This window comes from Candidatus Nitrosocosmicus sp. T (genome assembly GCF_054408485.1).
Map to the genome: position 1 here is coordinate 288,358 of NZ_CP166992.1, position 230,686 is coordinate 519,043.

Genomic DNA, 230,686 nt, shown 5'->3' on the forward strand with positions numbered 1-230,686 from the left:
ATTTTCCAGATCATCACCTAACAATGAAGAATCTAAAAATTCAATGTCTGTAACCCCAACAGGCACCCTCCAGCTAAATTCTGGATCTGAATAGTGAGAGCCATTCAAAACAACAAGATCAGAAACTGAAGTGTTATTATTTCTTTGAATAGGTCCCATTATTTTAGACCATCCACTGTTAAAACCCGGTTGGACTAGGTTAATCTCATCATAGTTATCCTCCCCATTTTCAGTATTCCATAGTATCCCAGTCAGCGGATCAATGTCCAATCCGAAACTGTTTCTAATTCCATATGCGTAATAATATTCTGTCAAATTAATTTTAGTATTGTTAGGATTGTATGGATAGAACGGATTATGAGATGGTATAAGCGATTCAGTAGATGGATCCACCCTAATAATAACAGAGGAATTATTAGGTATAGAAATGGATTGATTTTTTCCTTGTGGATAATTTTGTAGTATATTATTTATGGTCGTGAGGTCTCCTATTACTGCATATAAAATACCTGATTTATCCATATGTATTTTCCCACCGTTGTGAAAAGGCCCCGGTTCTGCAGGCATGTCCATTATAAGCCTTGGATTTAAGAAAGTACCTATCCCATCCCAGGTATATTCATAAACCCTGTTTCGGGTAGTATGGTTCAAATCCTTTTGCTGTACTCCAATACTATTGTTATACTCCGATTTGTATATTTTCTCGGTAAAATATAAGTAAATCACATAGTTGGAATTATGACCTATTGGCTCATGAAAAGAGGCTGATGCGTCTTTGCTGAAGATGGAATGGGAGGTTGAACTAAAATTTAAATAACCTACTGGGGTTTCTTTTTTGGATTCGTATTTGCTTGAGGAAGTAATTCCCAACAAACCCTGTTCCTTTTCATTTGAAATGTTGTTTATCCTATAAATAGGATCTTCTTGCAGCGTGCCATTAGATATAATGCGAACATTCCCTTGATCCTTTTCCGATACCAATAGAGTATTATTGTCTACAAAGATCATGCTAGTGGGAAACGACAAACCCTCTACATAGAGATCCACGTTGACTCTATCCTTGTAATTTGGACTAATTTCTATTTGTTTCTGGTTTTGTAGTGGATTTAAATAACTTTCAATAAATAGTGAAAAATCAAAATCAAAATCAAAGTATTTGAATACAACGACTGTTATGACAATTAAAGCAATTAAGAATATAACAAGTCTCTTCATCCAAATACCGTACTAAATATGGATATCTTATGTATTTATTTTATTTTATTAAGATTTCTTCATTATTTTTTTCCTTTGCTGCAGAGAGTAATCACTATTACTATTGAAGGGATAAAAAATGAATAATGATATGTTGTTTCATAATTGAGATGCTAGGTGAAGAATTCTAATAAATTTATATTATAATGAATACAAAGAATTTCTAAAGTAATAGATATTCCTAATTATAGTACTATATTCACTATCATATTAACATTATAATGATGAAAAATCTCAAACATATTTATGATTTTTCTGATTGTTGTTGGATTAGTAATAGTTCCTGTAATTAGTATGAATCCTATAAATAGTGTTAACGCTCAATCACAATCTGCAACTTCACAACAAACTTCACAACCTCACTCCCAAAACAATAGTAAGGCACAAGTAGGACAAGTATTTACCTTCAACGAAAAAAGTAAGCCTGCTAACGATCCAGAAAAGTGTGCTGCATTAGCAAGCGAAGTAAAGGGAAAAGCAATACCTGATTATAATTTATGTGACGTAGTTGTATATAGACAAGCTCCTGCAATTGTAAGACATGACGGCTTAGTATTAAACAACTTCTCTGGAATAGGACACTATATTGAAATGGTTCTTGCATCAGTATTAAATAATACTGCGATGTATGCTGGTAATAGTAGTAACAGTAATGATAATGCTACCAATCTCAAAGCTGGATTTGGAGAATTTGCATTGATTGATTCTGAAGTAATTCCTGTAAGAGAAATAATGCAAAAGGATAACTGGACTGAAACCGCATTGCATCACCACATGTTAGGCGAGACTCCAAAGATATTGTTCCTACACTGGTCAGTAACCGGAGATGCAAATGATCTAATAAACCAAGCCAAGGAGATGATGATGCAAACAGCAACTTATCAAAATCTCTCAGAAAATAGCAAAACTCCTACATCTACTGGACCATAAATCCAATTTTTTTAAAAATATTACAACTCATTTAATATCTTATTAGAAAATTACTATTTTAAAATTCATAAATTTATTGTAGTGATTCTATTATTTTTAACAATGTATACAAACAAAAAGATAATGGTCCAGTAATTCAGAGATATCTAACGATTATTTATAAAGAAATAATTCTGTACAAAATATTATCCAATAAACAGTAGCATAAATAACTAGATTTGCTCGGTTTATAATGTATAATTTCAATCAATTGGTATAAACTGTGCATAACAGTCGGTTAAATAATATGTTATTTCATTTTAAGTGTGACGAATTCAAACACAGATAATATTAATAAACAAAATTTACTCTAGAATTAAATACTGCATTAGCCATGGAAAATGCTGAATTAGAGCGATTACAAACAAGGATTCAAGAGACAAGCTTAGCAGATGTCAAACAACAGTTGCAACATCATTTACAAGAAACAACAGAACATCAAAAGAGATTACAGCAATTGATAATCGATATGGGTGGTCAAGCAACACAAGAAAAATTAGGACTTCCTTTACTAAAAATTCCACAAGATATGCTGGAGATGATGAATAATACGATGACTCAAAATGAATTGGAGCTAAAAAAGACTGAAGAAGATCTAATTATAGAGAATACAGAACTAGGATGTTACCATATGCTTATACAGAAGGCAAAAATTGCTGGTGTTAAATTTCAACCAGCTGTAAATACTTTGTCCCTTAATATGCAAGATGAGGCTAAAATGATTGACTGGATCTGGAGCAATACTTCAAATATGATGAGGCAATTGTGACCAAAAATACAGAGGCCCCCACGCCTTCCAATGATAACAGCAATAGATGAAGAGATGATATTGATTATCATCTATAACAAGTTTATTTACTGACTAACTTTTTAAAATCTATTCCAAGGTCAGCGAGGATTATTAGGGCGGCATGTCTTCCGGAGGCCAGTGAAACACCCGGGGCCGAATGACTTCTGGATCTACACACATATGCATTATCTATTGCTGGTATTTGTAATTATATAATTGTGATATTGGATGGACGTATTGATGCAATTTATGAAATTAGGATTTTTGGATTTATTTATTATTATTATCACTACTACTACTACTACTATGGTTATAGAGTTAGATTCACTTGTGGAACACTAATTTTAACTAATTGATTTGCCTGGAATTGCGGTAGTTCGGTGAATCCCCATGGTTTTAGTCCAACGAGCCCGTTATTATTGTAAAAAACATTTGGGAAAACTTTCAGATAAGTGTTGTAATCTCTAACTCCGTCATTATAATAAGTCCTTGCAACCGTTATTCTATTCTCGGTTCCTGCTAATTCGTCCATTAGTCTAGTCACGACCTGATCCGATTTCAAAGAAGGATATGCCTCATAAGTTAATACAATCCTACCAAGAGCACCTTCAATCAAATTGCTTAACTGGTTTTTTTGCGAGATATCGCTGCTTGAAGTGGACATCCATTGTGTTCTCAATTTAGTTATTTCATTGAGAGTTTGTTGTTCAAATTGCATGTATCCCCTTACGGATTGAACCAAATTAGGGATTAAGTCATATCGTCTTTGCAATTGTGTATCAGTATCTGCTGCCAACCTCTTTACATTTTCATTTTTTGCTAAAGCAGCATTAAATCCAGAAAAGTAGGTAACAATGAGTATGACAATGATAATTACAATAAGTACCACTATACCTAAGGCCACTGCTATACTCTTGCTTACCACTTTGTTCCTCTGTCTAAATTGACATTACCATGCTATAAATAAACATTATCGTCCCGCGCCTCCACCACTAGAGCGACCCCCACCGCCCCCACCACCTCCAAATCCCCCTCCAAATCCACCGCCCCCACCACCACTACTCCACCCACTTCCACCACTCCCTCCGTACCATCCTGCTCCTCCATAGCTTCCCCATCTTCTCCAGGCTCGTCCTCCTCTTCGAAAAGATAGTATTAAGACCGCCAAGAATATTATTACGATGATAATTATTCCAATGTAGTCTGCTTGAGACTGTTGCTGTATTTCTCTTGTTAGTTTGTAGTTCGGATCATCGTTAGAATATCCAATATATTGTCCCAATGAAACTACCGTATATAAAAGACCCTGATCGAGTAAAGTAATATTTCCATTTTTAGCATAGACATCTTTTGCAGGGACTAGATAAGTGTCCAATATTTCTCCTGCAATGCCATCGGTGATGTTACCTTCAAGTCCTCTACCAACCTCAATCCTCATGGAACCGCCCGCTGAGTCAGGATTTGAAGAAAATAACACTAATATACCGTTGTCCTTTGCACCCTTGCCAATTCCCTTTATTCCATCAAGATATAATTCATTAAATATATAATTTGAAAGTGTATCTCTTTCCTGAATTTCTTGTCCGTCTTTCATGATGCCGTGTCCAGTAAAACCTGGAATAGTATACACAATAACTTCAGCTGTAGTTGAGTCATCTAATTGACGAAGATAATTGTCTAACAAATTCTCATATTTTTCATTTATGATTCCAGCCCTGTCATAGATATAATGAGTACGAGTTCCAATCGGCGATGCTCCAATTTGCAATGATTGCAATGTTGATCCTATTAATAATGAGATGAAAATCAGAACGGATACAAAGACCATAAGTTTGGACAATTGAACGTTTATAGCCACGTCTATTTAAAAATGTTAATTATAAAGTTTGATTACTGATAGATTGAACAAAAGTGCCTTACAAAATGAGTTAAAATGATATCAATGTTTTATTTATCTAATTGTTATTTAGAATACTACCATCGGCTTTTGGTAAACTAAAGATAAATGTGGCGCCAACTCCATCTTTATTGTTAAAGGCCCATATTCTACCACCATGTGCCTCAACTATGTTTCGAGCAATATATAATCCCAGACCTGTTCCTATTTCTGAATCTGTGGCAAACTTTTCAAATAATTTTGGCATAATATGAGGGGAGATTCCTTCACCTTTATCTGAAATGCCTATGAGAACGGATTTATTTAAGTCACTAATGGGTTTATCATAGTTCTCTGTAGTTTCGTTAGGATGATCATAATCATTGTCTTTTAGTCGAATGTCTATTATACCATTGTTTGGGGAGAACTTGATTGCATTATCAATTAAATTAACTAAGACCTGATTCAATCGCGCTTTATCGGCATAAACCCAACAGTGTTCTTCTAATGCTAGGTTAATGAAATTGATTTTAATATTCTTCGCTTTTATTTTTTGTTCTAGTTGTAAATTATTTACTTCATTAATTTCCTTAACCAAATCTATCCTTTTCTTTTGAATTTGTAAACTATTGTTTCTATTTGATTCAATCCTAGCCATATCCAGTAAATTCTTTATCAGGTCATTCAATCGAGAGGCATTTCTAGAAATGGCCTCAAAATCCTTATGAAGATGGATGACATCGCTTGTTAATTCTTGATCTTCAATTACTTTTCTATGCTTCAAAATATCATCAAATAACTCTTGATCTAATTCTGTATACCCTATTATAGCTTGAGTGGGAGTTCTAAGTTCATGGGCTGCAATATTGATAAACTCTTTTTGCAATTTGTCCTGAACATTCAGTTGCTCATTAGATGTTTTAAGGCGTATATTTGAATCTTCTAAATCCTTTGTTCTTCTTTTAACTTGTTCATTTAGTATGCTATTTAGTTTTACTAAAAATAAAACCAAAACTAAAATGGCAGCTGTAATTCCCGCAATCAACAAAAAAAACTTTGATCTTTCTTCAGATAAAGTCTCATTGATATCATTGTAAACCGATGCGGTAGGTGTAATTATGAAAACAAAATATCTGGGTTTTTCATCAACAGAAATGGGGTATCCAGTATTCAATCTTTCTCCAGTTCCAAAATCATATATGGCATAACCACCAAATAGTTGACCCGCAAAAACATTTTGATAATAATTATTTTGGATATCATTGAAACGGAAAAAGCTTTGAACTTCATCACTGAATAAACTCTTTCCTAAAAAGTTTGTTCGAGGTGTGGATATATAATTTGAATTTCTGTCGTATGTTACCAAAAATTGAGAATCGACATTATGTACATTTCCGTATCGTGCAAAGAAGTCCACAGACGGTATTTCCACTCCAACCATTCCAAGGTATTCATTACTGTCTCTATTTATTATTGGAAAGGTCAAAGCTATTTTATGTGTGCCATCAATTCCTTTAAACCCGTTTGAAAATACAGGATTTAAAGTACTCCTCGTTTCATTGACATACTCTCTTAGTGAAATATCTATGTTGACAAAGCTCCTTTGTCCTTCTGATACTTTATTATACGTTATTATATTATTCTTATCTGCAATAAAAAGCCCATCGATTTTACTAATGTTGTTAATTTGATTAAAGCGTTCTACTACTATATTTTCAACTTTGTCTCCATACAATTCATCCTGTTGTAAATAACTAGAACCAGATAAACCTTGTAGAATCGATGATATCAACCTAAGATCGGAACTAATGTGTTCTGACAATGCCTCTGTAATTTCTATCTGATTATTTCTATATTCTTGAAAAATACTGTTTCTAATATTCTGCTCTCCGATATATTGTTGAGAAAATAATAATGAATAAAATGCAGCAATTATAAGTATCATTGAAATAATGATTATCTGTTTTCTTCTGCCAAATAGGTATCCGTTATCCATCTTTAAATCACTTCTGTAATACTTTTAGAAGGATCAGAAAAATGAGTAGTCATCAAGGATCTTAACCTACATTATTAGCAAGATAGTTTCCATTGCTATTGGAATTGGAATTGGAATATCTTTCTGGTATTTTGATATTGTCGTTGATGATATCTTCTTTTAACAGTTCGAGCCGTTCCTTGACGCCTTCTGGAACCGCATAATCAAGATTATGGAATGGAGCTATATACACGATGCCGTCTCCAGAAGCACCCTTTTCTGATTCTAGCCCTGGTTTAAATATTTTCCCAGTGAAATTGCCTGTTTGAATCGATTTAATAACTTGATCAAATGCCTTTTCGGTATCTAATACAAAAGATGATAGTATAGTTTCAGGGGCTAACTTATTCTGGTCAGAAATTGCACCAAGAGCATATATTCCTCTTTCTTTAGCAGCTTCAATAACCCCGAAGCCAGATGTATCAGCCACATGTAATAGAATGTCTGCCCCTTGGTCTATTTGAGAATTGGCTGCTTTTTTTCCTTTGGTGGAATTATCCCAATCATCCAAATAGGTGACAAGTACCTTTACTGTAGGATTAACATCCTGTGCACCTTCTTTATATCCTTCGTAAATATTAATTAGGTTAGGATAAGGTTCTCCGCCTACAAAGCCAATTATCTCAGTTTTTGACATCATCGCTGCAAGTACTCCCAATAGGTATGTTCCTTCTTGTTGCATTGGATAGATCGAAGCTACATTACTGGAGTTAACAAGTCCTGTAAAAATTACAAACTTTGTTTTCGGATAATCTTTACCTACTTTAACTGATGGTTCTCCCCATTCAAAGCCATGCGATATTATCAAGTCATAACCTATCTTGGCATGATCTCTCAAAGTTTCTTCTATCTTTTCAATTGGAACGTTTTCTTTAAGATCAACTATATAAGAATATTTTTCCTGTATTGCCTGTGCCGCATTGTACCCGAATGCACCCCACCCTGCATCACTAAATAATCCATCCGTTAGAAAAGCTATTTTTAGTTCTTTTTCATGATTTGATGTAGTCTGATTCGGTAAGGAGGTGATTATGGAGTTTTCTACTTTTATCATATTGTCAATACCAAAAGCGGACATGCTAGAAGAGAAAATGATGGATACTCCAAACGTGATGATAGCAAGCATAAGGAGTATCTTAATTTGCAAAGGTATTTGTTATTTGTCTAATTTTAATGTATTAATGTTTGTTTTTGATTTTTGACATCATTTGGACATCCTTTATGTTTTAATCTTTTCCCTTTTCATTTGATTCCACAATCCTTTATCTAGGCAATTCCATTATCATTGACTGTTTTATCCATTTTATATGGGGGTAGAATCCCTCATGAACAGCTTAATATGGATACATAGATCTACTATTTCTTTGATTTAGGTATGCAAAATATGGTGGGATATGACGGCAGATTTTAGACTGATATTTTCAAATCCCTAGCTATATTTTCATAATATTTCTTTATCTTTTGTTTTTTTGCAGTTAGTGTCATGTCTGTATTTTTGGATACTCACTCAGTTCTTAAATAATATTCTCACACCATATACGCCACCTGGTTTTCAGGCTGACCCGAAAACTTTGATGATTTTATTAAACCAACATGAGCCAAAAGAATAACGAAATAATTCCTCAAATCAAACACTTACCCTACATTATTCTTATTCAATTGGAATAGCTTTTTTGAATTTATAAAATGAAAAGACCAATAGATCTTATATATTCCTCATTCTTGTTCTTCGGCCGACAATTGATTGCATTCTTGTGCCATAAAATACTCACTCGTGGTTTATGAATAACTCTAGCCCAGGGTCTCAGAACTAGGCTTGTCCAAGGCTTATAGTCACCTCTTTCAGCAATTTACCCTCAGAAAATAACTAAAGAATGACAGGGTTATTAATAACCCTTGGTAGCCTCGGTAACTTTACCTAGCGTTTTCTTTTTCATCATTTAAACAAAACTAAAAGATACGTGAGCTGCCTTTGCTATCTTCTGAAAATTATTGCCCTCTTACAATAATTTCATTACTAACCTTTGTTTGTCATAAAGAATCCATCGTCATAAGACAATTAGTATTGGGTTTGTTTAAAAAGAAAATAAACTGCTACAAGAATTACTGATGGATACTATTACTACTTTAGTTGGTTTTTATGCTGTCGTCCACAACAGACAAATAGATATACTGAATAATCAGTTGCCTTTTATTTTTTTATGGTCCAAATAAAATAAACTGACATAACAATCATCTGATTGAAACGAAAAAGTCATTTAATCCACATATTAGTAGACGAGCAAACAAGAACGGCATTCGGAGGAGAATGTCTATATCTAGATATGATAACTTTGACTATTGATCTTCTAAATGTAATAATATTTGATTATTTTGATACCATGCACATTCATTTTGTAATTATGATTAAACAGTTTACAAATAATGTGCAGTGTTTGTCAAATAGGTGACACAGATTATAAAATATTCGGATAAGAGTTACCATAAATGTCATTTTTTAACTAAATTATAGGTTTAAATCTTATGTTTTTGTTAGTAGCTGTACATTGTGATAAAAATAAAATCTGATGATAATCCTGAAAATAAAAAAGATTCTGATAATGCAAATGGGATTGCTTACCTCCATCTCTTACGAAAAAATACTTACAATGATTCATCAAAAAAAAGTATCAATATATTAAAAGAGACGACGAAAGTTGTAGACGCTAACGACGAAAAAAGCACGAATAGTAGTGAATATTCTAATTCTAGTCTTACTACCTTTATAACAGCAGATAAGTTTGACATACTTATTATCAAAGAGCTCTTAAAAGACCCATCTATTACAACATTAGAAATTTCTATTAAACTTGGAATTCCTCTTCATATTGCCAATAAAAAAAGAAGACTGATAGAGTCAAAAGTGTTGCAAATAAAATATTTTCTTGACCTCCAAAAACTGGGGTTTAACTTTCAATTCGCCGATGTATTTGCAGATATACAGATAGACAAGGTTAATGATTTTGTAAGACAATTATATGCAACATCTTTTACTAAGAACATAATCAAAATTATGAGAGTCAAAGGTGAAGCAGACGGGATTTGTATAAAGACTTTATATAAAAATTCAGAAGAATTATTCTTTTTGATGGATGAGATAAAGTCAAATCCTTCTATTTCTAATGTACGCTTTTCAGAGCAAGTAGAGGTAGTAGGAGACAATACTTTAGATGTTATTTTAAATATACTTCATACAGATTCTAAAAATAAGAAATAATACTCATATCAGGCTGTAAATACAAGACTATAGGATTATTTTTCAAGACGAAAACTAATTTATCTTGCCTACTTGCTTGACACGAATATCTCATATGTATGGTTAAATATAACAAACGTTAATACAATAATGAGATGTTGTATCATATCCAAGAGAAAACTTGATAAAAAGATAGACATAACTGATATTAGAATTATTGATTTATTGGTTTCTAATAAAAATAACAAAGAAATTTCTAAAACCCTTAAAATTCCTTTATCTACGGTACAGAGAAGGGTTCGAGACTTAATATCTGCTGAGTATATATTTTCCAAAGTGGAAGTAAATCCCCACAAGTTAGGATTCAAAACAGGGTTAGTACATGTGTATCTAAGTGACGGTCATATTGAGGAATTGTCAAAGAAAATACATAATCTAGACCACATAAAGAGTGTAGAAATTCACATAGGCAATTCCGATATTTTAGGTCAGGTAGTTTACAAGGAGGGCAAAGATTTGCTGAATTTAATTTCTGCAATAAAAAAGATGGAAGGAGTAGATAGAATAGTATGGTCTGAAAGAATCGATCAAAGTCCTTCTAAAGGAATGGAGATCTTGTCAAATGTCTTAAATGGCTAAATGAACCAATTTAAGTGATATAAATTTCATATACTAAACGATTGTCGATGCTGCAACTATAGCGAAAAGGTTATTACGAGTAAAATGATATTATTCCTGAAGTTTAATGTCTATTGAGGATAACTATACAGGATTAGATTACATTAACGGAACAATCCTAATAGTCACAGACGATGATGATATAAATATTGTATTGTGGCGTATTTGCATTAAATGGCTTTAAGTGTTTTAAGTGTCATTCAGCAGAAGAGGCCCTTAAGACTCTTGACGAGAATATTGATACGGTGGATTCGATGCTCCTTGATGGTAGGATAGCAGCAGACCGGGGCGCCATGATAATTGTAAAGTCGAAGACAAAAAAGCCAAGTGTCAAGATTGTTGTTGTTGCAAGCAGTGACACTGCCAAGACACGAGTACTCAGTTATGGAGCGGATGATTTTTTGATTAAGCCAGTTAGTGCTGAGGTGCTTACAAACAGGGTAATAACTCAATTGGCAAGAAGGCCGATAGTTAGTTAGTTTTTATTTAATCAGTTAATGTCTTAAAACCGTAGCAAGCTTTGCTAGTTTAAAAGGCATTGTGAGAACATCTATATCTTTTAGTGCTGTGGTTCTTAAGCACTCTTCTGATAAATGCTCCATGGGCGTTGTTGTGACTAATACAAGTTTTTGGTCGGGCTTTTCACTTCGTATTTTTTTAGCAACATCAAAACCAGAGGGATTATACAAATGGGTGTCAAGCAAAATAGCTTCATATGGTATTCGCCTCTCTTTGCTTTGAAGAAAATAGTCTAGAGCCTCCTGTCCACTACTAGCGGTTTCTGTGCCTATACCTAATGAAGATAAATAAGTCCTAAATAGTAATAGCAACTCGTTGTCAGACTCTCCAATCAAAATTTGTGGTTGTGATAACTCTTTTTTTCTTTGCGAACAAGTGTCTCCTACTTTCTTATTTTGAAGTAAACCACCATTATTCAAAATGTTTCACCAGAAATATAATTATGTAGTTAACATTACATATAAAGCCATGTTTTTTTATTTTTTAAAGCATTTCATCATTTATTAATAAAAATTAGGATTAAAATGTCATTTTTTTAATTCACATTTCAAGAAGAACAAAAAACTTGACCAGACTTTGTATATCAAGAAATACTGTCTTCAATTGCTGATAGATACAAAGAGCAAATATACAATAAGGAGAAGGGAGACATCACGAGAAATTAACGTATTTTGTCTTCTACGATAAATCATATGGATATCATTTGAGTGTCTCTTCAACCGTGCCACTCTGTACTTAGAACCGTCCATCCAATTGAATTTGGGAATCCACCATCGATATACGTAAACTTTGTGCTATTTTGCTAATAACGATTAAATATTATCCATTTATATCAAAGTAGTGCCAAGCCCATTATCTATTCTCATAATAGATGATGAAGAAGAACTAGCTACTCTCTTTAAACATTCGGTTGAGGCTATGGGTCTGGATGCAGTATCTTTTACTAACCCATTGTTAGCATTTGAATATTTTAAGAATAATGAGAATAAATTTTCATTAGTAATTACAGATTTAAGGATGCCTGGTATGTGTGGAATGGAATTAGCCAAAAAGGTAAGAGAGTTAAATGATTCAGTAAAGATATTTTTAATCACTGCTTTTGATACTAGGGATTTAGAAAGCAGTGAAGCGTATAAATCAGCGAAGATTGATAAAGTTATTCAAAAACCAATAAGACTTTCTATTTTAAAAAAATTAATTGAAGAGAAACTTTATAATTAATAAAGGACAAAAATCGTCCACCGACAGTGGGATTAAGTTGCTATCCAAATGCATCAAGTTTGAATACTATTATTTCTGTTACTTAGATAGACGGTCAATGCATTTGAGCTTTATAGCCATGCCATGATGATTTACCATTTCTAATTTTTATCTCTCAGATAACCTATTATCAAAATTGAGTTGGTTGTATATACAAATACCTTTTAGTAGTGAATCAAATATGTGGGTAATCTTAATTCATAGTATATCAGTTCCTTGTACAGCATTTTTAAAAAAATAGGAACCCATGTGTGATAATATAGAAACACCGTCTTTTCTCTTCTCAACAGCGAACTTGACTAATTTATCTTTGAATTCCACCATGGCCACTTTCCCAAAGTGTTGATTTAAAGAATCGGCAATTATCTGGGAATATCGCTTTTATGTTGAAATTCATCCATCTAGATATTATCGATTGAAAGATTTTATCTTACTGATCTTACTGTTTCATAAAAAGGATAGAAGAGAGTTATTTCATTTTTTATATCAATTTGTCTTTGTATAAAGAGAGTATAAAATTCCCTGAATGTTTGAAGATTTGGATATATGAGTATCCAATATAATCCATACTTTGATTTACCTATTTTTTCTACAGCATCTTCAATTGAGAGGTTATAAACTTTGTTGGTGACTTTAATAACAAAACCATCCTATTATTCATTAACCTGTAAACCGAAACTTAATAGGATGAGTCTTTTTGTCTATCTAGATTATTGACTTAACCATCCATCATTAGACCAAACTACAATGAAGCTAACTAATAATATTATTTATATCATGATAGTAGAGTTAGATAAAGTATTGAAATTAGTGGATTTCAATATGATAATCATCATTTTACCTTATCTGTAGAGTATGACTATTGCGGATTAAATTAAATAAGCGGCAATATTAATAATCACAGATAATATAGAGGGATGAATATCCTACGTAATCGATGATGATTCACACTTGCCTTGAGGCCAATGGCAAGCTAAACGAAAATGTTACTCCTTTTCCGTCTATGTTACTATCAAACCATATGTTACCCCCATGTGCTTTGACAATGGCTTCGCAGATGAATAAACCTAAACCTGTACCGCCACTATCAAATGTGGAAAAAGATTTTAAAAAGACTTTGGAACGATCTTGAGGGTCTAAACCCTTCCCAACATCTTTTACGCTGACAATTATTTCTTTATGATGATGGCGGTTAGAATCTTCTACGTGTTTATGAGATTCGTTTTTACTAGTAGTAACAACTATTGTACCGGCGTCAGTAAACTTAATGGCATTGTCCAAAAGATTGACTATTACTTGCGCTATTCTATCTCTATCGGCTTCTATGAAAGTCCCTCTCTCTTCTCCCTCTTCTCCTTCTATTTGTGATTTAGTATCACAAAATATATTTAGATTTTTTTTGGAATGGCTAATCTGAATTTTGAAATCCTGGATAATCGAGGACACCAAATCATCTAAATTAAATTCCTCTTTTGATAATATAAGAGAATCATTATCTATTTTTGCCATGTCCAGTATATTAGAAAGAATCTTTTGAATCCGGACTGCATTCTGCATTATAAGTTTTATATATTCTACGCTGGTTTGTGGTTGAGAAATCAATATTTCACCGTATCCGAGAATCGCTTGAATAGGGGTTCTGATTTCATGAGCTGTAATATCTATGAAATCTTTTTGCTTTAATACAAATTGTTTTATCCTTTCGTTAGCCTCTATGAGCTCTTCGGTGACCTTTAGAATTTCTTTATTATTTATTTCGAATCTTTCATTGGTTTCTGCTAGCTTATCAACAGCAGTAACAAGTTTTTCTTCTGATTCTGTTAAAGACTTTCTGCTAACTTTTATCTCTTCTGCATTTATCCTAATTGCTTGGTTTAAAAGACGAAGAGATTCATTTGACTCCTTTAAATCTTCTGTTTTTGCCAGAAGTTCGCCTGTTTTTATTTCCAGCAAGCCCTTTATGGACATCCGATTTTTGCTCGTTCCATCTGACTGTGAAATGATTATTCTATGTTTATTGTGAGAAATACCTTAAATAGTTAACCTAGTTTTCGCCGTACAACCAATAATCACAAACCTGTAGAAATATCTAATTTAGAATAAGTTGGATTTACATTCTAATTAGTAAAGATGAACCCGAAATTCCAACGAATAACTCGATAGGCCGCTGATTAAAATAAATAATTATTTGTTTGACCACTTTCGCATCCATTGAAGCAAGTTGATTATAGATTCTACAAGTTCTTGTCCTTTAGGGGTAAGACGATATTCTACTCTAGGTGGAATTTCATTAAAATATTGTCTATTTAATATTCCATTTTTTTCTAGCTCTCTTAAGCGAGTGGTAAGAGTTTTGCTACTAAAGCCTTTCATAGAGTTTTTGAATGTCAGATATCTTACCGGATCTGTGGAACAACAGAGAGGTATCAAGATTTCTAAAGTTCCTCTTTTTGTAATAATATTTCTCAACTCAGATGTTTCTTTCATTAGGCTTTCAACGCTATATCCATAAAAATCACAAGGGTTCATTTTATCATTATTTAGAATAGGTAATTTCTTTGAAGTTTTTACTTTATTTGGAAGAATCTTTTCTCCTATTAGTTTCTCTGATTTCACTTACTTTACCAAATTCCTCTTACTAACTTAAATAGTTTCCTTAGTAAATCAATATCTATGGATAAACAATTAGATTTAAAGGGAAAGATCAAGGAACAATATGGAAAGATTGCTACAAATGGCAATTCCGATTCTTGTTGTATGCCGTCTAGCGATTGCTGCGGTACATCATCTGAAATTCTCATTTCTCCATTTGAGTCATCAAAAGCTGTTGGATATGATTCAGACAAATTGAAACTGATTCCCGAATCTTCTGTATTAGGTGTAGGATGTGGGAATCCCACTAGATTCGCAGATATTGATGAAGGCAATGTCGTTGTCGATTTAGGTTCAGGAGCAGGTATAGACGCATTTCTTGCAGCCAATATTGTCAAAGAAAGTGGTAAAGTCATTGGAATTGATATGACAGAAAATATGCTCAAAAAAGCAAGGGAAAACGCTGAAAAACATGGTTACAAGAATGTCGAGTTCAGACATGGCGATATCGAACAGGAAATACCTGTTGAGGACAATTCTGTTGATGTAGTCATAAGTAATTGCGTTCTTAACCTGACAATAAACAAAGAAAATACGTTTAGAGAAATTTACCGAATCCTCAAACCAGAAGGAAAAGGAAAAATGGTTATATCGAATCTAGTTACCTCCAAAGAAATAGATGCCGATTCTATTAGTACAGACAGTTGGTGTGGTTGTATAGATGGTGCATTAACAAAAGAACACTACATTACTAGTATTAAAAAAGCTGGATTTACTAATATTGAGATATTAGATGAGAAACTGTACATGGAGTTGGATGAGACCCGGGACATAGAAGGTCAAGAAAAAAGACAAATTACCAGTATCTCTATCAAGGCTGTTAAAGAGTAAAAAAAGTAATAAGAGAAGTGGATTGTATGAAATTTTCATTTGGCAAACGCAAACGAGATCATGATCGTGACATTGCAACAAAAACCATACTCTTTGTATGTGTTCAAAACGCTGGAAGAAGTCAGATGGCTGAGGCTTTCTTCAGAAAGTATGCTCAAAAAGACTACAAAACTATTAGTGCTGGTACAGTTCCCACTTCTCAAATCAATCCAATTGCAGTAGAGGTTATGAAGGAAGTTGGAATAGATATAAGTAAACAAAAACCTAAAGACTTGACAGAAGACATGATTCGAAATGCAACAGCTATTATCAATATGGGTTGTATGGATGACAAATTCTGTCCCGCTTTATTTGTACCAAAAGTTATAGACTGGGCTATAGAAGATCCAAAAGACAAACCAATAGAGAAAGTTAGAGAAATAAGAGACGAAATTAAAAAAAGAGTGTTGGAAATAGTTAGCGCCTCCGAAAATCATAAAATTCCAATCTAAGATAACGGTTCATGTAATCCAACTAAACGGATATCCTATAATTAATCGATTTTCATGTCAAAGGAATCTACTTTTGAATCTGTAGTCGATAAACTAACTGTTAATCAAAAAAGGTTTGTTGCAGAACTCATAGGAGCATTTATTGTTGTTGTTTTAGCTACAGGTTCAGTAGTTATTGATGCAAAGTTTAATGGTATTCTTGGTTTACCATTTGTTGCATTTGCTCCTTTCGTGGGTGTTGCAATAGGCGTATATCTTTTTGGAAAAATCTCTATGGCTCATTTTAATCCTGCTGTATCTGTCGCGTTTTTGATAACAAGGCATATTACAAGAAAGCTACTTGTTTTGTATCTTTTAGAGGAGATTATTGGTGCTTTGTTAGCAAGTCTTTTCGTAAGTATTGTAATAGGCAAAGAGGTAAATCTAGGAATCAATGTGCCAAATTATTTATATCCTTTACCTTTGATATTTGGAATAGAAGTTTTAGCATCAGCTCTTTTGATGGCGGTGATATTGACTGTTGTTTATACAAAAGGTTTGAAAAGATTCGGCGGAATAGCTATCGGAGGTATTGTTGGATTAGACATTTTATTTTTGGCGTTTATATCTGGAGCATCGATGAATCCTGCTCGGTCATTGGCTCCCGCAATGTTATCTGGAGTATGGACCGATCTATGGTTATACTGGACTGCAACATTTGTAGGTACCTCTGTGATTGCATGGATATATAGAAAAAAGATTTGAATAAATAACAAAATTTGATGAGTTATAGATTTAAAAACAATGCTAGTAGAAAAGACGTCACTAGCTCATTTTCATCTACAGAATAGGTTTAAAGAAAGGTTAAGAAACTTTTAAAACCGGAATTTAAAGTCTCTATATTATAATATTTTAGAAGGTAAAATATTACATTATTTATACTATGTACGATAGTTGATTTCATGATAAGAACAAAGACATATTTAGCAATTGTCATTGCTACTATTATATCAATGACTTTTGGAGGCCTTCAATTTTCAAATGCTGAACCCGTGACTATGGATATTAATAAAGCAAAGGATCCAGGTCCTGGATTTGGCACAGAAAAGATAGGAACATTGTCTATTGATGTACAGGGAAAAACGATAGATACCTCTGTTAACATGACGGCAGTACCTAAACAAGATAAAGTTTTTGAAGCATGGTTAGTTGATGCCGATGGATCCAACTATAAATTAAGCCTAGGTACATTGGCTGGAAATAGTTTAAATACTTCAGACCACTTGGTAAATCCTTTTACCTATACAGAGTTCATTATCACTGAAGAACCAGTTGACGATGTCGATCCTAACGCAGCAGGTACATATGGTGGAGCTGAATTACAGGCCCCATTTGGACGATAATAACCTTTAATTTTTTTTGATCCTATTTTCAAAAAGGACTAGCAAATGGAAAGACATCTTTAACATCGAATTTACTGTCTGTAGGTATTTCACAATTTTAATTCCTCATTTCTTTTTTATTTCACTCGGCAATATCATACTGTTATTTATTTTGTGATTTTTTCATATCTTAATAGTTGAATAAAACTTTTGATACGTCATAATTACCATGCGTCTATTTCAAATAACTGCAAACACAATTGGAGGAGTCGAGATTTTCACAGAGGTCGGGTGTAACGAAATCACCTTTGTCAATTGATAATATTGAAATATCCTATGGTGAGAAATTTGATATGGATCTTACAATAAAATGTAAGTATTGTGGCTTTGAATATACCTCCAATTTATATCGAGAAGATAAACAGAGCGTTGAAAAAAGACTTCTAATCATGAAAGTTGTCCAAACTGTGGGCTGGTTTCTACCTATGATGAGTTCGATTATGAATAGAGTATATACTATAATACTTGTAATCTGATGTATCATATTAAATTCTATCAAGTTTCAGAGATGTAAACGCAGTCAATTTTTAAAAATAGTTTCTCATTTTTTTCGCAATCATTATAAAATACGTAAAATAAGTTCCGATAAAAGATAGGAATAATTCTATTGTTGTTCTATGATGGATCTGCATCAAATCTTTTCTTGTACTTGTTTATTGCTTCATCCTCTGAGATAGCAAATTTTAAAACTTTACCATCATAACTTTCTACTTTGTATTGAGGAATGCTAAAAATTTCCTTGTTTCCTATACCTCTCTGAGTCAAGATTAAACCGTTAGAAACTTCTTGGACCTCGCCGAAATCTGCATCGCTAAGGCCTCTGGCCTCTTTCTTTATTACATTATTCCAATCAATCTGTTCAAGTGTAATCTCGCCTTGAGAATCATCTCCAAATCTTTTCTTGTACTTGTTTATTGCTTCATCCTCTGAGATAGCAAATTTTAAAACTTTACCATCATAACTTTCTACTTTGTATTGAGGAATGCTAAAAATTTCCTTGTTTCCTATACCTCTCTGAGTCAAGATTAAACCGTTAGAAACTTCTTGGACCTCGCCTAGGTCAAAATCATTATCACCTTTTGCTTCCTTCTTTATTACATCGTTCCAGTCAATATCCTTATACATACATATTCAAAAGAAACATATTATAAATACCTCCATAATTAAAAATTAATTTATCCTCTAGTTTTCCCTTTCCTCAATAGTCTTGAGGAACGATATTAGAGTAAATCTAAGAATATGAAACAAACAAAATGGAAATGGCGAATGAAGAAACTTGGTCTTGTTGAATTTTCTGTTAGTGAACTAAGTAGTTGAAAAAAATTATTAAAGATAAAATTTAGAATTAGTAAACATTCTATATCAATTCATTATTGAATTTACAATCAACAATTTGAAATTATGTTGTAATACCACTATAAAAACAATAATCATCAAATAATAATGCCGTGCCAATACGTAATAGTGATGATTTAGATGCTACTTCGACAAAAACAGTAGTTATTATAGGACTAGGCCAGCTTGGTCTTCCAGTTGCAAAATATGTTAAAGAACATGGTTTTGATACCTATGGATACGATATAAATCAAAAAACCATGCAATCAGCTGAGACCAATTATGGAATAAAACAAGCAACAAACTTTGGTGATTTTGACGTATTAATTATCTGTGTATCCACACATAGACCAGATGATATGTTTACACCACAAGTAGATGGTTTGATGTCCGTTGTTGAAAAGATATCTAGAGAAGCAAAGACAGGTGCACTAATATCAGTTGAAAGTACTATACCAAAAGGTACATCAAAAAAAGTATTTGAAAAAGTAGATCATAGACTACACGTTGTACATGCACCACATAGATGGTATGCATTAGAAGAAGAAATTCACGGTGTAAATCAATTACGTATTGTAGGAGGTGTAAGCAACTGTTGTCTACAACATGGTCTTAACTTTTATGATGGACGTGAGGTAATCCCACAACAAACAACAGGAACAGAAGGAATGCCAACTACAAGAGCAGGAAGAATAGAAGGAATAGATACAACTACAACTACAACTACAACTACAACTACAGCGACAAAAGAAGGGCTAAAAAGTCTATCAATTCCAATGCATCCAGTATCATCAGTTGAAGTAGCAGAGCTAACCAAAATAGTAGAGAATGCTCATAGATATCTCCAAATAGCATTTGCAGAAGAGCTTTACCTTTATTGCAAGTCTAATAGTATCAGTTTTTCGGAATTACGTGAATCACTCAATACAAAATGGAATGTAGAAGTACTAGAACCAAGAGATGGAATAGGTGGTCACTGTCTTCCCAAAGATACAAAGATGTTTATTAATTCATCTAATACAATAAAAAGCAAGATTTTACAAGCAGCCATGGAAATTGATGAGGACTACACAAATTTCAGGCGTCAACTAAATAGGGCGAAAACTTCTATTTCCATTTAAGATGACAATTGGTAATAATAACTCATTGCTTTTATTGATAAATCAATTCATATATACTACTGGATTATTCTCCAAATTCCGAGAATAATGATTTACCAAATTCCTTTCTTATTTTAGGAAAATCTTTTTTCTTAACTTTAAAAATTAATTGATTTAAGATAATATTAAAAAAAATTATGCTACGCTATTGGAACTCCAAAAAAGAATGAAGATTTTACTTTGATAATATTTTTTTCTATAGGATTCACAAAATAGAGTAATTCCAAGTGATCATTGTCATAGAAATAATAATAGTAAACATCACTATAAGTTAAGGAATTGCGTTTGTATTAGAACCTTGATACCACAGGGAACTAATCTCCAATATGAGAACTGTAACTAAATTGCGAGTTCAGAGATTCACCATGCTATTGAGTTTTAACATCTTTTATATTTGATTGAATTGTTTATTCATCAGTAAAATTAGTCCCTATTAAACTCCAAACTTTATTTGACTATGCGTTCGTACTACATAATAAGATTATAACATATCATAATTAATAGTAATCTGCAATGGTCAACGCAGAATCATCTTTTTCACACTCAAATTTAGGATCTAATGTGGAGAAATACCAGATGGAGAGTAGTTCCGGATGGAGAGAAATAGACGAATGGGGCCCCGAAAAAGTATTGCAGGTATATGATCCTGACACCGGTATGAAAGGTGTTTTGGTTATTGATAATACCTCTACTGGTCCTGGCAAAGGAGGAATAAGGTTTGCAGAAAGTGTTACTCCTACAGAAGTGTTTAGGCTTGCAAGAACAATGACTTGGAAATGTGCGTCAGCTGGCCTGCCATTTGGTGGCGCTAAAGGAGGAATTATAGCAAACCCAAGTAAAGTAAACCAAGTAGAATGGATTAAATCTTTTGCCAAAATGATAAGACCATATTGTCCCCTACAATATATTGCAGCTACTGACGTTGGTACGACCGAATTGGATATGGCAGTATTTGCACATGAGATCGGAGACATGCGAGCATGTACAGGTAAACCACAGGAACTAGGAGGAATTCCTCACGAATTAGGTACAACTGGCTATGGGGTAAGTGTTGCATTAAGAACTACGCTAGACTTTTTAAAAGACATCAAACGTAAAGGATTAACGGCTTCCAGGCCCTTTCTTGATCTCACCAACAGTTTAGATAAAAAAAGCAATGATATTAAAGTAGTAATTCAGGGATTTGGTAATGTAGGTTCATTTACTGCAAAGTTTCTAAATGATCTGAATATAAAAGTTGTAGGCGTTAGTGATGTCTCGGGATTTGTATTTAATGATAACGGCTTGGATATTCCGCAATTAATGAGTGATATGAAAGACAAGTCTAAATTAGGTGATCTGCTAGAGAATAAACAGCATCAACACCTTTATAATATTTTGGATAAAGACGAAATTTTTAATGTAGATGCGGATATTTTTATTCCTGCGGCATTAACTGGCGTTATCAACGATAAGACTGCTCCCAAATTATTAGAACATAATGTGAAGATTGTTGTAGAGGGTGCAAATATTCCTACTACACCATCAGCCGATCAATATTTAGTGAATAATAATATTTTAATCATTCCGGATTTTATTGCAAATTCTGGCGGTGTGATCGGATCGTTTGTTGAGTATCAAGGCCGAACAGAAAAAGAAGCCTTTGATCTAATTGAATATAAAATTACAAATAATGTCAAAAGGACACTTTACAACTCACTACAATTAATAGACCAAGAAGGTGATACTTCACAACTTAATGTTAGAAAGACTGCAATGGAAACAGCAAAACAAATAGTGTATAGAGCAATGTTATTAAGAAAGGGGGCAATTAGTGTAGCTAGGGAAGCCTATGCAAGAAAGGAACGAGTTATTTATTAGGTGGATTAAATTGTTGTTACTGATTCAAAAAGATTAGAAAAGTTATTGTTAGATTATTTATTTTATCAGCCTCGTTCATCTCTTTTACAATATGAATGAATCAATTTCTAATTCTCATTAATTTCCGTTGTGGCATTCTGCATTGTTTTTGTAAGGTTCTCTTGCCAGTCAATCATGCTCACGGGTTTTGTAATCGCAATGTCTTTTCCATCTACGAGGTTAGACGTAGGCTGGGACACATTAAAGTAGCCCATAGCGCCTCTGTCCTCAGGAATCCCATGTTGGTGAAATACATATTTTCCCTCCCAGGGCCATTTCATTTCAAATATTGCTGCGTCTCCTGAAGATGTTGCCCATGTTTGAGTGTGTACTGGTTCATTCATCCAGATACCCGAAATCCATGTCTTAAAGAGAGTTCCATGAACGTGATATCCATATGCGGGCAGTTGGGACAGATTAATCATATATACTCTTGCTGTTTCATTTGTGTAAACTGGTAGGGGATTATCGTAGTAAATGTTCTCGTAGCCATTGTAGAAAGCACTTTCAGGATCTGACGTGTGTATGTCCTTGGTATCATAATCACCAAATACCACTACAAACTCCTTGGCGGGTGGTAAAGGTGTTTTTGGATCAACAATAAAAGCCCCATATAATCCCATCCTAACATGCTCAACAACTGGCATTACATGGCAATGGTACATAAGGGCACCTGATGGTGCTGCTGTAAACTCATAAGTAAATGTCTTATTTGGCGCAACAATCTCAAATACTCCATCCATTGTGCCATTATGGCCACCATGAAAATGAACTGTGTGAGGTAAATCTAGCTTGTTTATAAAATGGACTATTACCTTATCACCCTCTGTTACACGAAGTGTTGGTCCAGGGATACTTCCATTGTATGTCCAAGCCTTAATTTTCTTACTTGGTGATATGTCTAGTGTAGTCTCTTCGGCAATCAAGGTAAATTCTTTTGTATTTGAATCGGAAGTAGATACATAGGTCTGAGTGTTTGTTTGATTAGTAATTGTAGTAGCTATTGCTTTATGATTTTCCAAATTATTAAGCGAGAAAGCAACTAAATAAAAACCTAGTATCATGATGAGTGTCATCGATTTTGACTTGTGAGGTGGTATTGATAGAAATGTATTGTTCATCCGAACAATTGAAGTTCTAAGTTAATAACATAGACGTATTGTTTGCGTGTTGATGTATTCAAATGTATTTAGATGTATTCTTATATTTTCAAAATTTGCATCGCTTATTATATTAATGTAGTTTTTAAAGATCAAACATCGCATTAAGGATTAATCGTGTATAAAAGCGCAAAGGCTGGATGTATAATGTATATGACAATGCAATAGTCTGTTGAATATTTACCCCTTGAAGTAACATATTCTCGAAGTGATTTCCATGACACAAGACTCAATGATAAAGGACATGAAACAAAGCTCAATAATACTGCATTCTTTGAAATACTGAGACTAGTAATATTGAACCATGGACCTGCTAACCAAAACTTGGATTCATAAATATGAAGGTTAATTTAACTACTGATAAAATTAACTGCTAGTTTCTTGATTTAGAATTTTTTTATATTCCACAGTATCTGTTAATTGTTTTGTCTTCAGTAAAAAAAGATGATAATTCTGTTACACCTGTCTATATACTATGTTAATTAATAAATAATGAGTAGATATTATTTTGGATAATTTATTAAAATCTGTATTAAAACGTCAAATACCCTTTCTTATAGGTGGTACAATAACTGGCACAATTATGGCTTATTATTATGGGTTCTTGTTCACTATTATAGTAAACAGTATTATCTGGTTTGCTATCTCAACACTTGTCAACAAATTTTATTGGAAATATACCGGCTTCAAAGAAGAATTTCAGCTTGTCTCGAAATATATTGGACGTATAAAAAAGAGAAAATCTAAAAATAATTTTAATATTAAAGAGGATAAACATACAGAAGGAGAGAATGTCAAAACGGATTTCTCCTTAAACAATACCAATAGTAACAATACTGATACTGATAATTTGGGAAGCCCAATAAAAATCTAAAATATTGGTATACTATATCCATGTCAATTTTAAACAAACGTTCTATTCCTTCAGTTCAAAGAGCATTAGTTTTGCAAGGAGGAGGGGCACTAGGAGCATACCAGGCTGGTGTTTTTAAATGTCTTTATGAAAAAATTAAAGGAAGTCAAGCAGATGATAACGAAAAAGATGTTCCTTTATTTGACATTGTTGCAGGAACTTCCATAGGTGCCATCAATGGTGCAATTCTTGTTAGTCATTTTGTTGAAAATAAAACATGGGAAGGCGCTTCAGAAAAGCTTGAGGCATTTTGGAAGTATTTGTCCACCCCTACACCAAATATTTCAGAAGCATTAAAACAATGGAAAGTCGAGAATGAAAAAGGAAATCCCTTAATAGCATCTGAAGAATCTGCACGAAGATATTATTCAGCAAGAGAATTTTCTAAATCAGGTGTAGAAAAAGTATTCAAGCCTATTTACCCACCAAAACAAGATAATAGATTTTGCGATTCGCAAAATCAATGGCTTGTGTACGATAACAAACCATTGAGAAAGAGTATAGAAAAATTTGCTAAATTTCCTATTGCAACTAGTTTTGATAAAGGGGAACCGAGACTGCTTGTAGTAAGCGTAGACGCGACAGAAGGAACAACAGTCACATTTGATAGCTATGAGAGCGACCAAGGGAAAAGAGAAACAGAATATGGTGTTTCACATTTAGGAAAATCCATTATCATGCAATACAACGAAGGCATTAGTATCAATTATCTTATTGCAAGCTCAAGCATACCTGAAGTCTACGCTTACGAGGAAATAAATGGACGTAAATTTTGGGATGGAGGGGTATTGAGCAATACTCCAATTAAAGAGTTGATAGATGCACATCAAAGATTCTGGGAAAAACGAATAGGTTCTAAAAATCTCGAGAACTCTGTCCGAAGAAAAATGAGGCATGATGAAAGGGATGAGGAAACGAATAATTACAACAACAACAACAACAACAACAACAACAACAGCAGCAGCAGCAGCAGCAGCTCATCGCAAGAGAAGCAACAGATACAAAGAATTCCAAATTTGGAAATATATGTTGTAAATTTATTTGATCCTAAGGAAAATAATAGCAATACTGTTAGGAACGTAGCCTCATATGATTTTGAATGGATTAAAGACAGGAGTATTGACATAAAACTTGGTAAAGAATTCGATACAAAAACATATGAACTATGTACTGACTATGTGAATTTAATCGAAAGACTGATTAGCCTTGGAGATGAGAATGAAATACTAAAAGAGAAAATTAACAGAATATTAGAAGAATATACGCCAAGACGACTTATGACAGAAGAAATTAAGAGAAATATCGATATACTAAAGAACACTTTTAAAATAGTTAAAATTATTCAAATACAACGTAAAGATGACAATAATAGTATTTCAGGAAAACTTACTGACTTTACCTATGAAACCATAGATAGATTGATCCAAGAAGGATACCAGGACGCTATGAGTAAATGATTTACCTGCTAATAGGGGCGCGCCGTTAACTTGATAAACGCCTATAGTTAGGAACAGAGCACCTGCTGCTACTGCTCTTTATGTGGTTCTATTCGTTGAATGTATTATATAAAAATAATTACAAAATAATGAATAAATAAAAATCAAATTCAAGGCAGTATCGTCCTTGTAAATCTTATTAATTATTGTTACTAAGGTATATAACGGGTCTGTGATTTTAGTAATAGATATATTATGAGTCTAATTTGTGGTAAGATATGATAAGAGAATAAGAGATGAAGTTACTAAAGTAATAATCAAATATTCATTTTTATATACATTTAATAATTAACTTGTTATTAATGGGACTTGACTAGGTCAAGGTTTTTAGATAAAATAAAAATTATGGAAGAAGTTAGTTAAGGTATTGTAGAATTATTTCTGAGGCTCATATTCAGAGATTCGTTGGCTATCGATTGATTTGTCACCGACTTATTCGAGATATTTCCTGCATCAATTTTTAATGCATTCATCGTATTTTGTAACATTAAGGGAATCCATTTGTCCATAAACTTGGAATCCTCTGCCATCATATTGACAATCTCCATCTCCTTTTCAGGGGTTAATTCCAGGCCATAAATAGGAGTATCGCCAAAGTGATGGTTAATCTTTGATGGGTCCATAGATATTGCAAGTATATTGTTATTATTTATTGTCCAGTTAGTAGGCACATTTGAAATAGGGCCATCCTTCATTGTCACTGTAACTGACCCTTTCAAAACTGTGTTGTTTCCATCCATCGTAAAATCATTTATAGTTGTATTTGATATTTGATGGATGTGGTAAGCAGAGCCATTCTCCATTACCATGCTAAATGTAGAGTGAAAACCTGAATCCGAAAGATTTGACGGATTACCATAACCCATATAGTTACCCGCCAGAACCCAATCATTATTAATACTGGCTATAGGACCATAACCATATTCATAATCAGTCACTGCTGGTATAGTTGATGCATAGGCATTTAATCCTGTTAGAGATAACAAGGCTCCAACAATTATAGAAGGTATAAGAATCTTGATTGACTTTGTGTTAATCATTAGACTAATCCAATCATAATGTGGTTATTAAATTTAAAGGTAAAAGTAAACCTGATTATCAGACAAACTGTGAAAAATGAGGTACTTATTTTGATTAATGAAAGCAAAAGAAAGAAAGAAAAAACATCAAACGGGACCGGTTGGCTTCAGGTGATATCAGTCCTTTACAGTAGGTTCTAATGTTTGTAAAAGATTTTAAGATTCTGTATATCGACTCAAATCGTAAAATCAATTCACTCATCATTGTCACACTGTTCCGTGCATATTTCACGTCAGAGTTGAATTTCTAACTTTTCCTTAAGTATGGGTCTGGCTTTGTTCTCTGTTAATCTGACGGTTATTTGACGATTACCCTATTTCTTTCGGGATCTTAGAGTAAAAGATAGGCCCACTCTAATATTATCACTATTGTTACTCCTCATATCTAAAGTGACTAGGACTCTGAAGAAAGATTGTCTTTAATATATCATCTGTAATAGAGAACTAATGGGGTCAGAAGGCCTGTGTTGTGAACAATCTTTTCCATTTGATGGCTATACCCTGCTTGACTTCTGTTGCTTTATTTCTAATCTTATCCGGAAGGCCTTAATCCCAAATGCTACATACAATATTATGATTACACCGAATATTTCTAATTATATTAAGGTCAATTACTTGACTGTAGGGGATATAAATTACAAAGATAGATGTAATATCATCGTCTACTTCATCTAAATGTTTTATTTTATATGTCTTGTTTTTACTTTGCTCTTTTGTAGTAACTACTGCTGATTATATGAATAAATCATTTTAATTTAAATTTATTTTATTCATATATTTAATATCTTTTTTAAAACTTCAGTTATTTTTAATTAACTTTTAAAATAATTTTTTAAAGTTAAATTTATATCCTTCACTTTAATACTATATTATAGTAAAGGCGTGTTATTCAAGATTTGTTATAATCCTTATTAGTATTTGACTCTGTTAGATTGTTGGTTCTTTCAGATTCTTGGTCTTCTAGTCCCATTTTTTTTCTTAAATCCTTTCTATAAGGTATTGGATCTTTCGATGTATCAGCTGACATTTAACAAATATGTCAAACATACTATATAATATATGCACGTAATATTACCATACTGATAACATTAGTGCGTTCCTATAGATATTACCTAACTAAATTGAATGATCTATTAACTCTGATATTCAATATTCAAAAAAATGAAGATAGGATATCCCTATGACATTAAATGTTAGTATTGGATAAAAATATCTGTGTACTGGCTCAGATTCAAATATGATGTGTGCAATTTTATCCATTCAGAGCAGTCCCTTAATAGCGTGAGCATCCGGGGATTGTACAGCAATCCAATCGAATATTCTTTAAAACTTATTAGCCACACGTAATTGATTCTTCTTTCCATTTAGAATCAAACTAATCTCTCCACTTTTTATACTCGCGAGTTAGACAACTCAACAATTAGAATGAATTTAATGAATAGCTTTGATATTAAAACGTCTAATATGACTCCTGGAAAGATATTCTAATACCATATTGTAGAATACCCAAGATATATGAGTCATAAAATGTCTTTTGAATGCTGGAATTTATCTGGCTTATCCAACTTAACAGCGGCATAAAAGGTTTGATTTAATGCCTGATGAAACAAAGAAAAGATTCTAGGCTGTGACTAACCTCTCTTATGTGTTGAAAATGAATCCCGCCAAGCAGATTAGTATTTCATGATAGTGATACTCACATGGAGAGGCTAAACATTCACAAAGGTTGAGCAAAAGAAAGTTGAAATCCATCTGGTTCACGTATATGAAAGTATCGTTCATTCCAGGATGCATCAATAGGCTCATTTTCAAGCAAAATTAGACTTGAAATTGATTTGTCGGTCTTAAAATAAGAATAGAGTCTGTTAACATCATCTGTATAAAAAATAATCCTAACGAAATTATTGTTATTGTTCTCATGACCAACATGATCATTTGGTGAATTCTTAAGCTCCAAGTTCAAATATGAGGTATTTTTATATTTACCGATCCGATAAGTAGTAAAAGAATCTTTAGAATCTCCACCATAAATGAGTTTGAATCCCGGAATATTAGAGTAAAATCTGCAAGACCTTTCCATATTACTAATTATCAAGGTTACAGCAGATAGCATAGTTATTTGACTCATTTCATATGCGTTAATACCTAATACCAATATATTTTAAATATATAATTTCCTACAACAACATTAGAAAATTGATATATATCTATGAATATTTAGGTTTTAAATCAATACTAGTGAATTTCAAAAATAAATGGATGTTTCTCAGTCAACTATCTTCAAATTATATCCTAAAGTCATAACTATCAAAAATACGTCTTCTAGATTTATAACAATGGCTGGTAGATTGACAAGGCCTAATGAAGAGTAGTTAAAGATCTGTGGACAGATAGGAAGCTATATTCTAAAAAGTTTGAGTTGGAAAGAGAGGTTGAATATATGCTAAAGGAATTAGATAAATATGATGTCAGTCTAATAGATAAAAGTCAAATATATGATATGTTACTATTTTAGTTTGATGATAATAATTTATGTTGAAATTTGTTCACCGAGTACAAATCAAAGCCTGTCATATGCCTGATCACTGGATAATCAAAATACGTAATTGCACCTGTCGAACCGAAATTCTTAATTTGTTAATGTTCATATATTGTAGGGTTATAGGTTAACTCCATTTAATTTCTGTCAGTTTTTTGCATGACACTTTTATATTATTTTGCAAATATCTCAAAAAGATATTCCGTTTTTTCAAAAAGTCATTGTTCTATTGATAATATGTAAAAATGAGGAAATGGAATTGTATTTTCGTTAGTTCTCAGGGATTATTAAGTAGATCCAATTGGTTTTGCAAAACTTTCAATTCTAAAAGCACCTCAGTCATATTTTCTTGTTCTGTTGCTTTTATTGCATTATTTATAGTACTATTTAATTCACTAATTTGTGACGAAGTTATAACTATTTGAGAAAATTCCTCTGTATTTAATTCTTCTATGTTAGCAGGTGTAGTCATATTGGAGCTGTTATCTTGAGGATAGACATATTGGTTGCTAACCACTAATGTCATAAATAGCATTAGGATTGGTAAAACCGCCACAAGTAATTTAGAATAGGAAGAACCATTGGTTTTGAAACTGAAATCTGTAATGTTTGTCATACTCTATAATATTATCATATTTTATATACCTATAATACCAACAAGTTGAAGACATAGTGACTCGTTATGCCTGCAATGAGAATAAACATGTGGATAGTGTTAGTAAGACTTAATGTTTCTGCAGAAATAGTAACTTGTCTTTAATAAGTAAAAATTTAAGAAAGATGATATTGTTCATACCTAATGAATAATAGCACTTTCTATACGCTATTTGCAGCTTTAGCACTTTTAGTGGGACCTTTAGTAGTTGACGTTTTTGCCCAAAATGTTACCATGTGGGAGGATCATGCTCAAAATAATACTCAAGATACGATCAAGGAGACTAATGAAACCACTGGCAATGTAACAATAGGCTTAATTGGAGTAGCAAATGGGACTGGTAATGCAGCGGGCAACATAACTGAAGGATTGGGTGATGCAGTGAATGAAACTAGTAAAGTCTTCTTGAACACTACTGAAGTTGTAATAGAAGGAATTAAAGACGTAGTTAATGGATCAAGTAGATAACTAAATTTAATCTTTTTTTGATCAAATTCAATCAAAACTAATTAAACGAATCTAGATATATTGCAAGGATAATTTGCATACAAAATTTTTATCATAGCGAATAGAAAATATTCAATAGATTAAAAAATATCAGGGAGCATTGCTATCAGTGTGTTTATGATACCTACAGCACGACAAATCATATATTAACTTCTAATAAAAATAATGTGCCCTCTGATGGATGTATTTTTCGTCTTCACTATGAAATACTGCACCGCAAAAATCACAAACCAATATTCCCAACTGTCTTATATCACCAGCTTTTAATATTGCAATGGTATTTTCTTTTTCCATGTCTTGTGCTATGACATATTCTTTTATGGAATTTTTAAGCAGTATAGAAGTTAACAGACCTTCAAATTCCTTTATGGAGCCATGGAATTCAAAAACAGCGGATATTGTATTGATGTTATCCTTATCCTTGTCAGTAACATAGTTATCCTTAATTAAAAATTGTTTTACCTCTATCGATTCTGTAATAATTGGTATCAAGTAATCAGGAAAAAAAGATAAATTCACATGAATCCTCATAGTTTTCTTCTTTTCTTATGATTTTGTAGTATTATGAATGTTGTAGTCTGATTAATTTTAAATGATGTTTTTGAGATTTAAAAAATTGGTAAGATGAAACAAATCAACAATAAATGGTGAAGACTATTCTATGGAGATTATTATATGATGAACATTATCCTTGTCTGACATTAAATATTTTCTGAAATATTCTACTGACTATTGTAATTGTACATTTATTATGCATCACATAGGGAATTAGTGAAATGATTGTGATTACCAATCTTGAGAATTGTTAACTCTGATTCGGCATATGGTTATTTCTATCTCTGTTTATTCAATTCTGAGCAATAACACTTTTACTCTACACCTTGATCTTTAATGGATGCTAAGTAAAAATAGAAAAAAGTTCTGATTTCATTGTGTTCATATAAATAGAATAAATCTTATTCTAAATGACATTGACAGTTTAATTCAGATACCTTTATTTCGCGTTGTGATAAAGGATTTTCTTTCATCCATTGCTTCGATTATGTCTGTTTTACTGACAACCCCTTCTACTATATCAATGTCGTTGCACACAAAAATCTTGTCCTGATTTTCTTTAATCATGACAGACAGTGCCTTTTCAGCAGTATCATTTACATTTAACAACTTTATTTCACTCTTGGGGGACATGATATTTCTTACAATGGTGGTATCTCTTTCTATTTCGGGAACATTTAAACATCTTTTAAGAGTGACTATTCCAACAATCTCGTAGTTTAATTTTGTTACTGGAAAAGAACTCTTCATATAAATATTAAAGTAGTTCCTCAAGATGGTATTTACTGTTATATCTTGTGGGACCGAAATAATATTAGTTTTCATTAGCTCTTCTAATCTTACCTTGGATAATATCTTCATTATATCATACTGATACAAATATGATTGAGCTCCGTTCTGCAAAAACCAACCGATCAAAATAATCCAAAGTCCACTAACAAATGATCCAGAAAGTATTGTTAATATTCCAAAACCAAAGAATACATATGACATAATTACACCTATTCTTACTGCAATTCGTGTAGATTTGTCGTAATTCTTGTTTCTGCTAAATAGCAGTGATCTTAATATTCTTCCACCATCCATTGGAAAAGCTGGAATCAAATTAAAAATTCCTAATATCAGATTCAATATTGACGAATAATAAAGTATCGCATTTACCATAGTTAACACTGTTGTGGAAAAATCGTCAGTTGGTGATGATGATTGTATGATTATGACATTGGTGATCCACCAAAAGAGGGCAAAAAAAGCCGAGAGAGCTAAACTTATGAGAGGACCAGCTATTGCCATCTTAAACTCTTTTTTAAAGTCTTTGGGTTCTTCCTCTATGTCTGAAACTCCTCCAAAAATAAACAACATTATTTGTTTTACTCGGATTCCATAAGATCTTGCTACTATAGAATGAGATAACTCATGTATCAATACAGATAAGAATAATATAATGGATCCTGTTATACCCATAATCCAATATTGTAACTGATTCAAATCTGGTACGTATCGAGGCATGAAACCGGTTGCAAGGGTCCATGTAATTAAAAAAAATACTAAAATAAGTGAAAAATGTAATTTAATCGGAATTTGTTTAATTTCTGCGACTTGTAATGACATCGAATATACATTTATAATAAATCTAATATACTAGTGCCCTAAATCTACTAATATTTATTATTTAAAATATTGTAAGGTCAATGGTAAGATGGTTTTCTATGCATGACTTTGTGTGTTGGAAGAATCCCTATCACCACATCAGCACCTATCATGATATGGTGTAGAAGAAATATTTACAATTTTCAATATTAATTTAAAACGAGACAATAACATAAAATTACAATTAGATCTTATGTTATTTCATTGTTGTAGTTATCTAAATATTATGCTGATTACGTCTACTCGTCCTGATTAAAATATTAACATCAAAAATGACCATGATAAGGACAGAGATTAATAAAGCAAAAAAAAGTAGGTTATATAGTTTTATATCTTTGTATTAATATGAATAGGATTCTGTTAATTTCCATCGCTGCAGCCATATGTACAGGTATTGCAGGAATCCTTCATTTAAGTATGTTACCTGCTTTTAATACTCAAACGACTATTTTGTTTCTAGTTGGAGGATTAGCACAAGTATTCTGGATAATTCCTACAGTGAAGAATTGGGGCAAAATTTGGGACTATATAGGTATAGTAGGAACAGTTGCATTTACCCTCATCTGGATTATTACAAGAATCCCCGGTAATCCAATAACTGGAAGAGGAGGCATGATAAGCGATACGGCAATTGTTATCGAGGTCTTTCAAATCGCATTTATAATCCTTATGGGAAGTCTAATTGCCATGAAATCATCTAAAAAAACTATCAGAAATTATTCTGAGGAAAAGTCTTAGAAAAATATTACCATACTATTTTTTTTCAATTTGAATAATATGATTGTAATTTTCTGTTCAAGCGGTGTAGCTTCAATCGATATGAAATATGTTACCATACAATAATAAACATGGAGAGGACCCGGTGGGCTTCGAGACGATATCGGCACTAAAGGGCGATTCCGATTCTTAACTGCCGGATAAAAATTATCTCCTGCTGTCTAGATTATGTACTTTTTTCGAAATCCTCCAATATCTCCCTTTTTAGTGTATATTAGACGAACAAGATAAATTCTTAATTCTTCACTTTCGCGTACATTAGGAAAAGTTACGCAATGACTAAATCAAAAAAATTTACTATGATTTATCCTCGTAATGTGATTAAAAGTAATCAGGATTTAAAAATCAGTAGCATATTATCGAAATATTCCAAGATAACAAGATCGGATATAAAATATCGCTTTTGTCCAAAAAATTATGATTTTAAGAAATTTCAACAAATTAATAAAAATTGTGTGTTATTGGATGGTATTGTTTAGTTGTGGAGCAACCTCATTAACTCTTATATGTATGGTGGATGTCGATGGAAAAACAATATCCTCAGTAGAGTTGTTGTATATTGCAATGTCCGTAATACTGGTGGAATTATTTACTAAAATATCACCTGTGTACATACAAAGGCCTCCAGCTTGTGAAAGCAAAGGCGATAAAGCTAATCCAACTATAGGCATTGGATTGTCTGGCCCAATTAGGAAAATAATAGGTGTGGTAAAGTCCTCATTACATGGAATTTTTGCAGTAATATGACTATTCATAATATTGTATGGAGATGAGTCATAAAGATGAAGATAATTTCCTTCAGGTAATGTTCTATCCTCTAGTAATAAAGTTTGAGAATCACTCATAACAAGGTTTTCTGCCACATTTGTGCTACGGGGTTGTATTTCTTCCTTAGACAACTCCTGGCTTTGAGAATATGATAATTGTATCCCGATGGGAGTTATCACCATAAATGTAGAAAACAATAAAATAAATGTGTTATTTGCTATTTTCATTAGAAAATGATTAAAATACATGCATAAAAACCTATCTTAATGTATTTCTTTAGCTATATTTGTTGTGCTAAGAGCCACATGATAGTGACAAAGCTTCTCTTATTCATTATGTTGTTTTAGCAAGAATTATTTGAAATCCTGTGATTAACGCTCCCGGTGGGCTTCGAGATGATATCTGCCCTAAAGGGTGGATTCCGATATCCTTATTGACTCATTTATGATTCATTTGTTACTTCAAGTAAGTAAATATGATTCGTAGTTCAAAAGCAAAAAACTTTTGATAGAAATATTGGAAACTTCTAAATATATATGACACAAAAAAATCTACTAAAAACTCGACCGGCTAGGTTTAGTAATAGTATATTATGAGTCCAAATTTACGCTGACCCTATCAACCAATATTCAATACCTGCAATTCTACACCGCGGGACTTTGAATCCATGAGGTTGATCTAATTATTGGTTATCCAAGAAACCGATTACTTTAACAATGTCAAATTATTTTTCTCCTGACGACTAACAATAAATTGAGTTTTAATTTCCTATGTTATCTATCATTCATAACCTCTGCCTTAATATTTTCGAAATAGATAGTAGAATTAGTCCATTTCATATCATACAGAAATTTTTTTTAAGTTTGGAATACCAAAAGTAAAGTTAAACAATATGCCAATTATTCCCGAAATGGATCTGTTTACTTGATGTGACTTTTAGAATAGAATTATTATATTAAATAATCACAGAGAGAACTAATTTCCAAATAGTCATGATTTAAAAAATAAGGGGTGTCTTACAGTTCAACTCACATAGCCTTGTTACTATTACCAGTAGAAGATACTAATCTTTATAATTTATAAAATGAATATATCTGTTATATATTATTAAAAATTAAAAGATGATACTGTTGTGTTAGTTGTATCCACCACCTGAATATCTTAAAGATTCTTTTTGGTGTTCCGTCTTTACATCTCCTATCTGATTCTTTAAGCCTTCAATCATCTCATCAAAAATAGGTGCAAGATCCCACTTGTTGGATGAGGAATATGAATAAAGCCTATGTGCAGTGTAGATATTCGCAGATACCTCATATCTTCTTCTTCCGCCCTCCCTATCTTTAATTTTTATCTTGCAACGTGCCTCTTGAATTTGGGGAGATATTTTGCTTAGATGTTCTACAATATTATGAAATTTAGATTTTACAAGTTCTGCTTCCGTAGAATCATCCGGCATTCCCATTATATAAATGGGTATTTCGCTTGAGTTTGCTCTCCTGATACCGAAATTATATCCCTATATGTAATTATTCCTAATGGCATACCATCGAAGGATTGAACTATCGCGTATGTTGAATTTGCATTCAATAATGACTCTATTATAGATATGAAGGTGTCATCTGGTTTCACTGTTAAAATATTTTTTCGATCTGCCAATCTGATTATTTCCGTTTCAGATGCTATATCCAGTGATCCCTCTCCCTCAACAGTCCCATTAGGTACCAAGGTTTGTATTAGGCGGTTGGATGTTACTACTCCTTTTATTACCGTCTTTCCATCTGCTTGGGTTTCAGCAACCGGTAGATGATCTATTGATTCTTTCATCATTGTAATGTTGGCGGCATCCAATTTGCCTGTGGGATCTATGATTATTAATCCCTGAGTCATAATATCGGATGCTGACATCATAGCTTGATCCTTTATTTTTTTATTTAAAAATGCATCATAAATATAATTTATAATTCTCTTTGATGAAATTTGTCCTATCACCTCTTGGCTGTTTGAATTTATCACTGGCAACGATCTCAATCGGTACAGACTCATTATTCTTGCAACGTTTCCTATGCTGTCATCCTCAGTAAGACTTGGAATAGTTACTTTTATGGATGAGGATTTTAATGATTCATTGTTTGTTGCTAATAAAATATCCCTGATGTTTATACATGAAACGGACTTATCATCTGGTAGTTGAATAAATACTTCATGAGCATTTTCTTTTATCATTATTGCAATAATTTTGATAATGCTGCGTCCTCTTTTGTTAAAACAGGATTTTCTACAAGTTCCTTTATCTCCTTAATGCGTATATCTTTTAGATTCATACAGATTTCTGCTTGTCTCTTGAGAAATCATTACCTATACATTACAAATAATAATTTATAAATAAGTAAAAAAATTTTAATTTTTAAATGATATGAAATGATAACGAATATTTGCCTATTCTTTGGCTTGTAATATTCTTTATAATTGCTAAGAGTCCTTTTAGATAAATATTGTGAGTGTTTATGAGACTGGTCTATTCTATTCTTTTTTGTGTGCATTCAGAAATGTAATAGAAAAGACATTATTAATGAGATGGTTTTGAACAAGTTCTTTAATATCATCATGACCAGTCTTATTAATCTCCTCTATAATGGGGTAGAATTCTGATGATTTCCACCCAATGAAAATACTTGTTGGAAGAATCCGATCTGTAAGTCATTGGTATGATGCTGATTAGAATTGTAGAAAACATTGTTATCAACCATAGTAAATCCTCTACTTACTTTACAGAAGAATGTGAAATAAAATCAATAGTCAGTTTGATTCGTCGCAATATTTTCCATAATTTTGATAGATGAAACCCGTTCTGGTCTCCCACTAGATAATCGGGTGACAGTTGACCAAAAATTAGATTGGCAAAAACATTAAAATTGATTCAATAATTAGTATCGACATCCAATGAAACTCGTAGTCGAAGTACCTGTGGCACAGAGGAATTATTTATAGTATGTTTTCTCAAATAACATGAAGATTATTCAATGGAGATGTAGATATATAAAAATAATAAAAGCAGCTCATTTGTTTGATGGTATTAATGAAAGAAAAAACGTTTTCATAGGTTTTGAAAATGATGAAATAAAATATGTTGATACTCAAAGGCCTAGGGAAGAGGATGGAGAATTAATTACAGACGGTGATAATATGTTCGTAACACCCGCTTTTATTGACTCACATAGTCACATTGGTTTACAACGTTCTGCCGAATATAGCGGACAATACGAAGAAAATGAACAAATGGATCCTTTTACTCCTTTAGCAAATGCGTTACATAGTGTCTATATGGATGATCCAATGTTTAAAGAGTCGATAGAACATGGAGTACTTTATTCAGGTGCCTTCCCTGGCAGCGGTAACATTATTGGAGTAAAGATTGTTCTAATAAGAAATTTTGCCAAAGATATTGAAGATGCTTTCATTGGTGATATAGGGATAAAAGCAGTATTAGGATTTCATCCAAGAAGTACTACCACTTGGAAAGGAAAAAGATCATCAACTCGCATGGGTCTTATACCTCTACTAAGAGAAAATTTAATCAAGGCCAGAAAGACACAAAACCTTTTGAATGAAGGATCAAAAAAAAGGGATGATATCGATCCCATAACTGAAGTATTGATGGATATCTTAAATCAAAAGTACCCCGTAATGATGCATGTACATCGAGAAGATGATGTTCGAATTTTAATTCAATTGGTAAAGGAGTTTGATTTAAAAGTAGTTGCAAATCACTGTCTTGACGTTCATAGAGTCGAAATTTTTGAAGCATTGAAAGCAAATTCAATACCCATATTTACGGGCCAATGGACTCTTTTTCCAATAAAGATGAGTTAAGGCACAATAGTTGGAGAAACGCTGAACTTTTGTTGAGATCAGGAGCAAAATTTTCTCTTATGAGCGATCATCCTATCATTCTTCAAAGAAACATGTTTTATACAGTGAGGCACTTGATGCGCTTTGGACTGTCAAAACCAGATGCTATTTCAAAAATCACTTCAGAAGCTGCTGACATCATTGGTGTACAGAAGATAGGTCAGGTAAAGCCAGGTTATAAAGCATCATTAATAGTTTGGAATGGAGATCCTTTTTCATTTACAGGTTATCCAATATTAGTAATAGGTGAAGGACAGGTGGTATATAAGGACTGAATTTAAATTTTATTATAGTGGGTATATCAGGTAAGAAGCACATGGTGCTTATCCTTAAACATATGTTCTGCTTGAGTAACATGTTTTTTAAGAAGAAATTTCTGCATATAGTCCAGCCAATCACGTACTCTAACCATAATTTGAAACTATAGAACTTAAATTTCTTGAATTAGCTTCCCACTGCATTGCGTACAATAAGAGGTTTACAACTATCAGCTATTACGCTACTATTACACTACCTGATATTTGATTTATCTTGTCCTTACTAATATTGGACCAGAAATTATATAAATTTCGATGTATTGTCTAAGTGTCTTTAATTTAGGTTTTGATTCTTTCATTTGTTATTTTTTTCTATGTAGTCTATTTACTTTGTACACCATTATTACTTATGCGAGAATTTAAAAAGCGTGGATATCTGTATGTTACTATCATATTTTTTGCAGTTTCATGGCTAATACATGGGGTAACAGCATTCAACCAATTTGTTGAAGAGCAAAATCAACATAGCCAACCCATATTAATGAATGTTTTCTGGAATGAGTTTATTAGACAAACTACAGAAAACTGGCAATCTGAATTTCTACAACTTTCTTGGCAGATAGGCGGCCTGATGATATTATTTGCGGTAGCATCTCCACAGGATAGACTAGGGGATCAAAGAAAAGAAAAGATTTTAGAGAAAATATTGGAATTAGGAATGGACAAGAAGGAATATGATCGATTTATGAAAAGCCTTGAGGAAAAGTATCCAGAAAAGTAGGCTAGTGGAGACAGAAAATTATGCACATATATTAGCTGGTTTAAAAGACATATATAATCAAAATATTAACTCATAGAATGTTATATAGTACTTAATGGAGGAGGCACTGTAACAGATCAGACTATATGAGGAAGTTTAGAGATTCCGTAGATTTTTTAAAAAAAATAACCAAATCAATCATAGAAAATATTTTAGCTTGGATACAATGGGGAGACTTGTGTAATCTGGGTAAAAGTTAAGTCAAAATAAAATGTAAAGTTAGGTATGAAAGTAAGGACGTTACTATTCTAAGATTTGCCGCCTTCGCGTGCTACTCTTTTGCGGGTTTCTTCGTCCGCTGCTTGCAATCCTCTTTCATCATGTGGTGCTTCTCCACCTGCTCTTGCTACTCTTTCTCTTGTTTCTTCATCTGCTGAGGCTAATCCCCTGTTACTATTGTCATTATTATCGTTTTTATTGTTACCTTTTGTCATTGTAATAATTATTAAAAAACAGGGTATTTAATGAAAAGATAATGTTAATTAGAGTGTTTACTGCTATGGTATCATAAGTTTTTTTGTACTCAGATTTAAGCGTCAGGATGTTAATCGTCAACGTATTATTAATTAATTGCGAATTAGGATAGAGCAAGTATTGCTGATTAAATACTATGTTAGACCAGATTAAGTAATGTCAAACAATAGTGAAAGCACTCAGTTAAGGAATTCTACATACAATGTTCTATCTGCATTAGGTAGAGAGGCTGATTTTCTGTATTCCACGGTTAATAAGTATATACAAGATGCTCAAAATGACGGAAATACTCAATTAGTTGATCTCTGGAATCAAATAAAACAAGATAAGCAAAGACATCTGTCAAGGCTTATGGAATGCCTTGAAAAAGAAGCGAAAGATGAAAAGTTGTCTACATAGTAAAGTCAACTTTTCATTTTCCTTATATTCGTAGTTTAACTAGGTCCTAATTGTTACTATAATACGACTAATTCTACCTAGTGTCGTCATATAGCACTTAAAAGATATCAGTACATTCTTTCAATTTAGCAAGATGAAGAACAATAAAAAATCCATATCCTGTCATAGAATGGATTGTTTACTTAAAGCCGTTTACAGATGTACGAGCGCTCATCCTATCACGATTATGAATACATTCAAACACATCTACATATAAGACAGATAGAGTCATAGAGGATACAACTAAGTAATTTTTATAGAAATTTACTCATTGTTGCTAAGATATTCATTTATAATATAACCAAATTCGAATCTATTATGATTTCATTCTCTTGCCTCTAAAAAATCAAAAGGTTGATTAAATTATATGATAATGTATTTTTCAATTTTACCTTCTCAATTCGATGCTATTTGTTGATCGGTGCAAAGCGGGGAAAATTATACTGCTGATCGATATTTACATTATATATCAACTTGTTTATGATTAATTGAAATTGTCTCTTATAGTTTGTGTCTGAAAACTGGATAACAGAATCACTTATTCTTTGCCTTTCCTCATTCCCAACATCCAGAACAGAGGCTACTATTTGGGATGCTTGCTCTAACGAATTATACTGATACATTGTTGGAACGAACTCTGCTTGTCCTCCAATGCTTGGTACAACAGGAACCAAACCTGCACTCATTGCCTCTACTACTGAAATTCCAAAGTGTTCGCCCTCTCGAGGATGAAAATATACTTTACCTTTCTTCATTAACTCGAGTAGCTCCTCAAAGCTGGCATTTATCTTAAAAGTTATAATATCTGAAACATCTTTATCTATTATGAGCCTCTCTAAACTTTCATAGTAATCTTGATAAAATGGTTCCCAACTGCCTACTATAATCATCTTCGTTTCAATCTTCTTTTCCTTTAGTAGTTTTGCGAGGTAAATAGCATTTTCAATTCTTTTGCTAGGTTCTATTCTACAAATTACCAAAACTAGGTTATTTCTATGCTCAGATGAAACTTTTGTAGGGGAAGAAAAACCTAAACTATCGCGAATATTATTAACTGCTACCGGTGGGCTTAGGACAACTGCCTCATCAATACCATAAGCCTCAATAATTGCTTTCCTACTATATTGCGAATTAGTAATCAGAAATGAATTCCTAATCATCTTATCATAAGTTTCTTTTACCCATTTGATATAGCAATTCACTTTCTCAAGGGTATCAATTGTTGAATCCGGATCAGTTCTTTTGTTGACGGAAGACAAATAACTTATGGATTGGTCCGCGTTGATGATAGACACTGCATTTGACTTTAGCGACGAGGAGTGCATTCTATTGACTTTAAGGTGATATTCAAAATAATTTGAATCCTTATTTTCAATAAATGACTTAGCCGATGGATAGTGGCAATAAGTAACTACTATTGTCTTTGAAAGTTTAGGACTATAATAGGGATCAATATCGCCATGAGTATTAATTATTAAATCATAATCGTTATCAGTAATATTGCTATCGATACTTTCCTGATCAAACATTTGTAATACATTTATTTTCCTTATTTGCTTCATGATCGAAGTTAAATCCTTGCCAAATGCATTCTCTAATTTAGAAAGATTTGGATTCTCTAGGGTAGTCAAATCAACCTTTATTCCCATCTCTACTACCGCATTCATCGTAACAAGAGTAAAACGCTCGCCACCTCCACAAGGGTTTAAATTTGAATAAATGAAATTTGCTTTCAATTATTTGCTTGCCACCTTAATTAAATGTGGTCGTGAAAGCAGTTGTACGTGAATGTCGGTAAAGACAAATAGTTTGCTTGTTTGAATCAAGGTTGTTTTTTATTATTGATAATATTTTATATTGATGATACTTTTCTACAGCCTTCTAAGAATCAGATTAACGCCCATGATCAAGTGTTAAAGGGTTTAAATGGGTTTGATAACGAATATATCGATTTACCGGTGATAGTGGGTTCTAATTCATAAACTACGATATTATAGTTTTAGACATAATTAGGCTTACAAGACAGAACTACAAAAATGAACCATCGTATAATAGGTATATCATGAAGCAAAAAAATAAGGATTATGTTAGAGTTATTGATGGACTAATCCTGCTGAAGTAGTTACCTCCGATACATTAAGATGATGCTTTTGGATCGCGAAGTTTGTTATAATCTGATTGATATCCATTGCAACACCCATGCGGTGCTATTATACCAGATACTTTTCCAGAAACGTCAGGACCTTCATCAGATACAATCATGCATTTTCCACCCATAGAATCAATCCAGTATATACAATTATAACAAAAATACCCTGAATGTAGATCAGAATCCTTAAACTCTTCGCGTTCGACATAAGCCGATTTTAATTTAGATTGCTTTTGAAATTTAGTTATATTCCCAACAACATCTGCGGCCTTTTCAATTATGTTTTTATCAGACATTTTACTTTATTTAATCTCCTTTTCATTTGGTGTCCAAAGTGAGCAGATACCATATGGTGCTATTACATTAGATACATTACCGTCTACATCTTGTCCTTCATCAGTAACAATTGCACAGTGATTTGGCTTCATAAAATATATACAATTATAGCAAAAGTAGCCTCTATGTGTATCAGAGTTTTTAAAAGCAGAAATTTCTAAATATCCTGAGGATACCTTGGTCAATTTATTAAGCTGTAATGCTTCCTGTGGTATTTTTTGGGTAGATTTAAAATTAGATGATGTCGCACTCATTATATTTCTTATAAAACATACTATAAATAGATAAAACTTTGATGAATAAATGAAAAAGTAGTCTGAATTCTAGGAAAATATTAGAACAACTGGCAAATCTTAATATAGAAAGTGACTGTTTATTATAGTTTGACTGATGAATTTTATTAATTTCATAATCGGACTAGAATGTTAGATATTTAAGCAAACACCAATGTTGCCTTGATGCCGTTACTTTACTTATAGATAACAACTTACTTTAGTTTTCTTTGATTCTAGTGTTATTGTTATACGTTATATAATTTGTTAATTAAGATTGCATATGACAAATTCAAATGATAAAGAGTATGAAGAAGGCGCAGCCGGCACTAATAAAGAAAGGAAAAGTGATCCGCTAAAAGAATATTCAGACAAAGAACCCATGACACCAGCCAAAATAAATGCGGGTGAACCTACCGCAGTAAGGAGAGATCCAAGCGATCAAAGTATTGCATCAGAAGGTCAAACTGGAAGTAATACAGAACAAGCTCAAGAAGAGTATCGCAAACGTGGTATGACAAAAATAGAGTCGGATTCATCCAAAGATTAATCTAATAATTATTAAATGGAAAGGGGGGGTTTACCCCTCTACAGTTAAATTTAAGGAACTAGGGAATTATAAAACATCAGATAGGCAAGGTCTATATCAATTTGAAATGGTAAAACATTGAGGATAGACGTCACATTTCCTACAAAAAGTGAATATTTGATTCTATCAGTCTAATTAACATTAATTACTTCTAATAAATGTAAACGTGCCAGTAAATTTTTACGTAGTCGAATCTACTCTTTTGGACGTAGATATTGTCAGATAAGCGTAATTATAACATGAGAGATTTACTAATAACGAGATAATTTAAGCTCTTTAAGATAAACTTAGTTACAAAAACAGGAACTCAATCCTTCATATTAGAAATTAGTTTTATATTTTATGTTTGATTTACCTAAACGATAATGCCTTTTATGAATTTTTCTAGATTTACCCAGGCAGTACTTATCTCTCTTTCAGCCCAAAATTCTTATCAAACATATTGAACCGCCAATTAAAAGTAACAAATAATTATCTTAACTATCCTGAACAACTGTTTTTCTAACCTTGTGGATAGCTGAAATTATATTTAAAACCTTAATTGCTACTTTATATGAATAAAATCGAGTGAGCGGAACATTCCTTAAACAATAGATTACTTAATGTAGACAAGATGAGACTTTTATGCATGTAAAACAATATAATTGACTTTTTATCTTGTAACTAATGATAGTATCAACGATCCAAAGTCCAACTATGATGTTTTGAATCATTATATAGTATTTGATGAGTGGAGATATCATAAAATCAAGAAAAAGTGAGATATATAAGCAATGTTGAATAAGAAAGGAGAAGGCAAGAGACAATGTTCACTGAATCCAATTACTCCGAGATGATCCAAGGATTAAGACGAAGACCTGAACTAAGAGATGTCGGGCTAAACCCATTTTATGAAAATCAAGGAGGATTTTTGGTAAAAGTTCGTAGCAATAATCCTAAAAATACATTAATTCTATATCAACAACAAAAAAAAGAGCAAGATACATTTACAAATGTAAAAAATGATCAATTATTTTCAAAATTAATAAATTATACTCGCGTTTTACTGGCGGAATCTGATACAGAAATACTTTTACTATTCAAAGAATTTTTCGAATTAGTTGGTATTGAATCAATAGCAACTGACAATGGAGATAAAGCTCTGCATATCTTCCAAGAGGATAAGGAAGAAGGAAAGAAATACAATGTAGTCATTTTAAACACTCAGTTGAAAGGCACACGGGGACTAGATGTTGCGAAGAAAATACATACAAATAGCCCAAATCAACGTATAGTTTTGTTAACAACTACAATAAAAGAAGAATTATTACAAGAGGCTTTAAACTCCACAGCAATTGAGAAAAAAGATATCCTTGTCATGCCATTCAAGCTTTCACAATTGCATGCGATAATAAATCAGTAAGCAACATTTTATTCATTTTGTTAAAGGTATTCGGCATGATATTTCAAATATAAAATCAAATGTTTGATCTATGAGTATCTTGAATTAGTAATAAACTTTATAATACATTTTTCGAAAGCCATTTTAGATAAATAATATCTTCAATCAAGATTCCAATAGACCTTTTCGCTAAATTGGCAATTGTGTACAATCTAAATTAGAGATGTAAAATAATCTAACTTGTCAAAGTTTGTTTAATCATTGGTTTTAAATCCTTAAAATGAATGGGCTTTTCAAGGACAGCGGATACGCCTACTTCCTTTACCAAATCCTGATCTAGATTTTCCTCTACTAAAAATCCAGTGATTAATAAGATCTTGACAGTTTTATTATATATCCGTAATCTTCTAGTAAGTTCTAATCCATCAAGTCCAGGCATCCTTAAATCCGTAATTACTAAACTATAACTATTAAAATTCTTAGCAAAGTCATCGATAGCCGCATGGGGATCAGTAAAGTACATACAATTAAATCCACTTACCTCTAAAAACTTGCTATATAGTTCTGCAAGTTCATCTTCATCATCTACTACCAAAACTGATGGATTAGAGGTGGACATAATTATATCTACGATGAACACTATTTAAGATTATGCGCTAGAGGATCTAAAATTCTAAATAAATGGGTTATTCTATCAACAGTACGAATTTCAAGGTCATTAAAACGTTATTAATTGACTAGAGGCATTAAAGTAATATTTTAAAAAATCTAGTGGATATTGAATTATAATTTATTGTAGACATGAATTGTATTAAATACAAATATGAATCAATAGTAAAATTTCGATTTGAACAGTTCAAGTAAACTTGTTGACTCTAACCCTTTCAAATGTAACTAGAATGTTTGTTCTATAATATTCTGTTTCTCTACAAATAAAATATCTTGTAATCTCTATTACCTTTTATCTAGTTTATATCTCTTTTATTACACGAGAATATCTCAATTGCCAGCAACACCCTTTCTTTTTTCCATGTATAGATTTATCTTGCAAGCTGGATAAAATTAAAGTGTTCAAATAGAATGCATTTAGTAATAAAAGATAAGCTAAAATTTAATATCTAAATGATTGTCATTTATTCGTCTCTTTATACAAGAAGTACCAATTTTGCTGTATTTGAGGTAATTGTTTTTGAAAAATCTTTATAACAGTCTTCAGTAAGATAAACATTGATACTTTTAATCATACTATCTCTTGGATTGCTTGCTGGAATTAATTTGATAACATCCGATGCGTTGGCTATTTTTCATAAGGAGGATTTCCAGATAACTAATTTTGGGTTAAAAGATGGTAATCCATACATCCAAGTACAAGGTCAAGCCGGCCGATCATTTTCAACAGACTGTGGTGATGAATGTTATTACTCTTATGTGTTCGTAACAGATCAAGGTACACTTGCTTCATCTGTAGCCAATGATGATGACACCAAACCTTATTATAGTGTAGATCATTTTGGAAACAAATCTTTTAAAATCGGAGACTGCATTATACATAAGACGGCTACTGGAAACTATAAATTTTCAGGTAACACAGCTGAATATATACCAAAAAACTTGAAATTTAATACTGTTTTGAATGTATATACCATTGAGATAACGCTAGATGATCCTGATGATAGATGCAGCACCGGTGAACATGTATACAAGATATTCTCTTCAAAATAATTTATTTTAAAAATCAAGAAATTTTTTTTGTTGTATTATTAGGATTATGAATAGTAAAAGGCCTTAAGGTTTCCCGATGTGTCAGGACGGAATATTAAAAAACAATATGTTATTCACTAGTTTCGGGTAGCGTTTATGGTAATCTTCGCTTTGGTGGTTTAATCATTATATGGTGGTGAAGTTGATTTGCTCAATTGGCATGAGCCAACCAACAATCGCGATATATCTCCAATTCTTTATGAGTTATAAAAAAAAATTTTTGAAAAAAAGATAAAAATAGTCCTAAGAATTTGAGTAGAAAAGAAGGAAAGGTACAGCAATTTTTAGCAATTCTATAGGCGGCACACCAGTGAAATAATAACTGCATAGTATTACCATGCCTATTTGTTTGGATGGATTAGAACCAATGCTCTCCTTTGACTTTAGAAATATCTAACAATTCATTATATAAGAACAAGAACTTTCTGGTCATCTGGATATGAGATTTCCATTCCTTGATAAGGAATTACTTTCCCATACTCAGACAAGATTGAATTTCCATCTAGATCATGATAAGGCTTCGTGTAATCGATGCTTTTTCCTCTAGGTAAGAATAATCCATTTGTATGAATACTATCCTTACTGCATTAAAAAAATCAAAAATGATTAACGCTTTTTGAGAATTAATTTATTTGAATACTCGATTTAACTCAACAATCTAATAAAGTTAAAATCAGTTGATAAATAATTTTTGGTCTCACCATTGTACGTTACTATGACTTTGTTAATAAAAAACCCTAAAATATTGTGATTAGCAGTTCAGTCTTTGTCAATCAACATTACAGACCCGACATTAACGAAATTATTACAAAAAGGATAGGCTGGTGTCGGATGAGTTGAGTATTGGATTGAGGATAATGCTATTTAATTGTTATATTAATTGTGAATCAAAATATTATGATTGTTGCACTATGTGGGTTGGTAGCAAATATAAAATATGAGTTTAATAAATATTTTACTTAAATTACCCCTAATTACATTTCGCAAAATCTCAATGAAATATGATATAAATAACAACTATACCAATAAGAAATGATGATATGAATCGACTGTATGTATTTTCGGTATAACTCTAATCTGTTTAACGGTTATATATTGCACTGCTATATTATTAGGAGTGTCATCGCCGTATTCAGTGATGGTGGTGGACGATGAACCAGAGATCGCAAATCTTTATAGAGACTTTCTACAAAGGTCTGGTTTTGATTCGACATCTTTCATCGACCCGCTACTTGCCCTTGAGCACTATAACCAAAACCCTAGTCGATACTCTCTTATAATTACGGATTTGTGTATGCCTAGCCTTGACGGAATTAGATTTGCTAAAAGGATACGAAAACTTGATACCAAAATAAAGATACTCTTAAGTACAGCATTTTATTTCAATGACATGATAGATACTGAAGAATATAGAGAAGCCAAATTGTCTGGACTAATTCAAAAGCCAACAAAGCTCTCAGAATTAAAACAGAGAATAGTTGAGCTGTTATCAAAATGACCATTTTAAGCATTTGCTTTCACATAATTTAGAATCCAATTTATGTAAAACAATCTGAGTATAATTTTAAAAGTTCTAATCAATATTATTTTGAAAATCAAACGGGCCTGGTGGACTTCGAGATGATATGAGTCGTCTAATGTGGGTTCTAACATTTCATTACCCATGTATTATTATATATTGCAATGCATGTTTTATACTAAAATCTATGACTACAGTGATATCCTTAAAGTCTAAAGATGGAATTATTTTAGCGAGTGACAGCCAAGGCACATCTTCCAAAATCAAAACCACCATAAAAAAAGTTTTCAAAATAAATAGTCATGCAGGTATAGGTGCTTCTGGAGATAGTTCTCAAATTGAATTATTTGTTGATGAACTTAAACAAAACTTTCGGAATGAAATCGAATTGGAATCGGGATTTAAAACCCAAATGTATAGTATTATGATAAATTTGCATAGAATATACAACTATAACCACTCATTTTTGTGCGGATATAATGGACCACGATTGTTCTTTACCCCAATCTCTATAGTAGCCGTAAAACCAAAGAACGGCGATTCATATCTTTACCGTATGGGTTTTGGAACAATGGGAAAAAACAATGAAATATCTCCCTATATATATAAGGTAAATAGTGATCATGTGTCAATAGGTTCTGGTTCCACATATGCACGCTTGATTCTTACACAACAAGACAGACTTTATTCTGCAATAAATATGAAAGTATCTGATTTATCGACGGAAAACAATGTTGGCATAGCGGCATACATTATTAGTGAAATAAAGCAATTGGATCTAGAAACAGGGGGAAAGTCTCAGATCGCAGTAATTAACCGTGACGGTTATAAGGAACTTTCATATGATGAGCAAACCAAATGCCATCAAATAATGACCGATAATCTTTCCTCTTCTTTAAACGAATATTATTCTAATAAGGATAAAATAAGTAAAATTGTTAAGTCGCTTTTTCCATATGAGTAACCTATTTTCAATTGGTTTGTATTTTTGATCCTAAAGGAAATGACCAATACTCCTATTTCCTCATTCGAAATTTTCTAATTGTCTATATTCCAGAATTTGCCCGCCTGTGAAAGATTACAAATTATTTCAGAATTTCTAAAAGCTTAGCATTATGCCGGTAGTAAATTCTCCTACATTCATGATGTATATAATTATCGAGCAGTATTTTGTTATAGAATATTAAACATCGTATCAATTGTGAAGCAATCAAGGTATTTCGAAGGGATATTGCAAACTCCTTATTGGTGGAATTAGGTTAATGGTAATTTTTTGATTGATTAATATCATTTCAATCTGGCTTAATCCTGTTATAATATGATAGTAAAGATAAAACGGGCAAGGCGGGCTTCAGAACTATATCAGTCCTCAGATGTGGATTCTAATAGTCATAGATTGAAATCTGAAGATCGTAATAAAGATTCAGTTTAATACTATCTTACAATTAGAATTTCATGAGATTTATTTAATATATAAAGTACAAGTATAATGTTAGAAGTCTTTTTAACAGTATAAAAAGGATTATAAGAGTTATAGTTGATTTTATTTCCAAATGTCTAAATCATCACTTTCAGTATCTAGTCACACATTTGTCAATAAACTGCTTAGTTTAGATAATGAAATGAACGCTGAGATTTGTGGCAAAGATAAAAGTGCTGATGAAATTTATCAGATATATTTTGATAGATTGTCATTGTATGAAAAATTATCTATCCTACCTTTAAATGAAAGTGACAAGTTACTATTGCAGGATAAGAAAGAAGATATCTATGTAGAGTTGAAGTTGTTCAAGTTTAAGCAAGATATGAAAGAACAATTAGACGAGGTAGTGACTCAATTAAATGATTTAAAGAAAAACTTGGGTCTAGGCGAAATGAATTAGTGTCTTAATTATTTTCAGCAAAAGTTAACAAGATCGGGGATTAAATAGTATGTTGTCTAAATTGTACTACCTTATCTGGACGACGCACTGATCAACAATCTGTGATAATCCAAATAAGGTGTAATAAGGCTACAATCATGTCATAAGTTTACCTCTAGTAGGAAAATAAAAACATGAGAAGGTCTGAGGCATTCTATGAAATAGAGATGCCAAGTTCATCATCATAAGAAACAAGACCTTTATTGAAACCTTATTGCAATTTGCATAAATTGTCTTTGAGTAATGATTCGCAGATAGATAGGAAATTAATTTTCTAAACGAATCTGGAAAATCCTTGTTATAGACATTCTCTATACGAATTAAATGGGAACATACAACAGAATATTAATTCAGTCGGCTTCGAATTCATAAGGTATATGGGATCTGTTACCTTTATTTATTGTTTGAATTCGATGATTTGGTTAATGAAAATATAATTTCTGATGAGCGTGGCAGTTGGGGATCGATTATATAGCCATGAGGAGTTTTAATATGAATGTAAATTGGGTATAGGGCTAGTTTCATAATAATAAATTAGGTGGTAAAGAATTAAAGTAATTTATTGGTTGTTAGTCATTTATAAGCATATGAGAGATATCAATTCTATATTGAATAAAGAGGACGTCGGCTTTAATGCAAAAAATATAGTTATCTTTGTGTCCTATTTCTGGAGAACACATTTCTATGAGATGTAGTACAGTATCCACAAAAATCTACGATACCGGCTTTGCCATGACACATACATTCACAATTATTTCCTAATGAAAATCTTTGTCTCACAACCATATGTACCATCTATACCTTATAATATTATGTAATGATTTGGCTTTAGTATATTAGTTATATCAGGCTTGTTTTTTAAAAAAAGAATGTTGTCAAAGTCCATACTATTATCTATCAAAATAGAATTATCGGATACTCAATCAGTTAGTATACGTTATAAATTTAATATTGATCCTAATGGCAAAGGATGATCATTCCATTCTATAAAAACTTAGATTATCCATTGTCTTTTGAAAATCTTCTTCATAAATATCAGTGTACTCTTGATATTGACGGACTGCTATTATGATTTGGTTGCATGTAGAACATTCTTGATGATAGATCTTATATTCTCCTTTACTTTTTGAAAATGGGAGCGTAAGATTATTTGAATCTGGATTAAAATCTGCATTACAATTAGGACATTTCATCTTCATATAGAAATTAAAGATTATGAACTATATTAATCGATTTAAATTAGCTATTTAAATATTACGATAGATCTACAAACAGTAAAATGATATTGGAATTGAAAATTTATCTAAACAATTATTAATTTAGCTCTAACCATAATTTGACCTCATTATTATGATCCTTATCTTGAATATTACTTATGATATCTAAAACCTAGGGGGGGGGGGGGTTACAGCTGGGTTATCCTTGTGGTCTTCAATATATTTTACAATTTCAGCATTTTTTTTGGAAATTGGTAGATTTTTAACATTTTATTAAATGACTGAAAATCCAATAATAAATTTGATTTCACAACTAACCAGGAAATATTGCTACTTTTAGTTTTTGAACGATCTCTTCATTTACTTTCCCATCATCTTCCTTTTACCAAATCTATTTATTATCTAAATAATTTTATCTCGAGTTTGCTTATTGAATAAGATTTTTACCCCGTCACTATGAGGAGTTACTAATATAATTTTTTTTGCAGTGTCTATAGATTTTTCAAACGTATTTCTAATAAAAATATCTCTGAATGAGTCCAATTACTATCCGAATCTTATTTTTCTCAATTCTTTTTCCAGATAATTGAATAATTGAACAAATGGAGCTGGATACCATTGCTTTTGGCTCCATGGATATATAATTATCTCTTCTCTGATACAGTCCTCCCATTACTTATCTCACTACTTTAATAGATTCAGCAAGACGTTTTTGAACTAAATTTCTATCTTTATCTTTAATCCAATTATTAGATCCGCAATTGATCAAATAGTAATAAAGGAAAATTGGTGAAGAAAGAAAAAGGAAAGTTAGTCAAGTCTTGCTACTGGTTTTGATTGATCCTATTCAGTACGTCTTGATAATCGGTTAATGGCACAATCTTTACGGTATTAGTTGAAGATATTCCAGATTCGATACAAATCTGTTCTACATCATGAGCGCTATTTGCTTTAACGAGAATTATCCATTCGTGTTCTAAAACAGACATATAAAATCCGTTAATTTCTTGGACTCCATATTTGGCAGAATTTGATTTCAGTTTATTGTATATCTCCTTAAAGATCTCTTTGCTTTTGTTATTATTGAGAGGACAAGATTCTGGACTATGAATTGCAAATATTCCAAATAGTTTATGTGATGAACTCATCGAATTTTCAAAAGAATTTTTTATATATAAATTTAAGCCATAATAAACATACAAAAATCACAATCAAGCGAACTAAATTTTATATATTCGAAAATAAATTCTCGAAAGGATGATATGGCGTAAAGTAATTAAACCTTCTAAAAAAAATTTTTGAATACTCTAATGCATTCAAGGGGATCAAAGTATATTTGAAATTCTAAATGATGGCAAAACTATCTACTATGATCGTCATTTATTTAGACCATGATGTCGTCAAGTTACATACCTGAATTTTTCATATGGAGAAACTTAGGGGACTATTCAGCATTGTCAAATCTTGAGCAGAGGTTAAAGGAGTCATTATTGTTGGATATACTATAATACTGGCCCTAAAAAAGCAAGAGATATCAAACGGGCCCGGTGGGTTTAGTAATAGATATATTACGAGTCTGAATTTTAGGTTTGAAAAAGACATGAACTCATTGTTATATATCGCTTTGAGACCATATTTACTGTAATTCATCTATGATTTCAAAGAATAATTATGAAGGACATCTTACGGAAGAATCACGATCAATAAAACTGTTTTTGATAATAAAGCAAGAGATCTAGTCCTTATAATAAAACAAAAGCAATAAATCAATCAGGCATATTACTCTTCGGTATACTTATTCATAATCAAAAGTAATGACTTTTAAAAGATAACGACAAAAAACCCAAGAATGTTTATTTTCCCAATGCTATTAACTAAATATAATCAGAATGAATTATCATAAACATACTATAGTACAAAAAATTAGCATTTTAATAATACCCACATTATTAATAATCTTATTTGCAGTATCTCTTCCCGTTGTCTATGCACAGCTGCAACAGGGGCCCGTAGGATCTGTCCCACCATTACCTGATAGAATAAACCTTTCTATATCGAACATAACAGTTATCGAAAGCCCTACAGGCTTGACGGGTATAGATGGCATTGTTTTAAACAATTCAACTGAAAATGTAAAAGATGTCAAAGTAGATATTATCTTATTTGATTCACTAAACAAAACAATAGAGGATACAACCCGGTCTATTACATCTCCACTTTCTACAATGGAACCAGGCTCTACAGAAGGTTTTAGTTTCCTTATGAGTACGAAGGATATTGATCATTATGATGCACGTTCATACGGTCTAAGAACAGAATAAAAGACCTGACCTGAAGGATTTTGAAGATTGAACAATAGATTTGTTACAGGTTCTCAACAATCACATTATATGATATTGTATAATTAAATCAATAGAAAATTATTATTAAATCTGTATCTATCATGTGAATTCATAGACCGAATAATTTTACAAATTATTGGTCGTCAACTCAGTATCGATGGTCAACATAGTTTACGTGAAAACAGCAAAGCCTTTGTAGACTATAGAAAAATATGTATTTAATTTTGTAATAACTTGTAAAATACAAGTCCTGACGAATAAGTATAACATATTTCTTGATACAGTACTACTTTGCATTTAACTTTGTTCAAATCTTAGATCTTAATGGCTTAATTCCGTTTCTTCCACTTATACTAGTGAAGCCACAGATTTCTCTTCTTCCTATTACCTTATCTAATGGTCTCGGTACAAAGGTCATCATTCTAGCAAGGAATATGCCAAAAATGGTTGCTAGACCTATATTACTCAATACGAGAACACCAAACTTGATTATCTTATCCAACTATTCCATCTGGTTATAAATTTTAGTAACCTAAATCCTCATAATAGAACGGTGACCTATAAGGATTAGTTTACTAAATATTTTGTAAAGTTATTTTATTTATATAAAATATTGAAATATGTATATAAAACTTGTATAATAATCTAAACTATAATTTAAACTATTGAATAATGTAGTATATTTTATAAATGTTGTCATACTAAAAAAGAGTGGCTATAAGATGTTTTGTTTGGATTTTATGATAATGATCTTCTCTAGGGGGGATTATCAGGAAAAATATTACTTTCCTAGTAAGACTATATGGATGATATACAAATATTTTTATGTGATAGTTGAATAATACATCTTTAGACATGACATGAATCAGGAATTTGTAAATTATGTCGATACAGTTAAAATAGAAAAAATAAAAGATGGACTTGAATGGTTTTATTCAAATTATGAATCGTTTAAAAAATATTATCCGTGTAAGCATGTTGCAATAAAAAATAAAATAGTAATAGATTGTGATACAAACCTAGATACATTACTAGAAAGATTGCAAATAAAAGATTATAATGACTCTATTGCTATTGAGTTTGTTTACTCATAATATGGAAATTTAATGTATCAATGGCATAAGAAAAAGAAGATTGTTTCACAAAATTATATTAAAGGTGAATCTGTTCTTATGGCAAAGTAAGCATAGCTAAAAGAAATATGCTGAAGTTTATCCTATGAAATCCTCTAGCCCTCCCACATACCTCTAGTTATCTATAAATTGTTTGTATCAATTCTTTCAGATGTTACTTCCTCTGTAACTTCTTTGGTTTCTGTTACTGGTTTCTTTTTTATGGATACCTCTTCTTTAACATATGGAGTTCTAGTTACCTCAATATCTTCTTTAATGGAATTTTTATTTCTTCTTGTGATGTGACTGGTCCTTGTGAAGTTTCTGTTTGTCCACCTGCAGGTTGTCTCCTTTCAATAGATACTTCTTCGTGAACTACTGGAACCTCAACTGTTTTTGTTTCCGTTACAGGTTCTTTTGTAATTGTAGCTTGACTATCTTCAACTTTTTATTTTATCTAGTTTTTCTTCAGTTATCGGTACCGTTACTTCTTCTTCTGCACCCTCTGGAGCTGTAGTTGCAGATTTAGGTTGTGTCGACGATGATTTAGAAGAAGAATCAGGATAAGAGTCTCCTTGATACTGCTCGGTTACCTCATCCTTTGAAATACTGAATCTAAGGATGTCACCATCATAGCTTTGGACCTTATCTTGAGGAATAAAAATTTTTTTTATTGATAATTCCTTTCTGAACTAGAACATATCCATTTGTTGATTAATTTCATATTTCTAATCTACCGGCTTTGTTAAAGATGGATCTGCTAAGGAGAAAGCCAGTCGATAAATGTTGGTATGAGATTAGATGTAAAAGCTCAGAATAATAGTGCACGTTCTCGTTTAGTTCATAATATCATCTTAACATGGACTGTGGATTTCTTTTGTTCTTTTTGTTTATTGGGATGATGACTTTCTGACCTTTATTTTCTTTTTTTATAGATTAAAGAATAAGAATTACACCATCTCTGATTGTATATTAAGTAGTTACTAAATAAGATATCTGGATCGGTGGAAATCATGAGGATATTTAAATGGGTTTGGTAAAGTATTATTTAGAAAATGAATGGTTTTAGTGTATAGCCCAATACTACTACTACCAATAGTTCCATTAGCTGCAAGCTCCAGTAGTGGCCCAAATATTTTACCATTATCTGTACCTATTCTTCATTTTTTCCTCTATCTGCTTTCCTAATTTTTGGTATGTGTGAAATAATAACAACGAATCCGATTGAAACAAGCGCAATAAAATAATAATTAAAACCAATTGCCATTCCAATGGCTGCCGAAAACCATATACTCGCAGCTGTTGTTAAATTTACTACTTTATGACTGCTCTCTTGTACCTCTGATTTGGTTTTACCTTCAATCTCGCCTTTGAGTATCACTCCAGCACCAAGAAAACCTATTCCAGTAATAATTTGAGCAGCTATTCTTGAAGTAGAGGAGGGATCTACTTGGGATGATATGAACGTAAAAATCATTGAACCTCCTATAACCAAACAATGAGTACCTATTCCTGCAGGTTTACCTTTTAACTCTCTTTCAGCACCTATAACAACTCCAGCGAGTAATGTAATACCAATATCTATTAAAAAGTCCAGTTCATTTCCTTTAAGAATAGTCTCAAGCATAAAATATCATGAAGACAATGTCTTAAAATATTATTAAGTACACCAACCGGCTTAATTTAATATAGATATGAATCTATATTAAAAGCTGCTACGGCCGAAGTTATCTTTATAATTTATTGAATGGATTATTGATGAAACAATTTGGATAGATTAAGTTTGCTGTATAATTATATTACACTTTTAGATAATCACCAATTTTGATACCCGCTCTTGAAATACATGGGAACGTACTATTTTTTTCTAATCCTGTGGGCTTCGATCCCATGATGTATATGGGATTTGTTAATATTAAAAGGTACTTGAGAATTCATGGATGATTTTAACTCGGACTATTTGGAAAAACAATAGCCATGGCATTATTTTTAATTGTTACTAATTACAAATACAATAAAAGAAAGTATAGGTACAAACCATAGCCAATGTATTCTAAAGTTTGTTTTATTTCTTTTAATATACATAAGAAAAAGAGATAGGTCATATTTAGCTATAGAATTTTCTTTAAGTTAAGAGCCTGAGCCCTACATTTCCTACTTTTATGCTTTTCAGTACAAATCAATAGTTGCTGTTGCAAAAAATTTGGAAATATTTTTATTAATTTTCAATACCGGGATAAGAATTTAAAGTTCAATAGTTAAAAACATGTAACATACACTAGAAGCTCTTAAACAAGATGCATCTGTGCATCTATTATGAGTCTCAACATTGCGGTAATTATTAAATTAGAGCCGGATTTTTCAGATGGAAATGTAAGTTATAATCCGGATGGAACATTAAACAGAGCAGAAACTAAAACCATTTTGGGACATCATAGTGCAATTGCATCACAAGCTGCCTTTTATGCTAAAGTAAAGTATGGTGCGCGTATATGTATTGGGACTATGGGTCCGCCAATGGCCGAATTGGCTCTTGAGCAATCCCTATTATTATCTGACGCCGAAGAATTACATCTATACAGCGACAGATCGTTTGCGGGTGCAGATACCCTGTCTACAGCAGAGGTTCTAAGAGCAGGGATATCCAAGATGAATGATGGAAAATCAATGGACATTGTATTTTCGGGATTTAGAGCATCAGATGGCGAAACAGGTCAGACCGGTCCTCAAACGGCTTGGAAATTGGGTTTTACTTTTTTAGGTAATGTTATTAGCTACGAAATAGACAATGAAAAACGGGTAGTAACTGCTTTACGCCTTGTTTCATATGGAAATAATAACTTGATAGAACAGGTTCGGGCCCCTCTACCCGTTTTTATTGCTATAGATCCATCTTACAAATCTACTTTTATTACAGTTTCTCAAAGATTGAGCGCATCAAGATTTCAAAAAGAAGCTATGATAAGTTCTAGTAATTATAAATCTCTTTTGAAAGTATTTAATGCCAAAGAATTGGGAGTTGATCCAAAATTAGTGGGGTTGCCTGGTTCACCTACAATTGTATACAAAGTGGAAAAAATTCCAAAAATAAAATCAAGTAGGAGTGCACAAACCGTTGAGAATATTGATCCTGGTGAAATCTCTAACATTCTTGAGAAAATCCATGAAACAATTACATGAATAATGTCTGGGTGTATGAGTGAATGAGCGTGAATAAAATGAATGAAAATATTAACGAGACAATAGATCGTAATGCTTGTTCGACAGAGGATAGGAAGACCGAGGTGCTAGACACCATCGATAAAAAGAATGAGACCAGTAAATACAGAAACCTGTACGTTATTATCGAACAGTTAGATGGTAAAATTGTTCCTGTTGGTCTTGAAATGTTATCTGAAGCCAGGAGGCTTATAGACGATTTTAATAAAAAATATTTACTAAATGAGAAGGTAATTGCAGTAATTCTAGGTAATGGTATTAAACATTTATGCAAGGAATTGATTTACTATGGCGCAGATGCTGTCCTTTATGCAGACGACCCAAAACTACAATATCATATAAATAAAATATACACTAAAGTAATTGTTCAAATAGCAACCAATGCAAAATATGTCGAAAAAATAACACCAGAATATTCTAAACAGTTTAAACGACCTAGATACATGTTCTTTGCTGCTGATGGTACAGGACGACACTTGTCATCCACAGTTCTCGCAGAGCTAGAATCTGGATTGGCATCTGATATAAATAAACTTGTAATAGAAGATATCGACTTTAGACATGAACATAAAACGAAGGGACAAATATTAACATTTGAAAAAACACTAATGATGTATAGACCAGATTTCTCCGGATTTCTTTGGACCACTATTCTCTGTCTAGATAACAAAAATCCAGAAATAAAGAGGGATTATCATCCTCAAGCCTGTAGTATTATTCCAGGTGTATTTGAACCATTAGAAAAAAATATGTCTAGGACTGGGATAATTGAAGAATTTAGTCCAGAATTTGATACAAAAGATCTTGAAATTAAAGTTCTAAGTAGAAGTATTCTTAAAGACATGATCGATTTTGGCAACTATAAAACAATAATAAGTTTTGGGAGGGGTATAAAAGAATCTCCAGAACAGAACATAAAGTTAATAGAAAAACTCGCAAAATTATTAAATGCTGAAATAGGTATCTCATTGCCCATTTCAAAAAAACTATTTAAATTGAGTGACAAAATTAATTCGCGGTATATTACTCCAGAAAGAGTAATAGGAACAAGCGGTCAAAAAGTCGAACCCACTATTTATATTGCGTTAGGTATTAGCGGGGCCACTCAACATCTAGCAGGCATGAAAAATTCTGGATTTATCATAGCAGTTAATCCTGATGAAAACGCGCCAATAAGAAATGAATGCGATGTATTCATTAAAGGAAGAATAGAGGATGTTTTGCCTATTATGATAGAAGAGCTTGAGCGGGAAAAAATGACACAAACAAAAGAAGGAGGTAGTGCCGTAGTTGGAACAAGTTGAAGTTGTTATAATTGGCGGAGGTTCTGCAGGTCTAGCGGCATTAAAGCATCTATCTTCTATCGGAATTCAGTCGGTATTGATAGAAGCTGGATTTACTATAGGAACAAAGAACGTCTCAGGCGGTATACTCTATTCAAAAAATCCTCAAATTGGTAAGGTTTATAATGTTGATGAAATTTTCGAGAATTTTCTACAAGAAAAACCGTGGGAAAGACAAATTACAAAATATATCCTAAATTGTGTATCTAAAGACAAAGTCCTGTCAATCGATTTGACCGATTCCCATGAATATCAATCTAATTTTGGTTGTTCTGTGTTATTAAACAAATTAAATTCTTGGTTTGCCAAACAATCTTTGGAGGTTGCAGAGAGAAATGGTGGAGGGATCATAAGTGGAGTTCATGTTAGAAATATTAGTTGGGATGATGAAAGAGGCAAAACAATTATACAAACAGATGAGTTAGATGATTTTGAAGCTAAAGCTGTTATTGCTTCTGACGGAGTAAATTCAGAGGTTGCAGAAATTACAGGAGCTCGAAAAAAATTTTCGCCCTCAGAATTATATCAGGGAGTAAAGGTTGTTGTCAAACTACCTGAAGAAATAATAGAAGAAAGATTTAGTTTAATTCCTGGAGAAGGAACGGCCCATATTTTTGCTGGCGACGTAACTCTCGGTCACATTGGGGGAGGTTTTTTATATACTAATATTAATTCTTTATCTGCAGGAGTTGTATGTCATTATGACTCTTTGATTTCAAATCCAACCGGACCAAACAACCTTGTAAACGCATTACTAACTAATCCAGTTGTCAAAGAATATATCAAAGATGAAGTAGCCTTAGAACCTTATTCCGACAAAAGTTTGTCTAAGATGGAACAATTACGTATTAAATTTGCAGTCAATAAACAGATAAAAAGATGGGAGAAATTAAGGTTTGAGTATTATTCGCATGAGGGAAAAAAGAGATTTCTTGAAGATAAGGAATTCAATTCTATTGAGGATGTAAAGTCAAAAATAGATGCTATTCACAAGGAATTGCTTGAAAAATATAATACAAGATTTGAAACAGATTATGTAGAATTAGAATATAGTACGAAATTAATTCCAGATGGAAAACGGTGTAGAATGAAAAAACCCTATATCAAAAACATATTATTCATAGGTGATGCCGCAGGAAGAGGCCTATTCATTGGACCACGAATCGAGGGTCTAAATGTAGGTATCGATGATGCAGCAAGAGCATCTAATGCAATAAAACAAGCCTTGGAGAAAAATAATCTTGATATTACATCAAACTATTTGGGTGAGCTTTATTCACAATCTGTCCAACAAAGTCCTTATACAACGGACATGGAGAGAATTGATAAATATTATATCAAAACAATTGTTGATGCCGCAGGCAAGCAAATTCCATCGCAAAAAATAGGCAAGTATGGATTACTATTCAAGTTATTCCTAAATGAAAAATTAAGAAATGTTTCTATCGACATTGTTAACAAAATAGGATATAATAATATGTTATCCTTAATAGAATCAGAAGAGACATATATACGTACTCCAATAAATATCGCGGATAAACTCGGTACCAAAATCATTTCTGAATATTCAATATCTATTCCAGAATTGTCTAAAAGGATATCAAGTTTAAGTTACAATGATGATCCACAAAGTCATATCAAAGTAACAAACTCAAGGAGCGAATTTATGAAAAAAATGGTTACACTGTGTCCCACTAAATGCTATAGTCTTGAAGGAGAAGACGTGGTTTTACAACATGAAGGTTGCATAGAATGTGGTACATGTTCCCTAGAAACAGAATGGAGACATCCCAGAGGAGAAAAAGGAATACAATACCAGTATGGATAAATCGATCAATCGGTTCTATTGCACCTTATACTAAATTTCGTCTTCTAATCAAGTATATCTTGTTTTATTATTATAAATCTTAATTCCTGCGTAGCGAGGGATTTTATATTTTTGACATTTCATCACATTCCATACAAAGTATTTTAATGGAGAGCTCGAAAATGGATTGATTGTCGATTGCCTGAACATAATTTAAAATTAATAACCTCAGGAAGCCTATTAGTCACAATTATCGTAGCATCATTAATAGCATCTTCTATTTCCCAAGTAGCCTTGTCTTCACTTTCATTTACAGAACTATATTGGGATGTAGGGGCGTCTATGCCAATGGCAAGGTCGGAAATTGCTAGTGCTGTACTAAATGGCAAAATATACATTATTGGAGGATTTGATAACGGTGGTAGCAGTACGACTACTGTACAGGTGTATGACCCAGTAACTGATAAATGGACTCAAGCGACTTCATTACCTCAACCATTAGACCATACCGCTGCGGCATCGCATAACGGGAAACTGTATGTCGTCGGAGGAGGCTACCTTAATAGAGATGCATTATCAGACAAATTGTACATATTTGATCCCGATACCAACAATTGGACTGAGGGAGCAAATCTTCCGAATGCCCGTGGTGCATTAACTGCTAACTTTATCAACGGTACACTTTATGTGACTGGGGGGGTGGATTCCGAAAAAACATTGACAAGTACATTAGCATACAATCTATCTACAGACCAATGGACAGAAAAAGCACCTATGCCAACTGCAAGAGAACATCTAACCTCGGCAGTCATTAATGATAAATTATATGTTATAGGCGGAAGAACCAATGGAATGGCTTCCAACGTTGATGTAAATGAGGTGTACGATCATGTTACTGATAAGTGGACCACAATGGAACCAATGCCTTCAAAAAGAGGTGGCTTATCTTCTGCGGCAGCAGAAGTAAACGAATCAATTTATGTCTTTGGAGGAGAACAGCCAACAGGCACCTTTAACAATAATGAAAGGTTCAAAGTGATTTCAAATACATGGACCTCTGAAAAGAGTATGCCAACAGCACGTCATGGATTGGTGGCAGTAGCAATTGACAACAAAATTTACGTAGTGGGTGGTGGACCACAGCCTGGAGGGTCCACTAGTAACCTAAATGAGATATTTAATATTAGTATAAAATAGACATAGAATGATATCCACCTATTTGTTTTTTCAAAGTGGACCCGCTGGGAGGAATGGTGATATCGGTCTTTAAAAAGTAGAAGTTATCTGAAGAATAATGCTTGAAATGATTTCCATTAGATTTCAGAAAGAAGATGAGATATTATTCAGAAATTGGTATTTACAGATTATTTAAGTAATTGTCAGGTATTCTAGAGTACATGGATGTCATCATAAGACGTCTACAAGACAGCGATCTTGAGGAAGCAGACAAAATACTGAGGCTCTCTTTTGGGACCTTTATGGGTCTTGCTGATCCAATGACTTGTTTTGGTGATGCAGATTATGTTAAAACTCGTTTTCATGCTGATCCGGATCTTACCATTGCTGCAGAAGTTAATGGTAGATTGGTGGGGTTTAATTTTATAACAAATTGGGGGAGTGTGGGATTTTTTGGTCCATTGTGCATACATCCTGAGTTTTGGAATAAAGGAATTGCAAATATACTTCTTAGTCCAACGATGGATCTGTTCAAAAAAATGAATATAAGATATGCTGGGCTGTTTACTTTTGCCCATAAGTACAAAACATGTTCATCTTTACCAAAAATATGGTTTTTGGCCTCGATTTCTTACTGCCATAATGTCAAAGAACATAAAAGACGTTCCTGAAACAAAAGAGGAAATAGAGAATAATACTACAAAGGGAAAACATTTTATCAAAAGATTTTCTGAAATATCAAAAGACAAACAAGTATCTGTTTTAGAAGACTGCCTACACCTTACAAACAATATCTATGAGGGATTGGATTTGCGAAAGGAGATTAGAGCAACACATAATCAAAAACTGGGAGATACTATAGTTTTATACGACAATATATACAGAGATGAAAAAGCATTTGGGTTAGCGGTATGTCATCACGGAGCAGGAACTGAAGCGGGAAGTGATGTGTGTTATATCAAATTTGGAGCAGTGTTACCAAGTGAAGGTGCAAAATGGAAATTTGCGGAGTTACTGTCGGCAGTTAAACAACTAGCATCAGAAAAGGGTATTTCAAGAATCAATGCTGGAGTCAACATGGAACGTCATAATGCAGTCATAACAATGTTAAATGACGGATTTAAAACAGATTTGCAAGGCGTATCAATGTACAAACCCAATGAGCAAGGCTACAATTCACCAAATGCATACGTAATCGATGATATGAGATAAACAGTATATCCCTACTCATGCATGTCATAAAATACAAATAATATACTTGAGACTTAATTTTTTTAACAACTATGAATCCTGCCTCTAGACTATCTTATCAATCGGTTATACGCGGATATCATTCTCAACTATTAAAAAACCATTTGATCTGTAGTGCAACTAGATCATACTAGATTTACTATTCGTCAATAAACTGTTACTAAAATGAAGGCGGGCCCGGTGGGTTTAGTAATAGATATATTACGAGTCCAAATTTCGAAATTAGTTATTCTGAATTTGAAGGTTGTTGGTATGGGCCGGGTCGGATTTATGTTGTTAACGGTACAAAAATAGGGTTTGTGAAACGTGTTTACGGTGCAAGGATATGATCCCAGAAATTATGGATTTATTGCAATGAACAATAGGAGGACTCATTTGTCAGTTCTTTTTATCGACCAGATATTAACGATATTATTAAAAAAAAGATAACCTAGGTATTGGATGAGTTGATAGAGGATCTTAGAGGAAGAAATCTTAGGATAATATACTTAACATCATAAAGGTCTATGCTGACCTTTGTTATAATCAGATTCAGTGGTACACCTATAGAACCAATTGAAATAAGGTAATAATCCCGAATAGTCGACACTGTAATTAGTAAAATCTATCAATGCTGTTGTACTTTTAATTAATTAGTTTTAAACTTTATAATGAAACAATTTATTTCATAGATGTAATTATAAAAAAATAATAGTACTGGAGAAATTTTAATCCTTAAAGTTTTTTTTGGTATTTTTTGTAGTCTTTTTAGAATCCTTTAAGGAAGGCATTTTTCCTAGGCGTCTCTTACCTTGAGAGGTTATTGCAACCGATGATTTATCAGGTGCCAACATAATGAACTCATCTACAAGTAAGCATTGCAAAACGTTATGTCTCAATCTTACATTGTCTGGAGAATATTTTCCACTTACTTCCTTATATACCGCAATGAAATTTACCTCTTCCCATTCGTCTCCTTCCGTAGCATCATATAATCTCATTAAAAGCTTCTCAGCCAAATCTTGAACGGTTTCATTTGAAAAAGTCTCGATCAATAAACCTATTCTGAATCTTATGATTAAAAATATGTCGTTTGAGTAAAAATCTATTGCACTTTACTTAAAAATATCGAAAACTCAATATCTTAATTTACCATGTGTCTCTGTAGTTAAGAGAAAACAATAGAGCGAAATCAAAGGACGACCGTATTCCCTCTTTTGATGAATGGTGGATATTTTTTTAAATACCACTATAGGTGACAATACGGGTACTCTATTGTAAATTTCTTTAGACATGATTTTTGTATCTGAATACATTGAATTAGAAAGGGAAGGATGGAGATGATTTTTTGCCTGGACATTGCAGTATCATAAATTCAGATCATACAACCTGGGTATAGGAAAAAATGAATGGAGTGTTGGTAACGTTATGGGTAAGATTTCTTATCAAATTATTTGAAAAATCCATGCCATTTGGTCAATTAGAAGAATCATAATTAATTTATCCTTTAAGAGGGTTTCACTTGAAGTCCTAGTTATTTTTTACTACGATGAATTCATTTAGATTACCCTTTTAGATAGATCTTTTCTATATTTGTAAACAAGCTCCGCCAAAGGATGGGCAGACCACTTTTCAGCTATGACTAACGGCTTTGAGTATGAGATAACGGAGTTTAAGTAATTTATATCACAGTTTCAGTCTATTTATCTTTCAAAACATACAATCAAAAATGAATTATCGAATCCACATTGAACCTAATTTTCGATTTGATCCTTATAAAAAGAAAGAGGGGTTGTTATAAAGGTCTATAGATTTATTCTATCGAGGCAGAGACCATCAATTTATTGGAGTATCTTAAAATCTTTAAATAACATATTGAATTGAAGACAAGGATTCAAATACTCGTCTATCGGCAAGGATGCCAACTATCACATATGTTAAATGATTGAATTATCATTATTTTTTCCTGGATTTCAAAATTGTTTGTATACAACATTTTATTATTTTGGTAAGGAATTATAATTATCCACTTCATAAGATACAAATTCTTTGATATTCATGTTTAGAATGATGTTATCTCCAACTTCATATGTTTTTGATTTTGGAACATCATATCTTTGTACATAATTCCCAAATACAACGATCGTATCTTTTGTTTCCTTCATTATAAAGCCTACAAAGTCGTCATTTAATGTTTTGACTCCTTTGCTGAACAATGAATTAGGGTACTTGCTTGGTAAGCTATGGTCAATGTATGTGGGAAGCTGTCGTGCATTAATTTCATAATCAACATGTGACAGACCATTTCTTTTTACTAGATTCTTTCTTGACATTTTCTTAATTGTTAGATCCGTTAACAGATTTCTGGCCGTAGTTTTAATCTCAGAAAAGTGAATATTATTTCTCCCATTTTGTTCTTCATGTATGACCAAATTATCAATGGTCTCTTTATTTTCATGCACTATATAGGGAGAATTTAAACCCCATTACACCTCGATTAAATATTTAATAATTGTCATAATTACATATATCTATTGTATCTATTAAGGGTATCAATCAATATCTCGTTATTAATGCAATTTAATCACTATTATATCATAAATTATGAATTATTCCTTCTATAGAATCATTAAATAGTCATTAAACATCTCCGATAAAGAATTAGATCAAGTACTTCATGAATTCTAATAAAAAGAATCGGTCATCTAAGTTTATTCAAGCCTAATTTAAAAACGTATAAGTGATGACTAGTTATCAAGCGTCGAATCAGTTAGGACTCTACTTGTTAATGATTGCTTCTGGCTTTCATATTTTCTCTCCTGGTAATTTATTTTGTAAAGTCCATTTAGTATGTTGTCTAGGGGTGTAGGAATGGAGATATTATACTTAAAACCAACTAGTATCAACGTCAGGTTAATGATCGGCTTTCAAATTTAAATGTCCTATTTAAGTGTTTTCTTGCCCTTTTAAGTTCGGTAGAGTACATCTTCTATATGTATTCTATCTTTGATGATAAAAACAACTACAATAATGAGAAGGTAGTTATTATAGGACTAGGCCAGCTTGGTCTTCCAGTTGCAAAATATGTTAAAGAACATGGTTTTGATACCTATGGATACGATATAAATCAAAAAACCATGCAATCAGCTGAGACCAATTATGGAATAAAACAAGCAACAAACTTTGGTGATTTTGACGTATTAATTATCTGTGTATCCACACATAGACCAGATGATATGTTTACACCACAAGTAGATGGTTTGATGTCCGTTGTTGAAAAGATATCTAGAGAAGCAAAGACAGGTGCACTAATATCAGTTGAAAGTACTATACCAAAAGGTACATCAAAAAAAGTATTTGAAAAAGTAGATCATAGACTACACGTTGTACATGCACCACATAGATGGTATGCATTAGAAGAAGAAATTCACGGTGTAAATCAATTACGTATTGTAGGAGGTGTAAGCAACTGTTGTCTACAACATGGTCTTGATTTTTATGATGTCCGACCACCTAAGATGATGATAAAACCATTACCGTCTTCAGTAAATTTGTCTAATAATTTACAAGACTTGGCAAGTAAAATGGACTATAGAATCACTACGACTGTTACAGTGCCCCCAATAAGGAACCTATCAATTCCCATACATTCAGTAGCATCAGCTGAAATTGCAGAACTAACAAAAATAGTGGAAAATGCTCATAGATATCTCCAAATAGCATTTGCAGAAGAGCTGTATTTATATTGCCAATCAAACAGCATCCAGTTTCAAGAACTAGTCAAATCAATTAACACAAAATGGAATGTTGAAATCCTTGAACCAAGAGATGGAATAGGTGGTCACTGCCTTCCCAAAGATACGAAGATGTTTGTCAATTCATCTAGCACAATAAAAAATAAGATACTTCAAGCAGCCATGGGGATTGATGAGGACTATAGAGAATATATCCAAAGTAGAGAAAAGTAAGGAGTTAGTCTATTTCTCAAGTAAACCCTGGACTAGTTGTTACATCTATACAAATGTATTATAAATAGAATATGTAGCAATTTTTTAACAAGCAATTATCTGAAACCTGTCAACATTAAAATGATATTGATCAAAATTTTGAAAATTATATTAAATGCACAATATGACTCCGATTATCTAACATACAAGAGAAAATACAATACATTTTCAGTACAAAAAGCAAGGGAATCAGAAAATAATGACCGAATAGTTCTGCTTTCCTCATATCACCACCATCAATTAGACCTTTTATTAGAAATATTTTTGTTACTAACAACAAGAAGCGCTTATATACCATTACGTATATTACTATATTAGGAGAATATTACAAATGAATAATAAAAATATATTACCATATGATTGGTTTAGCAATTTTTTCAATCCACTTAACAGCAGAGGATTAATTGATAGAAGCGAGGTATTCAGGGACTTTGAGGACAGGCATAGAGGGATGGATGCCATGCTCAATGTATTTAATGACATTTCAACGAATGCACCAGAGGAACTAGTAAGAGAGTATGAGACAGAAGAAGGTGTTAAAGTGCGTGAAGTAGGTCCTATAGTTTATGGATATTCAATGACCATTGGACCAGATGGTAAACCTCAAGTAAGGGAGTTTGGAAATGTCAGGTCTCTTGGAGAAATTGGCGGCATTGTCAAAAAAATAGGACAAAACATTGGTAAATCTTCACAGATATCTGCAGAAAGAGAACCCCTTGTGGACGTTAATACAACTGACACAGAAGTCAAAGTAGTAGTTGAAATGCCTGGTATCAGAAAAGAGGATATAAAAATAAATACATATGATTCTCAACTTGAGATAGCAACATCGAAGGATGCCCAACGAAAGTATCATAAAAATATTGAACTTCCAGAGCAAGCAGAAATCGAAACTGCCAGGTCCGTCTATAACAATGGTGTGTTAGAAGTAACTTTTAATGTGAAGAAGAAAGAGGCAAAGTCCAAGAGAAAAGAGATAAAGATAGAGTAGAATCAATCAACTCGTCGTATCTTTATTTTGGTCCTGTCTTATTAAGATATATAAATAATAGGATTTAAATTGATACTCAAATAGAGATCTTATTAAGTGGATTTCGAATCCGAACCTTATAATGTGGATTATTTAAAAATAAATTTTTTATTCTGTTGAATGCCTATATCATGTCAATATTTGGCAATAAACATAAATAATACTATTTAAAAAATTAATACCAAATGTCAAACTCTCGTTCTATTATCGTCGTAGATGACGAACTAGAACTTGCATCTCTATTCAAAGCATTTTTAACAAATGAAGGGTATGATGTAGTTTCTTTCACCGACCCGGTATTGGCTTTGGAATATTATAAGGAAACTGCCAATAAACATTCGTTGATAATTTCAGACTTGAGAATGCCTGGTTTATGTGGGATAGACCTTGCAAAGAGTATAAGGGAAATTGACAGCAAAATAAAAATTTTCTTGATGACTGCTTTTGAAACTAAAGATTTAGAAGATAGAGAAGACTTTAAAAATGCAAAAATAGACCGACTGATTCAAAAACCTATTCGTTTTTCTGAACTACGAGAAATGATTAATGATGCTTGGAAAAACTACACATAGATCTATATTTTTACTGCAATCATGTGATGATTAAGTAATTTTTGCCTTTGCTCCTCGGATACTCTGTTGAAATCTTTTTCATGATATACGCATACCCTCTTTAAATCAATATCATATTTAGAAGGAAGCGATAATTCAAAATTTACAAGGTCGTCTATGCGATGTTTAAAAGGAAAGGTGCCTTTATCGGCTATGATCGATACACCGGATTTTCCCATCGCCTTAGCATACTCCACCAAATTTTTGTTATAATCATAATCAGTATCTGGTGATACGTTATTACCTATGTACTTTTTTAATGAATCGACAATTATTAGTGACTTTTCGGCCTTTTCCCATTTTTCTATATCCAAAGAATTGTGTCCTTCAGATATATACTTTTCTTACAGAATCTTCAGTTTCATAGAAGGGGGCTACTTGAATAACTTCGTTTCTTTCCTCGATTCCTTTCTTAATATATTGAGAATAAAATTCTCTTAGTATTGCCAAGTCTTCATATACAACTAATGAATGAATCCCGTAATCTAATTCTGATATGGTATTGGACGCATTTGCTGCATCCATCTGAATAATGTTATTTTCGAAAGATATGTAGTAACACCTACCTATCCTATTTGTGCAGAATACATTATAAACTTCGTCAAAGTTGCAAGAAATTGCTTTAAAAAATTAAATCATTCTCTTTTATTTTAGTTAGTGAAGCCTCTTTGATGTAATATATTTACAAAGATCTGCTTATTTGATTGATCTGGGCTTGGTGGAGTGTATCTTAGCTATAGATTTATTCCGTTTCTCAATCTCAATGATCATATGTTGAACGTTCAGATATTAATGGTTAAACAGAATAAAATGAAAAGAATATGAGGTATCTAAGAATTTAATATCCTTTGATAAAGTATGACCGGATGGATTGCTTATCCTCTCTTAATGGTGGTATTGTTATATGATACAAGAGACCCAGGCTCAAGTTCTTTGTTACTAATGAATTATGAATCGAAAATAAGACGCATAAAACTATATTTTAGGTAGTAAATGACGAAAGAATTACGAAAATAAAAAAGTAGATATTTAGGTAATAATACACAATCTCATTTTCTTACTTAAAAGAACAATCAATATTGTAAGTAATAGGGTATGATAAATATATATCGGATGTTAATTCCACATTTAATAAAACTATAGATATATCAGTTAATTAAATAAGATAATCATTTTATATGATATTTTGAAGATATTATTGAACCTTAAACCTCCGTCATGAAGGATTTTCCATATATTAAATAACTTGAAAAGTAATAATCAAGAAAAACCACCAATGTTTATCATAGCGATATTTCATATACAAATAAGTGGCTCGGAGATAAAACTTCATTATATTTGTGTACCCACATCAAAGTAAATCATTTTTTCGGTCGGTAAGAAAAATAACCATGAGTAATCATTTTTGATAGATGTAGTTACCTGCTACCATTTACTTTGGTATTTGTTAGTATCGAACCAAATCTAAAGCCAGTCTTAATTTGGCTATTTCTTCCATTAGAACATCAATTTCCTCCCCATCCTTTGCATATTTTAATAATCTTTCACAAGCTTGAATTTGAGCTAACAATAATTCACCTTTTTCCAGACAAAGACTATGAGAAGATTCAATGAAATGGTAGGAAACACTATGTCCTCTCTCTTTACATCCACATGTTCTTGCTTCTACCACATATGGTATTTCACTTTCAATTATATTCATGTCTATATATCGCATAGCTGACTAATATTATTTCTTTAATGTAAATGATATTAGTGGAATCATATAGATTACAACCCAATTCGCCTAAAGAGATTAAGGATATTCTGATAGATGATAACCTAGACAATGACCAACTGGTTTGTGAATTAATAGATTCGGATGATGAAAATACTATATCTAACATTAGGGAAATTTTTAATTGCTAATTGAGAATTATTTGAAAGTCGGGTCTTGCACTAACAGCGTGGAACTAGAGACGCAAGACCCTCACTATGGAATTATGGTGGAAGGTGATTATCACTATCTTGATGGGTTTAAAAACATCATGCATTCGTAGACAACCGTCACTATAGTCACAGTGCACTTTTGAACAACAATAGGAAAACAGCGAGGGCTGTTTCAGAAATCAACCTGAGAGTGTCATGAAAAACTACCCTAACCGATGTTTTTTTGATAGATAAAGTCCAATACTACTATCGATATACAATTAACATATAGGACTTTTAATGATTGGTTGAACAAATGAGATTTTTATTATATCTCAAATTGACCTATTTTTCCTCTAGACCATAATAATATAATTTATTGGTAAAGATAATAATTTAAGTATAGAATGCAGTTAAGATCATGGATAAAGTATCCAGTGATCAGGATGACAAAGGTGCCCTTCATAATGTTGAAAGCTTTGTTTTGGATAGATTATTAACCCAACATACTTCAGCAGGCGGTGATTATTCAATCAACATTGGAGAATTGATGGATTCAATAGATAATACAATGTCCCCTTTATTTGATCAAGCTGTTGAGGATTTGATTGCTCAAAGCCTGATACATTCTTCCGATGGTGAAAATTATCAAATTACTCCAGATGGGATTAATGAACTAGAAAATAGAAAGAGAGAAGCAATACCACTTTAGATCTAAAAATTACTTTTATATAATCTAAATCAAAAGTTAAGACAATTAAATATGGTATGTGAATAGAAATATAATATCAAGTAGGATGAAATACTATTCTCACATTTTTTTGAACAAACTTAGTTGGAATTAAATTCTATTCGTCATTCACTTTTCTCGAGTCTATCATTAGCCGCTTTGATCATTTTCTCTTTCTCTTGATTAAGTTCATCATCAGTTAAATTAATTGCAGAAATGATAGTAGAACTAATCGCATTATCAAAGTCTTCAGTAAAGATAATTGCATGTGTGGATGCTCTCAAGATGTTTATTACAGAATTATCATAAGACAGTAGATTTAATCTTAGTTCTTTCATGGGGATGACTGAGCCAAGTTCAACTATATCTAACAATGTCACACTTACTTTGTTTTCTGCTTCGTCAATTTTATTTACTCTAACTAGCATTAATCATAATATACATAATCATAACTAATACATTTTTTGTTTGGCCAGGTAGGCTATAACCTAAGAAATGATATCAGTAAGCGAGTAACTCGAGGTAAATTTTCTTAACACTGTTGAAAGAATATCGCCGACTCAACTAAAATATATACTATGACCCTACCACACCCCCAAATGAATTAGAAAAACAGGATGCGCCTCTCTATACCGGTAATTATTATGTAACTGCTTTCTTCTCCCTTTGATCAAATATACAATCAAGATGGTTTATGTGGTTATGACTTAAATTCACTGTTTAATTTAATATGGAAATTAAATAAAATCATACAATAACTAATCCACTAATAGATCGACTCATTACTATATATTGGTAACTAATCCTCTATTGTGTCCCTTCTTTGTATCCCATTTCCAACGCATAAGCCAATTTTTCTCGTTTATTTCTTCACCTGCATCTTTTCTGTATTCTATCCATTTTACTAATTCAAGGTACTATTCGAAAGTGATGAAGGTAAAATATTCTTCTGGATCTCCTGCATATACAATCACCTTTGCTGCCACAATATTTCCATCTCTCTTAACAGGTCTAACATGACCCCACCGTAGATAATCCCACGCACTGAGCCTTATTCCTGATGATGCCATGGTATACAACAAAGCCTTCATACGACGATCCGGATATTCGGCTATTTTTTGAATCTCTGAGAGAGTGGGTGCTCTGTCATCGGCATACCTTCTTGTTTTTGGTAATCCACGAGTTATCCTTTTCCATCCTATTTCGATATCTGTCATCTCACATAGCAACTTGATGGATTTTACGAAATTTTTTAATGTTGCAGGAAATATCTCTCTCCTTTCCACCCTCTCTTTTTGAAATTGTAGAAAGTTCAAAATTTGAGAAAAAGCCCATCCAGGGGTGGTTCTTGATTTATCCACAAACAAGTTACAACGAACATTCATGGGTTCTTCATTAGATAGCAATTGAATATGATTAAAGAAAATTCTTAATCGTCTGACATACGTATCTCTTGTAACAGGGGATCTCATTCCATATAAATACAAAGAATAAGCGTCACTTTCTTTTGGCTTGTCTTCTTGCTCATTTTCTTTATATAATTCTGTTTCCAACTACTTTTTTCTCACTTTTTATTTATTTTGAGTCCTAATAAAGTAGTAAAATTACAACGGGCCCGGTGGGCTTCAGGACGATATCAGTCCTTTATGGTGGATTCCAATGGCGGTCATTTGGCAATGACGATGAATCTATCAATATGCGTATACCGTTGTGTCTCAGTACGTCACAGGAAATAGAATTAAATGTATACATTATCTTTTACAAACGTTTTTAAGATTTCAAATGTCTGTTCTAATGGTTGTAAAGAACTAAACATAATTAAAGTATGATTTCCGCTTTTGTTATCTGGCCAATATCCTTCTGGACAATAATCACATCTAGAATAGGTAAAATTGTATTCACTTAGTATTTTAATTCCATTTTCATTAAACGCTTGTCTATAATATGCTAAAGAACCGGGATGCGAGTTACCGTCATTATCCTTTGTGTCTTCAACTTGATTTGTGGGGGTGTAGAATCCTCCAACAATTAATTTGTTGTTACCGCTGCCATCGATATTTTCTTGATTGTTTTTGAGCACTGTAATTGTTCCTTCTTTTATTTCATAATCACTATCAGTTATTGAATAATTTCCAACGGGAAGTGTAAATGGTTCTGAATTATTTGTATAATCTAAGATACCAGTTGAAAATGATGAAGCATCGCTTTTTTCCTCATTATTGACATTGACTAATTCTAAATCATGTGGATGGGGGGTATCCCATGGTGCGTCGGCGTCCAAGAACACTAACTTTGTACCTTCATAGATAATGAGATTTGTAGGAATAAAATATGCATTCTTATCTGTAATTAGTTTATGCTGCTCCTCTTTCCAACTTTCATGTGCCTCATTTGCAATTAACATTACAAAGATGTTTGTGTTAGCAGGTAGTTTCAACATCTCAGTGGTATGTACGGATTCTGCAGAAGGAACATTAGAATAATTTGTAGTAACATTAGATGCAATCTCTTGAGCATTTGCAAAAAATAACTTATTAATTGCATTACTCTCAAAACAAATAACTGATAGTGCCGATACAGCCAGAAGAGCGAATAAATACACTCTGAGTATGTTCCCGTTAGATTCCATATCTATAAGATAGAGAGTGCATTCATACCTTATCGTATTTACTATAGTCTATTGCTAAAACGATTCGATTCAAATGAAGATGCATTTGAAAATACGCGTGCATCGATAAATGAGCGAATATGTTTTAGATTTACAATGATTTGTGTTTCAACTTACAGAAGCGTTTAGAATAAGCATGACGGTGGACTTCGAATCCATGAGGTATATGGGAAATGTTAATTAATAAGGAATCAGTTTTGTTATTTTACAAAGTAACTTAATTTACAACGGGCCCGGTGGTTTCCGCTGTATTTTCACAACTAAAAAAGGACTCGATTATGTAAACCGGATACATACTTAAACCTTTTTCGATTTCTGTAACGAAAATTAAATATTCAAAATGATTACTTCGATACTACGAGTCTAAATTCAATTTTATTATAAAAATTATTTTTACTTTGTAGTGTATTTACTTGTCAAATAATTTTCATACAATCGTTCGAATTCACCGAGAGAAATATCTATAATTATAGTTCTTGGGGTTGTGACGCCATCAAATTTACTACAATAAAGGAGCGATAGATAGATATAATAGTTTCCTAATTATTTTTATTTCGCGTCGAATTAGAAATTTTCTTCATATTCTATACTACTAAGAATTGCTATGAATGAATTCTCAATTCTTGCACAAGATATTATTTATTTTTTCAAATGGATGACGTTCCTCCCCTATTAGATAAAAAGTGAAAAGAATATCTATCTTTGAGCTCCACTATCTTGCGGTAGGTTTTCATTGTTACTATCCTCTGCTGTTTGTGGTTCTGAGACTGTTGGATTTTGTGGTACAACATTCATCAAACCAGGATTTGACGGGTTAGTATCCGCTGATTCACTATTTTGGTTGTTTGATGAATCTTCTAATTGTTCTAACACACCGACATTACCAGGTGGAACACGTTGGTCGGTTAATGGTGAACTTGGGTTTGGTTGTTGTTCATCTATAGCGTTACTATCGTCATTTGGAAATACTGATTCATCTGTCGTAGGTCCTGTGCGATATTGAAGTTCAGGTTCGGAGCAATTAATTTTTCCTCGACTTCCTCCATCCTCACATTCAGAACAGTATTCTTCAACACTTCCTCCCCCGAATCCTGTCCCTGGTTTAACGAAATCGAACCAACAGCATTCAACTATTTCTAGACCATTCGCGGATTCCTTACCTGTAGACTTACATGTTGTTTCTTTATCATTGGATTTATTGGGAACTGCATCAACATTTGACAATGTAATAGATAGTACCAAAACAATAGTAGCTATCATAGTTACTCTTTTCAAATATGTTTTTGCGCTTGTTTGGGCATTAATAATATTATTCATATCCTTGACTATTCGAACAAGCATATGAGGTTGACCCTAAAATTCTAAAACTCTTGTATTCTCATAGTTTAGGAATTATTATTCATTCATATAGTCAAATTAGACATGCTAGAATCATAAACCAACAGTAATAGAACATAAACCCTTTAGTCCGTATGAATACTACAGACGTCTCTTCTCTCGAAAGATGAGGTTCAATTTCTTCAATGCCAAAACCAAGTATCCAAGTCATAGAATAAGAATTTAATTGGCTTATTTTGACAATGAATTTCTAATTAAGGTTATTCTCAGGTAAGAATTCATTTACATAAAGATCAAATAGGAGTCTTTTTGATAATCTGTAATTGACCCGATGCCAGAATTGTCATAAAGGACTTAACTCTAGCTATATTAGATTGGGTTCAAAAGAATCCTCCAAGAAAACAGGACTTTACTGTATGACTTGCGATATTTACTATTCCCCTAACCTGACAAAACAGTATACTGTAATGCAAAAACAGTATACACTTAAAAGTTCAAATCAACCTTATCTTCCAAATCAAACGGGCCCGGTGGGTTTAGTAATAGATATATTACGAGTCTAAAATCATTTCAGGTAAAAATCTATCCAGATAACTAGTGTTTGACTATAAAAATTTCTTAAACGGATAGAATAGTTTGAAAGGATCTTAATCTTAAACGTTTTAGACATTCTAGTGATTAGTTAGCCTTGTACCGTTCCATTGTTTTCTAAATATTCTTGATTTTAAGCGGGCGTAAGTGATCTGTAATCACTCAAATAATCTAGTTTCTTATATTATGTCAGCTCGACATTTGTGCAACTTACAGTTTCAAACATGCCTTCAAATTTTAACTCAAGAATAACTTGTGAATACTTTCTTTGGTAATATTCAATTTGTACAATTCGTTTCCTTTTACTGCGAAAATCTGTTGATGGGCATCAAATAGCACTATAATGTCAGATACAGAAGAATTTAACAGATCTTTTATTTTGTATGGACAAAATACGAGACCCTCTAACTTGTTCTGGTTATAAGCGCTTTCAATTTCAATAGTCTCTTTAATCGAAAACTTTGCGATATCATTAAGCAGAAAATCAACACAACATAATTCTTTATTTTTGGATTTCTTTTTAATCTTCTGCAATATATTACTAAAATATTTCATAACATCACCATGAGAATAATCAAATTGTGTACTGTTATGGTCTATATCAATCCAATTCAAGTCTTTCAATAATTCTACATAGTTTTCATTTGAAGGTGGAATAAAACATCTGAACCATTTGTTATTACTATTTGTAAATATATCTAGGGATTTTAACAAGCGTGTCAAATCTTTATCATCGTCATAAAGGATCAAGTGGTGTCTCTTTGGAATCTCTTTTTGTTTTTTAATCCATTGATCTACGGCATCTTTTACTATCGAGTTTATAGATACCCCCTTCTGTCTAGATAGATCTCCCAACTGTGAGTGAGTGTCATTATCAAATCCACGAATAACTAGAGTATGTGACATTTACTTATTATGTGACTACTATAAATATAAATGCTAGCACGCTAGCGATATTAGCAATCCTTAAATAATGCTAGCGTGCTAGCATTATTATGAATCAAATATCAAAAGAAATTGATCAGGAAAAATTAAATAAATTTATTGAAAAAGTTGTAATCGATTGGGGTGCTGCAGGAGGCGTCTTCAATACATTCGTAGGAGACAAGTTGGGATTGTTCAAAGCGATGGCAGGAGCAGGTGAATTGACACATGAGCAGATAGCAGAAAAGACAGGAACACATCCACGGATTATAAAAGAGTGGCTGGCAGGTCAGGCAGCCGGAGGGTATGTTATTTACAATAGCATTAATAGGACATACTCTCTTCCTGAAGAACAGGCTTTGGCACTCACCAATGAAAATAGCCCCGCGTATGTAACAGGTTTCTATCAATCTTTGGTTAGCCTTTTTAAAGATGAAGAAAAAATTATTCAAGCATTCAGAAGTGGAAAAGGACTTGGGTGGGGAGATCACCATCATTATCTTTTTGAAGGAACAGAGAAATTCTTTAAACCTAACTATGTGGCCAATCTAACAAATAGTTGGATTCCTTCGCTTGAAAACGTAGAACCTAAACTCAAAATCGAAGGAGCAAAAATAGCAGACGTTGGATGTGGACATGGAGCTTCATCAATTCTAATGGCAAAGGCATATCCTAACTCACACATAATAGGATTTGATTCTCACAAGCCATCAATTGATTGGGCTAAAGACTTGGCGAAAAAAGAAAATCTTAAAAACCTAACTTTTGAAGTGGCCAAGTCAACTGACTACCCTGGTGATGATTATGATTTGGTCACTTTCTTTGATTGCTTCCACGATATGGGTGATCCCAAAGGAGCTGCTAGACATGTTCTCCAAACAATAGAGAAAAAAAATGGTACTTGGATGATAGTGGAACCATTCGCCAATGATAAATTAGAAGATAATTTAAATCCGCTTGGAAGAGTGTTTTTCTCAGTATCTTCTGTTGTGTGTGTTCCTGCTTCTTTAAACGAAAACGGTCCAGGTCTGGGAGCACAAGCAGGTGAACAAATGATAACAGAATTGATAAAGTCGGTAGGTTTTTCTAAAGTTCGAAAGTCCACTCAAACACCATTCAACTTGATCTTTGAGGCGAAGCCTTAGAGGGTGGATAAAGCCATGTCGGCTACAAATAATGAACAGTATAAACACTACGACCAAACCCTTCAATCATATGATTTGGATACAGCCTTACCCCGTATAGTTTTGATTCACGGTGCTTTTAGTGATGGAACTATATGGCACAAGGTTGTTCCTATTCTAAAAAAAGCAGGCCATAATGTTAGGGCAGTGCAATTACCTCTACATTCATTAACTGATGATATATCTACGGTTAATCGTGCAATCGATTTAATGGGTGCACCAACACTTCTTGTAGCCCATTCTTACGGGGGATTTGTAATGACTAATGCTGCTCACAATAATCCTCGTGTAACGGGTTTAGTTTATGTCGCTGCATTTGCTCCAAAAGAAGGTGAATCAATCTCAGATTATATTGACGTTACCAAGTTGCCAAAAGATTTTTTGATTAGTGATAGTGGTGGATTCTTGTACTTGAATCCTGTATTTTTCCACGGTGCAATGGCTCACGATGTTAATCCTTCGGAGGTGACCATATGGAATTCAGCACAAAAACCAATTAACCGTTCTATTCTTGAAGCAAAATCGGGTCCACCTGCTTGGATAGATCTTCCATCATGGTATCAGATGTCTATAAAAGATCAGTTAATTCCACTACAATTACAACAGAAATTTGCAGATCAAATAAATGCAACAACTATATCTATCAACTCTAGTCACGCATCTCTTGTATCTAATCCAGATAAAATCGCGGACTTTATCATGAGGGCTGCAGAAAATGTACAAAAATAATAGATGAAAGTTGTTTCATTATCCTTAGTCCGAGTCGCTAATCTGAGAACTTGATTATTCTCTAGATTTTTTAATCAAATAAAAATTATTATTATAATGTAAAATGGGCCCGGTGGGCTTCGAATCCATGAGGTATATGGGAACTGTTAATTTAATAAATTATAACTTGGATGAAATCAAATTTGGACCTTTCCTAATATGGTGATAAAATTAATTCAATGCTTTTATTATATTAGAAGAGATCTTTTCTCTACTAATTTGCCTAGGGAAGCAATAATCATAAATTGGCTGGAAGCAAAACCACATTGATAGGTTTGGTTACTTCCTAATATCCCTACCTTATTTACTGTTCTATTTTCAACAAGAGAATTAACTAATATCCCTTTGAAGGTAGGGCTAAGGCTATGAAAAATATTTTCAATGTAAAATAAAGTGGTTCTGTTCGCAGATAGTTTGATGATACAAATAGGGGCATAGGATGTCTTTTCAAATAGAATTATAATTTCTATACATGTTCAGTAACTGTCTTGCAAAATTCTCGTCATCTTCATCCAGATGAACACCTTTATTTACAAAATTGCGATTCGTTAGAGAAACTTTTTTGTCTAATGTTTCAATATATCCTCTTAATACGAGAATCTTAAATATTTTATCTAAAATTTCATTATCTGCATTTTTTTTCATAAAAGTTTCATATTCATCTAATCTCATGGTTGTTATTCCTCTAGACTTAAATTCATCCGTTAAGTTTGCATATTTAATATTAGCTTTTTCTATTAACAGTTTGATTTTTAACAGTTCATCCATATTATTCAATATTCAATCTATCTCGCAACCTGTGTTTAAAGATTAATTTTGAACTAATGACGATGGTATTTAGTTACATTCAACTTGGGAATGCTCTAGTAAAAGGCTTGACAATTTTTTTTTCGCTATCTAGTGTTTGTTCTAATAAAATAGTAGAATTACAGCGGGCCCGGTGGTTTCCGCTGCATTTTCACCACTAAAAGAGGACTCTAATTCTATGAATAATGAATAAAATAAACGTTTCATCTAAAGGAAGAAAGATAATATTATTAACTATCGGTATATTCTAAAATTTCGAGTGTAACTAATTTTTATTCTCCCTTTCTAAATTTATTATGGACTGCGTAAACATGAATTTTATTTTTGAATAATGACACTAATTCATCGCTAAATCGTGATCCTCATTGAAATAATTAGTGTTCTGATATTCAAATCCCTTTATAGTATGTCATACTATGTATATCATGAACTTCGGATTAGTCTTATTACCTATATTCTTCTTATCTATCGTGCAAGTTGCACATGCTCAGAGTCTTACAGATTCGATAAATAATGCAGTAAATAACGACATTGCAAATACATTTGACTCGATAAATCAGGCCTCGAATAGTAGCAATAATTCCCTATCTGGAAATGATACTGGCTCTCAGTCTACTACAACTACTACGACTACAAGCGGGCCTGGCAATTCAAATTTTACTACTACAATGAAAACCAACAGTCAGTAGTAGGTTGAAAATTTATTTCTGATTGTTATAGCATACGTACATAGATTTTATTTATATTTCATTGATTTTTCTCATATCATAAACAAGTATACGCTATTCAATTCTAGGTTTAAAGAAAGCCAAAAACGAATGAAAAGCAGCGTTCATTGAAGCCACCCTCAAGGTATTTGACCTTTTGATCGAAAATATAAAGTTGAAGAAACTCCACAACTTAATACTCCTTAATTATGCAGCTAATTCTGAATAGTCCAGGATTAGATTCTATGTTCATAGAAATGCCGACCTAAAAACAATCATTATCGAACTGCAAAACCAGATATTTATAATTTTTCTGAAAATGGAAAATAATACTAACAAGTAGTGTTATTAGTATTGTATCTTGACAGCAAAGCATTTTACAAAAGAGGATGCCAAAAGAATTGGTGAGTCTATAGGTATTGATTGGACTAAGTTTGACGTAGAGCAATTTAGAATGGGGTTAGATGTAGAATTAGAACACGGAAGTCGCGAATTATCAACGAATGTAACAAATGATGATGAAATAACGACTGGAAAGATTGCACTAGCACATTTAAATGAATTTTCTGATTATTATACACGACTGCAAAAAATGGAAAGTCAAGCAAAAGAAGAGCAGTCATAGAGCCATTATTAATAATTAATTTTAATTTCAGAAAGACTGATCAATTGTACGGTAATTCCTAATGTATTTTTATAAATATTTATACAAGTTTTCAATATTTTCATATGAAAAAGATCAATACCTTCAAATGTCTTTAGGAGTTGGTCAGCATTTAACCTTACAGAAGTAAAGAACACTTCTTGACTTCCAGCAGCTGATAGTGGTACTCAATAGGACAACACCTATAGCACATAATATTACAATGCTAAGGGACAATAATAGTACATTATTTACAGGACCATTTGTTACCGCTGGCAAATCATTGCCCTTGAAATTAATAAAGAGCAATAATAACGAAACAAACCTATATGGTCCTGATTTTTGCATCACTGGGGCATATCATATCGATGCACCATTTCTAGAAGGTAATGGAAACTATACTATAAGAACAGATGCGACCTCGAATAATTCTATACGGCCCAAAATTCCCGAGTGAAAGAGTTCACGTAACGTACTGTGAAATAACACAGTATGATATCGGCTGGAAGCGATAATGGCATCTAATCTACTACTATTATGACTACTACAAGTCGATCAGTCAAACACGAAAAGGGATAATCAAATAAGCCAAATAGATTGATTTATGTAAAAAAGCGTTTCTAAAACTATGATTGTCGAATGATATATCAAAATGAATTATGACCTGTCTCCATTAACTACATGGCAGTGTATCAATGGGGACTAGTAATAAAGAAACCATTATACAAAATCCTATAGAAAAAAATATTTCTATATTGGAGAAAACGAATTTTTTTGATAAATAGATTTTGTGAATAAAGAATGAATGTTACTAGATTAACATTTATGCCCAATTTGTAGTTCTCATTGATCAAACCATTAGAAAAGAGTTAATTTGATTCCAAAAATACGATAAAGTCTGTATTGTTATTAATTATAGCTCTAATGTCATAAAAATGTGTAAAATGATCGATTGTAGAATTACATACATTTGAAGTATCCCATCGCAATACAACAAATGGAGGAGGGGGGTATAGATTCGCCTCTTATTACACATAATGGATTAATATTAGATTGAGCATATATGCCGTCAAAAAGAAAGGGCAGACAAACTGTTACACTACTGGTCAAAAAGAGAAATACTAACACAATTATATATCGTATCATTAAACTGCTAAATTAACAAACAAATATTATTTAAGGTAGCTTTGTCTCAGCTAAAGCAGCGCGGTATAATCGATAGTGTCCTCAATATAATAATAGTAAAATCTATCTCACCAAAACAAATACTCACCATATTAAACTAGTATAATCATCTGATAGAATATGAATAGATTTTTTATTAATTATTTTATTACAAAAAAAAGATATATTTTATTGGCTATAATTGAAGTGTTCTTGTTTGTAGCATATTTTTATATTGTTTCACCGTCAAACTTCGGGTCTTTTTCTGACACGCTAAGATATTATATATCTGCATTAGGGACATTACTTGCAGTCGTAGTTTCATTTAACACTCTAGCATTACAAAATCAAATGAAAAACCTTCCTAAAGATCTATCCCAAGTACAAGACCAGGTCAATAATTTGAATGATTTGCTAAGACCTGTTCAAAGTATAAAAGAAAGTAATTCTAGATCTTCTATGAATAACGTTAATACAACTAAAAATTCAGATAAGATTAAAAACATTAAATTAAATGATAATGAGGAGAAAGAGATTTTATCTCGCGCTGCTGAAAATTTAACAGACGCCGTCAGGGGTATGATTATCATAGTCAGACTTTTATCAAAACAGGCTATCGAAGATAAAAGCAATTTAAAAGAGGGAGAACATGATAGGAAGTTATCCTCTATATATGATGGCATTATTACAGAGTGTAACTCTCGATTATCTTTATACAAAAAGACCCCACACATTTTCTCCGTTATCGTCATCTCTACTACAGGGTTCATTCAGAGACTCAATTTTAGTATGAATTCAGATAAAGAAGATAATGCAAAAGCAGTTTATGAATCTCTGAAAAGACTACATGTTTTAAAAAGTATTGGTTATTCTATTTTTATTCGAAATATGCTAGCAGATCTATCTAAAGAATTGTTAATTTCTTCCATTCCAGTTATCACGTTTATCGGCTTGATAGCTTCCATCTCTAATTATGAAAATTACGATATATTGATGTTACGAGTTCTATTTGCAATTAGTATTACAATAGCATCTATTCCATTTATACTGCTATTTATTAGAACAATGCCAATACTCTATCTAATTAAGGCATCCTCTACAATTCCTTTTTCTCGGTAATACATGTTCGAGGTTCTAAAACGGAAAATAGCATCAATTCAGGTCAGGATTGTAGAGTGTGTTAATAGCGACCTCCAAAAAAATCGAGCAGCACTCTTCTGTAATCATCTAGAATTCTACTATTATAATAAATATTAGGGTATGTATTTAATAAACAAAGATAATTCATAATTCGTATAAGTGGCATCATATGAATTATCCAACATTCCTATTGTTATTCGTTCTAAATGGAAGGTGTTTACCAAGTCTATTCTGTTTTATCCTGTTCTATTTGCAGTTGCTGCATTAATACTATTCTTAATAACATCCTTGGTTGACAATTCTTTTCCTACCGGCTACAGCGTTGATATAGAATACGTGGATCCTTTAGTATTTACTGGAAGTCCTGGTGCGGCCAGAAGTATCCTGTCAGCTATAGCTACTGGATGGGCAACTATTCTTGGAGTAGCATTTTCTGTAACCTTGATTACCTTGCAGCTTTCTGTTTCAAAATACATATCTCATTTAGTAAATCGCTTTGAGGAAGATAAAATCAATCAACTTGCCTTGAGTTGGTTTATCTTTACTGTTACTTATTCTCTTTTGGTTTTAAAAACTGTTAGGACCGGAGAATCGTCTATAAATTTAGCATCAATGATGAATATGTCTAGTTTGTCCGTAAGTGGCAATCAACAACTTGAGTTATCCGTCTTCACTCCAATCATTGGAGTAAATTTGGCTATAATCATCTCTATTGTAGGGTTGTTTATGCTTATATTATATCTTCATAATATCAGCTCTTATCTTAAACCAAATATACTCATATCAAAGCTTATTGATCAAATCCTCAATGCCCTAAAACCATATGAGAAGAGAACGTCAAGCCAATCATCAAATGACAAGAGGATTTACAAATCAAAAATACTTGAAATAAACTCTCCCCGTAAGGGCCTACTTGCCTTTATAGATTGGAGTAAGGTTTCAGAAAATCTAATGGATTTAGCACTAAAGAAACAAAAGAATCTGTGGATCGATTATTCTAAATCAATTGGAGATTGGATTGAAGAACAGGATAACATAGCTATTGTTTACGAATTCGATGAGTTTAGTACAAGTGAGAAAAAGGCCTGGAGTCAGATATCCGGAGAAAAACGGATTTCCATAGGAAACCTAAGTCAGAAGAAGGATAGAAGAAACCAACACAATAAAGCCGATATCAGCAAAACCAAACAGAAGTTTCTTCGATGTATGGAAATAACTGATGATAGAGATTTAGCACGTGATCCATTATTTGGTATAGAAGTACTAAGAAGTGTTGCTGTAAAGTCTGCAGAATTGGGCGATACCGATGTAATTAAATCTTGTATAACAGGTCTGTTTAGGGTATTACATTATGCTCTCATACATAAAGAAATAATTGGTATTCCATTCACTTTAACTACAGAAGATTCCAAGAGAACGGTTAATAAGATAAAATTCCAAGAAATGGAAAATAACAATAGCGAAGAAAATCATATTCGTACAAACAATGAATCACTTCAGACGTCTACGTTAAAAGCAATAATAAATCCAAAGGAGATATTATTAGATACCATAATTCTAGTAGAATTATCGACCATGATGGACAAAATTCTAACAACTAGAAACGTTCCTCTTGTTTATCATATGGTTAGTGAATACATTGCACAGTGTAAGAACCTTGTTCGTCAAGATAAACACGAAGAATTTAGAGTGCTCACAGACTGGTGCTCGGGTCAGCTATCTTTGGTTTTAAAGACCTTCCCACCACATTTAACCTCTTCCTTTATTAAACAACTACTAAACTTCAAAAAGGATTTAGAAAATGATCAGCCTCGATTTGCAAAATTATTTGACATATATATGAAGGATATTATTTCTAGGCCATGAGAAAAGAAATTCAAAAGGAAAGGAGAAAGGAAAACCGAGACGGACTGGCACTCAATTAAATTAAGTCAGTCAATTAAAGAAGTTATAGAAATCAATTTAACAAGATTATTAAATTATCAAAACTAGGAATTTTAGATTTAAGAAAATGCATAACTAATCAACAAGACATCTTTTAACATTTTATCCGCTAAATTTACATTAATGATGGATTGTTTTCCTAACGAGATACAATGTTTTAATAGCGAAGATGATGACCTCAAGATACTATTTGAATAACAAAGTTAATAATATCAAATGATTGGTAAATATTAAAATTATATATCGAATTTATAGATAACATACAAGAATATATTAGAAATAATTCCCTCTTTTCATTTTGGTAGTTATGTATCAGTATATTTTATTATTTTTACCTATATGATAAATTTGCTAAACAGGAAGCCGGTGCTGACGAGACCAAGATTATGTTGTATTTTATGTAGGACGTTGACGAGTAATCTCTTTTAAGCAATATTAATCATTAGCATTTACAGTACATGTTAGACGCCATCCTAAATGACATTCTAAAAGTTTATGGACAAGATGAGGTTGATGTCGGAATAGAAACTGGTGGTGGGGGCGGTGGAGGAGAGCCATCCATAGTGGGGGAACAATCAGAATCTGCATCACCTCTTCGATCCACAGAAGCAATTGCAGGTATTGGCAGTTATTGGGATAGTATCATTTTTTCCATTATAGTCATAACTGCTGCTATAGCCGCTTATTTTGTCATACGATTTTTCATAAACAAATCGGCCAACTCCTTAAATCTCGATAGAAGACAATTATCCGGGATTAATTCAATAACTAAGATGGCTATTATTGTAACAGCCGTTATCGCCATTATATTTCATTTCTCTTCATTAAGCGGTGTAGCAGCTGGAGCAATTAGCGTGGCAGCTGGAACAATTATCGGTTTTTCTTCAAGAAATACAATTAGTAATGCTATTGCGGGGATATTGCTGTTATCCGCTCGTCCTTTCAAACTAGGCGATAGAATTAGAACAACTGAGGATGAAAGCCTAATCGGAGACGTTGTGGAAATTTCATTGCTATATACAAAAATCAAAACCATAAGAAATGAGCTTGTAGCAATTCCAAATCAAACACTATTACAAAGACAAATAGTAAACTATAGTGGACTGGATGTCCTTTCAATTACGGTGAATGTATCATTAATTTATAATAACAACCGAAATCTAATCGAAAAAATATTGATAGATTGTGCAAAGGATACGGAAGGAATAGTAACATCAGATGATTTTCCTTCTGATGTAGCAAAGACTTCTAGATCTTTCCATACTGCAGATAATTTTGTAACAGATCCGTTTGTTTTACTTGTAAAGTTTGGAGATTATGGTGCAGTATATGACCTCAGGGCATTTACAAACAAACCAAGGGAATTTCTAAAAATTACTTCTGAGATTAGAAAGAGAATCTATGATTCATTTCAAAGGAATGGTATTGATTTAACCGTCCCACAAGCACAAGTATCTTTGCAAAATGATATTGACAATGATAACAAATTTAACAAAAGTGTGACAGACAAGATAACATAAACAATCTTCCAGAGTTTAAAGATGACAATCTGAATTTCTGCATAAAAATTATACTAACAAAAGCAAATTGAAAAGCTTCTGAAAAACCAGATTATTATATATGAAACAACTAGCTTTAGCAAATAGCCGACGGGTCATTCTTTTATTTTTAGTAACCTAATGTTTTGCGGTGTATGGTTGTAAGTGGGCATATATACATAGAGATAATCTCTGGTGTTATATGTACCGCTATAAATCGATAATTATATTATCGTAACTTGTTGTTTCCAAGGACCTAATAGTAATAAATATTCGAATTCATTTAATAAAATGTTAAACTTGAGCGGCTGTTAACCTATCACTGTACATTTACTCTAAAGATGTATGAAACATATCCTGAGCTTTCCAAATAATTATCTGGACTTGGTATCCAGGTCGCTATAGTAAGGATAAGATACTGACCTTTATCCAAATCTATAATGAACCTATCTGATTTTCCATCCTCTGATATCGATAAGACCTTAACTTGAGTACCATTTATGTGGTAAGCTGTAGCTGATAGAGTATTGGGTTGATTTTCAGGCTTTGGATTTCCTTCTATTACAAGTTGCATCTGTTCATCTTTTGAAATATTTATAGTCTGTTCTGGAATTATAGACGTGATGTTGGAACTATTGTTTCCAAAAGATTCCAGGTTATCATTAACATCCCCGTAAGAAAATGCAGCTGATCGTAATTCTCCAACATAGGTATTGTTATCATGTTTTATTGAAATAGATGGAGCACCTTCTGTAGTACTAAATGGATTGCGAGGTTCGGGATTTGGCTGGCCAACTTGAAGAGCGGATGTTGTATTCTCTTTGTAAGGAAACGATGCTATAACAGAGATTAATACAACATATGTTATTATTAGAATAGCAAAAATCCTCTTTTTTTTCACATATCGATATATTTAAGAAAGTATATATTCTGTAATAATTTGTAATATTTTGAAGCTTTAGTGGGGTATCATATCTATTCCTAATCTCCACAACCTTATCCCTGGTTACCGGAGACCTCATTCCAAATAAATATAAGGAATATGCACTTCCTTGGGTCCTATTTTCCACTGGTTCATGTTGTAACTCTAAATCCAACTAATCTTTTCTCACTCTATATTTATTTTGAGTCCTAATAAAGTAGTAAAATTACAGCGGGCCCGGTGGGCTTAGTAATAGATATATTACGAGTCTAATTTTAAAAGTAAAATACATTAATCAAATAAAAAAATTATTTAATTCAAAATTATTGCGAATTTATTTCTCCTTGCAGACACCAGGTTTTCCAGGAACTTCACCTGCTGTTCCACCCTTGCATCCTACCACAACAAGTTCATCTGCTTCAATATCTACTGAACTATCTGTCGGTGTGTTACTGCTTGTAGATTGATCGTCTTCTTTGCAGACACCAGGTTTTCCAGGAACTTCACCTGCTGTTCCACCCTTGCATCCTACCACAACAAGTTCATCTGCTTCAATATCTACTGAACTATCTGTCGGTGTGTTACTGCTTAAGAAATTACTTTCTAGAACTAACAGGCGGCTGTCGCTTGGGTTATCCAATATTATGATATCATCTGGAAAACAATCCGTATCTGTTTTTGGATTACATCCAGTTTTATCAGGATCATTTGGCTTAGCTGCGAATATATCACTTGTAGGCAATACATAACATGTTAGTAATGCAAATGTGACTATCATAGCAATTATTGCATGTTCGTGTCCTTTCTTTTCATAATGTTGAGTTGTTATTTTGTTACTCATATCATCAATAAGGAATAAAAAATATATTGGATTTGCTAACAAGTTGCAATACTCTAATATTCTAATACTTTTAGAATGGAAAGCAAATTATAAAAACATCATAAAACTCCATCCATGGTATAATGATTATTAACAATATTCATGACAACCTAAGTTTGTACACGCCTTAGGAGTTGACGAAAGAATGATTGAGTTAGATAGAGTAGTAGATCCAATTAGATTTTGAACTATTGACTTTAACTTAAGCGTATAAGTCAGAGTAGGTCCGAATCGAACTTATATTGCATGAATCAAAAGTAAGAATATTTCTTTTATTTTGAGTAGAATTTAAGAACTTTTGTAAATGCAGTTATCTAACGGGGCATAAGATATTGGATATCAAGTGAAAAATTTCCTTAAGGCTACAGAGCATAGTTTTCAAATAAATACTCATTATCAATTGTAGAAAAAGGTTTAGGGACACGGAACAATAATAATGGAAGCGAGCGACCTACCACCCATCTTCGAATCTATACTCAAAAGATGTTTGAGTGATTTCATCTTCAACACCGCAAATCTCTCCGTTAACAATAATGGTTTTTTCCAACTTGAAATCATCATCTTCAGCCGCAGCATCACCATTACCTTCGCCTTGTAATCCTATATAGGGATCTTGGGGCATAACTAATAATTCTCTATTTGAATCTTCATCAGCTATTTTGAATTAAATTTTCTCCCATTGCTTCATGGGTGTTTAATACCATTACTGATATTGACCCAGTTATTAGGAACGCTATAAAAAGAAAACAGCCTCCTGAAATTGTCATTATGTTTTTGTGAGTTATGATTTTTTTCATACTGCTTCTTGATAAAGAAAATATATTGGATTTTCTAACTAGGTGCAATATTCTAAAACTCTCATACTATTGGAACTTAAAATTTATAATGGCAAGTCACACGCAAAGACAAGGTTTGAGGCGGTAAAGTATCACATGGTCTTTGTAATTAATTTTAAATAGATTTCATGTTATTTAGTATGGTATTACATTATACGAGTTAATAAAGTAACGTCATCAAAACTAATAGTGATGTTATAATCAGGGAGAATATAACTTTTGTAATATGAATTGAACTTGTTTATTAGATATTATTTCGTCCCCACTAATACGATAAAACTATCATTTTCAAATCTTCTTAGACTATTAGAATATTGCAATTTAAGGATAAATTCTAAATAATTTGGCTTTCTATCAAAGTGTATGAGTAAAAGATCACATATTAAAATGAATAAACTGAATCAAGATGGGAAGCTATTTCATATTTTCTTATCTGTAGTAACAGCCCTAACTCTTCTAGCCAATTCCCCAATGATTATGGATGTAGCAATAGCAACTCAAGGTGAAAATCAGAGTAATTTTATTATACGGGCCACTCTGGTTGACGATTTGGATATTGATATTGATCACGTTTTCTCTGATTTAGTGGATATATACGTAAAAGAGCATCCTGAATATGGTCATTTTAACATAGATTTATCTGATGCACTATATAGTGACACATCTAATGGAGAATATACGACAGATATAGTAATGCCATCTGGAGTGTTAGAGGTAAACGAGACATTTCACATCTGTATAGAAGGTTCTGTAACTGGCGGGGGTAATGGAATGATATGTTATAATCTCTTAAATAATCCTCAACAAGGACCAGAGGAGATAACAATAAGGATATAAATTTGAATAATCTAATAGATGTTAACTTGAAAGTATTTTTTCTTTATTGTTCGCATTAATCTAAAAAAGTAATTGGATCCAGGTTATTTGTTTTTCGATTTCTCTATCCTGTTTCACCTAACTATGCATTGTCATTTATGATGGTTATTAGGCTGGATATTTTTTCGTATATCATTTTTTCAGCCATTTTTTTTGTATTGATACATATCGAGATTACATTTGTCTTTATCGTTATAATTTTCTCGAATAAATTTTAATCTATACACTTTATAGTGTTATCTTAAAAGTTTGCCTTTGGATTAATTCTTAATCTTTGTCTGAAATAACCTTTACATATTCTCCTTTTTCCGTTCAATACCTATCATACTCCATTATTCTACTTCGATGAAATTTTTCCTTAATTTTACTATTTCGGGGTTTTGTCCTTAACATACTTTTACAACAAGGACATCTAGTATCCTTATCCCATTTCAAAAAGATTTGACAAATTTGACATCTTTTATGGTTAGATAGATAATGTGAATAGTGACTATTTTTAAGTGATCTACTAGCTTTGTGTATGATACATTTACCTTTACAATTTAACATAAATAAATAGATCAAGCTTAGAAGTCAATGTATTTAAAAAACCTATAACCAATGCAATTGACTTCTGTGACAAAACGGTCGACATTAGCAATCCAGTAGAAGTCCAGTTTCTTATATGCTATTTAATTCAATAAATAAATACGATGAGAGCTTTGTATTACCTCTATCATGTCTATTTCAAAAGATTTAGACGAAGTAACTACAGTTATCGTCTGTCCTTTTTGCATCGAGCAGGGACCAAAATATTGGATTACTCGATATATGAATTTCCCAGGAAGACCTCGCAAAGCAAGTCCACTAAAAGTATACTTTTTATGCCTTACCTGTGGCCATAAAACTCGGGTTTTAGATAAAAAACTGATTCAGTTCATAGAAAAAGAATTTGAAAATCGATATAACGAATTAGATAGATAAATGAGATTAAGAGGCACACTAACTATCATCTATGCAAGATTTCGCACTTTCGACGTCTTGAGTTAACAGACGAGGTCTTGATATAATGTCAACTCTTCCAAAATCATTTTTATAAACATACACTTTAATTTTAAAATCTTCAAAACAACTGGTATTAATAATGGAAACTGTGTTATCATCATCTATGGTTTCGTCTACATCGCAGACTGGATCTTTCTTTAGTCAATCAATTATATTCCTCTATTGTGAATCAACATTTCTTCTTGCTTATGACACTAATATGGTATTGAGTTAAATTATATTAAGAACTACTTTGACTTGTAGATCAAGGTCTATTTGATTTGATGTGCTGTGGTAGAATGCTCCTCTAATTCCTGTTTTGATTTAAGCGTCTGACTACACTTTTCACATGAGAATACTGCACCAACATTTGATGAACTTTCATTTGAATTTTTTCCACCATCTACTTCAAAATTGTCGCTTATAGTATTAATATGACTGCAAATTATATACATGATTTCTCGTCGAAACAAAAAGTCAATTATAGTTTATCCAGAGAAATTTATTAAAGGTGTTTAATAGGATTGTTATTAAGACATTTTAATATTAAAACATATTGATAGGACCGCGACCGGTGGGCTTCAAGACGATATCAGTCCTATTCGGCGGATTCTCAAGCGAGTTTGAATCATAGTTATTGAACCGCTGGATACAAAATTTTATTTTTCTGACTGCTCTATACATACTAGTTTTAAAAATATAAGATACTGGCTAACAGATGGGCATTCATATATACAGATAGATTTGAAGAAGCAAAATATCAGGCGGGCCACTATGATTGACCATGAGACATATACATGTGTGTCAATAGAAGAGAAATTTAAGAAGTAATGATGTGAGTCAACAAAAAATTCATTCACCAATTTCCGTTACCCAAAATTTCACCCGCTTTCCTACCCAAGTTTTTGGCATTGATATTCTACCTGAGTTTCCATGAGCAGTTACAATGGTCTCCCTCTCATGTAGTTCATGGTTTAATAGATAGTTATGAATAAGCGAGTATTGTTCATCATAAGACATTAATGATGATAACCCTATATCACTTTCAAAATCTAAAACTTCATTCGGATACTCTATTACATTATTTTCATCTGTTTTTTGTATCCTTCCGTTAAAATAGAAGTATTTAGGAGAATCAAATTTAAACTTCGTTGGTGTATTCCCTTCCTTTTGAACCTTGAAGTAACTGATTACTATGTATAAACATATGTATAACGAAGGATTATACGACTAATAAACCTTACTACATTAGTTAATGTAAAATTGTGAAAGTGTTAGACCACTATGAATGTGCAGATTATTATGGAAAACTTATTGAATTCAATCTAACCATACACGAATGTGATTCACTTAGAAGTTTCACCTAATTATCCCTGTCGGTTCTAATAATCTGTCTAGCTTAAATCCTATCTCTTTTAATTTTCGTTCTAAGTTGATATCGATTGGGATTAGATTGCCTGAAACATCTACCAATAACTCTCGCTCAATATTCCAAATGGCTGTTCCAATTTGTTTGGTGATGCTAATGTTATCTTTTTTCATAAGATAAAAGAACCTATAAGACTATTATTTGTATTTATTAATGATATATCGGATTCAATACTTGATTCTGTCATAGGATGGATTAAGAATATTTCTTTCCCTTCAAATATAATGGATTGAAATGAAAAATGAATTAACGGATTATTAATAATATATATGTGATTATTTAATTATGTGGGAGACGCTACACTGTTTGGTTATAAAGCAACTAGAAATTTGATGCAAGTTACTGGAGATACAGGCAGTACGCCAAATATCGCCTCATTAAGCCAAAAATTATTTGGTGCGTTACCTGACGTCTATTATCCGTATACAAATAAAGATTTTGACAGGGAGCCAAATACCTTTCATTATTTCCTAGCTCAAAATTTTAAGGATGCAAGAACTAAAAGAATAGATGAACCAGGTATGGATGGAATATCTCTCTTGGAATCCATCAAGGAACATTTGGTCATGACTAAATCTGGATTGTCTTTTGGATTTATTGTATATGATTCAATAAAACAAGCAAAGAAATCTGGAAAGATTCCCTTTCCTTGTTTTGGTGAGAAACCCAAGACCGGACATGCAGTCTCAGCGATAGGATACGATGATAACATGAAAATAAAGAATGATAAATGCGGAAAGATTACAACTGGTGCAATTCATATTCGGAATTCGTGGGGAGAGAAGTGGGGTGAAAAGGGATATGGATGGCTACCATATGATTACATACTAAAATCCAAGACAAGAGAATGGTGGACTCCTCCCAAAATCAATGAATTCTATTCTGATGCACTTTTTCCATTCTTAATGCATATTAGAGATTCTGGAAAAGTTCAATCATGAGCCCTCATATGGAAGTAGATGAGAAGATAGTTGACTGTCACGCATGTGGTAAAAAGCATAAATTAATTATCTCGGTTCATTATGAAATAATATACTTCTATACTCCTGAGACTGACTCTCCTAATACATTGTCTACAGAACCATATATCTTATTTTATATTTGTCCCATTAAAGGAGCAGATATGAAGTATGAATATTACTATGAGGAAGGATTAGGAGCTAAATTTAAGTACGCCAGTATAAGTAAAATTAAAATTGTCGAAAGAAAATGAAAATATGGAAGAAGGGTACTCAAATCAATTCTGAAGAGCGAGTCATATTACAATATGGCTTAGATTCCCTTATCAATTCTATTACTGTAATTAAGGATTACACCAAATTAATGATTCCGTTAACTACGGGTTTGATTACAACCTATTTTGCCATCTTCAAGCTTATTGGGATTGATTTCATTAATGATACAAATGATGTAGCTTATTCATTTCTCCCAGTACAACTAATGCTAGCTGCATTGGTGGTATTTGTTACATCGTCATTTCCTGTTCCAATGAGGATAAATGTAGGAAATTACAATAGCATTAAAAGATATAGAAACGTCTCTCTGACAATGAAATACATTGGAGCCGCCTTAGGTTCGGTCTTGTTTCTATTGGGCATTTTTTTTATGATTTATACCTTAAACCTTAACATGTAGAATTTGTTATTTGGCTAGTTCTGTTTCTGATTCAAAGGAGGAATATTTGAATTAATTGTCTCTATGTATTCTGTAACTCATAAGCTTATATCCATAAGAAATTAAATCTTAACCATATATGATTGACTGGAGGGAATACTGCTCGAATATTAAATCCCAGCAAAATCTTGCTTGTGCTCCTTCCTTCGCAATTACCGCATTATATGAGTTTAGGTTCAAATCCATTATGAACAAGAATTGTAGAATGTCACCATTATTTCATTATAAGGTGACTCGTAATCTATTGAATCAAACTGGAGAAATGGGTTTTTCTATTAATAAAGCTATGATGTCGTTCCTCTTATTTGGTACAACACCAGAAAAATACTGGCCATTTGATGTAACCAAATTTGATGTGGAACCTTCAGCCTTTTGTTATGCTCTAGCGCAAAACTTTAAGATAAAAGAGCCGATTAGACTAGACTGGCACGGTATATCACCTTTCTATCTTTTAGAAAGAATTAGAAGCTTTCTAAATAACAAATTCGCTGTATGTATTGGCGTTCAGATTACTGAAGAACCAATAAATCAGGCTTCTGAAGATGGAAAAATCCCATTCTCTGATTCTAAATCATTGTATGGACATGCCGTATTGGTTGTAGGATATGATGATAATATTAAAATCAAGAGTATTAATGATGAAAAGACGACTACCGGAGCCGTTCTAATTCAGAACTCCAGAGGAAAAGCTTGGGGAGATAATGGTTTTGGATGGTTACCCTATGAATATATTAATTTGGGTCAGATTCAAGATTGCTGGACAATTTCTGATTCATTCTTTATAGACTTGGGGGAGTATGGTTTATCATATTAAGGTATTTGATTACATTCTATTAGTTTATCTAATAGAAGATGTATATATGCAAGTTTGATTAAAATGAAATTTCAGATATAGTACTTTTACCTAACATATTTTTCATATTCTAAACGAGAAAGGTATCGGTCATATTACGTTGGTGTCTTATGTAGACAGCGTACCCTAAGTAATTAAGATAAAGCGTATCTCCTTTTTTCTTACCAAGTCAAATTCTCTAATCTTAATCATTTTTATTTTTTCTTCCTCTTTTTTAGTAATCGATTTCTAAATGACTGTCACGAATATATATTTCATTTTACAAAAGAAGGTAATACAACTTTAGAAAAGTTGTCTATCGGAGTTCCATATCAGGATAAATCAAATATTAATAGATGGAAAACTGCAAAGGAAGATATTAGAGATAGAGGTAACACTTGGTTTATTTCCTATAAAACTATACAAAAAAGAGAAGAAAGACCTCATCCTGCAACCTTTCCAATAAAATTGCCAGAAATGTGTATAAAACTACATGGCATAAAAGAAAATTTAGTTGTTATGGATTCATTTCTAGGTATCGGATCAACTACTATCGCATCACTTAGGTTAGGTGTTTCCTTTATTGGATTTGAAGTTGATAGAGATTATATGGATGAGGCAATAACAAGAGTAAGTCTACAATTGAATAAATAAAATAATTAAATAATACCGGAACAAAAAATAATTTGGTAACAAGAATAAAGAAAATTTCTCTAAACCCTGATATCTACCTAGAATAGACTATAATTACGGATTAATTGTTAGAATTTTGATTAAAATTTTTGTAGAAAATATGAAATTATACCTTTTTTTGCATTTATCTTTGTAATCAGAAACAAATATGAAAGTTTTTCTCCTGACTTGATGTATCATCGAATGTAGTTTTTTAATCCACACTTGGACATGCTCATATCTTGATTATATGGTTTATCGCAATTAGTACAAATTATATTGTTATCTTAAAATGGAATTAAAATTACATTCAGGCATTACCACATTGGAATATTTGTTCATCTGGACTATAGTGTTTTTTATCCTCTAAAAATGAATTTGAATTAAAAGAGTTTGCAATTTGTACTGAGTAGAGCGGATAATTGATAAGTTCTTTTTAAAATTTTACGGCATCTAATATTCTCATTACTTCAATAATTAGAGGGAACATAATAGTTTCGGTTGATAATCGAATCTATAGCATCATCTCCTAATTCTTTTTTGTAATCCCCCACATCTACAATTTTGATATTTCTGGAGAATTCTTCAATTATCTGATTGTCATTCACCCTTCCCATATCCTTATAATAAGGACAGGTGATGACACATTGTTCCTTATTACATCCATAGCCCTCAAATCCGACTCGACCGTCCTCTTTAAAAATTACTGAACCATGATAAAACATGTCCTTTTTTCTTTTCTGATAGCGTTCTTCTGGGGATAACCCGTTATTTGGTTCAAGACTAACATAATATTCAAACTCTTCGGTCGTGCTTTCGAAATAATCGAGTCTCTCTAACTCTGGATTCCCACCCATTCTAACCAATTTTTTAAGTCTAATCAACCTATATTGCTGGAACCTTTCTTCTCTCTCCCTTTCGTATTTTTCTGACTCTGATTCTCTTCTTATACCATGCTTCTTTTCCAGCATCCCTATTTTTTTAGAGATGCTGTTTAGCGACTTTGCCATTTTCCTCAATTCTTTCTAGTCTTTCCTCCAGTTCTCTTATGTAGAGCAAGGATGGACCTTCTGACACAAGTTTAAACAGAGACTCGTTACATTCCTTGGCCAGCTTCAATGAGTTCAGTTTATGAAGATAGGTTATGGATGCATTATCACTCTGATAAATATTCCAGCATTCTTGTAAAATATTCTTAATGCCTTCGATTGAGCTTTGATAGAGAAATGGTAGGGTTTCCTTAACAATGGAGTTTAAATTGTTACTTGATACCCTTGATAAATATTGAATGTCTCTGCTAATGGTAGCCGGATCGACGTCGAGCTCATTTGCAATCTGGTAGCCCTTGAGCCCTTTGGTTAAGAGCACCATCACCTTTTCTCTTCTATCGACTATCATTTTGCAATTCGATCGAATACCGGACTTTGTCAGTTGCATTGCAGATATTGCATATAATCAAGTTCAAAGCTAAAAAGATATTGCACGATGATAAGACTATTGATTTTCACCGTTTTGTGAGAATATGGAATATATCGTAGTAGCCGTAGTATCGTCGTATTTCTCATATTTGATTTTCCTGTCCTTGGCTATGATCACGGGACAACTCTAGATGTCTTTTTATTTCTTCAAAATGTATATTTTGCACTTTGGGGTGTTGCTTACAATAATAGAAAGGGTAGTGGTATCCGATTCTATGTTCTGTTCTTAACAGGGTATCAACATTATTATTAAACATGTCAACCCTATTGTCACCATTTTTCTCATTTACTATGTCTTTGATTAAAGATTTGTCGTCTATATCGATTGTCTCCATATTTTCTATCACGTGAATGTCAACACTAGTTTTTCCATCCTCCTTTACATTACTACTACGATACGACGATAACGACGGTATTTTCTCTATGTTTCTAACAACGATTGTCCTACCTTTTTTGTAGTTATCATATTTATGAGAAATATCAATTCCTTTTTCTTTCAATGTAGAGGCTAGCTCATTTAATTTTCTTGACAATGAATTGGCAGCATTTGGCCATGTTCTACTTCTTGCTAGTCTTTGGTCCTTGGTTTCTAAAAAGGAAGTTAAAGTGGCCTGTAATTCACTTGCCGAGCCTTCCCACTTTTCTTGGCTTTCCATGAATTCTAATACTACCTTGGCCAATAGAGATGACTCTACTACTTCATCGTTTTGAATTTGAATGTTTTCAAAGTATGCATTTATGAACTCATTTTCTTTATATCCCATACATCTAGATATTATCTCACCATTTTCAGCAAAGTCAGCCAATCTAGGATATTCTGGTAGTTTTATTTTTTCAGGACTTTTTTCTTTGTATCTTAAGGCTTTAACCAAAATATCAAATATCCAGCCTAATATATCAGGCAACAGTCGTCTGAACTCATTCTTTATGTCCTGTTCTTTTCTTCTCTTATTTTTTGGAATGGTATCGACCTTAATGATGAGAGATCTATCCAAAAAGTCAGGCCTTGCAGAAGCTATGTTAATACCATTTATTCCTATACATCTCTTATAATTATAAGAGATGTCTTCATCATCAGTATACAATTTTCGTTTTGAAAACCCTGTTCCTGTTACTGCTCTACAAAGCAAATCTGAAAGCGTATCAGGTATCTTTGAAATATTGTCAAAATACGCTAGATAATTATGACTCAACATCTGTATCAAATCATTTACCTCCTTAGGAAAGGACGAGGTGTCAACTATGGTCGGGTCCACAATGTTTTTGATTAATTCAAATGTTGTAGTTTTTGAGGCTCCCTTACTACCATGAATTAACAAGATGGGTTTAGAAATATCAGGTATAAATAAGGATAAGATATACACCAATACTAATAATTTGTCTTTATGGCTGTGAAGATTGATTAATTTTAAGAAACGTTCGATACAATCATCTGAATACTGTCTTTTAGGATATACTTGTTCAGAACTATTTTTGTATCTTCGAAAAATAGGTTTATTGTCAGATACAACATCCCAACCTTCTGACGATATTTTTATAACTTCCCACTTTGCATTTGTAAGATCATAATAGTAGTAGAAATTAGTATCCCCACCTCTAGCAACCCTTAGGTTTAAAGTATTTTTAGCAATATTGGTATTGAATTCTTTCCTTGACTTTATGATTTCAACTATATATTTGATTTTATCTTTGTTTATTTTTTTAATATCATTTTCAAAACATTCCTTAAGTATCAGACTTTGAAACCTGCTACTATCTATTGGAAGAGTTTCAGTATGATCGTTTATCTCAACTGAAACAAAAATATCATTAAACTGATCAATAAAAAAAAGCATACATCTTTGTTCGACAAGGGTTACAAGTTGTTTATCTGAGGATTCATTTTCATCGTCATTAGATTCCATTGTCTCATTTATTGAATCAGCTTGGGTTTGTTTGATCTTGTAGTCGTTCTTTCGTGGTTTATCTTTATTGTTGTCAGATCTTACAATGTACTTCTTTGCACATTTCCATTGTTTTTCAAAATCATCTTCATCTAATGGTGGTATACAATGCTTTTGATTCCAGTAGTAAGCCAGTTTTTTTATTATATTCTCTTCTAAAATTTCATGATTTCTCTTGATTAAAGACTCCATTGTTCTAAGTAAAAATAGATGTCTGTTGTTTCCTTGGTATACTTCAAATTCATTTGTAAACAATTCTGAAATTGGAATTTGTTCTTTGTCTTTAGCCTCTTTAAAATATTTGGTGTATATTGAGTTAATTGCATTTTCAAGTTCACCCGATTGGTCATCATTCAAAACAGCAGGCTCTCTAGTTCCTATAATCTCATAAGGATATCCATCCTTATGTATAGATGGACTGACAATCATTATTCCATGGTGTCCTTCCGATTTTACCTCTATTGCAGGAATTTCCGTAATGTCTATTTCGCCCTCTTGTTTAATTCCTCCAATACCACTTTTCTTTGAAAGCGGTTTTTCCACTATGAAGTATATGTGTGCTCTATAGGGATCATCTTTATGTTGTTCTACTAAGGTGTATTGAGCTAGTTTTTCTAAGGTATCATATTTTCTAATATGAGAAAGAAATTCTTCGACTCCTTTCTTATTATCGATATCTATACAAGCAAGATATTTGCCTTTATTTTCGCCTCTCCAAATCTTTCCGCATATAACTGCCATACCCTTTTCAAAAAAACCATTTGTTTTCCAAGCCTCATATACCTCTATGGGAATAGGCTGATCTTGCCATTTTGACCATGGTTCATGGGTTACTTTATTCTTTGAATCAAAAGGGATACAATTTACGCCGATATATTTACACCAAAAATCAAATGGCTTATCTGGGTCTGGTGAAGTAGACATGAATCTCAAATTTCTTAGACAGGAAGAATTCTTCCTTTCATCTTCTCTACAATAACCTCAAAACCAATTTTAAGGATTCTTGCAACTCTTTCATAAACTTTGTACAAAAATTCTTCCTCAAAGATTTGTTTACTATGATATTCTAATTTAGTAATTACATATTTTGGTACTCTAATTATGCCATTAGGATTGATATCACATACTATGTCAATAACCTGGTTCACTAAATCTTTGAAGAATTTATCACTGGTAATATTCAACTTATTCATGGTGTTTTCTGTTGAACTAATTGCGATTTGAATAAAGATTCACTTGATCAAGGTCATCGATTAAGATGTAGTCCTTACTGCCCCAGTCTACAAAGTTAATTTTTCCCATAAAGCACCAGATTGCATCAAAGACGCTTTGGAATATGTCTTCAGCACATCCTTCTGGTAATTTTCTTATAGCTTTTAGTAGCGGTAAATCTTCAACGAAAAATGAGCACTTGAGCAGAATCTGGGTATTGTTAATAGTTATATATCTGGGATTTAATACACGATTCCCATTGCTATCTAATTTGATACCAAATCTGCGGATGTAATCATATGTGTTATTGGATATCTCAACTACATCTGCCTCCATATCGTAGGGTATATAGCTACCTTTGCAAATCTTATTGTCCTTCATCATTTACCCATCAACATTTAGTGTATAGCCTCAATTTCCTTTGTATCTATTTCAGGTACCATACTTCCAATGATCTGATTTCTATGTGTATGACATTTACATCTGCATAGAATTCTGTGATTAAGTTGCCTGTTTACATATATTTGATTACATTTCTTGCAGCTTATGGGACAATTCTTTAATTCGATGTCCCGTAGTTTTTCTTTTATTAATTCCATAATAATCACTCTGAATTGCTGATCTTTAGATAACGGTCAGATTGCGAGAGGTTTACTTTTAGCAGTTTTGTGATAACATCGTTAAATGATTCACCAGCTTTGCCCAGATTCTTTAGCTTCTCATAATTCTCCTTATCAATAACTATTTGTTTTAAACTTGTTGTCAATAAACATACATTAATATTGTAATAATAAAGTATATGTATTACATTTATCATGTGTACATAATCGATAATGTCAATTAAATATTACATGCCGGATCCGAAACTTGTCGCCTACCTCCAGCAAGAGTTACAAAGTATTCGAGTAGGTAAAACCCAGTCTAATGCGGAGGTGGGCGACAAACCTCCTCACAGATCAAAACAGAGTAGAAATAAGATTGCTAGAAAAAAAACCTATAACATTGATTCAGTTTTTCAGGCCTTTGTAGATATTTTGTATTTCCTAGAATTCATAAGAGATAATCATGAAGACCTTGGCGAAATGTTCGAGGAAGATCTGAAAGATTTGTTCGGCTATAATAAATACTATACACAGGATGAATTTCAGTTTAGCCCTAAGGATTTTCAAGAAGGTCATCGCAACAATTCGGGTGGCCCATTACAAAGATTGGTAAATGCAATAGTTTTGAGAAATCCATCACGACCAATTTACAATAGAGAATCTCTAGATTTTAGAACAGTGCTAATTACAGATATTTTCATTCATACTTGTATTATGGAACTGACTCAAAGATTTACTGAGCCTGAAGAACGCAATATGATGATTAGCGATTCAAGGAGATTTAGTTTCTGGGCTAATTTTTTAGCAAAACAAGTACAGGCCAGAAGAAAAGGTGCAAACAGAAGGATAGGATATGTTCCTTATAAATATACATGATTTGAATCAATTACGTCCAATTTAACTATAATTTCCGCAAAAATGGGATTAACTGGATTTAATCAAGTATTATGGGTTACCGGTATATACCCCATCTTGTATAAGATGAGCTGCAATAGATTGTTTTCCTTTTTCATCCACTGAAGTAAAAGCCCGAAGCAGGCTTTGTAAAACGCTATTCATTTCCCGATATTTTGATTCGAGCTCATTAACCTTTTTATTTTCTTCTTCTTTGATTTCATCAAATGCTTCTGGTTTCAATGGATAACTGCATTTTGAACAATATTTATTTTCTACTGTATTAACCAACTCACACCGGGGACAATTTGCTACTGATGGTTTCCTTTTAGATATTTCTTCTGAAATGATTCCATTATGTTCTAATATTTTGTTTTTCAATTCGTTACCCATTCTTTTCTTTATGTATCTAGATCCCTGCTTACTGTTCATACTCCAACGGACTTTCTTCTTCAATGCATATTCGGGGAGATAATCTGAGTCATGGGATATGGATGAATGGCGAATACAATATGGGTTCCATTTCTTGGTATCTAGCAAATAGCGAATATGATCTAATTCGTTTGAATTAGAGATTGTATTGCAGTCAATCAATCTCTGAATTCTTTTTTTAAGTTGTCTCATTACATCATATATCTGGTCAGGTCCAATTGATGATCCTGTTAAGAGATTGCATATTAGTCGTGCTTCAGGTTCATTCTTGAAAGGATGTTCATTTAGCCAATCTCTGACATATGGGAAAGAGAGAGTAAGTAACATGGGTCCGCTTCCTGTTTTTGCTTGGTGAGGTATTTCACCTTCTCCGTATTTCTCTTTTAATCGAATATGCTTAATTTTTAATAATGTGATCTCATGAGGTCTGGCGTCTAAATCCCATAATAATGCCAGAATAGCTTTGTTTCTCTTATGTGGTTCATACTTGATAATTGTAATTAATTCATCCTTTTCCCATATTTCTGTTTCTAAGTATGGGCTCAATCTCTTTGTCCTTTTCATTTTAAGATTGATAAAGTCGGGAGTATTCCATGTGTCATAGGATTTTACATTTATTCCTTTATCTCTGGCATTATGTAACCATCTGTAAAAATATTTTATTCTCCAGAGGTAATCATTCCATGTTGTAATCCATTTTTTATCCGGATCATCTTTGTCTGTTTTTCTTTTTGAATCTAAGAAACCTAATATCTGTCCTTTTTCTTGAATTTGATAAAAAGTTGTGTTTTCACCTATATACTCTGCATATCTTATCAAGACTTTTAACAGTCCATTTTGATAGTTTTCAGAGGTATCTATGTTCTGAAGATATTCATAAAAGTCATAAATTATTTGGCTGTTGGTCTGATTTATTACCTTGATTTCTATATTTTTGAAAGTTGTGGTTAACTTAGCGGGCAATATTATACCTCCTTTTTCTATCTACTCTCCTATACAACCTTGAATTATTTGAACCCATGTGATTAACGGGCCCGGTGGGCTTCGATCCCATGACCTGCGGTTCCGAAGACCTTAGTTTAGTAACGTCCACCTATCAAGTAAATACAAACTTGGAATTAAAAGAGACAAGTCCAAACGAACAATGTAATGAAGAGAATATTAAAGAATCTTATTTTGACTGGAAAGGATATAAAGAATATCTAACAAATCTAAACAAATCAAATCGAGAAATACAAAATAAAATAAGCTATGGGAAGACTTACTTCTATATTTTGGAAACAGGCAACGCACAGGACTTGATGAAAGTCTCGAACGGTTCCAGAGTTCATGCCATGCGAGCATTATCAACTCTTTCGAAGTACACAGGCTGCTACGATGAATGGATTAAGATAATAAAGAAGTATCAGCTAAAGTGGAAGAATGAAAATTATAATTCACTAAATACCTTTAAGAACATATTTGGAATAGAAAATGGAACCGACCAAAGCATTTTACAAATGATGAACTGGATAAGGTCGAGTATACTTGAACTCCCTATTGAAGTTGGCAAAATCATATTATTCAACACACTTACAGGGTTAAGACCAGAAGAAGCACAAAAAGCAATCTATCTTATCAAGACTAAAGGAGATGAATATGTCAATAAGGACAAAGGATTATTGTTACACTATCAATATCCTAACATTTTCTTTAGGACTACAAAAAAGTGTTACATCTCAATAATCAATAAAAGTATTTTAGACCTAGTAAAATCTATTGAGCTAAGAAACTCCTATCACTATGCAATAAGAAGTGCATTCGACAAGAGAAACAAGAAGATTAATATGTATTACTGTCGCAAGGTCTTTGCCACCTACTTACGAAATAAAGGTATAGAACCTGAAATTATAGATTTATTGCAAGGAAGGATAAGTAGTTCTGTTTTTGTTAATCACTATTACAGGCCCGATATTAATGAAATAATAACAAAGAGGATTAGGCCTGTGCTGGATGAGCTAAGGAGGGAGTTGATCAATTAAGTACATATTTATTTCCACCATTTTATTATTTTTCACGTTCTAGTCGGTATGAGTTGTAATGGAATATGTATAAGGTATAAAGCTAGAAGGAACCACAAAATTCCATCGAGATATAAAGAAGGCCAAAAAAGGTGTAGTATTTGCGAGATATTTATAAATTGGAATGGAAGCACGTATTGTCCTTGTTGTAACTATAAACTGAGAACAAGGTCATTTCGAGGTTGGGAAATGAGGAAAAAGTATAGAGAAGAAACAATAAAACGGTATTAATGCGCATGGTGATCTTTATGGATAAAGTATGTTAGACAATCAGAATTCTCCTTGAATATTTATAGTAAAACTAACCTTAATGTATAATTGATAATAATACAATCTGTCGATAGTAATTGAATAACACTAATCAAAACAATAAAGGGACTTGGGCATTAGGTGATTATAGAAGTATTGGTCGAGTAATTTCACCTGTATCTGCCAAATTAATAGGACTTGTTAAAGTTAAACCTACAGATTCTATCTTAGATATAGCATGTGGGTTTGGTAACACCGCAATAACTGCAAGGAGAGTAGGAGCAAAGGTGACAGGTATAGACATTACACCCGAGCTTCTTGCACTCGCAAAACAAGAAGAGGATATTGCAGGAGTTAGTGACATAGAGTGGAGAGAAGGAAATGCAGAGAACCTTCCATTTGAAGATGAATCCTTTGACATCGTTCTCTCAACGTTTGGACATATGTTTGCTCCTGACCAACAAAGTACAGCAAAAGAAATGTTAAGAGTTCTCAAGAAGGGTGGACGTATTGGATTTGCAACCTGGCCACCTGAACTTGCCATAGGAAGAATCTTTTCCGTCGTCTCCAAGTACGCTCCCACTCCGGTAACACCAATAACTTCATCGCCCATTGAATGGGGGAATCCAGATAAGGTGAAAGAACTTTTGAGTGGTGTTAAAGAACTATACTTTGAGAGAGATACTATAAACTATCCAATTCTTAGTCCAAATCACTACTGGAATGAAATGATAACAAAATCAGGTTCTATGATTCAACTTATTCAATCCATCAAGAGAGAAAACAATAATGAAAAGATAGAATCACTTAGGAAAGAATATCTTAATACTGTCGAACCATACATAGTTGACAATGCAGTACGATTAGGCTATCTGCTAGTAATTGCGGCTAAGGAGTAATGGATTATTTCTACAACTATTTACTCATTTCATTGGCTAGACTTTTCCACAGAGTTATCAGATATAATGCAATAGATATTAGACTTTCAACGAAAAGGATATTACGCCTAAAACACAGGAGGGAGATTGAAGACTATATTCCTATTTAAGAGAGGAAAATAAGGTATCGGAAATAATAATTGGAAGTAAGGAGACCAAAGGCCGATTCATCTAATATCTTGTACTTCCAATTCATTTTATAAAAACCTCTTTCTAAACTATCTTGTAAATTGTGCTAATTATTATTGGATAATATTATCATAATCCAGTACACCTGTATGTGCTATCAACTTCCATTCTTTATCATTTATCTTGGTATATATCTTGCATACTCTGCCCTTCCAATGAAAATCCTCGTCCGTATTGATATTCTTCCAAAGTGTGTCAATGTCAACTACTGCAAATGCGCCGTCGCCTTCATTTGAAATTGCTATCTTTTGTATGATCCTATTGTTTTGTATTAATTCATGATTGCCAAATAATTCACTATAGATATTACTCCACCGTTGATAATTAAATCGGCCTAATTCCATTACCCATTCGACTGGGTCATGTGACTTCGGTGTTCTGGGCCAAGGCCACACCATGTCAGGATGAAAGATACTCAGCAACTTTTCAACATCCTTATGGTTCCATGCTTCTGTTTCTCTATTTACTATTTCTCTAATTTCTGATTCTAGTTCCATGATAGAACACCTAAGACTATGCCTTGCAAAAGAGATAAGCGTTACATTAATGACTATCTACCTGGAATACTAATCTAATTCATGTATCGGTATATCGACCCTTCAGATGATTCCTTTTTGAAAAAAGATGAAACATATCAAAGACTAAAGGAGCAACTAGAGCCTTTTATTTCTAATCTTACATCTGAAGATAAAGAGACAATACTAAAAACAATATCTAACTGTTATCATCAATATCATAATTCTATAACAGCTAAATCAAGAGGTGATACTGAGATTATGCTTTCTACGGTAATGTCCTTACTAATAAAACAGAGCAATGAAATTGAAAGACTGCATTTGTTAACAAAGGCTAGATAATGCTAACTTCTAGAATATTGATATTACATTAGTCCCAAGGTGTAAGGAAATAGAATAAATGTTAACTATAGCACGGATCAATGTAGGGCGAATTTCTTATCTATTATTAAGTTAATCTTGGTTCAAATCGATATAGTAATAAAATACCGTTATTGTCCAAGATGCGACTTTGTTTACCAATTTCATATGCTCTTGATTCTTAAGGGCAATTAAATTAGTTGGTCGTCCATGAGATATAGAATTACGTTCGACTGTATAGCACTCTTGCCAATCTGAATTAAATTGATGTACATCAAACTTTGAATCCTTTATCTTCATAACTTCCGCAATCTTATTTCTAAACTCTTTCGTTTCCAAGTGATAGGAGTTTTCTTCGCCTAAAAGATCTTTAATCAGAACAGACATGCTGCTAAACAGTGTCTCCAATCGCAAAGGATTAAAGTAATGGCTTAATTGATAATAGGCCAATGCCAACTCCATTACTCCTTTCTTATCCGTATTAATCTTAGATAGTTTCGGTAATACAACTTTCGGATCTTCTTTAACATAGTTCCACCTTATTCCAAAGCTTCTAACAAACTGTGGAATCTTGTTGGGACTGTCGAGGTCAATGTAATTAAAGGCTTTATCATCAATAAATGCTTCAGTATTATAAGCAAAAACTATCTTTGATAATGCAGTGCTGACCAAGTACTTAGCCTCATTCAATCCTTCCACCATTACATCTTCTGTAGTGATTATTATGGATGCGGCATAATCGTTTCCATCATGATAAAATACTACATTATCAATTGGTAACTGGTCGTTCTTATCTTTCAATACATCGTGAAGGCCATTTATCTTAAGAAGATATTGGACAGAACCCATACTACTCATTGTACTTATTGATTAAATAACTAATTATGATATCTAGACGATACAAATTTGATTATAACTGAGGATAAAAGGAAAGAACAAGCATCAGGGTTTAACCCCTGAGAGACAAGTGGCTAGACCTATGACGACGAGATTGAAGCCTTTACCAGTTACTTAGATACCAGGTTGCAACATTTAACGCCTTACCAAACGTTACCCATCTCACCACAAGATTAGCTTTATCAATTTGCTTAAAATCATCATATTTATGACAAAGTATTGTTTCAATTGTCAGCATAAGATAACTATGCATTTAGATAAAGACTCTCCGCCTGAACTTCGATATAGAGGTTCTTGTAAGTATCCTAACTGTGATTGTAGGCATTGTGAGTATACTTTATAGAAACAGTTTTGTTTATTAATTATTGATTCTGAATTGAGAATGCCAAAAGAAGAAAGCCCAAAGGCGGAAGCCTTTGGGCGACACAAGGTAAAGGATAATTGACGATGAGATAGAAGCCTTTGCCAAGAATTAAGGAAATTTGATTACTGAACGCAATCGTATTTACTATGTGTGTAAACATTTATATTTAGAGAACGAATCATGTATGATGATAAGTAATAACTAGGGAAACAGGTATCCTCATATTAGTAACGATTATATAGTATGTATCTACAGTAAATACTATGGGCGTAAGCACTTTGGTCTGTCCGCGATGCGGTAATTTATGGAATTATACAGGTACTAATCAATATGTAACATCCTGTAGTAAATGTAAAACTTCTGTAAGTATTAGAAAGAATAGAGTAATTGAAGAGATGGTTCCTCTTCAACTATCGCATTAGGAGTTGACGACGAGATAAATGACGACAACAGCTAATATTGAATATACCCATCATTCATCTAATAACTTTTTCGACTTCAATAATCATCTAATGAAGGATTTAGGAATAGAATTAGCAGGAGTAAACAGAGTCAATAGATGTATTCAAATGGAAACTCATGATAGGGTAATGTGGATTCCTATTTTCTTCGACTTCCGATATCTACCAATGGCAGTAGAGTGGGGACTAAGACGATTGAAAATTTCCGAGGTAAAGATTCTAGAAATACTTGCGTCCTTAAGAACTCGTTTTTGTATCATTGTTCAGGAGATTAATAAATTGGAGGAGTTAGTGTAATGTTACATTGCAAAATATTGTCTTTTAATGACTGGGCAGACTTTTGGAGAAATGAGTGCGGACTAAATGCTATCCCCGCCGATACGAAAAATAAGAAAATATACGAGAAATGGTCATCATGGCAGAACGAAGCAATTAACATGGAACAGCATGAAGAATGGAAGGAAAGGAACGCATTTGATAACGGAATGGCCATTATGGCTGGTAACATATGGCATAGGAAAGATTTAGAAAAATATTCTCTATGCTTTATTGACCTTGATAATCAGAAAGCAATCGAAGAGATTTGTACCATTTTTGGTACTAATGACCTTAATCAATTGGCACAGAGAACTATTGTAGAACAGCATCGGGACAATCCATACAAAGCGCACATTTATTTTTATACTGAATATATACTCAAGAAAAAGAGCAGTGATACAACCAGAAAGTTAAAAGATAAACTAGATAGTAACGAAATACCTGCCATTGAAGTAAAATGTCAAAGCGATGGACTGGCATATTGTACTCCTTCCCTTCACAAGGATGGATACAATTATGAAATTACAGGTACTAAAGTAATTGGAAAATTTGATGGTAAGAAAATTGAAGATAGGCTCTTTGAAGTTTATGAAAAGTATGGAATGTCGGTGGGAAATAGCAATAATGAAAATAAAGGTAAGATCCCGATTGAAGACCTGTTTAATCCAGAATTTATAGTAAAGAAAGGTCACAATAGACATGAAGCAGTTTTAAGAGTTATTGATTCCCTATATCTGAGGAATAAAGAATCCAAGTCTTTAGAGTACATTTATGAAGAGTCATGGAATTGGAACTTGAATCACTGTGACCCTCCTATTAGTAAATTTGACTTTGATAGACAGTGGAAGGATGGTACAAAATTTGTAGATAGAACTAACAGCGGTAGAAATCAAGAAACCATGTTGTTACAGCGACAAAATCAACAGAATCAGCAATTAAAGATCGACCCCCAGCTAATCTGCAAAATTGTGAGTTGTATAAATAATATTCTTAAAGCTTATTACGTTGATGAAAATTCTGGACAGGTTTGCTATGGAGTTCTTAAGGAATACGGAATAAACTTAGAGAAATGCATCATTGATATTGCTCCAAAGAAGATTAGGTATTATAATAATCCTTTATTCCCTATTGCTGAACCTAAAGTCGAATTGGAATATTATGACGGAAAGAAGAGTGGAAAAATTGGTCCATGCGCCAGCCTAGCTGAGCTGTTAAAGATATTAGAAATCAAAGGTTACGTTCTCTCCAGGAACAAAGCTGCCGATGCTTTTAACAGTGTAGTGAGTGCCATGAGGGAAAAGGAGAATGACATGGTGGAGTATGTCAATGACGTAACTACTTTAGGGTACTATTTAGTTGATGGAAAATTGGTGACCAAAAGTATAACTCAGAATATGGAAGAAATAAAGAAAGAAGAGGTAATAGAATGCTGCGAATTACTTGATATTTTAGCAACAGGATGGAAGAACAAAGATGTATTTCCAACGGTCCTAAAATGGGGATTACTAGCTCCATATAGCTTCATAATAAAGTCAAATTCTGATAAATGGATGCCCTATTTGCAAATGTTCGGCCAGGGCCAGTCGGGAAAGACTACTTTAGGTTTATTAGTATTGCAAATTTGGAATAGGTCGACAATGCTTAAGAAGGGATTTAATAATATTGATACACCTGCAAGATTCGGAGAGACAGTCAGTAAAGATACCTACCCTGTCCTTGTCAATGAAGTAGGCTCGCTCTATGAAACAGGCAAGTTTAGGAGATATACTAACATTATAGAGATGATAAAGCATTCGGTTGAAAGCACAACTGCCAGAGCAAAATTCGTAGAACAGAATAACTTTCAAGATATTCCAGCTTTAAGTCCGCTAATATTGACCTCAAACTATGCTCCACCTAATGACGGTGGATTTGGCCGAAGATTCATTTCCATTCATTTTCCCAAGGACGAGAAGAAAGAAGATGATAAACGAGCATTGTTTGACAAGCTTTTGGAAGACAAGAAAGGATACTTGAAAACCCTTGGCGACTTTACTGCCCAGTATGTTTCCAAATACCCTTCCGTATTGTTGAGAGAAGATTGGAAAGTGATTTCAAAAGAAATATTAGCGAATTTTTTCCAATTTGCAGATAAAGAAGTTCCAGATTGGATTGAATACTTTGTAGAACAAAAGGACGCAGTCGATGAAAGTAATGAAAATACGATGTTTGCTTTAAGGTCATTTTTGGTAACTAAAATTAATGAAATCTATTCGAGACATAAGGATAAGGACAATACAGCTAATAGGTTAAGTGAAAGACTTGATTATTGTTTGAAGAATGAATTGATACCCTTTATACAGGACATGAAAGGCGACATAATCATTACTCATGATATTCTAGACGAAATTAATAACAGGAACAGAATCGAAAATATCACTTCATTGAAGGATATAGGACTACAATTAGGCTTAGAATACAAGTCAAAGTACTTGAACAATAAGAAAATGAGAGTACTGTGCGGACCATTAGATGAGTTGTTGAAATTTATCAATCAAGATGTTATTTCAGAACATTAGAACACGTTCTATACCATACGCTACTATATTTATCTAAAGGTTAATTTTTTTTAAAAATGTCTAAGCCTTTATTATTAATATATTGTATTTCAATATGATGTTCTAATGTTCTATTATCATATGTAATCTCAACAAATGCTCATTTTGGTAAAATAAGTCCAAAATGGACTTATTTTTAGAACAAGTTAGATTGTTCTATTATGTTCTAATGTTCTATTTCATGACAATTTTAACACAACTTATCGTTCTTGTCTAATATGGTACAAAATAGACTAAATTAGAATCGCTTATAGGTTAACAATCCATTGATAGATCTTCATAATATATTTCCCTCTTTTGGATTCTAATTGATTAGCAAGTAATGGTCAGAAATAAAAGTGATAAATATGACTATGCATACAATTTTAGATTGGCATCTTATGAAACTGCATGAATGTAACAAGCTTATTCAACATATGCTTAATCTGGTGGACTATAATATCGAGTCTTCAATTGCCGAAAGCGAAATTCTTGCAGGCTCCGGCTTTAATTCAAATGAATTAAAGAGTTGCCTAAATTATCTTAAGAGTAAAGGATTCATTGTCAAAGACCCCGTAGTCCCGGTTAATACGGGTGATCCCAAGATCTTACACGACTTCTACAAAGTTACTACGAAAGCTATAGACTATCTTGACCAAGCTAATGTTAACCCCAAGACTGGAGATACCTATAACGTTAGCATAGCTACTATGAGTAGTTCCCAAGCACAGTTTGGAAGGGGAAATATTATGGATATCGATCATCTTCAACTAATAGGGCCATTTTTGGATGAAATCGACCGTTGTATTGATAGTTCACAGTTGCAAGACGATGAGAAAAATCGTAGAAAATCAATTATTAAGACAATTAGAACTGCCATTACGAATAAATCTATTAAAGAGATCAAAATGGGCTTGCTAGAGTTGTATGGATTGATAAATAGTACTACTTCATGTATCGTTCTCGCTGCAAAGATACCAGAATTATTATCAAGTCTGCCACCTAATTAATTCGAACGACACGGTTTTACTGTTTCATGTTACGCCAAGTATTATCATATTTAATAACATTCTAAGAGCTTTTTTATAATGACCCTAAATTATTTCCTCAACCTGCTAATTTTTGGTCCAGGGTCTTGAATGCTCTTCAGCCAGGTTTAAATAAAAAGGGTATGATTTTATGCAATTCAGGTCTAACAATGCAAAAAGGGGGACAAGATCATTGATTTAACCTTTCAGTATTTTACAGAGCGAAATCAAGTAGCTGAGCAAAAAGAATTGAAAGTACAATCCATATGAATATGGGAAGTTTTTTTAAGACCCCCATTGACGACCATAGAAATTGTTGTATTAGACTGTCTTAAGTTCTTATTTACTAAATGTCAAAGGACTCAGAAGAGGATACGACTAAAATCTTGGAAGAATGGTTAGATAAATATAATAATTTAAGAATCTAGAATATCTGTGATTGAATTCTATATCGTAAAATCGAATATAACATATATACAAAAAGATTATTGAGTGGATTGATTGATAGAAACAAGTTACTCTTGGTGGAAGATTGTGATATTTGTTCTTACTATTGGATTATTCGTTGCTTCCTCATTTCAATTTATCCGTTCATACATGATAACAGATATGGATGCTCTGAGTACAACGGATTTCAGGGCCATAGAAAATCACTTCCCTATTGTTTCAACAGAGATAACTTTTCATACCAAACCATTTCAAACAATTAAACCGAATGTTATTGCTGACTTCAAACTCGAGCTATATCCTAACAGTAGTGAAACTTTTAGAAATATGTCTTTGGTATTTACCGAAAGGACGTACGCAAATTTGGATCCATTATTAGTCGACCAGATTTTGAAGTTTTATAACGAAACGTCTATAGTCTTTGACACTACTAATGAAACAAATGTAATGAAAGAGAATGTCCTCTTAAAGTTTCCATATTCTGGTAACTTCGATATGTACATCTTTGCTTTTACGAAAGATAATCGATTAATTAGTTATGTTTATCATGATAATGTATTTATTTTAGAATCCAATCAATTAGATGAAAAAATAGCGTTAGACACTGTGCGAAATGGGATTAGGCTCGAAGGACTCACTTTAGGTGGTTTAGGAATAGCTCTTTTAATGTTTTTACTAGAAATTGGGATAAAGAAAGATAACTAAGTTTTTATACCTAAAATTATTCTGTTATGGTCATAACGAAAAGGTAATTGCATGCCATAGAAATTAAATGTGTATACTGTGGAACTATGAACTATTGTGATAATAACCACATACCAAAAATGAATTTTATCAAAAAATTAATATGCGATTATAAACTGACTAATACGTCTGAACTTTTCATCGATTGTGGTACATGTCTAAGAAAATATTACCTGACTCGTATAAGTAATTTGGTTGTTTGGAAAAAAAACTTAAATTACAACCTGACCGTATTAGAGGATATCAAGAGAAATCTAAACTCCGGTGAACTGGGTCTCGAAGACATTGTGCAATCGCTAACGGGAGTTGTGAGATATGAAAAACAGACTAACATTCACATATGTTTCTCTTTAAGAGGTGCACTTGGTTATTTTGATTGCATTCGCTCTGAGGACAACAAATTCAATTTGTTATCTGTTTGGTGGCTATAATGATGATAAATCCAAATAATAACAAAAAAATGAAGATAAATAAGTATCAGTTAAATGATGAAACAAAATTAATAAACTATGAAGAGGCAGCTCAAATTTATAAATCTATTCAGCCTAAGGAGATTGGACCAGAAGAAACAATATTGATGCTTTTAGCAATTACACCCACCAAACCGATAAAAGGCAAGACAATGATAATCAAGCAATTATTCTTGATTGAAAGGGAAATTTTTCAACAAATTCAAGATTTAAAATTTGTTGGACACAAGTTTGGCCCACATAGTTTCCTTATAGAAAATATCTTGAAGAATATGGAGTTTATTGGATTAATCAAAAAATCATCTAATAAATATAGAATAACTGATAAGGGTTTGAAAAAGATACGGCCCCTTATGGAACGTCTGGATAGTCACAAATTACAACACTTGAAAAATCAGCGAATTGCGTGGGATGAGTTGGGAAGTGAAGGTTTGATACACTTGGTTTATGATAAATATCCTGAATTTACCGATCAATCAATAATAAAATATCGTTACCATATTATAGATTGGATAAAATAACATGAAGATCGATTCGATTAGAGTAAAAAACGTTGATACAAGAGTAAAACCAGTTCGAACCGCAGAAATTAGAATAGGTCCTGAAACAATTACGACTCCTACGAGGGCAGCCAATCTGTACGAATATAATTCTAAAGCCAAAATTCCTTCAGATCTATTAATTGGTAATAAAATAAGTTTAAAATATACAAGCTTAAGTTATGGTCAACTTTCAAGACTATTAACCGACACAAAGGAATTTGAAAGCCTGCATAATGCTTTAGATAATACCAGATACAGAGTACAACATTCTCCCCTAAACATCGCAGTTTATCAACCTACTATAACAAGAGATAGGAAAAGAAACATCCCGTCAGCAATGGAGATTTTAGAGAACGATAATAATTTAGTCAAATTTGTTGACCTAATTACTGCTCTTCAGATATCAGCAGGTTATGATGTTATTGCAATACCTTCAATCCTGCGGCCTTTTGAAAAACTTAAAGAAATTTATCGAAAAAAAGCTGATGAAATCTACAAAATTGGAAAAGAGCCTTTTTTTATAATTGATCTAAAATATAATCATGCCAATTTTCAAGAGCTTTTAAAGTTCCTCACTGATGATTTACAAGCAAGACTGGTGGGATTAAATTATAAAAGATTTGCAAGTGCTGCTTTGAACTACAGAGAGTTATCAAATTACCACGACAAGGATACTATATTTTTTACCATCCAGGTTGCAAGAGCAGATTTGGCTTTTAATAGCATTTCGGTTTCACATTATATTCCTTTTTTAATAAATGATATTTCTTGTGTTGCCGCTCCTCCGAGAGTATTTGACAGTGGCGAGACCATTGGCAATAATTCAAAGAATAAACTAGAGTTATCTTACCCTGAGAAATTAATGAAACTTAAACTTTTTAATTCTGAAGATCTATTACTAGAACCTTTCGGAAATCGAGTCAATGCCGGAAAAATATTACAAGATCTAGATCGATCAGATGACTCACGTCTACGTGGAATATTAGATAACTATTCGAACTCGGGCGATAGTGCAAAAGAAACAGACAAGAGATATGAAATCTTGAATGCGTTTACGAGAGTACATGAATTGAAGTGTAGTACAAAAGAGTTTGATAACTTTTCTAATTTTATCAAAACTAATGATATTCGTAATTATATATCCACACATTCCGTATTGGATAGGACTGTTTCATTATTGGATTATCCGACTTCGTAATTCATTTTGCTGCAACGAAAATTTTGGTTAAAATGTTTTATTAATATATTTTGGATTATATGCCAACGTTTTTTTAACTTCTTGGACCAATCGTGTTATGGTTAGATGCTCAATTTGTCATAGAGGTCTTAATTCCAGCTACATTAGAATCGGGACTAAAGAATCTTTCAAGAAAGTAGGACTCTACTGTATCACTTGCGATATGTATTATTCACCTGATTTATCAAAACAGTATACTGTAATGCAAAAACAGTATACTCTTAAAAGTTCAAATCCACCTTATCTTCTTAATCAAACGGGCCCGGTGGGCTTCGAATCCATGAGGTACATGGGATCTGTTAATTTATTTATAGTTTGTATGTTGTACTAATGCATTAGGAGATCTATAAGATCGGTGGCTGTAATTTCTAAAATAATTCATGATGCATCACCTTGAGAATGTCTTTCTTTTCACATGTTGGAGTATATGGCTCAACGTTAGCAAGAAAATTAGTGCTTTTTAGAGGAAGACGGTATTATGGTAAAATTTTGCAACTATTATTTTCTTTAATTCTATTCTTATATGCTTCCTTAATAGCCTCATCATGTTCTGCATTGGCTTCCTTGTTCTTCTGGTCTAACCTGCAATTTGCATTATCTACTTTATTTTCTGGATTAATCTTTTCTTTATAATCACATTCGTTTTCTTGATCCTTCACTTCTCTCTTGGATTTTGCAGCCAACAAATCTAATATTAATTCTACATCTTTTTCACGGGATAACATATCATAATATTAATGAAAAAGATAATTAAAGCTGTTTATTCTTGAGCTAGTTAGTACTCCAAATCCTTATTGTTACTACAAACATATCCCCTATACTGATGCATGCATTGCTTATGTTCGAATTGATAGATGTTGAGGAATTTCGACATAAATACTAATTTAGGGGGTTTAAGAAAAAATATCATTGACTGATGCAAATTATATAGATTAGTCCTATTACGATTCTTGAAATAATTCTGGAAGGATTTAGGTTGAGATTAGCTGAAATAGTGATCCTACATCCCATATTGGCCTGTTTTTCCTCTTAATCGCTTTGCTATTTACAACTAGTAAAGATAATAATTTAAGCGTAAAATGCAGTTATGATCATGGATAACTTATCCATGGATGAGGACAGTGGTGCCCTTCACAATGTCGAAAGTTTTGTATTGGTTAGATTATTAACTCAACATGCATCAGCAAGTGACCCTTCAATCAGCATCAGTGTATTGACGGAATTCTTAGACCCTACAATGTCTCCCTTATTTGATCAAGCAATCGAGGATTTGATTGCTCAAAGCCTTATACATTCTTCAGATGGTGAAAATTATCAAATTACTCGAGATGGGATTAATGAACTAGACACTAGAAAGAAAGAGGCAATACCACTTTAGAGTGAAGTAACCAGAATAAAATTTAGAACATTCAGTTACTATTACCAGAATCTAGTTGCATCAACGACTATTCTCTTTATTTTATTTGATGTGTATCAAGATATACTTTATCTCTCAAAATATAGTCAAAATTGGAAAGGAATTGCTAATGTCTAGATAATTATGGATAAAAGGATGATAATTTTAAAGAATGGACTTGAATAAATAAATATTAAATTCGCTAGTATAAAAAAGTTTTAGTGATAAACTCTCTCTTAGATTATACCAAAATCGACAGCGAGATAATACAGTGAATAGATCAGTCGCTATAGTAGTCTGTAAAAATAACTTCATAAACTATTATCTCTTGGCTTGAGAAATATGACATTGACAATTCTTTATGTAGACCACTGAAAAACTCGTAAAATTCACAATCATCTAAATAAGTTGTTTATTAAATTAATGAATTATTCTAGTTAATTTACAAGTAATTCATATAATTATTTTTTTGACAGAAAGTTTATTGAATAGGGTCAATCCAAGGCTACATTGTCATTATTTAATGATGATGGCTTTAGTCATGGTTGTAACGAGTATTTCAACTAGTTGGACATTAGCTCAAGAGACTGATGAAAATAGTTGTATTACTTTTAGTATCGACAGCGATAGGAATACAATTTCGATTTCTTGTATTCAAGACGTCAACCTTACTGATATATATAACACTTTACAAAATCCTGAGATCTTAGAAAAGGAGGATAATGGCACATGGACTTTAGATTCTCGCATAGTAGTTGAAAAAGGTGCTACCTTGGTTATTGACTCAAAGGATACGAGCTGGCTAAAAATGCTTGCAGGAGATAAAAAGGTGGATGGTGATAGAGATAATGTTAACTCTATAACTGTTTTGGGTAATTTAATTATAGATTCTGTAAAAGTTTCTTCATGGGATCCTGAAAGCAATGATTATATAAAATTTGAATTTGATATATTACCTGATAGAGAACATGAGCATACCGGCATTGATGCGGTACCAAGACCATATATCAAAATAGATGATGAAACTACAGGTACTGCAAATATTACAAATTCAGAACTAGCCTACTTAGGATATGAATGCGGTGGTGGTTGCTCTGGTTTAAGTTACTATGGAAGTAATGGTACTAGTATGGTAAAGAATAATGAAATACACCATAATCGCTTTGGATTCTATTCTGTGGGTGTAGGCAACATGGTTTTGGAAGATAACCATGTTCATCATAACTTTATGTATGGGTTTGACCCGCATACAGCTACTCATGATATGATAATAAGAAACAACACTGTCCATGACCATGGAGCTATGGGTATAATATGTTCTTTGGATTGTTACAACATTACTATAGAAGATAATGAAGTATACAATAGCGCTGGCTCTGGAATAATGTTTAGTAGAAACATGTATGATTCAGTGGCTAGAAATAATCACGTTCATGATGAAGTAAAGTGCATATTCCTATCTCAATCACACAATAATGAAGTTTATGGCAATACAGTAAGCAATTGTGAAAGCCAAGGAATTTACTTGTACCATAATTCTATCGAAAATAAAATTTACAATAACACTTTGATTAATGCGACAGAAGGAATAGAATATAGCTATGATTCTATGGGCAATACGGTAGAAAATAATATTATCCAATGAACAAAACACCTATGCTAATAAAAGCCAGTGACTATATCTGTAAGAAATCAAATAATCCAAGGTCTGCGATTCAATGAAAATGAGTATTCTTCCTTTTTTCGAACTTGGTATTGACTACAATAATAATAGAGATCACGAACTAAAATTGACAAAAGTCAAAAGGATTCTCTTTTGCTAAATAATCCGAGTATCCTTTTCCTGAATAAAATACCAAAGCACAATAGTATAAAGACAATCCATAATACTGCCACAGTTACTTCTGAATATTCTATCATTTCTGACCATTGATTATTTAATAGATATTATATTTGTACACGGCTTTCCTAAAACCCAAATCGTTCCTATGTAAGGTAAACAACATTCAATTAATAAGCAATTTCATCATAGGTGAGGGGAGTACATGAACCAAGTAATTTGACTAGGTATATTATTCGAGGTGATGTCTATGAATAACTTTATGCTCATCACAATAATGAGTTTTACATTGAGGACATTGAATTGTAGGAGGGTTATTGCACCCAAGCATACCACATAATTCACCACTTTCAGAGCGTTTCTCCCATTCCCGTGGATCAATAGACATTCGATACAATATATTGGGTCTATTCACCTAAAAGTTTTCGGTTTAGTCGATTTATGAATATATTAAGGATTGATGGATTCAATGATAGGTCTAGATTTCATACACTATCTACATCAGCTTTATCATATGCTAATTTTAAAATTCGAATTCATGATGTTACACTATAGCAGGAAAAGAAATTGAGCTTTCTATTTCATTTCTACTAAATACAGACGTATTTTCGATGAATTGGAGCCATTACTAACCGGTCTTCATTTGATGGTGAATTAAATTTGAATCTTGATTCATTTTCATTTAGAAATATCATGAATATACAAGAGATACAATCTGAAAGATTTGACATGTGTTCCAAGACACTAACATTGACTGTAATAGTTATTGCGATGGGCTTGTTGTTTTCCTTTTCTATTCCCATGGATAAAGGAGTATTGATAAGTGATTATAATGTATATGCGCAATCTGAACAAGAACAAACACCACAAAGTGTAGCTGACAATTCATCTTACCCCGTAATAATCAAGTTAGATTCTGTATCTTTTGCACCACTTACAGATTCTGAGATAAATCAGCTAAAAGTTGACATTACCTACCAAACTAATGATCCTTCCTTGGTAAATACCATCATGGCTGACGTTATGAAAGTATATACAGTTGATGGAACTCTAATAAAAACCTCGAGCATTCCTAGTGGTTATGTACTAGGGCAAGCAGGTCCAATGCAATTTGCAACATCGTTTGAAGATCAAACTATTGAAGATGTTAAAGCTGAAATTGCAATGACTGATACTACTCATACAGAAAAGATATCAAACACCCTTGATGTTGAAACTACCCTAACAAAGTGAAAATCTATACTTTGGATGAGATATCTAGATATTACGAATTAAGAAAAATCAGCAGATCCTCATTTATTTACCATATTACTTGATTTAATGCCATTTAACTGATAAATTGATATCTAATTAAATATAATTAGATTTGCAAGTTACTAATCATCTAGATATAGTGTAGTAATTTACATGACCGTAATATTTTATATCCATTCTACGTTAATAATAGATGCATCATTTAGGCTTTGATGTTTACATCCAGGATGGTCTGAGAGAGGCTTCCCGGATGTAATTTTCAATTATTCTTACTGAACTATCTTTTTTCCTTGATTTAACATCGTGTTTTTTACTTGTCTTTCATGATAAATTACATTACAATGGCAACACTTTTTCCCTTTCAAAAGCCGAGTATACGCAAATCTGCGGTATAATAAATATTCAAATTTAGTTTTTGATAGCAGGTTATTAGATAACCAAGATTGACAAGATTATATTTTTAATATTGTAATCCCCAGTCTAAAGAAAAAAAATAAGATAACTACGGAAAGGTTAGTCTGGGCAGGATAAGATAAAATGATAAATACAAAAGGGTATTTCAAAGATCAGGTAAGGTTATAGTTTCAAAATTGATTTGCAAAGATTGTTAAAGTTTTACAATGTAATTTTAATTTGTTCTATCATCAGAAGAAGATTGAAATATCATTATTATATCAATTCTACAGGTAGATTGATAAATAATCTATAACATAACAATATACAAAGAATGAACATTGAGAAAGAGAATAAAATTTAGATTATTTGGTTTATCTTTATTTTGTATATTTTTAATACTATACTCGAACAATTCTATAGTTAACCTATCGTATGGAGCATACATTAAAGCGCCTTTATCGCCTGCCGGTCCAACTGTAAAGGACGATAATCTGGTAGTTGAAAAAGTGACAGATGGATTATTAGACTTTCCTACAAGCATGGCATTTTTAGGTCCTGATGACATTTTGGTAACTGAAAAAAACACCGGTAAAGTTATGCGGGTAATAGATGGTCAGGTGCAGGAAGAACCAGTACTGGATGTAGCTGTTGCTAATAGTATTGAACGCGGTCTACTAGGTATTGCAGTAGCAAAGCAACAACCGGATGGAACCAGATACGTGTTTCTCTCTTACACAGAATCTGGAAATGATGAAGACGGTAGCGACGTAGAAGATAACGTGGGTCCGGAAGGAAACAGACTCTATCGCTATGAATTTGTTGATGGGCAACTGACAAACCCTGTAATACTTTTAGATTTGACAGCAACTCCACCTAATGATAGAGGCGAGCATAATGGAGGTAAGATTAGGATTGGTCCAGATAACAACGTTTACTTTATAGTAGGAGAAGTTGGAGGACACACAACTCAAGCACAGAATATTGAAGATGGTCCAGAACCCAATGGTTTAGGAGGGATATTACGGATAACTCAAGACGGTCAAATTGTACCTGGAGATGCCATTTTTGGTGATGAATCACCCCTTGACATGTATTATGCAATGGGCATTCGAAACAGTTTTGGAATGGATTTTGATCCAGTTACAGGAAACTTGTGGGATACAGAGAATGGACCTACAGCTGGCGACGAAATCAATCTGGTTTATCCAGGTTTTAATAGTGGCTGGTCGTTGATTCAAGGATTATCAAAGAATGATCTATTAAATGACGGTGCAACTCCTGAGGACCTTGTTTATTTTGGAAAGGGATCATATGCAGAGCCTAAATTATCATGGGTGACTCCTATTGGAATTACAGCTTTAAAATTTCTAAATTCAGATAAACTGGGAGAACAATATCAAAATGACATGTTTGTAGGCGATATAAATAACGGTCTTTTGTATAGATTCATTCTAAATGAAGCACGTGATGGTTTATTATTTGATAAAGGATATGCAGGAAATATATCCCTATTAAACGATAGAGTTGTTAACGATCCAAAGGAAAATCAACCGTTCATCTTCGGGCAGGGCTTTGGCGGTATAACAGACATTGGAGTGGGTCCTGACGGATACCTGTATGTTCTTAGCTTTACTGGATCACTCTTTAGAATTCTACCTGCTTCCGCGAGTACCACTACTAACTCCGCTCCTTCTGCTGATACTTCTACCGCAGAAGCTAAAGAAGATGATGACCGGTCCATAAGCGATGATCGATCTACTTCTCAAGATAAAAACTCTATTCCAGCAGTCATATTAGGAATTAATGGTGACAGTTCCTACTCTCCAAATCCAGTCACGATACAAAGCGGTCAGACAATAACATGGTATAATGGTGACACCATTTCGCATACTGTAACTTCCGGACAGGACAACGGCGAGAATGCAGGTGAAGCGTTTGATTCCGAAGCAATAATACCAAACCAATACTATAGTATTACATTCGATGATTCCGGCGAATATCAATATTATTGCTTTTATCACCCTTCAATGGTAGGAGAAGTAATAGTTGAATAAACATAATATTTTTTTTTAATATTTAATTTTTCTAGGATATAGGATTTGGATTGTTAACTGAATCCTAAAGATTTCTGTAAGAAGATATATTTTGTATCATTCAGACTGAATTGTTGCAAATCAACTTTTTAATGCCAAGTATGGAGTCTGCTTTCCGCAGTAGAGATTATTTCCTACTGTGAAAAACCTACATTTTGAATTTCTCATTATTTTGCATAAATCAATATTTGATATTAAATCTGGATCATACTGAACTATCATAATATTGGGAATATAGATTAACTCGACTTTATGAATTCCCATCTTAACAGATCCACTACTAAATAACAGGAAGTGTATGAGAGTAGAACACTGTAGTTATAGGCAGCTAGAGATCAATATCGAAAAAATCAAATACTATTAAATAATTTCAAATTGTTAATGAGATGAGTTACTATTGATGTTATATATGTTATATTTGTGAGGCTAATTAATTAACTTATATGCATAATGGGCTCTGTTCATTTACCGAAATCTTATAGCTTGAAGATGCTTTATCTCCTTTATGATTACCAGAAACAAAACACCTTCAGAGTATGTTTGTTATGGTCTGTATTTGTACTTTTCAGGCTTATCGCTTAGGAGAACGTCTGCAAGATTATCTTGCTTTATCAAACGAAACCACGTCACTGTCTGGAATTGGATTCAGAAATACCATCCGCAAAAGATTTCCTCAAGAAGGAATAAGATATCAAAGTTCATCATTTATAAGACATTAATCAAGGTAGGTTCCGAATACATATGGTTATGGGTTGCAATAGATGCAAAAAGTAAGGAAATTCTCGCACTAACTATCTCTAAGGAAAGAAATATGTTTGTTGCTGAGCGGTTTCTATCAGACATTGTAAGAGATTATGGAAAGCATCACGTTTCTACAGATGGTGGTACATGGTACCCAATGGCATGTAGATTCCTTGGACTTGAACATCACATTCATTCCCCTATGGAGAAAAGCCTGATTGAAAGAACGATGCAGTACATAAAGGACAGGACCGAATGCTTTGATGATTACTTTCCTCGCAGACTGAAGAATTGTAAACTAAAGCATGTACGGAACGAATGGTTGAATCTATTTGTTGATTATCATAACAGTGAACTAAAAACGCTTAAGTGAACAGGGCCGCATAATGCTTTATTACAATTCTTTACGATTAAGAATTAGGTTTTTGGTGATGTTTATTATCTATTAAAAATGTATTCCCGTGTCTTCATCTTCTATAATGCCATAACATAAATAACATGCATAACATAAATAATTCTGATAGGCCGAAATGATAATTATTTATTTTTGTCAGCAATACTTTAAAAAACCACTTTTTTGTAATAGACACACTATTCATTATACAAAATAGATTTTCTATTCCTAATCTAGGTCCATATTATGATGGCTTCGGTAGGATTAGGTTCCTACTGATAATCGGATTTAGATACAAATAACAATTTATTTATTTGGAAAAGTCAAGATAATATCAGTCTGATTTCATAAGGAATATGCGATCCGTATTTTTATGTAATGTTATCTAAGCAATTTATAATGATTTGTAATCCAATTGACATAAGGGTAAAGAATCATCGAGGTAGTTCAAATCTTGTTCTTACCAAAAGTAGCCGTTATCAACAATAGAATAATAAAATCTGCGATAACATATGTTAAAACAGCAACATATTTGGCAAATACCTGAATATAAGTATCCAATACCTTGAATACGAATATATTTTTTTTGAAATAAATTTTTTTAATAAATTAGTCTCTCAGATACTACTTTTAGGTTAAATTTAGTCGATGCAATAAAAAATGTTAATCCGATTTTATTTTACTTGAGAATTATCTAAAACAATAGCATTTGTCGTTATAGTGTCTTCTCTTTTACCTTTTGACCTTTGAGAAATTTCGATTTCCTTCTCAGCTATATGAATAAGCCGATAAATATTTTTACCTTGATTAATCTCTTTAATGATCTTTTTTCCTTTCATGTCTCGCTTACTGGTTAGATATTGCATAGCAAATGCATGATTTATCCTAGTAACATAAGAAAAGTCTATCACTACAGTGTTAACGACTATATTAGATATTACGTTAGTAAAAAACCATTTAGCACTTTCGCCATTTAATAATTCTGATGACGAAATTGCATCCTTAATAGATATGACATAAATGATGACCATGTTGTTGTTAAAAAATATTAGAGATCGGTTCTAATATCCTCGCAGTTATTGGATGCGACATCTTTAGAGGGATCAAAATCTATTATTATGTCATAGTCGTCACCACAATCAAAATAATTCGAACCTGGCCCCCCTTCTAATATATCTTCACCTGATCCTGCATATAATTCATCATTGCCCTTTCCACCTACCAAGTAGTCTCCTTCTAGACCGCCATAAATTAGATCACTACCGTCCTCTCCATAGATGCTGTCACTCCCCTCGCCGCCTTGTATATCGTCATCCCCATTTCCTCCAAAAATATCATCAGAAGAAGCTCTTCCTTGCAAAGCATCATCGGAACCTTTGCCTTCTATAAAGTCCTCCTGTAATGTGCCTATTATAATATCACTTCGAGATGTACCTTCACATAACGGCGCCTTCACCTCTTGATTAAAGGTACAGTAAATTATCTTTTCACGAGAATCTCCCTGATTTATGGGCCCAGCATATCTTTCCCCGTCACCATCACCGCCAGCATATACCATCCAATTATGATTCAGAAAAACACTTGAAAATAACAAGGCAATTAAAATATTCATCAACATAAAAACATTTGAAAATAATTTCATCATAATATTCTCTCTATATTATTACTTATAAAGGATTGATAAATAAATTATGAGAAACATTTCGCTACCATTTTTAATAATTGCTTCGTGTGATACTTTGTTATACGATCAGTCATCAAAAACCCTTATGTTGATTTAATACCATTCAAAATCAATTGATTAATTTGCACCCATACTTTTTTATTATAAGTTTCAGGAATACCTAAGATTCTTCCAATTGTTAGTCCATCGAATAATGACAAAACTCCGGCAGCGATTAACTCCAGGTTTACATCCTCTTTAAACCATCCTTTTTTAATCTGAAGTTGCATATGATCATAAGTTATTTTATATAATTTCTTTCTGTGATCTCTCAAGATCTTTTGAAGTTTAGGATTCCTTGAAGACTCTGCTATGGCTTCAAAAAAAACTTTTTCACTGCCTTCTCTTTGTATTTTTCGAAATTCATCGTAGAATCGTTCAGTATTAGATAGTATATCCTCTCTATTTTTTATGAAGGTATTAGTAAGTTGTAAGTTAAGTAAATTCAAACTATCTTCAGCAATAGCCTGAAATAAATCTTCCTTGCTGCTAAAATAGTTATACAAAGTTCCTTTGCTTAATTCGGATTCATTAACTATGTCATCCATTCGTGTCTTATCAAATCCGTATTTTGAAAAACATTTTATTGCTGAGCGTATTATCTGGCTCTTTTTTTCTTTTTTGTATTCAGTGGTAACTCTTGGACACAAATCTATCCACTTTTACTATATCATGGCGATGTTTTAAACTCTTGCGATAATACATTGGGAAGATCAAATTTACTAACAAAATAGTCCGATATTACATTTAAAAAAAATAACTCCGTGTTTCTAAATATCTTAACCTATTTATACAGTTCTGATATTTAAATGTGTCCGACTGGTCAGTTTACTTTATTAAGGAGATTGATTGATACTGTTGTATTAGAGATCCAATGAATATCAGCAGGGCTCAACATAATCAAAATAACCCAAATCAATCAAGAGATGAAGATCATTTGGTTAATTTGAATTTGAAACCTTCTTATAGTAATCATCAAACTCGTGTTAGCCAAAAAGATTTACAACACAATATGGTAGAAGGCAACAATATTGGTATGGTTGATTCTACACATTATCAGAACGCTAAGCAAATTAATAGGACTAAGATTGCAATGGAAGTGAGAAATCTTCATAAAGTTTATCAATCAGAGGCTGGAAAGGCTGTAGTATTAGAGGGGATTAATTTTATCATAAAAAAAGGCGAATTCGTTTCAATTGTGGGGCCCTCAGGAAGCGGAAAATCTACGCTATTAAATATTATGGGTGCACTAGATACTCCGTCCTCGGGTAAAGTTTTTATCAATTACGTGGACATATTCGCATTATCTAAATCACAAATTGCAGACATGAGAAATAAGTTAATAGGGTATATTTTTCAGTCCTATAATCTGATAAACAGAACAACCGTTCAAAAAAATGTTGAAATTCCTGCAATTATCTCGGGTATGGGCAATAAACAAAGAAAATCACGTGCTTTAAAACTATTGGACTTGCTAGGAATTAAAGATAAATCGAATTACAAACCAACTAATCTTAGCGGTGGACAACAACAGCGAGTTGCAATTGCAAGATCACTGATGAATAATCCCGCGATTATTCTGGCTGATGAGGCAACGGGTAATCTAGATACTAAAACGGGTGAAGAAGTTTTTGAGCTTCTTAGAATGTTGACTAAAAAATATAATCGGACTATTGTTTTTGTAACGCATAATCCCGAACTTGCAGCAAGAACTGACAGGACAATATTTATCAAAGACGGGAAAGTTGAAAAAGAGTCAATTAACGAAAAATTTGCATTAGCAAAGTGATCAAATTCCAAAATTTTGTGAGATAAAATAAATGGACACTAAAGAATTATTACATGAGAAGAAAACTCTATGGGCTTTTGCTTTGATTTTATTGATTCTTATTTACTAGTTTACCACTTTATTCTAATTATTTTGTACATGGTCAATTCCTGTCTACTTCGGATATTCGAAATCCTTTGTTTCTTGATTCTTACTGGACCGATACTCCTTCCACAAATTCATCACCCATGGATTTAACCAAACCTAATAGAATAGAAGTGGGGCCAGGCGAGGGACCTTCCACCCTTGCGGTCATTATTGTAAACACGGGTAGAACGGATATTACTGGACTAAAAGGATATCTTGCCCTTCCAAACGAATTTAGATCTATTCCGGGCCAAAATGGTGTAAATACTACCAAAGTTTCTATAGCTAGTTATAATGCTATAGTTAAACCAGGAGAGAGTTTCCCATTGTATTTTTCTGTCGATGTGCTAAGAAATGCTACGGTAGGACCATATGTGTCTAACTTAGAGATAGTTTATTCAAAAGTTCAAGAAGTTGGACAAGTCTCAACCACCTTGGAAATTCCCTTTAGAATAACAGGTAAAGTAATATTGGATGCTACTTCACTTACTCAAAATCTCACCACAGGTACTTTAAACAATGCAATTATTGCCATAAAGAACAAAGGTTCGGCTGATGCAAATGGTGTGATAGCCACCATTACAAATCTAAATGGTAACACAGTTACAAATTTGGGAGATAGTTCTACCAACCAGCAAAATAACAATATTGGCAACAACGAAGATAATGCTACCTCGTCTACAGCACAAACAGGATCTCAAGAGTTAAACGAAATAAATCAAACTGATTCGAATATTGCAACACTTGAGGCAAACACCTTTGACATAGGGAAAATTCGAGCAAATGAGTTAGTCCAGATAAGGCCATTATTGTATGCGGATTATAATGCTGGTGGAACAATTCAATCCATGAACTTGGAAATATCCTATAATGATGCATATGGAAATAAAAAAACTCTTGATACCTCAGTAGGCTTGGTAGTTTCACCTAATCCTCCTGAATCAACATTGAGCATTCGACCGGCAGATAATAGATCCTCGTTATCAAATACAAGTTTCAACAATGGCTCAACAAGTGAAATACAACAACTACCGCAAAATAACGACCTCGATTCAAGAGAATCAATTACGATTAGTTCTGGTAAGATTGAGGAAATGAAATTTGTCATAACCAACACTGGAAGTAGCGCTTTAGAAAATGCCATACTATCACTTTCCTCTCCTTCAGATTCGGTCAAAATTCTAGGAAACACGAGGTGGTCGGTTCCTCTTTTTACTCCAGGAATGGAAAAAGAGATATCTACGTTGGTTTTTGCTTCTGAAGATATGATAAGTAAACCCATATCATTTACAATAGATGCAGAATATATTACAGGGGGAAAAACAAGATCTGATGTTCTCAACCTTGGAGCATATGTTGAAGGACAAATAAAAGTAGCATTATATGATCTAGCCATAAATGAGATAGGGGGATTTCCAAATTTGGTTGGTAATCTACTAAACGAAGGAAACACCATGGCATTTTTTACTCGAATACAAGCTGAAAATGACGCATCCCTCACTTCAAAATTAGAGAATAATACAGTTTCCACTTCTGAGGCTGGCTTACAAAACGAAAGTTCTAAACTTGTAAACAGAGTTAATGAATCAAATGCTGAATTGTTTTCAATTCTTCCCCCTTCCCAATATTTAGGTGATCTTACGGAGAATTCGCCACTTCCTTTTGGAATTCCAATCAATATTACAGAAAGCATACCTTCCGGAGAATATCCTATTACGTTAAAAGTAAGTTTTAAGGACAATTTGAGAAACGATCATATAATACTGCTTAATGATAACGTAACGTTCAAAGCTAATGCTCAAGAAACAGAACAGAATGACCAAAATATTCTTGGGATCAATTACAATCTATTTGTATTGCTTGTAATACTTTTAGTAGGTATAATTTTAGCTGTATTCTTCATAAGACGAAGGAAAAGACTACAAAAAAAATCTAAAGATCCAACAACAAATGACTCGATGAGTGAGGGCGATAGCAATAGTACAAATGATTCTTTATTTGATGATGAAACATGACTATCAGGATACAATGAGATCGCGAGGAAAAATTTAAAGGAGTAGTAGGATTCAAATGAACTTTAAACAAATATTTATTTTATCTTTTGATGCAATTAAAGAAAGAAAAGTCAAATCTATATTGACTATAATTATGGTAATGGTTGGTAGCAGTCTCATGGTAGCTGTGGGTGGAATTGGAGCTGGATTTTCTGAATTCTTCAACAAGCAAACAAGCAACCTCGCTGGAAATATTATGTTCATTAGTCCTGCCCAGCAGACATCAGGTGGCGCTACAGCTGGGCCATCTACAGGTGCACCCGTTCCTCCAAAGATTACTTTAAATGAAGCTGTAGAAAATCGATTAAAGTCTTTACCCTATGTGAAAGAAACTATTCCCGTATACCAGGCTTCAGTGACACTAACGTCTCAAGGTAAAACCAAGGATTATTCAGTATTTGCCATTAATCCAGAAAAACTATCAGTGTTGTCTCCCACATTAGAATATGTAGAGGGATCTGCTGTAAGACAAAATGATCCATCATCGGTCATTATATCTGAAGATATTGCACATCCTCCTGGAGATCCAGTACCGTATTTAACTTTAGGGCAGACAGTGAGGATGTCATATTCTTTTGTAGATCCTGTAACAGGTGATGAAGATGAAGAGGTTAAAAGCTTCGTAGTAAGAGCAATCATGAAATCTACTGGTAATCCCAATATAGATAACGCCGTAGTTATTAGTCCTCAAGTAGCTAATACGTTATTCCATAAATCCGGAAAATTTGATGCCATCATTGTTGTAGGGATGACCGCAGATCTAATAGATACGATCGAACAGGAAATCCGAAAACTATATGGAAACAATATTGGCGTTACGACCGTACAAGCCATTATAGAAACAATAAAGGAATTTACTAGTGGTATAAGTGCTTTTTTGCTAAGCATAGCTATAGTATCTTTAATTGTAGGAGCTGTAGGAATAATTACCACCTTATATACATCAGTAGTTGAAAGAACAAGAGAAATAGGAACGCTTAAGGCTATTGGAGCTAGAGACTCTTATGTCTTGTCACTATTTCTAGTGGAAGCTCTACTAATAGGCATATTGGGTGCGTCATCAGGATTAAGTACGGGCATAGTATTTGGGTATTTGTTAAGTTCAGGAATGGGATCAGGCGACCAACCACCAATTAACCCCGTATATACTATACCAGATTTAACTAGGGTATGGCTTATTACAGTAGCACTAAGCTTTATGGCAGGTCTTTTTCCATCGCTAAAAGCTGCTAGATTACTCCCTGTTCTAGCTCTTAAAAGAGATTAAACCAATAGATGAAACGGTAATTAAACAAGATTACTTCTTAATATCATAAAAAATTAGATACCCCTGGAGAGGATTTTCAATTACCGACACTGGATAGGATCTCAATTGTCATATCAAAACCAATCGTTGGTTAACTCATTGTTTGATTTTGTTTGCTATGAAGATACTCTTTATAATCTTCATCAATTTCCATAGCTGCTTGTAAAATCTTGCTTTTTATTGTATTAGATGAATTAATAAACATCTTTGTATCCTTTGGAAGACAGTGACCTCCTATTCCATCTCTTGGTTCAAGTATGTCTACATTCCATTTGGTATTGAGAGATTCTCGTAGTTCTGAAAATCTTATTCCATTTGATTTGCAATAAAGGTAAAGCTCTTCTGCAAATGCTATTTGAAGATATCTGTGAGCATTCTCTACTATCTTTGTTAACTCGGCTACTTCGACAGAAGAGACTGGATGCATTGGTATACCCAAGCCTTGCTTTGGTTTAATTTCTTCATAGTAATCCTTGTGCTCTTTAACTGGCTCTGTACTGATTCGGTAATCCATTTTATCTATCAAGTTGATTTTATTTTCTGATGTTATTACGGTCGATAGCCGGTCCTTAACAGCAGTATCAGTAGTGGTGATACTAACCGCTGCAGTAGTATTGTCTATTACATTAGTGCCACCTATATGCTTCCTTGTCGTATCGCCATAAAAATCCAGTCCATGTTGCAAACAACAGTTGCTTACACCGCCAATAACACGCAATTGATTAACACCATGAATTTCTTCTTCTAATGCATACCATCTGTGAGGTGCATGTACTACATGAAGTCTATGATCTAATTTTTCAAAAACTTTTTTTGATGTACCTTTTGGTATTGTACTTTCAATTGAAATGAGTGCACTACTCTTTGCCTCTTTTGAGATCTTTTGAACAACTGACATTATACTATCTACTTGGGGTGAGAACATATCATCTGGTCTGTGTGTGGATACGCAGATTATAATTACATCAAAGTCACCAAAGTTTGTTGCTTGTTTTATTCCATAGTTGGCTTCAGCTGATTGCATGGTTTTTTGATTTATATCGTATCCATAGGTATCAAAACCATGTTCTTTAACATATTTTGCAACTGGAAGACCAAGCTGGCCTAGTCCTATGACTAGGACTTTCTGAAACACATTTTGAGATGCGTTATCATTCTTGGTTGTTCTAATCATGTCCCTCATCAAAAGAGTTTGAATAATGTAATGTTGAACATTATAATCATGTCCCTCATCAAAAGAGTTTGAACGATATGACAGATATCCAGATGATAAATTATCATATTTCATATAATAAATAAAAGGATATAAATCTAATATATTAAACTGACTGGTCGGGTTATATTTATGATCTCATTAACAAATGTATATTAAAAAGAAGATAATCAAGGAGGTTACTAAGCGACACCTTTTTTTATATTTTGTTTAGAGAAAAAACTAAACAAGTGAGGCGATATACAATCTAAACCTCAGCAAGATGGATTTGAGCTAGATCATGAAGGGGATGTATGCTAGAAATAAAACTATAACAGAAATTAGTCACGCTTTATCTTTTTGTTATACAAAAAAATTTAAAACAAAGGGAGAATGATAAGGTATTACAAAATTAATTTTGGATTTCTTCACAGTTTCCAGCATTGTCATCACCCTCGTCTATATTGAAATCAGTGATAACATCTATTCCCTCACCACAATCAAAGTAATCTGCTCCAGGTCCGCCAACTAAAATATCGTCACCTACATCTCCGTAAAGTTTGTCATTTCCTGCTTCTCCTACTAAATAATCATCATCTATACCACCGGCAAGCACGTCGTGTCCTTCATTTCCATTTAGTTGATCACTTCCAATTCCTCCTTGTAGAACGTCATTACCCTCTTCGCCTGATAACTGATCAGCACCTTCATTTCCTTGGATTTTATCATCTCCGGCCATTCCGTGAACATTATCTGAACCATCTAAGGCTACTATCAAATCGACTCCCTCTGTTCCTGTAATTCTATCATTACCAAAAGAAGCAGGCATAAAATTTACTCCACTAATTTCATTTCCTTCTTCGTCCTGTGGTATTGAAGAATTAGAAATAGGAGATGAAATGCTGGTATTTGACGACGAATTATTAAACGGCATTGATTGATTGCCGCCGGAATTAATTGCTGGTGAGCTAATTCTAGTAGTAGCGTAAATAGCCTCATAACCAATACTGTTAGAGAGTATAACAAAGGACAAAAATGAAAGCATTAGTAAAATTTTTAAAACCATACTTAAGAATCAACCTTCTCCTTAATAAAGGAAACTGACCGGTCGGACATGTATAAGAATACTAATACTACATTTATCCTCTGTAACATCAGTATCAATTACTCACTTTTAGATTATATTAAATATTAATTCTGATTTCCTCACAATTGTTTTGAGCCACATCTCCTTCATTTTTTCTAAAATCTACTATAACATCATATCCGCCACCACAATCAAAGTAATCTTTGCCCATTTCGCCCTCCAGTACATCATCACCTTCATCACCATACAGACGGTCATTACCTAAACCTCCATTCAAATAATCTCCTTCTGTTCCGGCAAAAATGACATCATCGCCTTCATCACCAAATATGACATCTGCTCCAGAATTGCCTTGCAAAATATCATTACCTCTATTTCCATACAAAAAATCATTATCCTGTCGTCCCATCAAAACGTCATCTGCATCTTTTCCTTTAATAGTATTAACAATACTATTTCCTATAATGACATCACTTTTATCAGTGCCCTTTGTGGTATTTGATTCACCTGGCTCGGGAACAATTTCAAGATTTTCTCTTGTGTCTTCTCCCATAACAAGCACTGAATTAGAATTAACAAAGAATAATATTATTAATCCAAATAAAGAATAATGCAGTATAGGACTTCTAAAAGTCTTCTTCATTTTTATGTTAAAAGTATTAAAATTCTATTTATACATTTGAAAGAAATGTTATGGTGTGATTTATGTATCTAATTATTTAATAAAATATACATAACTGCTAATAAAGGAAACTGACCGGTCGGACTATATAGAAAATTGTAATACTACATTATCATGGAGTAACATCCACATTTTTGAAATTCTTTTTAATTACATTCGCTTTTATTTTAAATTCTTAGAGCATAATTAATATAAATACGTCTAATAATTATAATCCGACAATAATTAAAGTTATGCTCAAACAGTGGCCTTTAAGAGTGTCGCGTTAGTCCCTTTTTTGAAATTATCATACGCCATCTTCAATTGTGGTATCATAAATCATGCAATATATTTACAATAAAATAAATTGCAATGCTTCAGCCATTAGTTAATTATTAGAAAATTGTATTTATACTCTGAAGCCATTTAATCCAACAAAGAGAATTGGATTGGTGTACTTCATAGTATCTATCGCCTTAGTTTGAGTGCCGCGAATAGAATGGTCAATTAAAAACCCATTTATCATTAGTGAGTGTTAAGAGTATTACACAATTTTCAGATTCTGAAGTATCACCTTCGTCAATTAGCTTTCCTTCTGTAATTTCTAATCGGACCTTCAGGCTTTTAATGCGGTCATTGAGGCTCATCATGCTGATGAAGTTTTTTGTCCTATGAACTACTTTTTTAAGGTCATCTTGTGTATTGGTTGATATATAGTGTTTAGTTTTCAATTTTTCTTACTTGAGATATATCATACCATATAATTGCAAAAATATTTTTTTATGAATGTGTGTCCATTCCTTAAATAAAAGTAAGAATATTGAGCGTATAAAAGAAGACCAAGAATTGTCATTTATAAACAATTCGGCTATGTTAGAAGATTAGTTCTATATGTAACATCTTACGTTCAAAGTGAGATAATCAATTGTATTTCGTATACAAATAATTTATATATTATTAATTGGCATATGAATTGTATTGAGTCAAAGTAAGGAGAAAATTGACTTTGAAAATTCCATTCTATTTATAATTAACAAGACTGCAAAAGCGCTAATTCATACAGTTGATCAAATGTTGCGTGCCAAAGTTGGCATAACATATGGTCAATGGAGGGTCATCACAGTTTTAGCTAAAAATGACAATGAGGATAAGCATCAAAACAAAGGTTTGACTCAGAAAGAGATTGCGTCCATGATAGGCATTGAGGATTCTACCATTATTCCGATTATTGATAAATTAGAAAAAAATGGACTGGTCCTTAGACAGTCAGATAGTTACGATAGACGCAATAACAGGATTTTGTTAACTGAGAAATCTAGTGAAGTGCTAGACGTGGTAATCAATTACGGAGAAAAAGTAAAAAACATTTTATTGATGAATATTTCTGATAACGAATTATCAATAACCAAAAATACATTAGAGAAAATGTGGAACAATATACAATCTAGAAGACAACAAGAATGTCATTCTGATATAGCATCAAAAGAGAATCCTAGTAACAAATCTAAATTAGAAGTAAATTGCTTTGAAGAAGGCACAAACAACTTAATACAGTAGATCTATTACCTTAAGAAATCTTTAGAATTATGTAGTTGATATATATGGTTTCGAATAAAATAAGTCCTAAAAATAATAGAAAAAATGAAATGAAAAAAAATCAATCTATTACTAACAATATTGCTTCCATACAACATCAAGAAAAAGTTCCTTTTTCGTCTTGGAAAGTCCTAGTCATACTAAGCTGTATTGCTACAATGGTTATGTACGCAGAAACAATGCTGATACCGGCAATCCCTACACTCGTTAATGATTTTCACATAAACTATGGATTATCGTCTTGGCTTTTGACAGCTTATCTTGTATCAGCAGCAGTCATGACTCCCATAGCAGGAAAGCTTTCCGATATTTATGGAAGAAAAAAGGTGTTGTTAATTATCATGGCAATATATTCTACAGGGATAGTTGTTGGAGCAATTTCAAATGATATTTATTTAATGATATTTGGAAGAGCAATACAAGGTATTGGAATGTCAATGTTTCCAATAGCGTTTGGTATGGTAAGGGATCAGTTTCCGCTTAATAAATTGTCAATAGCACAAGGATTGATTACATCCATGTTTGCAATAGGTGCGGTAATAGGTTTATCAGTTGGAGGTATCATTATCCAAAACTTTGGATGGCGGATGACATTCATAACGATAATTCCAATTTCGATAATACTTTTGGTAGTAATAAAGAAGTATATTAATGAAAGTACTTATTGTGGCTATGAAACTCAGAATTTGAAATCAGAAATCAAAATAGATAATAAACAAGGTGAAATAAAAACTAAACATCAGGATTTAAAAAGGTCAGAAAAAGTTAGTAAAAGTCAAATTGATATTAAGGGTTCGGTATTGCTTGCGATATTTATTACGTCGCTTCTCCTTGAAATAACGTTATTACAACCTGACTCCTATAAACACGATGTCTCTCCAAGCGGAGATGCTGCCTTAACTGTTTTACCTATTTTTGTAGTGTCCTTAGTATCGCTCATACTGTTTATACTAGTTGAAAGGCGCGCTATGCATCCACTTATGAACTTTAAAATATTTTTAGAATCCAAGATTTTGTTTTCTAGCATCATAATAATGATCGTAGGATTATCAATGTTTATGGTGTTTCAGACTATTCCAATCCTTGTACAAACTCCAAAACCAATTGGGTTTAGTGGAAATCCATCTGACACAGGACAAATTCAATTACCGTTTGCGATCGTACTATTAATATTTGGACCAACATCTGGACTAATCATATCTCGACTGGGTTCCTTGAAACCAACAATCTTAGGCTCTGTTTTGACAACCACCGGATTTACAATAATATTCTTATTACATTCATCTGAAATATTGATATCCGTTGGATTAGCGATCGTGTCAGCAGGCTTATCCTTAGCTGCAGTCGGCGCTATGAACATCATCCTTGTTGCTACACCTAGAGAATTTTCGGGAGTAACAATAGGAATGAGCAGTATGTTAAGGATAATAGGTAGCTCTATCGGTCCCGCCCTAGCTGCAATGCACATGCAAACAAATCAGTCAACGATCACTAACACAAATGGAATTACTCAAATGCTGCCATCATCTCTTTCCTTTGACCTTATTTTTCTTACAGCCGTGATACTGTCAAGCATTTCAATTTTGATATCACTGCTGCTCATGAAAAAAGCAAAATCTCAATCTGAAATTATTGCCTGAGCAACATTCCAAATGATAAAAGAGGTCAAATAAATAAAGAATATCTTTCTTCTAACTGTGGAGAGTCACACGTAATGTTCGGTTCGTCTATAAATCTAAAAAATATTTTATCTGTCATCAAACAGCAGAAGAAATCAGATATATTATCACAACATTGATTCTAAGTATAATATAGAGAGACTGTATCCTATGTAGGATTGATGTGTGATCTTTATAATGTTAGTATAAAGTGAAAATATACTATGAGTCACTATATGTATCTTATAATACACTAAAAATGTATTTTGCTTGACAAAAACTACAGTTTTTTTATGATCTCCAACTAAAATTTCTATGTTCAAATTTGAATTTTTCATTGATTTTAAATATGCTTCAATATAAAATATCTGAACAGGACAATCCAATTATGACTATTTTAAATATTTGCAATTCTAAAAATAAACAAAGTGCCTACTGAAGAATTAAGGAAAAAATTTACTAAATGGTTTAAAAAATACCAGCCTCAAGAATATTATTTCTTTAGTACGATAATTTCGGCCTTCACGATGGAGAATATGCCCAAATTTCACTAAATGTAAAAAAAAACAAGAAGAAGATAAATATCATTTAGCCGCAGATCCCTTTACAGCCATATTCCTCGGATCAGTATGTAAAACTATTATGGAAGAAATTACAAGCAATTTGGAAACAATAATTTCATATCGAGTTCAAAAGGAATTGGAGAATAACTTTGAAATCAAATGTATAAATTGTAATGCTCTGAATCTCAAAACAGCAGAATTTTGTAACCGATGTGGACAGAATCTTGAAAAAATAGCAAAGGAATTTAGAATTATCATCTCTTATCTCTGTATTGCCTGTTAGTAATAGGGGAAAGAAAATTAAATTAATAATGAGGCCAAGATTATAAATAAAAAGAGGAACAATCCATTAGATTTTATTGATGAATCTAGATTTAGTTCCTAAGTGTCATTATAATAAAGATTGGGATTTAGTTTTATATGACATCTAAATTTATGAGGAGGTATTAAATTTAATTATCCAGCCAAGATCCTCTGAAACCATTCTTTTTTAAGCATAAAAAAATAGAATTTATAATTACATTTTTTATTTATTATTATCTCCTATTTTAATAGATTTACGTTATTTCCAAGCGGTAACACTAAATTCATTCTGCTTGTAAAAGTCTGGAAGTAGATGAATCTATACATTTATACGATTAATTGCGATTTACATTTTAATATGTTTTCCTTTAAAACGGAACATGATGATTCTAATCTATCAGGTAAGATAAGAGAAGATATGAAAGACTATATCAATTTTATGTTTCCAGAAAAAAGTTTCAAAGAAAGGGAAAAACCAATTTTGTATTTGATTAAAAGTTGTGAGAATTACGATCTTAACGAAAGAGAATCGATTGAATCAATTAACAAGGTTTTAGGAGATAAGAGTATATCCAGAAGAACATACTACAACTATAAGAAAAAATTGTATGACAGTCAGACTTTTGGTTTACTAAAAAATAGTTGCTATAATACAATTGGTGTAAAGTTGTTCATATTAGATGACATTTTAAGTGATGGGGAACGTACGGAGAAAGCAGACAAGCTAATAGGTCAACAATTTCCAAAACGAAAACAAGTTCTTGAAGATGAAGGAAAACAAAAAGAGGAGTTAGACAGAATTATGAATAGAGCTCAATCGGATATAAGCAAATTCCAAGAAATGGAAACTAGACGATCACGTATGGATTCTACATTACCTTCAAATCATACAATAAGAGAAGAGTTTGTCAAGTGTGGAAAAGAATTTTGTTTGCAGTGTCCACATGGACCATATTACTATGCCTATTGGAAAGATTCAACTACCAAAAAATTAAAGAAAAAGTATCTAGGATCCATAGACCCAAGACAATGAACGATTTATTTAATTCATGATTTAGGTTAATTGATTGAATTAAGCGTAATATTTAGTCCTAATAGTAAAATTTTGCACTTTTCAAAATATCTTATGTAACTAATCCAATCATGCCATGATAATCTAATTTTATCTTCATCCTAATTCCAGAATATTTTTAAATATAAAGATCAAAGTATGAGTATGGGAGATGTTGAAAATTTTACAAATGCTCCTATTATAGGTAAGACTATTCAAGATATCAACGAGGCTAATTCTACAGCTTTGGTTATTCCTAAAGAATTTGTTAAAGAATTGCAAATTGAAAACTCCAAAGTGTCAATGTCCTTGATTAAGGATTTAGATGGAAATAAGCATCTGTTGGTTTCAAAAGCCTATATGGAGATTGTTTTAGATTAGAAGGTTGGTATTCGACAGCTATTCCGATTCCAACAGTTTTACTATGCCTAAGATGAATAATTCACTGACTTCATTTGAATTATGATATCCCTCTCCAGTCTAAAAAGTTCGAGTGTGTGACAATACTCACCATAGATATTGTTATCACAGGAACTAATTAATCACAAAAGGGAGAGAAACTATACTGAAAGGTTAAAGAAAAAGTATCCAGGCGCAATTTGCCCTATAATATACAAATAAATTACTTCAGTTAGTTTTGAAAAGTTTGACTATGATATTTTTAATGCCTTGATTGTTCAATGAGTCTGTGATTTTTGAAGATTCCTAAACCTTACCCTTTTCAAAATATCATATGTAACTATCCTCAACTTTCTTGATTTTATTCCAAAGTATTGCTATGTTTATAAACAATCAAATTATTTTATTATTCAGATGGAATACTAATACACTTTAACTTGCTTTTGACGTTATGTGTGTTATGCATGTTATGATATTACAGTAATCTGATAGAAAAGATCAATATTCTATTAGAATAATGAGCTAGTCAAATCCTTGATCAAAACCATTACAAAATTCTAATTTAGAATCTTATTACATGTAGATTAATTATCCTCTCAATCATAACATACATAACATGCATAATATCTTAAAATATATTTGTACATCACTTAGTTGACTTTCTTAAGCTAAACTGTTAATCGAGTAAATCTCATCTTTGCTTTTTTAGAAATGATCTACTTTGTTATAGACCTTCTCATTTGGTCTTTCTTATATCAAGTTTGATAATGCTCGACATATTTTATTATCGTTTTACAAATTGGACAATCGTTCTATTCAGAAGATAAAATAAAGTATAAGTATTTTTGCTTACAAATAACCAGAAATGAAACGCCCGCGCCTAATTGTATACCTGCTAACAGTTCTAAAGGATAATTGCCTCCAGTGGTTTTAACACTCCGAATTTATTTAGACCATTACAGGTAAAAAGTAAATTAACCCTAAGCAAAGTATCCTAAGAATATAGCCGGCCTAATTTATTAAATGTTGTTACAGGTAGTAAGGAGGCTCTGGGTGCAGTTTTGTTACTTTAAATATATGAATATAAGGAATAATAAAATTTTCTCCGTAGAGCTTTGTCATTGGAATTATGAGCAATTCAATTGAAAGAATACTTGAGGTTAAAGCGTTGAATAATATTTTATATTAATTAGACATGTAAGATAATAATCCGTCTTTACGTCAGGTTTGAAGAATGCAAATATTCAAGCCACCTAGTTTATAATTTTATTTATAGGACAGTGGTATTTAGAATTAATAATTAGTAGATAGAAGTTAATTTTGCTAACTAATGCTATTTAGTGAAGATTAAAGGAATATGATTAAAACAAAGTGATCTAATATCATACGGTATTTTGGTTTCCCATATATTGACAATATTTAACTCGAAAGTAATCAAAATTGACCATTAAGACTTATTAACATGTCCAAATACTCATATATAATGTTACGATCTGAAACTAAAGTTGTATTTTATACAGCAGATCAGGAACGTAACCTTTTTGTTAAGAATATAGAAAACGAAATTGAAAAACTAGAAGAGTTAAATGTAAGGTTTGTCGTGTTCAGAGATGGAAATTCAAACATTCCTAAAATGTTATTTAATGGCTATGTTACAATGGGTATGGAGAATATCAAGAATGAATTAATACAAATTACATCAAATCTTTAATAATATTATGCAAAAAACTCTGATATTGATTTTTAGTCCTCCTGATAAAAGAAAACACCTATCTTCTTTTTTTAAGAAACAAGGCGTTACTGTTTATGATATTGATGACAAAATAAAATCTTTACCACAAAATGCTAATCAAGGATTAAGAGATATAATAACCAAAAATTCAAGAACTACTTTACAATCATTTTGGAGAACAGCTGTGGATGAAGTGTTGATAACCATATCAAATTCATCTGCTCGTACAGCCGTTCTGCTCGGACATTTACTTTACTATAAGGATTTCACAAAGGAATTTTTTTCTATTTTTGATACAAGTTTCCTTATTCAAAAAGCTACTGAAAGAGAAATTTACACTGGTTATACAGTTTTGATTATTGATGACATTTATGATATATTTAATAGTCTTAAAAAGCCGGACGAACTGTTCGGAACTAGTGCATTCTATGACTTTCTTGATAATAATTTTGGTAGATCTATTTCTGAAAACAAACCTGATTATAAACCTCATATGAGTTGGATTCACTACTGCCTCAATTCAATCCTTAACTGGAGAATTCAGGAGATTACTCTAGGACAAAATATATCTAATCAAACAAATTCTAGGTTTATTTTATGGGGTCTTAAACAGAATCCTCATGTTTTGTTAAAACTTATCTCGCCTAGTCCTCAGCAGGAAATTCTTTATTTATCCCATCCAATTTCTGAACCAAGAAGAGAGTTTAAGGAAAAAGGGGATTGGCCGAATTTAGTAAAAATCCTAAATAATTTTCAACGCGAATTGTTGAAAAAGGATATTTTAATTCAAATGCCTACTTCAATTGACGAATACAGATTGGATAAAGATCATCATGGTAATTATACCACTTTTCTAACACCAAGGTGGCCATTAGAAGGTGAATCAAAAAAAATACTTATTGAGAATGATCTAATTGATGAGGATATAGATAAATTAAGTATTATCCATCCTGGGAAAATTGAAAATCAAAATGGATCATTCAAAATAATAACTTCAAATGAAAACCTTCAAGATAATTTGGCCCAAGAATACATGAACGGAGTGATTACAACCTTGGAAATGTGCATTAAAGAACAACTAGCGAATCGGGATCATTTATTGGTTTTATCTACAAATGGCATTATCGTAATTGATCCATATTCCATAAAGGAAAGAAAAATTCATCGAGGAGTTCAAAAAGAAATTGAGTATTTAAAACAAATTAATTCATCATTAACTTCGGAGAGAAGAAGAATTTGCGGAATATTTCTAGAATCAATGGCTATGGAATTGATCAATGATGATATATTTAAAAAAGAATATGTCTATGAATTAGCAACTATAATTTCTCAGGATCAGAAATTAAAGTTAAAGGATGTTTTAAATTCTTTGGACAGTAATGGACTTTTATCTTCTTCATCAGGTAGCATGGGTAAGCAGTTTATTCCAAATCATATTTTTACTAAAATAATAAATAACTTGAGAGTGTATCAGGAAAGAGCACTTGCAACAACTTTTATTTCGGTTACACTGGGGCTGGAAGAAAATGATCAAGAATTTGTTTTGATGAAATTTGTAGTTAATTTTGATATGGTTTCAAATACTGAGATAATTGAACAGATACAATCTTTTTTTAAATCAGGCAATATCGATATGGAATGGAAATACAAGTTGAAAAAATGGTTTAATTTAATTAACCTCAGTAAAAATTTAGACCGAAGTACATACATGCTATAAGTATAAAAAAACTCTTAACAAGTTATATGTATTCAATGATTTGAGTATTTGTTGGAAGATTTCTGTTTACGGTTATTCTTAGATACTCGTTTATAATTTTCAAAATCATTATTAATATTGTTTATTTGTATTGATATTATTGTAATAATAGAATTCAATGATAGCTGTCAAATTTTTAAGGCTTAACTTAATAATATCAAAATAAACTCATCGGTTAAACTAAACCTTGTTTTTAATTTGTAATTTCTATACGTATATTCTCAAGATGGAAAAGAATAGAAAATTTGTTAATATATATTTGCACTTTTGAAAATTTCTTATGTAACTAAATTCTTATTTCCAAATCCCTTTTTATTGGACAAAGTCGGGAACCGAAGATGAGAGTGGTTGTCAAAGATCATCGTGGGAGATCATAAAAGTTGTCTTCATATCACTTTTTTTTAATACTGACGTCTGCTATCTCTAGTGTATCTTTCAGTTTACCTAATAGTAATGACTCATATTTTTGGAAATTAATGTTGTTCATGTCAGGAATATTGGTTGAATATTTAGCACCAGTGTATTCATCTACTGAATTTGTTTCAAACCAATAGACTTCTTCACCTTGATCTTTACCCAATAATCTACCTAATCGTCCTGCTCTTACGCTTTGTTTATATTGTTCTGGATTATATTTTAGCTTCTGCGCAAATTTTAACTCTCTATCAATTCTTTCTGCTGATTTGCTAATTTCATTTTTCAGCTCAAGCATTGCGTCTCTAAGTAAATTTGGTATTGTTTCAAATCTTTTATCGGGTCTTTTAATGATTTCAGTTAGAATCTTGGAAAACCATCGTCTTACCCACAAAGGGTTTGATTTTGACAGGCCGTCTAACCCTTTTATAATGATATCTTCATTTTCTTTACCGGACCAACCTACGAATCTATTTTTCTTACCATTAATAATCGAATTTACAAACTTGTTTTTTATTTCAATAGTAATTCCAAGTTCTTTCTTACAACTGCTGATGAACTGGTGAATCTTTTCATCTTCGGTTTCTCCTATTCCTACCTTATTTACCCTTACAAATATCGAATCAGTAAATCCAAATACTATATCAAAATTAAATGGTGGTTGTTTTGCAATGGTTTCCATTTGAATGTGAATCCGCCTTGCTTCTCCAGTTATACATTCTGCTACCATATAGTTTGAAAACAGAAAGTATTTGGCTCCAAATAATCCATATCCAGCATTTGCAAATAGTTTTGCACCTAATTGATAAGTTTGAAATTCTTCTAAAAGCAAAGTATTTGGATTGGATTTGGATTTCTCTTTCTTTAGTAAATTCAAATACTTTTCACGTTCTGATAAAATGTTTAGTAGTATCAAAGGTAATGCTCCTTGTCTTTTTTTACATATCCAATAATTTGAGACCCTCCTGCTAAATTTTTTCTCCATCAGATATTCATTTATTAAATCAATGGTATTTTGGTTCAAATAGGCAGAATGATCATTTTTGCAACAATCGCAATTTAGTGTATCAAAGGACAGATTATTTTTAATGATAATAGAAGGATACATTCCTTTTACGTCTAATTCATAAACAACAGAATCATAAAAGAAACCTTTTTTTGGTATAGTATGATGTCCACCACCATATTCTTGCTTTTCTAACTTGTAGTTTGGAGTATGGTCAAGCGTAACGTCTCCTCTAGAAATCATCTTCTCATATTTATTCTCGTACCATTTGCTGACATCAGTATTACAGACTTTGAAATAATCCATTTCAGCATATTTTGAAAATTCTTTCATCAAACGCAGGACAAGACAGTTATTATATTGAGCAAGAAGCATTGCAAGTTCGGCATCTCTTTTCACATATTTTTTTTGTTCATCAATTGGTTTATCTAATATATTTACCGTCCCAGCATTAATGTTATCATATTTTGAAATTCCTAATAATGCAGAGCTTACATTTTCTAGACTAGGAGTTCCATATTTTCCTTCAAATACATTATCCTGTATTACATTTTTCTCAAATACTTTGATAAGATCAATGTGTTTATTTACTGATCCTTTTTTTAGAGCTATATAGTTCCTATTATATCCTATTTCAAATGGTGAATCCAAGTTATAATATAGGCATCTTTGATGTAGTATGAAAAAGTCTGAATCTCTACCTTTCAGTCTTTTTCCATTTTTAGCATCATAGATAGCTATTCCTGTAGTATACCAACCAAATGTTAATGGAAATTGGTTAAAGTAAGATAAAATATCCTTTATCAGTTCCTTTTCTGGATACGGACAATTAGGTGTCTCGTATTTAGAAATATGTAATACAATCCTTTCACCCCAATTGGTACAAAATGCTGCTGCAAATATCTTGGTTTTTGAATGTTGGTATTTACCTTTGTAAGGAACCCATTCTAAATCTAAACTTGCTGAGTTTATGACTTCGTTCCTATAACTTTTTATTTCATTAATTTCGTTAATTCGTGAATTAAGTTTATCAATTTCTAATAGTTTCATAAATATACTCACCTGGTATTAGACCTAGAAGTAGGAGGATTGTCTATAGGGGATGGCTGTTCTTTAGAGTCTCTTACTTTTTGAATATCTTCGTTAGTAAAGACGTCTGCATTGGGAGAGTGTTTTAGTTGGATTTTAGGTTCTAGTTGTTGTTGATGATCAACTTCTTGGTTATTTTCGGAGTTTTTTGAATCTTGTCTATAAGAAGAATTTTCATTACTGGTATGTGATGTATGTGATACATGTGATGAAGAATTATGATTTGATTCTAATGTTTCTTTACTGTTGTTATCCTTCTTTGTATTTGCGGCACTGTTTGTTATACTTGTTTGATTTTTACTGATAGTGGAATTATCACTCTCGTTAATAACTGATTTATTCGAACTAGACTCATCTTTTGTTGAATTTTCAATTAATAGTGAAGAAGTATCAATAGCACTAGTATCTGTGTTAACTGGAATAATTTCTGTTGATTCAGTTTTGTCGTCATCACATACATCATATTCGTCACATTTTTGAGTTATTGAACTGGGCAGCTTACTGGTGACTTTTTGATTTTTCTGTTTCTCAACTTCTCTAAGGGTTGGATCAACTGCTACTTCAGTATTAACAATCTCTTTATAATCTTTATCTAATAAATGTACAATTTTATTATTATTTTTCTCATTTTCTTTTGTTTTTACCCATCTTAGCGTTATAGGCTTTTCCTGAATGATTTGTATAGCAGTATCGTTTCTAAGCAAAATTAGAATCTCTTGTAGAGCATGGCTATTATTTAGTCTAAGACTATCTATGTTAGTATTATTTTTGAATTTTCCTTGTCCAAGCAAATGATATTTGACATCTTGATTTCTTCTTGAGGCTTCTATTGCAGCATCCGTTAGGAAAATAGGTGATCCGTTACTTTCCTTTATAATTTCTTTGATAGCCAAATATGCTCCGTCCCGAGGTCTTGTTACTAATTGAGTAGCTAGATTAAAGTATTTTAAGCCTTCATTATAGAACAACATTGCTTCTTCGGCATCATCAACATCAGCTATATCTTTTAATTTCAATTTTGCAATGGCTAGAGTGATTCTGATTAGAGAATCAAATTTACGGGCAAGACCTGAAACTCCTGCATATCCCATATTGATAAAGTATTCTTTTAATAGTGAAAAAGCATCACTAGATAATACGGGTTTAAAATTGCGAGCATACAAGATATATTTTCTGACAAATTCTTCGTTTCCCTCATAAAGGCCAGCTTTATAATTTTCAGAAACTTTTTTCTTTTCTTCTACATATCTTTGAAGGTATTCAGGATCCTTTTTTTCACGTAATACAAATATCAAATCGAATCTGTCTATTATTTGAGATAGGGTGGGAAATTCTGCAAAACTAGCGACCTCTTCGTTCTGCCATTTGTTGTTTATAGGATTAGCCGATGCAATGATAGAAGGATGTGCTTCTATAAATGTTGAAAAACCGTATTTAGCCATTGGATGGCCATTTTCTTCCATTGTATCTAGTAGATGCTTGTGTTCTGATAGAGGAAGCTGACCTAGCTCATTAATACAACACAAAGAATTCTTGGCTAACACTACTGGACCAAATCTAAGCGTATACATTCCACCATCTTCTTTACTTATTTGAGAAGTGAGGCTTAGTCCTGTGGAGCTTTGGCCTCCTGCATATTGTGAGTTGGGAACCAATCTAGTAGACTTTTCTAATATTGTTGTTTTTGCAAGTCCAGGGTCGCCGATTAAGAGCGCATTTATCCTTTGTCTTTTGGGAAACCTACTGTCTATATTTCTCAGACCCGCATTTACACATACAAGTAAAACACCTTTTTTTATTCTATCTAGGTCTATAAGCTCAGGTGCAAATAACTTTACTACTTCGTCTATAGGATTTTTATGGTCGTTTTGTATTTTTTGCTTCCAGTCTTGTATTTCTTGTATATCTTTATCTGTTAAAACAAACTCTTTTCTTCTTTCATATTCTAAGGTATCAGCAAACAAAACGGTTTCAAGTTTGTTGTTGGGATTATCGTTTTTTCTTATAACTCGCAGTTGACCTACTACATTTACTACTTCTCCTGCTATGACATCATAGGTATTCTTTTCAAATACTTTGACTGAAAGTCTTTCAATTTCACTAAACGTTTCTAAATCTTGTAGTTCTAAGTCGACCACGGAAATGTATTCAGGAGTAGCTGATATCGAGTTACCAGTGTTTTGTCCTTTAGGGCAAAACGGACATTTGCTTTTATCTTTATAGGGTAGCTTGAAAATGGGTTGATCAAAGTCGATATTTGTGTCATATCCACAATTATCGCAGCACAACTCTACAGATACTATCATATTGTAAACAGGTGTTAACCCAATAATCGTCCCTTTTACCTTTACAAACCCTGATTTTTCTCTCTTTGCTGGTCCTATTGATAAATCTCTTGGAACTGGGTTACCCTGTTTACTGTCAGGATTCTTTGTATGGTAAATATCATTCTTCCACAGTGTTTTAAGATTGTTGATTAAATTATTTGAAAACTGCTTATCATAACCCTTAAGATTGACAATAAGATCTGCAAGAGACGGCGCTCCCGTTATGGGTCGTCCATTAAGGCCATTTCTATAAGTAGATTGCAAAGTAATTACTCTATTTTTTTTCTCAGAGTCCTCAGATTTGTCACATATTTTTTCTATTATTTTTTTGGCTGATTCTTCAGATATTCGTAAATGAAACGTGGTTCCAGAAAAGGCAAGTACAAAATTGTTTCTGTCATGTTCTATATAATAAGGTAAAAGATAATCGACAGTAGTTTGAATAGTTCCTTCTGAAAGATCACAATATTCTTTGTTTCTGTGTTGAAGATTCTCAATATTTTTACTTTCATTTCTTATATTTTTCCTATCATTGTAATCCTCTCTTAAACAACCATTGAAAAGTTCTCTGAAAAGGGCATATAACTCGTCATTGAGTAATATTTTGTCAGTTATACCTAGTGGGTAATATCGAAATTTCTTATCATCTCTGTGAGTTGATGGAGGTAATGTACATAGAGCTTTGTCTGTTATTATTTCAAAAACACTATCTATTTTACAATCATTCTTTCGTATTGCTATATTTTGGTTATGCGATAGCCACCAGATATGGTAGCCATGTTCTTTTCTCGTCTTTGTTACATATGTAAACATCTTTAAAATGTCAAGAATTGTAGAATCCGAGAATTCTCTTTCTGTTATATTCCAAGAATTTGCAAAGATATTGTAGAATCTTGAACCTAGTTTTTCATAGTCAGCCAGCTGAGATATGGGCGTATTAATTAGAGCGGATGCGATTTCAGAATCAATGTCTAATACTTGAATATATAATTCACGATCTTGAGAATCTCTGATATGTGTTCTCCCTAAAGCACTAGCCACATTTTTGAATTTTAAATAAACACTTGGATCGTTAAAATCCTCAAGTTTCCAATAATGTGGATTCTCAAAAACCGGAGTCCATTCATCTACTGGACCATGATTCTCATATAATGCAACAGGTTTGAAACCAATTTTGTATAGATTTGCTAATTCCTCAGGATTTATGTGATTTTGCTGTTGGGTGCGATTACTACTATAATCTTTGTTATAATTATTATCTGATGAAGTTGATAATTCAGATCACCTCTTGGTTTACTGCAAAGTGGCAACTGCATCTACAAATAATTCTAATTCCTGTTAATTTGTTTGAATATACCGTTTTACAATCGTTACAGGTTATTGGACATTTAGCAATCAATAGTTCTAATGTTGTAGGACTGCTTACTGAGCTATTTTGTAATTCATAAAGTTTAATTTTATGTTTATCGCTTATAGATATTGGAAATTCTTTTTCATCCTTCACTTTTTTAACCCTCCAATTTTTTAATAATTATTTTGTTATTGTCTCTGTTAATTTTTACAAAGTCGCCTTTTTGAATATGTAGTTCATCAATGAAATTTTTCGGTAAAACTACGCTGTGGGAAGCCTTACCTAAAACTCCATTTATCTTGTGGATATATTCTTCCATATGTATATAATGTATAAACTGTTATTAGTAAGTAGCGTTTAATACTAACTTAGTATGATGCCTATTGAAAAAGACCTTACTAAGAAAAAAAATAAAAAAGAGCTGACTATTGAGGAAATTTTACAGTATAGAGAGAATAAGGGAGACTTTAGCAAGGAAGAAAGAAAAGATCTAAGACTTTATAGGGACATTCTGCGATTTGTTATTTGTCAGGATAGCCTCAAATCATCGGATATTACTGAAATTGACGGAATAAAACTAAGAGAAGTCTTCAAGTCAAGAGTCTTGTGTAATTGGTTACTCGATAATAACGTTGATTTAATTGATGACTTCAGAGGTTCTCCTATTGCTAAAACTTATCGTGCTCATACTATAGATGCAAGAATCTCCAATAGAATTCAAAAACTCATAGATCTTGGATTAATTGACATTGATGATGAAGTGGTAGATTCTGAACGGGGTAAATCAAAAACACATCAGTATGTAGTAACTAGAAGCGGTATACTAATTGCCTCTTTATTAAATCTACAAAAATACGAAAAAGATTCAGATGAATATGTGAAAAATTTGCAATTCGTATTAAATAGGTTTCTTGAATACCTTCCTTATACCTATAAAAATTCTGAAAATTACTATTTTCATTTTTTAAAGGATATATTTCAAAATTGTTTTAATCGATTTCAGGATATCTTGTTCTATTTTTTTAATTTGATGCTACAATATCAGCATAGTCTTGCCATTAATTTCTCTGTAATAAGAATTAAGCTTAATGAATTACTTTATAGAAATATCATAGAAGAAACCGAGTTTAAACAAATATTTTATAAATCATTAGCTGAGTTTAATACTCCTTTTTGGTTACGTGGGTTGAAAGATAAAGAAATAGATGAGTCACTGATTTACGAAGAAAAGACTAAAGCACAGTATCTTATAAGAGCACAATTTAAATTGGATGTTGAGGCTCAAATTGATAAAGAGATATCAGAAGTATTAAAAATCAATACGGATATTACAAAATCTTTTCAACTTGCAACCAAATTAAAAAGACGTTTCTCTGAAAAAGACGTTTTTGAAAAAGGACTATATGAACAAATCCAGGAACAACATGTCTTAGACTATGCAATTAGAACTAAATGGGAGATAGAACGAAATAGCAATCTTTCAAATTCCAGTTGTATAACTATAATTGTAAAATGTCAAACATGTGGTTTTATATCTCCCTATTCAATTGAAATGGAAAAGGAATCTTTTAACCAAGTAACTTGTATAAATTGTAAAGAAAATGGAGGAATAACGTCATATGATTAATAAAAGGGATAAACCATATTTTTGGTTATATAATTAATATTAAACCCTGACATTATCTGAACTTTCCTGATTCGATTAATTGCTTTGCTATTAACTGTTTTCCTTGTTCATCAACTGAAGAAAAGGCTTTAAGAAGGTTTTGTAAAATAGAATCCATCTCATTGTATTTACCTTCTAGTTCTGTTATTTTCTTGTTCTCCTCTTCTTTGATTTCATCAAATGCTTCGGAATTTAGTGGGTAACTGCATTTTGAACAGTATCGATTCTCCAATACATTAGATAAATCACAGCGTGGACATATCGATTGTATTGGTTTCTTTTTTTGTATTTCTTCTGTAATTATCCCATTGTATTCTAATATTTTGTTTTTTAGTTCATTACCCATTCTTCTTTTTATATACCGGGTCCCTTGCTTAGAATTCATTGACCATCTAACTTTCTTTTTCAAAGCATATTCCGGCAGGTAATCACTATCGGCTGTGATCGCCGAATGCCTGATGCAATATGGGTTCCATTTCTTTGTTTTTAGTAAATGACGAATACGTTCCAATTCATTGATATCATTAATTTTATTGTTTTCAATTAATTTTTCAATTCTTTTTTTAAGTTGTCTCATTACATCATATATCTGATCAGGTCCAATTGATGATCCTGTTAAGAGATTGCATATCAGCCTCGCTTCAGGCTCATTCTTAAAAGGGTGCTCATTTAACCAGTCTCTCACGTAAGGAAAAGAAAAAGTAAGTAACATTGGACCGCTTCCTGTTTTGGCTTCATGTGGAATCTCTCCTTCACCATACTTTTCCTTTAGTCTAATATGTTTGATTTTTAATAACGTGATCTCGTGAGGTCTGGCGTCCAAATCCCATAACAAAGATAGAATAGCTTTGTTTCTTTTATATGGATCATATTTAATAATCGTAGCCAATTCGTCTTTGTCCCAAATTTCTGTTTCTAGATATGGACTTAGTCTCTTTGTCCTTTTCATTTTAAGATTGATAAAGTCTGGAGTATTCCATGTATCATAGGATTTTGCATTTGAGCCTTTATTTCTAGCATTGTATAACCATCTAAAGAAATACTTTAATCTCCAGAGATAATCATTCCATGTGGTGATCCATTTTTTATCTGGGTCGTCTTTGTCTGTTTTTCTTTTCAAATCCAAGAAATCTAATACTTGTTCTTTTTCTTGAATTTGATAAAATGTTGTATAATTTCCCAGGTATTCTGCATATCTTATCAAGACTTTTAGTAATCCATTTTGATAGCTCTCAGAAGTATCTATGTTCTGAAGATATTCATAAAAGTCGTTAATTATTTGTCTATTGGTCTGATTTGTGACCTTGATTTCTATATTCTTAACGGTTGTGGTTAACTTAGCGGGCAATAATATACCTCCTTTTATCTAATCTCCTGTACAACGTTGAATTATTTGAACCCATGTGATTAACGGGCCCGGTGGGCTTCGATCCCATGACCTGCGGTTCCGAAGACCGCCGCGATATCCTGACTACGCTACGGACCCTCCTCTTCGTTTGATGTATATGTCTTGTTGGCAGTTATATAATTTATTGCGATTTAACCTTGTAGAATTTTCATAAAAACGCGAATTTATTGGGATCTTTACAGATTCATGAGACGTTATTAATTACTAAACCTTCTAACGTCGAGATCGGGGATTGATGAGAGCATAATGGAAGTATTTACGAATCATGCTATTACCTATATCCTGGCGAGGCTCTGATATTGCACTTTGACATGGATTTTACTAAATAAAAGGTCATACTAGTATTTGGACATACTTATTCATAAAATATATAAATTATTAAAAACAGTATATAAATCAAAAAATATGTAATTTTTCAATGATACAATAATATAATGTATAAACTTTTTATGCAAGTATGATTTTATTTAGTAATTATGCAGGCAACTAAAACTATAGCATTTGATCCATTCAAAAATGGCATACAATCCTTAGTAGTACAACTCTATACCTTTTGTACATCATACCCTAATAAAGAAACATGGTCTATTGATGAAATTTACGAAAGTAGATATCCCAATTCGAGCCACGATAGAGTAAAGACTATGGAAATTCTTAAAAATAATTTAAAATGGCTAAAATCTAAGGACGCAATAGAGTATCCAAATAATAATTCGATTAAGTTGGTAAAATATAGATTAAGCAGTATGATCGATGGAGTATGAAAATTTCGAGAGTAATCTTCTCAGATTCCTTGAATTGGTATTTAATAAGTATATTGAACTTAAGCACACCTTTATAGTAACGATACTAATGAAAATTACAAATACGAATTAAGTAGATGTACTAACTTATCTCTATAATCTCTGCAAGCATGTAGACCAACTAAAGATGATCTCCTGTTTTTTTTCAAAGCAAGCACAACTTTTAATCTTAATAGAATATCAAAGATCTGGTTAAACATTCCTTAAAAAGAAAACAATAGCTAAGAATGATGTGAAATAATTCAAATAATGATTACAATATTCTGTGAATCATATCTAGATTTTTGGGGCTATTTGCACATTATTTATTTTGATTATCGCGAAACCGGAATCAAAATAGTTCTTATTTATATGTCTGAAAACTCTATCTCTCTCTATCATGACTGATATAAAATGCAAGATTATTCCAGAACCTCATTCCGATCGAAAGGCGGTATTTAGACAATCCTCTCTAAAGACCCCTTACATTAATGGAGATGACTATGAAGAAGTTGAATCTCCAAAGGTGTCTTATCTCTGTGGTAATTGCAACTTCATTCTTGCAAAAAATATCCACTCAGATCAGATCGCTCAACTTTTAAGTATAAATAGTAAAGGCTTAGATATCGTACTACAATGTCCAGGATGTAATGAATTTAATGAATTGAATTCAGACATACATTCTTCCTAACTTGCCTGTATTGATGTTATTATTAATGATTTTTAGATTGCTTACTACGAAAAATGATGGAATCCCCCTTATAATGCAATATTTGACCTTGTCTATCTTTTGTACAAAAGACTAATTGCATCTATAATAATTTCTAACAAAAGCATATTTCGATGTATGTTATAGATTATCCTATAGTTTTCTCATCATTTGCATCTGCACGTTCATGTAAGCCTTGCACAACAGCGCTTAAATACGTTAACGATATCGCCGAAAAATTCAAAATGGAAGTATGAGCTGTATTATTTAAATAATAGTAATTTCATTTTATGTAGAAAAATATAGATACCTTTAATACCTTTTCTGATAAAAACTGGTTGGAAAGGAAAGATAGGAAAAGATTGTCTGGAAAGTCCCAACTAATTGAAAAAGATCATACCATGTCTACTCTTGACTTTGGCACTATGGAGTTTATGAAATGGCTAATGGCAGAAGAAACAGGATCAAAAGACTGCCTAATAGTAATAAAAGATTTTTTCAAAAACAAATATGTAATTTTATTTGACAAAAATATTTCTAGCTCAGTTATAGTCAGTTATAGAGAAAGCATGCCTTGGTGTATTACTTGTGATACTGATGACTGCGGTCATGTAGGATTTGCAATATGTCTTAAACAGCACTATGATAGAAATGACCAAATTGTTTATTGATTTAACCGATCATTTAAGGCACTTTTGAATTGTCTCTTGTGCCTGATGGTGGTAATTCATTATCTTTATCCTGATCTTTTCTGTATCTCTCAGTGAATTTCCAACCAAACTTGATAACATAAGGTGAAATAAATGTGGTGATGATCGTCATAGTTCCTATCATTGGTAATATAAAAGCACTTGTAGCTCCGACGTCTATTCCGCCTTTGGCTACTACTAATGCGATTTCTCCTCCTGATGATGATAATCCTACAGCGGTACGGGTTGAAGACAGATTACTTACTCCTTGGATTCTTGAGGAAACATAAACCGTTAAGAATTTTGCACCTATTGAAACCCCTATTAGGATCAATGCTGGAACTATAAATAATGGAATAAGTTTAAAGTCCATCAGTGCTCCAACAGAGACAAAAAACAAAGCCGCAAAAATATCTTTAACCGGCGTAGCCAAAACACTAGTTACAGCATGCGACCTTGACTCTGCAATTAGGACGCCAGCAAAGAATGCACCAGCTGCTACTGATATTCCCAACTGAAAAGATATAAACGCAAATCCAAAAGCAACTCCGACGGCAGCGACGATTAGTACATCATGTTGATTGGTTCTTGCAATAACGTCAATTAATTTTGGAACTATTTTTGATCCTACTACAAGTACTCCTGCTATAAATCCAATTGTTATTGCTATTGATATCATAATTTCATTGACCGATATGTCTCCGCTCACTCCAGAGGACTGAAATATAGCTAACAAGGAGATTATGAGAATATCCTCGATAATTGCAGTTCCTAGTATTAAAGTAGCAGCTTCATCTTTCATCATATTAAGTTCTCCTAGAACTCTCATTACAATGACTGTACTAGTTACTGATATCGCTAATGCTATGAATAAACTGTCATAGAATCCGAGTCCAAGTGCCTGTGCAGTAAAGAATCCTATAGCTAATGTTCCGAAGGCTTCACTGGTAGCAATGATAATAGCTTTTCTTCCTATTCTTCTTAGTTTCTTTATGGGGAATTCCATTCCTACCGTAAAAAGTAACAATATTACACCCATCTCAGCAAATAAATTAAGAACATCTGAATTATGAATTAGACTAAAAGGTGGAGTGTGAGGACCGATTATGATACCTGCAACAATAAAACCTATCACTACAGGTTGTTTTAGTCTGTAAAAGATCAAAGTCATTACAGAGGCAATAATCATTATAACGGCAAAATCTTGTAAAATTTGTTCAATCGGTATTTCCACAACAGAAATTTGTGATTTACGTTATTTAAATAGTCACTATATCGTCCCAACCAAAATGATTTAGTTATTTTGATCATCAATGATCAATGTTTTGTTATATTATTACCAAATGGTTCATCTTATCTTCCTACTTTTTCAAGGTAAATAAATCTGAAATGAGTTACCTAATTAAGAATCGTGTTAATTATAATATGCTATAGATTTAACATATGAATGGTATATTTAGTTCATACAAAAAAAGATACAATGCAAATGTTTTAATCATGAGAAATAAACTGTAAAATAAATCTCGTCATGTTCCTTTTTATTATTTTGACATCTGATTCTACCATACTACCAATAAATTCTAAATTTTTTACAAATGAAAAAATTGATCTGATCACATGAAAAAATATATCTCTATTTCCATTTCTTCATAAAGTTTCCTATTTCATAGGAAACAAGAAATTTGAATTGGTGCTTTAATAATATTTTTGTCTTATGAAAACCGTGATATTATTTTGAATGAAACTGATCGGGATCGGGCTTTTAAATAGCTTGATATAGTTATCTCCTATCCTAGACTGGCTTGTAGACCATACAATCTCTTATCTATGAAATCCTTTGTTATCATTGTAGGTGATTCTATCTTTAAATCCCGTGGGAGAAGTTTATTTATCTTGATAAATAATTTTATTTTATCATCTGTATCTTCCTCATAAATACATTTCATAATCATGCGTTTAACCGTATTTGCATTAATCATATTATAGTATTGATAACAATGTTTATATTCATATCTTTTACTATGGGTAGGATATAACCATCCTTAATTCTTTAAATTATTCTGCACATAAATAATCAAATTGGACGTGATAAATTGTAGCTCTTTAGGCGAGATTAGGAAAAATATTGATTCAATAGACATGGAAATTGTTTTATTATTAGTTAGGCGCGGTAAATATGTACAGCAAGCTGCAAAATTTAAGAGCAATTATTCTAAGATAGAGGACAAAAAAAGGATAGATGAAATTTTAGATAAGGTCACAAACTATTCAAGAGAATTAGATTTTGATTCTACTGTGATAGAAAAAATATACTCCTTTATGATTGAAGTTTATATTCAATTTGAAAAGAAGAAGTTTCTGAATCCTTAGCAATCGTCTATCACAAATAATCAGATTTAAATTCTGTCATTCTACTCAACTTTGTTTAGCAAAGAATTTTGCTCGATTGGTCAAAAGGCACTCCGATAATTTTGTATATCGGATTCCTTTGATCCATCTTCTAAATTTTGTTTGCCTATTTATATGAGGGATTGACTCTGGTCGACTATTAACCGACGCTTAAAATCATTAACCCGGTTACTTGGAACTATTAAGCATGAAACGTAATGTTAATTTTAAAAAAATACAAATATTAAATCAGTTTAAGATACAATTGGAACTAGAGCGTTGATGAAAATATCAGATAGGATTAGTCGAGTTGAATATGCAATTCGAGATGTCATGTTACATGCAAGAGAATATCAAAAAACTGGAAAAGAAATTATGTATTTAAATATAGGTGATCCTGTAGCTTTTGATTTTAAAACTCCTTTGCATATTAAGAATGCGCTAGTAGATGCACTTGCTAGTGATAATGATTATTATACTGATTCCGAAGGTTGGAACGAACTTAGACAATCTATAGTGGGAAAGGAAAAAGGAAAAAAAGGTCTAGACTTGACCCCAGAAGATGTTTTGGTTACTAATGGAGTATCTGAGGGTTTGGACATGGTTATGGGCTCTATTGTTGAAGATGGCGACCAAGTTTTATTGCCTGGGCCTTATTACCCTCCATATTCCTCATATGCAAAATTTTATGGTGGTAGCATAACTGAATTTGGGATACATGAAGACGGTACACCTAATCTAGACGATATAAAAAATAAAATCTCATCTAAATCAAAGGCTATCTGTATCATAAATCCTAATAATCCTACAGGCGAAGTCTTCAGTCGTAAGAGCCTGAAATCTTTGATAGATTTAGCTGCAGAAAATAACTTGTATATTATTTGTGATGAAATTTACGATGAAATTGTATTTGATGAAGAATTTAACGGGATTGGCCACATTTCTAGCGATGCCCCGGTTATACTTCTCAATGGATTTTCCAAGACTTATTTGATGACTGGACTACGATGCGGATATGTTTGCATGAATAACAATTCTAGGCAACTCGATCCATTGAGGCAGAATATTTTTAAACTTGCACGTGTCAGGATTGCATCCAATTTTCCAGTTCAAATTGCTGCAAATGCTGCTTTAAACGGATCACAGGAACATTTGCCCATTATGGTACAGAAATTAAAGAAAAGAAGAGATCTTGTTTACAAGCGATTAAATGAGATTAATGATTTGGAATGCACAAAACCAAAAGGTGCTTTCTATATGTTCCCAAAAATTGATTTAAAGAATAAATGGAAAAATGATTTGGAATTTGTGATCGATTTATTAAATTCCACTGGCGTTTTAACGGTCCACGGGTCGGGATTTGGAAATTCAGGAACCGGGCATTTTAGAATCGTTTATCTACCACAAGAGGAAATTTTAGAAAAATCCATGGATAAAATACAAACATTTATCACAAAAAAAGCCGATATGACGTAGTCACTGATAATAGGAACGATAAGGATAGTGTCATATTTCAATTCATAAATAGATCTTGCCTCTTTCTTCTCCCAAAATAAACTAGGACTAGACCAATCGCATACATCACTACCGTGAATTTTTCATTGGTTATGTCGGAGTTAAAAAAATTATCGACAAAAAATTCTGGCCCTAATTCTGTTGATATGAGAATAAGGTTTCTTATTAGAATAATAGTTGCCATTATTATGAATAGTACTCCAAGTGGAAACATCCATTCTTTACGTCTGTCCCTTATCCTCTTATCTATTTTATCAAAGTCCATTTTAAAAATTATTTAGTGAAAAAATAATGTTTATACCAGCTTTATCCCTGGATGTTTTAACTTATTCTGTTTCGAAGCGTTAAGGATCATTGGTGTCATAACTTCTGCCTGATAGGATAATATGAGGGGCCCTAAATAAATTGACCTCAAGCCGTTTATTTCTGATACTAAATTCGAGATTATTCCTAGCGATTCCTTGTTATCAGTACAAATAAAAGTGTCTGCATTCAATGCTGAATCTATATCTTTAAGTTTTATTTCAGATATTGTATGAAATGCTGAAACTATTTTATTACAGTTAGGTAAATTTTCAGCGACCATTGTTCCAGCTGATTTTTTCCCTTCTTGAAAAGGAATGTAATAGAATCCATCTTGATTCCTACTCATAGGAACTATAGGTGAAACTACGATGCATTTGTCATCAATAGTATTTGCTATATCCATACATGTGCTTTGAATGTTTTCATAAGGGATAGAAAGTATTAATACGTCACTCTGTTTTGCTACCGAGAGATTGTCATCGCCTCTAATTGTTCCTTTGACTTTTTCAGCATTTTTGCTATTTTTAATATTTTTTATATGATTTTCTGATACAGTCTGAGCTTTTTGTTTATCTCTTGATCCTAGTATGATTTCATGATTGGCACACCATCTTAAGGCAAACCCTTCGCCCATGCCACCCGTACCTCCAATGATTCCAATTTTCATATTAATGTGTTAGATATCAAGTTCTAATATATTAAAGCACGTCTGGTCTAGATGGAGCTGGCTTCAAAGCCAAGATTAAATCGTTTCTTTAATCCATATATGATGTATCTTTATTTTAGGATACGAATGGAATGAGCCTGTAAAAAAAATAAAGCCAAAAACACTAAACCATTACAATTACCAAAATATATATGAATAGTTTAATATTGAAATAATTTTTAATATATTTTAAGTAAATTATGTCACTTATTATTTTCATGAGGCATGGTCAAGCCTATAATAATGTCAAGAGACTGTTAGTTGGAAGAAACCTTGAATCTCACTTGACCGAATTAGGTCGAAAACAGGTAGAACAAAGTAGCGAATTACTAAAGACAATTCCAATACACAAGATTTATTCTAGTCCCGTAATCAGGACTGTAGAAACTGCAGAAATTGCATCAGCAGCACTAGGGCTAGATTATGAATTAGATGAAAGATTATTTGAAATCGAGTTAGGAAAACTAGTTGGCCTTTATTATGATGATGTCCTATCTACTCACGGTGATTTGTTTGCAAAATTTTATTCTGATAACGATGACGAAAACTCCTTGCTCGAATTTGAAGTGGAATCCTTTGGTTCTGTAAGGGAAAGAATTCGAAATTTATTGCAAGAATTCGTTGGCAAACATGTCGATGAAAACATACTCTTAATTTCTCATTTGGATCCAATCAAAGCTGCGATTTCATTGGCTATGAATATAAAGCCATCATCAGTATATAGCGTCCAAATCCCAAATGCTTCTATCAATGTATTAAAGAATTATCAAGATAGTCTATCGTTATGTGGTCTTAATATCTTAAATATGGAACGATTTCTTACTGAATTTTAATTTTTTCATTCTGCTTTAATTGGTTAAAGTATAGTAATTTAAGTTTCGTTTTTATTTCGTTTGTTATTTTGTACGATTATGAACTTGGCCTTTATCAAATCAACATTAGCAAAAACCTTAAATGACAGAAAGATTCACCAATCCAAAGAGAGTGGAGATTAAGGTATGGCTTTTTCCTCTGTTAACAAAATGTTGTTAATTTTCATATTTAGTTCTATGGCTGTAATAGGTATTCAAAGTATAATCGAAATAGCGTATGCTGCAGAAGGTGGTGAAACTGTAATCCGTAGAGTTGAAATTTGGGGCTTATTTTATAGGATGATGGTTGCAGCTTTTATTGTTGGAGCTGTAGTCCAGGGTTTGAATGTTTATCTTTGCTGGAGATTTAGGGAGTCTCATCCACGTTTCAAAAATATTGATAATGCTGGAGGTAAAATTTAGTGGGGCACAGTACACCGGAATGGGTGTATATAGGAGCTGTCACTGCAATACTCATTTGGGTGGGGGCTGAATCATGGAATATAGAACATACCTTAGAATATGCGCCCCCTAATTCGGAAACCGTACGGGTAGTAGGTCAGCAATGGTTTTGGTCATTTCAACACGCTGATGGTACTCAAGAAATTAATGAACTTCATCTAAAAGAGGGAGTACCTTATAGGTTTGAGATAGTTTCAAGCGATGTAGTTCATAGTTTTAGCGTACCGGATTTTGCCATGCTTATGGATGCTGTTCCTGGAAGAGTTAATACAATGTGGAATGTATTCGACGAACCAGGTGAATATCTGATTCAGTGTAGAGAATATTGTGGTATGCTTCATCAGGATATGAGGGCCAGGTTATTTATTGAACCCAATACTGACAATACTACGGCTAGTTCAGGTCAATCGGAGCCTACAATATCCCAAGGTAGCGGAACTGCTACTGTAATTGCACCAGGTGGCGGTGAAGTGGGTTCTACTGGAAGTGGAACAATGAGAGTGGTAGAACCAGGAAATTTGACCCAGGCGACTGAAAACGACTCTACTACCTCTACGAATGCTACAAGCGGTGCCAATGGAACTTCGTCTGGTAATGCGTCCTCAACCGCATCATCAGCGGCTGGTCCAACTTTGTCAATCCCTGTAGGTGCTGCAACCCCTGGAAATCCTGCATATACTCCAGATACACTAACAGTTACTAAGGGAGATGTGATCACGGTGACAAACGACGATACAGCCCCGCATACTGTAACTAATGGAGCCAGTCCAGGAGATGCTAATGCTGGACAATTATTTGATACCGGTATTATGATGCCTGGAGCAACAGCACAAATAGATACTGCCACCGTAGAAGCGGGAGAGCATCCCTTCCATTGTACCGTACATCCATTCATGACCGGAACGCTGACGGTACAATAACCACCATTTTTTTAAATTCCCATTTTTTTCTATAATTAATATAATATAGATATTACAATAAAAAAGAAAATTTTTTTAGAAATTTCTGATTTTTGAGACTTTTTTATTTATTTTAATATTTTTTATGAAAAAGAAAAATCCAAATGCTTTTATAGACATATTTCGAATTTATTGGATATAGGGGTGCTATTGTAAGAAAATGGTTCTAGAATTAAAAAAACCTCGACCCATATGGGAGATCATATTTTCTACCCATCATACTGATATCGGGTTATTGTATATTATAGCCTCATTGGTGGCGTTATTTGCTGGAGGCGCTTTGGCTATGGCTATCAGGGCCGAATTATTTGTACCGGGTCTACAAATTTTTTCCGGGCAACCAGATTTTGCTAGATTCTTCACAGTTCATGGAACAACATTATTGTTTTTGTGGTTGATTCCATTTGCCTCTGGAGTTGGTAACTATCTAATTCCTATTATGGTTAGATACAAAGATATGGCATGGCCAAAGCTTAATGCTGTTGCGTTTTGGATGATTCCTCCTTGTATGTGCTTGCTCTGGGGGGGATTTGCTGATCTTACTTGGAATGCCTATCCACCATACTCTACATTAAAAGCTCCAGGACCAGCCGCAGATATGTGGATAATTTCATTAAAGTTGCTGGGTCTGTCTTCTGTATTAGGTGCCATTAACTTTACTGTTACAATACTAAAGATGAAACATCCCGATTTACCATTGATGAAAATGTCGCTGTTTAGTTGGGCTATGCTGGTAACTTCGCTTATGATACTTGTTGCTATACCTACCTTTGCGGCGTCATTGGTCATGCTTTATACTGATAGGTTAGGAGTGACAGGGTTCTTTAATCCAGAAATGGGTGGGGATCCAATAGCGTATCAACACTTGTTCTGGTTCACATTCCATCCGGAAGTTTACATATTTGTCCTCCCGGCTATAGGTATGATGTATGAGATGATACCCACATTCTCCCGAAAACCTTTGTTTAGCTATTATTCGGGAGTAATAGCGTTAATCGTAATTGCTGTCATTGGATTTGGTTCATGGGCTCATCACATGTTTGCGGTTGGTATGAGCTTTACGGAAAAGACTGTATTTATGGTGGGAACTCTAGCCGCCGTACCTTCTTCTGCTATGCATGTCTTTAACTTCCTGGCTACCATGTGGGGTGGAAGAATCAAGTTTGCAGCACCCATGTTATTTAGTGTGGGTGCGATACTGTTATTCTTCTCAGCAGGAGCTGGGGGTGTTGTTAATACTGCAATGCCGTTGGACTTTTTGACTCATGACAGCTACTGGGTCGTAGGGCACATGCACTTGTTTATCATGGGAACTATAACATTGGCATTTATTGGATTCATTTACTATCTATTCCCGTTAATTACAGGTCGAATGTACGACGAGAGATTGGCGAAAATTCATTTCGTAATGACATTTGTAGGAATAGCGCTCATATTTGGTGTGCAGCATATTCTTGGTCTCTACGGAATGCCAAGAAGAGTTGTAGATTATCTACCTTTTCCAGAGCTGATAATAATGAACCAAATAGCGAGTTTTGGTGGATGGGCAATAGGAACATCCTTCGCACTGTTCCTATATAACATGATAAGGTCCGCAATGTACGGTAAGCCAGCTGATCCAAGAGATCCATTCAAGTTAGGACAGGGAGTTGAATATTATTATGACTACGCACGACGAGAACCACATCATTAGAACCTCCCCTCAGCGTTTCGCCAAGGGATTGATAATTATCGTTATCACTCTTGCTGTGTTAGGGTATGTAACGGTATTTCATTGGGAGGATACTGCAAGTATTCCGCCACCGGTTTCTGCTCCTCCTCCATCACCAGCATCCGCCCCCACATCCGCGCCCACACCTGCACCTGCACCCGGAGCATCAGAATCTGCAACTACTGGAGCTAGTTCTTCGGCTCCTGCAGCCCCTGCTGCTTCAGGCGGTCCCACGTTATCAATTCCTACAGGCGCTGCAACCCCTGGAAACCCTGACTATGCTCCAGACACACTAACAGTTGCAAAGGGAGATGTGATCACAGTGACAAACGATGATACTGTGCCGCACACTGCAACAAGTGGCGACGGACCACAAGATCCCAACTCTGCAAAACTATTTGATAGCAGCATTATCATGGCCGGTGAGACCGCACAAATAGATACGGCTAGTTTGGAAGCAGATACCTATGCTTATTATTGCACTGTACATCCATTTATGAAGGGAACAATTACAGTACAATAACTTTCTTTTGTGTGTAGAAACATAAGACAGACTACAAAATTTTATACCATGAATTACGATAAGTTTCTCCAGATTTTTTCGATTGGTACGTTGTGTGTATTGTTTGGATTAATGACTCTAGGTGGGTACGTTAGTTCTACTGGTGTGGGCTTATCTTGTCCACAGTGGCCGTTGTGTCCACAGGGATTGATTCCTTCCTATGAGTTTTTGATAGAATATATTCATAGAACAACTGCTGCTTCGACAGGACTTCTAGTGTTTTTAACTATGGCATTTGTACTTAGAGGAAAGCATTCGCTCAAATCCACCAAGATATTCTCAGTCATAGCATCGGCTACTGTTGTGGGCCAAATAACGTTAGGGGCAATTGTTATCAATGAAAAATTACATGCAGATTTAGTAACTGCCCACTTGGGTTTGGGCTTGGTATTGTATAGTAGCATGATTTTTGTTGTAATAAATATCTATTACACAAATCTCAAACTAAAGTCCTCAGTGGATCCATCTAAGCCATCTGGGCATGATAGTAGTAATACACCTGAAGTAAGTTCCTCAGCATAGTAGCTAAAGAAAATGTAAGATGAAATACCATGCCATCGTTTTCTGTGAGAAACTCGAGTAAGGTTAAAGGAACAACTACGACAAAAAATCCTAGATCAAAGTTTGCAATAGTTTTCTTTGTATTTTTTATATATTCTTTGATTACGTCTACGTTTTTTACTGCATATGCTCATTTCGATCAATTTGCTTCATATAATAGCTCTGGAATGGGGATAGGTAACAAATATTACATACTACAACAGTTGGAACCGGAATATGCAAAATCTAATGAACCATCAAAAATTATGTTTAGTATTCAAGACAAACATGGTAGAGACATCTATGATGTTACAGTCATGGTCGAAATCTACTCTATAAATGGAGAACGTGTATTTGTATTCCCATGGACTACTCTAGAAACTGGAGATTTCAATATTCCTTTTGTATTTGCAAATAATGGTAATTATCAAATTGTATTGAGCATACTAAATGAGGATATTGCACGGAACAAAATACTTGATACCGTTCCTCCGCCAAGAACTATTTTAAACGATAGCGTAAACTGCAATTGTGAAAGAGCCGTATTTAATGTTTCGATAACCGAGACTTTTGGATTGATCTCTACTGTCGCTCTATATGGTACAATTTTAGGAGCCATCATTATATTGGGAGCCATATCAATCTGGATATTTAAAAGTAGAAGAAAGAACAGATCCAATCCTGTTTAATGATGAATTCGCTAAACATTAGTGCAATTTTGACTCGCGGTGAATTCAGAGTTTGTCTTACAACATATCCAATTTACTACTGGTGTTGATCCTTAGTACATAGCAGAGTAAATTTTCTATTGGGCCACTTATAATTTCGCTTTTATATAACACCATGCATCCATTGACTTGAGTTGTTGTTGCCATCTTTTTCATTCACCTCCGCCGTAGTAGTAGTAGTAGAACAATTTAGTGACAAATTATCTTAATTATGTTGTTAATTTATATAATTTGATAATCATTTTATTTTAGTTGTATTTATATTGGTGTATTTCCTATTTTTTCACTATTATGAATAAATTAAAGAAAATCTCTTTAATTTTTATACTGAGCACCTTTGTTATATCTTTGTTAGCATTAGTAACTCTAAATGCCTTTTTTATTCTGGGTGGAGTTGCTAGTTTTGTGATGGCGTTATTTTATTTGTATTTACAACGGGCTAGACAAACATTTAAGAAAGATTTACTGGATGCTATGAAATAATACATTAATTGTTTTAGTTGCATGATCATTTTTTCAAAGGAGAATATTATCCATCGGGGATCTTTGAATATTCTAATATTCTAATGCATATAGCATATTTCTTCAGTTTTTTCAATTCGTATCTTTGAAAAGAAATATGCCTAATATTCAGTATTGTTTCAAAATCCTCCACTAATTGAATAGTTTTTCCTGTTTGTGTGATTAATCAATTTAAAAATGTTTTTTACTTCTATTTTATATTGGTATTGTAATTGGTATTACTTGCTTAATTACAATAAGGACTGGATTAACCAGTTTTATTTATCTCATATTCGAAAATAAAGTTGAATCTTATACCGCCTTTTGTTATAACGATAATTTCACAGTCCCCTTTAGTGTCGGGCTATTTCTTTTAATCAACAGAAATTTTTCTTACTAATTTATTGATGTTTTACCATAATAGAATTATCTCTTCATCGGAGTATTTCAAGTGATCTAACCTATAACCCATAACCTATGACCTACAACCTATAAGGAAATATACATTCATTGTCATAACAATTGTGCAGGGATGTGGTTTGCCTCGTACATATGTTGTGAAAGTAAAGTTTGATCCAAGTGGTCTATTGAATGTTAATGAAGAGAAAATGGAGATCAATATTTCATTACGTTGTGCTCCTGTGAAAGGAAGGGCAAATAGGGAATTAATAAACATCATTTCGAAGCATTTTGATATAAAACCTTCAAATATTAAGATAATTCATGGATTATTTTCTAAAACTAAGGTGATTCTGATGTCTGATTCTTAGGTTTCAGTAGCAGGTTCATTGATTTAGTATAAAGATAACTCAACAAAGTATCGTGTTCTAGTTAGAATTTATTAAATCAAGTTTGTTTGTTGGAACAATGACTACTTTTATATCTATAATATTACTATTCTCATAAAAAATATTATTTGTAGTATAGTAAAATAAATATTGTAATCTGTTATTCTATTTGTCTTTCCAATAGTCTCTGTATTATTTTTTCACCAATCACTGTCGATGCTAATTCTTGTCCTTCTTTTGTTTGAGCTGCAATATGTGGAGTGCACACTATGTTATTAAGTTCTAGTAACTCCTTGTTCGTAGGAGGTTCGACTTCATAAACGTCCAAAGCAGCCCCGCCTATTCTCTTATTTCTTAAAAAGTCTATGAGTGCCTCTTCATCTATGACTTCCCCTCTTGAAGTGTTGATCAAGAAAGCAGTATCTTTCATTCTTGACAACATTTCTTTGTCTATCAGATGTTTTGTCTGTTCTGTAAATGGAACATGGCATGTTATGAAATCCGAACTTTCTACCAACGTTTTGAGGTCTGTCGTAATAAGTGAAACTTCTTGAACAAAGCTCTTATCAATAGGAACAACATCATATCCTATCAAGTTCATTCTTAATCCCCTTGCCAGTCTGGCTACGTTTCTTCCAATCTTTCCCAATCCAATAATTCCTAAATATTTGCCTTTTAATTCTACACCAATCAGATCTTTCTTAATCCATTTACCATTCTTTGTAGCATTATTGGCAACAGGTATATTTCTGCTTAATGAGAATATAAATCCTAATACTAATTCAGAAACTGCATTTACTGAAGCCTCGCCTGCGTTAATTACCTCCATATTGTTCTTTTGAGCTTCATTTGTGTCTATATTATCCAATCCTACCCCCACTCTTGCAATTATTTTTGCTCTCTTTGCATTCTCTATTACTTCCTTTGTAACCTTGGTTCTACTGCGTACAACAATTACATCATAATCTTTTACTTTAGATATTAATTCTTGATTTGTTATCTCAGGTAAATAATCAACAGTGAGTCCTGCATTTTTTAAAATCTCAATTCCTCTTTCATCAATGGAATCACATACTATTACACTGCCCTCAATATGCATATTTGAAATTTTTTTTATGGGAATATATTGATTGCTTTTTTTATATTAAGGAAAATGTTTCCAATGTTAGGTAGACCTAACTAACTGGTTGAAAATATTTGTATACTTAATACTTTCTCTTCTCAGTCGGTGTGTTCCATAATAAAAATACTTATAATACATAACGCCGTTATTAACAGTATGACCGCAAAAGAACTAGATATGGATTATAGTAAATATGATTTTAAAGATTCAACTCAACTTTATGTATATTTAAGTAAAAAGGGCCTTTCTAGAGGTACAGTAGAAGAAATCAGCAAAATGAAAGGGGAACCTGATTGGATGCGTGATTTTAGATTAAGGTCATATGATGTTTTTATGAGTAAACCCATGCCAAACTGGGGAGGAGACTTGTCTCACATAGATTTTCAGAATATTTATTATTACGCTAAAGCTGCCGAAAAGCAAAGTAAAAACTGGGATGATGTTCCAGAAGCAGTTAGAAATACCTTTGAAAAGTTAGGTATACCAGAAGCAGAAAGAAAATTCTTAGCTGGTGTGGGTGCCCAATATGAATCAGAGACAGTTTATCATCATTTGCGTGAAGATCTTGAGCAACAGGGTGTGATATTCCTAGATACTGATACAGCAGTTAAGAAATTCCCTGATCTATTAAGAAAGCATTTTGGAAAAGTTATTCCACCAGAAGATAATAAATTTGCAGCACTAAATAGTGCTGTATGGTCAGGTGGTTCATTTATTTATATTCCTCCAAATGTAAAAGTGGATTTACCATTACAAGCATATTTCAGGATTAATGCCGAAAATATTGGACAATTTGAGAGAACTTTGATTATTGCCGATGAGGGTGCTGATGTTCATTATATAGAAGGATGTACTGCTCCTGTCTATTCTACCGAGTCTTTACATTCTGCTGTAGTCGAATTGATTGCAAAAAGAGGAGCACGAATCAGATACACCACCATTCAAAATTGGAGCAAGGATGTATACAACCTGGTTACAAAGAGAGCATATGCTTATGAAAATGCATCTGTTGAATGGATAGACGGCAATCTAGGCAGTAAACTCACCATGAAGTATCCTGGCGTTTACATGCTAGGTAAGAATGCTCATGCTGAAATAGTTTCTGTGGCATTTGCAGGAAAGGGTCAACATCAGGATGCTGGCGCAAAAGTGGTCCATCTTGCACCCCATACTACATCTCGAATTACAAGTAAATCTGTCAGTAAGGATACCGGAAGAACCACGTACAGGGGATTATTGCATGTAGCAAAAGGAGCATATGGAGTAAAATCAAATGTTCGATGCGATGCATTATTACTTGATGAATTTTCGAGAACTGATACATATCCATATGTTGAAGTTAATCAAGATGATGCGACCATTACTCATGAGGCAACCGTGGGAAAAATAGGTGATGAGCAAATATTTTACCTAATGAGTAGAGGCTATTCTGAATCCGATGCCTTGAGTATGATTATAGGTGGATTTATGGAACCATTTACCAAAGAACTCCCAATGGAATATGCTGTAGAACTAAATAGAATGGTAAAAATGGAGATGGAGGGTTCGGTAGGTTAATGGTTAGTTTAACTTCATTACTAGTCTTTTTATTTTTTCATGAAGATTGATCATAATGATTCCATTATCATTACTTTCAGAAAATAATGTACATGAAATACTTTCTAATAAGGGCGATGAACCCCAGTGGATGCTGTCTTCTAGAAAAGCGATTTTATCCAAATTTTCTGGCTTGCCTAATGAAGTTTCACCTTTGTATTCTAAATACTCTGGATTAACTCTTTTAGAACCAGACAAAGTTTACTTTTCTAACGAGAATACAAATTCTATTTCAACAGACCTAGAGATGCGACTACAAGAGATAAAGTCTTCTCCAAGCATACTTTTAATTGGCTCATTTGTTGCACATATTTTTGTCCCAGAGGCATTATCTAAAAAAGGTTTAGTTATTTCGACAATTCAAGACGCCATAAAGAACAATTTAGAACTAGTAAAAAAATACTTTTTAGATAAATCAATCAATTACGAAGATGATCGTTTTCTCGCATTAGGTTCCTCTGCCTTTCAATCTGGATTCTTTATTTACATTCCAAGAAATTTGATGATTGAGGAGCCAATTAGAATCGTATATTCTCTAAAAGATGATCGTACATCATCAATTTGTAGGAATATTGTTATTGCTGATGAAGGCTCAAAAGGAACAATAGTGCAAGAATTGTACTCATCGTCTCCTACGTTTTCCTCCACCTCCACCTCCACCTCCACCTCCACCTCCACCTCATCAACAAATCCTGAATTATCAAAGTCAAAAGAAGAAACTCAAGGAAATGATTCAAACGAAAAAAGACAAGAATGCTATTTTGAGGTTCTTGAATGTATTGTAAAACCCGCTGCGGAACTTGAGTTTATCACATTACAAGCTATGAATTCTGATACTGTTTGTGTTGCTAATAGAAAGGCCTTTGTTGAAAAGGACGGCAAAATGTCTTGGTATTCTGGAATGTTTGGTGCACGCCTTTGTCGATTCAAGACTGATAGTGTTATGAAAGGCTCAGGCGCACGAGCCGAAGATGTAGAAATAGTTTTTGGTACAAATAATCAATCATTTGACATTTCATCTAATCTTGATCATATTGGATTTAGCACTAGAGGTAAAGTCCTAGTTAAATCAATTGTAAAAGATACCGCCAAGTCCTTATTTAAAGGAATGATAAAAATTCGAAAGGATGCACAAGCCTCAGAATCTTTTTTGGCCGGGCATGCAATTTTATTAAATAAAGGCGCCCAGGCTGATGCTATTCCCGGATTGGAGATAGAGACCAACGAAGTCAAAGCTACGCATGCTGCTTCAGTATCTCAAATTGATGAAGAACAAATCTTCTACTTGATGTGTAAGGGTTTGGATAGAGAAAGTGCTAAACGTGAGATAATAAACGGGTTTGTAGAGCCTTTATCTCGGAAAATGGGTCCATTCATTCGTGCTTGGATAAGTTATCTGTTTGAGAACAAGTGGACTGGAAAACCTCTAATGTTAAAGGGCGATGAGGTCATGGAACAGATTCTTGAAGTAGAAAAGTCAAGGTATAAAGAAACTGTAGATATATTTGAGAAACATTACAAATATAGGTAAGAAAAAACTTGAACAATAAACATTTACCTTGTCAAATTACTTTTATTTTCAATGTCTGAATTAGGTATTGTAAAATGGCTAGCACACAAAAATGGATAGATGTTTCCCAATTTCTCAAATTAAAGAAAGGAGAAATAGATGAATTTGATTATGAAGATAAAAAAATAATGATATTGAACCTAAACGGCGAATTTTGTGCCTCAGATCGTATTTGCACTCATGCATACGTTGACCTGACAGGAGGGATGCTAAATGAATCTGAAAGAACTGTGACCTGTCCGCTACATTTATCGTCCTTTGATTTAAAAAGTGGTAGTGCTTTGAACCTGCCTGCAGAAAAACCACTTGAGATCTATCCCATGAAAAAGGAAAAAAACAAGCTATTAATTTTGATATAATTTTTTATAGTCTTTAGATTTTTATCTATGTTTTGGAAGTCCATATATAATCGACATCTAAAACAGATCACTATTTGATCAATCGGATTATCAATTCCAGAGCACCATTAATTGTATATTCAGATGATTCCGTATAATCTATTTTTTTTTTCTTTAATTCAAGTGAAGTCTTGGGCCCTATTGAAATCACCTTATTTACATTTAAGGCTTGGATTACTTCTCTTTGACTTTTATGATTAGATATTTGAGAGAATTGAGTATACATTATTTTAAAAAAAGATCTTACAGTGGAGGGACTTGTAAAAATCAGAAAAGTTTTTTCAATGCGATTAGGTAATTGCAATAATTCCTTCCAGTTCTCTGAATTTGATACATTTTTGTTTTCACTTATTTCATAAAAGAAAACTTGATCTAATATTATGTATTTGAATTTCGTATTGATATAATTATTAGACTTTATTGATTCTGCACTTCGGGGCATCAGAATTTTTGGAATTTCTTTTTGATACTTTGTTTTATATTCTCTTTCCAAGTTTTCCAAAAACTCTATTATTTCTGATGAAGAATATTTCTTATCATTGATATTGGTAATAGAAGATCCTAACTTTGACTCAAATCCGTAGTTTTGTAGTATTTTCTTGGTTTTAGGTCCAATTGCTATTATATTCGTTTTATTTAACTCATCCATTATTCTTTCATAGTTATGTTCGTTTTTTGCCATATCAAAAAATATTCTAACTGCATTAGAGCTCAAGAAAATGCAATAGTTATAAAAGCCATTACTGAGCCTTTTAAAAGATTCCTTTACTTCTTGTGAATCGATTTTATTGATATGAATAATAGGTAACGCAATTAATTTAATATTGTCTAAATGATCTTGGTCAATGTTTTGGTTTTGGATATCATTCATCAACACCGATTCATTTGTAATCACAATAATTATTTTTTCCAAATTATTTGATTATCTCTTTCTTTTTGATTAGAATCATATTTTGCACCGGCTTCTTAAATATACCATTTGATTTTCTTGTTAAGATTTACTATATCTCCAATTATGACTATGGCAGGAGGTTTTATATTATGTTCTTTTGCTAAACTTGCTATGTTACCTAGGTTGCCGGTAATTACTATCTGATTTTTTAACGTACCGTTTTGGATTATTGCAACTAGGGTTCTATTACTAATTCTTCCTCCTTTTATTTTATTTATGATTAATTCTAACTTTTCTGTTCCCATATAAATTACCACGGTATCAACCGCTTCAAATAATTTGTTCCAATTTACTTCGGGAGTTTTCTTATCTGGGTCTTCATGACCAGTAACAAATGCAACTGATGAACCATACCTTCTATGTGTGAGTGGTATGCCAGAATAATTAGCTGCTCCGATACCAGAGGTAATTCCAGGAACGATTTCAAATGAGATTTCGTTCTCAACCAAAATCTCTGCTTCTTCTCCGCCTCTACCAAAAATAAAAGGGTCACCGCCTTTGAGTCTCAATACTTTTCTCCCCATCTTTGCATATTTTATCATCAACTTATTGGTCTTATCTTGATGCGTAGTCGGATCCCCAACATTTCTTCCGACATAAACTTTCTCTGATGTATCTGGAAATAGTTTTACAATTTCATCTCCTATCAGCCTGTCATATAAAATTACATCAGCTTGTTTTATCAACTCAAATGCCTTTATTGTTAATAATTTTGGATCACCTGGACCTGCTCCGCAGATGTAAACTTTGCCAAGGCCGTCGTTATTTTTCATTCTATCAACTCATCTAGTAAATCGATGTTCATTCTAGTATTATTCCAGTCTTTTGTTATTTCTTTAGCTCCTTTTGAAATTAAAGCTTCTGCCACTATCTTGCCCAATTTTCGGGGGTAAGCAGCGTTATATTGTTTCTTTACTTTAATGGATTTTCTTCCGTCTAAGGAATAAACTACGGCAAAAAGTGTCATTAATCTATCCTTATTTTTTAAAGTGGCTAACGCTCCCATTGGGACTGTACAACCGGCTCCAATACTTTCAGTAAGGGATCTTTCAGCCTGGATTTCCTTGTATGATGTCTTGTTTTCAATACGCTTTAGCATTTTCAAGAGATCTTTATCGTCTTTTCTACAAACAATCGCTAAAGCTCCTTGCCCCGGGACCGGTGTAAAGCTTTGAGTACTTAGTCTTTGTGTTATTTGATTTTTCATACCCAATCTCTCAATTCCTGCTTCTGCTAAGATAATTCCAGAATATTGATTTTCTTTTGATTTGTTTATTCTTGTTTCTATATTGCCTCTTATTGACTTGACCCTTAATTTTGGATACTTGTTTCTAATTTGTATTGCTCTTCTAATACTACTTGTTCCTATTATAGAACCTGTTTCTAATTGATGAAGCTTGTGGTTATCTATACTATTTATGAAAACATCGTTAGGTCTTTCTCTTTTGGGAATGCATGCAACTACTAACTTCTCTGATATGCCTGCATGAAGGTCTTTAAAGCTATGTACTGCAAAATCAGCTTTATACTGAAGTAGTCTTTCATTTACTTCTTTTTCAAATACTCCACTTTGATTGATAACATAAAATGGTCTGTTATCTTTATCACCTTTCGTGGTGACTTTGTCCATTCTAATCTTTAGGTTTGGTTCGATTTCCATTAAAGATGAAATGACCAATTGAGTTTGATAAGTGGCTAATTTACTTGCTCTTGTAGCCGCAACTATTTCTTTAATGATTTTTCACCTTGGATAATGCCGTTTCATAAGCATCTAATGTTTTTTCCAGATCTTCTTCGTTATGTAGAGTTGAAATAAAACAGGTTTCAAATGGGGATGGTGGAATAAATATACCTTTTGAGAGTAGTATTCTAAACATATCCATAAATAACTTAGTATTTGATGATTTTACTGAATAATAATTTCTTATTATTTTATCAGAAAAAAACAATTGAAACATAGAGCCAATAGAATTTACAATAGCGTCAATTTTCTTGTCTTGTATCATGTTTCTTACTGCTTCGACTAATTTGTCACAAGTTCTGGCTACTTTAGGATAGATTGTATTCTTTTCGTCAACTAAGATTTCTAAAGTTTTCAGGGCTGCGGTTACTGAAATTGGATTTCCAGCGAATGTACTTGCTTGATATACCGACCCGCTGGGAGATAATCCCAACAATATTTCCTTCCTGCCTGCGAGAAGTGAAATGGGATATCCATTTCCCAAAGTTTTAGCAAATGTGGCAATATCTGGTTTTATGCCAAAGAATTCGCTTGCTCCACCCAAGGCCAGTCTAAATCCTGTTACCACTTCATCAAATATCAAAACTATATTGTTTTGTTTAGTTAGATTTCGAATACTATTGAGATAATCTTTTTCAGGAAGAATGAGGCCCGTATTAGCCATAACGGGTTCAACTATCACACAGGCTATGTCATTGTGATTTTGTTCATTATCTATCACCGATTGCAGTGACTCGATATCATTATATGGAACATTTATAGTTTTCGAGGCACTCTCTGGTAGTATGCCATCCGAATATTCTTGTTCAGCTGCCCCTGAACCAGCTTTATTAAGAACATAATCATATGCACCATGATAGCCGCCCTCAAATTTTATTATCTTTGTTTTTCTTGTAAATGCTCTTGCTAAGCGAATAGAATGCATTGTAGCCTCAGCTCCAGTATTCATTATTCTTACCATTTCAGCACAGGGAATTATTTCGGAACAAATTTCTGCTAACTGAGTTTCTTTCTCTGTAGGTGTGCAAAACAAATTTCCTTTATCTATCTGACTTTTTATTTCAGAACCTATTTGTTGATTACCATGTCCTAGAAAAACTGATCCGTAACCTAGGCAATAATCAATTAATACATTACCATCATTTGTAAATAGTTTACTTCCATTGGCAGATTCAACAAAAAATGGATGCGGTCGAAAATATCTAACTGGACTATTAACTCCTCCTGGAATCACCTTGGATGATTTTTCAAATAGAATACGCGATTTCTCAAATGTTATATCAGTCATGAGGTATAATGATAATTATTTGTTATATGTTCTAGATATACATTATCTAATTACTATTTGAATAATCGAAAACAATGCCGTAATTATAAAACATAATTAATCCTCAATTATCTATTTATTGGTAGTTGTGGGCGATTCGTTGATAGGTTTGATCTTCTGTTTACTTGCCTATTTTCAAAGGATCAAAACGGGGCTGTTTTTCCTTAAATTGTATTTGGTTTTTCTCTCATATGTATCAACAAAGTATCAAGTGGCCGACTGTATCATCTTTAATATCATATTTATCAGCAATAAGAAAGGATTAATCTCTAATAGCTAAATCTTAACCTGAAGTAAAAGTAAGCAAAAAAAATATAATGTGATTAAAATGGAGTTATGAAGAAAGCTATTCCTACCGCTGCCAATATTATTATTATTATTCCAATTATTGCGAGAATGATTCCACCAATCCTTGCTATGGTAGTTGCACCAGGAGGCAACATGCTAGAAACTGCATACAATATTACACCAATTATGGTAATTATAATTCCAGTAACGAAACTCATGTAATATTGGTAACCTTATTAGAATATCAATGTTTGGTGACAATCTTTGGGTAAATTTTAGTACTACCATCAAAATGCTGGGTATATTTATGCGATGATTTTATGAATTGCTCAGAACCCAGTTCTGATTTTGATTTCATTGTGATCTAGTTACGATTTTGGTTTACTAAAGCGTCTAATTTCTGATTCAATCTACTCGAATACGGTAGAGGACTATGATATAAGAAGTGTGTATACATAAATCATCTACAATATAATTTAAAAACTAGTAGATTGATTCCTGATTTTGGTTTTTTTTCCAAATTTTCTAGCCTTCTCTAGAATACGGTAATAGGTCACTGTTTGATTAAAAACTAGTGAAATAATGAATATGGTTGCAAGTATTACAGCCAGCATGAAAGTTAATTGCTGTAAAAAACTCATACCTATTATAAAAAGTCATACACTTATATGTCTAATCATTTACTTGAGTCTACTGCAATCGCGAGCAATAATAACTTGTCTAAATTTCTAATCAATAATCCTCTAGTCGGGGATTGGGATTGCTATGTATTTCTATAAGGTGAAAGTGAATCCTAACATCAACTAATTGTATAAAGCGGCAGAATAAAGCCTCTTAAAAAACTTCAAATCTTATGGGTTATTCTCTGATAAGAAATTCATAAAAGATAATAATGGCAAATTTGCATATTATTCAATGAAGACTATTAAAACATTAACATTATTATTTGCTGCTATATTAGTTTCTAGTTTTGGATACACTGAATTCATTTCAAATCCTGTAATGGCTGTCCCTCCACATTTAATAGATGAAAAATTTATTTTTGGTCCAATTGCTGGACTTTCACAAGATGAATCCGGAGCCATTGATTGGATAATGGTTGGAAACTGGAGGTCAAATATAATTAATGATACAAGTGTTCAGAATAATCAATCCTCAAATGTCTTTAATGCTGCTATTGAAATGATAAAATCTGACGGTACAGCAAGACATACTCATACCTTAACAGATTTTGTTATTTCTAATGTGTCTCATCCAGACAATAACTCTACACTTTATAATGGTACTTCCACGGTAAGTTTGCAAGCTGGTCCCGCAACGGATATTCATACCTCAATACTAAAATCAAATAACAATGTTATAACTCTAAATATCGATTCACAAAGTGTAGATAATCATTTTGGTAAGTTACCTATCTACGGAGTGACTATTAATCCAGACTTGCTCAAGCCTCCTCATATGATGAAAGACATAAACAACAACGTCTCTCACTAGTCCACTTTCTATTTATTTTTTCCTTCTTATTTTAAAAAACTATTTAAATAATGGATCATTGATATTACGAGATGACTCTTGTTCTATTTGCTATTTTAAGCACACTTGTATTAGGTGTGATGTTATTAACAGCAAACCACTTCTCTGCTTATGCCCTAGAATTTGCACATAAAACTATGTGGGGAGAGAAAGGTGTTGCTCAAGGTCAATTTAACCAAGTATCTGGTATTGGTGTTGACTCTGAGGATAACGTATATGTATCAGACTTTGCAGGATACACAACCAACATGATTCAAAAGTTTACTCCTAATGGCACCTTTATCCTTGGTTTTGGTACTTTTGGTAATGGGCCTCAGTACTTTACTAATCCTGCAGGCATTGCAATAAATTCCAATGATTCAGTTTACATTGCTGACTTTGGAAATCCAACATATGCAATAAAAGAATTTACGTCCAATGGCACCTTTATTCAATCTATAGGATCATTTGGCCTTGGCCCTGGATTATTTATCAGCCCTGGTGGTGTAGGCGTAGACAAAGAAAATAATCTTTATGCCACCGACTTTGGAGAAAATAACAACGTACAAAAATTCGACCAGAATGGGAATTTATTGATGAGTTTTGGGTCTCCGGGTATCAGTGATGGTCAATTTAATAATCCATCAGATGTAGCCGTGGATTCAAATAATAATATTTATGTAACTGATTCTAGTAACAACAGGGTACAAAAATTCGACCAGAATGGGAATTATTTGATGAAATTCGGAACCTTTGGATCAGGCAATGGTCAATTTAAAACACCTATTGATTTAGCAATAGATCCTTCCAACAATATATACGTGTCAGATAGTGATAATAACAGAATTCAAGTTTTTAGTAATAATGGTACATATATCACTCAATTTGGAAATACAGGTGCATTGCATGAAATGATCGAGGACCCTGTTGGAATTGCATTAAATTCGCAAGGGGATGTATACGTAGCCGATGGCAGAGATACAGACATTCACGTATTCTATCCAGTCCCTTAATTTTTTCTAATTCTACTATTTCTATAATATTATATTATACATGTTTACATATTTTTGACTGTACTATACTATCTATACCATACTATACTATACTTCTTTCTCTAACTATTCCTTAAAATTTCTGCCATTTTTTTTGAATAGTATGAGATTATTATATTTGCACCCGCTCGTTTAATGGCAGTCAAAGATTCGGTAACAGCAAGATTTTCATCCATCCAATTATTCAATGTAGCTGCCTTTATCATTGAATATTCTCCAGATACGCTATACGCTGCAATAGGATGAAGGGTATTTTGATTTGCAGCGTAAATTAAGTCTAAATTGGGTATAGCTGGCTTTATCATTAGTACATCTGCTCCTTCTTCCATGTCTGATTTGATTTCTCTACCCGCTTCCCTTGAATTATGATAACTCATTTGATATGAAAGTCTATTTCCAAATTCCGGTCTAGAGTGTGCTGCGTCTCTAAATGGCGAGAAAAAAGATGATGCCTGTTTAGCGGAATATCCCATTATCATTGTATCCTTGAATCCATTATCATCAAGGATATCCCTTATTGTTTTTACCTGCCCATCCATCATGGCTGAGGGTGCTACTATATCCGCACCGGCAATTGCGTGGCTTAAAGCGGTCTTTGACAATATATCCAGAGATTTATCGTTGTTTATCTCCTTTCCTTGGATGATTCCACAATGGCCGTGCGATGTATACTGGCATAGACATACATCTGTAATTATGGCTAGTTTGTCTCCAAAGTTTTTCTTGATAGATTTGATGGTTTCTTGAACAATACCTTTGTCATTGAATGAGTTTTTTCCATCTAAATCTTTTTTTAATGGGATCCCAAAGAGAAGTATTGCCTTAATTCCAAGAGTTGAGATATAATCAATCTCCTCCAAAATTTTATCTGGTGAGTATCTAAATATTCCTGGCATCGATTCTATTTCTAGATTTTTATTTGTTCCCTCCTGAATAAATAAGGGCATAACAAAGTCTTTTGGAGATAAACGTATCTCTTGGAAGAGCTCCCTTATAGCAGCCGTTTTTCTCAATCTCCTTAATCGCATTTTTGGAAAAAGTTCATAATTAAAATGATTGTTTGATATGAAAGTTACGTTCTCTTTAAAATCATTATCTATACTTTTGTTTCTGTTTCTGTTTCTGGATTTATCTACGTTACGGTTTTTCATAATTAAATAACTTTAGAGCCAAATTTATTAATTCATTTTCGTTTCTATTATTTGTGAATTCCTTTCGTAAATTATTCATAGGTGTGGATAATATCCCTTCTACTAATGCATAAGAAAACTGTTCAAGTATCTTTATATCCTCACCACTTATTCTGTTATCAATTAATGATAAGGCTTTTTTGAACTCTTTATTTCTTATAGAATCTGCATTCTTGAATATGCTTATTATGGCTGGTTCGGAACTCTTTCTTTTTAAAATTTCTTTGATCGTTATCATCTCATCATCTATTATCTTTTCTGCTGATTGAATTTCCTTCCTTCTTCTTCCAACGTTCTTTTCTACGATTTCTGAAATTTGGTCGATATTCACCAATTTAATATTATTTAGAGTAGCAATTTTGTCTTCTACTGTTCTGGGATTTGACAAATCAAAAATCATTAATCCTTTATTTCTATTTTTCATCATATTGGCAATTCTGTCATATGTTAGTAAATAGTATGGTGCAATCGTTGAGATGAATACAATGTCTATATCATCATTGAGTTTTTCCAATGCCGTCTCAAAAGGTATGGGAGAACCCGCGACAGTATCTGCGAATGATCGTGCTCTATCAAAAGTTCGACTGGTAACAAAAAACTTCATATTTCTTTGTTTTAGGGCTTTCGCGATTAAACTAGCTCCTTCTCCAGAACCAATAAGAAGAATCTCTTTTTCTTTTATATCATCAAAGTATTCATAGGCTAAATTTACTGCCATAGACCCCACTGATGTGCTGCCTTTGTTTATACCAGTTAAAGTTCTAACTCTGCCACCTATTTTTATTGTCTTGTCAAATAGAATATTTAGATTATGACCTGCAAACCCGTTTTTTCTTGAAAACTCGAGGGATCTTTTGACTTGACCCAAAATTTGATCCTCTCCTACTACCAACGAATCAAGACCGGATGTTAATTTCACTAGATGTTTTAAGGCATCTTCTCCGTCGTTTACTATCACATTATTTTTCACTTGATCTGCTGGTAAATTGATCAAAGAGGACCATGCGTTAATTATATTATCATAATGAGGATTTATTCCTACGCCGTAGATTTCAACACGATTACAAGTCTGTAAAATTATGCATTCTTGCAACTCAGATGAATTTAACAGGCTCTGATGAGCATTAAAAATATCTTTAAAAGCAAATTTTTCTAAGATATGGATAGGAGAATTTTTAAAAGTGACTCTTATATTGACAAATTGTGATGATTGTACTCCTAGATATAACGTCATCTGCTTCTATTATCCTCCCATTTATCTAATGTATTAATAATTCTTTCTTTGACCTTATCAATGTTATTTTTTGCTATTAATTCTTGAATTTCCTGATCTTCTACTACGCTGCACAAAAACTTCCTCCTCTCATGTTGATTCTCGATATAGTTTCTTGCATGTTCTCTGGCGAATTCTTGAATTTTAATATTATCTGTATCTTTTTTCCCTATTATATTTTTTATAGCATTTTCAATTCTGTCTCTAATGATTTTACTCATCAAGGGGCTTTTGCCCGAAGTGGAGATTGCTACCTGGATTACTTCATCAATATTTATTATTGAAGTAAAAAAGAAATCACTTGCTGCCGCATTATCAATGCTGTAACAAAGTATTCCTTTTTCCTTTGCTTTATCTATAATTTTTTTATTCAAAAATGGATCATTAGTAGAAGCAAAAACTACAAAAATGTCATTAAACTCGTCTAAAATATTGGGATCTTCGATTTTTCTTCTTATTAATAAGATGGGGTTATTTTTTCCTTCTATTTCATATAGTGAATCGTTGAGAGTTTCGCTTATTATTATGATTTTACAATCATGTTTAGACAGTGATTTTATCCTCTTTGTACCCTCAATTCCAGCCCCTATTACCAAGATATTTCTGCCCCTCAAGTTTAAATCAATAATCACATCTAGTATAGATCGTTTTCAATTAGAATTAATATAGTTTATTTATTGAGCCAATGACTTTATCATGCTTGGGATAATAAGTTTGAATTCTTGCATCCATCCTTTTTAAGTTAGATTTGATCAGCCCTAGTGCGCATATCTTTTTAAATTTCCTTTAACATTGTTTAGTCCAAATTATTAGCATTATTGAAATATTGGATTCGATAAAAATAGAGTATATTTGAATTTTAGTCCCGACTCTAGTCCATTCTTTAATCCTAAAACGAATAAAGATTCTTTTTCTTTAGATTTATTACCTAATTTGCCTGATGATATTATAAAGTTATTAAAAGAGTCAGGCTTTTTGTCCATAAAAGATCTAGTTATAGAGGGACCTTTTGAAATTTCTAATCGAATTGGAATTGGTATCGATGATTCTACATTCATCTATAATCAGTCTATTACATTTCTTGAGGATCTTGGAATAATGGAAAAGAGATTTACCCCAGCTACAACGTTGTATCATAAACGAAAAAGAATTGGAAGGATTTCTACTGGTTCTAAAAACTTTGACAAGCTTCTTGGTGGCGGAATTGAAATTAATGCTATTACCGAAGTCTATGGGGAATTCGGAACCGGGAAAACGCAATTATGTCATACTGCTTGCGTAATGGTACAACTAGATCAATCGGAAGGTGGACTAAAAGGCGGGGCACTCTATATTGATACTGAAAATACTTTCAGACCAGAAAGAATTGATGCCATTTCAAGAGCGCGAAATCTAAACCCAACCAAAATCCTAGATAACATTGTGGTTGCAAAGGCATACAGTAGTTCACATCAGGAACTAATATTGTCTGAGTCAAGTAGAATAATTGAGTCTCAAGATATAAAGTTGATGATATTTGATTCTGCTATCTCTTTATATCGCTCAGAATTCCTGGGATTATCTACGCTTTCAATCCGTCAACAGCGTTTGAATAAGTTAGTTCATACTATTATGCGGATAGCTCAAGCTCATCAAATCGCAGTCTTATTAACCAATCAGGTTCAATCATCACCAGAGTCGGGTTTTGCCGGCAATACTTTTAAAGCTGCTGGAGGAAATATCTTTGCTCATTCTAGCACATATAGGATTTTTCTGAGAAAGGCCGATAGGAATCGAATTGCTAGAATTGTAGATTCACCAAATCATCCTGAGAGTGAAATTTTGTTTTCAATAGGGGAATTCGGAATTTCTGATCCTATAAAAAAATAAAGTACATATAGGAATAGTATTTTAATTGTAAATAATTTTTATTAGGGTATTTATCAAGTGTGTTATATGCCCTCATCACACGGAACTAGAAGGAAATCCAGATCGATATTAACAAAATCTAACAAGATTACAGGTGTATCATATTTGCTTATAGAATACAAACCAGGTGATAAAGTTGTAATTGATATAGATCCAAGCGAGCATAACACTATGCCTCATAGACGTTTTCAGGGCAAAGTTGGAATAATCGAACAAGTTGGCAGACGCATCGTTAAAGTCGTTGTGGTGTTTGGAAGTAAGCCAAAGTACTTGCAAACAAAACTTAATCATATTCGACCAATAGTTGTCTAACTAATCAAAAAGTGTGTGTTTGATTTGCCCGAAGTAATAAAAAGAGAGATCGTCACTTTGTCTGAAGTAAAAAAAATATTAGAGACTATCCCTGTGGATGAGATGGATCAAATTCAACGTTGGACCTTTGATTACTCTAAGAAGTTTTCAAAGGTTGATTATGAGCCCGCTAAAGAAATGGTTGATCGCCTTGTGGCTGAAGGTGATTTGACTAATGAAGAGGCTGTAGAATTGGTCAATGTAATGCCACGGTCCATAGAAGAATTAAGGGCTTTTACATTTGGATGGAAAAAATTAATAGTAACAGAAAAGCTTGAAAGGATAAAATCCATTTTGCTCTCTAAGAATGAGAATAGTGGGGACGAACAACTTCAATCACAAGTTGAAACTTAAATAAAAAGCCATCTCTTATATAATTGTAAAGGTAAAGCAAATTTTGTCAAGGTATAATTCAAATAGAGATAATTATAGTAGACACAGTGATACTTTTTCTCCACGAAAATTCGAAGAATATGCTTACATCTTAGACTATATTCAAAATGGAAAATCATCAATTGTAAGAATGAGGGAGGGAGTCATCATTCATGCAATAGGTGAAGAACATTTAACATTATTAGAATTATTAGGAATCAGTAATGAAAAATTTAGCATTGGTGAACGCGTGTATATCGGTAAAGATGGACGGGAGAAAATTATTAGTGTATTGGGTAGACTTGATTATAATCACATCTCTCAATCGGCAAAAAATGAAATACCAATTGTAATTGAAAAAATAGTAGATGTAAATGAAAAACGATTTATAGAATATTTCAATTCCGCTCAGCCAATGACTCCTCGGGTTCATTCTCTTGAGCTTATCCCGGGGATAGGTAAAACATACATGAAATCGATACTGGATGAAAGGGATAAGCGAAAATTCGAATCATTTTCAGATCTACAAAATAGGACAGGATTACGAGATGCAACAAAATTAATTGCAAAAAGAATCTATGATGAAATTTCTGGTGAAACTCGCATGAATATCTTTGTAAGAAAATAGGGATAATTTTCACCCCAGAATTTCATTAGAATTCCATTTAAAAAGTTAAACCATAACCTTTTCTCAAATCACATTGATAAAGAAAACTAAATTAGGACAAAATTTTCTGATAGATCCTAATATAGTAAAAAAAATAATTCAGGAATCTCGGATCAGTAAAGATGATGTGATATACGAGGTTGGAACAGGAAAGGGTATACTTACTACAGAACTATGTAAAATTTCAAAATTTGTATATTCATTTGAACTGGATTCTGTTCTATACTCTAGTTGTAAGAGAAATTTGACACAAGCGAATTTAAAATTATTGAATACGGATGGTTTTAATGAACATCTGGCTATTCAATTTGATGTTTTTTTCTCTAGTTTGCCTTATTATGAGAGTCGAAATGCAATAACGTGGCTATGTCAAAGAGATTTTAGAAAGGGGGTAATTCTATTACAACGCGAATTTGCTGAAAAACTTCTTTCAAAGCCTGGAGAAAAGAATTATAGGGCTATTACTATATTGTCTCAATATAGATTCTCAATCAGTATATTATTTGATGTTCCCAGTACATCCTTTTCACCATCACCAAAAGTTGATTCGGTATTAATTGAGATCTGTCCGAGAACATTACCATTAACCAATAAAGTCATCAAAGATATTCGATTCTTGTTATCGTTTAGGAAAAAGACTACTTCATTTATTGTCAATTATTTTAAAAAGAATTATAACCGTAATTTCGATGATTTTGATCATTATGAATTTGGAAAAAATAAACTGATGAATTTGTCTCCAGAGGATATAGTTCGTTTTAGTCAATACCTTAATAATGATAATGATACTTGTAATAATAGCTAAATTATTGCAAATTAATTGAATAGCTACCCATAAATTTCAGGAAGAGGAATTGGTATTTAGAGTAGATCAGCTAATTTAATATTTCCTTGTGAATTCTTCATTTCATAGTAGACACGAATAAGCCTCCTCTACTTAAAATAAACATTGTCTTGGATCTATCTTATTTTACCTATTTTTTAATGAAGCACATAATCATATTGATTAATTTTAAGCCTGGTGAAATATCGGTAATTATATAAGGATTTCTGCAGCTATACTATTATCTAACCGATTATATTAGAAACATTTAGAAATTTGAATCAAAAAGATAGTTTGTGTTGTCTTGATTGGCGAATACAGTATACTAATTCAAGGTATTCATTTAATTACATCCATTTTATGGTGGAGTATTACTTTGATTGTTATTACTATTATTAGACCCTTAAACAAAGTGGGGAATCTATCTATAATATCGCCACCGATTCGTAGACTTGTGATATTTGCATCTACTATTTCTATCGCGAGCGGTTTTGTCCTATTTGGCTTTAATTCAAATTTCCAATTTGAGGATTTGGTTTATACAACAAATGGTAGTGTCATTCTATTTAGTGGATTTCTATCACTAATAGTTTATTATCATGTTTTATCTGGATCAAATCATAATTCAATGGTATCAAAGTTGCACAAAGTGTTAAAATTAAATAAATTCATTCCATCTATCATGTTTGGTTTTCTTACCACTGCCATGGTATCAATGATTCTTGCATCTGCTATAATATTATAACTAAATCGTACTATATTAAGAAGTAAATTCTATGTTTCTACTACTTGTCAAAACTTGATGGTAACATTATTTTACTATCAGGATAGGACAATGGGCATAGGTAGAAATTCCGGAGGCCACACTTCCTACTATTAGTTTTTTCCACCCGGATTTGCCTTTGGATCCGATAATTATTAAATCAATATTTTCCTTCTCTGCATATGTTAGGATACCTTCTAATATTGATATTACTGTAAACACGACTTCAGTTTTAATTTGTACATTCATTTTCTCAGCTCTCTTGTTTATTTCTTTAAACCCTTTTTCTGCTTCTTGTTTTGCCTCAAGGTTCAAATCATTTAATGAACTTGATGTAATGGTACCTGCTACTGTTTCTTTGTGAAAAGCAAATCCTGTTTGTGAATATAAAACGTGCAACGCTATTAGCTCACCTTTATATTTTTCAGCTAGGTCGACTGCGTAGTCAATGGCTTTCATCGAATTTATAGAACCATCTACAGGGGCCAAAATCTTGCTAAATATGCTGTTATTCACGTTTATCTATGAAAACATTCTCCAACATAAAACTATTTTTTTCAACTGTTTTAATTAAATATCAGAAACTAGGTGTTTGTTGGTCATAAAAAGCAGAGTCCGTCAGTAGGTCGATCTTATGAAAATATCATTTAATTAAGCCTAGATCTATATCCTCAAAGATAAAATGGGATGGTGATCCTTTCATTAAGCCGCCATCCTACTATGGTGATATCTGAAGACAATGCAATTTATCAGAGTAATTCTTAATATTTGCAGAATGAAGTTCTTTTGATGATTAATGCAGAGTTTATAATTAAAAAATTACAATTAGAGAAACATATCCATGAAGGCGGATATTTTAAAGAATCATACCGTTCTCCTGATATTATATCTAACGATAAATCTCATGACAAAAAACACGAAAGTAAAATTTCTGAAGAGAAAACTTATACTAAAAAAATACGACCTGCTTCAACGTTAATATATTATTTATTGGTCGGAACTCAATACTCTGCTATACATAGAGTCAAGAGCGATGAAATTTGGCATTTCTATTTGGGTAGTCCTGTTACCATTCATATAATTAACGACGAGAATATCAGTCCAAGAGTACAACTTGGCAATAGTTTTGAAAACGATGATAATATTCATTACGTAGTAACAAAGGATACTTGGTTTTGTGCTGAAATAAACGATAAGACATCATTTGCATTGATGGGTTGTACCGTATCCCCAGGATTTGATTATGAAGATTTTGAGTTAGGTAGTAAGGATAAATTGTTACTTCAGTATCCCCAACATAAGGATCTCATAGAAAGGTTCTCAAATCAATGAAATCTAAACCAAATTTCTATTTTTCCGTTATATAACTATAGTTATTTCTACTAATATATGATTATCACATCAGATAATACTTATAATACTCATAGCATTTTATCCATCTAGTAGTCTCCCCAAATCATGCAGTTTATTTGATTTGATTTGATTTGAATTGAATTGATAACTGTTATTCTGATGGTGTAATTATTTTAAACTTCTTTCTACATAGTTTGTGGATTTGTTCTTCGATATCTCTAATTGTCGATACCATTTGTTCCTCAAGCTCTATTTTTTGCTTAGTAATTTCCTCCCTCCTTTGAGTTTCCGATATGATGATTCTCTCCTCTTCCTTTCTCTCCTCTTCCTTTCTCTTTATATCGTCGAGGATTGCTATTTTGTCTTTGTCTTTTAGTCGATCTATTTTTGAATCTAATTCTTTGATCTCTGCTTTAAATTTCGGTAGTTCATCTATTAGAATATCAAAATATTGTAATACCTTTTTAGAGTCTTTTAATACAATTTTATTACTGTTTACAGATTCTTTGATATTCTTTAGTAATGTAATATATTCTGACATATCTGGTTTAGAAACTATTTCTGCGGGTTTATTTACAATTGTTTCTATTTTTTCTACTGTTCCTCTTGATAGTCCATAAGAATACTTATTTGCTGCTTTTGTCAAGTGATTGGAAATTTCGTAGAGATCATTCATTGATTTAATCCTCTTCCTATCAATTTCTTCTTTTTCTTGTAGATATTTTAAACATTTATTATAATCTGAGGATGATTTTATTAAATTAATTTCCTTTTCCTTCCTATCTTTCCCTTCTTCAAGTTGTCTGATCTTTTCATCAAGATTTTTCAATGTAGTAATAGCCCTGTTAATTTCATCTATTTTGGAATGTATCCCTAGGAGGTTAGATCGACAATCTTCTATCATTTTTCTTTCCTCGGTTATCTCCTTATATCCATCGTTTAATTTTTCAGAACTATCACTAATTCTTTTTAATTCTCCCCTTAAACTATTAGCATGTTTTTTCATAAAGGTATTGACGATTCTGCTATGCGAACTTGTAACTTCGCCAAACCTGTTTATTGACGCATCAACGGAATCCCTGAATTTGATAAACTCTTCAAAGGTCTTGGGAACAGGCAATATGTTGGACGATTCGCGTTTTAATGCCCTTACAATGGTGTTTTTTGTATTCTGCACTAATGGCATCAGCTTTTGTTCTTCCGTAGTTATGACTTCTGAGTCCAAATCCTCTGCAATATTGTTAATGTGTTGGAAGGCCAGATTCGTATCCTCAAATATCTTTTCGAAATTAATCAAGAGTGTCTTAGTTATCCTTCCTTCACTTTTTTCTAACTCCTTTACCGCATCCTCAATAGTAATTTTATTGTCTGGAGCCTGAACCGTCGGTGTTGTTGAATTTGCAGCAGCAGCAGCAGCAGCACTCTTTTTATTATTTAATTTTGAAATATCTTTATCTCTTCTCTTGAAAAAATTAAATGAGGGCATGAAATCTATATTAATTTCGACAAAAATAAGTATATATGTTAACATGGAAAAGTTCAATATTTATTCCGTGCTATCTTGATTATGATATGGTGTTGAGCAACAAAGATATCATTCATAGATCATAATTCGGGATTCTTTGAAATTATCTCTTCTCTAATTGTTGGTATTTTCGAATCTATCCTGTCGACTATTTTTAACTTGATTGTTTGCAATTTAGACCTTATTTTATCATCCGATAAAATTGAAAAGAGCTATAAAAGATGGCCTATTAGTATCTATTAAGTGAAAATGATTATTATTTTTCTCTTAGGTTATCCCGTCTATTTATTAGATTGTAAAAACATTCTTTGAAGGCAAGATATTCGAGGAGTAGTCCGGTATCAATATCTACATCTCTTGCCTTGTTTATTAGTACTTTGCAGGTCTTCGTCACCATGGAAAAATTATTATGAATGGATTCTGCAATTGAAACGCATTCAAGCATTAATTTTTCTTTTAATAAAACATCGTTCTGGGTCGTAGATCTATCCTGAAGCTTTTCATTGTCGTTTAATTTAATTACTTTATTGACGAGTTTTATTTTATATGCTTCGTTGGCGTCAATTATTTTTCCTGTATATATCAATTCTTTTGCTTTCGAGATGCCTACTACTCTTGATAATCTTTGTGTGCCTCCCCACCCAGGTGAAATTCCAATCTTGACCTCTGGTTGCCCTATTTTTGCATTAACGGATGCAATTCTAATATCACAGGCTAGTGCGATTTGGCATCCACCCCCTAATGCAAAACCATTAATTGCAGCAATCACCGGCTTGTCTAACCCTTCAATATTGTTTAATAGTTGATGAACATGATTTGCGTAATGAATTGCTTCATTAGGTGACATTTTAATAACATGGTTTAAGTCCCCCCCAGCACTAAAAGCGGTAGATCCTTCTCCTGTTAATATTACGGCAGAAATTTTTTCGTTGGTTTCACATAAACCGATTTCGCGCTTTAATTCTGTAACCAAATCAAAATTAATCGCATTAAGAACCTCTGGTCTATTTATCTTGATTATTCTAATATTTCCTCGTTGTTCAGTAATAGTGTATCTCGTATTCGGCAATTAAATAGTGTATTTTCATTATTTAGTTATTTAGACTTTGAATTTCTTAGAGCTAGATACTATTAGTTCAACAGTCTTATTCTTTTTATCCTTTTAATATAGAATGATTCGCACACCCCAATAGATCTTTGCTAATGACATTCTTTATAACTTGCAGACAATCAAAAATGTTATGCCTGCAAATACACAACATTTTGAAAATGAATCCTATTTAAAGCTTGAAACGTATAGAAAAAACAATGATCCCGTGATTACACCTGTTTGGTTCGTCTTAAAGGATAATAATATTTTCGTAGTAACTAGAGAAAAGACCGGAAAGGTTAAACGAATTAAGAATAATAGTGTAGTGAGAGTGGCTCCGTGCAATTATAGGGGCGTATTAAAGGGAACATGGGTACTCGGTAAAGCACATTTTGTTGATTCTCATGAAAAAAGCGATATTTTAAAAATAAGAAGTAAGAAATATGGCATTAAAGCAAAAATAGCAAACATACTAAGTATACGAAAAGGAAATTATGTGGTAATTGCAGTACAAGTTTGATTTTTCATTCTTGATATCCTCACACAAAATTAGTTTCCTTAGTGTTTGGGCTGATACCAACATTATTCAATTATCATTTATCTGCATTAGACACGTAATAGATAACAAAAAATAAATATCATCACTAAATAGTAATCAGTATATCAGAGACAAAAAAAGAGAAACCAGTAAGTTCTAAAAAAAATAGAATAGAACAATATGCAGCCGCAGACGAGAATTCTTTTGATGATTTATTAAAAAAACTCGATGAAGATGAGATCAAAATAATTGTTCAACTATACGTGATTAAGCGAGGTAAACGGGTAACAAACATCAAGGGGTTTACCGATCAAGAAAAAATGGAGTCAATTGCTCATGAATTAAAAAAGACTATAGGAACAGGTGGGACTGCAAAAAATGGCATGATCGTATTGCAAGGGGATCATAGATCCAAGGTAACTGAATTTTTGTTGACCAAGGGTTATTCTAGAGAATCTATAGAAGTAATTTGATTGATTTAGAATAATATTCAATGATTTTTTTATAACCTGATTATTACTGCATTGAATTCTTCTCTTTATCATTCTCTTTTTAGATTTAATATAGGTGCTTATGATCTGATTTCCCATATATAAAAACACAGTGTAAAACTCAATTCTGTGATTTGAACATGTTTTGTTTCAACAATTGTCTTAAAATGTGGTATAATTCAATATACCTCTTTTCCTATTGATACTTATGCTCGACCATTTGTCTACTAAGAGGATTGATTGGCAGAAGCCGCGAAATGAAGGTATTACGTACATCGTAGATAAATTTCAAGGGTTTGATAGTGCAAACTTCAAAGTAATTTCTCCATTAATCGATATTGTAAAAATTTATGGTCCTTTACCCCTTTTGATTTCAAACGATCAATTGATGGATCGGATAAATTTCTACCATGAACATGACATATTGGTTTCCGTTGGGAGTACACTCACAGAATACGCACTGCTGGAAAAATCATTTGATAAATACATTGAAGATGCCTCAAAACTGGGGTTTGACATTATTGAAGTAGGTGAAAATAATATTGAATTATCTCTAGAAAAAAAGAAACACATTGCAGTCAAAATAAAGTCTAAAAATCTCATAGCACTTTGGAAGGTGGGCAAAAAAGATCCGAGCCGGCAACTCACATTTGATCAGACAATCGCTAAAATCAATGAGGCCATAGAAGTGGGTTCAGAAAAAATTCTCCTTGAGGGTAATCTGGGGTACGCTGTAGGAATATATGATGAAAAAGGAAATATTAAGTGGAATGTAGTTGGTGCAGTAACATCAAAAATATCTCCAAATAAGATCATATTTGAAACTCCTCTGGAAATTCAACAGTCAGCAATGATTGCAGAATTTGGTCAAAGGGTAAATCTTGGTGAAACAAATTTGGAGAACGTAATATCCATTGAATCGCAGAGAAGGGGATTTTTATCCCGATCAAGTTATGGAATTTCCAGTATGAAAAAAATAGCCAAAGGTAGTCCGGCTACAAAATTTATTTATTATATTATTCGAACAAAAAATTCTATGGAACAAGGTGAATTAATTAATATTACTAATTTACCGCGTAGAACAGTTCAAACAGGGTTAGAAGAACTAAAAGATCAAGGACTAATTGTTGAAAAGACTAATCTAGATGATATAAGGAAGAAGATTTATCATATAGTGAAAGATGAATGGATATAAAATCATTTAATTGATTTTATGAACATCTGATAATAATTTTCTCGATTCAATACAATATGAAACATTAAAAGGAAGCGGGTTGATTGGGAATTAATTATATAATGGTGATAACTGGAATTGCTTCAACATCTATATTTGTAAAAGATCAACAGGAATCTTTGAATTTTTGGGTTGATAAGGTAGGCTTTGAAGTTATATGTGATCTACTATTGGAATCAAACTTCAGATGGGTTGAGATTGCCCCCAGATCATCAGATTCCTCGATGAATCTATATCCAAAATCACTAATTTCCAAAAAAGATCTAAAACCAATGCCCGTGATAGTTTTTAGAACTAATGATATTCGGAGCACCTTCAATAATCTTAAAGCAAGAGGAGTCACATTTTCTCGTAATCCTTTAAAATCTATTCTAGGAATTCATGCGATGTTTAAAGATGTCGATGGAAATGAATTTCTAATTCTGGAGAAGCTTAAATCTTGACTTAATTTGGTGGTGATGTGTTGAAAATTGAAATCCTTTGAACAATCATTCCTGGTCAATTATGGCGTAGATGAAGTTTGGAATTTCTACACCGATATCAATCATTTAGAAATAGTTACACCACCCAACCTAAAATTAAAGATTATCGAAACCTCTGATAGACAAATTGTCGAAGGTCTCAGAATAACAGTATCGGGGAGGTTAGCCCTTTATAACAGCAAATGGTATTCAAAAATATCTTTGGTTGATAAATCTAAATATAAGTATATAGATGAAATGGTAAAAGGACCATTCAAAAAATGGAAACATGTACATTTATTTTCAGAGATTGGAAAAAATCAAACAGTAGTTACAGATAAGATTGAATTCGAATTACCTTTTTTCTTTTTAGGAAAATTGATGGAAGGATATGTGGAAAATAGTTTAAGGAAAATTTTTGAATATAGAAAAATTCAAACTATGAAATACTTATCAAATAAATCTGTAGATGAGTAGACCTAATTTCTTGTTGGATCAGATAAATAAATTACTGGTATATAAGATGGAAATAGAGAAAAAAATTAAGAAGATTTTACTGTATGAATAATACAAAAAATAAAAATATTATTTTTTATGTAAAGTCATTGCATATGCCTTATAAGTACCAACCATTGTTAGTTGGTTTCCTTTTGGTTATTTCTTTACTTATTCATAATGTGCCTTTATCAAACGCATCAAATCCCTTCTCTTCGTTTAACTATAATGATTCTTCAGGCAATATGCAAGCATTAAAGAGTTTTGCATTATCCCAGATAAATGAGGATCGGGCAGAGCATGGTCTCTCGCCGTTGTTAGAAAGTAATAACACAGCTGCCCAAATTCACGCAAATGAGCTGTTACAGACAAAGACTATATCTCACATGACAATGAACGGGTTTAAACCCTATATGCTGTATTCCTTGTATAACGGTACTGGCTACGTTCAACAAAACGTAGGTCAGATAAGTTATGTGCTTTCAGATGATGGCCACAACTACTATAAAGCATCTGATTTATGTTATGATTACAAGCGGTTTTACTGTCCGGTCATCGATCAATACAAGGCAATTAGTGACTTGGAATACTCAATGATGTATAATGATGAGGATTGTTGCAACAACGGACACAAAAATAATATTTTAAACAAGTTTCATACCCACGTGAGCATTGGCATCGCATTTAACAAGTATTATTTTGTCATGGTGCAGAATTTTGAAAACCACTATCTAAATTCAGACCTTAAAATCCTAAAAAATAATGAAGATATAATCTTGGAAGCTAAAATCAATAACCAAAATAAGTTTAATTTTGTCATAAATCATGTTTCATTTTTCTTAGACGAGTATCCAACCAAACTAAGTTATGAAAAAAATGCAGACACAAATAGTTACGATTTTGGAGATCTTAAATTAATGGTATCTAAACCACTACCTTCAGACTTGCAATATATACAGGAAGAACATGATGATTCCTACAAGATAATAGAAGCGAAAAAGTGGGATTTAAACAAGGATAATATTGATTTGGAATTTCAGCTTCCAGATACTTTAAACATAAAAAATAAAATATTGACAATGGTTGTTTATGCTCAGACACTTGATGATAATCCAGATAGAATGCAAGATAAAGACAATCTTAACTCTGAATATGTTCCTATAACGTCCTATACTTTTTTTAATTACTGATTTTTAAAAAGAGTTTGTATATAGGCAAATAATCTATGATATACCCAATTCAAATAATTCATTTCCATCAAACACTACACTCTTCTCATTCGCTTTTATACTTGTAAGGAATGCTGATTTTATACTTCAAATTAATATTTGACTTTTGCTACGAACTTTTGTACCTACTTATAAGATACTATTTCAAAAAGGGGCTGCAATTAGGAATTAAGATTTGCCAAATTTGTGTATGGACAAAATCCCTGATAATAATCCTGTAAGTCTAAGAAAAACGATTTGCTCAAATATTTCCTTAGTAAGATCTTGTAACTTTCCATCATCATGCACATCAAAGTCTTTTTCATAGCTTCGTTCTATCCATTGAAGTACTTTCTTATCTAAATCATCTACGTTCTTATCTCCAATTGTCGAAATCACATTGCCTTCAATCAACTGTCTTACAAACTCAGTAACTGTCCAGTATTGGAATTCAATTAGCGGATGCATAGTAGGTATAGTAATTTTTAATATTTAATACTTCTGTTTTGAATTCAAATTTTTAGCTTTACTTTCATTTGATAATAACAGAAATCCACCTTGAAGATTGGATCCAAAATCGAATCAATAAATTTTCATTTTCTTATGAAATTTGTCAATAATAATTTGCTTTAATGCTGGTTATCTTGATTGTTTGGGCAATAACATTGTATGTTAGCATACAAATCGTAAATACATTACATACAAAATCTATATTCAAATCAATAGTAAAGAACTATATTGAATATTGGTGTATACTAAAATGAAAAAAAGAAAGACGGATGAACATAATTGTCATTAGATAAAGTAAATGAACAAATCTCTGCATGCAACCTTTGTCCTCGTCTTCAGGAATATATTCGCAAAGTGAGTGACGATAGGCCGCAGAGATATAGAGGGCACAATTATTGGGCAAAACCTGTGTCCTCCTTCGGCGATCCTAAAGCGAGATTGTTGATAATTGGTTTAGCACCAGCAGCCAATGGTGGTAACAGAACAGGAAGAATGTTTACAGGAGATAGCTCCGGCGAATGGTTGATGAAAGCAATGTTTGAAACTGGTTTTGCTAATCGCCCACATAGTGTGTCTATTAATGATGGATTGCTCTTATCAGACGCATACGTTACCTCTATAGTAAAGTGTGCTCCTCCAATGAATAAACCCTCGAATACAGAAATTTCTAATTGTTCTCTCTTTTTAAAAAACGAGTTGAATCTGTTAAAAAGTACTGTAGTAGTAGTCATAACTTTAGGCAAAATGGCTTTTGATACCTATTGCAAATTGAATAATATAAGGGGATTGAAATTCAAACATGATAGCGTTTACCAAATTGATTCTACTACGACTTTGATCGTTTCATATCATCCAAGCAGGAGAAATACCAATACAGGGACTTTAACGTGGCCCATGTGGATTCAAATATTTGTAAAGGCAAAGTCGATCATTGATGCCAAGTTATAGAGGTGTATCTAGTCGTCAAAAACTTATACTTCAATTTGTGACCAAATAAGTTAACTAGATAGCAAATCCATATCCCTATAAGTCTTTGAATAGACCAAAAAGATAAATTAACAATGACGGGATTCCAGTAGTCGCAGATTTTTGATTAATTAATTTATTAATCCATAAAGATATTTTCCTGTCATTATTGTTTGATTGCTTCTATGAGTGCTTCTATGAGTAGCGAAAGGATTCATAACTATCAAGATCCAATGCAAAATCAGGTGATAATTTTTATCGCAAAGGATATTTGCGCTTGGCCCAATCTATGATAGAACCATCATACAGTCTTACATTCTCAAAACCTGCTTGTTTTAGTTGTAAATAGGTATGTGCTGCTCTAATTCCAGAGTGACAATAGCATATGATTTGTTTGTCCTTGGTGATACCTATTTTTTCAAAATCCTGCCTTGATATTTCTACATCTTTGATCATTTTTCCTCTGTCTCCAAACCCCTCTTCATAATTATGCAGGATTGATCCTGGAATTCTTGCTTGGAAATGTTCTTGAGGCGAGCGTGCATCAATTATGATAGTTTCAGGCTTGTCTTTCTCTTCATAAATTAATTGTGCATCCGCTCTCTCAGTTGCATTAATACGTGCAACAAATCCTTTGTCTGATTTTGTAGCTGAATTCTTGGATTTATGGTCCGTTGTTATAGGATATCCCATACGTACCCAGTTTTCAAAACCGATGTCTAAAATTTTTACATTCTTGTGTCCAAAATAAATAAGTGTCCAAACAATTCTTGCAAGGGAAGGGTCTGGATAATCACCGTATACGATGACTAGTTTGGTGTCATCAATACCCATGTCAGTAAATATTTGCTCAGCCACATGGCGTGCAATGACTAAATGAGACCCATTTTCATCGATTGATATAACATTTTCTACACTCATTGGTATCGCATTCTTAATATGACTGAATCTAAAGGGCATAATGCCCCTGGAATCAATTATAGTCAAATTTTCATCTTCTATATGTGAAGTCAACCAGTCTGCGTCTACTATAATATTCATTTATGAAAAATCATATATATAGTTGAGTGAATGTGTTATATTTCTTTAACAAATTCTTTTTAAGAAATTTTTAACTAGATTTCTATGATCTATTCAAATGGTTTTATATACCTGCTGGGTAACTTTTTGTATATCCTTGGATTCGGGTAAATTAGAAGGAAAGTCATTACCTACTCATGGCCTTCATCTGCATAAGAATACGCAAATATTATATGGATCTAAAAATGCGGTGGGAAAAGGAGTAGAATTTATGAGAAATGTTAATCATAGGATGGATATTACATTTGATCATAGGGCTCCTTCAATAGTAATTGAAATTCCCCAATACTACAATGGTTATGCGGATATTATAAAAAGAGGCGGAAAAATTAGATGTATAACCGAAATTACAAAAGAGAATCTACACTATTGCGAGGACTTGGTGCAAAAAGTAACTGAATTAAGACACATGGATGGTCTTAAAGGCGGAATCGCTATAAATGAATCCGAGTATATGGCTACTACAGTACTTAAAGAAGCGCAGCCATTAACTGAGGTAATCTACAGCAACGTAGATGAAGTAGTTGCACAAGGGCAGTTTATTTTTGATACTTTATGGAAAAATGCTACACTTGCCCAAAAAAAGATTAAGGAGTTAAAAGAAGGGATCGAGTCTTATGAAACAAAACTGATTACAGAATCTAGTGATTCCTTAATAGAAACTGAGTTAGAACGGATAATACGGAATTCTTCTGAAGTTAATATTTGTACATCTATAGACTGTTTAAGGATTCACAAGAATTATCTTGTAGATTCTATAACACATGCATTAACAAATGAGCGAATTAATGCACATAAACAAATACGTATTCTTGTTGAAATCAATAGAAATAATGTAGAAACAGTTAAAGAATTCTTAGATTTAGGACTACAAATTAGACATAACAAAGATATATCTTCTATCGACTTCACTGTCACTAGTTCGGATCTTATTATTGCTGTTAAGAGAACAGAAAAAAACGATCCTAGTGATAGTGTTTTGTATAGTAATGATCCATCTTATCTGAGTCATTTCACGAATGTATTTGAAGAGCTATGGAAAAATAGTAAAGATCCGGAAAGAGTCATAAAATCATTGGAAGAGGAAACTGAATTATCGTTTATAGAAACCATAGATGATCCCAAGGAATCAGTGAAATTGATTCGTACTTTGATATCCTCTGCTAAATATGAAATTTTAGCTATTCTTCCCAATTTTAATTCATTTTTGAGACAGGTCGAATCGGGAATGATGGAGTTTATAAAGAATGTGTCTTTATCAAAAAGGAATGTAAATATCAGAATCCTTGTCGTAGAGGAAACTAATAATGAAATACCGCACAAGATATTGACAATATTTAATAAATTTAATGGAAATATTCCTGGTAGTTCTAACTATGACGAGGTCCCATTGGAATTTCAATTTAGGGATATTGAAAATTTTAGATTGAAAATTCTAAATAGCAAGTTATTCACTGAGATAGGATTCTTAATTATTGATAAGAATAAATCATTGATAATCGAATCAAAAAATATATCTTCGCTTGACATGGTCGAATCTATTGGACTTTCCTCTTATTCTAATAGTGCCAGAATTTCTAAATCCTATGCGTCTATATTTGAAGCTCTTTGGAATCAAGCCGAACTATATGATAAATTAAAAGTACAAGACAGATTGCAGAAAGAATTTATTAATATTGCGGCACATGAACTCAGAACTCCAGTGCAATCATTATTGGGTTTTTCCGATATCTTGATGAATACCAAGGGTGACATCGAAAGCTATAGCAAATTTATAGTTACTATGAATCAGAGCACAAAGAGGCTTGCACGATTAATTGATAAAGTATTGGATGTTACCCAATTAGAAAATGAATTATTGATGCTCAATAAAGAAAATTTTAATTTAGAGAAACTTGTAATAGAAATTGTAAGAGAATACAATAATACTATAAATCTCTTAAATCGAAATCAATTGGAAATCCTTTACGATTCCAGACTCGATGATTTCAATAATGTAAAATCTGAACGCAGCAAAAATTTTGGAAATGTATTTGCGGATAGAACACGAATTATTCAAGTCATCATGAATATCTTAGAGAATGCAATTGAATTTACAGAAAGAGGTACAATCACTTTGAGATTAAGTGAGAACATGACAACCCATGAAGTTGTGTTGACCGTTAGTGATTCGGGCAGTGGGATTGATCCAGAAGTTTTACCTAATCTCTTCACAAAGTTTGTGTCAAAATCTCATAAAGGAACCGGATTGGGATTGTACATTTCAAAAAAAATAATCGAGGCACACAAAGGCATGATATGGGCTGAAAATTGTTACGATAGTAATAACAAAATTAAAGGTTCAAAGTTTACACTGATCTTACCATCTAAACGTAATTAAAATTAATCTCATCTGCATCGTTATCAAGAAGTTGTAGTACTACCAATAAAATCAGTTGCTTATTGAACATTAATTAAGCCAAGGCTTGGAATTTTTGAAGAAAACATGTGGATTAAGAATTAATTGTACGTGTAGGATATTATTTTTTTTCTCTGCTATTATTTGAATAAATTTCCTAAAATAAGAAGAGAGTGAGTTAGAAATTGATTGATTGGAATAGGATATCCGTACATCGATAGAAATAAGAATTCTTCAATAATTGACTAGGTTAGATCATTTCTTAATATGATACGATATCTTGCTTTTCCTGCTTCTAAATGTTCAAAGGCTTCATTGACTTTGGATAATGGATATTCCTCAACTAGTGGGTTGATTTGATGTCGGGCACAAAACCCAAGCATACTCAAGATAACCCCAGGACCTCCAGTAGGAGATGCTCCAATTGATCTTTCGTGAGAAATCAAGGGAGATATAGTGGCCCTTACCTGTGGAACGGCACCAACAATATGCAATCTTCCCCCAGGGGCTAGAGTATTGATATAAGCGTCCCAGTCTATCTCAACATTTGCCGTTACAATAATGAGATTAAATCTATTTGTTAATGAGCTCAAGCTGTCCAAATTATTTGAATTTATAAAATGATGTGCACCAAATTTACGCGCTTCTTTCTCTTTTTTAGGATTAGTAGAGAAAGCTGTAACTTCACATCCCCACGCTTTGAGAAACAGGAGAGCCATATGGCCCAGTCCTCCTATCCCTACCACTCCCACATGATCTGTAGCCTTGATCTTATTTTGAATAATGGGGTTAAATACCGTAATACCCCCACAAAAGAGTGGCCCTGCTGTTTTAATGTCTAGCTTGTCTGGGAGTGGAAACGCCCATAAGGCTTGACAACGGACTCTGTTTCCAAATCCACCGTGTCTACCTACAATGACATCTTCTCCAGTCAAACATCTGTTATGATAGCCACTCAAACATTGTTCACATGTTTGACATGAACGCGATCTCCATCCTACTCCAACTCGTTGACCTGTTTTTAAATGAGTTACCATCTTTCCAACTGCTGAAATTTTTCCTATGATTTCGTGCCCTGGAACAAATGGATATTTTGTGATTCCCCATTCATTCTTGAGCATGTGTAGATCGCTATGACATATGCCACAATATTCAATATCTATATCGACTTCATCAGGTTCGAGTGGTCCCAGTTGGTATTCAAAAGGTTCCAATTTTGATCCCTGTTTGGCTGCAGCAAAAGCATGGACTTTCATAATACTAGTTCGGCTATACTGTATAAATAATTATTAGTCTATTTGAAACCAGCCAGATGTCGACATAAAAAATAAAATTTAGAAATTAGTATGTGAGATGTTTGCATGTGCAAATATACATACCGAATACTGACCTCGTCAGAACTATACTACGTCATAATGATGTCAAACCTAAAACCTGCAAATTCATTGAAATTTTAGAATCTATACAGTGAAAAATAAAGGTGGAGTTATTATGCATTTAGATATGTTATCTACAACGGAAAAAAAAAATTCTAATATAAAGACAGTTGGAATTTTGATATTTGACGACGTAGAAGTTTTGGATGTTGCCGGCCCATTCGAAGTTTTCTCGATGACACGTCTTGATGAAAATAAAAGGTATGAAACCACATCGCCCTTTCGAGTTTTACTATTATCGGAAAAAAAAACACCGGTTACTGCAGTCGGAGGATTAAAGCTAATTCCTGATTTTACTTTTGATGATTGTCCAACTTTGGACTTGTTTGTTATACCTGGCGGATGGGGCACACGCAGAGAGGTAGATAATCATGTACTGATCCAAGAGATATCAAAACTATCTGCAAAGTCCATTTTAACAGCCTCAGTATGTACGGGATCGAGTCTAATTGGAAGGGCGGGACTTTTGGACGGAAAAAAAGCTACTACTCATTGGAGAGCATACAATTTTCTACGCGAATCTGCACCCAAAGCAGATGTACAAGAAGATGTGATTTTTACAATCGATGAACCTATATTTACTTCTGCGGGGGTCGCTTCAGGCATAAGATTATCTTTATACCTTGTAAGTCATCTTTTTGGAGCGCTTGTTGGCAAAGAGACTGCTCGGTTCCTTGAATTTCCATATCCCGAATAGCCTAAAGACAAAAAGGGTCGTTAAGTAATTTTATTAACGAATATCTGCAGGAATTTCAAATTTTTCTAGATGAGGGATAGTCAAATAGTCATGATCAATTTTTAAAAATCTCATGCAATATTTCTGAGTCATGTAATATGCTATGAATGATTTTATTTGACTATGAAGTTCCGGAATCGCTAACGAAGTATTTTATTTATCTTTCTCACGAGATGAAACAAAACAAAGAAATAAAAAAATATTATGATTAAATAGCGAATCATCCCAATATAAATAGAAAAATGGGGAGTTCTTGGAGAAGAAGGGATACTGGTATAACAATAAGAATAATAATTTGCTTGAGTATTTTAGCCCTTTTATATATCGTATTTATCACAGTTTTGGCTTATTTTGGCCTAGGTTTTTTTCCAATAGTTGTAATTTCCGCAGTTTTTATTTTGGCTCAGTGGTTTTTTTCAGATAGACTAGTTCTATGGAGTACTGGAGCAAAAATAGTTACCAAGGAACAGTATGAAGGTTTGCACTCTATGGTAGAAAATATAGTTTCTAACAATAATTTGCCTAAACCCAAGATTGCTGTTGTAAACAATCGAATTCCAAATGCGTTTGCCACAGGCAAAGGTCATCGTAGTTCTGTGATCGCTGTTACTACAGGGCTGTTAGAAATATTGGAGCCAGATGAATTAGAGGGAGTTTTAGCACACGAAATAACACATGTAAAAAATCGAGATGTAATGGTAATAACACTCGCTAGTTTGTTTTCAACCATAGCATGGCAAATGATGCAATTCGGATTTTTTGGAGGAATATATGGCGCAGGAAGGGATAGAAATAATGGAAGTTCTATTATAATCATAATTCTTGTTTCATTAATAACATGGATAGTAAGTTTTCTTATAATTAGGGCAATCTCGCGTTACAGGGAATATTCTGCAGATAGAGGCGCTGCCCAAATGACTAGAAAACCTGCCAGTTTGGCTAATGCATTATTGAAAATTAGTGGAACCATGCATAAGGTGCCACCAAGGGAATTAAAACACATAGAGGGGTACAATGCCTTTTTCATCATTCCTGCATTTTCAGGTGATACTCTTACACAACTCTTTTCAACTCATCCACCGATCGAAAAGAGAGTTCAGAAATTATTAGACATGGAGTCGTCAATGCATCGATATTAATATATCCTACAGGGCCGATATTAAACTAAAGATGAATTCAATTTTGAGCTAGCATTTGATTTATTCATTAGACTATGTAGTTAAATCATGGAAACTGAATTGGATGACTGTGATGAATAAAATGATTGCTGTATCTTATTGCCTTTAATTTCCAACCTAGATTAAGGTTTATTCGTTTAAGAGAATTCAATATTAAAAATGGGATGAAATATTATTATCCTTTAAAATTTAGTGGATCATAAATCCACTTTTCCAAATTTGTTTGCCGCGTTCTTATACATATCTACTTCCTGCTTTGATAATGGTCTTATTTTTTTCATGGCATCTTCAAAATGTTTCATATTTATTTTCAAATATTTTGTTTGTTTCTCTGCCTCCTTGGAATCGGGATATTTTGTTATATGTTCTCTCAATGCCAACATTACTGCTGCAGAAGATAAAGAAGCAATATCAGCTCCTGTATATCCATCAGTCTTATCGGCTAATTCTTCAATATTGACATCTTCAGCTAATGGCTTCTTTTTTGTATGAATCTTGATAATCTGAACCCTGGATTCTCGGTCAGGTGGAGGTACATACAGGATTCTATCAAATCTGCCTGGTCTCAATAATGCAGGGTCTATTATGTCGGGTCTATTGGTAGCACCTATTACTACTACATTTGTTAGTATTTCGAGGCCGTCCATCTCGGTCAGAAATTGACTGATCACTCTCTCTGTTACATGGGAATCTCCGTGATCACCCCTAGTTGGAGCTATAGCATCTAATTCATCAAAGAAAATTATACATGGAGCAGCTTGCCTAGCTTTTCTGAATATCTCTCTTACTCCTTTTTCTGATTCTCCTACCCACTTACTAAGTAGTTCTGGCCCCTTAATACTGATGAAATTTGCTTCACTTTCGTTTGCTGCTGCTTTTGCCATTAATGTTTTTCCTGTGCCTGGCGGACCATATAATAAAATTCCTTTTGGAGGGGTGGCATCTGCATAAGTAAAAACTCCCAAGTATTTTAATGGCCATTCAACAGCTTCTTGAAGCTCTTGTTTTATTGTGGAAAGTCCACCTATATCCTCCCATTTTATGTCTGGCACTTCTACAAACACCTCTCTCATGGCAGAGGGTTCTGTTTCCTTAATTACATCCATAAAATCCTGCATTCTAACTATAATCTTTCTCAAAATGTCGACTGATACACTTTCGCCAGAGAGATTAATTTCGGGGAGAACCCTCCTAAGTGCACGCATGGCTGCCTCCTTGGCAAGAGCTTGCAAATCAGCTCCAACAAAACCATGGGAAATATCTGCTAGTCTTTGTAAATCAACATCCTTATCGAGTGGCATACCTCTTGTGTGTATTTCTAATACTTCCAATCGTCCATCCCTATTAGGAACTCCAATTTCTATCTCCCTGTCAAAACGGCCTGGCCTTCTTAACGCAGGATCGATGGAATCTACCCTATTTGTAGCGGCTATTACAACTACTTTACCTCTTGATTTCATCCCATCCATTACAGATAATAGTTGAGCCACAATCCGTCTTTCAACTTCTCCTGTTACTTCTTCTCGTTTTGGTGCTATTGAGTCAATTTCGTCAATAAATATTATAGAAGGCGCGTTCTTCTCAGCCTCTTGAAATACATTGCGGAGTCTTTCTTCTGATTCCCCGTGGTACTTGCTCATTATTTCTGGTCCTCCAATTGTAAAGAAATTGGAATTTGTTTCATTTGCTACGGCTTTAGCCAATAACGTTTTCCCAGTTCCTGGCGGACCGTGTAATAATACACCTTTTGGTGCTTCTACGCCTAATCTCTTAAATAATTCTGGATGTCGTAGAGGAAGCTCTATCATTTCCCTAACCCTTGCTACTGCGTCTCCTAGACCGCCAATATCCTCGTAAGTAATCGATGAAGTCGTGCCCTCTTGGGAGATCTGAACGGCCTTTGAGGACTCTTCTGAAACTAGTATACCCGTTGTATCACTAATTATGACCGGACCTGATGGGTGAGTCGAGATCACGACTAAATCAATTCTTCTACCCATTACATTGATAGGAACTGTATCGCCTTTAGTCATCAAAGTTCCATTTAGATATTCGGCCAGATACTCTTCAGCACCCACTATTCGCAAAGGTTCAGTAGGCGCAAAGGTAATGTCTTTTGCGGTTTTTGATTCTACCACTTTGATTTCAACCAAGTCGTTGATGCCAACATCCAGCCTACTTCGTATGAACCCGTCCATACGGATCAATCCTCTACCTCTATCACTCTCCTTTGCTGGCCAGCTTAAGACGGTAGTCTTCCTACCAATAGATGATACTTCTAACGCATCACCGCTAACAATATTTAATGACTCTGCAATAGCAGGATCTACCCGAGCTATTTTTCGTCCTACATCTTTTTGTTCTGCCTCAGCTACCTTCAACGTAGCGGTTTTTGAAGACTTTGTGTCATCAACTTTTGACGTCATGACCCATACTGACCTAGTATATAATTTAAAGGTAAATATTAAAAGTGAATAATTTTAGAATACAAACTTTTCGTATGTTATAGTATTTGAGACGTCACGCATGAAAAGGGTTTGAGTAATGTCGAATGACTGTGGATTACAAGATTATATATCAATGTATACAACAGAGCACTAGAGTCTAAAAGGACATCTTAAACCATCAGGTTCGTAGATAAATAATTTTTTAACAGGGTAAACTAACCGTTTCTTACCATGTACTTTAATATCTATTGATATAAATTTTATGGAATAACCACAAATCGATAAACTGGCTCTCTTTTTATTGAAAATTTCGAACTATAGAACACATACGAGCATATAATATACGATGGATGATGATAAAGATAAGTGCCTGTGGTACTCGATTTGGATGTATGAAAGGCCTTATTGTAACACTATGTCTTGTACATAAGTGGAAAGAATACTTAATCACAAGATAAATAGTTCGTGGTAACCGGTTAAAAAAACTAGATTGCACTGTATGTAAACTGATGGCGCTCATTCAGTGCCCTTGCTATCCGTGGTGTTTTTTTACCAGTATTAAGATAGTTTCGTCTTCAGGTTGATTACTGAGCTGGAAAAACCAGGCTGTATAGCAGGATATAAGAGAGTATTATGATTCCTTGTAGTACTAGTTCATCTTGCTTAAGGATGATGGCTTCCAAGACAAACCTAACAAAACTAAGATGGTTGATTAAGATGCACTAGCAGACAAACAACTAACAATTTCACATTTCTAAGTGAAAATGATATATGTAGAGCGGTATCCGCATGGACAGTCAATTACAACAAAAAATCGTACAAGTAAGACACACAATCAGTTTACATCAAGTGAGTGTCTTCATGTTTACAAAACTGTTAACTTAGAAAACCTCATCGCTAAATATTCTTTATTTCTCTTATTATTCATAATAAAAGAATTGGAACGCCTTCCGAGTGCATTGACAATCGTCTATACTTGTATTTTCTGACTTTGTCTTGTAGTAGCGGCTTCTGAAAGTAACTATATCTAAAGAAATAACCATGCTCATTGCAAAAAGGTTTACTCTGTCCTTGACTCATAGGTATAGAAACATCCAGTATGAACAGAAGTCGTTACCTGATATCTATAGGCTAAAGTTCTCGAGTCACGATTAACATTCATTCCTCTTTGGAGAAAAGCCTGATTAAGGTTACGAGGAAGTAGATATATAACAAAATTGAAGGATTCGAAGATTATTTCCGTCGTAGAATAAAGAAACTAGACTAAAGCATGAACAAAAACTGGTAATCTATTTGCATATCAGAACAATGGATAAATATCGATATAGGATAGTGCCCATTGTAGGTATAGAAAGGAATAAGTAATACCTGTCTTTAGGTAACCTGTATTGTTGAAAAAAATTATTACAATGCCTTTATTCTTATTGCTTATTTCTTTTCTTTTTGCTTTTCCAATTGCCTTGGGGCAAACAAATGTAACCAAAACCACATTTCAAGATCCACATACAGGAATTACTTTTCAGTATTCCGCAAATTGGAAAGTGACTACTAATGAATATACTAACGCAATACTGGGGGATAAGGACATCGCTGATACTGGGTTATACCAAGACTCTAACCTTGTAAAACCTATAGTTTTATTACTCCCAGAATCCATGGATGGCTCTTCATTCTTAATATTGTCTGAACTACTTCCTTTCCCTGTGCCCCTTGAAAAATATGCCGAATTAACAAGGAATTCATTAGTGACTGATCCTACAATCAAATTATCAAATAATCTTCCGATTTTACTCGGTAATATGAGCGGGTTAAAATATAACGTTTCATCTACAAGCGATCCATATTCACAAACACAAATTTTGTTTGTTGATAATTCAACTGCCTTTGTAGTAGGCTATACAGTTGGGGAAACAGGACAATCGAAAAATAACATGGATATTGACTCTATGATTGACTCCTTAAGAATTGACTAACAATATCTGTTCTACCTCCTTTATTTATCGCAGGAAATTAGTTATAGATAACTTATTCTTGTTGCATAGTACTCTATTCTTCTAGAATCGAACATGATAATACTTCACTTCAAAGATATTAGAGCAAGGATTTTTTCGTGTCACTTTAAGATTTATTCTGTTATCGAGAATTCTGAAACATAAATATGCAAAAAATTTTAATCCTAGCCGATGATCCCATAAGGACTAAATTAGAAGAAAAATTAAGACGCAGGTTTGATGTAGAGTCAGTCGCTACTCCTTTAAATGGCATATGTGAAATCAAATTACATCTCCGTGGACGTTTGATCACAATTTGCAGATTTTCCCCAAATGAAAACTTCCGCGACATAATAACGATGTTTAACGTAAATTATGATTTAAAAGCTCGAACAACAAAATCAATATCATAGAATCAATAACGACAATATTCTGATTCGTTATTTTGCTTCTCAATTATGAGATTTGATCTTATCCTTTTATTCTTCTAGTATTAAAGAGCTGTGGTATCTTGTTAATAATCGAAACAAAAGGGAATCGAAAAATTAGCATATATTTAATTTGGTTGTATCAGATCTATTGATAATATAAGAAATAAAGTACAAGAATATGTACAACTACTAGTTACCTTCCCGATCATCGATCTTAATGATCTTACAATATTTACAATAGTATTCATTCCTTTTTATCGTCTCCATTTTCCTTTTACAACGGTCACACCTTGTCATTTGTTCTTTTATTATACGATGTTGAATCCTTTTCAAAACAAAGGGAATGATAAAACTAAGCATAACATGCCCTATGATGCGTGTTAATAGACTCTGTCTAGGACTGCCCGAATTTCCGTATTTTGCCATCGTTCGATATCCCCTATATATGGGTAATTCGCATTGAATAATCTTTTGTTTGAAATGTAATTAAAAGACAGTTTGAATATTTTGTATCCATAATTAATACTCTATCTGTCATTTTTAACAGTCTAGTATCTTTGGTCAATAATGAAAAATGATTGTTAGCAAAAAAATTTAGCTAAATTATTGATCCGAGGTTATAAAAAGAATTATCATGATTAATTTATTTCTGTTATCTTGATGAGTAAAAGTATTCTGGCTATGTTCGATCTTCATTTTCTTATTAAACCAGTTGATAACATTGACTAGACCTATAAAATCCGATTAAGTATGTATATATAAATTGAATAGAATATGTTAATTAGTAAGACTGTTTGGGTGACGCTAATTACTATGAGGTTCTGGAGATATCAAGATATGCCAGTCAGCGGGAGATCAAAAGTGCGTTTAGACGACTTGCAAGGAAATATCATCCAGATAGGAACTCAACAGTTTCTGATGATATCATGAAGGCTATAAATATCGCATTCGAAATCCTTTCCGATCCCGGAAAAAGACAACAATACGATGAAACTCTTGTTGTAGAGCGTCCAAGACAATCAGATCGGTCGGATCAAAATCGTGACAGTGATTCAGCTTATATTCGAAATGAATGGCAAGTAAGTATCACCTCGGATGACCTGGGTAGCCAGACCGTAAGTTACGATAATGATTATGACGCTAATTCTCAAAATAGATTAAATACTGGATATGAAGCTGCACTACTTGAAAAGAACGATCCATCATTGGAAAGTCGATACCGTATAATTGTCGAGCCATCCTTGTGCTTAGCTTTCGGAAGTTGTGAAACACTTGCTCCAAAGGTTTTTGTGGTTGAAAAGAACAGACGAATAAATCCAAAAGCGGTAGTAATTTCAGAAACCGCAGAAGCTTTTGAAACTATACTTGATGCAGCCCAAACTTGCCCTACTAAGGCTATTTTTATCATTGATAGACATACAGGAGAACGTATCTTTCCATAGTTTCACTAAATATAATCCGCCAATATTTTATATATTCTTTCTTTTGTAAATGAGCATACGATCAGAAGATAAAAATCCATTCCAGAAAATTATTTATACATTACAATTGATTTCAAAACAAAGAGCCAACGACTGATGATGATTCCACGTAGATATTACTATTCATCTTATAATATATTTTCAGAACAACCATAGGAATTTGCTTTTTTCTGTAGGTATCCTTTGATTTGCCTTTGACCGAACTCCAAGTTAATTAATACTATTGTTCTACTATTTCTAATATTCAATGAAATTAATGTTATTTTTTATCTTTTACTGTGAATAACCTTGACAAAATTATTTATCCTATAACGTATTATGATTGTTGAGGGAGAAGTTTTTTGAATGATGCTACTATGACTGGAAGAATTACTGCTGAATCTGCCGGTCGAGACTTTATGCAAATAAGATATACTGACCTTATAGGCAAGTTTCTCGCAAAATATATTCAAATAGATAAAGAGTTAATTCAAGATGTTTTTAGAAAAGGATTAGGGTTGGATGGTTCTTCGGTAAATGGCTTTTCAACAATAGATGAGTCTGATATGATGCTGTTTCCTGATAGAAAAACATTGAGGAAAATCCCTTTGTCAAGCTATGAAATAATGACAGTTATTGCTGATGTTTACAACGGATTTGATAAGGGTAGATCTATAAAAGATCCGCGGAATGTTTCACAAACTCTTGAGGATCACCTTGCTATAAGTCAGATTGCATGTCAAATAGGTGCTGAAGTTGAATGTTTTGTATTTGATCAAATAATCTTTGATATGGAAAGGAATAATCCTGCAAGTAATAATGTAAATAGTCGGAATCGTGCGAAAGATGTTTCAATCCTATCTTCGGAACAATATGGAATAGGGAAATATCCTATCCGTAAGAAATCTGGATATGATGTTCCTACATTTCAAGATTCTTTGATTGAATTTAGGTTCGAGGTTGCTAATATATTGAAACAATATTATGATATCAATGTGACAAATATGAATCATGAAGTTGCTAGTAGTGGCCAAATCGAAATCAATTTTATGCATGATTATTTGACTCAATCCGCCGACAACGTTCAGATTTATAAGGATGTAGTCAGAAATGTGGCAAAAAAATACAATAAGATTGCTAATTTTATGCCAAAACCAATTTTCGATCCTCTGAATAATGAAAATAGTGATAATGGGTCGGGTATGCACGTAAGCATAAGTTTATGGACAAAATCAACAAGTAAGAATGCAAATTTATTCTATGACGAGTCTGATGATTACGCCGAATTGAGCCAAACTGGGCGATACTTTATAGGCGGTATTTTAGATCATGCTAGATCATTATCGGCAATAGTAACTCCCACTGTAAATTCGTATAAAAGGATTATACCTGGCTTTGAGGCACCTGTTTATATTGCATGGGCTAGGGGAAATAGATCTGCCGTAGTTAGACTGCCAATCAACGAAAAAAAGAGTTCAAGCTCAAAAAGAATTGAGTACCGCGCTCCCGATCCTTCCGCAAATCCATACCTCGCTTTCTCTGCGATAGTTGCAGCAGGATTGGACGGGATAAATAGGAAAATTGAACCAGGGAATCCTGTTAGTGAAGATATTTACAAAATGTCCGATTCAAGGAGGAAGAATCTGGGTATTGATGTTCTGCCTGGTAGTTTGGAGGAGGCATTATCTGCTTTGAAAAGTGATTCAAATTATCTAAACCTTTGTTTTCATCCTGATTTAATCAGTACGTATTCGGATCTTAAAAATAAGGAAATTGCGGAAATAGGTAACGATGAATCAGTTATAAATCAATTTATGTTTTACTATGATGTTTAAAAATATTGTTTTTAATCGAATCCTTTATTATTTTTACTATTTTTGATATCTAAAGAATTGAATAATTGAATTTATTAATTATTGTTTGATTCAAATGTAAGCTAAATTCTATTTCCTTTGTATTTTATATCGATACGCTCATCTTCTATGTTCTTTTCTCAATAGGACTAGACCCTCTATATTATTGGGGTTCATATATACTTCTCCCCTAGCGGCCTCTTTGATACCGATGATAGGTTCATCACATTCTGGACATATTTGAAAATAAACAAAAATACTCGCATTTCTTTTATTTTTTCCAACGAGCGCATTATTCATATTAGAATGAAGTTGGGATTGACATGTGGGACACTCCATAATAATATTGTAATTCATATACTATATGTACTTTAACATACCTGAGAAATAATTAATATTTGATTGATTAGTGCAATTGTTAATATACATATATCCTGCTGGCCTCTTTACTTTTGACTCCATATACTTAGCTGATGAACCTAGTCTGGGTAACCTATTGAGGTATAAGTATCATATGCTGCTATATAAGATATTGCAGCATAAAAAAGGTATTCTGCTAATTATTCAAATCAGTAGTTGCTTTCTTTCAGCGTCTGTAAAAAATTTGTATGTGTATCGTGACTGTGTGGATAATGGTAAGGGGGGGTTTGTCCCATTAAAATACTAAATCTGGCCAGTACGCTATATACTTGATTTCAGGATGTGAGATCTGATTAGGAAAATAAATTAAATATTCAATCTTTCAAAACTGTACTAGTTATCTTATTCTGTTTGCAGCCGCTTGGCAGTATGGAACAATTCGGTTTTTGATCGATTGTTGATCCGAACAGTAATAATACGTTATTCCTTGTTTTACTTCTATATGTCTTCATTCAGGCAGGTATTTTCTCTTCCTGTTACCTCCATAATACTTGCTAGAATAATGTATGCTGTAAATTGGTTTAATATCTCTTCTATTTTTTATCTAGTCCTGAATGACTTTAAACAGGACGTTTCGATGCTGGGATTGGTAACTTCGGGTTTTCTAATAGGGATTGGCCTATTTCAGATTCCAGCTGGAATACTATCAGCAAAATACAATGCAAAATTTATGATATTTTTTGGAACAGTGCTGTTGTCAATATCTTCTCTTCTTTCAGGGCTAAGTACAGAAATATACCAGATGGTAATTCTGAGATTCCTAGTAGGAGTTGGGATGGCATTTTTCTTTGGTCCTAGCGTTATTCTTATCTCAAAATATTTGGGTAAAGGATCAGAAGGACTAGGTGTTGGAATTTTAAATTCTGCCCATTCATTAGGTGGAATCGTTGGAATATTTGTTTGGATTATCATCGCAGAGATTATTGGATGGAGAACAAGTCTTGTGATCAGTGGAATTATTGGAATACTCAGTGGATTGTTTTTGTTATGTGCTCTCCAAAGAAAAAATTATGATGATTCAAATAATTATTCTGGTGATACTTTACAGAAAAAGGTTTATATTTTTTTTAGATCCATTTTTCTGAGCAAAAATATCCAAAGTCACATCTCTACATTCGCAATTAATTCTGATGCTCTCAAATCTATCATGTTGAGTAAACCCATGATTTATGTAGGATTATCATTGCTTGGATTCCAGATAGCATGGAGTTTAGTCTCTACTTTCATTATTCTATTTCTTAAGGTCGAATTTGAAATTTCCTCTTCAATAGCAGGTCTCATTGGCGGATCGACCTTGATAATGAACGTTATATTTGCTCCTATTATTGGTAGAATTTATGATAAATTATCTCACAAAAAAAATTTTAATAATGATGTACTACTGTTACTAATATGTGGAATAGGGATTTCAGTAAATATCATTTGTTTTTCATTCCTTAATATTTATCTCTTAATACCCTCAATTTTGATGATTGGGATTCTTGCGTCAGGAGGATTTGTAATTCCATATACATTGGCAAGGAGATTGGCCGTAGAGAGACTGGCTTTACCAAAGTATGAAATTCTTGCTGTTAGTTTTGTAAATGGATTATCTTTACTTGGAGCTTTCTGGGTTCCATTTATATTCTCTATCATGGTAAAAACATTTGGTTATCCTTTGGCATGGTTATTTGGTGGGGTGTTGGTTATAGCATTCATAATCCCTATCATTAAACTCCGTAGCTAAAGTAATGTCATTCTTTCATCGAGTTAATTCAATCAAGTTAAAAGAATTTTACAATAATAGGTGAATTTTTGTACCTTATTACCTGTCACTTGTTTAGATGGCTTCAATACTTTAATCATGGTTTAGACCTATTGGATGATATCCGCTTCTTAAGTAATATCTGTGATTAATTTTCCAGGAGTCGATGAAATATCTAATTCTATTGGGATATTTTTGTTTAGAAATATCCTGTATCCTAACTGGTCAATCATAGAATTCATATTAGAAGAAGAAACATCTCGAGGTGCTTTCCTTTCTATATATGCAAAATCCTTCTCGCAGTTAATATTTAGATCGCTATCTTCTTGAAAATATTTATTCTTAACGAAATTCAATACATCGGTCCATGTATATGCCTTTATTCTTTCGACTAGTTTCCTAGTTTCATGATCGGTTGCCTCATTTTTGTATTCAAAAACTTCAAAGTAGTCAATTGACTTTTTGCATTCTCCACAATAAGTCTTCTTACTAATCTGTCTACATTTTTCACATTGTAGTATTATAGCCATATTAGAATATTATCCTCTTATGATAGCGTTTGTTAAATACTTAAACACATGTGCTGATATTAGCCACACAAATCAGTCATTCTTTGTCTACTATTTCTAGCAAAATGTCATATTAGTATGAAGCCCTATCGAAATAATCGGTCATCCTGCCTTGACTTTTTTTTGCTCTAATTAAACCGCTATTTTTAATCCATTCATTTTTTGATACGATTAAGTTATTACATGCGAATGATAGTGCCATGTCCAGAGTATCAAATTTAGCGCCGCTCATTCTCAAAGCCTCTCTTATCCCTTCTCTTATTTGCCAGACTCCAACGGGGATGATATATTCTGGATGTATTTCCCTGAGGACTATTACTGACGCACTTCTTTTTTGGTTATGCAGAAATTCTATGACAGCTAGTCTGGCAGCAAAATAAGATCCACCTATTTTTGGATAATTCTTCAGACCTCTTGCATCCTCAGAATCTGTTTCTATCTTTGCAGCACCTTTTTTATTTATCCATGCTTCATGCATCTCAAAACTCCATAATTCATCTGGGATTAAAATAATAGAATAATAATTTCTCAAATGCATATACTTGTAAATCTTAATTCGATCGAGTGGTCGAAAGGTATTAGTTTTTTTTATTAAATTGGATGAAATTATTTGATCAATTGCAGAAATGCTCCATTTGGTGGGTACAAGTCTTCTTTTTTTTTGAATTCCAATCATTCCTAAACTGAGGATTTTATTAATTTTACTTATCTCAATTCCTTCTTTGTACAAATAGTTGATTGCTTCTATGGATCTAAAATCATTATCATAAAATGCTTTCTCAATTTTCTTGTCAGTAGAAATATCTGAGGGTAATTTCAAAGCTTCTAATTTTGATGCCATCCCGAAATGGATCGTGTCTGAATCGGATGTCGTCCTTAATGCAAATTCTTCCATATTCAATTTGGGTTTTCTCTCAAATGCAACTTCTATTTCGGTTGATTTAGTTGCCATAGTTAATTCCTGTAAAGATTGAATATAGCGATCGGAATTCAAATTTGTTTTTACATGTGTTGAATGTGTGCCTCTAATTAGCGATAGTTTATACCTTATTATTTCCTCAATGGCTTTTCCTGCCCATTTTTCGGGATGATCCAATATTGCCGTATCGGTTTGCAATGGTGAAAAAAGAGGACCTACTTTTACTTTTGGATAGGCGTAGCTGCTGACAAATACAGAGGGGGGTGATCCGCCTGATACTTTTTCTGAAAGATTATTAAAGTTCGAGGTTAAGATTTGTTTCCAACCTTCTGTTATACGTTTTTTTATCTCCTCGCCGTTCCTAGAATACATTGCAAATTGAATGTGTTTGTTAATGATCTTATTTGAATTTACAGTCTACAATGATTGAAGCAGGGATTGATAACTTAGGAAATTTGCTTAGGAGTTAAGGAGAGGTCATTTTGATGAAAATTGAGAATAGTTCTTTTATTTCAATTTTTTGAGTAATTCTGTTGCAGGTAACGTATTTAGAATATCCCTTCTTCCTGCCCACCCCCTTCTTGCTTGTCCTATCCCAAATTCCAAAAATGCATAATGAATGGGATGATGAGCATCCGAATCAATAACCAATTTTACTTCATTTTGTATTGCTTTTCTTATATAATCATCCCGTAAGTCTAATCTGTTATAATGAGAATCAATTTCCAGAATTGTGCCCGTTTCATTTGCAATTGTCATTAATTTCGGAATATCAACAGGATAACCATCTCTTTTATTAATGATTCTGCCTGTTGGATGAAAAATAATATCTACACTCGGATTTTGGGCTGCTCTAATTAGCCTATTTGTTTGTACTTCTATTGGTTGCGAAAAATTAGAATGAATTGCAGCACCTACTATGTCTAATTTATCCAAAATGTTGTTTGGAATGTCTAATGAACCGTCGCTAAGAATGTTTACTTCTGCTGAAGAAAGTATTCTAAAGTCCCTCGAATTCTTTTTACTTTTTTTCCTAATTTTGTCGTTGCGACTTGTTTTCCTTCCTAATGATTTTTCTACATCATATTTATTTAAATCTACAAAGAAAGTACCGCTTTTTATTAAATCATTAAATTCTTGTATCTTTTGTGCTTGGTCTAGTAATTGCTGTTCATCTAATCCCCCAGCGATTCGTAGGCTTTTTGTGTGATCTGTGATGGCAATATAGTCAAGTTCAAAATTTATCATTGCAAAATATGCCATTTCTTTTATGGACATTTTACCGTCCGTATTGTCAGAATGCACCTGTAAGTCTCCTTTTATATCGCCATACCTTAACAATCCTTTCATTTTTTCCTGCCATTCCATCGAGCCTTTACTTGCCATCTCAATTTCACCATTATTTTCCCTCATTTCTGGAGGGATCCATTCTAACCCTAATTCATTGTACAAGTGTTCTTCTGAGTCCCCTGATATTTTTCGATCGGATTTAGTATCAAATAATCCCCATTCGTTTAACCGCAGTGCCTTAGATTGTGCCAATCTTCGCAATGCTATTCCATGTTCCTTACTTCCAGTAAAATATTGCAATGCTGCTCCATAACTTTCTTTAGGAACGACCAGTAAATCGGAATCTAATCCATTATTGAATTTAATAAATGCTTTAGTACTGCCCTTGCTTAGGATTTCTTTAACTTCTGGCATATTTACGAATGAATTAATTATTTTGTCCGGGTTTTCTGAAACCACTAGAAAATCAATATCGCCGATCGTTTCTTTCATTCTTCTGAATGACCCTACTGCTGTTACCCTAGAAACATATTCCGAATTTGCTAAATAATTTTCTATTTGTTTTACTAACGGATAAATGTCTCCAAGTAAATGCCTTTTTTTGCCTATATTATGCAATTCAATTCTCTTGAGTATTTTTTCTTCCTTTTTTTTAGAAATTCCTGTAATTCCATTCAACTTTCCTTCTCTAGCAGCCCTTTCTAAATCGCTAAGATTTTTCACGGGTAACCTGTCAATTATTGCCCTCAAAGTTTTCGGACCTATTCCTTCCAAGCCCACAAAATCATCTATCTTTATGGGGTATTTCGATTTTAGTATTTCGTAATATTCAATCTTATCTGTTTTGATATATTCTTCTATTTTTGAGGCAATTGCTTTACCAACAGAAGGAATTTGTAACAATCCGTTGATTCCTCTTTCTTCATACAGGGATTTGATACTTAGAGGAAGATTATCGATTTGCTCAGCTGCTCTAATATATGCCCTATTTTTGAAATTTAAATTATTCTTGTTATCCTCATTTTCAATATCCAACCCTAGTAGAAATGAAATCTTACGAAGGATGTCAGATATCTCGGCGTTTGTAAGTTTCACTCTATAACTCATCCGTGGCTATTCATTAATTTTCTCATTCTTTCTTTTTGATGATTAGGCTGATGTTTGAAATAAGTCAAAGCAAGGGAAATCATTACTTAGACTCTTTCATTTATGTATTTGGCAGTCTAGAAGTTCTAGCAACATGAATAAGGATCAAAAAATTATATCATTAAACAATAATATATATAATATTTATAGATACTATTAAAAGAATTGTAGATCATGTTTCAGTTATATAACAAATATTGAAAATTTATTACAAAATATATATATTTAGCTAAAATTATTACAAAAGAATTAGCGATGTTTGTCGAATCCTTAACCATTGGGATAATCATAGGGGTATGTGGACTTGTGGCTTGGTTAGTGAAGAATAAATTTCAGCCAGAAATTGAACGTGATATACAGGAACGTGAGCAAAAGACTTTGAAACATGTTCGAGAAATAAGAAAAAACCCATAAATTAATTACTAATTTATTATCCTGGCATATTCGGGGATTATTGAATATCAATCCATAGTTAAAATTTTTTTGGCCTGATTTAACTTTTCAAATAATTCTTTAATGAACAAATCTGCAAACTTGTCAAAATCAATTGTTCCGAATTGTTTCTTATATCCTTCTTTGCGTTTATCATATTCGTATTCAAGCCATAGAAAATCTGCCTCTTTCAATCTTACAATGAATTTATTAGTTTTAGCTTTGGATTCAAATACATTTATCATAAAAATTCCTGCAAATTGGGTAAAGTTTTTTAATTTATATTTTCTCATATATTCGTCTTTATGAATTTCATAGTTTTCTTTTAACCATGTTTTTACATCCATCCTAATTGTTAGCGAAGTATAAACTCCCGAAAAGTCTAATTTCAGATTATGCATTTCAACCGAGTAATGACCACGTTTGATTTCATTCATCATAATTATTAGGGCACTTGGAAGAAACATTCCTGGGTAATATTCATCTGTGGAGTTCTGTAGTTTGTTTAGTATAGATGGTTTTAGCCCGATAGTCGCATATCCCTTCGTAGGCATCACCTTTATTCACTTTGGTATGCTTATTAACTTATTTTGAAGGACTCAAAAAATAAATGGTGAATTATTTTTCATTGGATGGAGGTACATAATTCTTCAAGTCTTCACCATTGACAACATCTTCCTCGGGGGGTACATAGTCCACAACACCAAATCGCTTGAATCCTGGATCCTTCTTCTGAGTAAGCAATGCTACGATTATGAAAAGAACAAACGATACTATGGGTGGTATGAAAGTATCTATTCCCGCATACTCTACTGGAGTAATATAATATAATACCAATCTTAGGCTGGATCCTACCACAATTGATGTGATTGCAGCAGGCCAGTTTGCCTTCTTCCAAAACAGACCTAATGTAAGTGGAGCCCATAACCCTGCAAATACTATATCGAATGCAAGTATTAGATAAATGCCTGGACGGGGGATTGCTGCCCCGAGGAGAAGACCCGTTAGCATTACTGGTATCGTTGCACATCGAGTCACTATCAGTAACTTTTTATCCGTTATTCCGGTTTTTTTGAACAATGATCTAAGGATGTCTCTTTGAATCAAGTTTCGCGCTATAACACTTGAGATCGCAAGAAGACCACCGTTAGCAGTTGACATAGACGCGCCTAAAACTCCCATAAGTAGAGCAGCTCCTATTGGAAACGGAAGTAGGTTGATAGCAAGTAGAGGATATACTGTATACGGATCTTCTATGTTTGGTAACATGTATAACGCGATTATTCCCATCATACTAGTAGGCACTATAATTGAAATTGTTAAAATTCCAGCCATGAATGCACCCCTTCGAGCTGTCTTGCCATCTCTTGCTGAAAATACCCTTTCCATAAAATCAAGTGCTACTACATCGCCAAGGCCCAGTGCTATAATTGCTGCCCAATTTAGCAAAGCACCGTTTTTAGGATCAGTTAACCCAGATAAATCCACATAACTCTCTGGCGTGGCAGACAGAATAGTTCCTAAATCCACCCCACCAAATCCAAGGGCAAAATACAGGAATGCAGCCCAGAATGCTCCGATAGTTAAGTAAACCTGGAAAATATCTGTATACGCAGAAGAAAATAACCCTCCTGCAAACGTATATACCAATACCGCCAATGAAACAATTAACATACCCCAGAAAAGTGGAATATGCAAGACCGTGGACAGTATAAATCCCCCTGCTGCAAAATTTCCTGCGACTAATATTATGAAACTTAAAGACAAAAGTATGGATGACATCCCCTCTGCACCAACACCATATCTTCGGTAATAAAAATCTGGAAGGGTTAGCATGGACATTTTGTTTACCCTTTTTGCATAGAAGATTCCTGTTACTATTAAAGTAGTTGCCAACCCGATTGGTATTGCAGCGCCCGCCCAAAAACCAAATTGATAAACAAGTGCCACGTTACCCAAGGAAGAGTTACCATCGATTGATTGAGCTGAAAGCATTGTTCCTACAAATATTAACGGTAAGCTCTTTCCCGCAACCATGTATCTTTTACTACTTTTTTTAACCATCAAGGAAGTTAATACTCCCACAGACAATACCAGTCCCATGAACGAGAGAACTGCTATACCATAAGCATCTATGAAAACCAATGTTATTGGTATTTAGTTAATAAATATATAAATATTATTAATTTAAAAGATACTACTTTTTTTGATTGCTTTTTCATAAATAATTTCGAAAACTTTGATAAAAAAAATGAAATTTACTGATATAAACATCTAATGCTGGTTGTTGACTGGTTATTCAATAGATATGGTAGTTGTACCCCTAAGACTATTCATTATTTGTAATATCAAGAAAAGACGTAAACTACGTCAAATGTAATAATTGTGAATATTACGCATAATATTTTCGGTTGTCGAACTTTTTTTTAAACGTAGTTTACTTAACAATATTTATTAATTATCCTTAGTCATAATAATTAGATATTATATGGGAATGGAATTTTACGGAGATTCTTACAAGGGAAATGACGAACCCATTTTTGTTGGGATACCTACTTTTCTAAAACTACCTTATGTCAAGAAAAATGAAGAATTGCAAAAGATAAAGCCTGATATAGCAATTGTAGGAGAGCCTTTCGATTTTGGAACTACGATAAGACCTGGTACTCGTTACGGCCCTAGAGCAATAAGGGCTGCATCTACTGTTCCTTCTCCTCCTTATGAACATTTCAATATTGAAACTGGGGTTGACCCATTTGGAGTCTTTAAAGCAGTTGACTACGGTGATGTCAATATCTCACCAGGGGATGTCATTGAGTCACATAGACGGATGACTAATAAAGTTAAGGAAGTTTTGGATATAGATGCAATACCAATAATCTTGGGCGGAGATCATTCGGTAACCTTTGCAAACGTTCGCGCACTTTCTAAAAAATATAAGAATATAGGAATGATCCATATCGATTGCCATGCTGATTGCGCACCCCAAGGACTTTGTGGATTCAAATATGATCATGGAGCTCATATTCGAAGAATCATGGAATTAGGCTGTCTCAAGGGAAAAAATTATACACTTATCGGCCCTAGGGGGTATTGGCCAGGACCCGATCTATACAAATGGATGGCAGATCAGGATTTTCAATGGTTTACAATGCTTGATGTAGAAGAACTAGGTATTGCTCAGATTGCTAAAGAGGCTGCGGATAGGGCAAACGACAATGTCGATGCTGTCTATGTTAGTTGGGATATCGACACTTTTGACCCTGCATATGCACCAGGAACTGGTGAACCAGAGCCCAATGGTCTCACTTCAAGGGAGGGGATGAAGCTAATGAGATTGTTATCGACTTCATTTGATCCAGATAGATTTGCATTTGATCTTGTTGAGGTTTCCCCAACCTATGATGTAAGTGACGTTAATTCCTATAATGGAGGTATTACATCTGGACTCGCAAATCGTCTGATAGTTGAATTAATGGCCGGGTTATCTTTGACCAAAAAAGGTGAATCTGAGGGAAAGCCTGTACGACCTAAATTTTACCGTGGAAAGGGACATACGTACGATTTTGGAGACGGCCCTAAAGCAAAGATACCAAAAAGAGGATAATGCTTCTAATCAGAGTACAATGCTATTCTCCACATCAAACTATCCATCACAATATTTTTTTGAGAGATGAAATCGATGAAACTATATTTTTTAATACATTCAAGATTATTGAAACAAAAATTATAAGGCAATTAAGAATCAATCTAAATGAATCGATGTGGTTTTATTGTGGATGTGTATTGAATCAATTACGCTTGGGTACTGCCGTAGATGAAATCAGGACAAATTTATCTAAGATATTAAGTGAAGAAATGGTTATGATAGGAGTAGTGGAGTTAATGAAAAAAATTGAAATCGAAATAAAAATTGTTACAGACCACATTATTTCCCATCATATAAGATTAGTAAAGCCAATATTGACGAGTAAAAATTAAACAGCAGATGCATCGAATCGTATTTTATCTCTTGAAAATTGATAACTAAGTCCAAAAAATTATGATATTTGCTGTTAATATCTGAGCTTAAAAACTGAAATTTTTCTACCCTTGTATATCTACTTGATTAATGGAAAATTAATAATAATGGTGCTGGGGTCTTTGCTGTTTACCCAACTTATCAAAGTAATGATCATGTTTTTTGTCTCCACCAATATGTGAATGCTCTGTTCCATCCTCATGAGTATGAGTGTTCATTAGTGGTTTTTTGATAATAATGTCGTCTATATTTATCAGGAGACGGCTCACTTCTACGGCTGAATTGAGCACCTGCTCCTTTACAATTGTAGATTCGATCACATCCCAATCCAATTGAGATATTTTTCTTTCGTCTGAATTTAGTCCAAACCATTTAACCTTTTTACTATCAATATTCTGGGATAGATTTAGTCTAAGTTGAATAAAAGCATCCATCAAATTTAACCCTGAATTTTTTGCAAGAATTAGAGGAATTTCTTCTAATGCTTCGGAGAATTTAAGTAAAACTATTTGTTCTGTCCCTTCCATCATGTTTGCTCTTTTTCTAACTTGTTGTGCCAATAATGCTTCACAGGACCCACCTCCAATGACAATGGATGGATATTGGACGAATCTGCTTATGACGGTAATAGTACTTTGAATTGCTCGACGGTATTCATCTAACATCATTTTTGAATTTGCTCTGATTAAAATTGAAACTGTTTTAGGATTTATACATCCTTCTACAAATATCATCTTATCGCTCCCTATTTTCTTCTCATATACATTTTTGGCATATCCTACATTACTTTGTATATTTCTAACATCTAAATCCTTTACCAGTTTTCCACCGGTAGCTTTCTCTAGCCAATGAAGATCGTTCTCTTTTACTCTTTTGACTGACATTATTCCAAACTTGGACAACAGATCCTGTGCCACCAAGTCTATTCCTTTACGGTTTACTACTACATTTATGCCACTATCGATTATTTTTTGTATTTTATTTCTCGTGATTTGATTTTCTTCAATCCTATATAGGCTCATTTGTTCTGGACTGCAAATTGATAATTGAGATTCTGTTCTAGTCGTCCTTGCCTGAAGGTCTTCGTCAAGTAAAAGGATTCGTGCATTTTTGACAAATTTAGGCATGAGGTCACTATCAATTGTCTTGTCAATTAATACTCCATCAATCAAAATACTCTCTGACAAATTACCAATTTTTTCCTCAATTTTTATGTCATCTACCTCTAGAAGGTAGTTATTATTAGAATACACAGTATTGATTGCATTAACGGTAATTTCTAAAATATTATTTAACTCGAATTGTGAGTCAGAGGAGAGCCTGATTTTTGTTCCTAAACACATCCGTGCGAGTTTCTCAATTATTGTTTTATCTTTACTACTTACTTTTCTTGCAATATTGTGTAAGGTCTCTAAGGAATATTTGAGCCCTTTATCGTATCCGTTAACAATAGTAGCCGGATATATGTTCATCGCCAGCATCTCTTGCGCCTTTTCCAAAAGAGTGGTGGCAATTATAGCAGTTGTTAGCGTTCCATCACCTACTTCATTATCTACCGTATTTGTGGCATCGATTATCACTTTAGCTGCTGGATGTTGTACATCAATCTTACGGAGAAATGTCGCCCCATCTTTTGTGCATGTCGATTCACCAATTATGTCAATATAGATCTTTTCATTTCCTAAGGGACCATAGCAGCTTTCAATTAAAGATTTTATTAGCTGAGCGGCATGAATGTTGTAACTCCTTATTTCCTTGCCACTTGTTCGTTTAGTATCATCAGGGATTAGTTTAGTATAGGACATATCACTTTATAATTCTTGGAGTTTATATATGGTAACATCAAAAATGTATTTTACAAAAATTTCACATTCGTTCTGGAAATATAAAAGTAGATTACGTATTCATTTTTTGGAGCAAATATGTAAATTCCCCTTTTTAGCAATACTTTTTTATAGTTAATAATTATTAATTCCTTAATGCCAGCTGTAACATCTAAAGTTGAAATTGAAAATGCTTCAAAGAATGCAATAAACGCACTCTTTGGACCAAATATTGAAAATTTTAGAATACGTGAAGTATTTCCCTATTCTGAGGATCAAATTGTAGCTCATAGCGAGCAAATGGACGAGACGTCCCAACCAAAAGATGGATGGGATATTCAGGTTACATTCATGTTAAATGGTCTTCAATATACAGTGGATCTAATTATTCATGAAAAAGATGGACAGGTAAGTTATTCTAGGGTCATTGACAAAATGGTTCCTCTCTGATTTTTAGATGCTATTTAAGAATATTTTATTAGCTTTTGATGGCTCAACTACTTCGTCAAAAGCAGCGGAATATGCAATATACTTGTGTAAATTAGAAGGGGCACCTCTTACATTCTTACACATACTTGATAATATTAAGCAAGGCGGGGTTATAGGTCTAAGAGCGCGATATGGTGATACAAAGTTAATTGATGGATACAAAAGAGCGAGAAGGAAGGATGCAGAAAAATGGATAAAACCAATTCAAGAGACAGCTACGACAGAGGGTATCAAGAGTACGATTGCTATTTTAGATGATGAAAAAAATTCTAAAGTAGAATCAATCGTTCAATTTATAGAAAAAAATAACATTGATCTAGTTATTATGGGTTCGAGAGGATTATCTAAATTTAAACAAATGTTAGTTGGAAGTATTGCATCAGGTATAATTAGTCATTCCAAATGCCCTGTGTTGGTAATCCGATAACCATCTACTTTCTTTTTAGATAGTTCAAAATTATCTCTTTTACAAAATCGTTTACTTCCTGACCATTCTCTTTTGCCTTTTGATCTAAAGAGTTCCACAAGGTTCTATCCTTTTCTTTGGAAGGATTAAAAACTAATCTTACTGTCAGTAGTCCTTTGGGGGCACCTCTTTTTATCCCTAGTCGGAAGAGTTCCTCTTTCAATGCATCTGGTTCTATATTAGTCAACTTTATCTGAACTTCAGACGGCTGTCTTGCTATTTTTATTCCTTCATAAAGCGTAATTTCACCATTTTCTATTTTCTCCTGAATCTGGTTTGGAAGGTTAAGAATGCTTAACCATTCACTAATTGTGCTTTTCGGTAACCCGTATAAACGAGATACTCCAGTAATTCCAGACTTCGTCGATTCTACTAATTTTTTTACCATTCTTGCCTTTTGTAAAGGGGAAAGATCTTTTCTTATTAGATTTTCAAATAGTGAGGCTGCTTCTGCTTCTGCACCCTTTAATTTCGTAATAACTGCTGGAATTTCCTTCTCTCCTTTATTGTTGAGGGCTAAAAATCTTCTTCTTCCGATAAGTAGCTTATATCTTTTAGTAAAATTATCGAATCGGACCACAACCGGTTGAAGTAATTCAAATTTTGCCAAATGTTCTTTCATTAAGTTATCACTTGAATCTTTTCCAAATGAAAAATTCTTACGGACATTTTCATCAGCTACATCAATTAAATCAACCGGAATATTCTTGATTTTCAATCCTTATTATTTATTAATCTATTATGTTATTATTCATTTTGGTTCGAGGCCTTTAGGTTGTCACTTTCTTATTTAATCGTATTATACGCATCAGCCTGACGCCTGCATTCGTAATCTACGAGATTATAAACAATGCTTATATTAATTAAATTTAATACTAAGTGATGCAAAGCTATCTCAAATCAAATGAAAAACTTGATCATTATGATGAATTGAGTAAAGCGACTTTCTTGTCCTATTTTATTTCTTTATATATTTCTACTATTGAGGACAAAAATAGACATGATAGTGTTTCAGTTAATGAAATTTATGATTTTATACAAGATTTACAAGACGAATTGGATTTTAAGGTTCCTCATGTTGCCAAAAGGGATATTAGTTTATGCTTTTATATTTTAGACAAGTTGGGTGTATGTAGTTGTTTAAAATAAACACAAAATATTTTAAGAATAAATATAGAAATTTTAGTAACGAAAGTTCAATTGCAGATAAAACCATAAATCTTGAAGAATTGGTAAAGTATGGGGAAAAAGAGGCCAGTCGGAATAATTTCGAAACGGCTCTAAATATTTTTGATAGTGCAATAAGGGTGAATCCCGCATTTGACTCTGCTTACGGAGATAAGGCCTTAGTCTTTGACAAGATGGGAAAACTGGACGAATCTTTAAAAATGTATTCTAAGGCACTGGAAATTAATCCAAAAAATTCGGTAACCTGGCATAATAAGGGTTTAACCCTTATCAAGACGAAAAGAATGGATGAAGCCATTAATTGTTTTGATAAAGCTATTTCTATTGATAAAAATTATTCCAAGGCTTGGTATAACAAAGGAAGATGCCTTGAGATGCAAGGAAATATTGAAAATGCACAGATTTGTCTGACTAAAGCTAGAAAATTAGATCCGTTCTTGTTTTCTAGAATTAAACTGAGATAAAAGGGCAAATACCTCATTTTTTAGTATTTTTTTGCATTATTAAATTTCGACTGAATATTCTAATCATTTTGTTACCTAAAAGGGAGGCGGAAAATTCTAGGGACTATAACTTTGGATGGCATTATTAATTTATATCTAAATAATTAGTAAAGTTTAATTGAGAGGTTCTGTATTTATTTTCATGAAAGAAATCAATGTTTATATTCGACCGAACGATCTTTCAAAAGTGACCGAAATTTTAGCAAAGCATAAGTTGGGTATTACCTTTTTTGATATCCAGGGAACTGGTAGAACCCCACGATCTACCTCCGAAATTATTCATTCTTATCAAACCGGTAGAACCACAACACCTAAATTTATAGGTCGTGTCCTTGTGATTTCAATAGTTTCGGATTCGATTGTTAGCCAAATCATTGAGGAGATGATGCGTAGTTTTGATATGGTAGAAGAACCATACGGCATACTCTTTGTAAAAGATGTGACTAATGCCTATGAATTAGGGACGGAGTTGAAAGGAGATGAAGTTCTAGTTTCTAAATGATTTAACTCTACATATGCACAATCTCTGAAATAGGTCTTGAGTTTTCAAAATTATCTCAACGTCTTTTTCGGATGTCTTAATGTCTAATAGGGTTTTCTTTTAGATCATGGTTGCTCAAAGAAACTAAATCCTGTAGTATAGAATTACTATTTGGAGTACTAGTTTATGATTATAATTATGATAGCAGTGCCAGTCATTTTAATATTTGTCATAAGATCTTATGAAACTAGATCTTAACCAATAATAGTCGGTCCAGATTATTAAAAAGAAGAATTGACCCGAGAACTATTAGAAGAAGAAGCATGGAATATCATAAAGCCCATTTGTAGAGAACTTGATGAATTGAGAAAAGAAGGCCATATACAGTTTTTGTCGGGACTTCATAATGAAAATGACGGTACCTATAAAATAAACCTGCGTAGTAATCATTTGCATTTTGCGTCACGAGGATTAAAGGATAGTATAGGTGATATATCATACGAGACTGGTAAAATCAGAATTGGTATGCGAGCTAATGGGATACCAATAAATATTTTTGTTGAACTATTTTGATATAATGATTATCTAATATATCCATGGGTCGGAATAGTGAATCGTCATCTTATGAAGAATATAGGATGCGAACTCCTTTAAGTGAAAATGGGGAACCTGCTCTTCATTTACGATTTTTCTTGCTATCTTGCCAGCTGCGTTATGGGGGAGCGCAGCAATTGAATTTGTAGTTCATGTTGCTTTTGGGATTATCTGATTAGTCCTTCTTTTCAACAAAATCATACATGGGAAGGATATAAGAGAAATTATTGTTGCAGTGATAAATATGAGATTATAAGACAGCTGTGAAGGGAATGATTGTCCTTCGATACTGGTAGCTGACTCCTGATAAGCTTGCATATATGTTGAGGCAATTACTGGTCCTATGGAACTACCCATTAATACTAATACTACTGATATTCCTATCGAGACTCCACTATATTGATGGGGTGTATGTTGTAATGTGATATTGAATGCTCCTACTTGTGTCAATGATAATCCTGCGGAAATTATTATCAAATTTATTGAAATTAAAAATTCATTAACGTGAAATACAAATAAACTAGCAAAACCAACTGTAGTCAAAACACTTCCTACAATAATTGGTTTAAAATTTCCTATTTTTGATACTATAAATCCGGAGGATGGAGCAAATATTAGGAAAATTATCATGAACGGCAATTGAACCATTGCACTATCCATTGCATCTCCGCCAAATCCAAATGGTATTGGACTAGTTATCAAAATTGGTATGGTTTGATATATCATAAACATCGTTATTCCAAAAACTAAAAGGATAATATTTGAGGGAAGCAAAATCCTGTCTGAGATTAATCTGAGCGGTATTAGCGGATCCTTTGCCTTTCTTTCAATGATTACAAATGCTATCATCGCGCAAATTGTCATTGTAATAAGGGACCCCAATACAATGCCATCAAACGAGGAAAAATTATTGAATTCGCTATTTAAGTTAGCAAAGTATGTCAAAGTTAATAAGAATGCTGAAATTGATAAAGCTAACGATGTCGCTCCTTTGATATCAATATGATGTCTGGTTTTTTTATTGCTAAGGTTATTTTGATTTAATCGTACATTTTCCTTTTTAGGTGGGATGAAATTTGTATTTTGTTCAACTTCGTCGATGGTATTTGATGAGTTATCCTCATTTATTCTCTTCTTTATTATGATCCAAAGTATGATTGCCACTGGTATTATGGTGAAAAAAGTAGCTTGCCATCCAAAATTTTGGACTATTGTACCACCTATGGCTATTCCAACTACCGATCCTGCAGCAAACATCGAACTGAATATTCCTATACCAATTGCAATCTTAGACATAGGAAATTGGTCTCTTATAATGCCAAATGCGATAGGAAACATTGAAATGCCTATCCCTTGAATTATTCTTGCCAAAATTAAAGTGTAAATATTAGTTGATATTCCGCCAATAGCTATTCCCACGATATAAATGACAAAAATCACAAGCACCATTTTCTTTCTACCATATATGTCTGATAATTTTCCTGCAATAGGGGTCATTACTGCTCCGGAAATTAAGTAGGCTGTCAGAATCCATGAGGAGGTACTGTATGAAATATCAAAATCTCTGATTATATCACTAATAGCTGGTAAAAGCATTGTTTCTCCGTACATCGTGATTAAAATTGTCGATCCCAATATCGCTAACGTTATCCACGTCGATTCGTGAATCTTCTCGGTTGCTTTTGGTTTTATGTTTTTCATGAATAAATATATCCTAGTTTAAAAAAAATGGAAAAATGCTATCTGATCATACGGCTGGAATTTTAACTTCCTTTTCTAGTTTTCTTCTATATTCTTTATAGTCCTCATCAATTTCCATGGCTGCTTGTAAAATCTTGCTTTTTATTGTATTAGATGAATTAATAAACATCTTTGTATCTTTGGGAAGACAGTGACCACCTATCCCATCTCTTGGTTCTAGTACTTCTACATTCCATTTTGTATTGAGTGATTCACGTAATTCCGAAAAACTGATACTATTAGACTTGCAATAAAGGTAAAGCTCTTCTGCAAATGCTATTTGGAGATATCTATGAGCATTCTCTACTATTTTGGTTAGCTCTGCTACTTCAACTGATGATACTGGATGCATTGGAATTGATAGACTTTTTAGCCCTTCTTTTGTCGCTGTAGTTGTAGTTGTAGTTGTAGTTGTATCTATTCCTTCTATTCCTTCTATTTCTCCTGCTCTTGTAGTTGGCATTCCTTCTGTTCCTGTTGTTTGTTGTGGGATTACCTCACGTCCATCATAAAAGTTAAGACCATGTTGTAGACAACAGTTGCTTACACCTCCTACAATACGTAATTGATTTACACCGTGAATTTCTTCTTCTAATGCATACCATCTATGTGGTGCATGTACAACGTGTAGTCTATGATCTACTTTTTCAAATACTTTTTTTGATGTACCTTTTGGTATAGTACTTTCAACTGATATTAGTGCACCTGTCTTTGCTTCTCTAGATATCTTTTCAACAACGGACATCAAACCATCTACTTGTGGTGTAAACATATCATCTGGTCTATGTGTGGATACACAGATAATTAATACGTCAAAATCACCAAAGTTTGTTGCTTGTTTTATTCCATAATTGGTCTCAGCTGATTGCATGGTTTTTTGATTTATATCGTATCCATAGGTATCAAAACCATGTTCTTTAACATATTTTGCAACTGGAAGACCAAGCTGGCCTAGTCCTATAATAACTACCTTCTCATTTCTAAGGATGTTAAGCCTTTGGATATTTAACTTGTTAGATTTAGGTGGATTAGTAGTGGCAAGGTCACTATCTGAATAAGTAAGCTGTTCTTGTATCTCTAAACGCATATCGTCTAAAGACTGGCCCCTTTCCCTCCTTGATGGAATCATGATTTATCTTACGAATACTCCTTAATAAATTAAACTGACTGGTCAGACATGTTTATTAATATCCACACCTAATTTAGTTTATAATTGTATAGACTTGATTTCAATTCTCAAAAACTTGGTCCAAAGTCTTTTTTACAGTTTAGAATGACTATAATATCGTATGCATCTCATATAGATGTAGTAACCTTTGGGGTGTATACAGATTCTTGCAAAATTATTGATATAGATGAATACTAATGTGCCCAAAGGTAACATCTCAACATAAACAAGAAGTACGAGGCCGGATTATTCAATCCGCAATTGAATGCTTTTCTAAAAATGGATTCGATCGAACTCGAATGGATGACATATCTCTTTTGGCTGAATTAAGTAAAGGAACATTATATAATTATTTTGATAATAAAGAAGATTTGTTTAATGCTATTTGTGAGGATAGTCTTGACCTATTGAAAATTCAACTTGATCAATTATTTACTAGTAATAGGAATGATTTAGTATCAAATGCAGAGTTATTTTATGAAAACTTCCAGAAAATACAAAAAGAAGGAAGTGCAAGAGTCTTTTTTGAGGCTTTATCTGAATCAACACGCAATTCAAAACTGCAAAAAATCTTGTTTAAACACAGACTCAAAATCTATAAAGTTGTTGAAAACTATTTGCAGATCCAACGTGACAAGGGTTTTTTTAAAGGCGAGAAGAATCTAACATATATCGCCTCTGGCATGGTATCCTTGTTTGACGGGATTACAGCAGGAAGTCTTCTTGGGATCCCAGAGGATTATAATAGGAAAATTTGGG

Annotated in this window: 227 protein-coding genes, 1 tRNA gene and 3 pseudogenes (2 of these 231 running past the window's edge); 131 read left to right on the forward strand and 100 right to left on the reverse strand. The window is 33.0% G+C overall.

Annotated elements, in window-relative coordinates; genetic code table 11:
- Nucleotides 1–1,215, reverse strand: the 5' portion of a protein-coding gene (locus AB0A59_RS01490) for a PQQ-dependent sugar dehydrogenase (protein WP_458745842.1). It extends 279 nt beyond the left edge of the window; only the first 1,215 of its 1,494 coding nucleotides appear in the window; the start codon lies at nucleotides 1,213–1,215; the stop codon falls past the left edge of the window.
- Nucleotides 1,216–1,500: 285 nt separating this feature from the next.
- On the opposite strand from AB0A59_RS01490, the gene AB0A59_RS01495 reads away from it, so the two are divergent.
- Together AB0A59_RS01495 and AB0A59_RS01500 are read left to right on the forward strand one after the other, a co-directional pair.
- On the forward strand, nucleotides 1,501–2,184 hold the full coding sequence (locus AB0A59_RS01495) for a DUF1259 domain-containing protein (RefSeq protein WP_458745843.1): 684 nt from the start codon (nucleotides 1,501–1,503) through the stop codon (nucleotides 2,182–2,184).
- Nucleotides 2,185–2,539: 355 nt separating this feature from the next.
- Nucleotides 2,540–2,992 (forward strand): annotated as a pseudogene (locus AB0A59_RS01500) (DUF892 family protein); the annotation flags it as partial.
- Nucleotides 2,993–3,323: 331 nt separating this feature from the next.
- On the opposite strand, the gene AB0A59_RS01505 reads toward AB0A59_RS01500, so the two are convergent.
- From AB0A59_RS01505 to AB0A59_RS01520, 4 genes are all read right to left on the reverse strand, one after another.
- Nucleotides 3,324–3,938 carry a LemA family protein gene (locus tag AB0A59_RS01505; RefSeq protein WP_458745845.1) on the reverse strand — a complete coding sequence of 205 codons (615 nt, stop codon included), beginning with the start codon at nucleotides 3,936–3,938 and terminating at the stop codon, nucleotides 3,324–3,326.
- 45 nt (nucleotides 3,939–3,983) lie between these two features.
- Nucleotides 3,984–4,853 (reverse strand): TPM domain-containing protein, encoded by an 870-nt coding sequence (locus tag AB0A59_RS01510; RefSeq protein WP_458745847.1) that lies wholly within the window; start codon nucleotides 4,851–4,853, stop codon nucleotides 3,984–3,986.
- Between the two features lie 115 nt (nucleotides 4,854–4,968).
- Nucleotides 4,969–6,885 carry a sensor histidine kinase gene (locus tag AB0A59_RS01515; protein WP_458745849.1) on the reverse strand — a complete coding sequence of 639 codons (1,917 nt, stop codon included), beginning with the start codon at nucleotides 6,883–6,885 and terminating at the stop codon, nucleotides 4,969–4,971.
- Between the two features lie 61 nt (nucleotides 6,886–6,946).
- On the reverse strand, nucleotides 6,947–8,071 hold the full coding sequence (locus AB0A59_RS01520; protein ID WP_458745851.1) for a BMP family lipoprotein: 1,125 nt from the start codon (nucleotides 8,069–8,071) through the stop codon (nucleotides 6,947–6,949).
- Between the two features lie 1,401 nt (nucleotides 8,072–9,472).
- Here AB0A59_RS01520 and AB0A59_RS01525 point away from each other — a divergent pair.
- The 3 genes from AB0A59_RS01525 to AB0A59_RS01535 all read left to right on the forward strand — a co-directional run bounded on the left by AB0A59_RS01525 (nucleotide 9,473) and on the right by AB0A59_RS01535 (nucleotide 11,316).
- Nucleotides 9,473–10,180, forward strand: coding sequence for a hypothetical protein (locus AB0A59_RS01525; protein WP_458745853.1), 708 nt, complete (start codon nucleotides 9,473–9,475; stop codon nucleotides 10,178–10,180).
- A 129-nt stretch (nucleotides 10,181–10,309) separates the two neighbouring features.
- On the forward strand, nucleotides 10,310–10,798 hold the full coding sequence (locus AB0A59_RS01530; protein WP_458745854.1) for an Lrp/AsnC family transcriptional regulator: 489 nt from the start codon (nucleotides 10,310–10,312) through the stop codon (nucleotides 10,796–10,798).
- Nucleotides 10,799–10,986: 188 nt separating this feature from the next.
- Complete coding sequence (locus AB0A59_RS01535) at nucleotides 10,987–11,316, forward strand: response regulator (protein ID WP_458745856.1); 330 nt, start codon at nucleotides 10,987–10,989, stop codon at nucleotides 11,314–11,316.
- A 15-nt stretch (nucleotides 11,317–11,331) separates the two neighbouring features.
- Here AB0A59_RS01535 and AB0A59_RS01540 read toward each other — a convergent pair whose 3' ends face one another.
- Nucleotides 11,332–11,775, reverse strand: a complete 444-nt coding sequence (locus AB0A59_RS01540; RefSeq protein WP_458745858.1) for a response regulator — start codon at nucleotides 11,773–11,775, stop codon at nucleotides 11,332–11,334.
- Nucleotides 11,776–12,196: 421 nt separating this feature from the next.
- Here AB0A59_RS01540 and AB0A59_RS01545 point away from each other — a divergent pair, with 421 nt between their 5' ends.
- A complete protein-coding gene (locus AB0A59_RS01545; RefSeq protein WP_458745859.1) occupies nucleotides 12,197–12,577 on the forward strand; it encodes a response regulator in 381 nt (126 codons plus the stop codon).
- 984 nt (nucleotides 12,578–13,561) lie between these two features.
- Here AB0A59_RS01545 and AB0A59_RS01550 read toward each other — a convergent pair.
- Nucleotides 13,562–14,584, reverse strand: a complete 1,023-nt coding sequence (locus AB0A59_RS01550; RefSeq protein ID WP_458745861.1) for a sensor histidine kinase — start codon at nucleotides 14,582–14,584, stop codon at nucleotides 13,562–13,564.
- A 216-nt stretch (nucleotides 14,585–14,800) separates the two neighbouring features.
- Nucleotides 14,801–15,232 (reverse strand): winged helix-turn-helix transcriptional regulator, encoded by a 432-nt coding sequence (locus tag AB0A59_RS01555; protein ID WP_458745863.1) that lies wholly within the window; start codon nucleotides 15,230–15,232, stop codon nucleotides 14,801–14,803.
- 57 nt (nucleotides 15,233–15,289) lie between these two features.
- On the opposite strand from AB0A59_RS01555, the gene arsM reads away from it, so the two are divergent.
- From arsM to AB0A59_RS01580, 5 genes are all read left to right on the forward strand, one after another.
- On the forward strand, nucleotides 15,290–16,099 hold the full coding sequence (gene arsM, locus AB0A59_RS01560; RefSeq protein WP_458745865.1) for an arsenite methyltransferase: 810 nt from the start codon (nucleotides 15,290–15,292) through the stop codon (nucleotides 16,097–16,099).
- Nucleotides 16,100–16,125: 26 nt separating this feature from the next.
- Nucleotides 16,126–16,590 (forward strand): arsenate reductase ArsC, encoded by a 465-nt coding sequence (locus AB0A59_RS01565; protein ID WP_458745867.1) that lies wholly within the window; start codon nucleotides 16,126–16,128, stop codon nucleotides 16,588–16,590.
- Between the two features lie 54 nt (nucleotides 16,591–16,644).
- Nucleotides 16,645–17,334, forward strand: a complete 690-nt coding sequence (locus tag AB0A59_RS01570; protein WP_458745869.1) for an MIP/aquaporin family protein — start codon at nucleotides 16,645–16,647, stop codon at nucleotides 17,332–17,334.
- Between the two features lie 197 nt (nucleotides 17,335–17,531).
- On the forward strand, nucleotides 17,532–17,972 hold the full coding sequence (locus AB0A59_RS01575; RefSeq protein ID WP_458745871.1) for a hypothetical protein: 441 nt from the start codon (nucleotides 17,532–17,534) through the stop codon (nucleotides 17,970–17,972).
- Nucleotides 17,973–18,259: 287 nt separating this feature from the next.
- Nucleotides 18,260–18,487, forward strand: a complete 228-nt coding sequence (locus AB0A59_RS01580) for a hypothetical protein (protein ID WP_458745872.1) — start codon at nucleotides 18,260–18,262, stop codon at nucleotides 18,485–18,487.
- 139 nt (nucleotides 18,488–18,626) lie between these two features.
- Here the strand turns inward: AB0A59_RS01580 and AB0A59_RS01585 are convergent, their stop codons facing one another.
- Entirely contained in the window at nucleotides 18,627–19,136 is a 510-nt protein-coding gene (locus AB0A59_RS01585) for a hypothetical protein (RefSeq protein WP_458745874.1), read from the reverse strand.
- A gap of 323 nt (nucleotides 19,137–19,459) precedes the next feature.
- On the opposite strand from AB0A59_RS01585, the gene AB0A59_RS01590 reads away from it, so the two are divergent.
- Complete coding sequence (locus AB0A59_RS01590; RefSeq protein WP_458745876.1) at nucleotides 19,460–20,467, forward strand: NAD(P)-binding domain-containing protein; 1,008 nt, start codon at nucleotides 19,460–19,462, stop codon at nucleotides 20,465–20,467.
- Nucleotides 20,468–21,082: 615 nt separating this feature from the next.
- Nucleotides 21,083–22,366, forward strand: a complete 1,284-nt coding sequence (locus AB0A59_RS01595; RefSeq protein ID WP_458745877.1) for a Glu/Leu/Phe/Val family dehydrogenase — start codon at nucleotides 21,083–21,085, stop codon at nucleotides 22,364–22,366.
- Nucleotides 22,367–22,473: 107 nt separating this feature from the next.
- Here AB0A59_RS01595 and AB0A59_RS01600 read toward each other — a convergent pair whose 3' ends face one another.
- Nucleotides 22,474–23,526 carry a multicopper oxidase domain-containing protein gene (locus AB0A59_RS01600; RefSeq protein WP_458745878.1) on the reverse strand — a complete coding sequence of 351 codons (1,053 nt, stop codon included), beginning with the start codon at nucleotides 23,524–23,526 and terminating at the stop codon, nucleotides 22,474–22,476.
- Nucleotides 23,527–24,073: 547 nt separating this feature from the next.
- Here AB0A59_RS01600 and AB0A59_RS01605 point away from each other — a divergent pair.
- Nucleotides 24,074–24,439: a hypothetical protein gene (locus AB0A59_RS01605; protein WP_458745879.1), complete on the forward strand. Its 366-nt coding sequence runs from the start codon at nucleotides 24,074–24,076 to the stop codon at nucleotides 24,437–24,439.
- Nucleotides 24,440–24,459: 20 nt separating this feature from the next.
- Nucleotides 24,460–25,935 (forward strand): patatin-like phospholipase family protein, encoded by a 1,476-nt coding sequence (locus AB0A59_RS01610; protein WP_458745881.1) that lies wholly within the window; start codon nucleotides 24,460–24,462, stop codon nucleotides 25,933–25,935.
- Nucleotides 25,936–26,333: 398 nt separating this feature from the next.
- Here the strand turns inward: AB0A59_RS01610 and AB0A59_RS01615 are convergent, their stop codons facing one another.
- The 4 genes from AB0A59_RS01615 to AB0A59_RS01630 all read right to left on the reverse strand — a co-directional run bounded on the left by AB0A59_RS01615 (nucleotide 26,334) and on the right by AB0A59_RS01630 (nucleotide 30,208).
- Nucleotides 26,334–27,014 (reverse strand): hypothetical protein, encoded by a 681-nt coding sequence (locus AB0A59_RS01615; RefSeq protein WP_458745883.1) that lies wholly within the window; start codon nucleotides 27,012–27,014, stop codon nucleotides 26,334–26,336.
- A gap of 928 nt (nucleotides 27,015–27,942) precedes the next feature.
- A complete protein-coding gene (locus tag AB0A59_RS01620) occupies nucleotides 27,943–28,080 on the reverse strand; it encodes a hypothetical protein (protein ID WP_458745884.1) in 138 nt (45 codons plus the stop codon).
- A gap of 690 nt (nucleotides 28,081–28,770) precedes the next feature.
- On the reverse strand, nucleotides 28,771–29,181 hold the full coding sequence (locus AB0A59_RS01625; protein WP_458745886.1) for a VOC family protein: 411 nt from the start codon (nucleotides 29,179–29,181) through the stop codon (nucleotides 28,771–28,773).
- A gap of 688 nt (nucleotides 29,182–29,869) precedes the next feature.
- On the reverse strand, nucleotides 29,870–30,208 hold the full coding sequence (locus tag AB0A59_RS01630) for a hypothetical protein (RefSeq protein WP_458745888.1): 339 nt from the start codon (nucleotides 30,206–30,208) through the stop codon (nucleotides 29,870–29,872).
- 183 nt (nucleotides 30,209–30,391) lie between these two features.
- On the opposite strand from AB0A59_RS01630, the gene AB0A59_RS01635 reads away from it, so the two are divergent.
- Complete coding sequence (locus AB0A59_RS01635) at nucleotides 30,392–30,715, forward strand: hypothetical protein (RefSeq protein WP_458745890.1); 324 nt, start codon at nucleotides 30,392–30,394, stop codon at nucleotides 30,713–30,715.
- Nucleotides 30,716–30,907: 192 nt separating this feature from the next.
- On the opposite strand, the gene AB0A59_RS01640 is transcribed toward AB0A59_RS01635, so the two are convergent.
- On the reverse strand, nucleotides 30,908–31,285 hold the full coding sequence (locus tag AB0A59_RS01640) for a hypothetical protein (RefSeq protein ID WP_458745892.1): 378 nt from the start codon (nucleotides 31,283–31,285) through the stop codon (nucleotides 30,908–30,910).
- A gap of 453 nt (nucleotides 31,286–31,738) precedes the next feature.
- The gene (locus tag AB0A59_RS01645) at nucleotides 31,739–32,818 is read right to left on the reverse strand and encodes a site-2 protease family protein (RefSeq protein WP_458745893.1); all 1,080 of its coding nucleotides are present in this window, start codon (nucleotides 32,816–32,818) and stop codon (nucleotides 31,739–31,741) included.
- 486 nt (nucleotides 32,819–33,304) lie between these two features.
- Here AB0A59_RS01645 and AB0A59_RS01650 point away from each other — a divergent pair, with 486 nt between their 5' ends.
- Nucleotides 33,305–33,697: a hypothetical protein gene (locus AB0A59_RS01650; protein ID WP_458745895.1), complete on the forward strand. Its 393-nt coding sequence runs from the start codon at nucleotides 33,305–33,307 to the stop codon at nucleotides 33,695–33,697.
- 497 nt (nucleotides 33,698–34,194) lie between these two features.
- Here AB0A59_RS01650 and AB0A59_RS01655 read toward each other — a convergent pair whose 3' ends face one another.
- The 3 genes from AB0A59_RS01655 to AB0A59_RS01665 form a co-directional block, all read right to left on the reverse strand.
- Nucleotides 34,195–34,731 carry a hypothetical protein gene (locus AB0A59_RS01655; protein ID WP_458745897.1) on the reverse strand — a complete coding sequence of 179 codons (537 nt, stop codon included), beginning with the start codon at nucleotides 34,729–34,731 and terminating at the stop codon, nucleotides 34,195–34,197.
- A gap of 908 nt (nucleotides 34,732–35,639) precedes the next feature.
- Entirely contained in the window at nucleotides 35,640–35,966 is a 327-nt protein-coding gene (locus AB0A59_RS01660; RefSeq protein ID WP_458745899.1) for a hypothetical protein, read from the reverse strand.
- A complete protein-coding gene (locus tag AB0A59_RS01665; protein ID WP_458745901.1) occupies nucleotides 35,966–36,727 on the reverse strand; it encodes a CBS domain-containing protein in 762 nt (253 codons plus the stop codon). Before AB0A59_RS01665 ends, AB0A59_RS01660 begins: the two co-directional genes overlap by 1 nt.
- A gap of 783 nt (nucleotides 36,728–37,510) precedes the next feature.
- Here AB0A59_RS01665 and AB0A59_RS01670 point away from each other — a divergent pair.
- The 3 genes from AB0A59_RS01670 (at nucleotide 37,511) to AB0A59_RS01680 (ending at nucleotide 39,451) form a co-directional block, all read left to right on the forward strand.
- Nucleotides 37,511–38,374: an amidohydrolase family protein gene (locus AB0A59_RS01670; protein ID WP_458745903.1), complete on the forward strand. Its 864-nt coding sequence runs from the start codon at nucleotides 37,511–37,513 to the stop codon at nucleotides 38,372–38,374.
- Between the two features lie 59 nt (nucleotides 38,375–38,433).
- Nucleotides 38,434–38,688, forward strand: a complete 255-nt coding sequence (locus AB0A59_RS01675) for an amidohydrolase family protein (protein ID WP_458745905.1) — start codon at nucleotides 38,434–38,436, stop codon at nucleotides 38,686–38,688.
- A 391-nt stretch (nucleotides 38,689–39,079) separates the two neighbouring features.
- The gene (locus AB0A59_RS01680) at nucleotides 39,080–39,451 is read left to right on the forward strand and encodes a DUF6766 family protein (RefSeq protein ID WP_458745907.1); all 372 of its coding nucleotides are present in this window, start codon (nucleotides 39,080–39,082) and stop codon (nucleotides 39,449–39,451) included.
- 287 nt (nucleotides 39,452–39,738) lie between these two features.
- Here the strand turns inward: AB0A59_RS01680 and AB0A59_RS01685 are convergent, their stop codons facing one another.
- A complete protein-coding gene (locus AB0A59_RS01685) occupies nucleotides 39,739–39,924 on the reverse strand; it encodes a hypothetical protein (protein WP_458745909.1) in 186 nt (61 codons plus the stop codon).
- Nucleotides 39,925–40,120: 196 nt separating this feature from the next.
- Between AB0A59_RS01685 and AB0A59_RS01690 the strand changes: the two genes are divergently transcribed.
- A complete protein-coding gene (locus tag AB0A59_RS01690) occupies nucleotides 40,121–40,363 on the forward strand; it encodes a hypothetical protein (protein WP_458745911.1) in 243 nt (80 codons plus the stop codon).
- A 446-nt stretch (nucleotides 40,364–40,809) separates the two neighbouring features.
- Here the strand turns inward: AB0A59_RS01690 and AB0A59_RS01695 are convergent, their stop codons facing one another.
- Nucleotides 40,810–42,138 carry a glycosyltransferase family 4 protein gene (locus AB0A59_RS01695; RefSeq protein WP_458745913.1) on the reverse strand — a complete coding sequence of 443 codons (1,329 nt, stop codon included), beginning with the start codon at nucleotides 42,136–42,138 and terminating at the stop codon, nucleotides 40,810–40,812.
- A 105-nt stretch (nucleotides 42,139–42,243) separates the two neighbouring features.
- Between AB0A59_RS01695 and AB0A59_RS01700 the strand changes: the two genes are divergently transcribed.
- Entirely contained in the window at nucleotides 42,244–42,384 is a 141-nt protein-coding gene (locus AB0A59_RS01700; protein ID WP_458745914.1) for a hypothetical protein, read from the forward strand.
- A 154-nt stretch (nucleotides 42,385–42,538) separates the two neighbouring features.
- On the opposite strand, the gene AB0A59_RS01705 is transcribed toward AB0A59_RS01700, so the two are convergent.
- Together AB0A59_RS01705 and AB0A59_RS01710 are read right to left on the reverse strand one after the other, a co-directional pair.
- On the reverse strand, nucleotides 42,539–42,847 hold the full coding sequence (locus tag AB0A59_RS01705; protein WP_458745916.1) for a hypothetical protein: 309 nt from the start codon (nucleotides 42,845–42,847) through the stop codon (nucleotides 42,539–42,541).
- Nucleotides 42,848–42,853: 6 nt separating this feature from the next.
- The gene (locus AB0A59_RS01710) at nucleotides 42,854–43,141 is read right to left on the reverse strand and encodes a hypothetical protein (RefSeq protein WP_458745918.1); all 288 of its coding nucleotides are present in this window, start codon (nucleotides 43,139–43,141) and stop codon (nucleotides 42,854–42,856) included.
- Between the two features lie 301 nt (nucleotides 43,142–43,442).
- Between AB0A59_RS01710 and AB0A59_RS01715 the strand changes: the two genes are divergently transcribed.
- Together AB0A59_RS01715 and AB0A59_RS01720 are read left to right on the forward strand one after the other, a co-directional pair.
- Nucleotides 43,443–43,709, forward strand: coding sequence for a hypothetical protein (locus AB0A59_RS01715; RefSeq protein ID WP_458745920.1), 267 nt, complete (start codon nucleotides 43,443–43,445; stop codon nucleotides 43,707–43,709).
- Between the two features lie 844 nt (nucleotides 43,710–44,553).
- The gene (locus tag AB0A59_RS01720; RefSeq protein ID WP_458745922.1) at nucleotides 44,554–45,150 is read left to right on the forward strand and encodes a response regulator; all 597 of its coding nucleotides are present in this window, start codon (nucleotides 44,554–44,556) and stop codon (nucleotides 45,148–45,150) included.
- Nucleotides 45,151–45,364: 214 nt separating this feature from the next.
- On the opposite strand, the gene AB0A59_RS01725 is transcribed toward AB0A59_RS01720, so the two are convergent.
- Nucleotides 45,365–45,748, reverse strand: coding sequence for a response regulator (locus AB0A59_RS01725; protein WP_458745924.1), 384 nt, complete (start codon nucleotides 45,746–45,748; stop codon nucleotides 45,365–45,367).
- A 608-nt stretch (nucleotides 45,749–46,356) separates the two neighbouring features.
- Here AB0A59_RS01725 and AB0A59_RS01730 point away from each other — a divergent pair.
- The 4 genes from AB0A59_RS01730 to AB0A59_RS01745 all read left to right on the forward strand — a co-directional run bounded on the left by AB0A59_RS01730 (nucleotide 46,357) and on the right by AB0A59_RS01745 (nucleotide 50,292).
- Complete coding sequence (locus tag AB0A59_RS01730; protein WP_458745926.1) at nucleotides 46,357–46,851, forward strand: hypothetical protein; 495 nt, start codon at nucleotides 46,357–46,359, stop codon at nucleotides 46,849–46,851.
- A gap of 1,156 nt (nucleotides 46,852–48,007) precedes the next feature.
- A complete protein-coding gene (locus AB0A59_RS01735; RefSeq protein ID WP_458745928.1) occupies nucleotides 48,008–48,388 on the forward strand; it encodes a response regulator in 381 nt (126 codons plus the stop codon).
- A gap of 208 nt (nucleotides 48,389–48,596) precedes the next feature.
- Nucleotides 48,597–49,373, forward strand: coding sequence for a hypothetical protein (locus AB0A59_RS01740; RefSeq protein ID WP_458745930.1), 777 nt, complete (start codon nucleotides 48,597–48,599; stop codon nucleotides 49,371–49,373).
- A 589-nt stretch (nucleotides 49,374–49,962) separates the two neighbouring features.
- Nucleotides 49,963–50,292, forward strand: coding sequence for a hypothetical protein (locus tag AB0A59_RS01745; protein WP_458745932.1), 330 nt, complete (start codon nucleotides 49,963–49,965; stop codon nucleotides 50,290–50,292).
- Nucleotides 50,293–52,372: 2,080 nt separating this feature from the next.
- Here the strand turns inward: AB0A59_RS01745 and AB0A59_RS01750 are convergent.
- Nucleotides 52,373–52,696 carry a hypothetical protein gene (locus tag AB0A59_RS01750; protein WP_458745934.1) on the reverse strand — a complete coding sequence of 108 codons (324 nt, stop codon included), beginning with the start codon at nucleotides 52,694–52,696 and terminating at the stop codon, nucleotides 52,373–52,375.
- A gap of 274 nt (nucleotides 52,697–52,970) precedes the next feature.
- Nucleotides 52,971–53,198: a hypothetical protein gene (locus AB0A59_RS01755; RefSeq protein WP_458745936.1), complete on the reverse strand. Its 228-nt coding sequence runs from the start codon at nucleotides 53,196–53,198 to the stop codon at nucleotides 52,971–52,973.
- Between the two features lie 239 nt (nucleotides 53,199–53,437).
- Between AB0A59_RS01755 and AB0A59_RS01760 the strand changes: the two genes are divergently transcribed.
- The gene (locus tag AB0A59_RS01760; RefSeq protein ID WP_458745937.1) at nucleotides 53,438–53,869 is read left to right on the forward strand and encodes a hypothetical protein; all 432 of its coding nucleotides are present in this window, start codon (nucleotides 53,438–53,440) and stop codon (nucleotides 53,867–53,869) included.
- Nucleotides 53,870–54,197: 328 nt separating this feature from the next.
- Here AB0A59_RS01760 and AB0A59_RS01765 read toward each other — a convergent pair whose 3' ends face one another.
- On the reverse strand, nucleotides 54,198–54,392 hold the full coding sequence (locus tag AB0A59_RS01765; RefSeq protein WP_458745939.1) for a hypothetical protein: 195 nt from the start codon (nucleotides 54,390–54,392) through the stop codon (nucleotides 54,198–54,200).
- Nucleotides 54,393–54,750: 358 nt separating this feature from the next.
- Between AB0A59_RS01765 and AB0A59_RS01770 the strand changes: the two genes are divergently transcribed.
- Complete coding sequence (locus tag AB0A59_RS01770; protein ID WP_458745941.1) at nucleotides 54,751–54,984, forward strand: hypothetical protein; 234 nt, start codon at nucleotides 54,751–54,753, stop codon at nucleotides 54,982–54,984.
- 161 nt (nucleotides 54,985–55,145) lie between these two features.
- On the opposite strand, the pseudogene AB0A59_RS01775 reads toward AB0A59_RS01770, so the two are convergent.
- Both AB0A59_RS01775 and AB0A59_RS01780 read right to left on the reverse strand, forming a co-directional pair.
- Nucleotides 55,146–55,435: pseudogene (locus AB0A59_RS01775) on the reverse strand (YsnF/AvaK domain-containing protein); the annotation flags it as partial.
- A gap of 720 nt (nucleotides 55,436–56,155) precedes the next feature.
- Nucleotides 56,156–56,629, reverse strand: coding sequence for an MgtC/SapB family protein (locus AB0A59_RS01780; protein WP_458745943.1), 474 nt, complete (start codon nucleotides 56,627–56,629; stop codon nucleotides 56,156–56,158).
- A gap of 689 nt (nucleotides 56,630–57,318) precedes the next feature.
- Here AB0A59_RS01780 and AB0A59_RS01785 point away from each other — a divergent pair.
- The 6 genes from AB0A59_RS01785 to AB0A59_RS01810 all read left to right on the forward strand — a co-directional run bounded on the left by AB0A59_RS01785 (nucleotide 57,319) and on the right by AB0A59_RS01810 (nucleotide 63,759).
- Nucleotides 57,319–58,182, forward strand: coding sequence for an electron transfer flavoprotein subunit beta/FixA family protein (locus AB0A59_RS01785; protein WP_458745945.1), 864 nt, complete (start codon nucleotides 57,319–57,321; stop codon nucleotides 58,180–58,182).
- Between the two features lie 23 nt (nucleotides 58,183–58,205).
- Nucleotides 58,206–59,525 carry an electron transfer flavoprotein subunit alpha/FixB family protein gene (locus AB0A59_RS01790; protein WP_458745947.1) on the forward strand — a complete coding sequence of 440 codons (1,320 nt, stop codon included), beginning with the start codon at nucleotides 58,206–58,208 and terminating at the stop codon, nucleotides 59,523–59,525.
- Nucleotides 59,512–61,392 (forward strand): electron transfer flavoprotein, encoded by a 1,881-nt coding sequence (locus AB0A59_RS01795; RefSeq protein ID WP_458745949.1) that lies wholly within the window; start codon nucleotides 59,512–59,514, stop codon nucleotides 61,390–61,392. Before AB0A59_RS01790 ends, AB0A59_RS01795 begins: the two co-directional genes overlap by 14 nt.
- A 177-nt stretch (nucleotides 61,393–61,569) precedes the next feature.
- On the forward strand, nucleotides 61,570–62,568 hold the full coding sequence (locus AB0A59_RS01800) for a Kelch repeat-containing protein (protein ID WP_458745951.1): 999 nt from the start codon (nucleotides 61,570–61,572) through the stop codon (nucleotides 62,566–62,568).
- Between the two features lie 200 nt (nucleotides 62,569–62,768).
- A complete protein-coding gene (locus AB0A59_RS01805; protein ID WP_458745953.1) occupies nucleotides 62,769–63,218 on the forward strand; it encodes a GNAT family N-acetyltransferase in 450 nt (149 codons plus the stop codon).
- Complete coding sequence (locus AB0A59_RS01810) at nucleotides 63,190–63,759, forward strand: hypothetical protein (RefSeq protein WP_458745955.1); 570 nt, start codon at nucleotides 63,190–63,192, stop codon at nucleotides 63,757–63,759. The genes AB0A59_RS01805 and AB0A59_RS01810 overlap by 29 nt, the downstream gene beginning before the upstream one ends.
- Nucleotides 63,760–64,505: 746 nt before the next feature.
- Here the strand turns inward: AB0A59_RS01810 and AB0A59_RS01815 are convergent.
- Together AB0A59_RS01815 and AB0A59_RS01820 are read right to left on the reverse strand one after the other, a co-directional pair.
- Nucleotides 64,506–64,832, reverse strand: coding sequence for a hypothetical protein (locus tag AB0A59_RS01815; protein WP_458745956.1), 327 nt, complete (start codon nucleotides 64,830–64,832; stop codon nucleotides 64,506–64,508).
- A 945-nt stretch (nucleotides 64,833–65,777) separates the two neighbouring features.
- Nucleotides 65,778–66,239, reverse strand: a complete 462-nt coding sequence (locus tag AB0A59_RS01820; RefSeq protein WP_458745958.1) for a hypothetical protein — start codon at nucleotides 66,237–66,239, stop codon at nucleotides 65,778–65,780.
- Nucleotides 66,240–66,770: 531 nt separating this feature from the next.
- Here AB0A59_RS01820 and AB0A59_RS01825 point away from each other — a divergent pair.
- From AB0A59_RS01825 to AB0A59_RS01835, 3 genes are all read left to right on the forward strand, one after another.
- Nucleotides 66,771–67,745 (forward strand): NAD(P)-binding domain-containing protein, encoded by a 975-nt coding sequence (locus AB0A59_RS01825; RefSeq protein WP_458745960.1) that lies wholly within the window; start codon nucleotides 66,771–66,773, stop codon nucleotides 67,743–67,745.
- A 370-nt stretch (nucleotides 67,746–68,115) separates the two neighbouring features.
- A complete protein-coding gene (gene hsp20, locus AB0A59_RS01830; protein ID WP_458745962.1) occupies nucleotides 68,116–68,775 on the forward strand; it encodes an archaeal heat shock protein Hsp20 in 660 nt (219 codons plus the stop codon).
- A 224-nt stretch (nucleotides 68,776–68,999) separates the two neighbouring features.
- Nucleotides 69,000–69,386 carry a response regulator gene (locus AB0A59_RS01835; RefSeq protein WP_458745964.1) on the forward strand — a complete coding sequence of 129 codons (387 nt, stop codon included), beginning with the start codon at nucleotides 69,000–69,002 and terminating at the stop codon, nucleotides 69,384–69,386.
- 2 nt (nucleotides 69,387–69,388) lie between these two features.
- On the opposite strand, the gene AB0A59_RS01840 is transcribed toward AB0A59_RS01835, so the two are convergent.
- The 3 genes from AB0A59_RS01840 to AB0A59_RS01850 all read right to left on the reverse strand — a co-directional run bounded on the left by AB0A59_RS01840 (nucleotide 69,389) and on the right by AB0A59_RS01850 (nucleotide 71,142).
- Nucleotides 69,389–69,739, reverse strand: a complete 351-nt coding sequence (locus AB0A59_RS01840) for a hypothetical protein (RefSeq protein WP_458745965.1) — start codon at nucleotides 69,737–69,739, stop codon at nucleotides 69,389–69,391.
- Between the two features lie 13 nt (nucleotides 69,740–69,752).
- A complete protein-coding gene (locus AB0A59_RS01845; RefSeq protein ID WP_458745966.1) occupies nucleotides 69,753–69,950 on the reverse strand; it encodes a hypothetical protein in 198 nt (65 codons plus the stop codon).
- 922 nt (nucleotides 69,951–70,872) lie between these two features.
- Nucleotides 70,873–71,142, reverse strand: a complete 270-nt coding sequence (locus AB0A59_RS01850; protein ID WP_458745968.1) for a hypothetical protein — start codon at nucleotides 71,140–71,142, stop codon at nucleotides 70,873–70,875.
- A gap of 612 nt (nucleotides 71,143–71,754) precedes the next feature.
- Between AB0A59_RS01850 and AB0A59_RS01855 the strand changes: the two genes are divergently transcribed.
- Nucleotides 71,755–72,045: a hypothetical protein gene (locus AB0A59_RS01855; RefSeq protein ID WP_458745969.1), complete on the forward strand. Its 291-nt coding sequence runs from the start codon at nucleotides 71,755–71,757 to the stop codon at nucleotides 72,043–72,045.
- Nucleotides 72,046–72,188: 143 nt separating this feature from the next.
- Here the strand turns inward: AB0A59_RS01855 and AB0A59_RS01860 are convergent, their stop codons facing one another.
- The 4 genes from AB0A59_RS01860 to AB0A59_RS01875 all read right to left on the reverse strand — a co-directional run bounded on the left by AB0A59_RS01860 (nucleotide 72,189) and on the right by AB0A59_RS01875 (nucleotide 76,048).
- On the reverse strand, nucleotides 72,189–72,491 hold the full coding sequence (locus AB0A59_RS01860; RefSeq protein ID WP_458745971.1) for a hypothetical protein: 303 nt from the start codon (nucleotides 72,489–72,491) through the stop codon (nucleotides 72,189–72,191).
- Nucleotides 72,492–72,980: 489 nt separating this feature from the next.
- Entirely contained in the window at nucleotides 72,981–73,616 is a 636-nt protein-coding gene (locus AB0A59_RS01865; RefSeq protein ID WP_458745973.1) for a hypothetical protein, read from the reverse strand.
- A 185-nt stretch (nucleotides 73,617–73,801) separates the two neighbouring features.
- Nucleotides 73,802–74,665: a hypothetical protein gene (locus tag AB0A59_RS01870; RefSeq protein ID WP_458745975.1), complete on the reverse strand. Its 864-nt coding sequence runs from the start codon at nucleotides 74,663–74,665 to the stop codon at nucleotides 73,802–73,804.
- 762 nt (nucleotides 74,666–75,427) lie between these two features.
- Nucleotides 75,428–76,048, reverse strand: a complete 621-nt coding sequence (locus tag AB0A59_RS01875; RefSeq protein WP_458745976.1) for a hypothetical protein — start codon at nucleotides 76,046–76,048, stop codon at nucleotides 75,428–75,430.
- Between the two features lie 395 nt (nucleotides 76,049–76,443).
- On the opposite strand from AB0A59_RS01875, the gene AB0A59_RS01880 reads away from it, so the two are divergent.
- Nucleotides 76,444–76,632 (forward strand): hypothetical protein, encoded by a 189-nt coding sequence (locus AB0A59_RS01880; protein ID WP_458745978.1) that lies wholly within the window; start codon nucleotides 76,444–76,446, stop codon nucleotides 76,630–76,632.
- Between the two features lie 265 nt (nucleotides 76,633–76,897).
- Here AB0A59_RS01880 and AB0A59_RS01885 read toward each other — a convergent pair whose 3' ends face one another.
- Nucleotides 76,898–77,566 carry a hypothetical protein gene (locus AB0A59_RS01885; RefSeq protein WP_458745980.1) on the reverse strand — a complete coding sequence of 223 codons (669 nt, stop codon included), beginning with the start codon at nucleotides 77,564–77,566 and terminating at the stop codon, nucleotides 76,898–76,900.
- A gap of 89 nt (nucleotides 77,567–77,655) precedes the next feature.
- Here AB0A59_RS01885 and AB0A59_RS01890 point away from each other — a divergent pair, with 89 nt between their 5' ends.
- Nucleotides 77,656–78,729 carry a class I SAM-dependent methyltransferase gene (locus tag AB0A59_RS01890; protein ID WP_458745981.1) on the forward strand — a complete coding sequence of 358 codons (1,074 nt, stop codon included), beginning with the start codon at nucleotides 77,656–77,658 and terminating at the stop codon, nucleotides 78,727–78,729.
- A gap of 15 nt (nucleotides 78,730–78,744) precedes the next feature.
- Nucleotides 78,745–79,497, forward strand: a complete 753-nt coding sequence (locus AB0A59_RS01895) for an alpha/beta fold hydrolase (RefSeq protein WP_458745982.1) — start codon at nucleotides 78,745–78,747, stop codon at nucleotides 79,495–79,497.
- 486 nt (nucleotides 79,498–79,983) lie between these two features.
- Here the strand turns inward: AB0A59_RS01895 and AB0A59_RS01900 are convergent, their stop codons facing one another.
- Nucleotides 79,984–80,304 carry a hypothetical protein gene (locus AB0A59_RS01900; protein WP_458745984.1) on the reverse strand — a complete coding sequence of 107 codons (321 nt, stop codon included), beginning with the start codon at nucleotides 80,302–80,304 and terminating at the stop codon, nucleotides 79,984–79,986.
- Nucleotides 80,305–80,768: 464 nt separating this feature from the next.
- Between AB0A59_RS01900 and AB0A59_RS01905 the strand changes: the two genes are divergently transcribed.
- The 6 genes from AB0A59_RS01905 to AB0A59_RS01930 all read left to right on the forward strand — a co-directional run bounded on the left by AB0A59_RS01905 (nucleotide 80,769) and on the right by AB0A59_RS01930 (nucleotide 87,461).
- Complete coding sequence (locus AB0A59_RS01905; protein ID WP_458745986.1) at nucleotides 80,769–81,032, forward strand: hypothetical protein; 264 nt, start codon at nucleotides 80,769–80,771, stop codon at nucleotides 81,030–81,032.
- 379 nt (nucleotides 81,033–81,411) lie between these two features.
- Nucleotides 81,412–81,675: a DUF5661 family protein gene (locus AB0A59_RS01910; protein ID WP_458745987.1), complete on the forward strand. Its 264-nt coding sequence runs from the start codon at nucleotides 81,412–81,414 to the stop codon at nucleotides 81,673–81,675.
- A 199-nt stretch (nucleotides 81,676–81,874) separates the two neighbouring features.
- Nucleotides 81,875–82,150 carry a hypothetical protein gene (locus AB0A59_RS01915; RefSeq protein WP_458745989.1) on the forward strand — a complete coding sequence of 92 codons (276 nt, stop codon included), beginning with the start codon at nucleotides 81,875–81,877 and terminating at the stop codon, nucleotides 82,148–82,150.
- An 848-nt stretch (nucleotides 82,151–82,998) separates the two neighbouring features.
- Nucleotides 82,999–83,976 (forward strand): hypothetical protein, encoded by a 978-nt coding sequence (locus AB0A59_RS01920; RefSeq protein ID WP_458745991.1) that lies wholly within the window; start codon nucleotides 82,999–83,001, stop codon nucleotides 83,974–83,976.
- Nucleotides 83,977–84,156: 180 nt separating this feature from the next.
- A complete protein-coding gene (locus AB0A59_RS01925; RefSeq protein WP_458745993.1) occupies nucleotides 84,157–85,863 on the forward strand; it encodes a DUF2254 family protein in 1,707 nt (568 codons plus the stop codon).
- A gap of 536 nt (nucleotides 85,864–86,399) precedes the next feature.
- The gene (locus AB0A59_RS01930; RefSeq protein WP_458745994.1) at nucleotides 86,400–87,461 is read left to right on the forward strand and encodes a mechanosensitive ion channel family protein; all 1,062 of its coding nucleotides are present in this window, start codon (nucleotides 86,400–86,402) and stop codon (nucleotides 87,459–87,461) included.
- Between the two features lie 337 nt (nucleotides 87,462–87,798).
- On the opposite strand, the gene AB0A59_RS01935 is transcribed toward AB0A59_RS01930, so the two are convergent.
- The 3 genes from AB0A59_RS01935 to AB0A59_RS01945 all read right to left on the reverse strand — a co-directional run bounded on the left by AB0A59_RS01935 (nucleotide 87,799) and on the right by AB0A59_RS01945 (nucleotide 89,903).
- Nucleotides 87,799–88,380: a hypothetical protein gene (locus AB0A59_RS01935; protein WP_458745996.1), complete on the reverse strand. Its 582-nt coding sequence runs from the start codon at nucleotides 88,378–88,380 to the stop codon at nucleotides 87,799–87,801.
- 355 nt (nucleotides 88,381–88,735) lie between these two features.
- Nucleotides 88,736–89,242: a hypothetical protein gene (locus AB0A59_RS01940; RefSeq protein WP_458745998.1), complete on the reverse strand. Its 507-nt coding sequence runs from the start codon at nucleotides 89,240–89,242 to the stop codon at nucleotides 88,736–88,738.
- Between the two features lie 490 nt (nucleotides 89,243–89,732).
- Nucleotides 89,733–89,903, reverse strand: a complete 171-nt coding sequence (locus tag AB0A59_RS01945; RefSeq protein ID WP_458746000.1) for a hypothetical protein — start codon at nucleotides 89,901–89,903, stop codon at nucleotides 89,733–89,735.
- A gap of 577 nt (nucleotides 89,904–90,480) precedes the next feature.
- Here AB0A59_RS01945 and AB0A59_RS01950 point away from each other — a divergent pair.
- Together AB0A59_RS01950 and AB0A59_RS01955 are read left to right on the forward strand one after the other, a co-directional pair.
- On the forward strand, nucleotides 90,481–90,954 hold the full coding sequence (locus tag AB0A59_RS01950) for a hypothetical protein (RefSeq protein WP_458746002.1): 474 nt from the start codon (nucleotides 90,481–90,483) through the stop codon (nucleotides 90,952–90,954).
- Between the two features lie 756 nt (nucleotides 90,955–91,710).
- Nucleotides 91,711–91,956 (forward strand): hypothetical protein, encoded by a 246-nt coding sequence (locus AB0A59_RS01955; RefSeq protein ID WP_458746004.1) that lies wholly within the window; start codon nucleotides 91,711–91,713, stop codon nucleotides 91,954–91,956.
- A gap of 332 nt (nucleotides 91,957–92,288) precedes the next feature.
- Here AB0A59_RS01955 and AB0A59_RS01960 read toward each other — a convergent pair whose 3' ends face one another.
- The 3 genes from AB0A59_RS01960 to AB0A59_RS01970 form a co-directional block, all read right to left on the reverse strand.
- Nucleotides 92,289–92,471, reverse strand: coding sequence for a hypothetical protein (locus tag AB0A59_RS01960; protein WP_458746006.1), 183 nt, complete (start codon nucleotides 92,469–92,471; stop codon nucleotides 92,289–92,291).
- A 397-nt stretch (nucleotides 92,472–92,868) separates the two neighbouring features.
- Nucleotides 92,869–93,036 carry a DUF2080 family transposase-associated protein gene (locus AB0A59_RS01965; protein ID WP_458746008.1) on the reverse strand — a complete coding sequence of 56 codons (168 nt, stop codon included), beginning with the start codon at nucleotides 93,034–93,036 and terminating at the stop codon, nucleotides 92,869–92,871.
- 339 nt (nucleotides 93,037–93,375) lie between these two features.
- On the reverse strand, nucleotides 93,376–93,558 hold the full coding sequence (locus AB0A59_RS01970) for a hypothetical protein (RefSeq protein ID WP_458746009.1): 183 nt from the start codon (nucleotides 93,556–93,558) through the stop codon (nucleotides 93,376–93,378).
- 174 nt (nucleotides 93,559–93,732) lie between these two features.
- Between AB0A59_RS01970 and AB0A59_RS01975 the strand changes: the two genes are divergently transcribed.
- The 5 genes and pseudogenes from AB0A59_RS01975 to AB0A59_RS01995 form a co-directional block, all read left to right on the forward strand.
- Nucleotides 93,733–94,386 (forward strand): C1 family peptidase, encoded by a 654-nt coding sequence (locus AB0A59_RS01975; protein ID WP_458746011.1) that lies wholly within the window; start codon nucleotides 93,733–93,735, stop codon nucleotides 94,384–94,386.
- 8 nt (nucleotides 94,387–94,394) lie between these two features.
- On the forward strand, nucleotides 94,395–94,658 hold the full coding sequence (locus AB0A59_RS01980; RefSeq protein WP_458746013.1) for a hypothetical protein: 264 nt from the start codon (nucleotides 94,395–94,397) through the stop codon (nucleotides 94,656–94,658).
- Nucleotides 94,655–95,080 carry a hypothetical protein gene (locus AB0A59_RS01985; protein ID WP_458746015.1) on the forward strand — a complete coding sequence of 142 codons (426 nt, stop codon included), beginning with the start codon at nucleotides 94,655–94,657 and terminating at the stop codon, nucleotides 95,078–95,080. Before AB0A59_RS01980 ends, AB0A59_RS01985 begins: the two co-directional genes overlap by 4 nt.
- Before the next feature lie 226 nt (nucleotides 95,081–95,306).
- Complete coding sequence (locus AB0A59_RS01990) at nucleotides 95,307–95,933, forward strand: C1 family peptidase (protein WP_458746017.1); 627 nt, start codon at nucleotides 95,307–95,309, stop codon at nucleotides 95,931–95,933.
- A gap of 261 nt (nucleotides 95,934–96,194) precedes the next feature.
- A pseudogene (locus AB0A59_RS01995) lies at nucleotides 96,195–96,605 on the forward strand (DNA methyltransferase); the annotation flags it as partial.
- A gap of 488 nt (nucleotides 96,606–97,093) precedes the next feature.
- On the opposite strand, the gene AB0A59_RS02000 reads toward AB0A59_RS01995, so the two are convergent.
- From AB0A59_RS02000 to AB0A59_RS02025, 6 genes are all read right to left on the reverse strand, one after another.
- Nucleotides 97,094–97,633, reverse strand: a complete 540-nt coding sequence (locus AB0A59_RS02000; RefSeq protein ID WP_458746019.1) for a hypothetical protein — start codon at nucleotides 97,631–97,633, stop codon at nucleotides 97,094–97,096.
- Nucleotides 97,605–98,021 (reverse strand): hypothetical protein, encoded by a 417-nt coding sequence (locus AB0A59_RS02005; RefSeq protein ID WP_458746020.1) that lies wholly within the window; start codon nucleotides 98,019–98,021, stop codon nucleotides 97,605–97,607. The genes AB0A59_RS02000 and AB0A59_RS02005 overlap by 29 nt, the downstream gene beginning before the upstream one ends.
- A gap of 163 nt (nucleotides 98,022–98,184) precedes the next feature.
- Entirely contained in the window at nucleotides 98,185–100,968 is a 2,784-nt protein-coding gene (locus tag AB0A59_RS02010; protein WP_458746022.1) for a bifunctional DNA primase/polymerase, read from the reverse strand.
- 14 nt (nucleotides 100,969–100,982) lie between these two features.
- Entirely contained in the window at nucleotides 100,983–101,237 is a 255-nt protein-coding gene (locus AB0A59_RS02015) for a hypothetical protein (protein ID WP_458746023.1), read from the reverse strand.
- Between the two features lie 16 nt (nucleotides 101,238–101,253).
- A complete protein-coding gene (locus AB0A59_RS02020) occupies nucleotides 101,254–101,640 on the reverse strand; it encodes a hypothetical protein (protein WP_458746025.1) in 387 nt (128 codons plus the stop codon).
- 220 nt (nucleotides 101,641–101,860) lie between these two features.
- Nucleotides 101,861–102,022, reverse strand: coding sequence for an antitoxin VapB family protein (locus tag AB0A59_RS02025; RefSeq protein ID WP_458746026.1), 162 nt, complete (start codon nucleotides 102,020–102,022; stop codon nucleotides 101,861–101,863).
- 85 nt (nucleotides 102,023–102,107) lie between these two features.
- Between AB0A59_RS02025 and AB0A59_RS02030 the strand changes: the two genes are divergently transcribed.
- Nucleotides 102,108–102,734 (forward strand): hypothetical protein, encoded by a 627-nt coding sequence (locus AB0A59_RS02030; RefSeq protein ID WP_458746028.1) that lies wholly within the window; start codon nucleotides 102,108–102,110, stop codon nucleotides 102,732–102,734.
- Between the two features lie 69 nt (nucleotides 102,735–102,803).
- On the opposite strand, the gene AB0A59_RS02035 is transcribed toward AB0A59_RS02030, so the two are convergent.
- The gene (locus AB0A59_RS02035) at nucleotides 102,804–104,147 is read right to left on the reverse strand and encodes a hypothetical protein (RefSeq protein ID WP_458746030.1); all 1,344 of its coding nucleotides are present in this window, start codon (nucleotides 104,145–104,147) and stop codon (nucleotides 102,804–102,806) included.
- An 89-nt stretch (nucleotides 104,148–104,236) separates the two neighbouring features.
- Here AB0A59_RS02035 and AB0A59_RS02040 point away from each other — a divergent pair, with 89 nt between their 5' ends.
- Nucleotides 104,237–105,205, forward strand: a complete 969-nt coding sequence (locus AB0A59_RS02040; protein ID WP_458746031.1) for an integrase — start codon at nucleotides 104,237–104,239, stop codon at nucleotides 105,203–105,205.
- A 386-nt stretch (nucleotides 105,206–105,591) separates the two neighbouring features.
- Nucleotides 105,592–106,392 carry a class I SAM-dependent methyltransferase gene (locus AB0A59_RS02045; protein ID WP_458746033.1) on the forward strand — a complete coding sequence of 267 codons (801 nt, stop codon included), beginning with the start codon at nucleotides 105,592–105,594 and terminating at the stop codon, nucleotides 106,390–106,392.
- 281 nt (nucleotides 106,393–106,673) lie between these two features.
- Here the strand turns inward: AB0A59_RS02045 and AB0A59_RS02050 are convergent, their stop codons facing one another.
- Complete coding sequence (locus AB0A59_RS02050) at nucleotides 106,674–107,117, reverse strand: DUF4440 domain-containing protein (protein WP_458746035.1); 444 nt, start codon at nucleotides 107,115–107,117, stop codon at nucleotides 106,674–106,676.
- 81 nt (nucleotides 107,118–107,198) lie between these two features.
- Here AB0A59_RS02050 and AB0A59_RS02055 point away from each other — a divergent pair, with 81 nt between their 5' ends.
- Complete coding sequence (locus AB0A59_RS02055; RefSeq protein ID WP_458746037.1) at nucleotides 107,199–107,477, forward strand: hypothetical protein; 279 nt, start codon at nucleotides 107,199–107,201, stop codon at nucleotides 107,475–107,477.
- Between the two features lie 111 nt (nucleotides 107,478–107,588).
- Here the strand turns inward: AB0A59_RS02055 and AB0A59_RS02060 are convergent, their stop codons facing one another.
- Nucleotides 107,589–108,353, reverse strand: a complete 765-nt coding sequence (locus tag AB0A59_RS02060) for a hypothetical protein (RefSeq protein WP_458746039.1) — start codon at nucleotides 108,351–108,353, stop codon at nucleotides 107,589–107,591.
- An 843-nt stretch (nucleotides 108,354–109,196) separates the two neighbouring features.
- Here AB0A59_RS02060 and AB0A59_RS02065 point away from each other — a divergent pair.
- From AB0A59_RS02065 to AB0A59_RS02095, 7 genes are all read left to right on the forward strand, one after another.
- A complete protein-coding gene (locus AB0A59_RS02065) occupies nucleotides 109,197–109,514 on the forward strand; it encodes a hypothetical protein (protein ID WP_458746041.1) in 318 nt (105 codons plus the stop codon).
- Complete coding sequence (locus AB0A59_RS02070; protein WP_458746043.1) at nucleotides 109,514–112,093, forward strand: hypothetical protein; 2,580 nt, start codon at nucleotides 109,514–109,516, stop codon at nucleotides 112,091–112,093. The genes AB0A59_RS02065 and AB0A59_RS02070 overlap by 1 nt, the downstream gene beginning before the upstream one ends.
- A gap of 419 nt (nucleotides 112,094–112,512) precedes the next feature.
- Nucleotides 112,513–113,121: a hypothetical protein gene (locus AB0A59_RS02075; protein WP_458746044.1), complete on the forward strand. Its 609-nt coding sequence runs from the start codon at nucleotides 112,513–112,515 to the stop codon at nucleotides 113,119–113,121.
- Between the two features lie 552 nt (nucleotides 113,122–113,673).
- The gene (locus tag AB0A59_RS02080) at nucleotides 113,674–114,291 is read left to right on the forward strand and encodes a hypothetical protein (RefSeq protein ID WP_458746046.1); all 618 of its coding nucleotides are present in this window, start codon (nucleotides 113,674–113,676) and stop codon (nucleotides 114,289–114,291) included.
- A 47-nt stretch (nucleotides 114,292–114,338) separates the two neighbouring features.
- The gene (locus tag AB0A59_RS02085; RefSeq protein WP_458746048.1) at nucleotides 114,339–114,761 is read left to right on the forward strand and encodes a hypothetical protein; all 423 of its coding nucleotides are present in this window, start codon (nucleotides 114,339–114,341) and stop codon (nucleotides 114,759–114,761) included.
- Nucleotides 114,761–115,321, forward strand: a complete 561-nt coding sequence (locus AB0A59_RS02090) for a hypothetical protein (protein ID WP_458746050.1) — start codon at nucleotides 114,761–114,763, stop codon at nucleotides 115,319–115,321. Before AB0A59_RS02085 ends, AB0A59_RS02090 begins: the two co-directional genes overlap by 1 nt.
- Nucleotide 115,322: 1 nt before the next feature.
- Nucleotides 115,323–116,540 (forward strand): hypothetical protein, encoded by a 1,218-nt coding sequence (locus AB0A59_RS02095; protein WP_458746052.1) that lies wholly within the window; start codon nucleotides 115,323–115,325, stop codon nucleotides 116,538–116,540.
- A 515-nt stretch (nucleotides 116,541–117,055) separates the two neighbouring features.
- Here the strand turns inward: AB0A59_RS02095 and AB0A59_RS02100 are convergent.
- A complete protein-coding gene (locus AB0A59_RS02100; RefSeq protein WP_458746054.1) occupies nucleotides 117,056–117,304 on the reverse strand; it encodes a hypothetical protein in 249 nt (82 codons plus the stop codon).
- Nucleotides 117,305–117,672: 368 nt separating this feature from the next.
- Here AB0A59_RS02100 and AB0A59_RS02105 point away from each other — a divergent pair, with 368 nt between their 5' ends.
- Nucleotides 117,673–117,957: a hypothetical protein gene (locus AB0A59_RS02105; protein WP_458746056.1), complete on the forward strand. Its 285-nt coding sequence runs from the start codon at nucleotides 117,673–117,675 to the stop codon at nucleotides 117,955–117,957.
- 559 nt (nucleotides 117,958–118,516) lie between these two features.
- Entirely contained in the window at nucleotides 118,517–119,620 is a 1,104-nt protein-coding gene (locus tag AB0A59_RS02110) for a right-handed parallel beta-helix repeat-containing protein (RefSeq protein ID WP_458746058.1), read from the forward strand.
- Between the two features lie 427 nt (nucleotides 119,621–120,047).
- Here AB0A59_RS02110 and AB0A59_RS02115 read toward each other — a convergent pair whose 3' ends face one another.
- Entirely contained in the window at nucleotides 120,048–120,212 is a 165-nt protein-coding gene (locus AB0A59_RS02115) for a hypothetical protein (protein ID WP_458746060.1), read from the reverse strand.
- A gap of 263 nt (nucleotides 120,213–120,475) precedes the next feature.
- Here AB0A59_RS02115 and AB0A59_RS02120 point away from each other — a divergent pair, with 263 nt between their 5' ends.
- The 3 genes from AB0A59_RS02120 to AB0A59_RS02130 all read left to right on the forward strand — a co-directional run bounded on the left by AB0A59_RS02120 (nucleotide 120,476) and on the right by AB0A59_RS02130 (nucleotide 124,672).
- On the forward strand, nucleotides 120,476–121,048 hold the full coding sequence (locus AB0A59_RS02120) for a hypothetical protein (protein ID WP_458746062.1): 573 nt from the start codon (nucleotides 120,476–120,478) through the stop codon (nucleotides 121,046–121,048).
- A 755-nt stretch (nucleotides 121,049–121,803) separates the two neighbouring features.
- Nucleotides 121,804–123,519, forward strand: coding sequence for a PQQ-dependent sugar dehydrogenase (locus AB0A59_RS02125; protein WP_458746064.1), 1,716 nt, complete (start codon nucleotides 121,804–121,806; stop codon nucleotides 123,517–123,519).
- 544 nt (nucleotides 123,520–124,063) lie between these two features.
- Nucleotides 124,064–124,672, forward strand: a complete 609-nt coding sequence (locus tag AB0A59_RS02130; protein ID WP_458746066.1) for a DDE-type integrase/transposase/recombinase — start codon at nucleotides 124,064–124,066, stop codon at nucleotides 124,670–124,672.
- Between the two features lie 695 nt (nucleotides 124,673–125,367).
- Here the strand turns inward: AB0A59_RS02130 and AB0A59_RS02135 are convergent.
- The 3 genes from AB0A59_RS02135 to AB0A59_RS02145 all read right to left on the reverse strand — a co-directional run bounded on the left by AB0A59_RS02135 (nucleotide 125,368) and on the right by AB0A59_RS02145 (nucleotide 127,066).
- Nucleotides 125,368–125,724, reverse strand: a complete 357-nt coding sequence (locus AB0A59_RS02135; RefSeq protein WP_458746068.1) for a hypothetical protein — start codon at nucleotides 125,722–125,724, stop codon at nucleotides 125,368–125,370.
- Nucleotides 125,725–125,741: 17 nt separating this feature from the next.
- Nucleotides 125,742–126,338 carry a calcium-binding protein gene (locus AB0A59_RS02140; protein WP_458746070.1) on the reverse strand — a complete coding sequence of 199 codons (597 nt, stop codon included), beginning with the start codon at nucleotides 126,336–126,338 and terminating at the stop codon, nucleotides 125,742–125,744.
- Between the two features lie 122 nt (nucleotides 126,339–126,460).
- Nucleotides 126,461–127,066, reverse strand: coding sequence for a TetR/AcrR family transcriptional regulator (locus AB0A59_RS02145; RefSeq protein WP_458746072.1), 606 nt, complete (start codon nucleotides 127,064–127,066; stop codon nucleotides 126,461–126,463).
- A 224-nt stretch (nucleotides 127,067–127,290) separates the two neighbouring features.
- Between AB0A59_RS02145 and AB0A59_RS02150 the strand changes: the two genes are divergently transcribed.
- The 3 genes from AB0A59_RS02150 (at nucleotide 127,291) to AB0A59_RS02160 (ending at nucleotide 131,652) form a co-directional block, all read left to right on the forward strand.
- Nucleotides 127,291–128,205: an ABC transporter ATP-binding protein gene (locus AB0A59_RS02150; protein WP_458746074.1), complete on the forward strand. Its 915-nt coding sequence runs from the start codon at nucleotides 127,291–127,293 to the stop codon at nucleotides 128,203–128,205.
- A 176-nt stretch (nucleotides 128,206–128,381) separates the two neighbouring features.
- Entirely contained in the window at nucleotides 128,382–130,346 is a 1,965-nt protein-coding gene (locus tag AB0A59_RS02155; RefSeq protein WP_458746076.1) for a COG1361 S-layer family protein, read from the forward strand.
- Nucleotides 130,347–130,401: 55 nt separating this feature from the next.
- Nucleotides 130,402–131,652, forward strand: coding sequence for an ABC transporter permease (locus AB0A59_RS02160; RefSeq protein WP_458746078.1), 1,251 nt, complete (start codon nucleotides 130,402–130,404; stop codon nucleotides 131,650–131,652).
- Nucleotides 131,653–131,782: 130 nt separating this feature from the next.
- Here the strand turns inward: AB0A59_RS02160 and AB0A59_RS02165 are convergent, their stop codons facing one another.
- From AB0A59_RS02165 to AB0A59_RS02180, 4 genes are all read right to left on the reverse strand, one after another.
- On the reverse strand, nucleotides 131,783–132,979 hold the full coding sequence (locus AB0A59_RS02165; protein ID WP_458746080.1) for an NAD(P)-binding domain-containing protein: 1,197 nt from the start codon (nucleotides 132,977–132,979) through the stop codon (nucleotides 131,783–131,785).
- 316 nt (nucleotides 132,980–133,295) lie between these two features.
- A complete protein-coding gene (locus AB0A59_RS02170) occupies nucleotides 133,296–133,949 on the reverse strand; it encodes a calcium-binding protein (protein ID WP_458746081.1) in 654 nt (217 codons plus the stop codon).
- 118 nt (nucleotides 133,950–134,067) lie between these two features.
- The gene (locus AB0A59_RS02175; protein ID WP_458746083.1) at nucleotides 134,068–134,613 is read right to left on the reverse strand and encodes a calcium-binding protein; all 546 of its coding nucleotides are present in this window, start codon (nucleotides 134,611–134,613) and stop codon (nucleotides 134,068–134,070) included.
- A gap of 521 nt (nucleotides 134,614–135,134) precedes the next feature.
- A complete protein-coding gene (locus tag AB0A59_RS02180) occupies nucleotides 135,135–135,281 on the reverse strand; it encodes a hypothetical protein (protein ID WP_458746085.1) in 147 nt (48 codons plus the stop codon).
- 328 nt (nucleotides 135,282–135,609) lie between these two features.
- Between AB0A59_RS02180 and AB0A59_RS02185 the strand changes: the two genes are divergently transcribed.
- From AB0A59_RS02185 to AB0A59_RS02210, 6 genes are all read left to right on the forward strand, one after another.
- A complete protein-coding gene (locus tag AB0A59_RS02185) occupies nucleotides 135,610–136,188 on the forward strand; it encodes a MarR family winged helix-turn-helix transcriptional regulator (RefSeq protein WP_458746087.1) in 579 nt (192 codons plus the stop codon).
- Nucleotides 136,189–136,232: 44 nt separating this feature from the next.
- The gene (locus AB0A59_RS02190) at nucleotides 136,233–137,867 is read left to right on the forward strand and encodes an MFS transporter (protein WP_458746089.1); all 1,635 of its coding nucleotides are present in this window, start codon (nucleotides 136,233–136,235) and stop codon (nucleotides 137,865–137,867) included.
- Nucleotides 137,868–139,109: 1,242 nt separating this feature from the next.
- Nucleotides 139,110–139,784 carry a hypothetical protein gene (locus tag AB0A59_RS02195; protein ID WP_458746091.1) on the forward strand — a complete coding sequence of 225 codons (675 nt, stop codon included), beginning with the start codon at nucleotides 139,110–139,112 and terminating at the stop codon, nucleotides 139,782–139,784.
- Nucleotides 139,785–139,967: 183 nt separating this feature from the next.
- Nucleotides 139,968–140,183 (forward strand): DNA binding protein, encoded by a 216-nt coding sequence (locus tag AB0A59_RS02200; protein ID WP_458746093.1) that lies wholly within the window; start codon nucleotides 139,968–139,970, stop codon nucleotides 140,181–140,183.
- 1,501 nt (nucleotides 140,184–141,684) lie between these two features.
- The gene (locus AB0A59_RS02205) at nucleotides 141,685–141,912 is read left to right on the forward strand and encodes a hypothetical protein (RefSeq protein WP_458746094.1); all 228 of its coding nucleotides are present in this window, start codon (nucleotides 141,685–141,687) and stop codon (nucleotides 141,910–141,912) included.
- A gap of 25 nt (nucleotides 141,913–141,937) precedes the next feature.
- A complete protein-coding gene (locus tag AB0A59_RS02210) occupies nucleotides 141,938–143,650 on the forward strand; it encodes a hypothetical protein (protein ID WP_458746096.1) in 1,713 nt (570 codons plus the stop codon).
- 430 nt (nucleotides 143,651–144,080) lie between these two features.
- Here the strand turns inward: AB0A59_RS02210 and AB0A59_RS02215 are convergent, their stop codons facing one another.
- The 4 genes from AB0A59_RS02215 to AB0A59_RS02230 all read right to left on the reverse strand — a co-directional run bounded on the left by AB0A59_RS02215 (nucleotide 144,081) and on the right by AB0A59_RS02230 (nucleotide 150,195).
- Entirely contained in the window at nucleotides 144,081–146,159 is a 2,079-nt protein-coding gene (locus tag AB0A59_RS02215) for a DNA polymerase domain-containing protein (protein WP_458746097.1), read from the reverse strand.
- A gap of 8 nt (nucleotides 146,160–146,167) precedes the next feature.
- Nucleotides 146,168–149,566 (reverse strand): hypothetical protein, encoded by a 3,399-nt coding sequence (locus AB0A59_RS02220; RefSeq protein ID WP_458746099.1) that lies wholly within the window; start codon nucleotides 149,564–149,566, stop codon nucleotides 146,168–146,170.
- A 235-nt stretch (nucleotides 149,567–149,801) separates the two neighbouring features.
- Nucleotides 149,802–150,029, reverse strand: a complete 228-nt coding sequence (locus AB0A59_RS02225; RefSeq protein ID WP_458746101.1) for a hypothetical protein — start codon at nucleotides 150,027–150,029, stop codon at nucleotides 149,802–149,804.
- Nucleotides 150,030–150,033: 4 nt separating this feature from the next.
- Nucleotides 150,034–150,195 carry an AbrB/MazE/SpoVT family DNA-binding domain-containing protein gene (locus tag AB0A59_RS02230; protein ID WP_458746103.1) on the reverse strand — a complete coding sequence of 54 codons (162 nt, stop codon included), beginning with the start codon at nucleotides 150,193–150,195 and terminating at the stop codon, nucleotides 150,034–150,036.
- Nucleotides 150,196–150,249: 54 nt separating this feature from the next.
- Between AB0A59_RS02230 and AB0A59_RS02235 the strand changes: the two genes are divergently transcribed.
- Nucleotides 150,250–151,503: a hypothetical protein gene (locus AB0A59_RS02235; RefSeq protein WP_458746105.1), complete on the forward strand. Its 1,254-nt coding sequence runs from the start codon at nucleotides 150,250–150,252 to the stop codon at nucleotides 151,501–151,503.
- Nucleotides 151,504–151,555: 52 nt separating this feature from the next.
- On the opposite strand, the gene AB0A59_RS02240 is transcribed toward AB0A59_RS02235, so the two are convergent.
- Entirely contained in the window at nucleotides 151,556–152,890 is a 1,335-nt protein-coding gene (locus tag AB0A59_RS02240) for a hypothetical protein (protein WP_458746107.1), read from the reverse strand.
- Between the two features lie 63 nt (nucleotides 152,891–152,953).
- Nucleotides 152,954–153,028, reverse strand: a tRNA-Arg gene (locus tag AB0A59_RS02245).
- A 398-nt stretch (nucleotides 153,029–153,426) separates the two neighbouring features.
- On the opposite strand from AB0A59_RS02245, the gene AB0A59_RS02250 reads away from it, so the two are divergent.
- The 4 genes from AB0A59_RS02250 to AB0A59_RS02265 all read left to right on the forward strand — a co-directional run bounded on the left by AB0A59_RS02250 (nucleotide 153,427) and on the right by AB0A59_RS02265 (nucleotide 155,112).
- Nucleotides 153,427–153,714, forward strand: a complete 288-nt coding sequence (locus tag AB0A59_RS02250) for a hypothetical protein (protein ID WP_458746109.1) — start codon at nucleotides 153,427–153,429, stop codon at nucleotides 153,712–153,714.
- A gap of 418 nt (nucleotides 153,715–154,132) precedes the next feature.
- Nucleotides 154,133–154,423 (forward strand): hypothetical protein, encoded by a 291-nt coding sequence (locus AB0A59_RS02255; RefSeq protein ID WP_458746110.1) that lies wholly within the window; start codon nucleotides 154,133–154,135, stop codon nucleotides 154,421–154,423.
- A gap of 152 nt (nucleotides 154,424–154,575) precedes the next feature.
- Nucleotides 154,576–154,698, forward strand: coding sequence for a hypothetical protein (locus tag AB0A59_RS02260; RefSeq protein ID WP_458746111.1), 123 nt, complete (start codon nucleotides 154,576–154,578; stop codon nucleotides 154,696–154,698).
- An 81-nt stretch (nucleotides 154,699–154,779) separates the two neighbouring features.
- Entirely contained in the window at nucleotides 154,780–155,112 is a 333-nt protein-coding gene (locus tag AB0A59_RS02265) for a hypothetical protein (protein WP_458746112.1), read from the forward strand.
- 13 nt (nucleotides 155,113–155,125) lie between these two features.
- Here the strand turns inward: AB0A59_RS02265 and AB0A59_RS02270 are convergent, their stop codons facing one another.
- Together AB0A59_RS02270 and AB0A59_RS02275 are read right to left on the reverse strand one after the other, a co-directional pair.
- The gene (locus AB0A59_RS02270; RefSeq protein ID WP_458746113.1) at nucleotides 155,126–156,364 is read right to left on the reverse strand and encodes a cation:proton antiporter domain-containing protein; all 1,239 of its coding nucleotides are present in this window, start codon (nucleotides 156,362–156,364) and stop codon (nucleotides 155,126–155,128) included.
- Nucleotides 156,365–156,917: 553 nt separating this feature from the next.
- Nucleotides 156,918–157,109 (reverse strand): hypothetical protein, encoded by a 192-nt coding sequence (locus tag AB0A59_RS02275; RefSeq protein WP_458746114.1) that lies wholly within the window; start codon nucleotides 157,107–157,109, stop codon nucleotides 156,918–156,920.
- Nucleotides 157,110–157,215: 106 nt separating this feature from the next.
- On the opposite strand from AB0A59_RS02275, the gene AB0A59_RS02280 reads away from it, so the two are divergent.
- Together AB0A59_RS02280 and AB0A59_RS02285 are read left to right on the forward strand one after the other, a co-directional pair.
- Nucleotides 157,216–157,500: a chorismate mutase gene (locus AB0A59_RS02280; RefSeq protein ID WP_458747535.1), complete on the forward strand. Its 285-nt coding sequence runs from the start codon at nucleotides 157,216–157,218 to the stop codon at nucleotides 157,498–157,500.
- 300 nt (nucleotides 157,501–157,800) lie between these two features.
- A complete protein-coding gene (locus AB0A59_RS02285; protein WP_458746115.1) occupies nucleotides 157,801–158,994 on the forward strand; it encodes an aminotransferase class I/II-fold pyridoxal phosphate-dependent enzyme in 1,194 nt (397 codons plus the stop codon).
- Between the two features lie 37 nt (nucleotides 158,995–159,031).
- Here AB0A59_RS02285 and AB0A59_RS02290 read toward each other — a convergent pair whose 3' ends face one another.
- Together AB0A59_RS02290 and npdG are read right to left on the reverse strand one after the other, a co-directional pair.
- A complete protein-coding gene (locus tag AB0A59_RS02290; protein WP_458746117.1) occupies nucleotides 159,032–159,298 on the reverse strand; it encodes a hypothetical protein in 267 nt (88 codons plus the stop codon).
- A 30-nt stretch (nucleotides 159,299–159,328) separates the two neighbouring features.
- Nucleotides 159,329–160,006 (reverse strand): NADPH-dependent F420 reductase, encoded by a 678-nt coding sequence (gene npdG / locus AB0A59_RS02295; RefSeq protein ID WP_458746118.1) that lies wholly within the window; start codon nucleotides 160,004–160,006, stop codon nucleotides 159,329–159,331.
- A 239-nt stretch (nucleotides 160,007–160,245) separates the two neighbouring features.
- Between npdG and AB0A59_RS02300 the strand changes: the two genes are divergently transcribed.
- From AB0A59_RS02300 to AB0A59_RS02335, 8 genes are all read left to right on the forward strand, one after another.
- Entirely contained in the window at nucleotides 160,246–160,878 is a 633-nt protein-coding gene (locus AB0A59_RS02300; protein ID WP_458746120.1) for a histidine phosphatase family protein, read from the forward strand.
- A gap of 165 nt (nucleotides 160,879–161,043) precedes the next feature.
- Entirely contained in the window at nucleotides 161,044–161,319 is a 276-nt protein-coding gene (locus AB0A59_RS02305; RefSeq protein WP_458746122.1) for a heme transporter CcmC, read from the forward strand.
- A complete protein-coding gene (locus tag AB0A59_RS02310; protein WP_458746124.1) occupies nucleotides 161,319–162,278 on the forward strand; it encodes a cupredoxin domain-containing protein in 960 nt (319 codons plus the stop codon). The genes AB0A59_RS02305 and AB0A59_RS02310 overlap by 1 nt, the downstream gene beginning before the upstream one ends.
- A gap of 199 nt (nucleotides 162,279–162,477) precedes the next feature.
- Nucleotides 162,478–164,010 carry a cytochrome c oxidase subunit I gene (locus AB0A59_RS02315; protein WP_458746125.1) on the forward strand — a complete coding sequence of 511 codons (1,533 nt, stop codon included), beginning with the start codon at nucleotides 162,478–162,480 and terminating at the stop codon, nucleotides 164,008–164,010.
- Entirely contained in the window at nucleotides 163,979–164,551 is a 573-nt protein-coding gene (locus AB0A59_RS02320; RefSeq protein WP_458746127.1) for a cupredoxin domain-containing protein, read from the forward strand. The genes AB0A59_RS02315 and AB0A59_RS02320 overlap by 32 nt, the downstream gene beginning before the upstream one ends.
- Nucleotides 164,552–164,599: 48 nt before the next feature.
- Nucleotides 164,600–165,112, forward strand: a complete 513-nt coding sequence (locus AB0A59_RS02325) for a COX15/CtaA family protein (RefSeq protein ID WP_458746129.1) — start codon at nucleotides 164,600–164,602, stop codon at nucleotides 165,110–165,112.
- A gap of 29 nt (nucleotides 165,113–165,141) precedes the next feature.
- Nucleotides 165,142–165,819 carry a hypothetical protein gene (locus AB0A59_RS02330; RefSeq protein WP_458746131.1) on the forward strand — a complete coding sequence of 226 codons (678 nt, stop codon included), beginning with the start codon at nucleotides 165,142–165,144 and terminating at the stop codon, nucleotides 165,817–165,819.
- 1,079 nt (nucleotides 165,820–166,898) lie between these two features.
- Nucleotides 166,899–167,129 carry a DUF167 domain-containing protein gene (locus tag AB0A59_RS02335; protein WP_458746133.1) on the forward strand — a complete coding sequence of 77 codons (231 nt, stop codon included), beginning with the start codon at nucleotides 166,899–166,901 and terminating at the stop codon, nucleotides 167,127–167,129.
- Nucleotides 167,130–167,307: 178 nt separating this feature from the next.
- Here AB0A59_RS02335 and AB0A59_RS02340 read toward each other — a convergent pair whose 3' ends face one another.
- Nucleotides 167,308–168,246 (reverse strand): D-2-hydroxyacid dehydrogenase, encoded by a 939-nt coding sequence (locus AB0A59_RS02340; protein WP_458746135.1) that lies wholly within the window; start codon nucleotides 168,244–168,246, stop codon nucleotides 167,308–167,310.
- A gap of 180 nt (nucleotides 168,247–168,426) precedes the next feature.
- Between AB0A59_RS02340 and sufB the strand changes: the two genes are divergently transcribed.
- From sufB to AB0A59_RS02355, 3 genes are all read left to right on the forward strand, one after another.
- Nucleotides 168,427–169,827, forward strand: coding sequence for a Fe-S cluster assembly protein SufB (gene sufB / locus AB0A59_RS02345; protein WP_458746137.1), 1,401 nt, complete (start codon nucleotides 168,427–168,429; stop codon nucleotides 169,825–169,827).
- 55 nt (nucleotides 169,828–169,882) lie between these two features.
- On the forward strand, nucleotides 169,883–171,397 hold the full coding sequence (locus AB0A59_RS02350; protein WP_458746139.1) for a SufB/SufD family protein: 1,515 nt from the start codon (nucleotides 169,883–169,885) through the stop codon (nucleotides 171,395–171,397).
- Nucleotides 171,398–171,471: 74 nt separating this feature from the next.
- Nucleotides 171,472–171,795, forward strand: coding sequence for a Rieske 2Fe-2S domain-containing protein (locus tag AB0A59_RS02355; RefSeq protein WP_458746141.1), 324 nt, complete (start codon nucleotides 171,472–171,474; stop codon nucleotides 171,793–171,795).
- A gap of 70 nt (nucleotides 171,796–171,865) precedes the next feature.
- Here AB0A59_RS02355 and AB0A59_RS02360 read toward each other — a convergent pair whose 3' ends face one another.
- The 5 genes from AB0A59_RS02360 to AB0A59_RS02380 all read right to left on the reverse strand — a co-directional run bounded on the left by AB0A59_RS02360 (nucleotide 171,866) and on the right by AB0A59_RS02380 (nucleotide 176,360).
- Nucleotides 171,866–172,747: a uroporphyrinogen-III synthase gene (locus tag AB0A59_RS02360; protein ID WP_458746143.1), complete on the reverse strand. Its 882-nt coding sequence runs from the start codon at nucleotides 172,745–172,747 to the stop codon at nucleotides 171,866–171,868.
- Between the two features lie 53 nt (nucleotides 172,748–172,800).
- Nucleotides 172,801–173,559, reverse strand: a complete 759-nt coding sequence (cobA, locus tag AB0A59_RS02365; protein ID WP_458746145.1) for a uroporphyrinogen-III C-methyltransferase — start codon at nucleotides 173,557–173,559, stop codon at nucleotides 172,801–172,803.
- On the reverse strand, nucleotides 173,556–174,524 hold the full coding sequence (gene hemC, locus AB0A59_RS02370; RefSeq protein WP_458747536.1) for a hydroxymethylbilane synthase: 969 nt from the start codon (nucleotides 174,522–174,524) through the stop codon (nucleotides 173,556–173,558). The genes cobA and hemC overlap by 4 nt, the downstream gene beginning before the upstream one ends.
- The gene (locus AB0A59_RS02375; protein WP_458746147.1) at nucleotides 174,517–175,815 is read right to left on the reverse strand and encodes an aspartate aminotransferase family protein; all 1,299 of its coding nucleotides are present in this window, start codon (nucleotides 175,813–175,815) and stop codon (nucleotides 174,517–174,519) included. The genes hemC and AB0A59_RS02375 overlap by 8 nt, the downstream gene beginning before the upstream one ends.
- 362 nt (nucleotides 175,816–176,177) lie before the next feature.
- Nucleotides 176,178–176,360, reverse strand: a complete 183-nt coding sequence (locus AB0A59_RS02380; RefSeq protein WP_458746149.1) for a hypothetical protein — start codon at nucleotides 176,358–176,360, stop codon at nucleotides 176,178–176,180.
- 697 nt (nucleotides 176,361–177,057) lie between these two features.
- Here AB0A59_RS02380 and AB0A59_RS02385 point away from each other — a divergent pair.
- Nucleotides 177,058–177,636 carry a hypothetical protein gene (locus AB0A59_RS02385; RefSeq protein WP_458746151.1) on the forward strand — a complete coding sequence of 193 codons (579 nt, stop codon included), beginning with the start codon at nucleotides 177,058–177,060 and terminating at the stop codon, nucleotides 177,634–177,636.
- Nucleotides 177,637–177,707: 71 nt separating this feature from the next.
- Entirely contained in the window at nucleotides 177,708–178,667 is a 960-nt protein-coding gene (locus tag AB0A59_RS02390; RefSeq protein WP_458746152.1) for a 6-bladed beta-propeller, read from the forward strand.
- 101 nt (nucleotides 178,668–178,768) lie between these two features.
- Here the strand turns inward: AB0A59_RS02390 and hemB are convergent, their stop codons facing one another.
- The 3 genes from hemB to AB0A59_RS02405 all read right to left on the reverse strand — a co-directional run bounded on the left by hemB (nucleotide 178,769) and on the right by AB0A59_RS02405 (nucleotide 181,801).
- Nucleotides 178,769–179,734 (reverse strand): porphobilinogen synthase, encoded by a 966-nt coding sequence (gene hemB / locus AB0A59_RS02395; RefSeq protein WP_458747537.1) that lies wholly within the window; start codon nucleotides 179,732–179,734, stop codon nucleotides 178,769–178,771.
- A gap of 109 nt (nucleotides 179,735–179,843) precedes the next feature.
- Nucleotides 179,844–181,130 (reverse strand): glutamyl-tRNA reductase, encoded by a 1,287-nt coding sequence (hemA, locus tag AB0A59_RS02400; protein ID WP_458746154.1) that lies wholly within the window; start codon nucleotides 181,128–181,130, stop codon nucleotides 179,844–179,846.
- Nucleotides 181,127–181,801, reverse strand: a complete 675-nt coding sequence (locus tag AB0A59_RS02405; RefSeq protein WP_458746155.1) for a precorrin-2 dehydrogenase/sirohydrochlorin ferrochelatase family protein — start codon at nucleotides 181,799–181,801, stop codon at nucleotides 181,127–181,129. The genes hemA and AB0A59_RS02405 overlap by 4 nt, the downstream gene beginning before the upstream one ends.
- 220 nt (nucleotides 181,802–182,021) lie before the next feature.
- Here AB0A59_RS02405 and radA point away from each other — a divergent pair, with 220 nt between their 5' ends.
- The 6 genes from radA to AB0A59_RS02435 all read left to right on the forward strand — a co-directional run bounded on the left by radA (nucleotide 182,022) and on the right by AB0A59_RS02435 (nucleotide 186,035).
- Nucleotides 182,022–183,038: a DNA repair and recombination protein RadA gene (gene radA, locus AB0A59_RS02410; protein WP_458746157.1), complete on the forward strand. Its 1,017-nt coding sequence runs from the start codon at nucleotides 182,022–182,024 to the stop codon at nucleotides 183,036–183,038.
- 66 nt (nucleotides 183,039–183,104) lie between these two features.
- Nucleotides 183,105–183,389, forward strand: a complete 285-nt coding sequence (locus AB0A59_RS02415; RefSeq protein ID WP_458746159.1) for a 50S ribosomal protein L21 — start codon at nucleotides 183,105–183,107, stop codon at nucleotides 183,387–183,389.
- A gap of 24 nt (nucleotides 183,390–183,413) precedes the next feature.
- Nucleotides 183,414–183,782 (forward strand): RNA polymerase Rpb4, encoded by a 369-nt coding sequence (locus AB0A59_RS02420; protein ID WP_458746161.1) that lies wholly within the window; start codon nucleotides 183,414–183,416, stop codon nucleotides 183,780–183,782.
- A gap of 43 nt (nucleotides 183,783–183,825) precedes the next feature.
- Nucleotides 183,826–184,428, forward strand: a complete 603-nt coding sequence (locus AB0A59_RS02425) for a DUF655 domain-containing protein (protein ID WP_458746163.1) — start codon at nucleotides 183,826–183,828, stop codon at nucleotides 184,426–184,428.
- 73 nt (nucleotides 184,429–184,501) lie between these two features.
- The gene (locus AB0A59_RS02430; RefSeq protein WP_458746165.1) at nucleotides 184,502–185,272 is read left to right on the forward strand and encodes a ribosomal RNA small subunit methyltransferase A; all 771 of its coding nucleotides are present in this window, start codon (nucleotides 184,502–184,504) and stop codon (nucleotides 185,270–185,272) included.
- Nucleotides 185,273–185,666: 394 nt separating this feature from the next.
- The gene (locus AB0A59_RS02435; protein ID WP_458746167.1) at nucleotides 185,667–186,035 is read left to right on the forward strand and encodes a hypothetical protein; all 369 of its coding nucleotides are present in this window, start codon (nucleotides 185,667–185,669) and stop codon (nucleotides 186,033–186,035) included.
- 66 nt (nucleotides 186,036–186,101) lie between these two features.
- On the opposite strand, the gene AB0A59_RS02440 is transcribed toward AB0A59_RS02435, so the two are convergent.
- Nucleotides 186,102–186,569 carry a universal stress protein gene (locus AB0A59_RS02440; RefSeq protein WP_458746169.1) on the reverse strand — a complete coding sequence of 156 codons (468 nt, stop codon included), beginning with the start codon at nucleotides 186,567–186,569 and terminating at the stop codon, nucleotides 186,102–186,104.
- 273 nt (nucleotides 186,570–186,842) lie between these two features.
- Between AB0A59_RS02440 and AB0A59_RS02445 the strand changes: the two genes are divergently transcribed.
- Nucleotides 186,843–187,385, forward strand: a complete 543-nt coding sequence (locus AB0A59_RS02445) for a cupin domain-containing protein (RefSeq protein WP_458746171.1) — start codon at nucleotides 186,843–186,845, stop codon at nucleotides 187,383–187,385.
- Between the two features lie 172 nt (nucleotides 187,386–187,557).
- On the opposite strand, the gene AB0A59_RS02450 is transcribed toward AB0A59_RS02445, so the two are convergent.
- On the reverse strand, nucleotides 187,558–188,892 hold the full coding sequence (locus tag AB0A59_RS02450; RefSeq protein WP_458746173.1) for a hypothetical protein: 1,335 nt from the start codon (nucleotides 188,890–188,892) through the stop codon (nucleotides 187,558–187,560).
- 295 nt (nucleotides 188,893–189,187) lie between these two features.
- Nucleotides 189,188–190,000, reverse strand: a complete 813-nt coding sequence (locus AB0A59_RS02455) for an enoyl-CoA hydratase-related protein (RefSeq protein ID WP_458746174.1) — start codon at nucleotides 189,998–190,000, stop codon at nucleotides 189,188–189,190.
- Between the two features lie 172 nt (nucleotides 190,001–190,172).
- On the opposite strand from AB0A59_RS02455, the gene AB0A59_RS02460 reads away from it, so the two are divergent.
- From AB0A59_RS02460 to AB0A59_RS02485, 6 genes are all read left to right on the forward strand, one after another.
- On the forward strand, nucleotides 190,173–190,541 hold the full coding sequence (locus AB0A59_RS02460; protein ID WP_458746175.1) for a PPOX class F420-dependent oxidoreductase: 369 nt from the start codon (nucleotides 190,173–190,175) through the stop codon (nucleotides 190,539–190,541).
- 266 nt (nucleotides 190,542–190,807) lie between these two features.
- A complete protein-coding gene (locus AB0A59_RS02465; protein WP_261377866.1) occupies nucleotides 190,808–191,032 on the forward strand; it encodes a translation initiation factor in 225 nt (74 codons plus the stop codon).
- Nucleotides 191,033–191,270: 238 nt separating this feature from the next.
- Entirely contained in the window at nucleotides 191,271–192,245 is a 975-nt protein-coding gene (locus tag AB0A59_RS02470; RefSeq protein ID WP_458746177.1) for a phosphosulfolactate synthase, read from the forward strand.
- A gap of 101 nt (nucleotides 192,246–192,346) precedes the next feature.
- Nucleotides 192,347–192,727: a VOC family protein gene (locus AB0A59_RS02475; RefSeq protein ID WP_458746179.1), complete on the forward strand. Its 381-nt coding sequence runs from the start codon at nucleotides 192,347–192,349 to the stop codon at nucleotides 192,725–192,727.
- Between the two features lie 27 nt (nucleotides 192,728–192,754).
- Nucleotides 192,755–193,222 (forward strand): SRPBCC family protein, encoded by a 468-nt coding sequence (locus AB0A59_RS02480; protein WP_458746181.1) that lies wholly within the window; start codon nucleotides 192,755–192,757, stop codon nucleotides 193,220–193,222.
- Nucleotides 193,223–193,305: 83 nt separating this feature from the next.
- Entirely contained in the window at nucleotides 193,306–194,430 is a 1,125-nt protein-coding gene (locus tag AB0A59_RS02485; protein WP_458746183.1) for a CAP domain-containing protein, read from the forward strand.
- A gap of 207 nt (nucleotides 194,431–194,637) precedes the next feature.
- On the opposite strand, the gene AB0A59_RS02490 is transcribed toward AB0A59_RS02485, so the two are convergent.
- Nucleotides 194,638–194,916 carry a hypothetical protein gene (locus AB0A59_RS02490; RefSeq protein WP_458746185.1) on the reverse strand — a complete coding sequence of 93 codons (279 nt, stop codon included), beginning with the start codon at nucleotides 194,914–194,916 and terminating at the stop codon, nucleotides 194,638–194,640.
- A gap of 321 nt (nucleotides 194,917–195,237) precedes the next feature.
- Between AB0A59_RS02490 and AB0A59_RS02495 the strand changes: the two genes are divergently transcribed.
- Nucleotides 195,238–195,906: a uracil-DNA glycosylase gene (locus tag AB0A59_RS02495; protein WP_458746186.1), complete on the forward strand. Its 669-nt coding sequence runs from the start codon at nucleotides 195,238–195,240 to the stop codon at nucleotides 195,904–195,906.
- Between the two features lie 273 nt (nucleotides 195,907–196,179).
- On the opposite strand, the gene AB0A59_RS02500 is transcribed toward AB0A59_RS02495, so the two are convergent.
- Nucleotides 196,180–196,938, reverse strand: a complete 759-nt coding sequence (locus tag AB0A59_RS02500) for a sulfurtransferase (protein WP_458746188.1) — start codon at nucleotides 196,936–196,938, stop codon at nucleotides 196,180–196,182.
- 124 nt (nucleotides 196,939–197,062) lie between these two features.
- Between AB0A59_RS02500 and AB0A59_RS02505 the strand changes: the two genes are divergently transcribed.
- Nucleotides 197,063–199,384, forward strand: coding sequence for an ATP-binding protein (locus AB0A59_RS02505; protein ID WP_458746190.1), 2,322 nt, complete (start codon nucleotides 197,063–197,065; stop codon nucleotides 199,382–199,384).
- A 263-nt stretch (nucleotides 199,385–199,647) separates the two neighbouring features.
- Here AB0A59_RS02505 and ahr read toward each other — a convergent pair whose 3' ends face one another.
- The gene (gene ahr, locus AB0A59_RS02510; RefSeq protein ID WP_458746191.1) at nucleotides 199,648–200,658 is read right to left on the reverse strand and encodes an NADPH-dependent aldehyde reductase Ahr; all 1,011 of its coding nucleotides are present in this window, start codon (nucleotides 200,656–200,658) and stop codon (nucleotides 199,648–199,650) included.
- Nucleotides 200,659–200,893: 235 nt separating this feature from the next.
- Between ahr and AB0A59_RS02515 the strand changes: the two genes are divergently transcribed.
- Nucleotides 200,894–201,535, forward strand: a complete 642-nt coding sequence (locus AB0A59_RS02515; protein WP_458746193.1) for a DJ-1/PfpI family protein — start codon at nucleotides 200,894–200,896, stop codon at nucleotides 201,533–201,535.
- Nucleotides 201,536–201,816: 281 nt separating this feature from the next.
- Nucleotides 201,817–202,713, forward strand: coding sequence for a zinc metalloprotease HtpX (gene htpX / locus AB0A59_RS02520; protein ID WP_458746195.1), 897 nt, complete (start codon nucleotides 201,817–201,819; stop codon nucleotides 202,711–202,713).
- A 236-nt stretch (nucleotides 202,714–202,949) separates the two neighbouring features.
- Here the strand turns inward: htpX and AB0A59_RS02525 are convergent, their stop codons facing one another.
- Nucleotides 202,950–205,178, reverse strand: coding sequence for a CDC48 family AAA ATPase (locus tag AB0A59_RS02525; protein WP_458746197.1), 2,229 nt, complete (start codon nucleotides 205,176–205,178; stop codon nucleotides 202,950–202,952).
- A 1,430-nt stretch (nucleotides 205,179–206,608) separates the two neighbouring features.
- Between AB0A59_RS02525 and AB0A59_RS02530 the strand changes: the two genes are divergently transcribed.
- The 3 genes from AB0A59_RS02530 (at nucleotide 206,609) to glnA (ending at nucleotide 210,916) form a co-directional block, all read left to right on the forward strand.
- Entirely contained in the window at nucleotides 206,609–207,172 is a 564-nt protein-coding gene (locus AB0A59_RS02530) for a hypothetical protein (RefSeq protein WP_458746199.1), read from the forward strand.
- A gap of 1,243 nt (nucleotides 207,173–208,415) precedes the next feature.
- Nucleotides 208,416–209,063, forward strand: coding sequence for a ferredoxin (locus AB0A59_RS02535; RefSeq protein WP_458746200.1), 648 nt, complete (start codon nucleotides 208,416–208,418; stop codon nucleotides 209,061–209,063).
- Between the two features lie 380 nt (nucleotides 209,064–209,443).
- Entirely contained in the window at nucleotides 209,444–210,916 is a 1,473-nt protein-coding gene (gene glnA, locus AB0A59_RS02540; RefSeq protein WP_458746202.1) for a type I glutamate--ammonia ligase, read from the forward strand.
- Between the two features lie 138 nt (nucleotides 210,917–211,054).
- Here the strand turns inward: glnA and AB0A59_RS02545 are convergent, their stop codons facing one another.
- Nucleotides 211,055–211,291 (reverse strand): hypothetical protein, encoded by a 237-nt coding sequence (locus AB0A59_RS02545; RefSeq protein ID WP_458746204.1) that lies wholly within the window; start codon nucleotides 211,289–211,291, stop codon nucleotides 211,055–211,057.
- A 505-nt stretch (nucleotides 211,292–211,796) separates the two neighbouring features.
- Between AB0A59_RS02545 and AB0A59_RS02550 the strand changes: the two genes are divergently transcribed.
- Entirely contained in the window at nucleotides 211,797–213,080 is a 1,284-nt protein-coding gene (locus tag AB0A59_RS02550; RefSeq protein ID WP_458746205.1) for an MFS transporter, read from the forward strand.
- A gap of 149 nt (nucleotides 213,081–213,229) precedes the next feature.
- Here AB0A59_RS02550 and AB0A59_RS02555 read toward each other — a convergent pair whose 3' ends face one another.
- The 3 genes from AB0A59_RS02555 to AB0A59_RS02565 form a co-directional block, all read right to left on the reverse strand.
- Nucleotides 213,230–213,628, reverse strand: coding sequence for a hypothetical protein (locus AB0A59_RS02555; protein ID WP_458746207.1), 399 nt, complete (start codon nucleotides 213,626–213,628; stop codon nucleotides 213,230–213,232).
- A 112-nt stretch (nucleotides 213,629–213,740) separates the two neighbouring features.
- On the reverse strand, nucleotides 213,741–214,958 hold the full coding sequence (locus tag AB0A59_RS02560) for a hypothetical protein (RefSeq protein ID WP_458746209.1): 1,218 nt from the start codon (nucleotides 214,956–214,958) through the stop codon (nucleotides 213,741–213,743).
- Between the two features lie 135 nt (nucleotides 214,959–215,093).
- Nucleotides 215,094–216,971 carry a helix-hairpin-helix domain-containing protein gene (locus AB0A59_RS02565; RefSeq protein WP_458746211.1) on the reverse strand — a complete coding sequence of 626 codons (1,878 nt, stop codon included), beginning with the start codon at nucleotides 216,969–216,971 and terminating at the stop codon, nucleotides 215,094–215,096.
- A gap of 306 nt (nucleotides 216,972–217,277) precedes the next feature.
- On the opposite strand from AB0A59_RS02565, the gene AB0A59_RS02570 reads away from it, so the two are divergent.
- Nucleotides 217,278–217,436: a hypothetical protein gene (locus tag AB0A59_RS02570; protein ID WP_458746212.1), complete on the forward strand. Its 159-nt coding sequence runs from the start codon at nucleotides 217,278–217,280 to the stop codon at nucleotides 217,434–217,436.
- Nucleotides 217,437–217,483: 47 nt separating this feature from the next.
- On the opposite strand, the gene AB0A59_RS02575 is transcribed toward AB0A59_RS02570, so the two are convergent.
- Nucleotides 217,484–218,008: a hypothetical protein gene (locus AB0A59_RS02575; protein WP_458746214.1), complete on the reverse strand. Its 525-nt coding sequence runs from the start codon at nucleotides 218,006–218,008 to the stop codon at nucleotides 217,484–217,486.
- A 64-nt stretch (nucleotides 218,009–218,072) separates the two neighbouring features.
- Nucleotides 218,073–219,599 carry a high affinity choline transporter 1 gene (locus AB0A59_RS02580; protein WP_458746216.1) on the reverse strand — a complete coding sequence of 509 codons (1,527 nt, stop codon included), beginning with the start codon at nucleotides 219,597–219,599 and terminating at the stop codon, nucleotides 218,073–218,075.
- A 343-nt stretch (nucleotides 219,600–219,942) separates the two neighbouring features.
- Here AB0A59_RS02580 and AB0A59_RS02585 point away from each other — a divergent pair, with 343 nt between their 5' ends.
- Complete coding sequence (locus AB0A59_RS02585) at nucleotides 219,943–221,061, forward strand: agmatinase family protein (protein ID WP_458746218.1); 1,119 nt, start codon at nucleotides 219,943–219,945, stop codon at nucleotides 221,059–221,061.
- Nucleotides 221,061–221,435 (forward strand): urease subunit gamma, encoded by a 375-nt coding sequence (locus AB0A59_RS02590; RefSeq protein WP_458746219.1) that lies wholly within the window; start codon nucleotides 221,061–221,063, stop codon nucleotides 221,433–221,435. Before AB0A59_RS02585 ends, AB0A59_RS02590 begins: the two co-directional genes overlap by 1 nt.
- Nucleotides 221,436–221,573: 138 nt before the next feature.
- Here AB0A59_RS02590 and thsA read toward each other — a convergent pair whose 3' ends face one another.
- Nucleotides 221,574–223,280 carry a thermosome subunit alpha gene (thsA, locus tag AB0A59_RS02595; protein WP_458746220.1) on the reverse strand — a complete coding sequence of 569 codons (1,707 nt, stop codon included), beginning with the start codon at nucleotides 223,278–223,280 and terminating at the stop codon, nucleotides 221,574–221,576.
- A gap of 174 nt (nucleotides 223,281–223,454) precedes the next feature.
- Between thsA and AB0A59_RS02600 the strand changes: the two genes are divergently transcribed.
- Together AB0A59_RS02600 and AB0A59_RS02605 are read left to right on the forward strand one after the other, a co-directional pair.
- Nucleotides 223,455–223,748 (forward strand): hypothetical protein, encoded by a 294-nt coding sequence (locus tag AB0A59_RS02600; protein ID WP_458746221.1) that lies wholly within the window; start codon nucleotides 223,455–223,457, stop codon nucleotides 223,746–223,748.
- A 7-nt stretch (nucleotides 223,749–223,755) separates the two neighbouring features.
- Nucleotides 223,756–224,214, forward strand: coding sequence for a universal stress protein (locus AB0A59_RS02605; RefSeq protein WP_458746222.1), 459 nt, complete (start codon nucleotides 223,756–223,758; stop codon nucleotides 224,212–224,214).
- A 4-nt stretch (nucleotides 224,215–224,218) separates the two neighbouring features.
- On the opposite strand, the gene AB0A59_RS02610 is transcribed toward AB0A59_RS02605, so the two are convergent.
- A complete protein-coding gene (locus tag AB0A59_RS02610) occupies nucleotides 224,219–224,971 on the reverse strand; it encodes a ParB/RepB/Spo0J family partition protein (RefSeq protein ID WP_458746224.1) in 753 nt (250 codons plus the stop codon).
- A 418-nt stretch (nucleotides 224,972–225,389) separates the two neighbouring features.
- Here AB0A59_RS02610 and AB0A59_RS02615 point away from each other — a divergent pair, with 418 nt between their 5' ends.
- The 3 genes from AB0A59_RS02615 to AB0A59_RS02625 all read left to right on the forward strand — a co-directional run bounded on the left by AB0A59_RS02615 (nucleotide 225,390) and on the right by AB0A59_RS02625 (nucleotide 226,998).
- Nucleotides 225,390–225,905: a tetratricopeptide repeat protein gene (locus tag AB0A59_RS02615; protein ID WP_458746226.1), complete on the forward strand. Its 516-nt coding sequence runs from the start codon at nucleotides 225,390–225,392 to the stop codon at nucleotides 225,903–225,905.
- Nucleotides 225,906–226,086: 181 nt separating this feature from the next.
- Nucleotides 226,087–226,446, forward strand: a complete 360-nt coding sequence (locus AB0A59_RS02620) for a P-II family nitrogen regulator (RefSeq protein ID WP_458746228.1) — start codon at nucleotides 226,087–226,089, stop codon at nucleotides 226,444–226,446.
- Between the two features lie 273 nt (nucleotides 226,447–226,719).
- Nucleotides 226,720–226,998 (forward strand): hypothetical protein, encoded by a 279-nt coding sequence (locus AB0A59_RS02625; RefSeq protein ID WP_458746230.1) that lies wholly within the window; start codon nucleotides 226,720–226,722, stop codon nucleotides 226,996–226,998.
- 171 nt (nucleotides 226,999–227,169) lie between these two features.
- Here the strand turns inward: AB0A59_RS02625 and AB0A59_RS02630 are convergent, their stop codons facing one another.
- Both AB0A59_RS02630 and AB0A59_RS02635 read right to left on the reverse strand, forming a co-directional pair.
- Entirely contained in the window at nucleotides 227,170–228,720 is a 1,551-nt protein-coding gene (locus tag AB0A59_RS02630; protein WP_458746232.1) for an MFS transporter, read from the reverse strand.
- Nucleotides 228,721–228,766: 46 nt separating this feature from the next.
- The gene (locus AB0A59_RS02635; RefSeq protein ID WP_458746234.1) at nucleotides 228,767–229,888 is read right to left on the reverse strand and encodes an NAD(P)-binding domain-containing protein; all 1,122 of its coding nucleotides are present in this window, start codon (nucleotides 229,886–229,888) and stop codon (nucleotides 228,767–228,769) included.
- Between the two features lie 236 nt (nucleotides 229,889–230,124).
- Here AB0A59_RS02635 and AB0A59_RS02640 point away from each other — a divergent pair, with 236 nt between their 5' ends.
- Nucleotides 230,125–230,686, forward strand: partial view of a TetR/AcrR family transcriptional regulator gene (locus AB0A59_RS02640; RefSeq protein WP_458746236.1) — the 5' portion only. It continues 38 nt past the right edge of the window; 562 of the gene's 600 nt are visible here — the first part of the coding sequence; it begins with the start codon at nucleotides 230,125–230,127; its stop codon lies off the right edge, out of view.

Coding starts and splice junctions, on each gene's coding strand:
- AB0A59_RS02100 (WP_458746054.1), bottom strand. CDS start 117,304: ATGTTATCCCGTGAAAAAGATGTAGAATTAATATTAGATTTGTTGGCT.
- AB0A59_RS01495 (WP_458745843.1), top strand. CDS start 1,501: ATGATTTTTCTGATTGTTGTTGGATTAGTAATAGTTCCTGTAATTAGT.
- AB0A59_RS02460 (WP_458746175.1), top strand. CDS start 190,173: ATGCCTGCAAATACACAACATTTTGAAAATGAATCCTATTTAAAGCTT.
- AB0A59_RS01550 (WP_458745861.1), bottom strand. CDS start 14,584: ATGTCCATAAAGGGCTTGCTGGAAATAAAAACAGGCGAACTTCTGGCA.
- arsM (WP_458745865.1), top strand. CDS start 15,290: ATGGATAAACAATTAGATTTAAAGGGAAAGATCAAGGAACAATATGGA.
- hemA (WP_458746154.1), bottom strand. CDS start 181,130: ATGACGTTATATCTAGGAGTACAATCATCACAATTTGTCAATATAAGA.
- AB0A59_RS02355 (WP_458746141.1), top strand. CDS start 171,472: ATGGCTAGCACACAAAAATGGATAGATGTTTCCCAATTTCTCAAATTA.
- AB0A59_RS02170 (WP_458746081.1), bottom strand. CDS start 133,949: ATGGTTTTAAAAATTTTACTAATGCTTTCATTTTTGTCCTTTGTTATA.
- AB0A59_RS02340 (WP_458746135.1), bottom strand. CDS start 168,246: ATGCATATTGAGGGCAGTGTAATAGTATGTGATTCCATTGATGAAAGA.
- npdG (WP_458746118.1), bottom strand. CDS start 160,006: ATGAAAATTGGAATCATTGGAGGTACGGGTGGCATGGGCGAAGGGTTT.
- AB0A59_RS02230 (WP_458746103.1), bottom strand. CDS start 150,195: ATGGAAGAATATATCCACAAGATAAATGGAGTTTTAGGTAAGGCTTCC.
- AB0A59_RS01985 (WP_458746015.1), top strand. CDS start 94,655: ATGAAAATATGGAAGAAGGGTACTCAAATCAATTCTGAAGAGCGAGTC.
- AB0A59_RS02390 (WP_458746152.1), top strand. CDS start 177,708: ATGACTCTTGTTCTATTTGCTATTTTAAGCACACTTGTATTAGGTGTG.
- AB0A59_RS02350 (WP_458746139.1), top strand. CDS start 169,883: ATGATTCCATTATCATTACTTTCAGAAAATAATGTACATGAAATACTT.
- AB0A59_RS02515 (WP_458746193.1), top strand. CDS start 200,894: ATGCATTTAGATATGTTATCTACAACGGAAAAAAAAAATTCTAATATA.
- AB0A59_RS02530 (WP_458746199.1), top strand. CDS start 206,609: ATGCCTTTATTCTTATTGCTTATTTCTTTTCTTTTTGCTTTTCCAATT.
- AB0A59_RS02255 (WP_458746110.1), top strand. CDS start 154,133: ATGACTGATATAAAATGCAAGATTATTCCAGAACCTCATTCCGATCGA.
- AB0A59_RS02030 (WP_458746028.1), top strand. CDS start 102,108: ATGCCGGATCCGAAACTTGTCGCCTACCTCCAGCAAGAGTTACAAAGT.
- AB0A59_RS02485 (WP_458746183.1), top strand. CDS start 193,306: ATGAATAATACAAAAAATAAAAATATTATTTTTTATGTAAAGTCATTG.
- AB0A59_RS02445 (WP_458746171.1), top strand. CDS start 186,843: ATGATTAATGCAGAGTTTATAATTAAAAAATTACAATTAGAGAAACAT.
- AB0A59_RS02490 (WP_458746185.1), bottom strand. CDS start 194,916: ATGCATCCGCTAATTGAATTCCAATACTGGACAGTTACTGAGTTTGTA.
- AB0A59_RS01850 (WP_458745968.1), bottom strand. CDS start 71,142: ATGCGATATATAGACATGAATATAATTGAAAGTGAAATACCATATGTG.
- AB0A59_RS02105 (WP_458746056.1), top strand. CDS start 117,673: ATGGATAACTTATCCATGGATGAGGACAGTGGTGCCCTTCACAATGTC.
- AB0A59_RS01640 (WP_458745892.1), bottom strand. CDS start 31,285: ATGAGGATTCATGTGAATTTATCTTTTTTTCCTGATTACTTGATACCA.
- AB0A59_RS01755 (WP_458745936.1), bottom strand. CDS start 53,198: ATGAATTACAGTAAATATGGTCTCAAAGCGATATATAACAATGAGTTC.
- AB0A59_RS02235 (WP_458746105.1), top strand. CDS start 150,250: ATGATGCCTATTGAAAAAGACCTTACTAAGAAAAAAAATAAAAAAGAG.
- AB0A59_RS01930 (WP_458745994.1), top strand. CDS start 86,400: ATGTTAGACGCCATCCTAAATGACATTCTAAAAGTTTATGGACAAGAT.
- AB0A59_RS01900 (WP_458745984.1), bottom strand. CDS start 80,304: ATGGATGAACTGTTAAAAATCAAACTGTTAATAGAAAAAGCTAATATT.
- AB0A59_RS01740 (WP_458745930.1), top strand. CDS start 48,597: ATGACTACAGTGATATCCTTAAAGTCTAAAGATGGAATTATTTTAGCG.
- cobA (WP_458746145.1), bottom strand. CDS start 173,559: ATGAAAAATAACGACGGCCTTGGCAAAGTTTACATCTGCGGAGCAGGT.
- AB0A59_RS02505 (WP_458746190.1), top strand. CDS start 197,063: ATGGTTTTATATACCTGCTGGGTAACTTTTTGTATATCCTTGGATTCG.
- AB0A59_RS02070 (WP_458746043.1), top strand. CDS start 109,514: ATGTTACATTGCAAAATATTGTCTTTTAATGACTGGGCAGACTTTTGG.
- AB0A59_RS01625 (WP_458745886.1), bottom strand. CDS start 29,181: ATGAGTCAAATAACTATGCTATCTGCTGTAACCTTGATAATTAGTAAT.
- AB0A59_RS01835 (WP_458745964.1), top strand. CDS start 69,000: ATGTCAAACTCTCGTTCTATTATCGTCGTAGATGACGAACTAGAACTT.
- htpX (WP_458746195.1), top strand. CDS start 201,817: ATGGGGAGTTCTTGGAGAAGAAGGGATACTGGTATAACAATAAGAATA.
- AB0A59_RS02205 (WP_458746094.1), top strand. CDS start 141,685: ATGTTACGATCTGAAACTAAAGTTGTATTTTATACAGCAGATCAGGAA.
- AB0A59_RS02315 (WP_458746125.1), top strand. CDS start 162,478: ATGGTTCTAGAATTAAAAAAACCTCGACCCATATGGGAGATCATATTT.
- AB0A59_RS02060 (WP_458746039.1), bottom strand. CDS start 108,353: ATGAGTAGTATGGGTTCTGTCCAATATCTTCTTAAGATAAATGGCCTT.
- AB0A59_RS01705 (WP_458745916.1), bottom strand. CDS start 42,847: ATGTCTGATAAAAACATAATTGAAAAGGCCGCAGATGTTGTTGGGAAT.
- AB0A59_RS01515 (WP_458745849.1), bottom strand. CDS start 6,885: ATGGATAACGGATACCTATTTGGCAGAAGAAAACAGATAATCATTATT.
- AB0A59_RS01905 (WP_458745986.1), top strand. CDS start 80,769: ATGAACTTCGGATTAGTCTTATTACCTATATTCTTCTTATCTATCGTG.
- AB0A59_RS02195 (WP_458746091.1), top strand. CDS start 139,110: ATGTTTTCCTTTAAAACGGAACATGATGATTCTAATCTATCAGGTAAG.
- AB0A59_RS01805 (WP_458745953.1), top strand. CDS start 62,769: ATGGATGTCATCATAAGACGTCTACAAGACAGCGATCTTGAGGAAGCA.
- AB0A59_RS02075 (WP_458746044.1), top strand. CDS start 112,513: ATGAAACTGCATGAATGTAACAAGCTTATTCAACATATGCTTAATCTG.
- AB0A59_RS01970 (WP_458746009.1), bottom strand. CDS start 93,558: ATGAAAAAAGATAACATTAGCATCACCAAACAAATTGGAACAGCCATT.
- AB0A59_RS02175 (WP_458746083.1), bottom strand. CDS start 134,613: ATGAAGAAGACTTTTAGAAGTCCTATACTGCATTATTCTTTATTTGGA.
- AB0A59_RS02000 (WP_458746019.1), bottom strand. CDS start 97,633: ATGGCAAAGTCGCTAAACAGCATCTCTAAAAAAATAGGGATGCTGGAA.
- AB0A59_RS01670 (WP_458745903.1), top strand. CDS start 37,511: ATGAAGATTATTCAATGGAGATGTAGATATATAAAAATAATAAAAGCA.
- AB0A59_RS01895 (WP_458745982.1), top strand. CDS start 78,745: ATGTCGGCTACAAATAATGAACAGTATAAACACTACGACCAAACCCTT.
- AB0A59_RS02200 (WP_458746093.1), top strand. CDS start 139,968: ATGGGAGATGTTGAAAATTTTACAAATGCTCCTATTATAGGTAAGACT.
- AB0A59_RS01965 (WP_458746008.1), bottom strand. CDS start 93,036: ATGTCTTATGATGAACAATACTCGCTTATTCATAACTATCTATTAAAC.
- AB0A59_RS01825 (WP_458745960.1), top strand. CDS start 66,771: ATGTATTCTATCTTTGATGATAAAAACAACTACAATAATGAGAAGGTA.
- AB0A59_RS02215 (WP_458746097.1), bottom strand. CDS start 146,159: ATGAAACTATTAGAAATTGATAAACTTAATTCACGAATTAACGAAATT.
- AB0A59_RS02290 (WP_458746117.1), bottom strand. CDS start 159,298: ATGGACTTTGATAAAATAGATAAGAGGATAAGGGACAGACGTAAAGAA.
- AB0A59_RS02330 (WP_458746131.1), top strand. CDS start 165,142: ATGCCATCGTTTTCTGTGAGAAACTCGAGTAAGGTTAAAGGAACAACT.
- AB0A59_RS01760 (WP_458745937.1), top strand. CDS start 53,438: ATGAATTATCATAAACATACTATAGTACAAAAAATTAGCATTTTAATA.
- AB0A59_RS02635 (WP_458746234.1), bottom strand. CDS start 229,888: ATGATTCCATCAAGGAGGGAAAGGGGCCAGTCTTTAGACGATATGCGT.
- AB0A59_RS01745 (WP_458745932.1), top strand. CDS start 49,963: ATGTCTAAATCATCACTTTCAGTATCTAGTCACACATTTGTCAATAAA.
- AB0A59_RS01875 (WP_458745976.1), bottom strand. CDS start 76,048: ATGAATAATATTATTAATGCCCAAACAAGCGCAAAAACATATTTGAAA.
- AB0A59_RS01960 (WP_458746006.1), bottom strand. CDS start 92,471: ATGTATATAATTTGCAGTCATATTAATACTATAAGCGACAATTTTGAA.
- AB0A59_RS02575 (WP_458746214.1), bottom strand. CDS start 218,008: ATGCCTACGAAGGGATATGCGACTATCGGGCTAAAACCATCTATACTA.
- AB0A59_RS01710 (WP_458745918.1), bottom strand. CDS start 43,141: ATGAGTGCGACATCATCTAATTTTAAATCTACCCAAAAAATACCACAG.
- AB0A59_RS02110 (WP_458746058.1), top strand. CDS start 118,517: ATGGTTGTAACGAGTATTTCAACTAGTTGGACATTAGCTCAAGAGACT.
- AB0A59_RS01715 (WP_458745920.1), top strand. CDS start 43,443: ATGACAAATTCAAATGATAAAGAGTATGAAGAAGGCGCAGCCGGCACT.
- AB0A59_RS02180 (WP_458746085.1), bottom strand. CDS start 135,281: ATGATGAGCCTCAATGACCGCATTAAAAGCCTGAAGGTCCGATTAGAA.
- AB0A59_RS02010 (WP_458746022.1), bottom strand. CDS start 100,968: ATGTCTACTTCACCAGACCCAGATAAGCCATTTGATTTTTGGTGTAAA.
- AB0A59_RS01690 (WP_458745911.1), top strand. CDS start 40,121: ATGTCAAACAATAGTGAAAGCACTCAGTTAAGGAATTCTACATACAAT.
- AB0A59_RS02380 (WP_458746149.1), bottom strand. CDS start 176,360: ATGAGTTTCGTTACTGGAATTATAATTACCATAATTGGTGTAATATTG.
- AB0A59_RS02550 (WP_458746205.1), top strand. CDS start 211,797: ATGTCTTCATTCAGGCAGGTATTTTCTCTTCCTGTTACCTCCATAATA.
- AB0A59_RS02160 (WP_458746078.1), top strand. CDS start 130,402: ATGAACTTTAAACAAATATTTATTTTATCTTTTGATGCAATTAAAGAA.
- AB0A59_RS02135 (WP_458746068.1), bottom strand. CDS start 125,724: ATGGTCATCATTTATGTCATATCTATTAAGGATGCAATTTCGTCATCA.
- AB0A59_RS01655 (WP_458745897.1), bottom strand. CDS start 34,731: ATGAAAATAGCAAATAACACATTTATTTTATTGTTTTCTACATTTATG.
- AB0A59_RS02570 (WP_458746212.1), top strand. CDS start 217,278: ATGTTTGTCGAATCCTTAACCATTGGGATAATCATAGGGGTATGTGGA.
- AB0A59_RS02630 (WP_458746232.1), bottom strand. CDS start 228,720: ATGAAAAACATAAAACCAAAAGCAACCGAGAAGATTCACGAATCGACG.
- AB0A59_RS01855 (WP_458745969.1), top strand. CDS start 71,755: ATGGATAAAGTATCCAGTGATCAGGATGACAAAGGTGCCCTTCATAAT.
- AB0A59_RS01675 (WP_458745905.1), top strand. CDS start 38,434: ATGAGCGATCATCCTATCATTCTTCAAAGAAACATGTTTTATACAGTG.
- AB0A59_RS02325 (WP_458746129.1), top strand. CDS start 164,600: ATGAATTACGATAAGTTTCTCCAGATTTTTTCGATTGGTACGTTGTGT.
- AB0A59_RS02585 (WP_458746218.1), top strand. CDS start 219,943: ATGGGAATGGAATTTTACGGAGATTCTTACAAGGGAAATGACGAACCC.
- AB0A59_RS02620 (WP_458746228.1), top strand. CDS start 226,087: ATGAAAGAAATCAATGTTTATATTCGACCGAACGATCTTTCAAAAGTG.
- AB0A59_RS01585 (WP_458745874.1), bottom strand. CDS start 19,136: ATGTATAAGGATATTGACTGGAACGATGTAATAAAGAAGGAAGCAAAA.
- AB0A59_RS01785 (WP_458745945.1), top strand. CDS start 57,319: ATGAGTCTCAACATTGCGGTAATTATTAAATTAGAGCCGGATTTTTCA.
- AB0A59_RS01810 (WP_458745955.1), top strand. CDS start 63,190: ATGTCAAAGAACATAAAAGACGTTCCTGAAACAAAAGAGGAAATAGAG.
- AB0A59_RS02525 (WP_458746197.1), bottom strand. CDS start 205,178: ATGACGTCAAAAGTTGATGACACAAAGTCTTCAAAAACCGCTACGTTG.
- AB0A59_RS01885 (WP_458745980.1), bottom strand. CDS start 77,566: ATGTCACATACTCTAGTTATTCGTGGATTTGATAATGACACTCACTCA.
- AB0A59_RS02300 (WP_458746120.1), top strand. CDS start 160,246: ATGTCACTTATTATTTTCATGAGGCATGGTCAAGCCTATAATAATGTC.
- AB0A59_RS01645 (WP_458745893.1), bottom strand. CDS start 32,818: ATGCCTCGATACGTACCAGATTTGAATCAGTTACAATATTGGATTATG.
- AB0A59_RS02305 (WP_458746122.1), top strand. CDS start 161,044: ATGGCTTTTTCCTCTGTTAACAAAATGTTGTTAATTTTCATATTTAGT.
- AB0A59_RS01635 (WP_458745890.1), top strand. CDS start 30,392: ATGAATAATAGCACTTTCTATACGCTATTTGCAGCTTTAGCACTTTTA.
- AB0A59_RS02165 (WP_458746080.1), bottom strand. CDS start 132,979: ATGAAATATGATAATTTATCATCTGGATATCTGTCATATCGTTCAAAC.
- AB0A59_RS01685 (WP_458745909.1), bottom strand. CDS start 39,924: ATGACAAAAGGTAACAATAAAAACGATAATAATGACAATAGTAACAGG.
- AB0A59_RS02130 (WP_458746066.1), top strand. CDS start 124,064: ATGATTACCAGAAACAAAACACCTTCAGAGTATGTTTGTTATGGTCTG.
- AB0A59_RS01770 (WP_458745941.1), top strand. CDS start 54,751: ATGAATCAGGAATTTGTAAATTATGTCGATACAGTTAAAATAGAAAAA.
- AB0A59_RS01565 (WP_458745867.1), top strand. CDS start 16,126: ATGAAATTTTCATTTGGCAAACGCAAACGAGATCATGATCGTGACATT.
- AB0A59_RS01620 (WP_458745884.1), bottom strand. CDS start 28,080: ATGTCAGCTGATACATCGAAAGATCCAATACCTTATAGAAAGGATTTA.
- AB0A59_RS02050 (WP_458746035.1), bottom strand. CDS start 107,117: ATGGAACTAGAATCAGAAATTAGAGAAATAGTAAATAGAGAAACAGAA.
- AB0A59_RS01780 (WP_458745943.1), bottom strand. CDS start 56,629: ATGCTTGAGACTATTCTTAAAGGAAATGAACTGGACTTTTTAATAGAT.
- AB0A59_RS01750 (WP_458745934.1), bottom strand. CDS start 52,696: ATGAGTTCATCACATAAACTATTTGGAATATTTGCAATTCATAGTCCA.
- AB0A59_RS02190 (WP_458746089.1), top strand. CDS start 136,233: ATGGTTTCGAATAAAATAAGTCCTAAAAATAATAGAAAAAATGAAATG.
- AB0A59_RS02020 (WP_458746025.1), bottom strand. CDS start 101,640: ATGATGAAGGACAATAAGATTTGCAAAGGTAGCTATATACCCTACGAT.
- AB0A59_RS02450 (WP_458746173.1), bottom strand. CDS start 188,892: ATGCCCTCATTTAATTTTTTCAAGAGAAGAGATAAAGATATTTCAAAA.
- AB0A59_RS01845 (WP_458745966.1), bottom strand. CDS start 69,950: ATGGATGCAGCAAATGCGTCCAATACCATATCAGAATTAGATTACGGG.
- AB0A59_RS01600 (WP_458745878.1), bottom strand. CDS start 23,526: ATGAACAATACATTTCTATCAATACCACCTCACAAGTCAAAATCGATG.
- AB0A59_RS02385 (WP_458746151.1), top strand. CDS start 177,058: ATGAAGACTATTAAAACATTAACATTATTATTTGCTGCTATATTAGTT.
- AB0A59_RS01615 (WP_458745883.1), bottom strand. CDS start 27,014: ATGATTAACACAAAGTCAATCAAGATTCTTATACCTTCTATAATTGTT.
- AB0A59_RS02140 (WP_458746070.1), bottom strand. CDS start 126,338: ATGATGAAATTATTTTCAAATGTTTTTATGTTGATGAATATTTTAATT.
- AB0A59_RS01955 (WP_458746004.1), top strand. CDS start 91,711: ATGTCTATTTCAAAAGATTTAGACGAAGTAACTACAGTTATCGTCTGT.
- AB0A59_RS01575 (WP_458745871.1), top strand. CDS start 17,532: ATGATAAGAACAAAGACATATTTAGCAATTGTCATTGCTACTATTATA.
- AB0A59_RS01950 (WP_458746002.1), top strand. CDS start 90,481: ATGAGTAAAAGATCACATATTAAAATGAATAAACTGAATCAAGATGGG.
- AB0A59_RS02055 (WP_458746037.1), top strand. CDS start 107,199: ATGTATCGGTATATCGACCCTTCAGATGATTCCTTTTTGAAAAAAGAT.
- AB0A59_RS02040 (WP_458746031.1), top strand. CDS start 104,237: ATGACCTGCGGTTCCGAAGACCTTAGTTTAGTAACGTCCACCTATCAA.
- hsp20 (WP_458745962.1), top strand. CDS start 68,116: ATGAATAATAAAAATATATTACCATATGATTGGTTTAGCAATTTTTTC.
- AB0A59_RS01980 (WP_458746013.1), top strand. CDS start 94,395: ATGGAAGTAGATGAGAAGATAGTTGACTGTCACGCATGTGGTAAAAAG.
- AB0A59_RS02250 (WP_458746109.1), top strand. CDS start 153,427: ATGCAGGCAACTAAAACTATAGCATTTGATCCATTCAAAAATGGCATA.
- AB0A59_RS01680 (WP_458745907.1), top strand. CDS start 39,080: ATGCGAGAATTTAAAAAGCGTGGATATCTGTATGTTACTATCATATTT.
- AB0A59_RS01630 (WP_458745888.1), bottom strand. CDS start 30,208: ATGACAAACATTACAGATTTCAGTTTCAAAACCAATGGTTCTTCCTAT.
- AB0A59_RS02590 (WP_458746219.1), top strand. CDS start 221,061: ATGCTTCTAATCAGAGTACAATGCTATTCTCCACATCAAACTATCCAT.
- AB0A59_RS01990 (WP_458746017.1), top strand. CDS start 95,307: ATGAACAAGAATTGTAGAATGTCACCATTATTTCATTATAAGGTGACT.
- AB0A59_RS02275 (WP_458746114.1), bottom strand. CDS start 157,109: ATGATTAATGCAAATACGGTTAAACGCATGATTATGAAATGTATTTAT.
- AB0A59_RS02375 (WP_458746147.1), bottom strand. CDS start 175,815: ATGACTGATATAACATTTGAGAAATCGCGTATTCTATTTGAAAAATCA.
- AB0A59_RS01790 (WP_458745947.1), top strand. CDS start 58,206: ATGAGCGTGAATAAAATGAATGAAAATATTAACGAGACAATAGATCGT.
- AB0A59_RS01860 (WP_458745971.1), bottom strand. CDS start 72,491: ATGCTAGTTAGAGTAAATAAAATTGACGAAGCAGAAAACAAAGTAAGT.
- thsA (WP_458746220.1), bottom strand. CDS start 223,280: ATGTCCTATACTAAACTAATCCCTGATGATACTAAACGAACAAGTGGC.
- AB0A59_RS02600 (WP_458746221.1), top strand. CDS start 223,455: ATGCCAGCTGTAACATCTAAAGTTGAAATTGAAAATGCTTCAAAGAAT.
- AB0A59_RS01920 (WP_458745991.1), top strand. CDS start 82,999: ATGAATAGATTTTTTATTAATTATTTTATTACAAAAAAAAGATATATT.
- AB0A59_RS02545 (WP_458746204.1), bottom strand. CDS start 211,291: ATGAATTACAATATTATTATGGAGTGTCCCACATGTCAATCCCAACTT.
- AB0A59_RS02005 (WP_458746020.1), bottom strand. CDS start 98,021: ATGATAGTCGATAGAAGAGAAAAGGTGATGGTGCTCTTAACCAAAGGG.
- AB0A59_RS02555 (WP_458746207.1), bottom strand. CDS start 213,628: ATGGCTATAATACTACAATGTGAAAAATGTAGACAGATTAGTAAGAAG.
- sufB (WP_458746137.1), top strand. CDS start 168,427: ATGACCGCAAAAGAACTAGATATGGATTATAGTAAATATGATTTTAAA.
- AB0A59_RS01570 (WP_458745869.1), top strand. CDS start 16,645: ATGTCAAAGGAATCTACTTTTGAATCTGTAGTCGATAAACTAACTGTT.
- AB0A59_RS01595 (WP_458745877.1), top strand. CDS start 21,083: ATGGAGAGTAGTTCCGGATGGAGAGAAATAGACGAATGGGGCCCCGAA.
- AB0A59_RS02260 (WP_458746111.1), top strand. CDS start 154,576: ATGTATGTTATAGATTATCCTATAGTTTTCTCATCATTTGCATCTGCA.
- AB0A59_RS02285 (WP_458746115.1), top strand. CDS start 157,801: ATGAAAATATCAGATAGGATTAGTCGAGTTGAATATGCAATTCGAGAT.
- AB0A59_RS02150 (WP_458746074.1), top strand. CDS start 127,291: ATGAATATCAGCAGGGCTCAACATAATCAAAATAACCCAAATCAATCA.
- AB0A59_RS02475 (WP_458746179.1), top strand. CDS start 192,347: ATGGTGATAACTGGAATTGCTTCAACATCTATATTTGTAAAAGATCAA.
- AB0A59_RS01940 (WP_458745998.1), bottom strand. CDS start 89,242: ATGAGTAACAAAATAACAACTCAACATTATGAAAAGAAAGGACACGAA.
- AB0A59_RS02560 (WP_458746209.1), bottom strand. CDS start 214,958: ATGTATTCTAGGAACGGCGAGGAGATAAAAAAACGTATAACAGAAGGT.
- AB0A59_RS01945 (WP_458746000.1), bottom strand. CDS start 89,903: ATGCCCCAAGATCCCTATATAGGATTACAAGGCGAAGGTAATGGTGAT.
- AB0A59_RS01660 (WP_458745899.1), bottom strand. CDS start 35,966: ATGGGAATGCCGGATGATTCTACGGAAGCAGAACTTGTAAAATCTAAA.
- AB0A59_RS01720 (WP_458745922.1), top strand. CDS start 44,554: ATGTTCACTGAATCCAATTACTCCGAGATGATCCAAGGATTAAGACGA.
- AB0A59_RS01530 (WP_458745854.1), top strand. CDS start 10,310: ATGAGATGTTGTATCATATCCAAGAGAAAACTTGATAAAAAGATAGAC.
- AB0A59_RS01610 (WP_458745881.1), top strand. CDS start 24,460: ATGTCAATTTTAAACAAACGTTCTATTCCTTCAGTTCAAAGAGCATTA.
- AB0A59_RS02015 (WP_458746023.1), bottom strand. CDS start 101,237: ATGAATAAGTTGAATATTACCAGTGATAAATTCTTCAAAGATTTAGTG.
- hemB (WP_458747537.1), bottom strand. CDS start 179,734: ATGCGATTAAGGAGATTGAGAAAAACGGCTGCTATAAGGGAGCTCTTC.
- AB0A59_RS01650 (WP_458745895.1), top strand. CDS start 33,305: ATGAATAGGATTCTGTTAATTTCCATCGCTGCAGCCATATGTACAGGT.
- AB0A59_RS02605 (WP_458746222.1), top strand. CDS start 223,756: ATGCTATTTAAGAATATTTTATTAGCTTTTGATGGCTCAACTACTTCG.
- AB0A59_RS02065 (WP_458746041.1), top strand. CDS start 109,197: ATGACGACAACAGCTAATATTGAATATACCCATCATTCATCTAATAAC.
- AB0A59_RS01665 (WP_458745901.1), bottom strand. CDS start 36,727: ATGATAAAAGAAAATGCTCATGAAGTATTTATTCAACTACCAGATGAT.
- AB0A59_RS01725 (WP_458745924.1), bottom strand. CDS start 45,748: ATGTCCACCTCTAATCCATCAGTTTTGGTAGTAGATGATGAAGATGAA.
- AB0A59_RS02090 (WP_458746050.1), top strand. CDS start 114,761: ATGATGATAAATCCAAATAATAACAAAAAAATGAAGATAAATAAGTAT.
- AB0A59_RS02095 (WP_458746052.1), top strand. CDS start 115,323: ATGAAGATCGATTCGATTAGAGTAAAAAACGTTGATACAAGAGTAAAA.
- AB0A59_RS02415 (WP_458746159.1), top strand. CDS start 183,105: ATGCCCTCATCACACGGAACTAGAAGGAAATCCAGATCGATATTAACA.
- AB0A59_RS01890 (WP_458745981.1), top strand. CDS start 77,656: ATGAATCAAATATCAAAAGAAATTGATCAGGAAAAATTAAATAAATTT.
- AB0A59_RS02320 (WP_458746127.1), top strand. CDS start 163,979: ATGACTACGCACGACGAGAACCACATCATTAGAACCTCCCCTCAGCGT.
- ahr (WP_458746191.1), bottom strand. CDS start 200,658: ATGAAAGTCCATGCTTTTGCTGCAGCCAAACAGGGATCAAAATTGGAA.